This window comes from Pseudomonas sp. NPDC089422 (assembly GCF_044749405.1).
In the GTDB taxonomy this organism is placed as follows: Bacteria; Pseudomonadota; Gammaproteobacteria; order Pseudomonadales; family Pseudomonadaceae; genus Aquipseudomonas.
Window position 1 is genome coordinate 562,626 of sequence record NZ_JBIVHW010000001.1, and the last position, 225,388, is coordinate 788,013.

Here is a 225,388-nt window from a genome sequence, read left to right on the forward strand (position 1 = left end):
CTTCCTCGCGGGCCAGCAGGGTGGCCAGCTCCTGGCGGCGGGCGAGGATCTCGCTGCCAATGAAGTCCAGTGCATCGGCGCGTTGCTGCGGGTTGCTGCGTGCCCAGCCGGGTGCGGCGCGGCGGGCGGCAGCGAGGGCCTGTTCGGTCAGCGCCTGGTCGGCGCGTACAAAGCACTCGATCACCTCTCCGGGGTTGGACGGGTTGCGGTTTTCCAGCACGTCGCTGCCGCTGTCCAGGGCGACGAAGGCGCCGTCGACGTAACTGCTTTTGGTAACCAGGGTCATGCGCTACGGATCCTTCTGCTGTTGGCTTGGCGGGCGACGAACGCGCTGATGTTGTCCACCGCGCTGTCCATCAGTTGCTGCATGGCGTCTTCGCTGCTCCAGGCGATGTGCGGGTTGAGCAGGAAGTCGTCGCGGTCGATCAGCTGGAACAGCGGGTTGCTCGGGTGCAGCGGCTCGACTTCCACCACGTCCAGCGCCACGCCACCCAGGCGTCCGTTGCGCAAGGCGTCGATCAACGCGGCCTCGTTGACCACGCCACCACGGCCGGTGTTGACCACGATGGCATCCGGCTTCATCAACGCCAGCCGCTCAGCGTCAATCAGGTTGTGGGTTTCGGGCGTCAGCGGGCAGTTGATCGACAGCACGTCGCAGCTGCGCAGCAGTTCGGCCAGCGGTCGGCAGTCGGCACCCCGGCGCTTGCCAGCGCGGTCCTCGAACAGCACCTGCATGCCAAAGGCCCGCGCCAGCTCGGCCAGGCGCAGGGCAATCGGGCCGCTGCCGATGATCGCCAGCTGCTTGCCACGCACATCGCGGATGCGGTGGTCGAAGTAGATGTTCTTGTACTCGGCCTCGCCGGCATGCACCTGGCGCATCAGCCGGGTGAACGCGGCCGGGCGGCGGAACAGCTCAAGGATCATCGCCAGGCTGTGCTCGGCCACGGTGTTGGCGGCATAGCCCGGCACGCTGGCCACTTCGATGCCATGGGCGTTGCAGTAATCGACATCGACGATGTCGCGGCCGGTCAGGGCCAGCGAGATCATTTTCAGCTTGGGCAGCTGGCGCAGGTGCTCTTCACGCAGCGGCACGCTGCAGGTGAAGGCGATGGTGGCATCCTGCAGGTGCTCCAGCATCTGCTCCGGGTGGGTGTAGGCAAACTGCTGCCAGGTGTGTTCGCAGTCCGGGCGCTTGAGCCGGGTGGAGGGCGCCAGGCCCTCGTCGTCGAGCAGTACGATATGTTCGCTCATGCTGTCTTCCTTATTTTTTTTGCGCCGGCACATAGCCGGCCGGGGCCATGCTGACCAGCTGGCGGGTGACGAAACCGGCGTCCTGGTCGTGGTCTTCCAGCGACTCCTTGCGCACCAGCGCATCGCGCACCATGTGCGCACCGAAGAAGCGGAACGGTTCTGGCGGCAGCAGCTTCATCTTCTGGTTGACCAGGCCGCAGTTGGCCCACTCGTCGTTGGCATGGGTGGCCAGCGACTTGATGATGCGGCTGGCGAAGACGGTGGTGGCCACGCCGTTGCCCGAGAAGCCGATGCCGTAGCTCACCGTCTGGTGATGGTCGAGGTAGCCGAAGTTGGGCAGGCCCTTCATGGCCCGGTCGATCGGGCCGGTCCAGCTGCTGACCACCGGCACGTCCTCCAGCTGCGGGTACAGGCGGCGCAGTTCGGCGGCGACCTTGTCGGCAGCCGGCGAAGGCTTTTCATAGAGGTTGCCGATACGCCCGGCATAGGCGAACTGGCCCAGCGGCTTGCCGAACACCACGCGGCCATCCGGGGTGTTGCGCCAGTAGTTGAGCACGGTGCGCGAGTCGGTCATGCACTCGCCACGGCTGAAACCGATGGCATCGAGCTTGGCCTTGACCGGCGCGGTGGCCACCATGTCGCTGGACATGATCGCGATCATCCGGCGCAGCTCTGGGAACTGCGCGCCCCAGGCATTGAGCGCGAGTACCACGTGGTTGGCCTTCACGTGGCCCTTGGCAGTGTGCACCACCGGGTGCTTGCCGCGGACCAGGTGGGTGAACGGCGACTTCTCGAAGATCTTCACCCCCAGCTTCAGCGCCACCCGGCGCAGGCCGCGGGCGAGCATGGCTGGCTGCACGGTGGCGGCGTTGGGGTCGAAGATGCCGCCCAGCACCAGCGGCGAGCCGACGCGGCTGCGAATGCTTTCGCGGTCCAGTTCCTGGAACGGATTGACGTCGAGTTTCTGCAGGCCGTCGGTGAGCACCCGCCAGGAGTTCATCTGCCGCTGGTTGGTCGCGGTCCACAGCCAGCCGTCCTTGCGGTACTGGGCATCGATGCCGTGCTCCTGGCAGAAGCTGCCGATCTCGTCGATCGCCGACTCCGCCGCCTCGCAGATGCGCCGGGCCTCGACGTCGCCGCAGATGGTGCGCACCGACAGGTACTTGCCCCACCAGTTGGTGGCAATGCCGCCATTGCGGCCGCTGGCACCGGAGCCGCAGCGGTCGCGTTCGACGATGACGATGGACATCTGCGGGTGGGCCTGTTTCAGGCGAATGGCCGACCACAGGCCAAGGAAGCCACCGCCGACGATACACACGTCGGCTTGAATCGAGTCCTGCAGGGCAGGGGCCAGGTCGCTGTCCAGGTCGAGTGCCTGGGCATACCAGAATCCGCGGTACATGAGGGGTGCCTCTGAGCATGTTGTTGTGACGACATGATGCTCAGCGCGGTCAGTGGCCCGATATTACAGCCATGACAATTGATAGAACGGCGGCGCGTTTTGTCATGGACTTCCTATTTGTCGTGCGGCATATGATATGCCGGACGCCAGGTGCGCCCTACAATGGCGCTATTCAGCAAGGTCATGAGGCCGACTTTCATGGTTGCGCAACGACAAGAACAACTACAAACCCCTGAACCATCGGCGCAGATCAAGCCCGAACTGCGTGTCGGCTTCGTGCTGCTCAACCAGTTCACCCTGGTGCCCGTCGCCGGCCTGGTGGATTCGCTGCGCTTTGCTGCCGACAAGTCGTTCCGCAGCCAGCAGGTCTACTGCCAGTGGGACTGGATGACCCTCGACGACCAGCCGATCGCCGCCAGCTGCGGCATGCCGGTCTCGCCGACCAAATCGCTCAACCTGTTCGCCCAGTACGACTACATCGTGCTGGCCGGCGGCCTGCTCGGCGAAACCCGCAACCCGCCGGGCTGGCTGCTGGATGCCTTGCGCGACGTGCATGCGGCCAACATCCCGATCATCGCCCTGTGCTCGGCGTCGTTCGTGCTGGGCAAGGCCGGCCTGCTCGATGGCCGCCGTTGCGCGGTGCATTTCACCCTGCGCGACGAGTTTCGCGAGCGCTTCCCGCTGTCGACCATGGTCATCGACAAGAGCTACGTCGATGATCGCGGCATCATCACCTGCCCGGGCGGCACCGCCATTGATCTCGCGGCCAACCTGATCCGCCGCCACTGCGGTGCGGTGCGGGCGCAGAAGGGCCTGGAATACCTGCTGGTGGATGAGCGGGCGGAGGAGGAGAGTGACAAGGCCGCCGGCGAATGCGTTTACCAGAACGACCGGGTGCAGCGGGCAATCGCCTTCATGCGCGCCAACCTCGATGCGTCGATGACGCTCAAGGCCGTGGCCGAAGCGGTGGGCACCCACCCGCGGCAGCTGCACCGCGAGTTCGTCGCCAACACCCAGGAGCCGCCGGCCAACTACTGGCGCAAGCTGCGGCTGGACCATGCGCGGCGCTTGCTGGTGAACACCAGCCAGAACATCACCACCATCGCCTTGGCCTGCGGGTTTTCCGATGCGTCGCACTTCATCCTGTGGTTTCGCAAGCAGTATGGCGAGACGCCGTACAGTTTCCGCAAGCGGCGGCATGAGGTGGAACGCTTTGACTGGCACGGTGACAAGGTGGGGTTGGATCCGGATCTTTGACGGCTTGCACATCTTTGTAGGAGCGGCCTTGTGTCGCGAAAGGGCCGCAAAGCGGCCCCAGCAATCTCTGTGTTGAAGCTGAAAACCTGGGGCTGCTGCGCAGCCCTTTCGCGACACAAGGCCGTTCCTACAGGAGATGTGCCGGTCAGCCGGGCGAATGCGATCTCAAAGCTGCCCGAAGGCCTGAATCTCGATGCGGTACTCAGGCGCTGCCAGCGCAGCCCCCACACAAGCCCGCACCGGCGGCTGGCTCCCCACCCAGGCGTCATACACCTCGTTCATCGCCGCAAACTCGCCCATGTCGGCCAGCCAGATCTGCATGCGCGTGAGGTTTTGCTTACCCGCCCCGATCTGCGCCAGCCACTGCTCCAGCTGTGCCAGCACACAGCGCGTCTGCGCGGCGATATCACCCGCTTCCAGCGCAACGATCCCCGCGGTCTCGATGCGCCCCTCCACCAGCACCATCTGGCTGGCCCGAGGGCCAGGGTTGATCCGTTCGATCATCTGCCGAGTCCTCAGAACAGTACGTAGGTCTTGCGCAGGGTTTCGTGGATATGCCACACACCCTCGCAGTTTTCCGGGAACAGCACCGCATCGCCAGCACGCAGCTCCACCGGCTCGCCACCGTCTGGGGTAAAGGTGCAGCGGCCGCTGACGATATGGCTGAATTCGCGGTTCTTGAGGTAGCGGCGGAACACGCCCGGGCTGCTCTCCCACACGCCGATGCTGGCACCGACCGCTTCATCGGTCTGGTCCTGAGCGGAAGCGGCATGGGCGATAGGTTCGCCGATCGGCAGGCGGGCTGGGGCCGGCTCGCCCAGTAGTGAGGCAGGGGCATTGCGGACAACGGTAAGGACTTGGCTCATTTCGGGTTCCTTCAGGCTTTACGAGCGACGTTTTTGTACGAAAGCGATGCTGCACGGGCTTGCCCGCCGAGGGCTGCGGCCTGTTGCAGGTCGAGCTTGCTGGTCTCGGGGGCCAGCCACCAGGAGATCAGCGCACCGAACAGCGAGATCAGCGCGGCGGCGAACATGGTGTTGGCCACGCCATAGCTGGCCAGGGAGATCGGTACCAGGTAGGTGCCCACGGCGGCGCCAATGCGCGACAGCGACGTGGCCAAGCCAACTGCAGAGGCGCGGATCTCGGTAGGGAACAGTTCGTTGGGGTACACGTATTCCAGCACCTGGGCACCGCCGATCAGCACCGCATAGGCGCCGAACAGGACCAGCACGGTGGTTGGCGACGCGTCGGGGAACACGCCCAGCAGCACCAGCGACAAGCCCGACCAGAGGAAGCTGTGAATCAGCATCTTGCGCCGGCCCAGGCGGTTGATCAGCAGGGTCGCCAGCAGGCAGCCGAGGGTGAACAGGAAGGTGATGGCGATCGAACCGTAGGCGGCCCAGTCACCGGTCAGCTTCAGCGCCTGCAGCACCTTGGGGGCGAAGGCATAGATGGCGAACAGCGGCACGATGGCGCAGGTCCAGAACAGCGTGACGAAGGCCATGCGCTTGCCGTAGCCGGAGTGGAACAGCGACCACAGCGACACCGGTTTGCCGCTGCTCTGCTCAGGCAGGTCGGCGATCGAGTAGTCCGGGCCGTAGACTTTCTTGATCACTGCGTCGGCTTCGGCCTTGCGGCCCTTGCTCAGCAACCAGCGTGGCGATTCCGGCGTGCCGCTGCGGGCAATCAGGAACAGTGCCCCCGGCACCAGCGCACTGGCCAGCACCCAGCGCCAGCCGTCGTCACCGCCCACGCGCAGCAGCAACTCGCCGACCACGTAGGCTACGGCCGCGCCGGCAAACCACATCAGCACCATGGCCGCCAGCAGCGGGCCGCGCTGCTTGCGCGGGAGGAACTCGGCCAGCAGCGACGTGGCGATCGGATAGTCGGCCCCGACCGCGACACCGATCAGCAAGCGCCAGGCGAACAGTGCCCAGGCGGACTCGACCCAGAACTGGGCCACCGAGAAACCGACGATGGCGATCAGGTCCACCAGGTACAGCACCTTGCGCCCGTACTTGTCGGTGAACCAGCCACCGATGAAGCCGCCGAGGAACACCCCGATCAGTGCCGAGGCAGCGATCAGGCCTTCCCAGAAGGCCGACAGCTGCAGGGCGTTGGTGATCTGCAGCATGGCCACGCCGATGATGCTCAGCACATAGCCATCGAGGAACGGCCCGCCCGCGGAGTAGACGGTCAGTTTGCGGTGGAAGGCATTCAGCGGAGCATCTTCGACAGAGCGTTTGGATGTGGTCATTCAACTTACCTCTTGTTGTTATTCACGCATCAGCGTCGCGGCACTATGGCACTGGCCTCGCGGGGCTCCATATAACGGCTGGGACGAGTCATGGGATGCGCTGGCGGGGCTTGCCCAGGGCTTATGCAAGTTGTCCTGGATGTTCTAGAGGGGAAGGCGAGGGCTTTTCTACTGTGTGCAGGTGGCTTGGTTTTTCGCTGCAGAACAATCACAAGAACCTGGAACCGAACTCATGATCCGTCCTCCCTTGGAATCCCTCGATGGCGACTACTACGACGTGGTGGTCATCGGCGCCGGTGCGGTCGGCTGCGCTGCCGCCCGGCAGCTGGCTGCGCGCAACTTCCGTACCCTGCTGGTCGACCGTGGCGACATCGGTGCCGGCACTTCGTCGCGCTCCAGCCGCATGCTCTATTCGGGCCTGGGCTACCTGGCCGCGCGCTACCCGCTGTGGCAGATCCCGTTTCGCCCGCTCGACATGTGGCAGCGCCTGCGCTACACCCGCGAGGTGATGCGCTGTCGCGCCGAGCTGGTCAAGGACATGCCCGGGCACCTGACCAAGCACCGCTTCCACTACCCGTTCCGCAAGGGCGACCGCTACCCGCCATGGCTGGTGGACATGGGCTTTCGCCTGGTCGAGGCGCTCGGTGGCTGGAAGGTACCGCTGGCCTACCGCCGCCAGTCGGCGCAGCAGGCGGCCGGCGACAGTGCCATGGCTGCCGGCCTTGGCGGGCCGTTGCGTGGCGTGGGGGTGTTCGAGGAATACATGTACGCCTGGCCCGAGCGGATCTGCGTCGACACTGCGCTGGACGCGCAATGGCGCGGCGCGACGGTGCGCACCTATACCCGTGTCAGTCAGCTGCAGCGCAGTGAGGGCCAGTGGCAACTGACCCTGGACGAGCAGGCCCCCGAAGCGCTCGGCCAGGCGCACGTCACTGCCAAGGTGGTGATCAACGCTGCCGGGCCCTGGGTCGATCGTGTGGCGGGCGCTGCCGACCGTGGCCCGCGGGTGCTTGGCATCAAGGGCGTCAACGTCATGGTGCGGCTGCCCGAGGCCTACCGCGGCCAAGGCCTCGAGGCGTTCTCCAGCAAAGGCGAGCCTTACTACGTATTCCCTTGGCGCGAATTCCACTTCATCGGTCCGACCGAGTCGCACTTCACCGACGACCCGGACACGGTGCGTGTCGAGGATGGCGAGATCGACTACATCCTCGCCGAGGCCAATCACCTGTTCCCCGACCTGCAACTGACCCGCGCCGATGTGCAGCACTGCTGGTGCGGCGTGCGCCCGACCTCGACCCTGGATGGCCGCAGCACCTACTTGCCGGTGCGCCTGAGCGAGGCGGCCGGCAAGCCCGACCTGCTGACCCTGACCGGTTCGACCATCATGCTCCATCGCCATGCCGCGCGGGTGATCGCCCGTGGTGTAGAGGCGCGGCTGGGCAAGCGGGGCAAGGCGCCCAAGGGCATGATCGAGCGCGAGCGCATTGATGGCGAGGACATTGCCCGCATCGTTGGCCGCGAGCATGTGGTGCGGTTGGTGGATCTGGTGCGCCGGCGTTTGCCGTGGGGCCTGGACCCGGACCTGGGGCGCGAGCGGGTGGAGCAGTTGTCACACCGTGCGGCAGCGGCGATGGGCTGGTCAGAGGTGCGGCGCCAGGAAGAGCTGAAGCATTTCGAAGAGGATACTGCTCGCGTCTATAGACAGCTCTAGACCTGCATCAGGGCTGCTGGCCTCATCGCGGATAAATCCGCTCCTACAGGGAACGCATAATCCCTGTAGGAGCGGATTTATCCGCGATGAGGCCGGAACAGGTAAAGCCTATCGCCCAGGCAACCCCGACCGGGTCAGCAACGCATCCAGCACCACCTCGCAAGCCGCCCCCCAGTTGGCGCTCACCGGCTGATGCATCAACACCGCCAGACCATCGGCCGTAAAGGTCCCCGGCGTTGCAATCGCCTGCCCCAGGGCTTTCAAGGTGTACTCCGGCTGCTGCTGCGCACTGGTCACGCAATCCTGCATGTTGCCCAGCACCAATGCCCGGGCCTCAGTTGCCGGCAGCCCCTTGTCGGTCAGCCACTGCTGCAAGTCATGCAACAGGAAGTAGAACCAGCCATTCATGCACGCCGCCACCGTGGCCAGCTCGAAGGCTGGCTCATCCTGCACCACCACCAGGTTGCCCAACGGCCCCAGGCACTGTTCGGTCAACTCATCTGCCGGGCACACCACCACGGTGGACTGGTTGTACTGCGCCGCGTACGACAGCATCACCCGCACGCAATGCGCGTCCGGGAAGGCGGTGGCCAGCAGCCCCAGGCTGACCCCGGCCGCCAGCGATACCAGGCGCTGGCCGGGGCGCAGGCGCACTTCGCGGGCCAGTTGGGCCAGCGATTCCGGGCGTACGCCGAGGATCACCAGGTCCGCCTGATCGACTACCGCCTGGTTGCTCGTCAGCACCTCGCACCCCTGTTCCACAGCAAGCACCTCGGCCCGCTGAGCGTTGCGTGGCGACAGGTAGAGCGCGCCCTCGAAACCACTGCGGCGCAGCCCCACCACCACTTTTTCGGTCAGCTCGCCGACGCCGAGAATACCCAGGCTATGCATGTTGCCTCCTTGTCAGCTTTCCAGGCCGGCACGGCGCTGGCCCCAATGCAGGTTCAGGTTGACCCCCACGCTCAGCAGCGGTTCCGGCGGGTTGCGGTTGGGGCCGTCGGAGCCGAGCAGGAAGTCGATCAGCTCGTCACGCTCGCCACTCAGCCAGTCGGCCAGCAGGGTGCCGGTGGCGGTGCCACGGGTGATGCCCAGGCCGTTGCAGCACAGCGCCGCGTGCACGTTCGGCGCCAGGGTGCCGAAGTGCGACAGGTGGTTGCGCGACAGGCACATCGAGCCGCCCCAGGTGAACTCGAACGGCAGGCCCGAAAGCATCGGGAAGCGCCGCTCGAACGAGTCACGGTGCTGGCGCCCGGCGCGGTCCAGGTAGCGCTGCTGGGCACGCCCGTTGGCGTTGAAACTGAAGCTGTTGCGCACCAGCAGGCGCTGGTCCGGGGTGCGCCGCAGGGTGCTGCCGAACGGGTCGGCGGGGATGATGCCCCAGGTGGCCTTGCCGCCCAGGCGCGCCTGCTCTTCTTCGGTCAGCGCGCGGGTCATGCTGGCGTAGGTGAAGATCGGCAGCAGCCGGCCCGGCAGGAAGCCGAAGTAGGAGGCAAAGGCGTTGTTGGTCAGCAGCAGCTGGTCGGCGACGATCTCGCCGTGGGCATGCTTGAGGGTGATGCGCCGGCCCTGTTCGAGGCGGGTGATGGTGGTGCCTTCGTACAGCGTGACGTTGCCCGGCAGGCTTTCGGCCAGGCCCTTGGCCAGCGCCGCGGGTTGCAGCAACTGGGTGCCGGGGGTGTACAGCGCCTTGCGGTAGAAGGCCGTGCCGAAGTGCTCGGGCAGGTCGCGGGTGTCGATCATTTCATAGGGTTGGCCGAGCTTGTCGAGGCCGCTGCGGTAGGCTTCGAGCACTGCCAGGCCCTTGTCCTCGACCGCCGCCTGGTACTTGCCGTCCGGGCGGATCTGGCAGTCGATGCCGTGCTGGTTGATCAGCCCGCGCAGGATCGACTGGGCGCGCAGGTTGAGCTTGAGGTTCATCCGCGCGGTGGCCAGGTCGCCGATGTAGTCGGGGGCGCCGATGTCGTGGGGCAGGTCGATGGCAAAGCCGGAGTTGCGCCCCGAGGCGCCGAAGCCAACCTCCTGGGCTTCGATCAGGATGATCTCGTCGTCAGGGTGGTGAAGCGCCAGTTGCCGCGCCGCGGCAAGGCCGGTGAAGCCCGCGCCGAGCACCACCCAGCGCGCCTCGCTCCGCCCCCGGTGCGCGGCGCGTGGCTGGCGCTTGGGGCTGAGGTGGAACCAGCCGCAACCGTTGTCGTCCGCGGGGGTAGAGGTGTTTCTGTACATGGGATTTTATCCGTGTTGTTTTCTCCACTATCGCATCGGGGTTGGCGGCGGGCATATAACGGGAGGGACGGGTGGTGGGATGTTCGGGCTCACCCGCGACCGGCAGGTGCTCGGCGGTATAGCGGCCGCGGGGTACTGGGATCAATCTCGGTCAAGTGGCTGCCGGCCGCGACGAACCCGGCATGTTCGGCCAGGCGTTGGCTGGCGAGGTTGTCGATGTCGGTGGTCAGCCACACCGGGGCATCGACGGCGTCCAGCAGGCAGGTCAGCGCCTCGCGCATCAGGCCCTGGCCACTGCTGGCCTGGTTCGCCCAATAGCCCACTTCGTACTCGTCATTACCAGGGCGCAGGCCAATGCAGCCGATGACATCTCCGGTGTCTGCGGCGAGCACGAAATAGCGCTTTTCCTTGGCCGGGTCGAGAAACTCCTCGGCGCTCAGTTGCAGCGTTTCCTGCACTTCCTTCAAGGTCCAGTCGGGCTTGGCCCAGGCCAGGAACGGCTGGTGCAGCGCGTAGCTGTCGAGCAGTGCCTGCCGCAGTTGCTGGGCGAACGCCGGCGCGGGGCGGACCACCAGGGTGCGGGGCGTGGACAAGGTGCGGGGCAGATCGGGGTAGGGCATTACAGGCCTTCCTGGGCGGGTTGATCGGGCAAGCTAAGCACATTTTTGTGTAATCTGTGCGAGCCGCTTCACGGGTTTGCCGTGAACGCTCAAACCGATCATTCAAAGGAAACTGAAGGTCCGCCCATGCCCGACTACAAGCTGCATTGCTTCGCCGAATCCGGCAACGCCTACAAAGCTGCGCTGATGCTCGAACTCACCGCCCAGGACTGGCAACCGGTGTTCGTCGATTTCTTCAATGGCCAGACCCGCGACCCGCAGTGGCGCGACGAGGTCAACGAGCAGGGCGAAGTGCCCGTGCTGGAGCACGCCGGGCAACGGCTCACCCAGTCGGCGCTGATTCTCGAATACCTCGCCGAACGCACCGGCCAGTTCGGCCCGCGTGACGACAACGAGAAGCGCGAGATCTGGCGCTGGATGCTGTTCGATAACCACAAGTTCACCAGCTACTACGCGGCGCTGCGTTTCCTGCTGTGCCTGAAGAAGACCGGCGAGACCGATGTGACCGGCTTCTTGCGTGAGCGGGCAACAGCGGCGTACCGGATTGTCGACGCACACCTGGCGCAAACCCCGTTCATGGTTGGCGGGCGGTTGACCATCGCCGACCTGTCGCTGGCAGGGTATGTGTTCATGCCGGAGGATACCGGGATCGTGCTGACCGAGTTCAGCCATATCGAGGCGTGGAAACAGCGGATTCAGGCCGTGCCGGGGTGGAAGCATCCCTATGAGCTGATGCCCCGGACGGCGTAAGCCTGTACCGGCCTCTTCGCGGGACAAGCCCGCGAAGAGGCCGGCACAGAAAAAACAGAAATCAGTAGCGGACCTCAACGCCTACATACGCCCCGATCCCATCCCCCGGCCAGAACGACGCGGTATCCAGCCCACGTGCGTTGTACACCGGCGTCACCGCCGTCACGTACGCCTTGTTGGCCAGGTTCTTCAGGTCCAGCGACACCTTCCAGTTGCCCTTAGGCGCCTCATACCCCAGGTTCGCCCCCCAGATCGTGTACGACGGCGCGTAAAGGCTGTTGGCATAATCCACGGCCGTGCGCGACGCCGACTGCACGTTGACCCCGGTGTACCAGCCGCTGTGGTCCTGGTATTGCAACTCGCCCTGGTAGATGTGCTTGGGCACGCCCGGCAGCTGGTTGTCGCCGAAGGTATCGTCATGCCGGTAGTAGAAATCGTTGTAGGTGTACGACTGGCGCCAGCGCACCAGGTCGCCCTGGGTGTTGTCCCACAGGCGCGTGTTGAGCCCGGCCTCGACGCCCTGGTGAATGGTCGGCGAGGCGTTGAACGCGCCGGTAACCGCTGCTGCGGTAGAGGTGGCGGGAATGATCTGCACGTTCAGCAGCTCGTCGTGGATCCACGAACGGTACAGCGCCAGGCTGCCGTCGAAGATGCCGTGCGAGCCCTTGATGCCGACCTCGAAGGTGTTGGCCTTCTGCTCCACCAGCGGTCGGATGTACGGCAGGGTCGGGCCGGAACCGGAGTATTCCCATGAGGCGGGCGGGTCGATGCTGCGGCTGAAGTTGGTGAACACCTGCAATTCGGGGTTGAGCTCGTAGCGCAGGCCGATACGCGGGGCGACGCTCCAGTTGTCATAGTCGACATGCTGCGGGAAGGTGGTGGTGTTGGGGTTCACCGCGTAGTCGATGTTGACCTTGCGCCGCACGTTGATGAACGACACGCCACTGGTGAGCCACAGGTTGTCGACCAGGTTGATGTCGTTGCCCAGGGCGATCACCCGGTCGAACGAGTCCTTGTAGTTGACCTGCTTGAGCGACACCTTGTTGCCGTTGGCCGAATCGACCCCACCGCGCAGGTGCTGGGTCGAGGTGAAGGCGATGTTGCTGCGGCTCTCGTGGCCGAACAGGTAGTCGACGCGGTCATAGCCCAGCAGCAGGCCGAGGTCGTGCCAGTCCCAGTAGCTGGGGTTGCTCGGGCTGCGCGGGCTGTTGGTGTGGCGGTAGTCGTGGTACGACAGGCCAAAGGTCAGCCGCCCATCGTCGTCGAAGGTGTAGGTGGTCTTGCTGCCGACCCAGATGCTGCCCGGGCGGCGTGCACCGGCACCGCTGCTTTCGGCGGTGGCGCTGGCCCGGCGCGGGTGGTGCAGGGCATTGTCGAGGGTGGTGGCGCTGGGGTCGTTGTGGGTTTCGTCGCGGTAGCGCAGCAGCAGGCGGGTTTCCAGCTTCGGGTTGAAGCGGTAGCCGGCGTTGGCGACGATGCCGGAGCTCTTCGACAGGCTGTAGTCGCGATAACCGTCGTTGCGGTAGTTGTCGGCCTGCAGGTAGTAGTCCAGGTCGCCTTCGACGCCGCCGTAGCTGATGCTCTGCTTCTGGTAGTGGTAGCTGCCGGCCTCGGCGCGCACGCGCAGGCCGGGTGCGCTGTAGCCGCTGTGGTTGACGAAGTTGACTGCGCCACCGAGGGTCAGCGCACCGTACTGGAAGGCGTTGGCGCCACGCAGGATCTCGGTGTAATTGACGCCGCTGGCATTGAGGAATTCGTAGGGGGTACCACCGGGGCCGGTCAGCGGCAGGCCGTCGAAGAGAAACTTGATGCCTTCGCGGAAGTAGCCGGGTGAAGTGTTGGCGCCGGAGCCACGGATCGAGATCTTCGCCGCGTCGTTGCCGCCGGTGGACTGCACGAATACGCCGGGCTGGTAGGCCAGGGTGTCCTGCAGGGTGGCAGTGCGGCCTTTGCTGACCTCTTCGCTGTCGACCACGCTGGTGCCGCCGGGTACTTCAGCGAGGGCGCTGGCGGCCTGTTGTACTTCAGTCTGCTTGGCGGCCTGCACGGTCACCGTGCCGAGGGTCGCGTCAGCGGCCAGTACCGTGACCGGGGCCAGCAGGGCCGTGGCCGCGGTGGCCAGGGCGGCGTGGCGGATGGCCACGCGCAATGGATGGGGATGAATCGCACGCATCGTTGTATTCCTTGAAAGTCATCGTAGGTCCTCGGCGTTCTATGGGAATAGTCAGGCCTGTCGAAACCGGTAAGAGCAGTTTCTGTGCCAGCTGGCAAAAGGCCGGAAGTTGGGGTTTTGACCAGTTCTCAAGTGTGCGGTGATGAACGAAACAGCAAGTTTTGTTGCGACTGTGCTCCAATTTAAACAGTGCCGGTTATATATAAATATCCAAATCCCACAGGGCCTGAAGTGCCTGACTGTCTGCAGGGCAACAGCAGACGGACAGTTTGTCTGGTTGGCGTGTCCGGAAAGTTTCTGGCGTCCAGTAAATACGTGGAAAACAGGCTGGCACGACAACTGCAACAGCACTTTATGTAGCCGTCTATATAAAGGCCCTGCTGTGCAGCCCAATTTCCGATTATTCAATTCATGCCTGTTGGCCAGTGCGCTGTTAGTTGCCGCCTGTTCACCCGCCACGCCTCCGCCAACCCAGAATACCCTCAAGGGCGAAGCGGTCAGCCCAGTGAATGGCGTGATGCGCTACCCGGCCAGCGACTTCGTCGAGCAGCAGGCTGGCCAGCGGGGCGGCACCTTGCGTGTGTCGGCGGCAACCGACGCCGGCAGCTTCGATATCCATGCCTTGTCCAACGGCAACATGCAGTGGATGGGGCGCATCCTGTTCGATTGCCTGGTGTACCAAGCCGAAGACGGCACCCTCACGCCATGGCTGGCCAAAAGCTGGGACATCAGCGCCGATGGCCTGACCTACACCTTCCACCTGCGTGACGACGTCACCTTCAGCGACGGCGAGCGCTTCGACGCCGAAGCGGTGCGGGTCAACCTTGAACACATGCGCGACCCGAAGACCAAGTCGCCGCTCGCCGCTGCCTACATCGCACCGTACCTGCAGGGCCGGGTGGTTGATGCATTCACTTTCGAGGCCACCTTGAGCGCGCCCTACGCGCCGTTTCTCGATGTGCTGTCGCAAGCCTGGCTGGGGATGATCTCGCCACGGCAGATCATCGAGGCGCCTGCAACCATCGCGAGCCGGCCGATCGGCACCGGCCCGTTCGTGCTGACCGGCTGGGTGCGTGACCAGCGCGCCAGTTTCGCCCGCCGCCCGGGCTATGGCTGGGCGCCAGCGGCGATCAACCACCTGGGCGAGGCCTACCTCGACGGCATCGAGTTGAGCTACGTGCCCGAAGCGATGATCCGCTACACCTCGCTGGAAGCTGCTGACCAAGACATGGCGCTGGACGCCCCGGCGCAGAACGCTGCGGCGATCCGCGCCAACCCGCAGCTGACCCTGCGCAACCGCATCCGCAAGGGCAACCCGGCACGTAGCATCACCTTCAATGTCGAGCGCGTGCCGTTCGATGACGTGCGGGTGCGCCAGGCCGTGGCCAAGGCCATCGACCGCGACGGCCTGGCATGGATCTCCGGTTTTGGCGAGTACCTGGCCAAGGGTGACTTTCTCGCCGTGAATACCCCCGGCTACGACCCGGTGGCGCGTGATGCGCTGGCCTTCGACCCGGCCGAGGCGGCGCGGCTGCTCGATGCCGCCGGTTGGACCGGGCGCGATGCCGAGGGTTACCGCACCCGCAATGGCCAGCGCCTCGGGGCGACCTTGCTGACCTACGACAACCCGGCGTTCCCGGCCAATGTCTCGGTGGCGGCCCAGGCGGACCTGCGCAAGGTCGGTTTCGACCTGCGCATCGAGCTGCTGCCGATCAGCAAGGTCATGGAGCTGCGCTACCGCGGCAACTTCGATGCCCTCGGCGGCGGCTACTGGCACACCAATACCGCTGACGGGCTGTTCATCCTCTACCACAGCCAGTCGATCCCCAGCGCCCGGATGATCGGCCAGAACGTCGGCCACTTCCGTGATGCCGGCCTCGACCAGCTGCTTGGCGAAGCCCGGCGCAGCACCGACCCGGCACAACGTCGCGCGCTGTATCGCCAGGCCCAGCAGCGCCTGGGCGAGACCGTGCCGGCCGTGCCCTCGGTGGAAAGCCAGATGCTCCTGGCCTACCGCAACGCGGTCGGCGGCGTACTGTTCGACGGCTCGCACAACGTACCCCTGTTCACCAGCGTGTGGCTGGCGAAGGAGCAACCATGAAACTGTTGGCTACCTTGCTGCGTCGCCTGCGTGACGGCCTGATCGTGCTGTGGGCGGCGGCCAGCCTGACCTTCCTCGGCATGCAGCACAGCGGCGGCGACACTGCGCTGGCAATTCTCGGTGGCCCGGACGCCATGCCGAGCGAAGCGATGCTGGCCCAGGTGCGCGCCGAGTACGGCCTCGATCAGCCTTTGTGGGTGCAGTACGGCCATTACCTGCTGCGCCTGGCCCAGGGCGAGCTGGGCGAGTCGTACCGGCTGCGCATTCCGGTGGGCCAGGCGATTGCCGAGCAGGCCGGTGCGACCCTGGCCCTGGCCAGCAGCGCGGCGGTACTGGCGGTGCTGCTGGCACTGGCTTCGGCATTGCTTACCGCCAACCGTGGGCGCCGTCTGCGGGCGCTGGTGTCGGGCATCGAACTGGTGCTCTCGTCAGCCCCCAACTTCGTGATCGGCACGGTGTTGCTGCTGGCCTTCGCCTTTTACTTCCACCTGCTGCCACCCTCCGGTTCAAGCGGCTGGCGCTCGCTGGTGTTGCCGAGCCTGGCCCTGGCGCTGCCGATCGCAGCGGTGCTGGCCCAGGTGCTGCGCCAGTCGCTGGAGCAAGTGCTGGAACAACCCTTCATCACCCAGGCCCGCGCCCGCGGCATGGGTGACACCGCCGTGCGCCTGCGCCATGCCTTGCGCCACGCCCTGGTGCCGCTGGTGACCCTGGCCGGCTACGTGTTTGCCAGCCTGCTCGGTGGCGCCGTAGTGCTCGAACTGCTGTTCGGCCGCCAGGGCATCGGCCGGCTGATGCTCGACGCCACCGCCACCAAGGATGTGCCGCTGGTGCTCGGCGTGACCCTGCTGGCAGCAGCCATCTACGTGCTGGTCAACCTGCTGGTGGACCTGGCGACCCAGGCCATCGACCCGCGCACCGCGCGCCCCTGAATTCACGAGAAAGGAACTGTCATGAGTCAAACCCCGATTACCGACGCCGAACTGGATGAGCGCTTTGCGCCGCTCTACGCGCGCATCGCCGAAGGCGCGGTGGCCCGCGAGCAGCAGCGTACCTTGGCCCACGAGCCGGTGGCCTGGCTGCGTGAAGCCGGCCTTGGCGCCCTGCGCGTGCCACGCAGCCACGGCGGCCTTGGCGCGACCTTGCCGCAGCTGCTACGCCAGCTGGTGCGCCTGGGCCAGGCCGATTCCAACCTGCCGCAGATCTTCCGCGCCCACTTCGGTTTTGTCGAAGGGCGTCTGTCGTCCAACGACGCCGCATCCCAGGACTACTGGTTCGCCCGCGTGGTGGCCGGTGAACTGTGGGGCGCGGCCATGGCCGAGCGCACCGACAGCACCGGCAATACCGTGCAGCTCAGTGAGGGCGAGGGCGGTTACCGCCTGGACGGTGAAAAGTACTACTGCACCGGCACCCTCTACGCCGACTGGGTCGCGGCGGTGGCCAACCACGGCGACGACTTCGTCAGCCTGGCGGTGCCGACCCATGCGCCGGGCGTGGAGCGGGTCGATGACTGGGATGGCTTCGGCCAGCGCCTGACGGGCAGTGGTACCACGCGCTTCACCCAGGTGAAGGTTCAGCCGGAGCAGCTGTTGCGCCGCTTCGCCAAGGGTGAGTTGCGCGCCGAATCGTACCTCACAGCGTTCTATCAGGCGGTACATCTGGCGACACTGGCGGGCATCAGCCGTGCGGTGCTGGCCGATGCCGTGGCCTTCGTCCAGGGCCGCACCCGCGCCTTTGGCGTGCCCGGGCAGTCGCAGCCCGCCGCCGACCCGCTGGTGCAGGCGGTGATCGGTCGGCTGTCGAGTCTGGCGTTCGCCGCCGAGGCCCAGGTCAGCGCCGTGGGCCAGAGCCTGCAGGCGGTATTCGAAGCCGGGCAGCAGGGTGAAGTACCCGAGCAGCTGTACACGGACGCCGAGATCCACGCCTTCCAGGCGCAGCAGATCGTCCTGCCGCAAGTACTGCAAGCCAGCACCTTGCTGTTCGAGGTCGGCGGCGCTTCGGCCACCAGCACTACCCGGCGCCTCGACCGCCACTGGCGTAACGCTCGCACCCTGGCCTCGCACAACCCGGCGATCTACCGCGAGCAGGCGCTGGGCGACTACTACCTCAACGGCATCAGCCCGGCCCAGGCCTGGCGCGCCCGCCATGCGACCGCCAGCGAAGGGCAGGGCAGCGGCGATGAAGCCAGCGCAGTCTGATCAGGAGAACCGCATGAGCACCAAACAGATGAGCCTGGGCATGAACATCCTCGGCTTCGGCTCGCATTCCGGCGCCTGGCGCCAGGGCGAGGCGGCACTGGACGCCTATATCGACGTCAACTACTACCGCGACATCGCGCGCATTTCCGAGCGTGGCTGCCTGGACGCGATCTTCCTTGCCGACGGCCCGGCACTGCCGCCGGATGTATCCGCGCAACCCGGCGGGCGCCTGGAGCCGACCGTGCTGCTCACCGCCGTGGCCGCCGCCACCGAGCGCATCGGCGTGATCGCCACCTGCTCCAGCACCTACAACGAGCCGTTCAACCTGGCCCGGCGCATCGCCTCGCTGGACCATATCAGCGGCGGCCGTGCGGCCTGGAACGTGGTCACCAATGCCGGTGACGCAGCGGCGCAGAACTTCGGCCTGGCGGGCGCGCCACTGCACGTGGACCGGTACGGGCGGGCCGAAGAGTTCGTCGATGTGACCCTGAAGCTGTGGGACAGCTGGGAAGACGACGCAATCATCGGTGACCGCGCCGCCGGCCGCTTTGCCGACCCGCGCAAGGTCCACACCCTGGACTTCCAGGGCAAGCACTTTCAGGTCAAGGGCCCGCTGAACCTGCCGCGCTCGCCACAAGGGCGGCCGGTGCTGGTGCAGGCCGGTTCGTCCGAAGGCGGCAAGGCTCTCGGTTCGCGCTACGCCGATGCGATCTTTACAACCCAGACCACCCTGGCTGATGGCCAGGCGTTCTATCAGGAGATGAAAGCCCGCGCCAAGGCCTGGGGGCGTGACCCTCAGCACCTGAAGATCATGCCCGGCCTGTCGACCGTGATCGGCAGCACCGAGGCCGAGGCCCATGCGCGCTTTGACGAGCTCAATGCCTGGCACGGTGAGCATGGCCTGTTGCAGCAGGTGGCGGGGCGCATCGGCATCGATGCCCGCGAGCTGGACCCGGACGCGCCGTTGCCCTGGGAGCGGATTGGCGCGGTGGCGGATTTCGAGCGCGGGTCGCACGGTTTTCTGGAAGCCCAGCTGAACCTGGCGCGCAGCGAGAACCTGACCATTCGCCAACTGTCGCGGCGGATTCTGGTCGGTCATCGGCTAGCTGTGGGTACCCCGGAGCAGGTCGCCGACACCTTGGCCGAATGGTTCCTGGCCGGGGCCGGGGATGGTTTCAACATCATGCCCGACATGTTCCCGTCAGGGGCGCGGGTGTTCGTCGAGGAGGTGGTGCCGCTGTTGCAGAAGCGCGGCTTGTTCCGCACCGAGTACACCGGCACCACCTTGCGCGAGCATTTGGGGCTGCCCAAGGCCGTGAACCAGTTCGCTGCGTAATCCAAAAAATTTTGATCAGGAAAAACCAATGCGCTACCGCCCCCTCGGCCACACCGACCTCCAGGTCAGCCTGCTCAGCCTCGGCACCATGACCTGGGGCCACCAGAACACCGAACAGGACGCCCACCAGCAACTGGACGCCGCCATTGCTGCCGGCATCAACTTCATCGACACCGCCGAGATGTACCCCACGCCCACCCGCGCCGAAACCTGGACCACCACCGAGCGCTACATCGGCAGCTGGATCAAAGCCAGCGGCAACCGCGACACGCTCATCCTCGCCAGCAAGATCGCCGGCCCCGCCCGCGACCCCGGTGGCCAGGCGCACATCCGCGATGGCCTGTCGCACCACGACCGCAAGAACATCGTCGCCGCCCTTGAAGGTAGCCTGCGCCGGCTGAACACCGACTACCTGGACCTCTACCAGCTGCACTGGCCTGACCGCACCAGCAACTTCTTCGGCATCCGCGAATACCCCTACGTCGATGACCACCCGGAAACCGCCGCCATCGAAGAAACCCTGGCGGTGCTCGACGAGCAGGTCAAGGCCGGCAAGGTACGTCATATCGGCGTGTCCAACGAAACGCCGTGGGGTGTCGGGCAGTTTCTGCGGCACAGCGAGGACAAAGGCCTGGCGCGTATCGCCAGCATCCAGAACCCGTACAGCCTGCTCAACCGGCTGTATGAAAACGGGCTTTCGGAGTTCAGCCATCGCGAGGGGGTCAGCTTGCTGGCCTATTCGCCACTGGCATTTGGGGCATTGACCGGCAAGTACCTGAACGGGGCCCTGCCTGCGGGTTCGCGGTTGTCCTCGGTGTATCGCACGTTCAATCGCTATGGCAGCGAGGAGGCCAACAGCGCCATCGGCCGCTATGTGCAGATTGCCCGCGAGCATGGGCTGACACCGGCCCAGTTGGCCCTTGCGTTCGTGATCCGCCAGCCGTTCGTGGCCAGCGCGATTACCGGGCAGACCAGCTTGCTGCAGTTGCAGGAGAACCTGAGCGCGCTGGATGTGCAGCTCAGCGACGAGGTGCTGGCCGAAATTCAGGCTGTGCATCGGCGTATTCCAAACCCGGCACCGTAGCCCGCACGGCAAGGGCTTTGCCCTTGTCCCGCGAAGAGGCCGGCACAGGCGACAACAGAAGGACAGACATGAACGCGATTGCATTGACACCCAGCACAGTGATCAACAGGTGGCAGGCTCGCCCTGGCCTGACGCTGGCCTGGGTCATCCTGGGCCTGATCCTGCTGGCGGTAGCTTTCCCCAGCTGGCTGTCCCCAACCGATCCACTGGCCGCCGACGCCCGCCTGGCCTACCTCCCGCCCAACACCACCTTCTGGCTAGGCACCGATGAGAACGGGCGCGACGTCCTCAGCCGCCTGATCCACGGCGCCCGTCCATCGCTCTACATCGGCCTGGCCGCCACCCTGGTTGGCCTTGGCCTGGGCACTTCGCTCGGCCTGCTCGCAGGCCTGGCCCCCGCCTGGCTGGACAACCTGCTGATGCGCGCCGTCGACGTCCTGCTGGCGTTCCCCGACCTGCTGCTGGCGCTGGTCATCATCACCCTGTTCGGCCAGGGCACCAGCAACCTGATCCTCGCCGTCGGCATCGCCTCGGTGCCGCGCTACGCCCGCCTGGTCCGCGCCCAGGCCCTGACCATCCGCCACGCCGGCTTTGTCGAAGCCGCCGTCACGCTGGGCCGTAAACGCTCGGCCGTGGTGCTCGCCCATGTGCTGCCCAACGCCGTGCAGCCGGTGCTGATCCTGGCCTGCATCGGCCTGGGCGGCGCCATCACCGCGGCCGCCGCGTTGAGCTTCCTCGGCTTTGGCGCGCCACCGCCAGCATCGGAATGGGGCGCGATGATGGCCGTGGCGCGCAACTTCATGGCCAACGCGCCCTGGCTGATGGCCTGGCCGGCGTTGGCGATCACCCTGACCGTCATTTCCATCACCGTCATCGGCCGCGACTGGCTGCGCCGTAGCGAGGGCAGAAACCCATGAGCATCTTCGAAAAGCACCCGACACCCTTGGTGGATATCCGCGACCTGCGCGTGAATTTCAACGGCGTGCCGGTGGTACACGGCGTCGACTTGCAACTGCACGCCGGGCAGTGCCTGGCACTGGTGGGCGAATCGGGCTCAGGCAAGAGTGTGACGGCGCGTACTCTGGTCGGCCTGACCGGGGCTGGCGCTCAGGTGCAGGCACAGCGGCTGGCGTTTGCCGGGCAGGACCTGCGCCGGCTTGGCGAGATTGACTGGCAGCGCTTGCGCGGTGGGCGCATCGGCTTCGTCATGCAGGATGCGCTGGGTTCGCTCGACCCGCTGCGGCGGGTGGGTGCCGAGATCGAAGAACCGCTGCTGTTGCACACCCACCTGGCCGCTGAACAGCGTCGTTTGCGTGTGCTCGACCTGCTGCGCCAGGTCGGGGTGCCAGAGCCCGAAGTCCGCGCCCGGCAGTACCCATGGCAGTTGTCCGGCGGCCTGCGGCAACGGGCACTGATCGCCTCGGCCATCGCCTGCCAGCCGCGCCTGCTGATCGCTGACGAACCCACCACCGCGCTGGATGCCACGGTACAGGCGCAGATCCTCGACCTGCTGGAGCACCTGCGCGCACGTGACAACAGCCTGCTGATGGTCAGCCATGACCTGGCTGTGGTTGCGCGTCTGGCCGACTGGGTGGCGGTGATGCGCCATGGCGTGGTGGTGGAGCAGGGCAGTGTCGAACAGGTCCTGCAGGACCCGCAGGACCCTTACACCCAGCGCCTGCTGAGCGCAGCGCGGGCGGTGCATTTCCAGCGCCCGGCAGTGCCGGCGCTGGCGCTGGTGGAGGACACCGTGAACGAGCAACCGGTGGTGCTGGAGGCGCGTGGCCTGCACAAGGCTTTCGTCGGGCCGGATGGCCAGCCGCGTGAGGTGCTGAACGATGTGGCCTTGCAATTGCGCGCCGGGCAGACCCTTGGCGTGGTCGGTGAGTCCGGCTCTGGCAAGAGCACCCTGGGCCGCATCCTGCTGGGGCTGGAGCGGCCGGAGCAGGGCAGTGTGCACTTGGCTGGGCAGGACTGGCTGGCGCTGTCCGCCGCGCAGCAGCGCCAGGCCCGGCAGGGGATTCAGGTGGTGTTCCAGGACCCGCTGGCCTCGTTCGACCCGCGCTACACGGTGTTGCGGGTGCTGGCCGAGGCGCTGGCCCAGGCGGGCGTGCCGCGAGGGTTGCAGCGTACCGAGGCGGTTGCGTTGCTGGAGCGGGTGCAGTTACCGGTGGGGCTGCTCGACCGTCGTCCGCTGGAGTTGTCTGGCGGGCAGCGGCAGCGTATCGCGATTGCCCGGGCGCTGGCGATGAAACCCAAGGTGCTGGTGCTGGATGAGCCGGTGTCGGCGCTGGATGTGTCGGTGCAGGCGCGGATTCTGGCGTTGCTGGCGGAGCTCAAGGCGGAGTTGAACCTGGCTTGCCTGTTCATCTCGCATGACCTTGGGGTTGTTGAGCAGGTGAGTGATGAGGTGCTGGTGATGCAGGGGGGCAGGGTGGTTGAGCAAGGTGCTGCGGCGCAGGTGCTTGGGCAGCCGCGTCATGCCTACACCCGGGCCCTGCTCGATGCGGTGCCGCATCTGCCGGCTGCGCGACCTCGCTGGTTTGAGCGGGTTGCGGTGTAAGCCTGTGCGGGTCTTGTCGCGGGCTTGCCCGCGAAAGCGCCAACGCAGGCGGTAAAAAATCAGATTTAACCCCTTTCTTGTAGTCCATTTCCCAAAGATACTCTTCCCGCCTATTTTTCGTTGCGGCCGCTTGTGCTGGGTTTTAGTCTCGGCAGGTCGCTGCATATTCAGCGATCGGCTTTGACAGGCCGCGACGAGATACTGGGTATGGCTACGCCTTTCATGGTGGCTGTGCACGGGGCACGTTCGCGTGCGCCGGTTTTGGTATCCGCCGGTCTGTCAACCTGTGCACAGCTGCCACCTACCTGTTTGACAGCAGGTTAGTGGTGGCCCCAAAAATGGATACTAAAAGATGCTGAAGATAGTCCCCGATCCACCCCACGATATTCACTCCCTTGAAGACACCCTGATCCAGGCCACCGACTACGCGCTGTGCGCGTCGACAGTTGTGCATCAGGCGTTGCTGCTGCAGCCCAAGTCACCGGCGTCGATCCTGATGATGGCCTCTATGCATGAACTGGAGGCGCTACGGGTTTTGCTCGAATCCGCGTTGATCCAGGTGCAGATACCCACTGGGCCTCGGACTTTGCACTGAGGTTTGAGTGATGTGTGGCCGGGCCGGCCAATCGCGGATAAATCCGCTCCTACAGGTAATGCATAGTTTCTGTAGGAGCGGATTTATCCACGATGAGGCCCGTCCAGGCTTTCGAGAATTTTCAGGGAGATTGAACAATGACCACAGACAACACCCAATGCACCGTCGGCATGACCACCTTCTTCCAAGGTGAAAACCAGAGCCACCCCTTGTTCCGCATCGAGCCGAGCATTCCTTGCCAGGATGCCCGCGAACAAGCCTCGGAATTGATGGGCTATGTGCGGGAGCTGACCATCCTCGGCCTGATGGACGAGAAACCGATGATGATCTGGGCTTCGCATTATCTGAGCGCGATTGCCAAAGCGTTGATGGATGATGCTGAGCTCGGCATGAGGCATTGATGGGCCGGGGCTGGTAACGCATCACGGCCACCAGGTGTTCGCCGACAGATGTGCGGCGCCTATCAGATCGAGCGCCGCCCGCGCGGCGCATCGCGGATAAATCCGCTCCTACATTTGTTGCAACGTGCCGAACCTGTCAGGCCATGGTTGTCAGCCTTTGGTGATCAGATCCAGATTGCATCCCAGTGCGGATAGTCACCGATTTTGTTCACCAAGCCTGCTCTTAGCGGGTTGGCAACGATGTACCTCGCGGCCTTTACGACATCTTCCTCTCTACGTAGGGCGCGGTCGTGATAACCGGCTTGCCAGACCTGGGTTGTGGTGATCCCAGCCTTTCGCAAACAGTGGCTCGACCTCGCTTTGAAGCGGCGCATCAATGTGCTCAAGGTTATCTCTTTCAGTTCGATCAACCAATGTATATGGTCAGGCATGACGACCCACGCTAGTGAATGGCAGCCGTTCTCCCGCTCTGCCATGCGCAGGTGGCGAATCACGATGCGAGCGTATTGGAAATTGAGGAACAGCGGGTGGCGGTTCAGGGTGACGGTAGTGAGCATATAGAACCTGCCGGGTTCTGAGCACCTGCCGCGGCGCAGCAGGCAACCTTTCGGAGCGTGCATATTGGTCTTCCATGAAAATGCGATTCCCGTTTCAGCCTAGAATTGCCTGCAATAGGTGCTCGGACGATATGATTTGCAGATATGTCCCCGAGCTCACGTCATGCGCCACGGCAGGCGACCATGGCGCAACAGGTTCGGCACGTTGCAACAAATGTAGGAGCGGATTTATCCGCGATGCGCCGCGCGGGCGGCGCTCGTCATCAAAGGCGCAATGCCTCTTCCGGCGAACACTGTTGCCCCCCAAACACCCCCCAGACATTCTGCCCCCACCCCAGCACCAAGCCCCCACCAAACCCCAACAAAATCAACCCCTTGAACCCGGCACAACTCCTGCAACAGGCCTCCCAAAGCCCAATCCCCGCAGGAGCGCCCTTGAACACATCCATCTTCCCCCTGATACCGCTCTGCACTGCGCTGGCCTTGCTCGGCTGCGATAAGGCCGAGCAGCACACCGCGCAAAGCACCACGCCGCAACCGGGCGGGACCTTGGTCTATGCCACCGACCGCGAGCCCACCTGCCTCGACCCGCATGTGGCCGGCGACATGCCCCAGGTGTTCGTCGCCCAGCAGTACCTCGATTCACTGGTCTCGATGGACAGCCAAGGCCAGATCGGCCCCTGGCTCGCGACACGCTGGGAGGTCTCCCCGGACGGCCTGCGCTACACCTTCCACCTGCGCCGTGACGTGCACTTCACCGACGGCACTCCCTTTAACGCCGAAGCGGTCAAGGCCAACCTCGACCACATGGCCAACCCCAAGACCCAGTCCAGCACTGCCGGTGGCTATATCCGCCAGTACCGAGGCACCAGGGTCATCGACCCCTACACCTCCGAGGTCACGCTGGCCACGCCCTACGCGGCCTTCCTCGAAGTGTTGGCCCAGGGCTTCCTCGGCATCCAGTCGCCCACCGCGCTGCTGCGCAGCCGCGAACAGAACTGCGAAAGCCCGGTAGGCAGCGGGCCGTTCAAGGTAGTGCGCTGGGACCGGCAGAACCAGGTGGAGCTGGTGCGCAACCCGGATTACAACTGGGCACCACCGACCGCGCAGCACCAAGGCCCGGCCTACCTTGATCGCATCGTCTGGAAGTTCATTCAGGAACCGTCGGTGCGCTTCGCCTCCTTGCAGGCCGGTGAGGTCGATGTGATCGAAGCGTTGCCGCCGGAGTCCCACGAAGCCGCCCGGCGTAACCCTGACGTGGACCTGATCATCGCCCAGCGCCCGGGCAACCCCACCAACGGCACCTTCAACCTGCGCCGTGCGCCATTCGACGATATCCGCGTGCGCGAGGCCTTCGTGCGCAGCGCCGATGTCGAGGGCGCGCTCAAGAGCGTGTATTTCGGCGAGTTCCCCCGCGCCGGTGGCCCGCTGAGCATCGCCACGCCGTTCTACAGCGGCGACTTCGAACACAGCCAGGACTACGACCCGGCCCGCGCCGCCAAACTGCTCGATGAAGCCGGCTGGACCCACCGCGACAGCGAGGGTTACCGCACGAAGAACGGCCAGCGCCTGCGCGCCGTGGTGCTGATCGGCGCGCGCACGCCGCCTTCGGAGCTGACCTTGTGGGAGCAGGTGCAGGCCACCACCCGCCAGGCCGGGCTGGAACTGGTGCTCGACCAGATGAGCGACGCCCAGGTCACCGCCCGCCAGGCCGCCTGGGACTACGACATCCGCACCGGCTACTGGAACACCAACACCCCCGACGTGCTGCGCATCATTTTCACGACCGCGTTCGTGCAGCCGGCTGGAGTCGGCGGTTATCACCAGAACTCCTCGGGTTACGCCGATGAAGGCTACGACGCACTGCTCGACAGTGCCCTGGCCACTCAGGACGCCGAGCAGCGCCGCCAGCGCTACTTCAAGGCGCAACAGCAGGCCGCCGCGCAGTACCTGCAACTCACCACCTACCCGCAAAGCACGCGCCTGGGCATCTACAAGACCGCCCACGGTGTGCGCCTGGAGCCTTCGCTGGCGGTGACCTACCTCTATGACGCATGGGTGAACAAATGACTACGACGACACGCGCGGTGACCGACCCGCGCCGCGAGCGCCTGGCCGCCTTGGGCCGGCGCGCCGCCATTCGCCTGGGCGGCGGTGTGCTGGTGCTGTGGGCGGTGGCGACCCTGACCTTCTTTGCCCTGCGCCTGATGCCGGGCGACCCGGTGCTGGCCATCCTCGGCGGCCCCAGCGCCAACCCGACACCGGAAGCCATCGAGGCTGCCCGTGTGGAATTCGGCCTCGACAAGCCTTTGGCCGCGCAATACCTGCTTTACCTCGGGCGGCTGTTGCAAGGCGACCTCGGCGTGTCGTACTCGCAGCACTTGCCGGTTACCCGTGTGCTGGCCGAGCAGGGTGGGGCGACACTGGAGCTGACCATCGCCGCGTTGGGACTGGCCTGGCTGCTGGTCCTGCTGCTGACGGTGGTCACTGCCGGGCGCGGTCGGCTGGTCGGCGGCATCGCTTCGTTGGCCGAAACCCTCAGCGCGGCGCTGCCGCATTTCTGGCTCGGCGTGGTGCTGCTGGCGGTGTTCGCCTTCGGCCTGCGCTGGTTCCCGCCTGCAGGTAGCGACAGCGTTGCCAGCCTGGTGCTGCCGGCGTTGTCGCTGGCGATTCCTTTGGCCGGTTTCATTGCCCAGGTCACTCGCGAATCCCTCGAACAGACCCTCGAACAACCCTTCGTACTGACCGCCCGCACACGGGGCCTCAGCGACCTGGCCGTGCGCTTCCGCCACGCCCTGCGCCATGCCTTGTTGCCCGGCGTTTCGCTGTCGGGCTGGGCCATTGGCGCGCTGATCAGCGGCGCGGTGGTGTGCGAGGTGATCTTCTCGCGCAAGGGCATCGGCCGCCAGCTGTACCAGGCGGTGCAGGCCCAGGACATGCCCCTGGTGATCGGCGTCAGCCTGGTGGTGGCGGCCGGCTACGTACTGGCGAACATTCTGGTCGACCTGCTGTATCAGTGGATCGACCCGCGGCAACAGGAGGCTGCAGCATGACTGACCTGACCCTTGATCGAACCCTCGCGCCAATGCGTCGGCAATGCCAAGTTAAGCTGCCGCCACTGGGCGCCAGCCTGGCGATCCTGTTCCTGGTCGCATTGGTGCTGGCCGCGCTGCTGCCAGGGCTGTTTACCCGCATTGACCCGCTGGCCATCGTCCCCCGGGACGCTTTCCAGCCGCCGAGCTGGGCGCACTGGCTGGGCACCGACCAGTCGGGCCGCGACATCTTTGCGCGGATCATCCACGGTGCGCGGCAAAGCCTGCTGATCGGCGTCGCGGCCACGGCCATTTCCATGGCCATCGCCATCACCCTCGGCTTGCTCGGTGGCCTTGGCGGCGCGCGGGTGGACCGTGCGCTGGGCTGGCTGTTGGAAGTGTTGTTCGCCTTCCCCAGCCTGGTACTGGCGCTGCTGTTCGTGGCGGTGTTCGGCAGCGGCGTCGGCCCGCTGATCGTCGCCACCGGGCTGGGCGGTGCGCCGGGTTATGCACGCATGGTGCGTGGCCAGGTGCTGGCGGTGCGCAATGCGGGCTACATCGAAGCGGCACGGGCGCTGGGGCATCCGACTTCGCGCATCGTGCTGCGCCAGCTGCTGCCTAACGCAATGCGGCCACTGGTGGTGACGCTGACCATGGGCGTCGGCCAGGCCATCGTCTGGGCTTCGGCGCTGAGCTTCCTCGGTCTCGGCGCAAGGCCTCCTGCGCCGGAGTGGGGGACCATGTTGTCCATGGGCCGTGACTTCATCGCCAATGCCTGGTGGCTGACCTTCTTCCCTGGCCTGTTCATCGTCCTCACCACCTTGGCCACGACCGTGACTGGCCGCTTCATCCAACAACGCCTGGAGGGCCGCCTGCCATGAGTGACAACACCTTGATCGTCGAAGGCCTGAACGTGGCCTTCGCGGGCCGCAGCGTGGTGCGTGACCTGTCCTTCACCTTGCAGCCAGGCCGATGCGTGGCGCTGGTCGGTGAATCAGGTTCGGGCAAGAGCGTCAGTGCCCGCAGCCTGGTCGGGCTTGCTGGCGCGAAGGCCCAGGTGAGTGCCCGGCAGCTGAGCTTTGCCGGGCATGACCTGCTCGACCTGAGCGAACGACAGTGGCGTGAAGTGCGCGGCAAGGACATCGGCTTTGTGTTGCAGGATGCGCTGGTGTCACTCGATCCGTTGCGTCCCGTGGGCAAGGAAATTCTCGAAGTGCTGCAGACCCATCGTTACGGCGACCGCCAAAGCCGCGCCGTACGGGTGCATGAGCTGCTTGAGCGGGTAGGTGTACCCGACGTCGCGTTGCGCGCTCGCCAGCGCCCTGGGCAGTTGTCGGGTGGCCTGCGTCAGCGTGCGCTGATTGCCAGTGCCCTTGCCCTGGACCCTGCGCTGGTGATCGCCGACGAGCCGACCACCGCGCTGGATGCCACGGTGCAGGCGCAGATTCTCGAAGTGTTCCAGCAGATCAAGGCGCGCGGCGCCTCGCTGTTGATCATCAGCCATGACCTGGCGGTGGTCGCGCAGTTGGCCGATGAGGTGGTGGTACTGCGCCATGGCGAAGTGGTGGAGCAGGGGCCGATGCAGCAGGTGTTGCGCCAGCCTCGGCATCCGTACACCCAGGCCTTGCTGGCGGCGGTGCCGGCCGAGCATCCGCGTGGCAGCCGGTTGTCGCCGGAGCGGGCAGGTGCTCGCCGTGAGCCACGTGCACGTGCGCACAGTGACGTGCTGCTCGAAGGCCGTGGGCTGGGCAAGCGCTACCTCGGTCCGGACGGCCTGTTGCGCCAAGTGGTGCAGGGCGTCGACTTCACCCTGCGCGCCGGGCGCACCCTGGGCATCGTCGGCGAGTCCGGTTCGGGCAAGACCACGGTGGCGCGCATCGCCCTCGGCCTGCTGCAGCCCGACCAGGGCGAAGTGCTGTACCGCGGCCAGCCGTGGAATCGCCCGGCCAATGCCGTCAGCGAAGCGACGCGGCGGCCGTTGCGCCGAGAGATCAGCGTGATCTACCAGGACCCGCTGGGCTCGTTCGACCCGCGCTGGAGCGTGGCGCAAATTCTCGATGATGCCTTGCAGGTGGCCGGTGTCGAAACGGCGGCCCGGCCGGCACGCATTGCCGTGCTGCTCGATCAGGTGCGCCTGCCGGCGGACCTTGCCCAGCGCCGGCCATTGCAGCTGTCCGGCGGCCAGCGCCAGCGGGTGGCGATTGCCCGGGCGATTGCCAGTGAGCCGAAGCTGATCATCTGTGACGAGCCGGTCTCGGCGCTGGATGTGTCGGTGCAGGCCCAGGTGCTCGACCTCTTGGCGGACCTGCAGGAGGAACTGGGCTTGGCCTACCTGTTCATCTCCCACGACCTGGGGGTGATCCGCCATGTCAGCGACGATGTGCTGGTGATGCGCCACGGCCAGGTGATCGAGCAGGCGCCGGTCGAGCAGTTGTTCGAGCGCCCGGCCCACGCATACACCCAAAGATTGCTCGGCGCGGTACCGCGCCTGCCCGGCAGCGGCGCCGAACTGCTGGTGCCACCGCTGGACCTGGAACACGAAGCCTTCGACCTGTTCGACGAAACCCGCCTCTGGAAAATCGCCATTTAAAGGACTGAACCATGACCACATTCCAACGTTTCCCTGCTCAAGCACCCGCCGCCAGCATCGCGCAACTCAAGGCCCGCATCACCGCTCTGCTACCCGCGATTGGCGCAGGCGCTGCACAGCGCGAGCGCGAACGCCAGCTGCCCCACGAAGCCATTGCCCAACTCGCAGCAGCCGGGCTCTACACCTTGCGTATACCCACCCAGTACGGCGGCCCCGGCGGCACCGTGAGCGATGTGATCGAACTGCTGCTGCAGATCGCCTCGGTCGACTCCAACGTCGCCCAGGCACTGCGCCCGGGCTTTGCCTTCATCGAAGGCCTGCTGGCCGCACAGGCCGAAGGCGCCGAGCAGGAGCGCGAGCGCTGGTTTGCCCGTTATCTGCAAGGCGCCGTGATCGGCAATGCGGGCTGGGAGCTGGGTGGTGCCAACGGCTCGATCGCCGCACGGCTGGTACGCGAGGGCGAGCACTACCGCGCCAACGGCAGCAAGTTTTACAGCACCGGCGCGTTGTTCGCCGACTATGTCAGCGCGGTGGCGCTGGATGAGAACGAGCAACCGGTGTCGTTCATTTTGCCGCGTGACCGCGAGGGCCTGGAACTGGTCGATGATTTCGACGCCATGGGCCAGCGCCTGACTGCCAGCGGTACTACGCACCTGCGCAATGTGCGGGTCGAGGCCGGCGAGATTCGCACGCGCACCGTCGAGGAGGGCAAACGCACTATCGTCACGCCGTTCCTGCAGCTGTTCCTTGGCACCGTACTGGCCGGCATCGCCCGCAACGCGCTGATTGATGCCACGCGCTTTGCCCGCGAGCATGCCCGGCCCATCAAGCACAGCACCGCCAGCCGTTCGGTGGATGACCCGTATGTGGAGCTGTCGGTAGGCGATATCGCCGCCCGCGCTTATGGTGCCGAGGCGCTGGTACTCAAGGCCGCAGCGACGATCGACAGGGCCTGGGCCGCGCAGCTGGATGAGGCCGCCGTAGAACAGGCCGCCATTGAGGTCGCGCAGGCCCAGTACCTGGTCGCCGAGCTGGCGCTCAAGGCGGCTGAAACCCTGTTCGACGTCGGTGGCGCCTCGACCACTGGCCGCCAGCACAACCTTGACCGGCACTGGCGCAATGCGCGTACCGTGGCCAACCACAACCCGCGCCAGTGGAAGGCAGCGGTGGTCGGTGCCTGGCAGCTCAAGGGCACCCGTCCGCCTGTTTCGGGGCTGTTTTGACCGCCCAGCCGGCTTTGCTGGCCGGCCATCTGCAAAGCCCCAAGGTGCCGGTGATCATCGGCGCCGCGCTGTTCATGGAACTGCTCGACAGTACCGCGGTGATGACCGCCTTGCCGCAGATGGCCGCCGATTTCGGCGAACCGGGGCTGCGCATGAACCTGGTGGTGTCGCTTTACATGCTTGCCCTGGCGCTGTGCGTGCCGGTCAGCGGCTGGGCCGCCGAACGCTTTCGCCCACGCCAGGTGATGTTGCTGGCGATGGGCTTGTTCACCACCGCCTCGCTGGCCTGCGCCCTGGCCGAGACGCTCTGGCAGCTGTGCCTGGGGCGCATGCTGCAGGGCGCGGCGGGGGCGTTGATGACGCCGGTGGGGCAGGTGATCATCCTGCGCTGGTCGAGCCGTGAACAGCTGCTGCAAGCCATGTCCTGGCTGGCTCTGCCGGCCCTGGTCGGGCCGTTGATCGGGCCACTGCTCGGCGGGCTGCTGGTGACGGTGTTGTCGTGGCACTGGATCTTCCTGGTCAACCTGCCGATCTGCCTGGTTGGTTGCTGGCTGATCCTGCGCCATGTGCCGGACTACCCGGCACGGCCGGTGCCGCCGCTGGATGGGCGCGGCCTGCTGCTCAGTGGGGGTGCCTTGGCCATGCTGGTGTTCGGCCTGGAGTCGCTGGGGCTGGGGCAACTGCCACGGGCCTGGGCCCTGGCGCTGGTTGCCGCTGGCCTGGCCTGCGCCTTGGGTTACCTGCTGCATGCGCGGCGCCATCCCAACCCACTGGTCGATCTGTCGCTCTTGCGCCTGCGCAGTTTCGGTGTGGCCCAGGCCGGTGGCGGGCTGTTTCGCCTGGGGTCGGCGGCGCAGCCGTTCCTGATCGTGCTGCTGTTGCAGAACTGCCTGGGCATGAGCCCGCTGGCGGCCGGTTGGCTGGTGGTCAGCGGTGGCGTGGGCGCGCTGTTGATGAAACTGCTGGCCGTACCGTTGGTGCGGCGCTACGGCTATCGGCGGGTGCTCAGTTGCAACGCCGTGCTCAGCGCCGCGGGTATAGCCCTGTGTGCCGGCTTCGATCGCGACACCGCGGTCTGGCTGATGGCGGTGGTGCTGTTTGCGGCAGGCTTGGTGCGCTCACTGCAATTCTCGACCTTGGGTGCTGCCAGCTATCAAGACGTGCCCGGAGAACGCTCGGCGGCGGCCAGTTCGCTGTCGGCCATGTCGGTGCAGTTGACCATGGCCATGTCGGTGAGCCTGGCCGGGGTGCTGCTGGGGCTGTTGGCCGGGCTGGACGGGCGCAGTGAAACCTCGGTGGCCGACATCGCCACGGTGATGCTGCTGTGTGCTGGAGTGTGTGGAGCTTCAGGAGTGGTGTTCAGGCGATTGGCGGCCTGATGCTTGGGTTGCCTGTGCCGGCCTCTTCGCGGGACAAGCCCGCTCCTGCAGGTACGACGCGGTCGCTGCAGGAGCGGGCTTGTCCCGCGAAGAGGCCAGTGCAGGCACATGCAAATTTCAGATGGATAGACGGACCACGCGGTTATCCAACACCTGCGGCGCCTGCGCCCGGCGCTTGTTCACCACCAGCTCGCCGATCGCAATCAGCCGCGTGCGCGTGACGTTGCGCGACAACCCCAGCAACTGCGCGGTATGCACCTGGTTGTAATGGCAGAAGTGATACGCCGATCGCAGCAGGGCATTCTCGACCTTCTCGTACAGATCACCAGGCTGCTCTTCGTACAGCCGGCTGAACGCCTGCTGCAACAGATCCTCCACGCCATGGTTCGCCGGTTCATCCTCCTGGCGCTCCAGGCGCAGGTTGGACAGGCGCAGGTCCTGGGCCTGCACCAGCCCGTCGCCGCAGGTCAGCAGGCTGTGGTGAATCACGTTCTCCAGCTCGCGAATATTGCCCGGCCAGCTGTACTCGACCAGCTTGGCCTGGGCCTTGGGGCTCAGTTCCACCGGCCCGTAGCCCAGCCGCTCGCTGTAGCTGCGAATGAAGTGCCGGGCCAGCGGCAGGATGTCCCCCGGCCGGTCGCGCAGCGGGTGCAGTTGCAGGGTCACCACGTTCAGCCGGTAGTACAGGTCTTCGCGGAAGTGCCCGGCGTTGATGGCCTTCTCCAGTTGCACGTTGGTCGCCGCCAGCACCCGCACATTGATCGGGATGCTCTTGCGCGAGCCCAGGCGTACCACTTCGCGCTCCTGCAGCACGCGCAGCAGCTTGACCTGGATCGGCAGCGGCAGGTCACCGATCTCGTCGAGGAACAGCGTGCCGCCGTTGGCCTCTTCGAACCAGCCGGCCTTGGCCGCCAGGGCGCCGGTGAAGGCGCCCTTTTCATGGCCGAACAGCTCGGCTTCGACCAGCGATTCAGAGAACGCGCCGCAGTTGACCGCGATGAACGGGCCGTTGCGCCGGCCGCTGAGGTTGTGGATGTGGCGCGCGACCAGCTCCTTGCCCGTGCCGGTTTCGCCAATGATCAGGACGCTGGCCTCGCTGGGGGCGACCTGTTGCAGGTGGGCGAGCAGCGCCTGCGACCTGGGGTCTTCGAAGACCTGTGCGGTCGCCCTGATCGAGGTAGCCAGTGTCGGTGACGGGGGGAGGGTCAGCAGTTGCATGGGCGATACTCAGGAATAGAAGGATGGGGCAGGGCGCTTGCCGCCGAGGGCCCACTCGCCGAGCTCGTGGATGCGGTAATCCACCGGGTCGTGCAGGGTTTGCGTCCTCAGGTTGCGCCAGTGGCGGTCGAAGCGCAGCGAGGCGTGGGTGGCGCGGGCGCCGGTCACCTCGAACAGGCGGTTGCAGATGTCCAGGCCGTGGCGCGTGGCCGCGACCTTGGCGGTGCCGATGGCCAGGGCCAGGTCGCCGCGTTCCTCGGCGCTCAGCGCCTGCTCCTTGGCCCAGGCGCTGTCGAGCTGGCGGGCGGCGCGGGCGATCAGCAGGCGCACGCTCTCAAGGCCCACCCAGAACTCGCCGTAGTGGCGCAGTACGTAAGGGTCTTCGCTGCTGCTGGCGGCACTGGAGCGGAACCACGGCCGGCTTTCCTTGAGGCTGTACTGGCGCGCTTCGTCGAAGGCACCTTCGGCAATGCCGAGAAACAGGTTGGCGAAGTGCAGCTGGGCGATCAGCGGGCGCAGGGCGGCGAACGGCGTGCTTAACGGGCCGGGGTCGAGCAGCAGTTCGGCATGCTCGACGCGCACCCGCTCGAAGGTGGCGCTGCCGCTGTCGGTCTGGCGCTGGCCGATGTTGTTCCAGTCGTTGTGCAGGGTGATGCCGGTGCGCCCGCTGGGGATCGCAGCGATCAGCAGCTTGCCGCCGGCACGCTCGTCCAGCGCCGAGGCGATCAGCATTTCCGAGTCGCTGGCACCGGAGCAGAAGCTCTTCTTGCCGGAAAACTCGCACCAGCCGTCGAAGTGCTTGACCACGGTGCGGGTGTCCAGCGGGTTGAGAGCGTTGCCCCAGAACCAGTGCTTGCGTGCGGTCTGCTCGAACCATGGTTGCCACTGCTCCGGGCGCGAGAACAGACGCACGGTGGCCAGCATCAGGTGGTGGAAGCCGAACACGTGGGCAATCGAACTGTCGACCCGGGCGAACTCGCGCACCACCTCGAAGGTGTCATGCCAGTTCGCACCCTGGCCGCCGAACGCCTGCGGAATCACCAGCGACAGCAAACCGCTGCTGCGCAAGGAATCGCGTTCAGCCTTGGGCGTGCCGCCGCGCTCGTCGCGCTCCACTGCGGTCTGGGCGAACTGCGTGGCCAGTTCACGTGCTACCGCCAGCGCCGGTCGGGCCGCATTCAAAGGTGCATTCATGGCGGATCCTCAGGCACTTTCACGGAGTGCGTGGTGGGCGCCGAACAGCGGCACGGCGCGCTCGGCGGCCAGGCGAATACGTGCGTCAAGGGCATCACTGGACACCCGGTAGTCGGCAAGCTCCGCCTGGCTGGCGTAGACGCCGATCGGCAAGGTCAGGGCCTGCAGGAAGCTGAACAGCGGGCGCAGCTGGTGGTCGAGCACCAGCGCGTGGCGTTCGCTGCCACCGGTGGCGGCGAGCAACACCGGTGTATCGACCAGTGCGTCCTGGCCGATCAGGTCGAACAGGTGCTTGAAGTGGCCCGGGAAGCTGCCGCGGTACACCGGTGCGGCCACCACCAGCAGGTCGGCCTTTTCCACCAGCCGCAGCTGTAGTTCGACGGCTTCGGGCAGCTCGCTGCGCCACAGCGCGGCACCCAGTGGTCGGGCGATGTCGCCCAGCTCGATCAGGTGCGGCTTGATGTGCAGGTGCTGGCCGAGTTCGGCGAGGATGGCCTCGGTCAGGGCCAAGGTGCGGGATGGGCGGGTAGTACCGCCGGACAGGGCTACGACGTTCAATGGGGTGCTCATGGGCAGGTCTCCAGTTCTGGTTGAGCGGGGGACTTTGCTTGAGCAATCGTCGTGCCGATATATTAATTCTATATAGATCAACAGGTTGCGAGTCTTAAGGCGCTGCCGGTGTTGCCTTGTGGGCGTCGTTTTGTTGATCAGGTGTTGCGCTGCAGACAGTTGGCCGAGTGTTGGCGGCTGTACAGTTGGGAAAGTTATAGCGGAATTGTCACTTTCAAAAAAAGAATAAGAATTCATATTCTTATATCTTGTTTTCTTCGGATGGATGTCCGGTTATGGCATCAGGGCATGAAGGTGATGGCCTTGGGGATTGTGGTGGTGCACAGATCGCGCGCCGCCCGCGCGGCGCATCGCGGATAAATCCGCTCCTACATTTGTTGCAACGTGCCGAACCTGTTACGCCATGGTCGCCTGCCTTGGTGCATGTCTTGAGTCTTGCAAACCGGCTGACAACCATGACCTGTCAGGCATGGCCACGTTGCAACAAATGTAGGAGCGGATTTATCCGCGATGCGCCGCGCGGGCGGCGCTCGATCTCATAGGCGCTGAAAGCCTCAAGGCAAGCACCTGTCAGCCATGACACTCCATCAAGGCCAGCCCACAGCGATTTGGCCTGCGTGACATTCTCTTGAGGCTGCCTGACAAAACGCCGTGCGGGGCTGGCAGGCAGGTGGGCGGGCGTTTGAAGATCGCTCGGCACACCTTCTTGCACTGCCATCCAGGAGTCATGTCATGAGCGATATCCAGCTGTTACCTGCCGTGGTCGAGTTCCTCGCCAGGCCCCATGGCCATTTCATCGAGGGCCAGTACCTGGCGGGTGAGGCGGGACCGTCGATCGCCATCCATGACCCGTCCAGTGGCACGGTCATCGCTCGGGTTGCCGAGGCCAGCGATGCCGAAGTCGAGCGCGCGGTGCGCAGTGCGCGGCAAGCCTTCAAGGGCGCCTGGGCCGAGGCTTCGCCCTATCACAAAGGCGTGGTGCTGAACCGCCTGGCCGACCTGATCGAGGCCAATGCCGAAGAGCTGGCGCAGCTGGAAACCCTGTGCTCGGGCAAGTCGATCAACCTCACCCGCGGCCTGGAGATCGCTCAGAGCGTGGTGTTCCTGCGCTACTTCGCCGGTTGGGCGAGCAAGATCACCGGGCAGACCATGACACCGTCGATCCCGTCGTTCGCCGGCGAGCGCTACACCGCGTTCACCCTGCGCGAGCCGGTGGGGGTGGTGGCCGGGATCGTGCCGTGGAACTTTTCGGTAATGATCGGCATCTGGAAGATCGCCTCGGCGCTGGTCACGGGCTGCACCATCGTCATCAAGCCCAGCGAGTTCACTCCGCTGACGCTGCTGCGCATTGCCGAGCTGGCGATCGAGGCGGGGGTGCCGGCGGGCGCACTCAACGTATTGAACGGGCGCGGACAGGCCGGGCAGCGGCTGATCGAGCACCCGGACGTGGCCAAGGTGGCCTTCACCGGCTCCGTGCCGACCGGCATCGCGGTGGGCAAGGCGGCCATGGCGGCCAACCTGACCCGTGCCACCCTGGAGCTGGGCGGCAAGAATGCCGCGGCGCTGTTGGCCGATGTCGATGTTGACGGCGCGGTGGCCGGTATCGTGCAAACGGCCTATGTGCACCAGGGGCAGGTGTGCGCATCCCCCGAGCGACTGTATGTGCACCACAGCAAGGTCGAGGAATTCACCCGCAAGCTGGGTGCGGCGCTGGGGCAGATGAAGATCGGCTCGGCACTGGACCCCGAGGCGCAGTTCGGGCCGCTGGCCAATGCCGCGCACCTGCAGAAGATTCTCGGCTTCTTCGAGCGGGCGCGGGCCAACAACACGGTGGTATGCGGTGCCAGGGCAGTCGACCGGCCGGGCTACTTCGTCGAGCCGACCGTGGTGTTGGCCAACGGCGCCAGCGACCCGCTGCTGCATGAGGAAACCTTCGGGCCGATCGTCTGTGTGCTGTCGTTCGACAACGAGCAAGAGCTGGTCGAGCTGATGAACGACAGCCCCTATGGCCTGACCGCCAGCCTGTGGACCAACGACCTGTCCAAGGCGCTGCGGCTGATTCCGCAGATCGAGGCCGGCACGGTGTGGGTCAACATGCACACCTTCCTCGACCCGGCGGTGCCGTTTGGCGGGACCAAGGCTTCGGGGGTGGGGCGCGAGTTCGGCAGCGCGTTCATCGAGGACTACACCGAGCTGAAGTCGGTGATGATCAGGTATTGAGTCATCCAGGTTTGTGGGCGTGCCTAGCGGCCGGTACGCCCATATGCCTGGCTGATCCGGTCGATCACCATCGCCAGCGCGACGATGGCCAACCCCGCTTCGACCCCTTGGCCGACGTTAAGGGTCTGGATTCCGGCCAGTACATCCTCACCCAACCCGCGGGCACCGATCATCGACGCCACCACCACCATCGACAAGGCCATCATCACCGACTGGTTGAGCCCAGCCATGATGCTCGGCAGCGCCAGCGGCAGGGCGATGCGCCGCAACCGCTGCCAGCGGCCGGCCCCCAGGCCGTGGGCGGCCCGCAGCAGCGAGGGGTCGATCTGGCTCAAGCCCAGCTCGGTCAGCCTCACCAGCGGCGGCAGGGCATAGATCAAGGTGGCGAACACCGCTGGCACCTTGCCCAGGCCAAACAGCATCAGCACCGGGATCAGGTAGACGAAGGCCGGCAGCGTTTGCATCACGTCCAGCACCGGAAGCAGCAGGCGCCGGGCCAGCGGGCGGGTGGCCAGGAGGATGCCCAGCGGCACGCCGATCAGTACGCACAGCCCGGTACTGACCAGCACCAGGGCCAAGGTCTGCAGCAGTTTGTCCCACAACCCGAGCATGCCGATGAACATCAGCAGCGCAACCAGCACCACGCTGCGCAGCAGGCTGCGGCTGGCGTGCCAGGCCAGCAGGCCGACCAACAACAATAACAGCCACCAGGGCATCAGGCGCAACAGGTTCTCCAGGCCGACCAGCAATTGCAGGAACTGGTCGGAGACACTGCGCAGGTGGTCGCCATAATGCAGTACCAGCCAGTCGACCAGGCGGTTGATGGTGTCGGCAAAGGACAGTTGCAGGGCTTCAGGGAAGCCCGTACTCACAGGCTCGCCTCGACCTTGCCGGCCACGTCAGCGGGCAGCCAGGGCTTCCACACTTTCGGGTTTTCGCGCAGGAACGCCTTGGCGGCCTCGGCGGCTGGCAGGCGCTTTTCGTTCATCTCGGCCAGGGCCTTGTTGAGAATGTCGATGGGCAGGTCGACTTTTTCGAACACCGCCACCAGCTGCGGATAGCCATCGCGAAATGCCTTGGACACGCCGATCGACAGCTTTGCCGGCAACGACTGGCTGCCTTTGGGCTTGGGGTTTTTCGGGTCAGTCAGGGTGGCCCAGGCCGCCGCATCGAACGGTGGTTCCTGCAGGCGCACCAGGTCGTAGCGCCCGATCAGCGCAGTGGGGCTCCAGTAGTAGAACAGCACGGGTTTCTTGCGGCGGATCGCCGAGTCCACTTCGGCATCCAGTGCAGCGCCGGAGCCGGTACGGAAGTTGGTGTACAGGTCTTCCAGGCCGTAGGCCTTGAGCTTCTGGCTGTTGACGATCTCCGAGGTCCAGCCGCTGGGGCTGTTGAGAAAGCGGCCTTTGACGGGGTCTTCAGGGTCCTTGAACACCGACGCATAACGCTTGAGGTCCTCGACACTACGCAGGTCAGGGGCAGGGGCCTTGTCGCCCTTGACCACGTAGGCGGGTACCCACCAGCCTTCTTCAGCGTTTTTCACCGTGTCACCCAGGGCGAACACCTTGCCGGCCTTTTCGGCGTTGACCCAGGCGGGGCTGCGCCCGGCCCATTCTTCGGCGATCACCTGCAGGTCGTTGCGCGCCAGCGCCACTTCCATGCTCACGGTGCTGCCGGGCAGCGTGTCGGTGGGGTAGCCGTAACCGTGCTCGACGATGTGGCGCAGGATTTCCGTGGTCAGCGCGCCGCTTTCCCAGCCGAGTTCGCCGAAGTGAATGGGTTTGCCTTGTTCCGCCGATGCGGCGCTGTCGGTGCTGGCCAGGCCGATGGTAAGCAGCAGGCCGGCCAGCAGCGCAGTGATTTTCTTCATGGGGGCCTCGTGGGTTGCCACGCATTGGGTTGGGGCAAGTGTAGACGACGGTATTTCCCTCCCTGCGGGAAGGCCTTCGCGATGGGCGCAGCCGGGTCATGCGCGAACAATCCGTCGATGCATGACACCCGGTCATGCAGCACAGAGGGATTGCAGATATGGCCTTGGACCTGAAGTTCACCTACTACCGGAATTTCCGTTTCGACGGCAAATTCCATATTCGTTGCACGGGGGGCGACCTGCACAAGGTCAGCCGCATACGCTATGAAATCGAACGCATCGATGGGCTGGAGCCTGTTTCGTTCAAAGGGGTATCGGTCTATTCCCAGGCGCATACACGGGCGCTGGTCAATCATGGTTGTCCGGCCACACTGACAACAGATCCTGTGGCGGGTACTTACAGCATTCGACCGCGGGTGGTGCTGCTCGATGCCCACGCCATTGCGTTGGGCAGACCAACAGGTGCTGCCGGGGTCATCGATCTCGATCCGCTGCTGGTGCAGGTGAACGAGCAGGAGCTGACTCGAAACCTGCTGGACAGCGTGCCACTCTCCGGTTCGTTGGCACGCCGCCGACGCGCCCTGCAGGACGGCCAGGCGCTTGAGGTGTTTGTGCCGATTGCGCATGGCAAGTCATGCCCGCCACTGCTGATCCGCTTCGCAGAGGGTGGCCTGGAGCGGTTGTTTGCCGACCTGGAACCGCAGTCCGGCTCTTTGCTGGTGCGGCTGTGGCCCAAGCTCAAGCAGGTCATCGAGCCTCGGCCATTGCTGACCGCCGATGAGCAGCGCGATGAGCGGCTGCAGGTGCTTGCCGACTGCTGCCTGCTGGAGCAGCCCGCCAGCATGCTCAACGACACGTTCGTCAATCTGGCCAGGACCCTGGCCGCCCTCGACTATGTCGAGGCCCTGCAATTCCAGGTCGATGCCCAGGAACCGTCACCCCTGCTGCTGGCGGGTCTGGCCGGCCTGATCACGCTGATTGGCGGTGCCGCCATCGTGTTGGCCAAGGGGGGCGACGAGGAGGGGCAGGCCACGCCGGACTTCGAGAACCTGCAGCATTACCTTGATGCTCCCGGTGGCCGTTGGCAGGGCCTGAACGTGCGGCGGGCCTGGGGCAGGCAGGTGACCGGCAAGGGCGCACGAATCCATTTCAGCGATGGCGGCCTGTTCCCCAATCACGAAGACCTGCGCGGCAACCCGAACCTCAAGATCGTGACCCGGCAGCCCAACAAAGACCCCAAGCATGGCACGGCCTCGGCCGGCATCCTGGTGGCGACCGCCAATGGTACTGGCGTCACGGGTATTTCCAGGGACAGCGAACTGTTCCTCTACGACAACAGGGCCACGGATGCCGCAGGCTCTACGCTGACCGTGAAGGACTTGCTGCGTCATGTGGAGCCTGGCGATATCGTCGGCATCAACCGCCAGACGGCCAATCCCAAAGACCTGAGCACCTTCCTGCCAAGCGTGCATGACGTGCTTTGGGCGGACATGATGCACAGCCTGGTTCAGCGTGGCGCCGTTTTGGTGGCCGCCGCCTGCAACGGCAGCGGCCGGACCGATGCCAACCATGGAACGGTCGCCGGGCATGGTGTCGACCTGTCGCAACATCGCAACTTCGATGATCATGGCGACGTTGGCGCGATCCTGGTAGGTGCCTGCCAGTCATGGGATGGCAAGCCGCACGTCTATTCCAACTACAACTACCGCTATCGCATGCTCAATGCCTGGGGAGACAGCGTGGTCACCCTGGCGTACGGCGAATTGCAGAACAGAGAAGGGGAAGACGAGGACTATACCGACAGGTATGCCGGTACATCGTCAGCCACTCCACTGGTGGCAGGTGCACTGAGCCTGATCCAGTCGTACGCGATGGAGCAGCACCACATCTACCTCAACGCTGACCAGATGCACTTGCTGGTGATGGCGTCAGGTTACGGCGATGCAACGCTGCCCGACACCGAGGTGCTGCCAATGGGCGCCAGGCCGAACGTGCATGGCGCATTGGTCATGCTGGACCAGATTCTGGGTGGCGGGCGTTTTCACCCTGCGCGATAACCTTTGAGCCGGCCTGGGCGGTAGCCGCTGCGCTTGCCGCGCAGCGGCCTGCTGCCCATCACACGCGGAACTGGTCCATCAGCGCCTGCTGCTGGTTGGCCAGGCTGTTCAGCGACTGGCTGACCCGCGCCGATTCGTTGGCCTGGCCGGACAGCGATTCGGTGACATCGCGGATGGTCGCGACGTTGCTGTTGATCTCTTCGGCCACCGCACTCTGCTCTTCGGCAGCCGAGGCGATCTGCAGGTTCATGTCGGTGATCACGCTGACCGCCTGGCCGATGCGCTGCAGCGCGGTAACCGCCTGGCCGACCTGCTCGACACCGCCCTGGGCCTGGCGATGGCTGTGGTCCATGCTGCCGACCACATCGCGGGTGCCGGTCTGCAGGGCTTCGATCACCTGGCGGGTTTCTTCCACCGATTCCTGGGTGCGCTGGGCCAGGTTGCGCACTTCATCGGCGACCACGGCAAAACCACGGCCGGCCTCACCGGCACGGGCCGCCTCGATGGCGGCGTTGAGCGCCAGCAGGTTGGTCTGCTCGGCGATCGAGCGGATCACTTCCAGCACCGAACCGATTTTCTCGCTGTTCTGCGCCAGGCCTTCGACTTCGGCCATGGCCTGGCTCATGTTGGCGGCCAGGGCATCGATGCTGGCGGTGGTGCGGTCGATCACTGCCAGGCCTTCGCGGGTCGCCTGGTCGGCTTCGCGGGCGGCTTGCGCGGCTTGGGCGGCGCTGCGGGCGACGTCCTGGGCGGTGGCGCTCATTTCGTGGGAGGCGGTGGCTACCTGGTCGACCTGGCGGTACTGCTGTTCCATGCCGGCGCTGGTTTCAGTGGCGATGGCCGAGGACTGGTCGGCGGTGCCGCGGGCGGCCTGCACCGAGCGCTTCACCTCGGCGATGGTCGGTTGCAGCTTGTCGAGGAAGCGATTGAACCAGCCGGCCAGTTCGCCGAGTTCGTCGCGCTTGTCGTAGGTCAGGCGGCGGGTCAGGTCGCCTTCGCCGCTGGCGATGTCCTTGAGCATCGCCGCCACGCCGAGGATCGGCTTGGTCACGCCACGGGCCATCAACCACACCAGCAGCAGGCCGGCGATCGCTGCGGCCAGGCCCAGGCCCAGCTCCAGCAGGGTGCCGCTGGTGTTCAGGGTGTCCAGTTCCTGCTTGAGCGCTTCGGCCGGGCCGGTCAGGGCATTTTCCGGCACATCCAGCAGCACGCCCCAGGGCTGGGCGCCGGGGATCGGTTCGAAAGCGGCCAGCACTTTCAGGCGCGCCTGGTCGTGGAGGGTGCTCAGCTTGCCAGTGGCCAGCTTGCGCACCAGTTCGGCGCCCTGGCGCGGGTCGACCTGGTCGAAGCGCTGGGCCAGTTTGCTGGCATCGGCGCTGTAGCCGGCCAGCAGGCCGACCGGGCTGAGGATGCCGACCGTGGTGCGGCCCTCGTAGAGGCTGCGGCTGGCGTCCTGGCTCAGGGCCTGCAGGCTGTTGAGGTTGATGTCGATGGACAGGGTGGCGATGATCTTGCCGTTGATTGCCAGCGGGAAGACGATGCTGGTCATCAGCACGCGTTGGCCGTCGATGTCATAGAAGTACGGTTCCACCACGCAAACCTTGCCGGTGCTGCGCGGGCAGCTCCACCAGGTGTTGGCCGGCTGGCCGCTGGGGCCGATTTCGGTGTTGGCCATGTCGTGCTCGGGCAGGGCCATGGCGGTCAGCTGGCCGGCGCGCGGTTGCGACCAGTACAGGGCGAAGCGCCCGGTTTCGTTGCTGCCCAGCTCGGCTTTGCCGGCGAACAGGCTGTCCTTGCTGTCCAGCGCATTGGGCTCGAACACCAGCGACAGGCCAAGCAGGTCGGGGTTGGCCTGCAGCGCGGCGCGCACCTGGCGGGTCAGGTCCTCGCGCAGGTCGAAGGCGTCGAGGAAGCGTTTTTCTGCTTGTTCACGCAGGAACAGCACCTGGCGCGAGAAGCCCGCGCCGTACTGGTAGGCATCCATGAACTGGCGGCGAATGTTCAGTGCCTGGACTTCACCTTGCGACTCGATACGCGACTGCGCAGCTTCGGTGAGCATCTGCATGCTGCTGGCCTTGACCAGGTCCGAGCTGTGGTCCATGCGGTACAGCGAAAGGCCGACGAGCAAGGTGACGATGCCGGCGAGGCAGAGACCGGCGAGCAGGGTGATCTTCCACTGGATGGAAAGTTGTCGCAAAGGCATGGGGGTGAATCCCTTTTTTTGGCAGTAAGGGTTTGGTGGTGGGGCTGGGGGTGTTCGCCGTGACGCTTTTGCGGCCTGGGAGATCGAGCGCCGCCCGCGCGGCGCATCGCAGGCAAGCCTGCTCCTACATTTGTTTCGGGCCAGTGAAGCCTGTGCCTTTGGCGCGCGCGCCCTTGGTGCATGGCTCGATATCGCGTCGTACAAACAAGGGGGCGCGCGCCAATGCCTCAGGAATAATTGGCCCGAAACAAATGTAGGAGCAGGCTTGCCTGCGATGCGCCGCGCGGGCGGCGCTCGATCTCCCAGGCGCCAAAAACCTCAAGGCAGGCACCTCTCAGCCTCCCACCTATATCGGCCCAGGCCATTTTTTCTTTATTCAAACATTCAATTTAAATCTTCTGGGAAATACGCCGAAATATGGCGCTTTTGACATCTCCATCCCACTCCGTCAGAGTGCGCGCTTTTTGTCTGCTGCCAGAGGAACCCCAAACCATGAATGCAGTGATCGCCGCAGTCGGCATCATGCTGATACTCAGCCTGTCCCGCGTGCATGTGGTCATCGCCCTGATCATCGGCGCACTGGCCGGTGGCCTGGTCGGCGGGCTGGGGATCGAAGGCACGCTCAAGGCCTTCAACGGTGGCCTCGGTGGCGGTGCCACGGTGGCACTGTCCTACGCCTTGCTCGGCGCCTTCGCCGTGGCCATCGCCAAGTCGGGCCTGGCCCATGCCCTGGCCGACCGCGCCCTGGCCATGATCGACCGCCAGGGCCATGCCAACGGTGGCAAGGTCAAATGGCTGCTGATCGGCCTGATGCTGGTGGTGGCGGTGTCGTCGCAGAACATCCTGCCCATCCACATCGCCTTCATCCCGCTGCTGGTGCCGCCGCTGCTGTACGTGCTGACGCGCCTGCGCATCGACCGCCGGCTGGTCGCCTGCGTGATCACCTTCGGCCTGATCACGCCGTACATGTTCCTGCCGGTGGGCTTTGGCAACATCTTCCTCAACGAAATCCTGCTGGCCAACGTCGCCCGCGCCGGGGTCGATGTCAGCGGCGTCAATGTCACCCACGCCATGGCCATCCCGGCGGCCGGCATGTTCGCCGGCTTGCTGCTGGCGGTATTCATCAGCTACCGCAAGAAGCGCGACTACGACCTGGCGCGCATCGAGCAGGTCGAGCAGGTCAGCGTGCAGTACAACCCGCTGACCCTGCTGGTGGCGGGGCTGGCAATCGCTGCGGCATTCATCGTGCAGCTGTGGCTGGACTCGATGATCATCGGCGCCATGGTCGGCTTCCTGATCTTCTCGCTGTCGGGCATCGTGCGCTGGAAGGACACCGATGACCTGTTCACCGAAGGCATGAAGATGATGGCGATGATCGGCTTCATCATGATCGCAGCGTCCGGCTTTGCCGATGTGATGAAGGCCACTGGCGAAGTAAAGAGCCTGGTCGAGACTTCGGCGCAATGGATCGACCACAGCAAGGGCATTGGCGCCTTGCTGATGCTGCTGGTGGGGTTGCTGGTGACCATGGGCATCGGTTCGTCGTTCTCGACGGTGCCGATCCTGGCGGCGATCTTCGTGCCGCTGTGCGTGCAACTGGGCTTCGACCCGCTGGCCACGGTGTGCATCGTCGGCACCGCGGGTGCCTTGGGCGATGCCGGCTCGCCGGCGTCGGACTCGACCCTCGGCCCGACCTCGGGGCTGAACGTGGATGGCCAGCACCACCATATCTGGGACACCGTGGTCCCCACCTTCATCCACTACAACCTGCCACTGCTGGCGTTCGGCTGGCTGGCAGCGATGACGCTGTAAGACGTCAGCCCTTGTCGGGTGGCGGGGAGATACTGTTGAGGACGGTGCTGCCGTCCTTGCTGCGGGTCAGGTAGACCGGCAGCACCTTGGGCAGGTTGTCTACCAGCCGCTCGACCTCGCGGGTGTTGTAGATACCGCTGATGCGGATGCGCCCGGTGCCGGGGTCGGCCAGCAGCAGCGGGGCGTCGAGGTAGCGGTTGATCACCGGCAGGGCCTGTTCCAGGCTCAGGTTGTCGAGCACCAGCTTGCCGTTGCGCCAGGCCAGGCTGTTGTCGTAGTCGTCGTTCTCGGCCAGTTGCGGCTCGAAATCACCCGTGTGGTAGCTGGCCTGCATGCCAGGGCCAAGGCGGTAGCCGCCGGCGCTGCCATCGCTGCTGACCAGCACCGAACCCTGTACCAGGGTGACCTTGACCTGGTCCTGGTACTTCCAGACATTGAACTGGGTACCGGTGACGCGGGTCTGGCCGCGGCCGGCGCGGACGATGAACGGGTGGCTGCTGTCGTGCTGTACCTTGAAGAAGGCCTCGCCACGCTTGAGCGTGACCTGACGCTGGTCCTTGTAGTTGAGGTAGGTCAGTTCGGTGTGGAGGTTGAGCTCGACCGTGCTGCCGTCGCTCAACTGCACGGTCTGCATCTCGCTGCCCGCTTCGAAATGCTGGTAGTGGTTGGGCAACCAGCCTTGCTCCCAACCCACCCAGCCGGCCAGCGGCAATACCAGCAGGGCCAACGCCGCAGCCGACGCCAGTGGCCGCCAGTTGCGTGCCCGTGGTGCATGCCGCGCAGGCGGGTTGAAGTCGACGACTGTGGCGGTGCGGGGCAACAGGTCGGCGGTTTGCCAGATTTCCAGCATCGCCTGGTATTCCTCGGCGTGACGCGGGTCGGCCGCCAGCCAGCGGGTGAACGCTTCACGTTCGACCTGCGTGCAATCGTCGGCGTGCAGGCGCATGCACCAGTGCGCGGCGGCATCGGTGATGGCTTCATCTGGGCTGGGATTGCGGCGGTCTTGGTTCATCAAAGCTCCGGGTTTTGCGCATTCTACCCCTGCAGAGGGGCTCCCGAGAACCGAGGTAATGGCGAATGACTATCAGTTATGTGTGTTTTTCGTCGGTTGCGCAAGGGATTTCCAGCGTTTGAGAACGCTTCGCGGCAAGCACGAAGCGCTCCCTTGCCGCCTCAGAATTGCTCGGCTGCCATCGCGTACAGGCTGGCGCTACCGGCGCGGATGCTGGCATCCAGGGCCAGGCTGCGCGGCAGCAGGCGCTGGAAGAAGAACGCCGCACAAGCCAGCTTGGCGCCATGGAAGGCCGGCTCTTCGGCGTGCCTGGCCTGGGCCGCCGCCGCCATGCGCGCCCACATGTAGGCATAGGCAGTCAGGCCGAACAGGTGCAGGTATTCCACGGCCACGGCATTGACCAGGTTGGCGTCCTCGCGGGCTTGTGCCCGCAGCCATTCGCTGGTGGCTTCCAGGCGCGCCAGGCTGGCTTGCAAGGCTTCGCGGTGCAGTGGCGCCCCGGCACTGAAGGCGCGCACTTCGGCGGCAAAGCAGGCCAGGGCCTGGCCGCCATCGGCCAGCACTTTGCGCCCGAGCAGGTCGAGGGCCTGGATGCCGTTGGTGCCTTCGTAGATCTGCGCAATGCGCACGTCGCGCACGCGCTGCTCTTGGCCCCACTCGCGGATGTAGCCATGGCCACCGTACACCTGCTGGCCGAGCACGCAGCTTTCCAGGCCGTTGTCGGTGAAGAACGCCTTGGCCACCGGGGTCAGCAGCGCGACCAGGCGCTGGGCATGCTCGCGCTCACCGCCATCCTCGGCGTAGCGCGCCAGGTCCAGCTGCTGGCCGACATAGGCGGCGAAGGCGCGGCCACCTTCGGTGAAGGCGCGCATGGTCAGCAGCATGCGCCGCACATCGCCGTGCTCGATGATCGGATCGGCCACCCGCTCTGGCATCTGCGGGCCACTGGCGGCGCGGCTTTGCAGGCGCTCGTTGGCATAGCGTGCAGCGCTCTGGTAGGACGCCTCGGCGCAGCCGATGCCCTGGATGCCGATGGACAGGCGCTCGTAGTTCATCATGGTGAACATCGCCGCCAGGCCCTTGTTCGGCTCACCGACCAGGTAACCGCTGGCGCCGTCGAAGTTCATCACGCAGGTGGCCGAGGCCTTGATGCCCATCTTGTGTTCGATCGAACCACAGTGCGCGGCATTGCGCGGGCCGAGGCTGCCGTCGGCCTCGATCTGGTACTTGGGCACCAGGAACAGCGAGATGCCCTTGGCCCCGGCAGGGGCGTCCGGCAGCTTGGCCAGCACCAAGTGGACGATGTTCTCGGTCAGGTCCTGTTCGCCGCCGGTGATGAAGATCTTGCTGCCACTGATGCGGTAGCTGCCGTCGGCCTGGGGTTCGGCGCGGCTGCGGATCAGCCCCAGGTCGGTGCCGGCGTGGGGCTCGGTCAGGCACATGGTGCCGGCCCAGCGGCCTTCATACAGCGGTGGCAGGTAGGTGGCCTTGAGCGCTTCGCTGGCATGGGCATCGATGGCCAGGCAACTGCCGGCACTCAACGCCGAATACAGGCTGAAGCTGCAGTCGGCGGCGTAGAGCATCTCTTCGAACAGCACGCCGAGCATCTTCGGCATGCCCATGCCGCCATACTCGGGGTTGCCGCCCAGGCCCACCCAACCGCCTTCGCGGTAGGTGCGCCAGGCGTCGCGGAAGCCGTCCGGGGTGGTGACCTTGCCGGCATCGAAGCGCACGCCTTGCTCATCGCCGTTGCGGCTGAGCGGGGCGATCAGCTGGCCGGTGACCTTGGCCGCTTCTTCAAGGATGGCGTCGGCGGTTTCGCCGTCGACGCGCTCGGCCAGGGCGGGCAGTCGCGCCCACAGGGCAGGGCCCTGGAACACGTCATGGAGGATGAAGCGCATGTCGCGCAATGGAGCGGTGTAGTCGGTCATGTCAGGCTCGATAACGGTTCACAGGGCCTTGGCGCGGTCGCGCAGGACGTACTTCTGGATCTTGCCGGTGGAGGTCTTGGGCAGCTCGCCGAAGACCACGGTCTTCGGCACCTTGAACCCGGCCAGGTGTTCGCGGCACCAGCTGATGATGTCGCTCTCGCGGGTCTGCTCGTGGCCGGGCTTGAGGGCGACGAAGGCGCAGGGCGTTTCGCCCCACTTGTCGTCGGCGCGGGCGACCACGGCGGCTTCCAGCACGGCGTGGTGCTTGTACAGGGTGTCCTCGACCTCGATGGTCGAGATGTTCTCGCCGCCGGAAATGATGATGTCCTTGAGCCGGTCCTTGATCTCGACATAGCCATCGGCGTGCCACACGGCCAGGTCGCCGGTGTGGAACCAGCCGCCGCGGAAGGCCTCGGCGGTGGCTTCGGGGTTTTTCAGGTAGCCCTTCATCACCGTGTTGCCGCGCATGAAGATCTCGCCCAGGGTGTGGCCGTCTTGCGGTACTGGCTGCAGGGTCTGCGGGTCGGCGACCATCAGGCCGTCAAGGGTGGGGTAGCGCACGCCCTGGCGCGACTTGATCCGCGCCCGCTCCTCCAGCGGCAGTTCGTCCCATTCGTCATGCCAGGCGCAGACGGTCACCGGCCCGTAGACCTCGGTCAGGCCGTAGGTGTGGGTGACTCGAATGCCCATCTGCTCGACCGCACCGATGACCTTGGCCGGTGGTGCGGCACCGGCAACCATGGCCTGCACCGGGTGTTCGATGGCGGCCTTGGCGGCTTCCGGCATGTTGACCAGGGCGTTGAGCACGATGGGCGCACCGCACAGGTGGCTGACCCGGTGCTCGCGGATCAGGGTGAGGATCTTCTGCGGGTCGACCCGGCGCAGGAACACATGGGTGCCGGCCAGCGCGGTGATGGTCCAGGGGTAGCACCAGCCGTTGCAGTGGAACATCGGCAAGGTCCACAGGTATACCGGGCGGTGGCCCATGCCCCAGGTCATCTGGTTGCCGATGGCATTCAGGTAGGCGCCACGGTGGTGATAGACCACGCCCTTGGGGTTGCCGGTGGTGCCCGAGGTGTAGTTCAGCGAAATCGCCTGCCATTCGTCTTCGGGCCATTCCCAGGCGAATGCCGGGTCGCCTTCGGCCAGCAGCGCTTCATAGTCGAGGTCACTGACCGCACGGCCTTCGCCGTATTCGGGGTCATCCACGTCGACCACCAGCGGCGGGTGTTCGAGCAAGGCGAGGGCAGCAGCGATCACACTGTGGAACTCGCGGTCGGTGATCAGCACCTTGGCCTCGCCGTGCTGCAGCATGAAGGCGATGGCTTCGGCGTCCAGGCGCACATTGAGGGTGTTGAGCACGGCGCCGATCATCGGCACACCGAAGTGCGCTTCGAGCATGGCCGGAATGTTTGGCAGCATCACCGCCACCGTGTCGCCGCGGCCGACGCCACGCCCGGCCAGGGCGCTGGCCAGGCGCCGGCAGCGCTGGTAGGTCTCGCGCCAGTCGCGGCGAATGGCGCCGTGGATCACGGCCGGGTAATCGCCGTACACGGCGGCGGTGCGTTCGATGAAACTCAGCGGGGTCAGGGCGACGTGGTTGACGGCAGCGGGCATCAGGCCCTGGGCGAAGATCGACATACGGTATTCCTGTAAGGGAGGCAGACGCAGCCTGTGCGTGTGGCCCCCCGGTGGCTGATTGTTAGCTCTGATCAGGGTGCGGGCAGCGCGCCGATGGCCGCTTGCCTCTGTCGCAGTTTTACGCGAACCGCTATCGTAGATGGAATATCGACTATAGCAATATAGTAAAACTACTATAACAACGAGCACCGACTGTGGATCAGACCCCATTACCCTTGCTCGCCAAGGACCCACAACCCAGCGTGCTGCTGGCTTCCGATGCCCGTGCACTGGCCAGCAACCCGGCCCTGCAGGCACTGATCGGCACGGCTGCGGTGCTGGCCGACTGGTTGCCAGGCAACCATACGGCGCTGGTGCGCGCCTGCCTGCGCCAGCACCGGGCCATCGCCGATGTGGAAAAACAGGTCGGCGAACGCATTCTGCTGTGGACCTTCATCCCCGATGACCAGGGCCAGTGGGTGCTGGCACGCTGCCGCGACGCCAGCGAAGAGCGCCAGGGCGCCCGTGAAGCCAGCCGCGCCCGGCGCCTGTATCGGCTGATCATCGAGAACACCACCGACCTCATTTCCCGGCACAGCCCGGACGGCCGTTTTCTCGACGCCTCGCCAGCCGCCTACCGCCTGCTCGGCCTGTGGCCGGAGCAACTGCGCGGCATGCCGGTGCGGGCCCTGCTGCACCCGCGTGAGCGGCGCCAGGTGCTGCGCCAGGCCGCCGCAGCCCTGGACCAGGACGGTTACCACACCATGACCTGCCGTGTGCGGCATGCGGGCGGCGGCTATCGCTGGTTCGAGATCGCCAGCCGGGCGATCCGTGAAACCTACACCGGTGCCGTGGTGGAGGTGGTCAGCGTGTCGCGTGACATCACCCTGCGCATCGAGGCCCAGGAGAACCTGGCCCACAGCGCCCGGCTCGCCACCCTGGGTGAACTGGCGTCGGGGATCGCCCACGAGATGAATCAGCCGCTGGCGGCGGTGGTCAACTATGCCAACGCCAGCCAACGCTACCTGCAAGGCCTGGAGCGCGACCCGCAGGCGCGTGAGCGGGTCGGCCAGGGCCTGCAACGCATCACCGAGCAAGCGACCCACGCCGCCGAGGTGATTCGCCGCCTGCGGGCCTTCCTGCGCAAGGGCCCGCGGCGCCTGCAGGCGGTGGAAGTGGCCGAGGTGGCGGCCGAAGCCATGCGCCTGTGCGCCTGGGAGGCGGCGCGGGACCAGGTCGCTGTCGAACTGCGCATCGGCGGGCAACTGCCGGCGGTGTTCGCCGACCAGGTATTGCTCGAACAAGTGCTGCTCAACCTGCTGCGCAATGCCATCGAGGCCAACCGCGAGCAGCAGGGTGCGCAGCCGTCGCGTATCCTGCTCGGCGCCGTGCGCGAGGGCGATGGGGTGCTGATCGAGGTCGCCGACCAGGGGCCGGGCGTGGCGGCTGAGCGCCTGGATGAGATCTTCACCCCGTTCAGTACCAGCAAGGCCGATGGCCTGGGGCTGGGCCTGAGCATGAGCCGCAGCCTGATCGAAGGTTTCGGCGGCAGCCTCTGGGCGCGTGCGGGTGAGGCGGGTGGGCTGGTGCTGTGCTGCCGTCTGGCAGTGAACCGGGGATAAGGAGTGGGCGAGGTGCAAGCGAAGGTTTATGTGGTCGACGACGACCAGGGCATGCGTGATTCGACGGTGTGGCTGCTGGAATCGGTAGGCCTGCAGGGCGTGCCTTTCGCCAGCGGCCAGGCGTTTCTCGATGCCTGTGCAGACGATGGACCAGCCTGTGTGCTGCTCGATGTGCGCATGCCCGGGCTGGGCGGCATGGCGGTGCAGCAGGCATTGCGCGAGCGCGGCCTGCAGCTCCCGGTGATCTTCGTCAGCGGCCATGCCGACGTGCCGATCGTGGTGCGGGCGTTCAAGGCCGGGGCGAGCGACTTCATCGAGAAACCCTACAGCGACCAGCTGCTGCTCGACAGCGTGCAGGCTGCCCTGGAGCGGGCAGGGCAGGCGCGCCAGGACGACCTGGTGCTGGCGGCGGTGCAGGCTCGCGTGGATGCCCTGACGCCCCGTGAGCGCGACGTGTTCGTGCCGCTGGCCCAAGGCTTGAACAACCGCGAGATTGCCGAGCGCCTGGGCATCAGCGTGAAGACCGTGGACCTCTACCGGGGGCGGGTGATGAAGCGCCTGCAGGCGGGCAGCCTGGCCGAACTGGTGGGCATGGCGATTGCCTGCGGGGCCGTGGAGGCGCTGGGCTTGCGTGCGCTGTGAAACGTTGCCGGCAACGGCCGTTTCATGAATATTTGCATAGCACCCTAATCAAAGCTTTGACATTCACTGCCTAGGCAGTAATATTTTTAAACAATTGCCCGAGCAGACCCCGATGTCCCATTTCAACCCGGAAAACTTCCAGACCTGCGCCATCGGCATGCTGCTGGGGCGTGCGGCGATCCTCAAGGACCGCATTCTCGACTGGCACCTCGAATCGGAGGGCGTCACCGCCGCACAGTTCAAAGTGCTGATCATCGTCACCCAGTACCAGGTGGATACCCCGGCCGAACTGTGCCGCTACCTGGGCCTGGACAGCGGTTCGATGACCCGCATGCTCGACCGCCTCGAGCAGAAGGGCCTGATCCTGCGCAACCGCTGCGCCGATGACCGCCGCCAGGTGCGCCTGGCCCTCACCGCCGATGGCCAGCGCCTGGCCGACCGCCTGCCGGAGATCGGCGCGGCGGCGATGAACGAACTGGTCGGCGTGCTGCAGCCAGACGAGCTAAAGACCCTCGAAGGTTTGCTGGCCAAGGTGCTTCTAGGCGCCGGCGACCCTCTGACGATCCGCCGCTTCGGCGATCGTTGATCCCTGTTACGCATATTCCAAGGTATTGTCATGGCCACTCCCACAGACACCGCAACTCCCTCCGCCGACGCGCCCGCGTCGGGCAAGCGCAAGGTCTGGCTGCTCGGCCTGCTGGTGTTGGTGCTGCTCGCCGGCGCGGGCATCTGGGCCTGGTACAGCCTGGTCGGGCGCTGGCACGAAAGCACCGACGACGCCTATGTCAACGGCAACGTGGTGGAGATCACCCCGCTGGTGACCGGCACCGTCACCAGCATCGGTGCCGATGATGGCGACCTGGTGCATGCCGGCCAGGTACTGTTGCAGTTCGACCCGTCCGACAGCGAAGTGGCCTTGCAGTCCGCCGAAGCCAAACTGGCGCGCAGCGTGCGCCAGGTGCGCGGGCTGTACAGCAACGTCGACTCGCTCAAGGCCCAGCTGGAAACCCGCCAGGCCGAGCTACAGAAGGCCCAGCAGAACTACAACCGGCGCAAGGTGCTGGCCGACAGCGGGGCAATCGCTGCGGAAGAGATCTCCCATGCCCGTGACGACCTGACCGTGGCCCAGGCCGCCGTCAACAGCGCGCGCCAGCAGCTCAACACCAGCACTGCACTGGTCGACGACACCGTGGTGTCCTCGCACCCTGAGGTGATGGCCGCTGCTGCCGACCTGCGTCAGGCCTACCTCGACCACGCCCGCACCACCCTGGTGGCACCCGTGACCGGCTATGTCGCCAAGCGCACCGTACAGCTCGGCCAGCGCCTGCAGCCGGGCACCGCGACCATGGCGGTGATCCCGCTGAACGAAGTGTGGATCGACGCCAACTTCAAGGAAACCCAGCTGCGCGACATGCGCATCGGCCAGCCGGTGGAAATCAGCGCCGACCTGTACGGCAGCGAGGTCAAGTACAGCGGCACGGTCGACAGCCTTGGCGCTGGCACCGGCAGCGCCTTCGCCCTGCTGCCGGCGCAGAACGCCACCGGCAACTGGATCAAGATCGTCCAGCGCGTGCCGGTGCGCATTCACCTCAGCCCCGACCAGCTCAAGGACCACCCGCTGCGCATCGGCCTGTCCACCGTGGTCGAAGTCGACCTGCACGACCAGAGCGGCCCGACCCTGGCCCAGCAGCCACCGCAGCAGGCCAGCTACACCACCCAGGTGTACGACCGCCAGCTGGTCGAGGCTGATAACCTGATCGCCCGGCTGATCCACGAGAACAGCGCCACCGGCAAGACGGCGCAGCGATGAGCAACAACGCCCCGGCCCAGTTCACCCCGCCGAGCCTGCTGCTGACCACCATCGGCCTGTCGCTGGCGACTTTCATGCAGGTGCTCGACACCACCATCGCCAACGTGGCGCTGCCGACCATTTCCGGCAACCTGGGGGTGAGCTACGAGCAGGGCACCTGGGTGATCACCTCGTTCGCGGTGAGCAACGCCATTGCCTTGCCGCTAACCGGCTGGCTGAGCCGGCGGTTTGGCGAAGTGAAGCTGTTCATCTGGGCGACCTTGTTGTTCGTGCTGGCGTCGTTCCTCTGCGGTGTCGCCCAGTCGATGCCGGAGCTGGTGGGCTTTCGTGTATTGCAGGGGGTGGTGGCCGGGCCGCTGTACCCGATGACCCAGACCTTGCTGATTGCCGTGTACCCACCTGCGAAAAGGGGCATGGCCCTGGCCTTGCTGGCGATGGTCACGGTGGTGGCGCCGATTGCCGGGCCGATATTGGGTGGCTGGATCACCGACAGCTACAGCTGGCCGTGGATCTTCTTCATCAACGTGCCGATCGGCTTGTTCGCCGCTGCCGTGGTGCGCCAGCAGATGCGCACGCGGCCGGTGGTCACCAGCCGCCAGCCGATGGACTACATCGGCTTGCTGACGCTGATCGTCGGTGTGGGCGCGTTGCAAGTGGTGCTGGACAAGGGCAATGACCTGGACTGGTTCGAGTCGTCGTTCATCATTATCGGCACGCTGATTTCGGTGGTGTTCCTGGCGATCTTCATCATCTGGGAACTCACCGACCGCCACCCGGTGGTCAACCTGCGGCTGTTCGTGCACCGCAACTTCCGCGTCGGCACCATCGTGCTGGTGGGCGGTTATGCGGGGTTCTTCGGCATCAACCTGATCCTGCCGCAGTGGCTGCAGACGCAGATGGGCTACACCGCCACCTGGGCGGGGCTGGCGGTGGCGCCGATCGGCTTGCTGCCGGTGATCATGTCGCCGTTCGTGGGCAAGTACGCGCACCGCTTCGACCTGCGGGTGCTGGCGGGGCTGGCGTTCCTGGCGATTGGCACCAGCTGCTTCATGCGTGCGGGGTTCACCAGCGAGGTGGACTTCCAGCACATCGCCCTGGTGCAGTTGTTCATGGGTATTGGCGTGGCGCTGTTCTTCATGCCGACCTTGAGCATCCTGCTGTCCGATCTGCCGCCGCATCAGATTGCCGATGGCTCGGGGCTGGCGACCTTCCTGCGGACGTTGGGGGGGAGCTTTGCGGCGTCGTTGACGACGTGGATCTGGATTCGTCGGGCGGATCAGCATCATGCGTATCTGAGTGAGCACATCAGCCAGTTCGACCCGGCGACGCGGCATACGCTGGAGCAGTTGGGCGGGGCGAGTACGCAGCATTACGCGCAGCTGGAACAGATCGTCAACGCGCAGGCCTACATGATGTCTACGGTGGATTACTTCACCCTGATGACCTGGGTGTTTGCCGGGTTGATCCTGCTGGTGTGGCTGGCCAAGCCGCCGTTTACGGCGAAGGCGGGGCCGGCTTCGGCGGGGCATTGAGGGCGTTCGCCTTAAGCTTTTCAGCGCCTGTGAGATCGAGCGCCGCCCGCGCGGCGCTCGATCTCACAGGCGCTAAAAATATCACGGTGAACACCCCCTAGCCCCCGCGCAATTTATTCGCCTATCGCCGGCTGCCTGATACTCGTGACGAGGCTTTGTACGATGGGATATGTCGCAAACCTAGACGACGCTCACACTCAGCGCATGGCTGGCCACGCCGTGACACCCGCATGCCAGCCGATGGCCTTGCAGCACCACCGGCTTACCGTTCATGCGTCGGCTTGGATGCCCTTCGATAAAGGCAAAAACCCCTTGGTGAAGCGGGCAACTGGCCTTGTCGCCCAGCACCGCTGGCGTTTTCCCGTTGACGGTGTGGGTGCCAGCCAGCTGGCATGACAGCACGCTGCCACCGCTGCTGGTGGGGTCGCCCAGGCAGATGGGATGACTCATGCCTTGGCTCGTCCGATACTTGGGAGGCCATACTTGAAGGGGTCAGCGCCACGGTTCTGCTGGTTCTTCGCTTTGCGCGCCTCATCTGGCGGGCTGATCATCTGCACGGTAAGGCTGCCGTCGCTGCCCGCGTACACGACGGCACTGGCACCGCCATCGAGGTAGCTGGCGATGGTGGCCAGGTTGATTTCCACCAGCGCGCTGCTGACGCCGGTATTGCCCAGCCGTCGACCGATGTCATAGCCCTCGTCGACATTGCCAACGTCCAGGCCTTGGCCGTCGGTATTGAGGCTGTGCAGGGCGTTGGTCAGGGCGATTTCTGCTTCAGCGTTGTTAGTGGTGTCGTAGAACACACGCACCGGCTTTTGCCCAGCGGGCAGGGTGTCGAGGGCCCTGATCCAACCCGCTTGCAAGGCCTTGGCCTGCAACGCGGGTTTGAGGCGCTTGCCGTGTTCGTCCTGCATCGAGACCTTGATCGGACGGTGCAGGTAGCCCAGCACCGGCGCTGCGTCGAACTCTTTCAGTTGGTGTTCGGCCCAACGCACGGGCAGCCAGGGGGACGGTTCGAAATGGCCTGGGCCGCGGTTATCGATGGACTTCCACAAGTTAGGTAGTTGCGATTGCCAATAGGTGGTGGACATGGTGCCGGGTGGTAATAGCACTTTATTGCCTTTGGCATGCTCGGCGGCTACATACCAATCTCCAAAGGCCTTGCTCCGGTCCCAATAAAACGCCCACAACTTGCCAAAGTCAGTTTTTTTGTCCTGATTGTCCTCGGCGTTACGGGTGACGAAGGGACGTATGTAGCGGTCCACTCGGTCCGAACGTGTGACCAGCAGGCCCGTCATACTTTCGTAGATCGTCGGAACCACGTGGCCATTTTGCAACCCCGGCGTGCCGGGTTTGCGATAGCCGTTTCGAGTCACGTCACCGTCTTCGCTTGCGATCAAGGCTTGTGGCACTTTCGGGTTATCGTCAAAAAACGTGAACAGTCGCTCGATCATGCCTTGAGCATGTGTCGTGCTCTCATTGTCTTGCCACAAAAACTGGGTAACGCCCAAGGTCGCGGCGTTACGGCCTGAGTTGATCAGGCCTGCTGCACTGTCGGCGCTGTCGTAGGGGGCGGGCGGTCCCAGCGCAAACACCGGGATTGGCCAGTACGCTACTGCCTCACCTGCCGAATTTTTGAATGCGATACGGACTTTGATTTTTGCAGAGTTTTCCCTGGATGTTAATGATGGGTTGTAGTCTTTCGAATCTTGCGGGTAAATCGAAGCGAAGTTGTCATTTTTCTTTTTGATGAACTGCCAGATTTTGGACTGGCCATCTGTGTAAATTCCAAGTCCGACTCCCCGAATTTCCAAGGCGTAGGTGCGGACTTGGGTGGCCTGTTGTTCGGCGTTTCTGAGTTCCATCTGGTTGCGATAATTGGCAAACTCTGCCTTCTCACTTGCCAGGGCATTGCCCCACCAGTGAGTGCCAAAGATCATCAGTAGCGGGCCGACAATCGCGGCAACACCCCAGGCTAGGACGGGTTTCATGTCCCTAAGTACCATGTTAGTTTCCTGTGCTTTGAGTTGGACAATCCAGATGAAGCTGATCCAGAGCACAAGGAGTACCCCGGCGATCCACAGATAAGGTTTAAGGTTGGGCCGCGTCTGAGTGGAGGGCGGATTATCCTTCATTGGCCAACTCCTTGCTCGAGTACTGTGACTATCAGGGACGGTGGCGTAAGCGATACCAGACCAGAAGGTGGGAATATGCCTTCTTCATAATACCGAAAACTGGCAGTCACCAATGTTTGGGCCTCCTCACTCAGTTTCGCCCAACCCGGTAACTTCGTGATCTTGTTATATATCGTTTTATCCACCTTCCAATCCGCAATCGCAACCAACACCTCCCGCATATCCGGGTCATCAAGGCTGTGTGCCTGGCCAATTGCAATATCCATCGCCGTCACCCAGCGCTGGTTCTCCGGGCTGCGCAAAACCGCCGAGTGGTAACTGTTAGGCTCCCTTTCTTTCGGATCTTCGCGCATCCGGTCCTGGATTTCATTAGGCGTTTCTTCACGGTAAATGACGTACTCTTTCACCTCTGAGCCTTGATGCACGGCAGCTTGGCTTATGGCTGAAGTTTGATCACCGGGTTCTTTGCCAGCGTTCCACCGGGCCAGTTCTTCATCCGAGTTCACGCGATGAGGACTGGTACGCACCTTGAACCATTTGAAGCGGGCTTTCGGATTGCCCAGTGCGGAGCGGATACTCACATCATCGGGGCTGTCCATGCCTGCCTCTGTGGGTGTGCCTTCCTTTGCCTCGCCGCCAAACAGCTGTGGAGCATAGGGTGGGGTTAAAGGTTCGGCATTGATCAGCACTTCCTCACCTTTTGCTATTGGCGCTTGCGAGGCCACGGCGCCGGCTTTCCACCCGCCAGGGTAGCGGGGTTCCCCTTTGGCACGCAGCACCGTTTGTTGTATGGCGTCGCCGACCAGTACCGGCTGACCGTCGCGATGACGCTTGGTCCACAGGCGCTGGTAAAACCGCATGGACTGCAACGCCGCCATCGCCGGTTTGCCGTCTGGCAAGGTATTGGGCACCCCATACGTACCGATGCCATGCACGTCGTCCAGGGCGACCGTGGTGTCGTCCGGGCAGAAGTACAGGTAAACCTTGCCGCGATTGTCGCGTTCGGGGAAAACGGTCAGGTTACCGACCTTGTCCTGGCGCGAGCCCTGTATGGGTGACCACCTGGGGCCCGTGCGACCGCCGTAGGTCTTGCTGTCCCTGAGTGCGGACAGCGGCGGCTGGGTGTGGGGCGCCTGGGTGACTGCGGTGGCGATGTTGATCAAGGTGGCGAGTGTGTCATGGCCTTTGGGGGTGGTTTTGGGCAGCACACTGTAAGGCGTGTCCACCATGATGACGGTGTCGGCACAGCGTTGGCCCTTGTCGATCAACAGGGCTTGCGCAAGCAGGGTAATCAAGGTGCCTTGACTGTGGCCCATGATGGTGATGGTTTCATCAGGCGATACACGGCGGATCTCACTGACCAACATGGCCAATCGCGTTGCTGCGAGCACAAAGTAACGCCGGTGTGGCCCTTTACCCATGTACTGGGTGTTGGAGAGCATGGGTTGTGCGATATGCCGGATAAACTTGGCAAAGCCGGGGCTGTACATCTCCAGCAGGTTGTTGGTGGCATTGGCGAAGAACCCGCCGCCTTTGGCGAAGTGCCGGTCCAGGCGGTTTTCGAACACGTCCTGGTATTGGCCGCGCAGTTTGGTCGGGTCGTCGTTTTTATCGCGCTTGATCTCGCCAGGCTCAGCCCGATAGCCCCAGTAAAACGGGATCATCAGGCTGCGGGTTTTGGGGTCGTCAGCGTCTCGCTGATAAAGGAATGTGTCTGGATCGTCGAGTGTGGCTTTGTGATCCTCACCGAGTTCCTCAATCGGGATTTTTTTTGCAGCACTGTAGTCAGTCCCATACCGCCCCGCCTTCAGATCAGGCCGATCCAAACGCTCATTTACCCCTTGGCACAACCCCGTCTCTACCGACTCGTATGAAGCCCCCGGATCATTCACGCCGTGCAAGAAGATCACCACTCCTGGCAGGTCGGCGGGCACCTCCATTTTGCGTTCGGTACTGAAGTTGGGTACCAGCCGTGTGATGCTTTCAGCCACGGTAATTTGATCGCCACTCATTGGCTGCCTCCTTTGCTGCTGGTGCTGCGCAAGGCAGCCACTTGCGCCTGGTGCATCGCTTCGCGTTCGACGCGTTCGGTAAGCCCGCTGGCGTCGGTCAGGCCTTGCACGGTGCTGCCGTCCTCAAGTGTGATCTGGTAGGCGTGATCAACGGCCATCCGCACGCTGTCTTCAGCGTGCCCCGGGTAGTGGAAGGCCAGGCGTTGCGCCGCCGGGTCGCGGGTGAATGCCGGGACCTGGGCGCTGTCGGTTTTAGGGCCGACCCAGTCATGCTCGCTGGCATGAACGATCACCTTACCCTGGCTGCCGATTTCGACACCGCCACCGATCTTGATGTAGCTGCCGTCATCGGCCACCAGGCGAATGGTGGGGGCGGTGACGACCACCTCGCATTCGGCGGCCGACAGGTGCAGGTTCTTCTGTGCATTGACGGTGATGTCGTCTTCCTGGGCCTGCACCAGCACCTTGCCGCGGTTGGCGATGGCGCTGATGCCTTCATCCTGGGCGAAGGCACTGATCCCCTTGCCGGCCTGCAGGCGCATGGCGGCGCCGCTGGTCAACTGCAGGTGGTCCTGGGCGGTGGTGTCGTGGTTGGCGCCGGCATAGTGGAGTTGCGAGCGTGGTGTAGCACTGGCAATACCTGCCGCAGCCGCAACGGCCATGACGGGTTCGCCGGGGCTATCGCTGTCGGGTGCTGGCCACTGTTTAAGGGCCTGGCTCAGGGCGTCGATGCCCTCGCTGTCTACCGATGCACCACCTCGTGCAGCGGCCGTTTGCCCGAGGCTTTTGAACAGATCCCCGCACTCGGCCAGCAGCTTGAGCAGTTCTTCGCGGTCCAGTTGCGCCCCCGTGGCGTCCTGGCGCGCATAGGTGGTCAGCAACAGGCCTTGGGCGGCGCGCAGGGCCATCGCGGCGTCGGTGCGCAACTCGGCACCGTTGCCACGGGCCTTGGCCTGGCCGTCAGTGCGTGGCTCGGTGAGCTTGCCCAGGTTGAGAGCCGTGGCATGGTGCGTGGTACCGACGCGAGCACGCAGGGCGCCGGGTGTGTCATCGAACAACAGCTCGTTGAAACCTCGGCCCTTGTGCTCCTGGGTCTGGATGCCGGAGAGCACGCGGTTGCCTGGCAGGCCTGAGGCTTTGCTGAACCGCGGCGGTGTGTGGTCGGCGTTGTACATCACCGAGGTGACCACGGGGCGGTCGATATCGCCGGCCAGGAAGGTGACCAGCACTTCCTGGCCGATACGTGGCAAGAACTGATGGCCGAAGCCACTGCCCGCGCTGGGCATCGCTACCCGCACCCAGGTGGTGCCCTGCGGCAGGCTGTCGCCGCGCTGCCAGTGGAACCTGACCTGGATCCGCGCCAGCTCATCGGTGAAGACTTCTTCGCCCTCCGGCCCGACCACGATCGCACTGAGCGGCCCGTTGATGGTTGGGCGCGGCACGGTGATCGGGTGGCGGTAAGGGATGCTCTGGCGAATGCAGACGAACTGGTTGTCGTAACCTGCGGGCTCATCGGAAAAATAGTTGTTGCGCCCCGTGTGCGCGACCGACACCAGCAGGAACTGGCGAGCCTCCGCCGGGCCGTGTTCATGGTCGAAGTGCTGGGTCAGTTCAAAGCTGTAGCCCGGCCGCATGGCTCGGCAGTTGCTGCTGCCGGTGAAGGTCTTGGCCTGGGCCTCGATGATCTCCAGGTGGCGACGCACCAGCGCCTCGCCCTCGTCGCGCAGGCCATGGCTGTAGGCACCGAAAAAATCGTAGACCTCGTAGGGCGGAGCGTCGCCTTGCTCATTGAGGCTGACCATGTCGATGGACAACGGATTTCTTGGCTGCTTGTAGTCGAACGTCTGGATGGCCATCTTGCCCGGTTGCAAGGCCCGGTGGCTGCGCCACTGGGTGATCGAATCACTGGTCTCGGTGACAAAGGCGCTGTGGTAGCGGATTCGCGGTTGTTCGGGCAGCGCTTCCAGGCCCTGGGATCGATCGGTGATGATCAGGCTGTGCCCGTCCTTGCTGTGATCGATCCAGCTCGAAACTGAACAGCGTGGACAACCCCTCATTGCCGGTGAAGTGCTCCAGCAACAACGCCTGGTCGCCCTGGACGGGGGTGGTGAGCTTGATCAAACGGCGGTTCTGGGGTGTAAAAATGTTCGTCAATTCCATCGACGTCAGATTCCTTGGCAAAACAAGCTGCGCAACGTAGCACAGGTTGCGACAGAACCTGACGCATCAGGGGCGGGTCAAAGTTTGTCAAGACGTGACGGTCATTCCATTAACAGGTTTTTTCACCTATTGTCGGGCATCCGTCCCTGATCGATCCGTTAGCTGCCATGCACAAAGTCATCGTCATCACCGGCGCCAGCCGTGGCATCGGTGCCGCCACCGCCCTGCAGGCCGCCCGTGAGGGTTACCGCATCTGCATCAACTACCACGCCGACGACCAGGCCGCCGAGCGCATCCTCGCCCAGGTCCGCGCACTGGGCGCCGAGGCCATCACCGTGCGCGCCGACGCCAGCGTCGAAGACGAGGTGATCCAGCTGTTCCACCGCGTCGACCAGGAACTCGGCCCGGTGACCGCGCTGGTCAACAACGCCGGCACCATCGGCCAGCAAAGCCGCGTCGAAGACATGTCCGAGTTCCGCCTGCTCAAGGTGATGAAGACCAACGTCGTCGGCCCCATGCTCTGCGCCAAACATGCATTGCTGCGCATGGCCCGCCGCCATGGCGGGCAGGGCGGGGCCATCGTCAACGTGTCCTCGGTCGCGGCGCGCCTGGGGTCACCCAACGAGTACGTCGACTACGCCGCCTCCAAAGGCGCGCTGGATACGTTCACCATTGGCCTGGCCAAGGAAGTGGCGGGCGAGGGCGTGCGGGTCAACGGGGTGCGGCCGGGTTACATCCATACCGGTTTTCACGCCCTGTCCGGTGACCCGGACCGCGTGACCAAGCTCGAACCCGGCCTGCCCATGGGCCGTGGCGGCCGCCCCGAGGAAGTGGCCGAGGCGATCCTCTGGCTGCTGTCGGACAAGGCCTCGTACTCCACCGGTAGCTTCATCGACCTGGGCGGCGGGCGCTGAAGGCTGCCCGTCAGGGCAGCTCATCCGCCAGCAGCTGACGCACCCGTTCGGCCAGTGCCTCAAGCTCGAAAGGCTTGGTCAGCACGCTGGTACCCTGCAGCAACTGGCCGTCGCTGAGCGCCGCGCTCTCGTCGTAGCCGGTAATGAAGAGCACTTTCAGGTCCGGGTACAGTTGCCGGCAACGCTCAGCCACCTGGCGGCCATTGGGGCCGTCGGGCAGGCCGATATCGCTCAGCAGCAGGTCCGGTTGCTCGCACTGCTCCATGTGCGCCAGCGCGGCAGGGCCATTTTCGAAGGCCTCGACCTGGTAGCCCAGTTCTTCCAACACCTCGCCAACCACCAGGCGCAGCGCTGCCTGGTCCTCCACCAGCACGATGCGTTGCCCGCCCGAGCTGCTTGCCAGCGCCTTGCGCGCAGATGGCCGGGGGGCCACGACAGGCTGTTGGTGGTGGCGCGGCAGGTACAGCTCGACCCGCGTGCCCTCGCCGGGGGTGGAGAGCAAGCGCAGCTGGCCACCTGACTGGCGCACGAAACCGTAGGTCATCGATAACCCCAGGCCGGTGCCCTGGCCCATGGGCTTGGTGGAAAAGAACGGGTCGATTGCCCGGGCCGCCACTGCGGCGCTCATGCCACAACCGGTGTCGGCCACGCTCAGCCGCACATAGTCCCCGGCAGCCAGCTCGAGCGGGCGCGCCTGCTCGCTGTCGAGCGTGAGGTTGTCGCCGTGGATATCGATGGTGCCGCCGCCCGGCATGGCGTCACGCGCGTTGATGCACAGGTTGAGCAAGGCGCTTTCCAGTTGCGGCGGGTCGATGAAGGTTGGCCACAGCCGGGAGAGGAAGCGGCTGCGCAAGGTAATCGACGGGCCGATGCTGCGGCGTATCAGCTCTTCCATGCCGTTGACCAGGGCCGAGACCTCGGTCGAGCACGGTTGCAGGGTTTGCTGGCGCGAGAAGGCCAGCAGCCGGTGTACCAGCGACGAGGCCCGTTGTGCCGAGCCGCTGGACAGTTCCAGCAAAGGCTCCAGCTCTGCGTAGCGCTGCTGGCCCAGGCGCTGCTGCATCAGCTCCTGGGCGTTGATGATGCCGCCCAGCAGGTTGTTGAAGTCGTGGGCGATGCCGCCGCTGAGCTGGCCCACGGCCTCCATCTTCTGCGCCTGGCGCAGCGCCTGCTCGGCCTTGGCCAGGCGTTGCTGCTCCTGCACCCGCTCGCTGATGTCGTAGGCGAACAGGTAGGCGCCCTGTACGCTGCCGTCCTGGTCGCGCAAGGCGTTGAAGCGCAGCTCGTAGTGGCGAGGCCCGAAAGCACCGATCTCGGTGAACTGTTCGCCCGCCAGCGCCCGTTGCCACATCGGCATTATCAGCTCACGGTCCGCAAGGTGGTGGTCTATGAATGCCGGCAGGTACTCACCGACTTCGGGCGTGCGGCCATACAAGGCATGGAAGTCATGCTTGGCCTGGCGGTTGACTGCCAGCCAGCGCAGGTTGGTATCGACCACATGCACGTTGACCACGCTGTGGTCGACCAGCTCGGCAAACAGGCGGCGCTCGGCCAGGGCTGCGCTGACCCGCTGCTCAAGCTCTTCGTTGAGCTGCTGCAGGGCCAGCTCGGCCTTGCGCCGCTCGGTGACATCCTTGAACAGCACCGCGACCTGGCGGCGCTCCGCCGGCTCCACGCGGAAGGTGGTCACCGACAGTACATGGCCCGTGGCGACCAGCTCCTGCTCGAACTGCAGCGGCTCGCCAGTGCGCAATACCGCGCCGTAGCGGGCGACCCAGTCGTCCGCCTCGTCGGGCACCATCTCGCGCAGCTTCTGCCCGACCACGTTGGGGATGCCGGCATGCTTGGCGTAGGCGGCGTTGGCCAGGACATGCACGTAATCGCTGAGCGGGCCATGGGGGCCATCGAAGAACTCGATGATGCAGAACCCTTCATCCATGGTATCGAACAGAAATCGATAGATGTTCTGGTCCTGATCTGCGTGTTGCAGCAGCTGGGTTTCCAAATGCGCGTTACGCTGGCGCAGGGTTTCGATTTCCTGACGCAGGGCAAGCAGGTCGCGGTGGGGCATGGCGACGTCCGACAGAAAAGAAGGATCAGACTTTACCTGTCCGCACTGCCAGCGCATAGCGGGCTATAGCGGCAAGCGCCGATTTTCCAGCAACTGGGCAACGTGCTGGTTGAGGGCCGCCAGTTCGAACGGTTTGTACAGCACGGCGCAGTGCCTGCCTGGGCTGACGTTGACCCGGTTGCTGGCATAGCCGGTGATGTACAGCACCGCGACGCTGCCGGGGCGCTTCTGGCAGGCTGCTGCTACCTGGTAGCCATCGATGCCGCCCGGCAGGCCGATATCGGTGATCAGCAGGTCCGGGCACAAGCCCGCTTGCAGCGCTTCCAGTGCGCTGCGGCCATCGCTGAAGGCATGCACAAGGTGCCCTTGATCCTCGAGTAACTCGCAGATCAGCAGCCGCAGGATGTCCTGGTCTTCCACCAGCATCACCACCTGTGGCGCTGCGCGGGACTGTTGGCCTGGCGCCTGTGGTTGCGTGCGTGCGTGCCCGGCAGCGTCGCAGGCGGCCCGTGGCAGGTAGAGGTGGATGCAGGCTCCTTGGCCCGGTTCGCTGGCGATGCGCAACTGCCCACCGGACTGGCGCACGAAACCATAGACGATCGACAGGCCAAGGCCTGAGCCCTGGCCCAGTGGCTTGGTGGTAAAGAAAGGTTCGCAGGCCTTTTGCAGCACATCGGCAGGCATGCCGATGCCGTTGTCGCAGACACTGAGATGCAGGTAGGCGCCGCCGCTCAGGTCCAGCGCGCGTGCCTGCAGCTCATCGAGCTGGGTGTTCTCGCTGGCGATACGCAATGTCCCCCCCAGCGGCATGGCGTCGCGGGCATTGATGCACAGGTTGAGCAGTGCGTTTTCCAGTTGGTGCGGGTCGATCTGCACCAGCCACTGGCCGCTCTGGGTCTGGTCAATGAAGGTGATGCGCGCATCGAGCGAACTGGCAATCAGCTCGTGCATGCCGGCCACCAGTTGCTGCACGTCCACGGCCTGGGGCACCAGTGTCTGTTGACGCGAGAAGGCCAGCAGTCGCTGTACCAGCGCAGCGGCCCGTTGAACGTTGTGCCGGGCGACCCCAAGCAACCGGGTGGTGTCGTGGTAGCGCTGTTCGGCCTGGCGCTGTTCGGCCATTTCGAGGGCACCAATAATGCCGCCGAGCAGGTTGTTGAAGTCGTGGGCGATACCGCCGGTCAACTGGCCGACCGCTTCCATCTTCTGCGATTGGCGCAGGGCTTCTTCGATCTTGCGCACGCGCTCCTGTTCGGCGATGCGTTCGCTGATGTCGTAGGCGAACAGGTAGCCGCCCTGGATTCGCTGCTGAGCGTCGCGCAATGTGTTGTAGCTGATTTCGTAGTGACGCAGGGCGTCGGGCGGGCCGAGGGCGATGGTGTCGGTGAACGCCTCACCAGCCAGGACGCGCGGCCATACCGGCTCCAGCCATTTCACGATGTCGGGCTGATTGGCAATGAACTGCGGAATGTAGTCACCCACCTGCGGCACGAAGCCACGCAGGCGCTTGAAGGTTTCCTGCGCGGTGCGGTTGATCGCCAGCAGGCGGAAGTTGCGATCGGCCGCGAAGACGTTGGCCTGGCTGTGGTCGACCAGCTCACCCAGCAGCTTGCTGTTGGCCTGGGCCAGGTCGATGCGCTGCTGCAGGAGTTGTGTGGACGGCGTCGAGTCATCAGGCAGCATTGCGGCGATCCAGCGTGTGGGTCGCCCAACTATAGCTCCACTTGTTATGGCCTTCCTTCAGAAGGAGCGAATGATGCGCCCCAGGGTTTCCATGGCTCGCTCGGCAGCCTCGTTCCACGGTGTGCCGTAGTTCAGGCGAATGCAGTTGCCGAAGCGCCGGGTCGGCGAAAAGATCGGCCCCGGTGCGATGCTGATGCCTTGGGCCAGGGCCATGTGGAACAGCTTCAGGGCGTCCATCTGTTCGGGCAGTTCCAGCCACAGGAAGTAGCCGCCGGAGGGCTGGCTGACGCGGGTCTGCGCCGGGAAATGGCGGGCGATGGCTGCCAGCATGTTGGCCTGCTGCCCCTCCAGGGCGTAGCGCAGCTTGCGCAGGTGACGGTCGTAGCCGCCGTGCTGCAGGTAGTCGGCGATGGCCGCCTGGGCCGGCATCGAGGCGCACAGCGAAGTCATCAGTTTCAGCCGCTCGATCTTCTGCGCGAAGCGCCCGGCGGCCACCCAGCCGATGCGATAACCCGGTGCCAGGCTCTTGGCGAACGAGCCGCAGTGCATCACCAGGCCTTGGGTGTCGAAGGCCTTGGCCGGTTTCGGCGCCTGTTGCGAGTAGTACAGCTCGGCGTAGACATCGTCCTCGATCAACGGCACCTGGTGGCGGCGCAGCAGCTCGACCAGGGCCTGTTTCTTCGCCTCGGGCATGCTCGCGCCTACCGGGTTCTGGAAGTTGGTCATGCACCACACAGCCTTGACCGGGTGCTTGTCCAGGGTCTGGGCCAGCACCGCCAGGTCCATGCCTTCGCGCGGGTGCACCGGGATCTCCACGGCCTTGAGCTTGAGCCGCTCCAGCACCTGCAGGCAGGCATAGAAGGCCGGCGCCTCGATGGCCACCAGGTCGCCGGGCTCGGTGACCGCCTGCAGGCACAGGTTCAGGGCTTCCAGCGCGCCATTGGTGATCAGCAGCTCTTCCATCGGCAGCATCAACCCACCGACCATGTAGCGCAGGGCAATCTGCCGGCGCAGTTGCGGGTTGCCCGGCGACAGGTCGGTGACCACCATGCGCGGGTCCATGGCCCGGCTGGCACTGGCCAGCGAGCGCGACAGGCGCTGCAGCGGGAACAGTTCCGGGCTGGGGAAGGCCGAACCGAACGGCACCGTGCTCGGGTCCTTGATCGAGTCGAGGATGGAGAACACCAGGCCGCTGACGTCCACCTCGGTCGATTCGCTCTGTGGCTCCAGCGCCTGGGGTTCGCTGAACTGGCGGGGGGCGTGGGCGTTGACGAAGTAGCCCGAGCGCGGCCGTGCGCGGATCAGCCCGCGGCGTTCGAGCAGGTAATAGGCCTGGAACACCGTGGAGGGGCTGACGCCGTGGGTCTGGCTGGCATAGCGCACCGAAGGCACGCGCTGGCCTGGGCCGAGCACCCCGGAGCGGATCAGTTCGGCAATGTCGTCGGCGAAGCGTTCATAGCGTTTCATGGGGGCTCGGCAGGCAAGGTGAACAAGCAGTGTAAGGGATCAGCGGTTCAGTGGCGCCACGAAGCGGCTGCGGGCCACGCTGCGCACGTCGGGCTGGTCGCTGTCGCGGATTTCGAAGGCCAGTTCCTGTGAACTGCTGGCCGGGCGCGCGGCCAGCAGCGCCACCGACACCGGCAGCTCGCTCATTTCGCCGGCCGGGATGCTGAGTTCGGTGTTGCCGTGCAGTTCGAAGCCGTCGGCATCGAGCAGGCGCAGGTGGTAACGCTGAGGCTGCGCGGTCTTGTTGATGACCTTGAGCAGGTAGATGTTCTCGATCTGGCCCTGGGCGTTCTCGCGGAACAGGCCACGGTCCTTGATCACGTCCACCGACACCATCGGGCGCAGCTGCAGGGCCACCACCAGAGCGCCGATCATCAGCACCAGGGCGGCGGCGTAACCGAGCAGGCGCGGGCGCAGCCAATGGGTGGTGCCGCCTTGCAGGCTGTGTTCGGACTTGTAGCCGATCAGGCCGCGGGGGTAGCCCATCTTGTCCATGACGTTGTCGCAGGCATCGATACAGGCGGCGCAGCCGATGCAGGCCATCTGCAGGCCGTTGCGGATATCGATGCCGGTGGGGCAGACCTGCACGCACAAGGTGCAGTCGATGCAGTCACCCAGGCCCTGGGCGTGGGCGTCACTGCCTTTCTTGCGCGGGCCGCGGGATTCGCCGCGGCGCGGGTCGTAGGCCACGGCCAGGGTGTCCTTGTCGAACATCACGCTCTGGAAGCGCGCATAAGGGCACATGTGCAGGCACACCGCCTCGCGCAGCAAGCCGGCATTGATATAGGTGGCCGCGGTGAAGAACAGCACCCAGAACAGTGCCACGCCGCCCAGCTGCAGGGTGAACAGCTCATGGGCCAGCGGGCGGATCGGCGTGAAGTAGCCGACGAAGGTCAGCCCGGTGAGCACGCCGATGGCCAGCCACAGGCTGTGCTTGAGCGTGCGCCGGGCCAGCTTGTTCAGGCTCCACGGTGCGGCGGCAAGCTTGATGCGCTGGTTGCGGTCGCCTTCGGTGACCTTCTCGCACCACATGAACAGCCAGGTCCAGGTGCTTTGCGGGCAGCTGTAGCCGCACCACACCCGGCCGGCATAGACGGTGATGGCGAACAGGCCGAAGGCGCAGATGATCAGCAAGGCCGAGAGCAGGATGAAGTCCTGGGGCCAGAAGGTGGCGCCGAAGATGTGGAACTTGCTGTCGGCCAGGTCCCACAGCACGGCCTGGCGACCGTTCCATTCGAGCCAGGCGGTGCCGAAGAACAGCACGAACAGCGCGCCGGCGAAGGCGATACGCAGCGTGCGGTACAGGCCGGTGAAGCTGCGGGTGTGGATGCCAGGGGTGGCAATCTGGAGGGCATGGATTCGTTCGGTCATGGCGTCGGTGCTCTTACGGCCTCGATCAGGCACGAGCACTATGGCCCCCGAACTGTTTTCAGCACAGGCTCAGGTTAGCCGATAAAAACCGTATCAGATTGCCGCCAAATGTTGCCGATGGCTTAGATGACGGAGCCTGGCGCGCTGGCCTTCAGATGCCTGCGACTATCTACCGCACCGATCACGGTCAGCGCGTCGGCTTCGGCTTCGGTGATCGGGAAGCGCTCGCCGGCAAGGATGGCCACCGACATGTGCAGCTGCTCGTCGGTGATGATCTCGACTTCCGGGCCTTTGCCTTCGATGCGCAGTTTTTCGCCGATCAGGGTGCAGCGTTGGGTGCTTTCTTCAATTTCGATGGGCATGGTCGGGTCCTCCGGGGGCGGTTACAGGTTGTGACCGCAGGCGCTGGACGGTTGCTGCATCGGGGTGCCGGGTGGGCACAGGCTACAGCCACGTCAAAGGCCTGACCACCGCTGCGGGGCTTGGATGACGGCTGCCTTCGTTACTGCTGCTGGACTGGGGCGAGAAGCCACGGCGCTGATCAGCACGGTGCTGGTGTTGTTGGTATCGGGCACGATGCCGCTGGTGGTGGAGAAGGTCGAGGGGCAGAGCGAGGAGAAGCAGAAAGAGGAGGAGGGCAGGAAGCACTGAGGGGAGCCGAAGCTCCCCTCAAAGCGTTGTTGCCTGCTCTTTTTTTATTATTGAGGCCGCCTTTTATTGTTTTTGTAGGCTACCTTGGTGTCGCGTGCAACCCCCATCCGGGGTCAAGAGCAAACGTATTTTTTTGAGCGCTGACCTGCTTTCATCCTGTGGATCCGAGCCTGACTGCCGCTACCTTCAGGTAGTTTTATTGTTCTGTGTCAGTCCGCGGGGCGAGCCCCTGAAAAGCCTGTCGACTCCAAAAAAATCTGCTTGCTGCGCCTCTGCCGTGTTGTTCTTGTTATGTCAGAGCCGTTACATGTTGTTTTTATTGGTTATCGCGTTTTTCTTGTTGTTGTACCAAACATATAGCAGGCGCCGTGCCAACTTTTGAAAATCCTTTTAAATCAACGCTTTGGCTGGATCTGGCGAAATCGGGTGACCTGAAATTCTGTCGATTTGTTTCCCTGTTACCCGATTTTTTGCTGAAAACTGTGGGGGAGGTAACACTCACCCACACTCATGTGACACCTGTATGAAACTCATTGTGCACTGCGCGCTCGCGCCACCCGCGAACCGTTGGCCCGGCCCAGCACCGCGCTGATGCGCTGCCCGGCGGCGATCAGCCGGTCGAGGTCGATGCCGGTCTCGATACCCAGCCCCTGCAGCAGGTACAGCACATCTTCGCTGGCGATGTTGCCGGTAGCGCCCTTGGCATAAGGGCAGCCGCCCAGGCCGGCCACCGAGCTGTCGAACACGCTGATGCCTTCGAGCAGGCTGGCATACACGTTGGCCAGGGCTTGGCCATAGGTGTCGTGGAAGTGGCCGGCCAGTTGCGCGCGGGGCACCACGGCCGACACCACCTCGAACAGCCGGCGGGTGTCACCGGCCGTGCCGGTGCCGATGGTGTCCCCCAGTGATACCTCGTAGCAGCCCATGTCGTGCAGGGCCCTGGCCACCGGTGCGACCTGCTCGGCGCTGACCTTGCCTTCATAAGGGCAACCCAGCACACAGGACACGTAACCGCGCACCCGCACGCCATGACTGCGCGCGGCCTCCATGATCGGTTCGAAGCGCTGCAGGCTTTCGCTGATCGAGCAGTTGATGTTGCGCTGGGAGAAGGCCTCGGACGCGGCGGCGAACACTGCCACTTCCTTTACCCCGGCTGCCAGTGCGTCCTCGAAACCGCGCAGGTTGGGGGCCAGTGCGGCATAGGTAACACCGGCACGCTGGTGGATACCGGCGAACACGTCGGCGGAGCCTGCCATCTGCGGCACCCATTTGGGCGAAACGAAGCTGCCGACCTCGATATAGCTCAGCCCGGCGTCGGTCAGGTCGTCGACCAGGCGCACCTTGTCGGCGACGCTGATGGGCTGGGCTTCGTTCTGCAGGCCGTCGCGGGGGCCGACTTCGACCAGGCGGACTGTTGCGGGCATGGGCATGGTGGGGTTCCTGTCAGCGTTTGTCGTTGTTGTTCAGGGTGGCAGCCAGGGCCTGTTCGCAGCGCTCCTGGGCGGTGTCCAGTTCCAGCTGCATCTGGTGAATGTCGAGCATCTGCTGTTCAAGCTGGGCGCGGCGCTCGGCGATCTTCGCCAGCATGCTGTGCAGCTGCTTGAGGTTGCCGCTGCTGGGGTCGTACAGCTCGATCAGTTCACGGCATTCTGCCAGCGAGAAGCCGATGCGCTTGCCACGCAGGATGAGCTTCAGGCTGACTTTGTCACGGGCCGAATAGATGCGCTCCAGGCCACGCCGCTCGGGGCTCAGCAGGCCCTGTTCCTCATAGAAGCGGATGGCGCGGGTGGTGATGTCCAGTTCGCGGGAGAGGTCGGAGATGCTGTAGGTCTGGCTGCTCATGCTCGGGCTCGGCGTGGGGTATGGCAGTATCCTGAGGGCAGGTTGACGTATACGTCAAGCAGATCAGTCTGGCTGCACCGCACGCCGGTAGCCATTGGGGGTCTGCCCGCTCAGGCGCTTGAAGAAGCGGGCGAAGTAGGTCGGGTCGCTGAAACCCAGGCTGTCCGACAGCTGGCCAATGCTCATGCGCGTATAGATGAGGTTGCGCCGTGCCTCCAGCAGCAGGCGCTGGTGGATCACCTGCAACGCAGTCTGCCCGCTCAGCGCCCGGCACAGCTGGTTGAGCTGCAGGCTGGGGATGTTCAGGCGTGCAGCGAAGTCCTCCACCGACAGGTGTTCGCGGTAATGCGCCTCGACCAGCCGCAGGTACTGCCCGAGCAACTGCCGGTCACGTTCGTCGCGGTTGCGTGGGGCCTGCCCCAGTTGCTGACGGCGGCTGATCCACACCATCAGCGCGGTCACCAGCGCTTCGAGCATGGTCGCCCGCGCGGGGGCGTTGCCCTGGTACTCCCGTTGCAATGTTTCGATCAGGCCGCGCAGCTGGATGCGGTCTTTGCCCAGCGGGTAACACGCCGGTTTCGCCAGCACCCCCAGTGGCGCGGCCAGGCGCTGTTCGAGGTCGGCCACCAGCGCAGTGCCGAAGGTCAGCACATGGCCCTGGATATCGGCGCTGAAACGAAAACCGTGCACGGTCAGGGGCGGCACCACTTGTATCGCGGCCTCGTGAATGGTGCTGCGCACGCCTTCGATTTCCACCTGGGCTTCGCCGCGCTGCACGTACAGCAACTGGAACAGCTCGGCATGCTGGTGCGGCTTGATCTCCCAGTGGTGCAGGCGGCTGCGTGCCGGGATCGACTCGCAGTGCAGCAAGTCGGTGCCGGGCCAGTGCTGGTTTTCGCCATACAACTGGAACAGCGGAACGCCGGGGAGGGTGGATCTCATGTCGTGATCGCCTGTCCGTTAATCGAACGTTTTTTGTAAAAGTGCATTTTTTGCATCGGATAACACACTTATTTGCCGGTTGCAGCCAGTAAAAATGCAAGGGTACACCCTCTCGATGAGATAAAAACAATGAACACTCAGGTTGCAATCATCGGTGCCGGTCCGTCCGGCCTGCTGCTCGGCCAGTTGCTGCACAAGGCCGGCATCGATACCGTCATCCTCGAACGGCAGACCCCCGAATATGTACTCGGCCGCATCCGCGCCGGGGTGCTTGAACAGGGCACCGTCGACTTGCTGCGCGAAGCCGGCGTCGCCGAGCGCATGGACCGCGAAGGGCTGGTCCATGAGGGCGTCGAGCTGCTGGTTGCAGGCCGTCGCCAGCGCCTGGACTTGAAGGGCCTGACTGGCGGCAAGACGGTGATGGTCTACGGCCAGACCGAAGTCACCCGCGACCTGATGCTGGCCCGCGAAGCCAGCGGCGCGCCGATCATCTACTGCGCCAGCAACGTGCAGCCGCACGAACTCAAGGGCGAACGGCCCTACGTGACCTTTGAAAAGGACGGCCAGACGCACCGCCTGGACTGCGACTACATCGCCGGCTGCGATGGCTTCCACGGCGTATCACGCAAGAGCATCCCCGAAGGCGTGCTCAAGGAGTACGAGCGGGTCTACCCGTTCGGCTGGCTGGGCATGCTGTCCGATACCCCGCCGGTGAACCACGAACTGATCTACGCCCACCACGAACGGGGTTTCTCGCTGTGCAGCCAGCGCTCGCAGACGCGCAGCCGCTACTACCTGCAGGTGCCGCTTGAAGAACGGGTGGAAGACTGGTCCGACGAGCGCTTCTGGAACGAGCTGAAGGCACGCCTGCCCGCAGACGTGGCGCAGCAGCTGGTCACCGGGCCTGCGCTGGAAAAGAGCATCGCGCCACTGCGCAGCCTGGTGGTCGAGCCGATGCAGTACGGCCACCTGTTCCTGGTCGGTGACGCCGCCCACATCGTTCCGCCCACCGGCGCCAAGGGCCTGAACCTGGCCGCTTCCGACGTCAATTACTTGTACCGGATCCTGGTCAAGGTGTACCGCGAAGGGCGTACCGACTTGCTTGAGCAATATTCGCCGCTGGCCCTGCGCCGGGTCTGGAAGGGTGAGCGCTTCAGCTGGTTCATGACCCAGCTGCTGCATGACTTCGGCGAGCACAAGGATGCCTGGGACCAGAAGATGCAGGAGGCCGACCGCGAGTATTTCCTGACCTCTGAGGCGGGGCTGGTGAACATTGCCGAGAACTATGTGGGGTTGCCGTACGAAGAGGTGGCTTGAGGCGCCCGGCGAGAGGGATTTGGCGCCCGTGAGATCGAGCGTCGCCCGCGCGGCGCATCGCGGATAAATCCGCTCATTTGTTGCAACGTGCCAAACCTGTTGGGGCATGGTTGCGCGCCTTGTTAGGATGACAAAATTTTCAGGCTGGCATTGCCGCCGGCTCACCTTTCTTCAGGCATGCACCAAGGCTGGCGACGCCTCTATTTCAGGCATGGCCACGTTGCAACAAATGGAGCGGATTTATCCGCGATGCGCCGCGCGGGCGGCGCTCGATCTCACAGGCGCCGAATACCTTTCGGCGAACACCCGAAAGGACGCCACCCCAATGCCCCGCCACCCCTCATTCCTGAAATCGCTGCTCACAGCTCTATGCCTGACCACCACCAGCACCGTTGCCTGGGCCGACCAGCCGCTACCCACCCCTCCAGAGCTGGAGTCGGGCTACCGCAGCAACCTGCAGCCAGTCCACGCCAGCCGGCACATGGTGGCGGCCGCCAACCCGCTGGCCAGCGAGGCCGGGCGGGCGATGCTGCGTGCCGGTGGCAGCGCCATCGATGCGGCGATCGCCATGCAGATGGTGCTGACCTTGGTCGAGCCGCAATCCAGCGGCATTGGTGGCGGCGCATTCATCCTGTACTGGGACGGCCACCGCGTGCAGGCCTTCGACGGCCGCGAGGCCGCACCGGCAAGGGTGACGGAAACGTTGTTCCTGCAAGCGGATGGGTCGCCCATGCCGTTTCGCGCAGCGCAGATTGGTGGACGCTCGGTAGGCGTACCGGGCGTGTTGAGGGCGTTGAAACTGGCCCATGATCAGCACGGCAAGCTGCCGTGGAAGGATCTGTTCGCACCGGCCATCGCCCTGGCGCGCAACGGTTTCGCCGTGTCTGAACGGCTGCACACGCTGGTCGCGGGTGACCCCTTCATTGCCCGCTCGCCAGCCATGGCGAAGTACTTTCTGGATGACCAGGGCAAGCCGCTGACCGTTGGCACGATCCTGCGCAACCCGGCGCTCGCGCAAACCTTCGAGCGCATTGCAGAGCAGGGCGTCGATGCCTTCTATGGCGGTGAGATTGCCCAAGCCATGGTGGCTGAAGTGCGTCACCACGCCAACGCCGGGCAGTTGTCGCTCGAAGATTTGCAGCGTTACCAGGCCAAGGAGCGCGAACCGGTTTGTGGCCCATACAAGGCCTGGACCATCTGTGGCATGCCGCCGCCGTCGTCTGGCGGGGTGACCGTGTTGCAGACCCTGGGCATTCTCGACGCTTTGCAGCGCCGCTCGGCGCAGCGTGACCTGGCTGACCTGCCGCCACGGCAGGTAACCACCGTGGCGGGGCTCGAACCCGCGCCACAAGCCGTGCACCTGATGGCCGAAGCCGAGCGCCTGGCCTACGCCGACCGCGCCCAGTACCTGGCCGACAGCGATTACGTGCCGGTACCGGTCAAGTCGTTGCTCGCCCCGGCCTACCTCGCTGAGCGCGCCAGGCAGGTCGGCGACTACAGCATGAAGCACGCCCGCCCAGGCACCCCGCACGGCGCCAACCTGGCCCTGACGCCCGACCGCTCGCCGCTGCGGATATCCACCTCGCACCTGTCTGCCGTCGACGACAGCGGCCAGGCCCTGGCCATGACCACGTCGGTGGAATCGGCATTCGGTTCGCACCTGATGGTTGGCGGCTTTCTGCTGAACAATCACCTGACAGACTTTTCCTTCCTGCCGTCGGAAAACGGCAAGCCGGTGGCCAACCGGGTGCAGCCCGGCAAGAGGCCGTTGTCGGCGATGGCGCCCACCCTGGTGTTCTCGCGTGCCTCCGGCGAGCTGGTGGCGAGCCTCGGCTCCCCCGGCGGCTCGCAGATCATCGGCTACGTGAACAAGGCGTTGATCGGCCTGCTGGACTGGCATCTCGACCCGCAACAGGCGGCCAACCTGCCCAATTTCGGCAGCCGCAATGCCGGGACCGAAGTGGAAGCCGGGCTGGTGAGCCCGGCGCTGATCCGCCAGCTGGCTGCGTGGGGCCATGAGGTCACGCCAATGACCATGACCAGCGGCATGCAGATCATCCAGCGCAGCGCCGAGGGTTGGGTCGGTGGCGCCGACCCGCGGCGCGAGGGTGTAGCGCTAGGTGACTAGCGCGTTGCCGGGCCTGGAATGGCGTGGTAGAAGTCAGTCTTGTCATTCAGTCGTTGAATACCAAGATGTCCATCAGCGTTAAATCGAATAGAGCCCTGTTCGACCTCGACCTGTTGCGCGCCATCGTCGTGGTGGCCGATTGCGGCAGCTTCACCACGGCGGCCGCACGGTTGCACTCGACCCAGTCGACCATCAGCCAGAAAGTGCGCCGCCTCGAAGACATGGTCGGCCACCGCCTGCTGGTGCGCGGCAACCGCGACGTATTGCCGACCGACGCCGGGCAGACCCTGCTCGGTTATGCCCGGCACATGCTGGCGCTGAACGACCAGATGCTCGAAGCCCTGGCCGGGGCCATGGTCGGGGTCACCGTGCGCCTGGGCGTGCCCGAGGATTTCGTCGGCGGGCGCACCACCAATGCGCTGTCGGCGTTCAGCCGCCTGCACCCGCAGGTCAAGCTGGAAGTCACCAGCGGCCTGTGCCGTGACCTCAGCCAGGCCTACGACAACGGTGAGCTCGACCTGGTGCTGCTCAAGCAGCGGCGCAACAGCCGCGAGGGCGTGGCCTGCTGGCCCGAGCGCCTGCAGTGGATCGACAGTGCGCGCATGCCGGCGTTCGAGCTCGATCCGGTTCCGCTGGTCACCTTCCCGCCACGGGGGCTGTACCGCGAAGACATGATCAGTGCCATCGAAGGCATGGGCCGGCGCTGGCGCATCAGCTTCACCAGTTCCAGCCTCAGTGGCATCCAGGCGGCGGTGGCCGACGGCATGGGCATCAGCCTGTTGCCGCCGCGGGCAGCGACCGGCGAGCACCGGGTGCTGGGGCAGACACAGGGGTTACCGGAGGTGGACAGCTACGAGATCGTCATCGTGCACAAGCCGACGGCGGATGTGATGGTCAAGGACCTGGCCGGGGTGATGAGCCAGTTGCTGGCGGGTGGCGGGATCTGACCCCGGCGTGGCATATCCGCTTCAGCACCGACCGCCAGGCACTGAGCATGGAATGACACTTCATCATAGTCCCAGCCTAGGCTGGGCATCCTTGATCCAAAGGCACGCGCCCTGGGGGCCGGCGCATGCGTGCAAGGGCGTGCCTGCTGGTAAGCGAATCCAACTCAAAGGTCGCAGCGTAAATTGTACGCAGTCCAGGCTGCCCTTTAGAAGCAGGCATTCCAGGCCGCGGGGGTTGTCCAGATGGAGAGAGGCGCCGGGTTGCAGCTGCTTTAGACTCACCTGTTCGTGGGCGTTCGAGAACAGAAGTTGATCACCCTGCGCCGATAGCGTCGCGACCAGTTGCTGGTCATCGTCAGGATGAAACTGCTGCAGGCGGACGAAGATCGTGCAGCCTTCGCTCGACTTCGGCGCGTGAGCGCTACCTGGCGGGTTGCGTACATAGCTGCCAACCGGATAACGGCCGCGCTCGTCCTCGAACACGCCTTCCAGCACCACGAATTCTTCGCCGCCAGGGTGTTGATGGGCGCTGAAATGACTGCCGGGGGCATAACGCACCAGGCTGGTGGCCCGGGCCTTCTCGCCACCGATGCGAAACAGCGGGCGGCGTTCGACGCCGGGCAGCGGGCTGGCCAGCCAGGGCAGGTCGGCGCCATGCATGATGGCGGGCAGAGTCAGGTCGGCATTCAGGCGGTCCGGGAGCATGGCGGTATTCCTGGCATCAATGGTTGGCTGTACCGGTCCTATCTATGATGGCGGTGTTGAGGGGGCTCGATAAAGTCTTTAAAACACCCACAAACAAGAATTTCCCTCTCAGAGGGCTATGTGGTGTGGTACAGGGTGGTGAAGCAGGTCAGTGCCCAGCAGGCCGCGACGATGCAGCTCAGTGTGCCGGTCATCGCCGCGCTGGGCGGGGTGGTGCTGATTGGTGAGCCGATGTCGCTGCGCCTGCTACTCGCCTCGCTGGTGGTGCTCGGTGGCGTGGCGCTGGCACTGTTGCCGGGCAGGTTGCGTTAGAAGAAGCTGCGCTGGGCCTTGAGGGTAACCATGCTTTCGCAATAGCTGTTGATGCCGGCATAGGCGTCGCAGCCGCTGCCGCTGAGGTCGGAGTTGCTGTAGATCAGGTTGAGGTCGATGCCTAGCCATGGCCGCGACAGTTCCAGCGACCAGTCGGAAAACCCGTTGACCTGGCTGCCGTCGCCGATGGTGAACGGGGTGCCCAGGCGGTGGTGGGCGAGCTTCACGGTCAGGTCGGCATCGAGCAACGGCAACTGGCCGAAGTCGGCGAACAGCGTACTGGTGCGGTTGTCCGGGTTGTCGCGCCAGGCGCCGCCGAAACGGCTGCCCAGGACCGAGATACCGCCGTACAGGGCAAAGCTGTCGGCGCCGGCGATATTCGGCTGGCTGTAGTGGATCAGGCCCACTTCATAACCCAGGGTGCTGTCGAAGTGGTGCTTGTAGCCGGTGTAGCTGTCCAGGCGCAGGGTGGAGTCGGGCGTTACGCCCATGCTCGGCGCGTACTGGCCAAGGTACCAACCGCTGGGGTGGCTGAGGTCGAGGCCGCCGTGGAAGGCACCCACCGCACTCGGCGAGATCAGCCCCTGGGCCATGCTGCGCGAGGGCGTGGTGCCGAGCTTGAAGTCGAAATCGCCCAGTTGGCGCTGGATCTGTTGTGCGTGCAGTGCCGGGCTCGAGAGGAGGGCCACCGTCAGCAACAACAGGGGCCTGGTCATGGTCACCGTCCTGGAAGGCTTGCGCTTGAGCGGCTGAGGATACCTGCGTTGGCTGCCAGTCGGCTACCGACGGTGGCCAATACTCGACCATTGGTCAATGGCAGTTCATACCCCGAGTGGTTCGGCGATTTCGATCAGGTTCAGGTCAGGGTCCCGTACGTACACCGAGCGGATCGGGCCGGTTGCACCAGATAGTGCGCTGAGCCGGCCTTTCAACTCAGCCTTTGATTGCAGGCTGAGCTTCGGCGACATCAGTGACCGCCTGCTGGCTCGCGGAACGCTCGATGACGCGCTTGCGCAGTTCGTATTCGTCCAGCGACAGGCCCTGACGCTGGATGGCCTCCAGTTGCAGCTGGCGGGTTTCTTCGGCGGTGTAGGGGCGCAGTTCGGGGTGGCTGGCGCATCCGGTGAGCACGGCGATGGCGGTGGCGGTAAGGGCAGCGAGCAGCAGGCGGGCCGTGGTGTTCATCGCGGAAGCTCCAGGATTCGGGCGGTGGGAATCGATGGAGCTAGGTTATTGATGGCTGGCGATGGGTAGAAATTGGTGTTGTCGATAGTGACTATTGAGTGAAGGCGGCTATGTTTCTGGCGGTATTTTTGCAGCGCCCATGATGCACCTCCTGGCCCTCTCGCGATCCCCGCACTGGAGCTTGGGCGTCACACTGCCAATCCTGCCAAATCAGGACTCCGTCATGGCGTAATCCAATGCCCGAGTGGTCGAAAGCCGCGCCTTTGCTACCCTTACCGCACGCCAGTAACTGCCTGGCTTGCTACTTGTTCATTCCAGTCGGTATGACCAGATGGGGAACTGCGATGCGCCTGCCATTGTTATGCGTCCTGTCGCTGGTGTTGAGCCTGAATGGTGTTGCCAGCCTGGTGTTGGCCGACGACCCGCCGGCACCTGACCCGGCACCTGCCGAAGTCAAGCAGGCGGTGTTCAACCAGGAGCAGCTTGACCAGATGCTCGCGCCGGTTGCCTTGTATCCCGACCCGCTGCTGGCCCAGGTGCTGATGGCATCGACCTACCCGGGCGAGGTGGCCGAGGCGGTCGCGTGGTCCAAGGCCAACCCCAAGGCCCAGGGCGATGACGCGGTCAAGCAGGTGGCCAAGCAGACCTGGGACCCGAGCGTGCAGGCACTGGTGGCGTTCCCGCAGGTGCTGGTGGTGCTCGGCCAGGACCCGGTCTGGGTCCAGCGGCTGGGCGATGCCTTCCTGGCGCAACCGGATGACGTGATGGCCGGTGTGCAACGCCTGCGCCATCAAGCTCAAACAGCCGGCAACCTGCAGAGTAACCAGTACCAGAACGTCACCGTCCAGGCCGCGCCCGCAGCGGCTCCAGCCCCGGCCCCGGCCAGTTCTGGCGGTTCGCAGAGCGCGCCTGCCAGCAGCTCGTCGACCAGCACCATCATCATTCAGCCAGCCGATCCGCAGGTTGTGTACGTACCCACCTACAACCCGACCACCACCTACGGCACCTGGGCCTATCCGGCCTCGCCGCCGGTCTATTACCCACCGTCGCCGATGTACTACGCGGGCACCGCGCTGATGGCCGGGCTGGCGTTCGGCACCGGGGTGGCAATCGTCAACTCGCTGTGGGGCGATTGCAACTGGGGCCGCGGTGACGTCGATATCGACGTCAATCGCTACAACAACATCAATGCCAACAATCGCATCACCAACAACCAGAACACGTGGCAGCACAATGCCATGCACCGCGATGGCGTGCCGTACCGCGACAACCGCAGCCGCCAGCAATACGGCCGCCAGCTCGACGGGGCCACCCAGCGCGCCGCGTTCCGCGGCGATGATGCCCAGCGCACCCAGGCCCGTGACCGGGCCAGGGCCTCGATGGACCGTGCAGGTATCGAGCGCCCGGCCACCAGTAACCGCGAAGCCCTCAACAGTGCACGCGAAGCCCGGGCCGAAGGCGGTGTGGGCAACCGCCTGCAAGGTGGCGCGAACAACGCGCGTCCCGCCGACCGCCGCGCAGAACCCCGCACTACCCGTGACAACCAGCAGGCGCGCAATCAGCTCGAGCAGCGCCGGCAGGGTGAAGGCCAGGCCAGGCAGGCCGTGCAGAACCGCGCGGGCAACAGTGCAGGCAGGGCGCGCAATAATGCCTTCGACGGGGTACGTTCACCCTCGCGCACCCTGGCCCAGGCCAACCGCGGCCGTACCAGCCAGTCGTTCGCCCAGCGGCCCAACGCCTCGCGAGCAGCGGGGCATCAGATATCCCGGCCCAGTGCGCCGGCGCGTCGCGGTGGCGGAGGTGGCCGTCGATGAACAACAAGACAACCCTTGCTGCGTTGCTGATCGGCCTGGGCCTGACCTGGACCAACCTGGCCGCAGCGCAGGAGACATTCCCGACCCCGGAGCAGGCAGCCGAATCGTTCGTCCAGGCGCTGGGCGTCGAGCACGCCGACGAAGCGCGCCTGACGCAGCTGCTGGGTGAAGACTGGCGCACTTACATACCACGTGGCGGTGTGCAACGCAGTGATGTCGATACCTTTCTGGCGCAATACAAGGCCGAGCATCAGATCGACCAGCAGGGCGACAACAAGGCCATCCTGGCCGTGGGCCCCGATCACTGGACCTTGCCCATTCCGCTGACCAAGGCCAGCAACGGCTGGCGCTTCGACCTCAAGGCCGGCAGCGCCGAAATCCGCGCCCGGCGCATCGGCCGCAACGAACTGGCCGCCTTGCAGTCGGTGCTCGCCTATCACGACGCGCAGATGGACTACGCCTCGCAGGACCGCAATGGCAACGGCGCGCTGGAATATGCCCAGCAGATCTTCAGCACGCCCGGCAAGCATGACGGCCTGTTCTGGGCGGACGAAGCGGGCGGCGAGATCAGCCCGCTGGGGCCGCTGTTCGGCAAAGATGTGGTGGGCGATGCCTGGTACGGCTACCACTTCCGCATTCTCGATGGCCAAGGCCCGTCGGCACCGGGTGGCGCCTACAGCTACCTGATCGGCAACCAGATGAGCCGCGGCTTCGCCCTGGTCGCCTGGCCCGCGAAATACGACGACACCGGGGTGATGTCCTTCATGATCAGCCACGACGGGCAGGTGTTCGAAAAGGACCTGGGGCCGCAGGGCGACAAGATTGCCAAGGCCATGAAACGCTTCGACCCGGATGACAGCTGGAAGGAAGTGGATGTCAGCGCCAGCGAATGACGGCCGGCGCGCGCACCGCCAACGGCAGGCTGGGTGAAAACTACCCAGTGCTGTTCCGCTTTGGTGCGCGTGCGCCTCAAAACAGGTCTTAGCGCACAGGTTATATTCTGTAGATCCATAAAAAGTGTGCAGGTTGAACATGGAAGGTTGTGCCGACTGCTCGCAAATTTTCCGTTTTTCGCGGTTGGCAAAAGCGGCCCGCATATTGCTCCCCTTGTCGCAACGACAACCCGGAGCACCGTGTCATGAGTTCACCTACCGAATTCCCGCTATGCGAAGCCCCGTCATCCTCGCGCAAGGGGCTGCTGCCCATTGCCATGGTGCTGTTCAGCTTTACCTTCTTCACCGGCACCATGTTTGCCGGTGGCAAGCTGGGCATGGCTTTCAACTTCGTCGACATGCTGTGGGTCGCCGCCGTCGGCAACACCTTGCTGGCGCTGTATGCCGCAGCCCTGGCCTTCATCGCCTCGCGCAGCGGCTTGAACACCGTGCTGATGGGGCGCTTCTGTTTCGGCGAGGCGGGTAGCCGGCTTTCCGACTTCCTGCTGGGGTTCGCGGAACTTGGCTGGTACGCCTGGGGCACTGCGACCGTGGCGATCGTGCTGGTCAAGCTGCTGGGCCTGGCGGGTGGTTTCACTGTGCCGCTGATGGTGCTGTTCGGCCTGGGCTTCAGCATCACCGCGATCATCGGCTTCAAGGGCCTGGACCTGCTGTCGCGGGTGTCGGTGCCGCTGATGTTCGCGCTGCTGGTGGTGTCGATGACCATCGCCACCGCCGATGCCGGTGGTTTTGCCGGCCTGGCGGCGGTGGTGCCGCATGAAACCATGACCTTCTCGGCAGCGGTGACCATGGTCTTCGGCACCTTCGCCAGTGGTGCCACCCAGGCCACCAACTGGACCCGGTTGTCGCGCAGCGGGCGGGTGGCGGTGGTGGCCAGCATCGTTGCCTTCCTGCTTGGCAACGGCCTGATGGTGGTGGCCGGGGCCTGGTGCGCGATGGTCTACCAGCAGGCCGACATCGTCGAAGTGATGATGCTGCAAGGCCTGTCGTTCGCGGCGGTGGTAATGCTCTGCCTGAACCTCTGGACCATCCAGGGGCCGACCATCTACAACGTCTCGGCGGCTGCCTGCCACCTGCTGCGCAGCGAGCGTCGACGCACCGCCACACTGGTGGCGGCAGCGGTGGGCATCGTGCTGGCGATCGGCGGCATGTATGAAATGCTGATCCCGTTCCTGGTGCTGCTGGGCTCGATCATTCCGCCCGTGGGTGGGGTGATCATGGCCGACTTCTGGTACCGCCACCGCGGCAAGTACCCGGCGCTGGCCTCGGTGCAGCTGCCGCGTTACAACCTCATGGGGCTGGGGGCCTATGCGCTGGGTGCGCTGCTGGCCTACGCCTCGCCCTGGGTCGCGCCGCTGGTGGGCATTGGCGCTTCGGCGCTGTGCTACATCGTCATGCTCGAGCTCAGTGGCCGGCGCCGGGCGCTGGGCCAGGCGGGCATCGAGCCGTGAGCCTGGCGCTGGACGAGATCCTGCACCTGCCGGGCCTGCAGGAGATGACCGTGCGTGCCGGCGCGCGCCACCTGCAGCGGCGGGTGCGCTGGCCCTATGTGGCAGAGAACGAAGGTATCGCCGAGTGGGTGATGGGGGGTGAACTTGTGTTCGTCACCGGTATCAACCACCCGCGTGGCGAGGCCAACCTGCTGAGCCTGGTCGAGGACGGGGAGGCTGTGGGGATTGCCGGGATGGTGATCCTCACAGGCGGCACCTTCATCCAGGCCATCCCGCCCGCAGTGATCGCCCGTGCCGAGCAACTGGGCTTGCCGTTGATCGAGCAGCCCTATGCCCTGAAGATGGTGGTCGTTACCCACCTGATCGGCACGGCCCTGGTGCAGATGAGCCAGGTGCGCCGGTCGCGCAATGACATCCTTGGCCAGTTGCTGGGCGGCGACTACCCGAGCCTGGCCATAGCCCGGCAACGTGCTGCGCACCTGGAGCTGTCACTGGATGAGCCGCGGCGGGTAGTGGCGCTGCGCCTGTTGCAGGTCGAGCAGTTGTTCGAGCGCCATGGCCTGGCCCAGGGTGAGCGCCTCTGGCAGGCCACCCGCCAGGCCCTGGAAGACCAGCTCGAAGCCTGGTGCCGCGAGCGGCCGGGGGCGGTGCTGGCGCAACTGCCGGGCGACCTGCAGGTGCTGCTGCTGGCGGATGCCGTCGACCTGGCGGTGACCCTGGCCGCGCTGCACCGGCAGCTAAGCGCGGTGGTAGGCGAGCTGGCGCTGTACATGGGCCTGTCGAGCCTGGCTGCCGACTGTGCCCACTACCGGCAGGCGCTCAGCGAGGCGCGCCAGGCCCTGGACGTGGCGCAGCACCTGCGCCCGGCCAACGGCTTCTGCGACTTCAGCGAACTGGGCGTGCTGCGCCTGCTGCAAGGCATCGTCGACCGTTCGCTGATCGATGACTTCGTTGCCCAGACCCTCGGCCCGCTGATCGCCCCCGGGCGCAAGCAGCCGCATGTGCTGGTGCACACTCTCGACGCCCTGCTCAAGGAAAACGGCAACGGGCTCAAGGCAGCCCAGCGCCTGGGCCTGCACCGCAACACCATCAACCAACGCATTCAACGCATCGAACAACTGAGCGGGCAGTCCCTGGACGACCCGCTGTTTCGCATGAACGCTTCTGTCGCCATGCTGGTATGGCGCATGAACGAAGACCACGGTAAGGAGTAACGCCATGAACATCATCAACGCCCGCCTGCGTGGCAAGACCGGCCTGTTCCGCATCGAGCTGGACGGCGAGCGCATCGCCGCCATCGCGCCGCAGGCCGAGCTGACCGCGCCGGTCAGCCCGGATGACCTGGACGCCCAGCAGAACCTGGTGGTGGCGCCCTTCGTCGAACCGCACATCCACCTCGACGCCACCCTCACTGCCGGTGAGCCGAAGTGGAACATGAGCGGCACCTTGTTCGAAGGCATCGAACGCTGGGCCGAGCGCAAGGCAATCACCACCCACGACGACATCAAGACCCGCGCCAGGAAGACCATCGGCATGCTGGTGGACCATGGCATCCAGCACGTGCGCACCCATGTCGACGTCACCGACCCCACGCTCACCGCGCTCAAGGCCATGGTCCAGGTGCGCGAGGAAGTACGCCATCTGGTCGACCTGCAGATCGTTGCCTTCCCCCAGGAGGGCATCGAGTCGTACGCCAATGGCCGGGCACTGATGACCGAAGCGGTGGCCATGGGCGCCGATGTGGTCGGCGGCATTCCGCACTTCGAGAACACCCGCGACCAGGGCGTGTCGTCGATCAAGTTCCTCATGGACCTGGCCGAGCGCACCGGCTGCCTGGTGGACGTGCATTGCGACGAGACCGACGACCCGCAATCGCGCTTCCTCGAAGTGCTGGCCGAAGAGGCGCGGGTGCGCGGGATGGGCGCGCGGGTCACGGCGAGCCATACCACGGCCATGGGCTCGTACGACAATGCCTATTGCTCCAAGCTGTTCCGCCTGCTGAAGATGTCGGGCATCAACTTCATCTCGTGCCCCACCGAAAGCATCCACCTGCAAGGGCGCTTCGACAGCTACCCCAAGCGCCGCGGGCTGACCCGCGTGGCCGAAATCGACCGCGCCGGGATGAACGTGTGCTTTGGCCAGGACTCCATCGTCGACCCGTGGTACCCGCTGGGCAATGGCAACATCCTGCGCATTCTCGAAGCCGGGCTGCACATCTGCCACATGCTCGGTTACGAAGACCTGCAACGCAGCCTGGACCTGATCACCGACAACAGTGCCCGCACCCTCAACCTTGGCGAGCGTTACGGCATCGAGGTCGGGCGGCCGGCCAACCTGCTGCTGCTGTCGGCGCCGGATGATTACGAGATGGTCCGCAGCCAGGGCCACGCATGGGTGTCGGTGCGCAACGGCAAGGTGCTGATGCGCCGCACGCCGGCGCAGGTCGAACGCTTTGCCTGACGCCACCCTGTAGCAACGGCATTCATCATGCCCCGCCGGCCTTGGCCGGGCGGGGTGCTTTGCCATGGGCGCAGGATCTTCACTGATGCCAAATTCGGTATCAATGGCCCACGAAATACGAATTATCAGAATCAAAACCGCCCCTTAGACTCGAGTCCAATGGCAACCCGACCAGGGTGCCCGGACCGTTCTGAACCTGTGGAGTCAGTGCATGTTATCGAAGCAGACAATCGGGCTACGCCGCGTGGTCGTGACCGGCATGGGCATCGTCTCGTGCCTGGGCAACAGCCCCGCGCAAGTCTTCCAGGCATTGCGCCAGGGGCGCTCGGGCATCGCCTTCAACCCGGCCTACGCGCAAGCCGGGCTGCGCAGCCATGTCAGCGGCCGGCTGGAGGTCGACTTTCAGCGCATCGACCGGCGCCACCGGCGTTTCATGGGCGATGCCGCCGCCTATGGCTACCTGGCCATGGCCGATGCCATCGCCGATGCGCGGCTGACGCCCGAACAGGTGGCCGACGCTCGTACCGGCTGCGTGATGGGCTCTGGAGGTGGCTCCAGCGAAGACATCGTCGAAGCCAACCAACTGCTTCACAGCCAGGGCGTACGCAAGGTCGGGCCGTACCGTGTACCCCGTACCATGACCAGTACGGTGTCGGCGTGCCTGGCCAGTTTCTTCGGCATCAAGGGCCTCAACTATTCCATCGCCTCGGCCTGCGCCACCAGCGCCCATTGCATCGGCCACGCCTTCGAGCAGATCCAGTTCGGCAAACAGGATGTGGTGTTTGCCGGCGGTGCCGAGGCCGAGCACTTCAGCCAGAGCTGCATGTTCGACGCCATGGGTGCGTTTTCCACCGGCTACAACGACCGGCCGGCCACTGCCAGCCGCCCGTACGACGTGGCCCGTGATGGCTTTGTCATCAGCGGCGGGGCCGGGGTGCTGGTGTTGGAGGCGCTGGAGCATGCCCAGGCGCGGGGGGCGACGATCCTCGCCGAAGTGATCGGCTATGGCACCGCCTCCGATGGCCAGGACATGGTTTCCCCCAGCGGTGACGGTGCACTGCGCGCCATGCAGATGGCGCTGGCCAGTTGCGCGGAACCGGTGGACTACCTCAACACCCACGGCACCAGCACCCAGGCGGGCGACCTGGTGGAGCTGCAGGCAGCACTGCAGGCCTTCGACGGTGAGCTGCCGCCGTTCAGCTCGACCAAGTCGCTGAGCGGGCACGCGCTAGGTGCGGCCGGCGTGCACGAGGCGATCTATGCACTGCTGATGATGCGCCACGGCTTCATGGCGGCTTCGCACAACATCGAACAGCTCGATCCGCAGGTAGAAGGGCTGCCCCTTGTGCGCAGCGTGCGCGAAGGGCAACGGGTGGACTGCGTGATGTCCAACAGCTTCGGTTTCGGCGGGGCCAACGCTTCGCTGGTGTTCAGCCGTCGGGGGCTTGAGGTGCACCCGATGGCCTAGCCTCACAAGCCCCGCAAGGGGACCGCTGCACCTCGACAACAACCATAAGACCCACGTGCGAATCGGCTCGGGCCTTCAGGTTCGAGCACATTCCGGACACCAGGAGTGACGCAGCATGGCCCGAATAGGCGTAGATGTCGGCGGTACCAACACAGACTTGATTCTGGAGACCACGGAGCGCGACTCCATTGGCCGGCGGATCCTGTCGCACAAAGTCCCCACCACCCTCGAAGACCAGTCCATCGCGGTGATGCGTGGCATCCTCGAGCTGTGCGCCAAGGCCGGCATCGGCACCGAGGAGGTGGAGATGATCGTCCATGGCACCACGGTAGCCACCAACATTTCCATCGAGCACAACGGGGCCGAGGTGGGCATGCTCACCACCAAGGGCTTCCGCGACATCCTGCACATCGGCCGGCACAAGCGGCCGTACAACTTCTCGCTGCAGTTCGACGTGCCCTGGCAAAGCACACCGCTGGTGCGGCGGCGCAACCGCATCGCCATCAACGAACGCATCCTGCCGCCCCATGGCCAGGTGGAAACACCCCTGGATGAGCAGGAAGTGCGTGAGGCTGCGCAGGTGCTCAAGGCCCGTGGTGTGCAGGCGGTGATCATCGGCTTCATGTACGCCTTCCTCGACCGTTCCCACGAACTGCGCGCCAAGGCCATCGTCCAGGAAGTGATGCCTGACGCATTCGTTTGCTGCTCCACCGACGTGGTGGATGTGATGCGCGAGTACGAGCGCTTTTCCACCACGGCGATGAACGCGTACGTCGGCCCGCGCACGGCAAGTTACCTGACCCACCTGGCCGCTCAGCTGCGCGACAACGGCATCCATGCCGACTTGCGCATCATGCAGTCCAACGGTGGCGTGGCCACGGTGGAAAGCTGCTGCGAGCGGCCGGTGAACATCCTCATGTCCGGCCCGGCCGGCGGGGTGATGGGCGGGCACTACTTCGCCGGCCTCGATGGCGAACGCAACCTCATCACCGTCGACATCGGCGGCACCTCGGCGGATATCTCGACCTTGGTCGACGGCCAGATCAAGGTGATGAACCCGCGTGACTCCTACGTCTCCGGGCACCCCGTGCTGGTACCGATGATCGACCTGATCACCATCGGTGCCGGTGGCGGTTCGGTGGCTTTCATCGACCCCGCCGGAGGCTTCCAGGTCGGCCCGCGCTCGGCCGGTTCCAACCCCGGGCCAGCCTGCTACAACCGCGGCGGTGTGGAGCCGACGGTCACCGATGCCAATATCGTGCTGGGCCGTCTGGACCCGGACCAGATGCTCGGCGGCGACCTGAAGATCGACCCGGCGCTGTCGTTCCAGGCCATCGAGGAAAAGATCGCCAGGCCCTTGGGCCTGAACGTGCAGCAGGCGGCGCTGGGCATCCTGCGGGTGGTCAACAACAACATGGCGCTGGCCATCCGTTCCAACTCGGTGGCCCGTGGCATCGACCCGCGCGATTTCGTGCTGATGCCGTTTGGCGGGGCAGGGCCGGTACATGGCCCGGCACTGGCCGATGAGGTCAATGCCAAATCGGTGCTGATCCCGCCAGCCCCCGGCATCACCGCCGCCGCCGGGCTGCTGACCACCGACCTGCAGTACGAGGCGTTGCGCTCACTGCTGTGCACCCTCGACGCCATCAGCGACGCGCAATTGCAGCGCATCGAAACCAGCCTGCAAGCGCTGGAAGCCAGTGTGCGCCAGCAGCTGCGCAATGACGGTGTCGAAGAGTCCTGCATGCAGTTGACCCGGATTGCCGAGTGTCGCTACGACGGCCAGGGTTTCGAGCTGCGCGCGCAGATACCCCAGGGCACGCTGAGCCGCCAGGCCATCGCCGAGGTGGTGGCGCACTTCCACCGGGTGCACGAACAGGACTACGGCTACTGCTACGCCGATGCGCCAGTGGAGATGGTCAGCCTGCGCGTGATCGGCCACGCCCAGGCCGAGAAACTGGCCTGGCAGCCGTTGCCGGCAGCACTCGACAGTGACACCCGCCAGGCCTTCCTCTACGAGCGCGACACCTGGTTCGACGACGGCCAGTGCCTGCCGACGCCGCGTTATGACCGCAGCAAGCTGCATGCTGGGCAGTACCTCGAAGGCCCGGCGATGCTCATGCAGCACGACTCCACCTCGCTGGTGCCGCCGGGTTGGGTGGCCAGGGTGAGCGCCCACGGCAACCTGATCATCTCCCGCCAGTAACCCAGAGGACACAGCCATGAATACCCAACCGGTCGATCCGATCACCCTGCAAGTCATCAGCGGCGCCTTGAAGACCATCGCCGAAGAGATGGGCCACGTGCTGTACCGCATGTCGTTCTCGTCGATCATCCGCGAGTCCCAGGACATGGGCGCCGGGCTGTTCGACACCCGCTACCAGACCATCTGCGAATCCGAATCCACCCCCATGCACATCGGCTCGATCCCGGCCTACCTGCGCGGCATCGAGGCCACCTTGCAGGGTGGCGCCTGGCATGAGGGCGATGTGGTGGTGCACAACCATCCCTACCACGGCTCCAGCCACAGCCCGGACCTGGCGGTGATCGTGCCGGTGTTCCATGACGGGGAGCTGGTGGGCTTTGCCGGCAATACCGCGCACCACATCGACATCGGCGCGGCCACGCCCGGGTTGATCATCGACGTCGGTGATGTGTATGCCGAGGGCATGCTGATGGCCGGGCTCAAGCTGTACGAGCGTGGCGTGCGCAACGAGGCGCTGGTGCAGATGTTCCGCTACAACAGCCGTGCCGCGGACCAGCTGATCCGCGACATCGAGGCCCAGGTGGCATCGGCGCAGCTCGGTGCACGGCGCTTCAAGGAGCTGCTCGGCCGCTACGGCAAGGACTTCAGTTTTACCGCGATCAACCAGCTGATCGACTATGCCGAGACCATCATGCGCCAGCAGATTGCGCAGATCCCCGACGGTGACTACCGCGCCGAAGGCTACCTCGACGACGATGGCCGCAACCGCGAGCGGCGCCTGCCGGTGGTGGTCACCGTCAAGGTGCGCGGCGACGCCCTGGAAGTGGACCTCACCGGTTCTGCGGCGCAGACCGAAACGGCGTACAACGTACCCTTCGAAGGCTCCTGTAAGGTCGCTGCCTACGCCGCCTTCCGCAAGCTGCTGCTCGACGCCGCCACGCTGCCCAGCCCGGTGCCGTCGAACGAGGGCTCGTTCCGCCCGATCAGCGTGGTGGCACCTTTGGGCACGATCTTCAACCCGGTGTTCCCGGCCGCCGCCGAGGCGCGCTTCACCCAGTGCAACCGGATGATCGACCTGATTATCAAGGCCCTGGCCCCGGTGCTGCCGGAGCGGGTGATCGCCGGCAGCTCGGCGTCGATCTCCTTCGCCGCCTATTCCGGGGTGAAGGCCGATGGCGACTATTGGGTGTTCCTCGAAGTCAACGAGGGGGCCTACGGCGGGCGCCCGAAATCCGACGGGCCCGATGCCATCGACAACCTGATGGCCAATACCCGCAACAACCCCATCGAAGACCTGGGCATGCACTTGCCGATGATCTGCGACCGCTACGAGCTGCGTGACGATGTGCAGCCAGGCGCGGGCAAGTACCGCGGTGGCATCGGTGTGGTGAAGGCCCAGCGGGTGCTCACCGCAGGCTTCATCACCCACGAAAGCGAGCGGCATTTCGATGTGCCTTGGGGGTTGTTCGGTGGCTGCGACGGTGTGGTGGGCAAGACCGAGATCTACAACTTTGCCCGCCCCGGGCAGGTGGTCTCGATGCCGTCGAAGTTCTCAGGGTATGCCTCGCAGGCGGGGGATGTGATGGTCTACTACTCGCCGTGTGGCGGTGGCTATGGCAACCCGCTGGAGCGCAGTGCCGAGCAGGTGCGCGAGGACGTGCTGGATGACTTCTGCAGCCTCGAACAGGCTTATGAGGTATACGGCGTGGTGCTCGACGAGCAGGTGCGCCTGGATGTCGAGGCTACCCGCGCCCGACGCGCGCAGCTGCAAGGCTGACGCGCTCCTACAGGGCCCTGAGCAGCGCCTTGAAGCGCGCAGCTGTGGGGCTCTGGTATTCCTCGTTCCACGCGGCGATGGTCTGCACCTGGGCATGCTCGTCTTGCAGCGGCACGATGACCACGCCTTCGCGCTGGATCCGGTAGGCGCACTCCGAATACAGCGACACCCCCATGTTGGCCGCCACCAGCCCGAGGATACCGATGCTGGTGGTCGCCTCCTGGTGGATGTTCGGGCTGAAACCGGCGCGCTGGCACAGCTGGAATGCCTGGTCGCGGAACAGGCTCCAGCCACTGGGCGCACCGAAGATGAAGCGCTCGTCGCGCAACTGTTCGATGCGCAGGGTGGCCTGCCCGGCCAGCGGGTGCCGCGACGGCAGGATCGCCACCATGCGCTCCTGGTTCACCGGCAATGAGGCGATGTCCGGCTCGGTCATCGGCCCCAGCAGGAAGCCCACGTCGATCAGGCAATCGCGGATCGCCTTGTACTGCTCGTGGGAGGGCATGTACAGCAACTCCACGGTCACATCCGGGTGCAGGTCCTTGAAGCGTTCGAGGATGCCCGGCAGCGCGCCGTTGATGGCGAAGTCGTTGTAGGCCACGGTCAGGTGGCCGATGTCGCCTGCTGCGGCGCTGCGCGCCAGGTCGATGCCGCGCTCGATATGGCGGAACACCTGCTGGCATTCCTGCAGGAACAGCCGGCCGGCTTCGGTCAGCGCCACATGGCGCGTGGTGCGCATGAACAACTCTGCCCCCAGCTCGCTTTCCAGCGCCTTGATCAAGCGACTCAGCGCCGGCTGGGTGATGAACAGGGCATCGGCAGCACGTTTGAAATGCAGCAGCTGCGCCACGCAGACGAAGGCTTTCATCTGCTTGAGATCGAAGCGGATATTGATGCTCATTCTGGTATCAATGCTCGCCAATAATGAATTGGATGTCATCAGTAGCCGAGATTATCGTGAGTTCCAGGCCAAGGCAAACCGACCTTGCCGAACCGCTCACAACGACCCACTGGGGAGATTCACTATGTCGCAAGACCTGATCACCATGCTCGAACGCGCCTTCGAAGAATCGACCAGGCTCTACAAGGAGCGTGGCTTCCAGCGCCGTATCGGCTTCGGCAAGCGCCCGGCGTTGATCAACGTCGACCTGGCCAACGCCTGGACCCGGCCAGGCAACCCGTTCACCTGCGAAAAGATCGACGACGAGATCATCCCCGGCGTGCAGCGCCTGATGAAGGTGTTCCGCGCCAACCACTTCCCGATCGTCCACGTCACCACCTGCTACCAGAACACCGACCGCCAGGACCCCAACACCGACATGGGCCAGTGGCACAACAAGATCCCGGTGGACGTGGTCAACCAGGCCGATGAAAACCTCTGGGCGATCGATTCGCGCATCGCGCCGGTGGATGGCGAGTTCGTGCTGGTGAAGAAGCGCGCCAGTTCGTTCAGCGGCACCTCGCTGGCCGGTTACCTGCGCTCGGCCGGTGTCGACACCATCCTGGTCACTGGCGTCACGGCCTCGGCCTGTGTGCGTACCACCCTGTGTGACGGCCTGGCCGAAGGCTTCCGCACCATCGCCGTGAAAGAGTGCATCGGTGACCGGGTACCGGGCGCAGTGGCCTGGAACCTGTTCGACATCGATGCCAAGTTCGCCGACGTGGAAACCGTCGACAGCTGCCTGGATTACCTGGCCAGCATCGGCAAACGTTGATCGTCCGGGTGTGACCCGCGCCATGCTGAAGCCCGGCTTCAGCATGGCGCGTTGCGTTTGTCCAGACCCATGGCTGAAACACACCCGTACGCCAGGCTCATTGATAGCAAGCTAAGCGATTGTTAAGGTCGGCCTCCCAAGAATAATCATGAGCGTCGGCGTGCTACTCCTGCCGAGCAGCCTGCCTGGATCCCTGAATATGCCTGCCAGATCTTCCCTAACCCTGAACGCGCTGTGCCTGGCGCTGCTGTCGCTGGCCACCACCGTGCACGCGCAAGACAACCCCCTGGAGGAACAGGCGTTTGCCCGTGCCGCGCAGGTCGAGCAGCAGATGATCGCGTGGCGCCGCGACATCCATCAGCACCCGGAACTGGGCGAGCAGGAAACCCGCACCGCCCAGCTGGTCGCCGAGCACTTGAAGAAGCTGGGCATGGAAGTGCACACCGGCGTCGGTCGCACGGGAGTGGTCGGCATCCTGCAGGGCGGCAAGCCCGGCGCGACCGTAGCCCTGCGTGCCGACATGGACGCCTTGCCGGTCAAGGAACCGGCCGGGCTGCCCTTTGCCTCGACTGCACGGGGCACCTATCACGGCCAGGAGGTGGATGTGATGCACGCCTGCGGCCACGACACCCACACCGCCATGCTGATGGCCACCGCCCAGGTACTGGCAGGCATGCGCGACAGCCTGCCAGGCAGGGTCATGTTCATCTTCCAGCCGGCCGAAGAAGGCTCCAGCCTGGTCAAGGGCGGGGAAGGGCGGCGCTGGGGCGCGCAGCTGATGCTGCAGGAGGGCCTGTTCGACACGCTCAAGCCCGATGCGGTGTTCGCCGTGCACGTGATGCCCGGGCCTTCGGGGCAACTGAGCTGGCGCTCCGGGGCCACCACGGCCAGTAGCGACGACCTCAGCATCAAGGTGATCGGCAAGCAGGGCCACGGCGGCATGCCGTGGAACACCGTAGACCCGGTGGTGGCCTCGGCGCAGGTGATCACCGGGCTGCAGACCGTGGTCAGCCGCCGCACCAACCTGACCCAGTCGCCGGCGGTGGTAACCGTGGGCATGGTGCAGGGTGGCAGCGCGCCGAACATCGTGCCGGAAAGCGTCGACATGGCCGGCACCATTCGTACTTACGACCCGGGCGTGCGCGCGCAGGTGGCTGCAGATGTGAAACTGACCTCCGAGAAGATCGCCGAGAGCGCCGGGGCCACGGCCAAGGTGTCGATCGTGCCGGCCTACGATGTGACGATGAACGACGCGCAACTGGCTGAACGCATGGCGCCGGTGCTCGGGCGCGCGGCCCATGGCAAGGTCGCGACATCGCCGCTGGTGGGGGCGTCGGAGGACTTCTCGTTTTTCGCCGGGCAGGTGCCGGCGTTGTACTTCTACCTCGGGGTGACGCCGCAAGGGCAGGACCCGGCCAAGGCCGCGCCAAACCACAACCCGCGCTTCTTCGTGGATGAAAGTGCGCTGATCGTGGGCGCGCGGGCGTTGTCGGGGATGACCGTGGACTATCTGACGCAGCAGGCTGCCACGCGCTAGGCGCTGTACGCCAAACGTTTTTTTCTGCGGGCGAGCGGCGAAGCCTGTGATAATGGAGGGCGATCACAAGGGCCATGCCATGCTGACCATCTCCAATAACGTGCACCTGCCAGATGCCGAAATCGAACTGAGCTACATTCGCGCACAAGGCGCAGGTGGGCAGAATGTCAACAAGGTGTCCAGCGCGGTACACCTGCGCTTCGACATTCGCGCTTCGTCGTTGCCCGCGTTCTACAAGGAGCGGCTGCTGGCGCTGCGGGACAGTCGCATCACCGGCGACGGCGTGTTGATCATCAAGGCCCAGCAGTACCGCACCCAGGAGCAGAACCGCGCTGACGCACTGGCGCGTCTTGCCGAGTTGATCATCACGGCCGGCAAGACCGAGAAGAAGCGCCGCCCCACCAAGCCGACCCTCGGCTCCAAGACCCGCCGCCTCGAAGGAAAAGCCCGGCGCAGCAGTGTCAAGGCGGGCCGGGGCAAGGTGGAGTTCTAGACGCTCCAGGCCTTCCGGCAGGCCCCTCAGGCTCATCTAAGTTTTCATCCGTAACCTCCGCTGCACACACCCTGAAGGGACTGTAGGAGGTACACCCGATGAACACTGCCAGCAGCGGTTGGCTCAACAAGGTCCCGGAAGTGACGCTGTCCTTTTGGATCATCAAGATCATGTCCACCACGGTCGGCGAGACCTTCGCCGACTTTCTCGCCGTCGACGTCGGCTGGGGCCTTGCCATCACCAGTGCAGTGATGGCAGTGCTGCTGGCTGGCGCCTTGGCCCTGCAAATGCGCAAGCGCAACTGCGAACCTTGGATCTACTGGCTCTGCGTGGTGCTGGTGAGCATCCTGGGCACGCAGATCACCGACATCCTCACCGACGAGCTGGACATCAGCCTGTACGCCAGCACGGCGTTCTTCTCGGTGCTGCTGATGGCCAACTTTGCCATCTGGTACGCGGTCGAACGCAACCTGTCCATTCGCGAGATCGTCAGTGCCCGACGCGAAGGCTTCTACTGGGCCACCGTCCTGTGCACCTTCGCCCTGGGCACTGCAGGGGGTGACCTGGCAACCGAGGCGCTGGGGCTTGGCTTCGGTGTCGGCAGCGTCATCTTCGCCGCGCTGATCGGGGTCTGCCTGCTCGCCTGGGCCCTGGGCGCCAGCACGGTACTGGTGTTCTGGGTGGCCTACATCCTGACACGCCCGCTGGGGGCTTCGCTGGGCGACCTGCTGACCCAATCCCGTGACTACGGTGGCCTCGGCATGGGGGCCACCTGGACCAGTGCGATCTTCCTGTGCGTCATTTTCATCCTGGTCTGCGTGGCCCAGTTCGCCGCCGGCCAATCCAGACGAATTACCCCTTGATAACGAGGTAGCACCGATGATTTTCAACACGCTGCTCAAAACGCTGGCCGTTGCCTGTGTCGCTGGCGCACTGCTGGCAACCCAAGGCTGTTCCAAACCGGATGAGCCGGCCCAGGCCGCAGGCATCCATGCCCCGACCAAGCTGGGTGACCTCAGCGCATTCCGCAGCATTGCCGTGGATGTCGCCGCCAAGGTGGATGCCCAGGACCTGCCGGCCGCCAAGGCGCGTATCAAGGACCTGGAAAAGACCTGGGACGACGCCGAGGCCGGGATCAAGCCGCGTGCCGCCAGCGACTGGCATGTGCTGGACAAGGCGATCGACCACGCACTGGATGCGCTGCGGGCCAGCCAGCCACAACAAGGCCAGTGCAAGGCCGCGATGACCGACCTGCTGAAAGCGTTCGACACGTTGCAGGGGCAGGGCTGAAGATACCCTGTCGGCCGTCGGCCGGGCTATTGTTGGCGCCACAGGTTCACAGCGGGGAAGCCCATGCGGGTATTACTGGTCGAGGATGACGGCATGATCGCCCAGGCGCTGCAGGACGCCCTGGGCGCGGCGGGGTACGCCGTGGATTGGGTCGACAATGGCCTGGTGGCCGAGGCCGCCTTGCGCACGCAACACTACGACCAGGTATTGCTCGACCTGGGTTTGCCTGGGCAGGACGGCCTGCAGTTGCTGCAGGCGCTGCGTGCAGCCGACAACCCGGTGCCGCTGCTGATCATCACCGCACGCTCGGGGCTGGATGACCGGGTGTGCGGGCTGGATGGCGGTGCGGACGACTTTCTGCAAAAGCCTTTCGAGATGGCTGAACTGCTCGCCCGGATGCGCGCGGTCATGCGCCGCAAGGGCGGGCGGGCAGCGCCTGAACTGGGCAATGGGACGCTGAGCCTGGACCCGGTCAGCAAATGCGCACGCGTTCTGGACCAGCCGCCTGTGCAGCTTTCCAACCGCGAGTTTGCCTTGCTCCAGGCCTTGCTGGTGCGCCCTGGCGCGATCCTCTCGCGCAGCGAACTGGAAGACCGGATCTACGGCTGGGGCAACGAAGTCGAAAGCAATGCCGTGGAGTACATCATCCATGCCCTGCGCCGCAAGCTGGGCAAGGACGTGATCCGCAACATCAGGGGGTTGGGATGGATGGTCTCAAAGGACGCCTGAAACAGTCGCTGCAACTGCGCCTGTCGGTGGCGCTGTCGGTTGCGATCCTGCTGGTGGCAACCCTGAGCGGCGCGTTCAGCTACCTCACCGCCTACGATGAAGCGCTCGACCTGCAAGACAACAGCCTGCACCAGGTGGCCGCGTTGTACATGCGCCAGGGCCTGGCGTTCCGCTACCCGGACACCGCGCATGCGGACGATGAAGAAACCCGTATCGTCATCCAGTACCTGGCCGATGGCCAGTCGGTCGGCCACGCTGATGACAGCCAGCTGCCATTGCCCATACCGGGCGCGGTGGCGGACGGCCTGTCGACGGTGGTGGTGGGCAACGAGCCTTTTCGCGTGCTGGTCAGGACTGACGCGGCGGGCAGGCGTTTTGCCGTGGTACAGGAGATTGACAGCCGCAATCGCGATGCGCGCAAAAGCGCCTGGCGTGCGCTGCTGCCCTTTGCAATCCTTTTCCCCATCCTGTTGCTGGTGGTGGCCAACCTGATCCGTGAGCTGTTCAGGCCGGTCTCGACCTTGGCGGCCATGCTGGACACCCGCGACGACCAGGACTTGCGCCCGATCGATGAGCACCTGCTGGCCACCGAGATACGCCCGTTCGTCCAGGCAATAAACCGGCTGCTCGGGCGCGTATCGCGGACCCTCGACGCCCAGAAGCGCTTTGTCGCCGATGCGGCGCATGAGCTGCGCACCCCGCTGACCGCACTCTCGTTGCAGGCCGAAGGGCTTGAACATGAGGCCATGTCAGCACGTGCCCAGGCGCAGATGGTGATGCTGCGACGCGGTATCGGCAGGAGCCGCAAACTGATCGAGCAGCTGTTGGCATTGGCCAGCGCGCAACTGGCCGATGCAACGTCAGGCTCGGTGTCATTGCATGAAACCTGTCGCCTGGTGCTGGAGGACTTGTTGCCGCTGGCAGAGCAGAAGCAGCTCGACATCGGCCTGGAAGGTGATGATGCGCAGCTGCCGATGCAGGAAGTCGAACTGCGGACCGTGATCAAGAACCTGGTCGACAACGCCATCCGCCACGCGCCGGAGGGCGGGCATGTAGACCTGCAAGCAACGCAGAGTGCTGAAGGGATCATGCTGTGTGTGCTTGATGACGGCCCTGGTATTTCTCCGCAAGACTGGGAGCGTGTATTCGATCCTTTCTATCGGGGCAATGAACAGGTCGGTGAAGGTTCCGGCCTGGGGCTGTCAATCGTGCGTACTATCGTTCAGCGCTCTGGCGGGGAGGTGACAGTAGGTTACGCTGATGACGCAAAGCGGTTGGGCTGGCGCGTGTGCTTGCGCTGGCGGGTCGCTGTCGTTTGAGCCATGCAGTTGTGGGTATTGAAGGGCTGACCCGTTGGCGTTACCACGGCCTGAGCGCTTCAGAAATCCCGCTCGCCTAGCGCCCCAGCAACTGTCCCACCAGCCACTGCCCGGCGGGCCCCAGCGCCTGCTGGCGCGACCACGCCACATCCATGGCCACCCGCCGCGGGTAGCCGGCCATGGGCAACTCCACCAGGCCACTGCCGAAGCGCGCCACCAGCGCCTTGGGCAGTTCGGCCCAGCCGAAGCCGCGCACGGCGAACTCCAGCAAGGTCAGGTAGTCCGGCGCCGACCAGGCCTGGCCGTGGCCATGGGGCAGGCTCGGGGCGTAGGTCTTGATGTACAGCTGGCGTTCGTTTTCCAGGTGCTGCGGCTGCAACGCCGGCAGCTTCGCCAGCGGGTGTTCGCTGCTGACATAAAGGCAGAACTCCGCCTGTTCGGGCAGCCGCGCCACGCTGACATCCGCCGGATAACGGTCCTGGGCGGCGAGGATGCCGATGTGCGCCAGGCCTTGCTGCACCAGGTCGATCACGTCGGCGTCTTCGGAGGGGCCGCAGCGCAGCTCGGTGTGCGGGTAGTGCTCGGCAAAGCGGCCCATCGCCGCGCCCTGGAAGGTCACGCTGTAGCTGTCGGACATCACCACCGACACCAGCGGTTCGACCTGGTCAGCCAGGCGCACGGCCAAGGCGTCCAGCCGGGCACTGGCATCGAGGATCGCCTCGACGTGGTTCAGCACCTGATGGCCGGCGGCATTGAGCGTCGGGTGGCGGCCGGCGCGGTCGAACAGCGGGCAACCGATGTCGGCCTCGAAGTTGGCGATGGCGATGCTGATGGTCGACTGGCTCTTGCGCAGCTTGCGCGCGGCGGCGGAGAAGGAGCCGAGGGCGGCGGCTTCGACGAAGGCGACGAGGGCTTCGGGGGAGTAGCGCATGGGTATCGATAAAAGCCATGGAAGGTGTGCCTAGAGTATCGACCCCATCAAAGTGACAGGCAAGCAGGGATGTTGGTTCCGAAGGCTTAGCCAGTGGCGCACGCTATAAGCCAGTCGATCAATACCTGTAACCTTTTGGGCATCGGGTCGTGATGGGGGTAGACCAGGAAGTAGCCGTAGCTGGAAGCATCCACAAAATCGCCGAACGGCAGAACCAGCTCGCCTTGTGCAATACGTTCTCTGACCAGTTGTTCCCGGCCGATGGCAATGCCGGCGTGGTTCAGCGCAGCGAGCGTGCACAGGTCTGAACGATCAAAAGTGAGGAACCGGCGCGGCAGTTTGATACCCACACCAGTGCTGTTGGCCCAGAGCTGCCATTCTGCATCGAATGCGGCGTTGTCCCAGGCCGCAACGTCATGCAATGCAGTGCACTGTTCCACCTGTCGCAGGTCACCTGCCAAGGCATGGGTTTTTGCGTACTGGGGCGAGCACACCGGGGCGATCCGCTCGTTCATCAAGTGGATGCTCTGCAACCCGGGGTGATGCCCGTCCGAGTAACAGAGGACCAGATCGATCTTGCGTGTGCGGTAATCGATGCTCTCGTTACCGACCCTGATGTCCAGCTGGATATCAGGGTAGCGTGCGGTGAACTGGGCCAGCCGCGGCACCAGCCAGCACTGTGCAACGGACGGACGTACATACAAGGTCAGCTGGCCGGCGATCTCGGCGTGGGCGCGCGCCTGCACGGCCTCGCCGAGTTCGTCCATGGTCCGCTGCATCACGTTGAACAGACGTTCGCCGTCTTCGGTGAGGCTGACCTTGCGCGGCATACGGTGAAACAGCTTGAACCCCAGCTCATCTTCCAGGCGGTTGATGCGATGGCTCACGGCACTGGCCGTCAGGCACAGCTGATCGGCTGCGCGAGAGAAGCTCAGGTGTCGTGCGGCCACCAGAAAAACATGCAGACTGCCCAGGTGCGAGCCGTTGAGTTTCACTGGGGTACCGCTGCCGGGTCTGTTCATTGACCAATCCTTCTGCGCAGTTCATCGACTGCAGTTACGCCGCCGGAAGACTTCTTCCCTTCGCCAGGTAGGCGTTGAACTCATCGTCCGGCACCATGCTGCCACCCGTTCCCCAGACGAGGTGGGTAGCTTGCTGCAGTTGGGCCGGGGAGAGGCCCAGGCGAGTCAGATAGTCGCTCGCCTGCAGCACCTGAACCATCCCGGGTACGCCGGCCAGCGCAGAGGGCTCCAGCTTGACCTTGTCCTGTTCGAAGGCAATCACCATCAGCCGGTACAGTTCTTCATCGGTCACCGTGTAGTAGCCATCGATCAGTCGCTGCATGGCTTTGCCGACGAACCCGGACGGTCGCCCGACCGCCAGGCCGTCGGCGGCGGTGATGTTGTCGATGCCGAAGTCTTGCACGCTGGTTGCGTCGTGCAGGCCGGTGTACACCCCCAGCAGCATGCAGGGCGAGTGGGTGGGCTCGGCGAAAACGCAGTGCACGGCATCGCCAAAGACCAGCTTCAAGCCGAAGGCGACGCCGCCAGGGCCGCCGCCGACACCGCAGGGCAGGTAGACGAACAGTGGGTGATCGGCGTCCACGTTGATACCGGCCTGGTCGAATTGCCGGGCCAGGCGCTCGGCGGCTACGGCGTAGCCCAGAAAGAGCTGTGGGGAGTTCTCGTCGTCGACGAAATAGCAGCTGGGATCGGACGCTGCCTGCTGGCGGCCTTGCTCGACGGCAACGCTGTAGTCCGAGGCGTGTTCAATGACCGTTACACCGTTGGCGCGCAGCTTGTCCTTTTTCCACTGCCTGGCGTCGGACGACATGTGCACGCTCACCTGGAAGCCCAGTTTCGCGCTCATGATGCCGATCGACAAGCCCAGGTTACCGGTCGAACCCACGGCGATCTTGTACTGGCTGAAGAACGCGCGCGCCTGCTCGCTGGCCAGCAGGGCATAGTCATCGGAGGGCGTGATCAGGCCGGCTGCCAAGGCCAGGTCCTCAGCGTGCTTGAGCACCTCATGAATGCCGCCGCGGGCCTTGATCGAGCCTGAAATGGGCAGGTCGCTGTCGGCTTTCAGCCACAGGCTACCTACATTCTGCAGAGATCCTTCTTCGATCAGCTGCTGGCGAAGCTGCGGCAGCGGGGCGATGTGCGACTCGATAACCCCACCGCTAGCGGCCGTTTCGGGGAACACGCTGGCGAGGTAAGGCGCGAACCGTTGCAGTCGCTGGCTCGTGGCCTGCACGTCTGCAGCGGTCAGGCCCACGTCGCTCAACGCTTCTGACGCCTTGGCAATACCAGGGTTGAACCAGCTGGTTTCCTTCAGGGCGACCAGATCGGCGATGATCGGGTGGCTTTGTTGCCAGGCTTGTAGGGTTTTTCCGTGAATCATGATTTCACCTGTAGCGCAGTCTTTGCACAGTAGATCAGACAATTTTCGAAAGCAGCAGGGTCAGGCACAAGGCAATCACCGAGGCCAGCACGGTCGCTGCGGTAAATTTCTTTAGCGCATCGCTCAGCGACAGGCCGAGGTATTCCTTCACCACCCAGAACGCCGAGTCGGTAATGTGCGTCCAGCCAATGGCCCCGGCACCGATGGCGATCACCAGGATTTCCCGGTTGTATTCGGGGTGTTGGCCAAGCATCGGCATTACCATGCCGGCCGCGCTGATCATGGCCACCGTGGCCGAGCCGACCGCAAAGTGCATGATCCCGGCGATCAGCCAGGCGAGGATGATCGGGTTGAGCTGGGTCTGGTTGAGCACGTCAGCCAGCGCCTTGCCGATGCCGCTGCCTACCAGCATGTCGTTGAAGGCGCCACCGGCACCGATGATCAGCAAGATGCCGGCCAGGGGTGGGAAGCAGCGTTGGGTCAGGTTGAGCAACTGCGCCATGTCCAGACCGCGACGCAGGCCCAGCGTCCAGTAGGCGAACACCACCGACAGCGCCAGGGCGATCAGCGGATGGCCAACAAAGGTCACCCACTCGTAGAGCGTGGTACCTTTGGCCAGCACTGTGACGGCCAAGGTCTTTGCGACCATGAGCAGCAGCGGCAGCAGCACCGTGGCGAGGGTGATGCCGAAGGACGGCAGCGGCTGGTCGTCGGCCTGGGCCTCGCTGCGTGCGGCAAGGAAGGCCTGTTGCACTGGCGTCGCGCCATGGTTGCAGGCAAAGCGTACCCAGATCGGGCCAGCGATGATGGCGGTGGGCAGACCCACGATCAGGCCGTAGAGGATGACAGTGCCGATATCGGCATTGAGCATGCCGGTAATGGCCGTGGCAGCCGGGTGCGGTGGCAGGATGCAGTGCACCACCATCAGCGAGGTGGCCAGCGGCACGCCGAGGTACAGCATGCTGATGCGGGTTTGCCGGGCGACCACGTAAATCAGCGGAATCAGCAACACGAAGCCGACTTCGAAGAACACCGGGATGCCGGCGATGAAGCCCACCAGCATCATTGCCCATGACGCATTGTGTTCGCCCAGCAGGTTCAGCAGCGTGGTGGCGATGCGTTTGGCCCCGCCCGATTCTTCCAGCAGTTTGCCCAGGATGCTGCCCAGGCCGATGATCCCGGCGAGAAAGCCGAGCGTGCTGCCCATGCCCTTTTCGAACGCAGCCACCATGGCCGTAGGCGGCATGCCGGTGCCGAAGCCGACCACCAGGCTTGCAGCCAGCAGGGCGAGGAAGGGGTGGACCTTGAGTTTGCTGATCATCACCACGATCAGGAGTATCGCGGTGCCCAGGACGATTAACGAGAACGTTGGAGTCATCTTGTAGTTATCTCTGTCGCTGATCGCTTCCGTGCGAGCTTCTTGTTGGTTTCCAACCATTAGATTTCAGCGATTTGATCGACTCAAACGATCACTTTTCAATGCACAGGTGAACTCATGTCACCCATGGCATTGAGTTGGCATTCAGAGTGGGGGGGCGATTCAGTGCATCAGGCCAGGTCTGAGAACGCATCACGGCTACGAGGCGTTGGTCGACAGTTGTGCAGCGCCTGTGAGAACGAGCGCCGCCCGTGCGGCGCTCGGTTTCACAGGCGCTGTCTAATCAACGTCGAACACTTTTAGGCCATCACGCCCTTAATCCGGCGATAACGACCCACCGCTGCGGATCACTTGATCAGCGGCACGCCACTGAGCTTCTGCAGCTCATCGAAGTCGATGTCAGCACAGATCTCTACCACCTTCAGGCCATCGGCGGTCACTTCCAGCACAGCCAGGTCGGTGTAGATACGGCTGACGCAACCGATGCCGGTCAGCGGGTAGGTGCACTCGGGCACCAGCTTGCTTTCGCCGGACTTGGTCAGGTGGTCCATCATCACGAACACCTGGCGGGCGCCAGTGGCCAGGTCCATCGCGCCGCCCACGGCGGGGATCGAACCTTCGGCGCCGGTGTGCCAGTTGGCCAGGTCGCCCTTGACCGAGACCTGGAAGGCACCCAGCACGGCGATGTCCAGGTGGCCGCCACGCATCATCGAGAACGAGTCGGCGTGGTGGAAGAAGGCACCCCCGGTGAGCAGGGTCACGTGCTGCTTGCCGGCGTTGATCAGGTCATCGTCTTCCTCGCCCGGCGCCGGGCTTGGGCCCATGCCCAGCAGGCCGTTCTCGCTGTGCAGGAATACTTCCTTGTCGCCCAGGTAGTTGGCCACCAGGGTCGGGGCGCCGATGCCCAGGTTGACGTACGCGCCTTCCTGGATGTCCGCGGCCACGCGCTGGGCCATCTCGGTGCGGGAGAGCTTTTTGGTGATGGTCATGGCAGGCCTCAGACAGCGGTGGCGATCGAAGAAGCGGCAGCGCCGGAAACGGCGACCACGCGCTGGACGAAGATACCCGGGGTGATGATGTGTTCCGGGTCCAGTTCACCGAGCTCGACGATCTGGTCGACCTGGGCGATGGCGGTCTTGGCGGCCATGGCCATGATCGGGCCAAAGTTGCGCGCGGCCTTGCGGTACACCAGGTTGCCCCAACGGTCACCCTTGTGCGCCTTGATCAGCGCGAAGTCAGCGTGCAGCGGCATTTCCAGGACGTACTGGCGGCCGTCGATCTCGCGGGTTTCCTTGCCTTCGGCCAGCAGGGTGCCGTAGCCGGTCGGCGAGAAGAACGCACCGATGCCCGAGCCTGCGGCGCGGATACGCTCGGCCAGGTTGCCTTGCGGTACCACTTCCAGCTCGATCTTGCCGGCGCGGTACAGTTCGTCGAACACGTAGGAGTCAGACTGGCGCGGGAAGGAGCAGATGACCTTGCGCACGCTGCCGGCCATCAGCAGAGCGGCCAGGCCGATCTCGCCGTTGCCGGCGTTGTTGCTGATGATGGTCAGGTCGCGGGCACCGGTGGCGATCAGGCCATCGATGAGTTCGGACGGCATCCCGGCGGTGCCGAAGCCTCCGACCATGATGGTCGAACCGTCGGTAATCCCTTCCACCGCGCTGGCGATGGACTCAAACGTTTTATTGATCACAGCGAGCTCCTGGTTCTTCCTGGAGTATGGATTGTCGACCTGGCCGCGTGTTGACGCGGTGGGGCCATTCAGCGCGTTGGCGTTGTGTGCTGACGTGTCCATAGCGTGCCGCAATACGGTGCAACAGTAGAGAGGGTGGAGAGGAATTTGTGCGATTACCGAACTGTTGTGCGATTTATGAACGGCTCGGATCACCGCTGTTCATTCGGATGCAAACGACGGCCGTTCCGCGAACCAGGCCACTGCCAGTGCCTTGAACGCCTCGGCCGAAGGCGTCAGCGGATAGCGCTGGTCATGCGCCAGGACGATGCTGTGGGTTGGCAATTTCTCCTCGGTCGGCCGACAGACCAGCGCCTGACCATCGTAACTACGGTCACCAAAAGGCCGGGTGTAGATCAGCGCCACGCCAAAGCCATTGGCGACCAGGCTGCGCTGCAACTCGAAGGTGCGCACACGGTGCACGACGGCGGGTGAAAGGTCGTAAAAGCTGAACAGATCCAGCACGTGCTGCCAACTTTGCGCCTGATCGGTGACCACCAGGGTGTAGTCGGCCAGCGCCTTGAGGCTGACACGCGGCTCCTGGGCCAACGGGTGATCGGCCGCCAGCAGTACCTGGGCGGTCAGCTGGCACAGCTCGGTGGTTTGCGTGTTCGGCGGCAAACCCAGGTCGTAGGTGATGGCCAATTCGATCGCCCCCTCGCTGAGCCGCTTGCCCACGTAATCGAAGCTGCCATCGCGCATGTCGACGGTGACCCTTGGGCAGGACTCCTGCATTCGTCGCACGATTTGCGGCAGGCAATAGGGCGCCAGGTCTTCAAAGCAGCCGACCACCAGTTCGCCGACGCACTCGCCGGCATTGGCATGGATCTCGGCAAAGGTCTGAGCCTCTGCCAGCACGCGGCGGGCCTGGGCCATGACGGTACGCCCGAACGGGGTCAGCGATATGCCCAGGCCCCGCTGGCGGATGAAAATCGCTTGCCCCAGCACCTCCTCCAGCTCGGTGATGGCGGCCGAGATGGACGGTTGCGAAACATGAAGCTCCATGGCGGCAGTGGTCAGGTTGCCGTGCTTGGCCGCTGCGAGCGCATAGCGAAGTTGTCGCAGGGTGAACTTCATAGCTTTTTCCGTTGTGATGCATCAGGACTTATTATTTTATCCTTTTTTTTTGTTGTGAAATATTTCTCCTGCGCAGTGATCATCATGTTTGGGAGCGTCACAATGACAATTACAAAGGCTCTGCTGACCACGACTCTTTCTTTCGGGCTGCTGGCGTCTGCGGGCGCCAGCCAGGCGGCCGGCTGGTGCGAGTCTGGCAAACCGGTGAAATTCGCCGGTTTGAACTGGGAAAGCGGGATGTTGCTCACGGATGTGATGCAGTTCGTGCTGAAAAATGGCTATGGCTGCGATACCGACAGCCTGCCGGGCAACTCCATCTCCATGGAGAACGCCCTGAGCAGCAACGATATCCAGGTGTTTGCCGAAGAGTGGGTAGGGCGCAGCGAGGTCTGGAACAAGGCGGCGGCTGCCGGCAAGGTCGTCGGCGTCGGCTCGCCGGTGGTCGGCGCGGTCGAAGGCTGGTATGTACCGCGTTATGTGATCGAAGGCGATGCCAAGCGCAAACTCGAAGCCAAGGCACCGAACCTCAAGAGCATCGCCGACCTGGGCCAGTACGCCCAGGTGTTCAAGGACCCGGAAGAACCGGACAAGGGCCGCTTCTACAACTGCCCGGCCGGCTGGACCTGCGAGCTGGACAACAGCGCAATGCTCAAGAGCTACGGCCTGGAAAACACCTACACCAACTTCCGCCCGGGCACCGGCCCGGCACTGGATGCCGCCGTGCTGTCGAGCTACAAGCGTGGCGAGCCGATCCTCTTCTACTACTGGTCGCCAACCCCGCTGATGGGCCAGGCCGACCTGGTCAAGCTGGACGAGAAGCCAGGCGTGGACAAGTCCGTGACCATCAAGGTGGGTGTGTCGAAGGCCTTCCACGAGCAGGCGCCGGAGCTGGTGGCGGTGCTGGAAAAGGTCAACCTGCCGATCGATCTGCTGAACCAGAACCTGGGGCGCATGAGCAAGGAGCGTATCGAGTCGCCGGAGTTGGCCAAGTTGTTCCTCAAGGAGCACCCCGAAGTCTGGCACAGCTGGGTCAGTGAAGACGCAGCCAAAAAGGTAGACGCGGCACTCTGAGGGTGTGAGCGGGTCCGGCGCCTGCCGGGCACGCCATACAGCAGTCCGCTTCAAGCACTTGCTCGAGAGAATCCCATGTTTCCCAAGAACTTCACGTTTTCCATTGCCGACTGGGTCAATGGCTGGGTCGATGCGCTGGTCACCCACTACGGTGACGTGTTCCGGCACATTTCCGACACCCTGCTGTGGGCCATCGTCAACCTCGAAGGCCTGCTGCGCGCCACCCCCTGGTGGCTGATGCTGGCCGTCGTCGGCGGTATTGCCTGGCACGCCACCCGTAAGATCGTACCCACGGCGGTGATCGTCGGTCTGCTGTTCCTGGTCGGTGCGGTAGGGCTCTGGGACAAGCTGATGCAGACCCTGGCGCTGATGCTGGTAGCCACGCTGATATCGGTCCTGGTCGGCATCCCGCTGGGCATCCTGTCGGCGCGCAACGATCGCCTGCGGGCGGTGTTGATGCCGCTGCTCGACATCATGCAGACCATGCCCAGCTTCGTGTACCTGATTCCGGTGCTGATGCTGTTCGGCCTGGGCAAGGTGCCGGCGATCTTTGCCACCGTCATCTATGCCGCCCCGCCACTGATTCGCCTGACCGACCTGGGCATTCGCCAGGTGGACGGCGAGGTCATGGAGGCGATCAATGCCTTTGGTGCCAATCGCCTGCAACAACTGTTCGGCGTGCAGCTGCCACTGGCGTTGCCGAGCATCATGGCCGGCATCAACCAGACCACCATGATGGCCCTGTCGATGGTGGTCATCGCCTCGATGATCGGTGCCCGTGGCCTGGGTGAAGACGTGCTGGTCGGCATCCAGACCCTGAACGTGGGCCGCGGCCTCGAAGCGGGCCTGGCCATTGTGATTCTGGCGGTTGTGATCGACCGCATTACCCAGGCCTATGGCCGGCCACGGCATGGGGTGGGCAAATGAGCGCCAAGCAGATGATGAACAAGATCGAAGTCAAGAACGTGTTCAAGATTTTCGGGGCTCGCGCCGAAGATGCCCTGAAGCTGATCCGTCAGCAAAAACCCAAGGATCAGGTGCTGGCCGAAACCGGCTGCGTGGTCGGGGTCAACGACCTGTCGTTGTCCATCGGCAGCGGTGAGATCTTCGTGATCATGGGCCTGTCGGGCTCGGGCAAGTCGACCCTGGTGCGTCACTTCAACCGCCTGATCGACCCTACCAGCGGCCAGATCCTGGTCGATGGCGAGGACATCCTGCAGTACGACATGGACGCCCTGCGCGAATTCCGCCGGCACAAGATCAGCATGGTGTTCCAGAGCTTCGGCCTGTTGCCGCACCGTACCGTGCTGGACAACGTCGCCTATGGCCTGAAAGTCCGTGGCGAGAGCAAGGCCACCTGCACCGAGCGCGCCCTGCACTGGATCGCCACCGTGGGCCTCAAAGGTTACGAGAAGTCTTACCCGCACCAGCTGTCGGGCGGCATGCGCCAGCGCGTCGGCCTGGCCCGTGCCCTGGCGGCCGACACCGACATCATCCTGATGGACGAAGCCTTCAGTGCGCTCGACCCGCTGATCCGTGCCGAAATGCAGGACCAGTTGCTGGAACTGCAAAAGACCCTGCACAAGACCATCGTCTTCATCACCCACGATCTCGACGAAGCGGTGCGTATCGGCAACCGGATTGCCATTCTCAAGGACGGTCGCCTGATCCAGGTCGGCACACCGAAGGAAATCCTCTACCAGCCTGCGGACGACTACGTCGATCGTTTCGTGCAGCGCCGCGTAGCTTCGCATTAAGGAACCGCGTGTATGTCGATTGCTGAAAAAATCATCATCGCCGATACGCCCGTTCGCTGGCAGGACGTGGTGGCCGTGGCGCGGCATGGGGCGAAGCTTGAGCTGGCCCCGTCGGCCTGGGCACGGATCGAGAACGCCCAGGCGATCGTCCAGCGCATCGTTGCCAGTGGTGAGCGCGCCTATGGCGTCAACACCGGGCTGGGCGCCTTGTGCAATGTCTCGCTGCAGGACGAACAACTCAGCCAGCTGTCACGCAACACCTTGCTCAGCCATGCCTGTGGCGTAGGTGCCGCGCTGTCGGACGAACAGACCCGGGCGATCATCTGCGCGGCGATCATCAATTTCTGCCAGGGCCGTTCCGGCCTGCAGCGCAAGGTGGTCGAGGCGCTGCTGACCCTGCTCAACCAGCACATCACGCCGCAGGTGCCGAAACAGGGGTCGGTGGGCTACCTGACCCACATGGCCCATATCAGCATCAGCTTGCTGGGGGTTGGCCAGGTCAGTTATCGCGGCCAGATCATGCCGGCGCAGCAAGCCTTGGACGAGGTGGGGCTGGCACCGGTGAAACTGGGCGCCAAGGACGGCCTGTGCCTGGTCAACGGCACCCCGTGCATGACCGGCCTGAGCTGCCTGTCCCTGGACGACGCCACGCGCTTGAGCCAATGGGCGGACGTGATCGGCGCCATGAGCTTCGAGGCCCTGCGTGGCCAACTCGATGCCTTCGACCCTGAAATCATCGCGATGAAACCGCACCCCGGCATGCAGCGCGTGGGCAGCAACTTGCGTCGCCTGCTCGACGGCAGCGAAATCATTGCCAGCAGCCATGGCATTCGCACCCAGGACGCCTTGAGCATTCGCTCGATTCCGCAGGTTCATGGCGCCGCGCGCGATCAGTTGGCACACGCGGCGCGGCAGATCGAAACCGAGCTCAACTCGACGACCGACAACCCGATGTTGCTGGGGACGCCCGAGTCGTATCGGGTGGTTTCCCAGGCCAATCCCCACGGCCAGTCCGTGGCCATGGCGGCCGACTTGCTGGCCATCGCGGTGGCCGAGATCGGGGCGATTGCCGAGCGCCGCCTGGATCGCCTGATCAACCCGCTGGTCAGCGGCTTGCCGGCGTTCCTGGTCAGCCAGCCGGGGGTGAATTCGGGGATGATGATCGTCCAGTACGTGGCCGCGTCACTGTGCGCAGAAAACCGTCAGCTGGCACAACCGGCCGTCATCGACAACTACGTCACCTCGGGCCTGCAGGAGGATCACCTGAGCATGGGTACCAATGCCGGCTTGAAGCTGCACCGCGCCCTGGAGAACTGCACGCAGATCCTCGCCATCGAATACCTGTTGGCGGCCCAGGCCTTCGAGTTCCTCAAGGAGCAGCGCTTCGGCGCAGGTACCGGGGTCGCCTGGCGGTTGCTGCGCGAACGGGTCCCGGCCTATGCCCAGGACCGGTGGCTGGCCCCGGATATTGCCAGTAGTGCAGCGATCTTGAAGGATCCTGGTCTGCTTGGTGCTACGTTTTCCGACTTGCTGTGAAGGATATATTGATAAAAGCGATATCAGCTATATCGCGAGTATCGGTTCCATCAAAGAAAATGTGAGCCACGACGTAACCACATGATGGAATCTGTTATGAAAAAGGTCTCTTTCACCGAACGCATGGTCCATGCCGTCGGCTATGAAATCTTCGCCGTGTTGCTGTGTGCGCCCTTGCTCTCGTGGATCATGGGCAAGTCGCTGGCCACGGCCGGTACCCTGGCGGTCACCCTGTCGGTGATCGCGATGATCTGGAACATGGTCTACAACGCACTGGTCGACCGTTGCGTGGCGACGCCGCGCATCCAGTGGAAGGCACTGGCGCGCTTCGCTCATGGCCTGGGCTTCGAGGCGGGGCTTGTGGTCTGGTGCCTGCCGGTGGCGGCCTGGATGCTGGAGATCTCGCTGCTGCAGGCGTTCATGGTCGAATTGGGCTTCTTCGTGATCATCCTGCCCTACACCGTGCTGTACAACTGGGCGTTCGACCGGGCCCGGCACTTCATCCTGCAGCGCCGGGCCGTGGCCTGAGGCCTCAGAAGTGCTTGCTGACACCGGCAACCACGGTGGCGCTGCAGACATCGTCGAAGCCATAGCTGCTGGCGCATTCGGCCTGCGACAGGTTGGTATCCATGTAGCTGAGGCGCCAGGTGAGGCCGAGGAAGCCGCTGGGTTCGCCATCTTCGAAGGTGCCGATGGTGTCTTTTTCCTGCTTGCTCAGGCTGCTCAGCAATGCCTTGTCGACACCGGCGCGCTTGAGCATGGCCGGTTATGACCTGGCCCTGCGCGAAGGCCACAGCGACCTGCCGGGCCTGATTGCCTGGGTCATCGGCAACAACCGCATCTTTCTCTGCGCCAGCCCCGACTACCTCGAACGCAACCCGCTGCCGGTGACGGCGCACAGCATCGGCCAGCACCAGTGGCTCAAGTACATACACCCGGCGCTGGATGCCAAGTTCTGGTGGATGCAGTGCGACGGCGTGCGCATGCGCCTGCCGTATCCGCAGAAGGCGAGGCTGGAAAGCGACAACTACGACTTGCTGCTGCATAACGCGCTGGCAGGCCACGGCATCCTGCACATCCCGGCGTGGAGCGTGCGCCGCTATCTGCAGGGCTACTTGCAGCGGCTGTGAGCTTTGCGCCGAGGCTACCGGCGATCGGTCCTTGCAGACAAACGAGCAAGTCGCCGCCGCCTGTGAGAGGATGTCCACCACCCCAGCCAGGACCCCGAACGCAGCCTGATGAAGACACCAAAACGAATCGAACCACTGATCGAAGACGGCCTGGTCGACGAAGTACTGCGGCCCTTGATGAGCGGCAAGGAAGCGGCCGTCTACGTGGTGCGCTGCGGTGCCCAGGTACGCTGCGCCAAGGTCTACAAGGAGGCCAACAAGCGCAGCTTCCGCCAGGCCGCCGAATACCAGGAGGGTCGCAAGGTCCGCAACAGCCGCCAGGCCCGGGCCATGGCCAAGGGCAGCAAGTACGGCCGCAAGGAAGCCGAAGACGCCTGGCAGAACGCCGAAGTGGCGGCGCTGTTCCGCCTGGCCAATGCTGGCGTGCGGGTGCCCAAGCCGTATGACTTCCAGGACGGCGTGCTGCTGATGGAACTGGTGACCGACGGCGACGGCGATGCAGCCCCGCGTCTGAACGACGTGCACCTCGAAGCCGAAGAAGCCCGTGAATACCATGCCTTCGTCATCCGCCAGATCGTGCTGATGCTCTGCGCCGGCCTGGTGCATGGCGACCTGTCCGAATTCAACGTGCTGCTGGGCCCGGACGGCCCGGTGATCATCGACCTGCCGCAGGCGGTGGATGCGGCGGGCAACAACCACGCCTTCAGCATGCTGCACCGTGACGTGGCGAACATGGCGCATTACTTCGGGCGCTTTGCCCCGGAGCTCAAGGCCACCCGCTACGCCGACGAGATGTGGGCGTTGTACGAAGCCGGCGAACTGCGCCCGGACAGCCCGTTGAGCGGGCAGTTCGAGGAAGACGACCATGCCGCCGACGTGGCCGGGGTGATGCGCGAGATCGATGCCACCCTGCGCGATGAAGCCCGCCGCCGTGCGGCGCGGGATGAGGCCGAGCATGGGCTGGCCAAGGCTGAAGAGCCGACTCCGCCGTGGATGCAGTAACGGTCTGAGCGCACTTGCTCTGCCGAGCATTTCGCTCTTCGGGGCTCCACCATTATCTGGATAGGGTGGGGCTCTGAAGGAGCTGGCATGTAAATAAAGTAAGCGCCTGTAATACAGGCTTAAAATCTAATGTTTCTGCATATATTCCCACCTTGTAGGTAATAAATTCCTACGCATTAATTAGACTTTCTCGGAATACTCCGACAGTAGTGATTGTTGCTCGGGGTATTCCTACAGGATAAGTCTGGCTCGTGTAGGGCTGTTATCCTACTGTTAGGCGTTAGTATCTACCCTTGTTCAAGTCGCTCATGGGGTGGCTGGTGTCCGATCTATCTGAAGTTGTTGACCATCACGCAAGTGACAGCGGCCTGGCCTGCCTGGTCATGCGGAGCTTTAATGGCTATGTGCCTTTGGGTGTCAGTTGGCTTGGCTGAACCAAGTTGTGTGCCATTAAGTGCTGTTTTCTTGAGGTTCTCGAATGCTGAAAATTCAAGCGGTTCGATTGTATGTTATTACCTGGCAGACGCTGAGGATCTGTGCTGGTTTGTTATTGGCGATGCGGGCGGTTCTATATGCTGGATTGATCTGTTATGTGTATACAAAGCCAGCGCAACTTTATGAGTCTCCTCCAGTTGTCTGCGGAAAAATGGCGGGCGAGGTGTATGAGTTTTCCCGGCTTTATTTCCCTTTTTGGCCGGAGTACGAGGAAAGATCTTCAAGGCGTTCATATTATGTAAGGAAAAATGACTGCGATATTAACATTGCGTCAATTTTCATTGCGATGAGTTGGCCAGGGCTGGAGCCGGCAGACAATCATCGGATTCATGAGCGGCTTTTGGATAGGGGAGGTTTGTTGGTTGCAGTTACTCCGATTGTGGCCAGTGGCAACGACCTGCGGCAGTGGCGAGACCAATTACTGGAGATGCGCTCATTTGGGGAGGCGCCAGTTGTTGTATATGACAGTCAGCTAGGTCTCTATCGTGATGTGGGAAACGATTATTCTTGGGGGAGGCGAAACAGAAGAATCTTCTGGAAGGAAGAGCGAGGGGTGGTTACCTCTGTCACTATTTGCAATTGGCAGGCGAGGGAGCCCGATTTTTATGCTTGTGAAATGATGTTTCTAATGAACGGGGTTTTGAAGGTGCAAGTTACGATGTCGCCAGAAAAATTTTTGCAATGGCACGAAGTTAGGCGTGCGATCGAAGCGTTTCTTGTCAGGAGCAAGAAAGCTGGGTGATGTGTGGTTGATCAAGGAGGCTGACGCCCCGGAAGCAACCAGTACTAGGCTGCTTGCCGAGGCGCCCTCACAGCGCTGGGAATCGACGATTGCCGTCGCAGCATGACCCAGTTCAAGCGCCGGGCGGCACAAAGCCATTGCGCTGGTAGAACCGCTCCAGCTCATGTGTCGCCGGCTCCTCACCGGTAAAGATGCGCAGGTACTCCGGAATGAAGCGCATGCGGTATTCCAGCGGCTCGACGGTCTTCATGCTGATGTAGCCGATCTGCGCCAGGTAGATCGAGCGGGCGCGGGTGGCGGCGGCGTCTTCGCTGAAGCCGAAGCGGTCGAACATCGCCTTCAGCGCGGCCATGCGCAGGTTGTCGGCCTGCTTGATTTCCTCGGCTACCTGCTCCGACTGCAGCGCCCAGCTGCGCATGGCAAATTCGCACTGCGAGTCGAACAGGTCACTGTTCAGCCAGCAGTCGAACACGTTGAGGATCGCTTCGGTGATCGTCGCCGCGTAGGCCTGGGCGTGGCTCACCAGGTTGCGGGAGTTCTTGTTCTTCCACTGCTCGATCAGCGCCGCGAGCAGGGCTTCGCGGTCTTCGAAGTACCAGTAGAAACTGGTGCGGGCGAGGTTGAGCTTCTTGGCCAGCGGCAGCACGCGCACGGCATCCACCCCCGACTCCTTGAGGGTTTCGAAGGCCGCGTTGAGCCAGCTCTCGATCGAGCCGCGGGTGGCGATTTCCGGGTGGTTCGAGGTCATGTTCATAGGCGCATTGTTCCGTATCCATCGGGGCCTGACAAGCTCAATGTACACCACTGTCTAATTTATTGACACTGGTGTACATGGGGTCTAATGTCGATTTTGCCTGATGACCTGAACGCGAGAACGACCATGTCCAATGATCCGTTGCTTCAGCCGTACCAACTCAAGCACCTCACCCTGCGCAACCGCATCATCACCACCTCCCACGAACCCGCCTACCCCGAAGACGGCATGCCCAAGCAGCTGTACCGCGCCTATCACGTCGAGCGCGCCAAGGCCGGCGTGGCCATGACCATGACCGCCGGTTCAGCGGCCATCTCCCGCGACAGCCCGCCAGTGTTCAACAACGTGCTGGCCTACAAGGACGAGGTGGTCGGCTGGATGAAGGACCTCACCGACGAATGCCACGAGCACGGCGCGGCGGTGATGATCCAGCTCACCCACCTGGGCCGTCGCACCCGCTGGGACAAGGGCGACTGGCTGCCGGTGGTGTCGCCGTCGCACAACCAGGAGCCGGCGCACCGGGCCTTTCCCAAGCGCCTGGAAATCTGGGACATCGAGCGCATCGTCAAGGATTACGCCGATGCCGCCGAACGCATGCAGGCCGCCGGGCTCGACGGCATCGAGCTGCAGGCCTACGGCCACCTGATGGACCAGTTCTGGTCGCCGCTGACCAACGAGCTGCAGAACGTCTACGGTGGCTCGCTGGAAAACCGCCTGCGCTTTACCTTCGAGGTGCTTACGGCCATCCGCAAACGGGTCGGCAGCGAGTTCATCGTCGGCATTCGCTACACCGGTGATGAAGTGCTGGCCGGCGGGCTGACCAAACAGGAGGGCCTGGAGATCTCCCAGCTACTGAAGAACAGCGGCATGATCGACTTCCTCAACGTGATCCGCGGCAACATCGCCACCGACGCCGGCCTGACCGACATCATCCCGATCCAGGGCATGCGCAACGCGCCACACCTGGACTTCGCCGGTGAAATTCGCTCGCTGACCGGTTTCCCGACCTTCCATGCGGCGAAGATCCCGGATGTGGCCACCGCTCGCCATGCCATTGCCAGCGGCAAGGTGGACATGGTCGGCATGACCCGTGCGCACATGACCGACCCGCACATCGTGCGCAAGATCATCGAAGGCCGCGAAGACGACATCCGCCCCTGCGTCGGCGCCAACTACTGCCTCGATCGCATCTACCACGGTGGTTCCGCCTACTGCATCCACAACGCCGCCACCGGCCGCGAAACCACCATGCCACACCAGATACCCAAAGCCGGGCGCAAGCGCAAGATCGTCATCGTCGGGACCGGCCCGGCGGGCCTGGAGGCTGCGCGGGTGGCAGGCGAACGGGGCCATGAAGTGGTGGTGTACGAGGTGGCCGACAAGGCCGGCGGGCAGATCCGCCTGACCGCGCAGTCGGAGCGGCGCAAGGAGATGATCAGCATCATCGACTGGCGCCTGGCCCAGTGCGAACGCCTGGGCGTGACCTTCCACTACAACGTCTGGGCCGACAGCCAGATCATCCTCGACGAAGCCCCCGACGTGGTCATCGTCGCCACCGGTGGCCTGCCGCATACCGAGGTACTGGAGCAAGGCAATGACCTGGTGGTGTCGAGCTGGGACATCATCTCGGGCGACGTCAAACCCGGGCGCAATGTGCTGGTGTACGACGACGCCGGCGACCACGCTGCGTTGCAGGCCGCCGAGTTCATCGCCCAGAGCGGCGCGCGCACCGAGATCATGACCCCCGACCGCACCTTCTCGCCCGAGGTCATGGGCATGAACCTGGTGCCCTACATGCGCGCCCTGCAGCAACTGGACACCACCTTCACCGTGACCTGGCGCCTTAAAGCCGTGAGCAAAACCGCCGACGGCCTGCTGGCAACCATCGGCACCGACTACAGCGAGCTGCGCCAGACCCGACTGGTCGACCAGGTGGTGGTCAACCACGGCACCCGCCCGCTGGACGACCTGTATTTCGCGCTGTGCCCGCTGTCGAGCAACGAAGGCGCAGTGGAATACATGGACCTGATCGCCGGCCGTCCGCAGGCCGTGGCCCGCCGCGATGATGGCCGCTTCCAGCTGTTCCGCATCGGCGATGCGGTGGCCTCGCGCAACACCCATGCCGCCATCTACGACGCCCTGCGCCTGGTCAAGGACCTTTGAGCCACGCGCCACAAGAACCATAAGAACAGCAGCACCCGTTTCGCGCTTCCTTGTTACTGCCCTGGCTCCAACAACGACAACGATATCCAGTGGAGAGTGTAACCATGCACATCGGTACCCGACCGAGCCCCGCGCCATCCCTGCAGTTTCGTGACGACGTCAGCGTAACCGGCCACGCCCTGGCCCCGGTGGACAGCGAGCTGCTTGCCGCCCAGGCCGCGATCGACCGCAAGGCCCTGCGCCGCTACCGCCTGGAGCGCATCCGCCAGCAACTGCGTGCCCATGACTACGGCGGCATCCTGCTCGCCGACCCGATCAACATCCGCTACGCCACCGACACCAACAACCTCGGCCTGTGGGTCATGCATTCGCCCAGCCGTTATGTGTTCGTGCCCACCGAGGGCCCGGTGGTGCTGTTCGAGTTCACTAGCAGCCGGCACAACAGCGAGCACGTCGAAACCATCGACGAGATCCGCCCGGCGTTGCCCTGGCTGTACTTCCTGGCCGGCCCGCGGGTCGACGAAAAAGCCGCGTTGTGGGCGGCCGAAGTGGCCGAGCTGATGGTCCGCCACAGCGGAGGCAACCGTCGCCTGGCCGTGGACCGCTGCGATCCGTGGGGCGCCGACAAGCTCAAGGCCAAGGGCATCGAGCTGTTCGATGCGCAACCGTTGATGGAGCAGGCGCGGCTGATCAAGTCGGTTGAGGAAGTCGCCAGCCACCGGGTCTCGATGGCGGTCTGCGACCTGGCCATCGCCCGCATGCGCGCCAGCCTGCAGCCAGGCATTACCGAAAACCAGCTGTGGAGCATTCTCCATGGCACCAACGTCGCCCAGGGTGGCGAGTGGGCCGAAAGCCGCCTGCTTAGCTCCGGCCCGCGCACAAATCCATGGTTCCAGGACGCTACCGACAAGGTTATCGAGGCCGGCGAGATGGTCTGTTTCGACACCGATATGGTCGGCCCCGGTGGCTACCTGTCGGACATCTCGCGCAGCTTCGTCTGCCCTGGCAAACCGGTGACGGCGGCCCAGCGCGAACTGCTCGACATCGCCAGCCAGCAGATCAGCCATAACGTCGGGCTGCTGCGCCCGGGCCTGTCGTTCCGCGAGTTCGCCGAGCGCTGCTGGCCGGTGCCGCGCAAGTTCGAGCACAACCGCTACATGATGATGCTGCACGGTGTCGGCCTGGTCGACGAATACCCCAGCGTGGCCTACGCCGTGGACTTCGCCGAGTGGGGCTATGACGGCCTGTTCCAGGAAAACATGGTGGTCTCGGTGGAAAGCTACATCGGCGAACGTGGCGGGCGTGAAGGCGTGAAGCTGGAAGAACAGGTGCTGATCACCGCCCAAGGCGCGGTCAAGCTGTCGAGCACGCCCCTGGTCGATGACCAGCGGTCTTGAGCGGAGGGCCTGCCCATGAACCCGATGAGCGTTCCGCTGCGCCAGGTGCCACCCATGCCTGAGCCCAAACCGGCATTCCTGCGCCTGGAGTCGATCCACAAGCAGTTTGGCCCCTATGAGGTGCTGCACGACGTCAATTTCGAGATGCGCAAGGGCGAGGTGGTGGCCATCATCGGTCCCAGCGGCTCGGGCAAGAGCACCTTGCTGCGCTGTATCAACCAGCTGGAACCGCCGACCCGCGGGCGCATCCGCCTCGACCAGCTTGACATCGACGCCGCCACGCCACTGGCGCGCGCCGACCTGCTGAAGCTGCGCCGGCGTATCGGCATGGTGTTCCAGTCGTTCAACCTGTTCCCGCACATGACCGTGCTGCGCAACGTCAGCCTGGCGCAGGTGCGCACCCTTGGGCGCAGCCAGCGCGAGGCCGATGCGCGCTCGCTGCAGTTGCTGGAGCGAGTGGGCCTGGCCGACAAGGCTGGGCACTACCCGGCGCGCTGTTCCGGTGGCCAGCAGCAGCGCATCGCCATCGCCCGGGCACTGGCGCTGGAGCCCGAGCTGATGCTGTTCGACGAGCCGACCTCGGCGCTGGACCCGGAACTGGGCCTGGAAGTGCTGGCGGCGATGAAGGAGTTGGCTGCCGAGGGCATGACGATGATCGTCGTCACCCACGAGATGCACTTTGCCGAGACGGTGTCCGACCGGGTGGTGGTGATGGCTGACGGGCGCATCCTCGAACAGGGCCCGAGTGCCCGGGTGATGCGCCAGCCACAGCATGAGCGGGTGGTGAAGTTTCTTCAGGCCGTGAGGGACCGCTGATGAACGACATTCTTGCGATGTTGCTCACGGGCGTGCCGTGGACGCTGGGGGTGACCCTGTGTGCGTTCGCCACCGGGGTGGTGCTGGGCTTCCCGCTGTGCGCGCTGCGCATGGCCCGCTCACGCGGGTTGGCGGCGCTGGGTGCGGCCATCGTGCTGACCTTGCGCTCGATCCCGCCGATCGTCTGGCTGTTTTTCATCTTCTTCGGCATTGGCGGTGGCTATCTCACCCTGTCGCCGTTCGTCGCGGCGGTGGTGGGCCTGGGCCTGATCACCGCCGCGCAGATGGCCGAGGTGTATCGCGGCGCCTTTGCGGCGATCCCCGATGGCCAGTACGAGGCGGCCCATGTGCTCAACCTGTCGCCAGCGCAACGCTTCTTCGATGTGGTGTTGCCGCAGCTGACGCGCATCTCCATCCCGACGGCGGCCACCTATGCCATCGGCCTGCTCAAGGACTCGGCGGTGGCGTCGACGCTGGGTGTGACGGACATCAGCTTCCAGGCGTACCAGGTGTCGCAGCAAACCTTCCAGGGGTTGGGCGTGTACAGCGCTGCCGCGCTGGTGTACCTGGTGCTCAGCGTGCCGGTGGCGCTGGCCTCGCGCTGGGTGTCGGCCGGTTTGCAACGGAGGATCAGCCAATGAACGAGATGCTGAGCCAATGGGTCGAGTGGTTCCCGGAGCTGTGGAAGGGCTTCGTGCTGTCGTTGCAGGTGACCGCCATCAGCCTGGCGCTCGGCGTGTTCCTCGGCCTGCTGCTGGCCCTGGGCGTAAGCGCGAAGGGCAGGGCGGTGCGCTACCCGGCGCTGGTGATCGTCGAGCTGGGGCGCGGTGCGCCGGCCTTGATCCTGTTGCAGTACTTCTACTTTGGCCTGCCGTCGGTGAGCCTGACCCTGAGTTCGTTCTGGGCGGCCGTGCTGGCGTTGGCCTACTGCACGGCGGCCTATACCAGCGAAATCATCCGTGGTGGCCTGGAGGCGGTGGCCCGGGGGCAGCATGAAGCGGCCGAGGTGATCGGCCTGGACCGGGTCGATGCGCTGCGCTACGTGATCCTGCCCCAGGCACTGCGGGTGGCGCTGCCGTCGCTGCTGGGCTTCTCGATCATGATGTTCCAGGCCTCGTCGCTGTGTTTCACCATCGCCTTGCCCGAAATCGTCAGCCGCGCCTCGGCCATCGGCTCCTCGACCTTCCAGTACATGCCGGTGCTGGTGCTGGCCGGTTTGATGTACGCAGCCGTCTGCGCCCCGGCAAGCCTGGGCGTCGCCGCCCTGGAAAGAAGACTGGCGCCCGGCCAGCACGCAACGCCCTGAACCCTGCCTGCCCCTTACATTGAGAAGGTATCCGTGATGAAACCATTCAAGCGCATGACCCGTTGGCTGGCTCTCTGTGTCGCCGTTGCCGGCAGTGCTCAGGCCCTGGCCGAGTGCAAGCCAAGCCACAGTTTCGAAACCTTGACCCCCGGCGTGCTGACTGTGGCGGCCTGGGTGTTCCCGCCTTACTCGATCCCCGGGCCAAACCAGGAGCTGGGCGGCGTGGACGGCGAGATCATCAGGCAGATCGCCGCCCGCGAATGCCTGACCATCAAGGCCAGCGTGCTCGACCCGGCGGCAGCGATCCAGTCGGTGGTCACCCGTCGTGCCGACGTGGTGATCGGCGACTGGTACCGCACCGTCGAACGCGGCAAAGTGCTGGGCCTGTCGGCGCCGCTGTATCTGGATGTGATGGGCATCATCTCCAAGCCGGGCTATGCCACGGTCGGCGAACTGGAAGGCAAGCGGGTCGGCACCGTGCAGGGTTACCTGTGGGTCAATGACCTGAAGCAGGTGCTGGGCGATAACCTGGTGCTGTACCCCAACCCGGTGGCCATGGCCCAGGACCTGGCCTCCGGGCGCATCGAAGCGGGCATCGACAGCCACGCGGTGGCAATCGCGTCGCAGCAGAAGGGGGCTTATCAAGGCGCGAGCATCAAGGTGTCGGCGCCCGATCCGCGGGTGAAGGCCACCGAGCAGCCGGGGCAGACGGCGATTCCGTACATGCTGAGCAATGCCGAACTGGGCAAGGCGCTGGATGCCAACATCCAGGCGTTGCATGGCAGTGGCGAGATTGCGCGGATTCTCGAGGCCCATGGGCTGGACCGACAGGCGGCTGAAGTGGGGGCGCCAAGGCTGGTGGATTGAGTTTTCCTGTGGCGGCCTCTTCGCGGGGCAAGCCCGCTCTTACAGGATCTTGTAGGAGCGGGCTTGCCCCGCGAAGGGGCCGACACAGGCAAAAAATGGCTGTTGCCTTTGGCGCAAGACATAATCTCGTCATCTGGCCTTTTCACTGGCGCGCGACAGGCATAAGGTATACGCCGTTAAAAAATGCCCTGGAGCTGTCATGTCCAACCGTTTCCCTTCCGTTCGTCCCCGCCGCCTGCGCCAGAACGAATCCCTGCGCACGATCTTCCAGGAAACCGAGTTCCGCCTGGAAGACCTGATCCTGCCGATCTTCGTCGAGGAAGGCATCGATGACTTCGTGCCGATCACCAGCATGCCGGGTGTCAACCGCATTCCGGAAAAACTGCTGGCCCAGGAAATCGAGCGCTATGCCCGTGCCGGCATCAAGTCGGTGATGACCTTCGGCGTGTCGCACAATCTGGATGCCACCGGCAGCGACACCTGGAACGAGAACGGACTGGTCGCGCGCATGTCGCGCATCTGCAAGGACACCGTGCCGGAAATGGTCGTGATGTCCGACACCTGCTTCTGCGAATACACCAGCCACGGCCACTGCGGCGTGTTGCACGACCACGGCGTGGACAACGACGCCACCCTGGCCAACCTGGGCAAGCAGGCGGTCATCGCCGCCGCTGCCGGTGCCGACTTCATTGCCCCGTCGGCGGCAATGGACGGTCAGGTGCAGGCCATCCGCAGTGCCCTGGATGGCGCCGGCTTCCACGACACGGCGATCATGGCCTATTCCACCAAGTTCGCCTCGTCGTTGTATGGCCCGTTCCGTGAAGCGGGCGGTACCGCGCTCAAGGGCGACCGCAAGAGTTACCAGATGAATCCGATGAACCGCCGCGAAGCGGTGCGCGAATCGTTGCTCGACGAGCAGGAAGGGGCCGATGTGCTGATGGTCAAGCCGGCCGGTGCATACCTCGACGTGATCGCCGACATCCGCGCCGCCTCGCGCCTGCCACTGGCGGCATACCAGGTGAGCGGCGAGTACGCGATGATCAAGTTCGGCGGCCTGGCCGGTGCCATCGACGAAGGCCGGGTGGTGCGTGAAAGCATCGGCGCGATCAAGCGAGCCGGTGCCGACCTGATCCTGACCTACTTCGCCATGGACCTGGCCCGCGAAGGGATCTGATTGGTTCGGGGTGTTCGCCTCGAGATGTTTGTCGCCTGGTAGATCGAGCGCCGCCCGCGCGGCGCATCGCAGGCAAGCCTGCTCCTACATCTGTTTCGGGCCAATTGCACCTGAGGCATTGGCGCGCGGCCCCTTGTTTGTACGACGCAATATCGAGCCATGCACCAAGGGGTACGCGCGCCTCTGCCACAGGACTGACTGGCCCGAAACAGATGTAGGAGCAGGCTTGCCTGCGATGCGCCGCGCGGGCGGCGCTCGATCTACCAGGCGCAAAAAATCCCAAGCCCTACAAAGCTGCCGCTTCCTTCAGGCTCATTGACCTGGTCTCCGGTGCAAGCAGCAGCGACACCGCCAGCCCCAGCATGGTGATCGCCGTCGCCGCGAACATGGTGTTGGCAATGCCGAACTGCTCCAGCGAGATGGGCACCAGCCAGGTGCCGATGGCCGAGCTGAAGGCGGCCAGCGAGGCGCCCATGCCGACCGCGAAGGCGCGGATCTCGGTGGGGAACAGCTCGTTCGGGTAGACGAACTCCAGCACCTGGGCGCCGCCGATGAACAGTGCATAGGCACCGAACAGCGACAGCACCACCCAGCCCTGGGCATCCGGGAACAGCCCCAGGCCCAGCAGCGCCAGGCCCGACCACAGGAAGCTGTGGATGATGATGGTGCGTCGGCCCAGGTAGTTGATCAGCCAGGTGGCGACGCAGCAGCCGATCACCAGGATCAGGGTGATGCCGATCGAGCCGTAGGCGGCCAGGTTGCCGGTCAGCTTCAGGGCCTGGAACAGCTTGGGCACGAAGGCGTACACGGCGAACAGCGGGATCACCGCGCAGGCCCAGAACATCACCACGAAGAAGATGCGCTTGCCGTAGCCGGCGCGCAGCGCGTCGAGGAACGACATCGCCTTGCCCGAGGCGGTGTCATCGCTGATGTTGCGCAGCGAAAACTCAGGGCCGTAGACCTGGCGGATCACCTGCTCGGCTTCCTCGCGGCGGCCCTTGCTCAGCAGCCAGCGCGGTGACTCCGGGGTACCCAGGCGGGCCAGCAACAGCAAGCCGGCAATGATCGCCGGGCTGGCCATGACCGTGCGCCATTGTTCAGGGCCGGCGTCGGCCAGCATGAAGTTGCCGGCGATGTAAGCCAGCGCGGCGCCGACGAACCACAGCACGGTCAGCAGCGACAGGCGCGAACCACGGGATTTCTGCGGAATGAACTCGGTCAGCAGCGAGCCAGCCGCGGTGTATTCGATGCCGACGGCCAGGCCGCAGCACAGGCGCAGCAGCGACAGGGCCAGCGGGTCCTGAACCCAGAGCATGGCGATGGACGACAGCATGACAATGGCCGGGGCGACGAAGAACAGCTTCTGCCGGCCCATGCGGTCGGTCAGCCAGCCGCCGAAGAAACCGCCGGCGAACACGCCGAGCAGGGCCATGGCGGCGACCATGCCTTGCCAGAAGCCGCCCAGTTGCAGTGCGGTGGACATGGGGATAGTGGCGACGCCGATGATGCTGAGGATGTAACCGACCATCACCCAGCCCAGCCCTGTACGCAGGGTGAGCAGTTGATGGAAACGGTTGATTTCAACGTCGTCGATCAGGACGGGTGGGGCTGTGGAACGCATGAGTCTCTCTTGAACGGTAGGTGATGCAAGAACGTGTGGATGCGGGCCCGGCGGCCCGCTTGGATCAGACTTCCAGGCCGGCGCGGAACTGGCCCCACTTGAGCACCGAGTTCACGCCGATCGACAGGAACGGCTGCGGCGGGGTCTTGTTCGGGCCGGGCGAGGACAGCAGGAAGTCGATGTGCTCGTTGCGCTCGCCCAGCAGCCAGTCGGCCAGCAGCTTGCCCGTGGCCGTGCCACGGGTGATGCCCAGGCCGTTGCAGCACAGTGCGCCGTAAACGTTCGGTGCCAGCTGGCCGAAGAAGCCTTCGTGGTTTTCCGACAGGCAGATGGCACCGCTCCAGGAGTATTCGAACTCGACGTTGCCGAGCATCGGGAAGCGCCGCTCGAACGACTTGCGGTGGGCCGGCAGGTGGCGCTGCAGCGCATTGGCGCGCGGGCGGCCGTCCGGGTAGAAGTTGAAGCTGTTGCGGATCAGGATGCGGTTGTCGGCGGTGCGGCGCACGGTGCTGCCGAACGGGTGCGCAGGGATAACCCCCCACACCGGCTGGCCACCCAGGCGGGCCTGTTCTTCCTCGGTCAGCTGGCGGCTGAGGCTGGCGTACAGGAACGTCGGCAGCAGGCGGCCCTTGAGGAAGCCGAAGGCCGAGGCGAAGCCGTTGTTGGCCAGGATCAGCTTGTCGGTGACGATGCTGCCGCGCGCGTGTACCAGGGTGATGCGTTCGCCCTGGTCGATCGAGGTGATCGGGGTGTTTTCGTACAGGGTGACGTTGGCCGGCAGGTGGTCGGCCAGGCCCTTGACCAGTGCCGATGGCTGCAGCAGCAGGGTGCCAGGAATGTGCAGGGCTTTCTTGTAGTACGAGGTGCCGATGTGCGCGGGCAGGTCCTGCTCGTCGATCAGGGTGGAGCTGCAGCCGATCTTCTCCAGGCCGCTGCGGTAGGCCTCGAGGATGGCGATGCCCTTGGCGCCGACGGCCGCCTGGTACTTGCCGGAGTCGGACATCTGGCAGTCGATGCCATTGCGCTCGACGATATCACGCAGGTAGTCCTGGCCGAGGGTGTTCAGGCGCAGAACCTTGGTCGCGGTGGTGACATCGCCGATGTAGTCCTTGGCGCCGATGTCGTGGGGCACATCGATGGCGAAACCGGCGTTGCGGCCTGCGGAGCCGAAGCCGACTTCCTGGGCCTCGACCAGCACGATCTCTTCATTGGGGAAGTTCAACGCCATCTGGCGCGCCGCTGCCAGACCGGTCAGGCCGGCGCCGACGATGGTCCAGCGCGCTTCCTTGCGACCCGAATGGCCCGGGCGTGGCTGACGCTTGGGGCTGGTGTGGTACCAGCCCGGACGGGCGTCATCGCCAGGCAGCGAAGTTACTTTTTGCATTTATCTACTCCGGTTAACGATCTTGCACGCTTGCATGCCGCAGTGGCACATCGGCCGACGAGTGCGACATTTTGTCATTGTCTATCTACATTATACAAATTGTCTACTATTCGTTTTTTCCGCTTCGATTTCTGCCGGGCACAAAAAATCACTGAGCGCTGAATTATTTAGTGTCCCGTTGTATCTGAACCCTTAGAGCCTTCAGCGACAGGGATACAGGCATGAAATCTCGCAAGAAAAGCGTCCAGCCAATCGGCCTCAAGGACATCACCATCGTCGACGACGCCAAGATGCGTAAGGCGATCACCGCTGCCGCACTGGGCAACGCCATGGAGTGGTTCGACTTCGGCGTGTACGGCTTCGTCGCCTTCGCCCTGGGCAAGGTGTTCTTCCCCAACGCCGACCCCAGCGTGCAGATGATCGCGGCGCTGGCCACGTTCTCGGTGCCGTTCCTGATCCGCCCGCTGGGCGGGCTGTTCTTCGGCGCCTTGGGCGACCGCTTCGGGCGGCAGAAAATCCTCGCCGCGACCATCGTGATCATGTCGCTGAGCACCTTCGCCATCGGCCTGATACCGTCCTATGCCTCGATCGGCATCTGGGCGCCGATCCTGCTGTTGCTGGCAAAGATGGCCCAGGGTTTCTCGGTGGGCGGGGAGTACACCGGGGCATCGATCTTCGTCGCCGAGTACGCCCCGGACCGCAAACGCGGCTTCCTCGGCAGCTGGCTGGACTTTGGCTCGATCGCCGGCTTCGTGCTGGGGGCGGGTGTGGTGGTGCTGATTTCCACCGTCATCGGCGAAGAGAAATTCCTCGAATGGGGCTGGCGCCTGCCATTCTTCCTGGCCTTGCCGCTGGGCATCATCGGCCTCTACCTGCGCCACGCGCTGGAAGAAACCCCGGCATTCCAGCAACACGTGGACAAGCTCGAACAGGGTGACCGCGAGGGCCTGGCCTCGGGGCCGAAGGTGTCGTTCAAGGAGGTCGCCACCCAGCACTGGCGCAGCCTGGTGACCTGCATCGGCGTGGTGATCGCCACCAACGTCACCTACTACATGCTGCTCACCTACATGCCCAGCTACCTGTCACACAACCTGCACTACAGCGAAGACCACGGCGTGCTGATCATCATCGCGATCATGGTCGGCATGCTGTTCGTGCAACCGATCATCGGCCTGATGAGCGACAAGTACGGCCGCCGGCCGTTCATCGTGGTGGGCAGTGTCGGGTTGTTCGCCCTGGCGATCCCGGCGTTCATGCTGATCAACAGCGGCGCGCTCGGGCTGATCTTCTCCGGCCTGCTGATCATCGCCGTGCTGCTGAACTTCTTCATCGGCGTGATGGCCTCGACCCTGCCGGCGATGTTCCCCACGCACATCCGCTACAGCGCCCTGGCCAGTGCCTTCAACATCTCGGTGCTGATCGCCGGCCTGACCCCGACTCTCGCTGCCTGGCTGGTGGAGAGCAGCGGCAACCTGTACATGCCTGCGTATTACCTGATGGTGATTGCCCTGATTGGCCTGGCCACCGGCCTGACCATGAAGGAAACCGCCAACAAGCCGCTGCGTGGCGCAGCGCCCGCCGCGTCGGACCTCGAAGAAGCGCGCGAACTGCTGCAGGAGCACCACGACAACATCGAGCAGAAGATCGAAGACATCGACGCGCAGATTGCCGAGCTCGAGGCCAGGCGCCAGTTGCTGGTGCAGCAACATCCGCGCATCGAGTGAGGCTCAGCGCGGCATGTAGCCGCGCTGCCAGGAACGTGGGATGAACCGCGACACCAGCGCCAGCAGGCAGGCCAGCGCAGCACTGCCTGCCATTGCCTGCAAGCCCAGGCGCTGTTGCAGCCAGGCGCCGAGGGCGGCACCCAGCAGCATGCCGGCCCAGGGCACCAGTTGCACCCGCCAGCCGTTGCGCCGCTCGCCCAGCAACCAGCGGCCCAGGCCGCGGCCGAAGCGCGACAGGGCACCGGTGACGTAGGTCAGGCCGATGGGCAGGCCGTTCACCTGTTCCACCACCGCATTGATCATGCCCATGGCCAGGGTGGCGGCCAGCAGCGCCGGGAAGGTTGCTGCAAATGGCCACAACGCGGCGCAGGCCAGCAGTGCCGCGACCACCAGCAACACCGGCCAGGCCCGGCGCCGGAAGCTTCGGGCCAGCAGCACGCCCAGCGCGTTACCGGCCACGAAGCCCAGCACGGCGCCGCTCAGGCGCAGCACCATGGCCAGGTCCGCTTCACTGATGGCCACGGCCAGGCGTGTGGTATTGCCGCTCATGAACGAGACGAAATCGCCCAGCGCCAGCAGGCCGATGGCATCGGTCATGCCGGCCAGCACCGACAACCCCGCCACCAGGCCAAGGCCGACGCGGCCACGCAATATCTGCAGGCGCAGGCGCCTGGCCGTGCGCGCGGGAAGGGCGTTGGGCAGCATGGGCCGGCTTCAGCGCGGCATTTCGCGGGCGAGGGTGCTTTTGATCGTGCGCTCCACCACGTCCACCAGCACCATGGTCTGGTGGTCCACCTCGATGTTCAGCAACTCGCCGGCCTGGTAGCGGGCGAAGGTGGTCTGGCGCAGGGTTTCCGGGATCAGGTTGATGGTCACCACGTTGTCTTCGACATCGGCGACGGTCAGGCTGCAGCCGTTGACCCCGATGAAACCGCGCGGGAACACGTACTTGCCCCACTCAGCTGGCATGCGGAAGGTGATGAAGGCACCGGTATCCTTGATCGACAGTTCGACGACCTCGGCGGTGGTGGCGATGTGGCCGGCCATCAGGTGGCCGCCGACTTCGGCGTTCATTTTCGCCGAACGCTCGATGTTCACGCCCTGGCCAGCCTTGAAAAAGCGCAGGTTGGTGCGTTCGAGGGTGGCGGTCATGGCGTCGAACTTCACCTGGGTGCCGTCGATTTCGGTGACCGACAGGCAGGTGCCCTCGACACTGACGCTGGCACCGATCTTCAGCTCGTCGAGCAGTTCCGGGGTGAGTTCGATGGTGAACTGGTTGTGGCCCGGGTAGCTGGTCACATCAAGCAGAGGGCGGACGGCCTGGACGATGCCGGTGTACATGGAGTTGCTCCTGGGCACAGAAATGGAAACACCCGCACGCTATGCCTCTGGCGCTTCAAAATCAAGGTCGCTGTACCGGCCTCAGACATGCCCGCTGCTGTTCACGATCCTCAGGCACAGCGCCTCATAGGGGTCGAGATTGACGGTCAGCCGGCCATCCTCGGTCAGGTCGCCTTCGACCGTCTCGTTGATCATGTCCACCACTGGCCCCGGGGTGAAGCCGGTCAATTGCAGTTCCTCGGCAATTACCGCCTGGCCGAAGTTCAAGGCACTGATCTGGATGCCACGCCCGGCCGGCAGCTCATGCACCATCACCAGCAGGCCCGGGCTGCTGACCTCGGGCACCAGCACCTGGCGGCTGGTGGCGATGCCATAGGCCTGGCGCACGGCAAGTAGCTTCTTCACCTGGCTGGCGAACGACTCGGGGTTGTCCAGCTGGCGGTCGAGGCTGCCATACAGCGAGCGGGCGCGAGGCATGCCACGCACCGAGGCTTCTGCCTGCGGATCGAGCCCGGCCAGGTCATAGCCGCCCCGGTGGATCCAGCGGGTATCGCCGTCGAGCATGCGCTCGGCCACTGCTTCGGCCGGCAGTGGCAAGGCGCCGACCAGGTCCCAGCCGGACAGCGCGACCACGCCCGGTTGCATGGCGTTGTACATCACCAGCAGCAGATGCACCTTCTGGATCAGCGCGATGTCCGCCGGGCTGAGCTGATCGAGGTCGCGAAAGCCCAGCGCCGCGGTGATCAGGCTGGCGGTGGTGCAGGCAATGCCGTTGGTGACGAAGCGCAGGTTGTACGGCGCATGCTCCCCCGACAGGCGTTCGTAGATTTCCTCGCGGATATGCTCGCGCAGAATGCCGCCGGGCAGGGTCTGGCCCTTGTACAGGTACATGTCGTGGGCGTGCAGAGTCCAGAAGTGCACCAGCTCGACGGTCAGTTCATCGTGGTTCTGCAGGGCGTGGATCAACGACGCCGGGTCGATGCCGAAGGCGTGCATTTCCTTGAGCATCAGGCGCAGGAACTCGGTGTCGCCGGTCAGCAGGGCATGCTGGCAGGCGGGGCGGGTGATGAAGTCGTAGGACAGGTCGGCACCGCCCTTGGACATCTGCGCGATGTCGTCGAGGGTCAGGTTCAGCTCCTGGAAACTGAAGCCCCCCGCCTTGCGGATCATGCCGCCGATCAGCTGGTTGCCGACGATCGACAGCGGGTGGCTTTCCGACCAGGCACTGCCGCTGGCGCGGGTCTCTACGCCGAGAAAACCGTTGGCATCCAGGCGCAGGCCGCGGGCGCCCAGGCAGTCCAGCGCGTGCAGGGCGTCGCCGATGATCATCTGCTGGGCCGCGAAGCTGGGGTCGAGCCAGTTCAGTGACGGCTGGCCGTCCTTGAAATAGTGCAGGTACACCCAGCGCCGGGTCTTGCCGTCGACCCCGGTGATCGGCGCCGTGGCGCTCCAGTCGGTTTCCTTGACCCCGGGCTCGAAGAAGATCACCCGCTGCAGTTGGCCGACGATGTAGTGGCGCAGCTTGAGTTCGTCGCACAAAGCCGGCGCCAGGTTGACCGCATCGCGGCCCTCGGGCACGTCGGGCAGCAGCGGCCAGTCCTCCTCGCGGATCTCGACCATGTGGTAGAGCCCGGGGTAGGCGCCGTGGGCCAGCTCGGCCAGGCGGAAGTCGGCGCCCTTGCCGGTGTGCGAGGGGATCAGGTCGTCGATGGTCACGGCGTTGTGCGCGGCGGCCATGCGGCTCATCTGCACCAGCTCCTGCTCGTTGCCGTAGAGCGGGTCGATGTCGAAGCTGATGCGGTCGAAGTTACCGTCGATGCTCGGGGTGAAGTCACGCCCGCGCACACCGCCAGATTGTTTGATCGGGCCGGTGTGGATGCCCTGCACGCCGATCTCCGACAGGCGCTTCCACAGCGCTTCGTGGCCGAGGGCGGACAATACCGAGCAGCCTTCAGGGGCGATGATCGCGTCGGGGTAGACGGTCAGCCATACCGAGGCGATTTCCGTGGCGCGGCGTGGCTGGGCTTCGGCGTAGGGGTTCTGCCACAGGCGTGACTGGCCGGAGTACAGCCTGGCGCGTTCCTGCGAGACCTTGAGCATCGAACGGTCTTCGAGCCATTTGAGGTATGACGGGTCGGGCTGGGTCATTTCGCGTCCTCTTTGCGTGGCGGCACCGGCCCAAGTTATGACGGCATGGCGGGCGGATCGTTCGGCTTGAGAATAGTGCCTGGCCCGATGCCACCTAACATGACCTGAGGCATGCACCGAGGCGATCCCTGTTGCCGGCACAGGAGAGATTGGCCCGAAACAGACTGTAGGAGCGGGCTTGCCCGCGATGCGCCGCGCGGGCGGCGCTCGATCTAGAGAGCGCTGCAAGGCCACCGTCATGCACCTTGTGGCCCTCATTCGATCCCAAGACAGGCGCTTGGACGCCACACTGGCAACCTGTCAAATCAGGATTCGGTCATGGCCGATAGGTGCCTGCCGAGAGACAAGGTGAAGGCCGCCACGTGTCCGCCGGTGTTTTTGCAGCGCCCATTAGATCGAGCGCCGCCCGCGCGGCGCATCGCGGGCAAGCCCGCTCCTACAGTTTGTTTCGGGCCAATCCCTCCTGTGAGGTCACCGCTGTCCGCCTTGTTGGCACGACGGGATGTCGAGGTGGGCATTGACGGCCCGAAGGGGCCCATACTGATCACGGCTTGCGAATGGGGGAGCGGGCCGCTTCGCGCAAACTTTCCAGCAAATCCAGCACCGCCCCCTCGATATGCGGCTCATCGCGCCAGCACATGCCGATCGAGCCTTCCGCCTCCAGCTCGAAGTCCAGCCGGCGCAGCAATCCGCGGCCATGGAAGTGCTCGGCCACCCGCCCGGAAGCGACCGACAGCATGTCGCTGTTCTGCATCAACCACAGGTTGGCCATCAGCGAAGACGATTCGATCCGGCACGGCAGCGGCTTGCGCCCGGCGTTGCTCAGGGCGGTATCGAGGCGGTTGCGGATCGGCGTGGCCGGCGGCCACAGCAGCCAGTCGTACTGGTACAGGTCGTCCCAGCTCAGGCCTTTGCGCTCGGCCAGCGGGTGGTCGGGACGGGCGACCACCTGCATTGGCTCGCGAAACAGCATTTCGCTGTGCAGCGCCTGGCTCGGCTGGTAGTTGTCGACGCGCCCGACCACCACGTCGAGCTGGCCCAGCTGCAGGCGTTCGAGCAGCACGTTCATCGTGCTTTCCTGGAGTGATACATGCGCTTTCGGGTGTTTTTCCAGGAAGTACAGGATGGCATCCGGCACCAGGCTCGGCGCCGAGGCCGGCGAGGTGCCGATGGCCACGTTCGGCGTGTTGCCTTCGCGCAGGGCATCCAGGTTGCTCTGCGCCCGTTCCATCTCGCTGAGGATGCGCCGTGCGTGGTTGACCAGCAGGGTGCCCTCGGCGGTCGGTCGCAAGCCACGGGCGTGGCGCTCGAAGAGCAGGGCGCCGGCGTCTTCTTCGAGCTCCTTGAGGAACTTCGACAGCCCCGGCTGGGTGGTGTAGGCCTGCCGCGCGGTGTCGCTGAGGTTGCCGGTTTCGGCCAGCGTCACCAGCAGTTGCAGGTGGCGCGGGCGCAGGCGGCGGGTCCAGTGCATGGCGAGTCTCCCATCATATTTATCGTATGGCTGCATACGAAAATATCATTTTTTTTGTATGTCGAGCGGGCGTTTAATCGACTCGACACAGGGGCGCTGCCACTGCCATGAGCCCCTTCACAGCCCACCACAGGTGAAGCGATGAACAACAACGACAACATCGGCACGGCCCGCGCCGAGTTCTATCAACGCATCGACACCCAGGCGCTGTTCCCGCTGTGGGAACAGCTGCACAATCTGGTACCGCCCCAGCCCACCACCGCCTGCGTAGCGGCACTCTGGCGCTTCAGCGAGGTGCGCCCGTACCTGATGGAAGCCGGCCAATTGATCAGTGCCGAAGAAGCCGTGCGCCGGGTGCTGGTACTGGAGAACCCAGGCATCCGCGGTCAGGCTTCGATCACCCCGAGCCTGTACGCCGGCCTGCAACTGATCCTGCCGGGCGAGATCGCCCCCAGCCACCGCCACAGCCAGTCGGCGCTGCGCTTCGTGGTCGAAGGCAAGGGCGCTTATACCGCGGTGGACGGCGAGCGCACCACCATGCACCCGGGCGACTTCATCATCACCCCGTCCTGGACCTGGCACGACCACGGTAACCCCAGTGCAGCCGAAGGTGGCGAACCGGTGATCTGGCTCGACGGCCTGGACATCCCCACCGTGCGTTTCTACGGCGCCGGCTTTGCCGAAAACTACCCCGAAGCCGTGCAGCCGGTCAGCCGCCCGGAGGGCAACAGCCTGGCCCGCTACGGCGCCAACATGCTGCCCGTGCGCCATGAGGTGCACGACGGCACTTCGCCGATCTTCAGCTACCCCTATGCCCGTACCCGCGAAGCGCTGGCCACCCTCGAGCGCCAGGGCGAGGTGGATGCCTGGGACGGCGTCAAGCTGCGCTACTTCAACCCGGCCACCGGCGGCTGGGCCATGCCGACCATCGGCACCTGCATGCAACTGCTGCCACGGGGCTTCGTCGGCAAGACCGCACGCTGCACCGACGCCACCGTGTACTCGGTGGTCGAGGGCCGTGGCCGCGCCATCATCGGCGGGCAGACCTTCCACTTCGAGCCCAAGGACACCTTCGTGGTGCCGAGCTGGGCGCCGCTGAGCCTGCAGGCCGACGAGGCGTGCGTGCTGTTCAGTTATTCCGACCGGCCGGTGCAGGAGGCCCTCGGGCTGCTGCGCGAAGCCCGCGAACACCATTGATCCGAGGACCCTCTGCCATGACTTACCTGTTCGAACCTGCCGCCACCACCAGCCTGCCGATTGCCGGCAGCGACCAGCGCTTCCCGGTGCGCCGCGTGTACTGCGTGGGCCGCAACTACGCCGCCCACGCCCGCGAAATGGGCTTCGACCCGGACCGCGAGCCGCCGTTCTTCTTCTGCAAGCCGGCCGATGCCGTGGTCCCGGTGGCTGATGGCCAGACCCTGGAACTGCCGTACCCGGCCGAAACCAGCAACTACCACTATGAAATCGAGCTGGTCGCCGCCATCGGCAAGGGCGGCCGCGACATCCCGCTGGAACAGGCCAACGAACACGTGTTCGGCTACGCCGTGGGGCTGGACATGACCCGCCGCGACCTGCAGATGAAGATGCGCGAGATGGGCCGCCCGTGGGAAATCGGCAAGGCCTTCGACGCCTCCGCACCAATCGCCCCGCTGCACCCGGCCAGCCAGGTCGGCCACCCGGCCCAGGCGGCCATCTGGTTGCAGGTCGAAGGCCAGGACCGCCAGCGCAGCGACATCGACAAGCTGATCTGGTCGGTGCCGGAAACCATTGCCTACCTGTCGCGCTTCTTCGAGCTGCAGCCCGGTGACCTGATCATGACCGGCACTCCCGAAGGCGTCGGCCCGGTCGTGGCCGGTGAGCTGATGGTCGGTGGCGTTGATGGCCTGGGCGAGCTGCACGTGCGCGTCATCTGATTGCCCCGGGCCGGCGTGGCCGGCCCTTCCTCCCGGTTTTACACGTGGCCCGCGCCTGTGCGCCGGCCCGGAGGTTCCGCTCATGTCTTCCACCGACAACAACAACACTGTGGATGTACAAGCCTTCATCGACAGTCAGCCGGTTGCCCGCGTCCAGTGGCGCATCCTGTTGCTGTGCTTCCTGGTCACGGCCATCGATGGCCTGGACACGGCCGCCATCGGTTTCATCGCCCCGGCCCTGCGCGAGCACTGGCAGATCGGCGCCGCCGAACTCGGCCCGGTGCTCGGTGCCGCGCTGATCGGCCTGATGCTGGGCGCGTTCATGGCCGGGCCACTGGCTGACCGCTTCGGCCGCAAGCGCGTGCTGCTGTGGTCGGTGGCCTGTTTCGGCGTCTTCAGCCTGGCTGCCGCCTTCGCCCAGGACCTGCACAGCCTGGCACTGCTGCGCCTGCTCACCGGCCTGGGCCTGGGCGGCGCGATGCCCAACGCGATCACCCTGACTTCCGAATATTGCCCGCAACGGCGCCGCTCGCTGATGGTCACCGGCATGTTCTGCGGCTTCACCCTCGGCTCGGCTCTGGGCGGGGTGGTGGCTGCACAGCTGTTGCCGCTGTTTGGCTGGCGCAGCGTGCTGGCCCTGGGCGGCGTGCTGCCGCTGGCACTGCTGCCGGTGCTGATGCTGGCGCTGCCCGAGTCGGTACGTTTTCTCGCGCGCCGCAGGCCGGGCGATGCCTTGGCCATTCTGCAGCGTATCGGCGCATTGCCGGCTGGCTGCCAGGGCCTGCGCATCGATGAAGCGGTCGAGGGCCATTCGCCGGTGCGTCAGATTCTTGCGGCCCCCTTGCGCCGCGGCACCCTGGCGCTGTGGCTGGCGTTCTTCATGAGCCTGCTGATCATCTACGGCATGACCAACTGGCTGCCGCTGCTGGTCCGGGACACCGGCCTGAGCCTGAGCCAGGCGGCGCTGGTCAGCGCGCTGTTCCAGATCGGCGGCACCCTCGGCGCGCTGTGCCTGGGCGCGGCCATGGACCGCTTCGATGCGCACCACGTACTGGTGCTGGCCTTGCTCGGCGGCGCCGGCTGCCTGTTCGCCATCGGCCAGTGCCATGGCAACTACCTGCTGCTGGGCCTGGGCGTGGCCGGCATGGGCTTCTGCATCAGCGGCTCGCAGGTCGGCGCCAACGCCCTGGCCGCCGCCTTCTACCCCACCAGCAGCCGTGCCACGGGCGTCAGCTGGGCGCACGGGGTAGGGCGCATCGGCTCGGTGTGCGGCACCTTCGGCGGCGCCTGGCTGATGGATGCCGGGCTGTCCTTCGAAGCGCTGTTCGGCGTGCTGATGCTGCCGGCCGTGCTGGCCGCGGCGGCGATTTTCTGCAAAGGCGTGCGGCCGGCCGCCGCGCTGCCCGCCAATACCCACATCACACTCTGACCGAGCAGGACTACTGCCATGCAGCTTTACAGCTTCTTCAACAGCTCCACCTCGTACCGGGTGCGCATCGCCCTGGCACTCAAGGGCCTGGAGGTGGACTACCACGGCGTCAACCTGCGTGCTGGCGAACAGCGCCAGGCGCAGCACCGCGAACTGAGCCCGATCGGCGGCGTGCCGGTGCTGGTGCGCGACGATGGCGTCAGCCTGACCCAGTCGCTGGCGATCATCGACTACCTCGACGCGCGCTACCCCCAGGCGCCGCTGCTGCCCAGCGAACCGTTGCTGCGGGCGCGGGTGCTGGAGGTCGCGCAGCTGATCGCCTGCGACATCCACCCGCTGAACAACGTGCGCGTGCTCGGCTATCTGCAGCGCGAGCTCAAGATGAGCGCCGAGGCCAAGGACAGCTGGTACGCCTACTGGGTCGCCGAAGGCCTGGCCGCCCTCGAAGCCTTGCTGCAACGCTACGGCTTTGGCCCGTACTGCTTCGGTGCGCAGGCGACCCTGGCCGACTGCTGCGTGGTGCCGCAGGTGGCCAATGCCGAGCGCATGGGCTGCGACCTGCAGGCCTACCCCCGGGTCATGGCGGTGTACGAGCACTGCCAGGCCCAGCCGGCCTTCCAGCGTGCCGCCCCCGGCCGCCAACCCGACTTCATTCAATAAGAAACGCAGGCCCCATACCTGCACGGAGACCCGAATCATGACTGCCAGACAACAAAAAATCATCATCGTCGGTGGTGGCATCGGCGGCCTCGCCGCTGCCCAGGCCCTGACCGCCCAAGGCATCCAGGTGCTGCTGCTGGAGCAGGCCGACCACATCGGCGAGATCGGTGCCGGTATCCAGCTCGGCCCTAACGCCTACGCGGCGCTGGATGCCCTGGGCGTTGGCAACGCCGCGCGCAACCGCTCGGTGTTCACCGACCACCTGATCATGATGGACGCCATCGATGCCCACGAAGTCGGGCGCATCGAAGTGGGCGAGGGATTCCGCCAGCGCTTCGGCAACCCCTATGGCGTGATCCACCGCGCCGACATCCACCTGTCGATCCTCGAAGCCGTGCGCGAGAACCCGCTGATCCGCTTCCAGACCTCCACGCACATTGCCGGCATGGAGATGGACGACTACGGCGTGACCCTGACCGACAGCAAGGGCAACCGTTACCAGGCCGATGCCGTGATCGGCTGCGATGGCGTCAAGTCGGTGATCCGCGAGCGCATGGTCGGCGACCCGGCGCGCGTCACCGGCCATGTGGTGTATCGCGCCGTGGTGGATGTCGAGAACATGCCCGAGGACCTGCGCGTCAACGCCCCGATGCTATGGGCCGGCCCGCGTTGCCACCTGGTGCATTACCCGCTGCGCGGCGGCCAGCAGTACAACCTGGTGGTGACCTTCCACAGCCGCAACGAGGAGCAGTGGGGCGTCACCGATGGCAGTAAGGACGAAGTGCTGTCGTACTTCGAAGGCATCCATGAGCGCCCACGGCAGATGCTTGACCGGCCCACCTCCTGGCGCCGCTGGGCCACGGCCGACCGCGACCCGGTGGAGCAGTGGGGCGAAGGCCGTGCGACCTTGCTGGGTGATGCAGCCCACCCGATGACCCAGTACCTGGCCCAGGGTGCCTGCATGGCGCTGGAAGATGCGGTGGTGCTGGGGCAGGCGGTCAAGGCCTGTGAGCACGACTTGCAGGCGGCGTTCCGCCTGTACGAGTCGATCCGCATTCCGCGCACGGCACGGGTGCTGTGGTCGGCGCGGGAGATGGGCCGGCTGTACCACGCCAAGGGCGTCGAGCGGCTGGTGCGCAACCAGCTGTGGGAGGGGCGTTCGCAGGCGCAGTTCCAGGATGCGGTGCAGTGGTTGTATGGCTGGAATGTTGATACCTGCCTGGAGCACTGATACCCGGCCCGCCCTGCAAAAGCATTACCTGGGTTGGCGAGTCGCCTGCCAGCACAGCAAGGATCCGACCGTCACCAGCAACGCCCCTTGCCAGAACTGCAACCCCAGGTGCGCGCCGAGCCAGGCGGCGGCAAAGGCCGACGACAACACCGGCGCCGAATAGGACGCGGTCGCCAGCAAGGTCAGGTTGCCGCGCAGGATGCCGATGTTCCACAAGGCATAGCCGCCAGCCATACCCACCGCTGCGGCCAGCAGCTCCAGGCTGTGGCGCAGCGAGAAGGGCGGCAGCGTTTCGCTGCTGATCCAGTACTTCACCCACAGCACGGCCGCCGTCAGCAGGAAGAACAGCACCACATGGCTCTGCCCGTTGGCATAGCGCCGGGTGATGTTGCAGTACAGCGCGAAGGTGATCGCGCAGGCGGCGGCCAGGCTATAGCTCAACGGGTTGGAGGCGACGTTGCTGGCGATGCTGTCCAGCGACAGGCCATCGGTGCTCACCACCCAGAGAATCCCCAGCAAGGCCACTGCGGTGCCAGGCACGATGATCCAGCGCGCCGGCTGTTGGTTCATGAAGATCGCCAGCAGCACCGTCAGGCTCGGCCACAGGTAGTTGACCACGCCCAGCTGGATGGCCTGGGTGCGGCTGACGGCAAAGCCCAGGGCCAGGCACAGGCAGATTTCATAGGCGACGAACAGCGCGGAGCCGGTGATCAGGTAGAACCGCGAGGCATGGCGCAGGCGTGGGCGGCCGAGCAGCAACACCAGCAGGGTGGCGCCGAGGGTGTAGATCAGTGCAGCGCCGCCGATCGGCCCGAAGTATTCGCTGACACTGCGGATCAGGCCGCTGGCCGTGCTCCACAGCAAGATCGCCGCCAGACCACAGGCGGTGGCGGCAGGGCCGCTGGTGATGCGCATTGCAGGTTCTCAATCTGAAAAAAAGGCCGGGGAGTCTATCACCGACTGCTCGTAGGAGCGGCCTGCGGGAGCGATTGTCTTGCTCAATTTCTGAAAGCCGGCGCGGCTCATCCTGCACCGGGATGCGGTGTCGGGCGGTGGCTACGCGATGATCGGCACGGTGATCAGTGCCGACCTGGACCTGATCGGGCAGATGCAGCCGAACCAGCAGGCGCGGTTCTTGGCGGTGAGCCTTGAGGATGCACTGGCGAAGCCAGTGCCATCCACAACAGTCTTCAGAAGCTGTACTTGGCCGTCAGCATCATGTTACGTGGCGCGCCCCAGGTATCGCCGGCGTAGTCCACCGAACTGGCAATGGCCGAGTAGTACTTGCGGTCGAACACGTTGTTGGCATTGAGCTGCAGGTCGAGGTGCTGGTTCACCCGGTAGCCGGCCATCAGGTCGGTGACCGCATAGGCACCTTGAATCAGCCGGTACTGGCTGCCATCGGCCACGGTGAAGTCGTTGTAGATACGGCTCTGCCACGAAATGTTGCCCCCAACACGCAGTTTCTCCAGTGGGCCCTGGAAGTGGTAGACCGTGTTCAGCTTGAACATGTGTTCCGGGGTGTCGGTGTCGAAACGCTGGTTGACCTTGGCCGGGTTGGCGGCGTCCTTGATGGTGTGCGCGCGGGCGTAGGTGTAGCCGCCACCGACTTGCCAGTTCGGTGTCAACGCACCTTGCAGTTCCATGTCGATACCCTGGCTGCGCACTTCGCCCGAGGCCTCGTAGCAGGAGGTTTGCGGGCAGTCCGCGACGAATACCTGGGTGGCACGGTTTTCCTGGTCGATGCGGAACAGCGCGATGCTGGCATTGAGCGCGCCGTCGAAGTATTCGCCCTTGATGCCGACCTCGTAGTTCTTGCCCACAATCGGTTTCACCGGGGTACCGGAAGTGCCCTTCGAGCTTTGCGGGGTGAAGATGTCGCTATAGCTGACATACACCGAGTGATGGTCGTCGAGGTCGTAGATCAGGCCTGCATACTTGGTGACATTGCGGGTGACCTTGTAGTCGCCGTCGCCATCGCGGTTGTCGTAGTCGTACCAGTCCAGGCGCCCGCCGAGGATCAGCTTGAGCGGGTCGGCCAGGTTCAGTCGGGTGGTGATATAGACACCGTCCTGTGTGGTGACTTCCCGTTTATTGCCGGTGTGAACGAAGTTCGGCTTGCTGCCGTTGAGCGGCCAGAACATGTCATACGGGCTGTAATTGCGCGTGTCCATGTCATAGATGCGCTTGCTGGCGCCGACCACCAGCTCATGGCTGCGGCCCAGCAGGTCGAACGGCCCGCTGACGAAGGCATCCAGGCCAGTTTGGTTTTCCTGGTGCCTGGACTGGTAGACCGTGCGCGCAATAGGCGCTTGCAGCCCGGCCCAGCGCGACTGGTAGGAACCGGTAAAGGTGGCCTGCTGCTGCGCGTAGTTGGCATTGACCTGCAACTTCCAGTCATTGGCCAGGCGCTGGCGCAACTCGGCGAAAACCGTATCGATCTCCTGATCTTTGTTTTCCCAGTCGCTGCCGGGGTTGTAGGAGCGCGAGAAACCCATGTGATGGCCATCGAGGGCGGTAGGCATGGCGCCCCAGAAGTAATTGGTCTTGTCCTTCTGGTGGGAGAAGCCGAGCATCAGGCTGGTGTCATCGGACAGGTCCGCCTCGGTCACCGCATAGAACAGGCCGTGGTCTTCCTCGACGTCATCGATGTAGCTGTTGGCGTCGCGGTAGGACGCCACCACACGCCCGCGCAGGGTGCCGTTGTCGTTGAGCGGGCTGGAGGCATCGACCTCGCCGCGGTAGTCATCCCAGCTGCCGGCGGCACCGGTCAGGGTGACCTTCTGCTCGGCCAGCGGGCGCTTGCGCACCAGGTTGATCGCCGCCGACGGGTTGCCGGCACCGGTGACCAGGCCGGTGGCGCCGCGCACCACCTCGACCCGGTCGAACATCGCCAGGTTCGGCTGGGCGCCGACCACCCAGCCGGTATAGCCGCTCGGAATGCCGTCGTACATCAGGTTGTCGATGTCGAACCCGCGTGCCGAGTAGCTCTGCCGGCCCGGGCCGCTGGAGTAGTCGAGAAACAGGCCTGGCGTGGCCTTGACCACGTCGTTGATGCTGGTCATGGCCTGGTCGTCCATGCGCTGGCGGGTGATCACGGTCACCGCCTGGGGCGTTTCACGCATGCTCAGCGGCAGCTTGGTGGCGGTGGACATGGAGCCGGTGGTGTAGGAGCCCGAGCCTTCGGTGGTGCTGCCCAGCGCGTCCGAGCTGATTTCCGTGGCGCCCAGTTCCAGTGTGGTCGGGGCGTCTTCGGCCAGTGCGGGCGTGGCGATTGCCATGTATACGGCCATGGCGAGCAGGTTACGGGCAGCGAGAGGGCGCGTGTGCGCGAGGGGCGACAGCATGAAGGGCAAGCTCCTGATTACTGCTAATGTAATTAAATATGAGAATGATTAGCAGTAAGTTTGTCAGGATATGTCGCTCCTTGGGAAGGTGGTATGCCAGATCCATTACAAAATTTTCACAAATCACCCGGAGCGGGTGATCTTCTTGCCACGCTGGCTGGCCACTTCCAGTGCCTGCCCGTCGCGCTGCTTGCCTTGCCGCGCCAGCCCTTCCAGCTGCGGGATCAGCATGCCTTCGGGCAGGTGCCGCCAGAACCGCCCCGGCATGTGCAGGCGCAGGGCATCGGGGTTGAGCCGGGCCGGGTTGAAGGTGTGCCGGTAGTAGGTACGCCACAGCTCGGCACCGGGGTCGTCGGCATTGTGTGCCCATTGCCGCCAATCGTCCGGGCAACGCCGGTGATAGTCGAAGGCCTGGCCGTCGAAGCGAATGCCATCCTGCGGCGTCGCGATCAGCCAGAGCTGGCGCCCGAGGCGGTCGGCGAAGTGCGCGCTGGCGCTTTCCAGGATGTCGTGAGCAGGTTCGTGATAGGCCACCAGGTCCAACTGCAACTGTTCGGCCAGCGCCTCTGGCAGCGGCACGAAACGCACGAATGCATGCAGGTGGTGCGCCTCACGGCTGACCTGCTTGATGCGCCGCTGCAGTTCGCTGCCCAGCCGGTCACCGGCCAGCATGGCCGTGCGATCGCCGTGGGCCACGCGCCAGAGCACTTCATACAGCAGGTTCCAGCGTTGCTCGCCGCGGTAGCGGGCCGCGTGCTCCAGTTGCGTCAGCAACGCGGCAGGCACCTTGGCGCGAAACGGGCCAGGGCCTTCGGGTAAAAGAGTGGGCAGGGCCAGCAGGTCCTGGATCGGGCCTTGTGCCCAGGTCACGTCGGCAGGGTCGATACCGTGGCCAAGCAGGGTGCGGGCCTGGTTGCGCCAGGTGCCGAACTGGTCATCGCAATCGAGCGCAATCACCCCCACAACCCCATCTGCTGCGGCGCCTGAGGTTCGCGCAGGCGTGCCCTGAGCAAGCCACTGCGCAGCTCGCCATCGGCGGGGCGGTAATCGCTGGTGACGATGAACGGCCGCGCCTTGTCCAGCACGCAGCGCAGCTGGATCAGGTCGTCGTAGCGCACGCGCCGCTCGCGGCGCAGTGCCACCAGCCGTTGCACGCTGCGCAGGCCAATGCCGGGAATGCGCGCCAGCAGCGCCGGTTCGGCACGGTTCACATCCAGCGGGAACACCTCGCGGTTGGCCAGCGCCCAGGCAAGCTTGGGGTCGATGTCCAGCGCCAGGTTGCCGGCCTGGCCGAGCAGTTCACCGGCCTTGTAGCCGTAACCACGCAGCAGGAAGTCGGCCTGGTACAGGCGGTGTTCGCGCAGCAGCGGCGGGGCGGCCAGCGGCACGCTGCCAGGGCTGTCGGGGATCGGGCTGAAGGCCGAGTAGTACACGCGTTTGAGCCCATAGCCCTGATACAGCGACTCGGCGTTGCGCAGCAGGGTGCTGTCGTCGGTGGCGTCGGCGCCGACGATCACCTGGGTGCTCTGCCCGGCCGGGGTGAAGCGCGGTGCTTTCGGTTCACCGGCCACAGCCTGCTGGCCCTGATGGATCACGGCCATGGCCTGGCGGATGGTATGCGCCTGCTTTTCCGGGGCCAGGCGCTTGAGGCTGGCATCGGTGGGCAACTCGATGTTGACGCTGAGGCGGTCGGCCAGGCGCCCGGCTTCTTCGATCAGCAGCGGGTCGGCGTCGGGGATGGTCTTGAGGTGGATGTAGCCACGGAAGTTGTGTTCTTCACGCAGCAGGCGCGCCACGCGGATCAGCTGTTCCATGGTGTAGTCGGCCGAGCGGATGATCCCGGAGCTCAGGAACAGGCCGCTGATGCAGTTGCGCCGGTAGAAATCCAGGGTCAGGCGCACCACTTCCTCGGGGCTGAAGCGGGCCCGCGGCACGTTGCTGGAACGGCGGTTGACGCAGTATTGGCAGTCATACAGGCAAAAGTTGGTCAGCAGCACCTTGAGCAGCGACACGCAGCGGCCATCGGGGGTGTAGCTGTGGCAGATGCCCATGCCATCGGTCGCGCCCAGGCCATCGCTGCCCCGCGAGCTGCGTTTCGGCGCGCCGCTGCTGGCGCATGAGGCATCGTACTTGGCGGCATCGGCGAGAATGCCGAGTTTGGCGATGAGCTGCATGGGGATGTCTCGAAATACTGAATATTCATACAGTATTTCGAGACTTGGGCATTTGCAAGGGCCCGGAGGCGAACGGACGAGTTTGCAGGCTTCAGGGCTTGCTGAACCGGTAGAACAGGTTGGGCTCGCTGACGATATAGAGGTTGCCAGCGCTGTCCATGGTCATGCCTTCGGGCTGCGGCGCATCACGGTGCAGCCCGCCGAGCCAGGCACGCAGCGAACGAATGCTGACGAAGCGGCCATCACCGTCAAGTTCGGTGATGTTCTTCGACTGGTCGCTGAGCACCAGCAGGTGGCCGGTACGCGGGTCGTAGTAACCGTCTGACAGGTCGGTGGCGTACACGCTGCGCTTGACCCAGTCGCGGCGGTCGCTGACGGTAATTTGCAGGGGGCCACCGCTGAGCGCCGTGAGCATGCCGGTCACAGTGAACAGCTGGCGTGGGTCGCGCTCCTTGATAGCGAACAGGCGGTCGTGCTGGCGGTCGTAGGTCACCCCCTCGAAGCCCTTGTTGCGCAAGGTCGGGTTGATGTCGAGGGTGATCCACTGGGCCTCGCTGGCGTGGATCGGCTGCGGGTGGTCGGGCAGAGTGATCACGTCCAGCCGTTGCTTCTGCTCGTCGCTGATGGCCAGGCGGCCATTGCCCAGGTACGCCAGGCCCTCGGTGTCCTCGAAGTCCACCAGCGGGTAGCGGGCTACGATGTCGCCCGTCTTGCTCAACTCCAGCAGCTCCATGGGTATGCCATTGGTGATTGCCAGCAGACGGTCACGGTCGTAGTCATAGGTGATGCCGGAGAGGTTGTCCAGGCCTGGCTCCACCACCTTGGCGTCGATCGTGAGCTTGAAGTCCGGCAGCCAGATGTTCTTGCCGGGCGCGGTGTCGCCGGTCCAGCGGTTGCTCAGGTGCGCGTAGAGCTGCTGCGGCCAGAACGAGCGGGCGGCCTCGATGCCCACCAGGGCCATGGCCACCAGCACGCTGATTGCGCCAACCTGGCCCCAGCGGTTCAAGCGTCGCCACAGATGCCGGCGTGGTGCTGGCAGGGTCTGGGTAGTCATTGTGCGCGTCCTTGTGCTGCGGTTTGCAGATTGGCGGGCGTGTTGGCCCAGGCGAAGTGGTAGACCTGTTCAGGTACGGCTGGCTGGCATTGGCCGTTGTCGGCGTCGGCACCGACCACGTACCACTCGGCGCGTGAGGTATCGCCCAACCGGTGAGCCTTGTCGGCGTTGAAGCAACGGCCCAGTTCCGTCTCCGGAATCAGGGCAAAGGCGGTGGGGTTCTTGCGCAACCAGTACACTGCCGTCTCCGGCTTGGACTGGTTGGCGAAACCGAAATGGACGATGGGCTGTCGAGCGAACAGCCAGTGCCCTTCACGCCAGTTGACCAGCACCAGCTCGGCGCCACCGGTGGCGCGTGCGGCATCGGCCATCAAGGTTTCGTGGGGGTTGCGGCCTTCCTTGAGCGGCTCGACGAAGCCGCGGGCGAACCACAGGCAGAACCAGGCCACGGCAATGGCCGTGAACGCCTTGCGCCAGCCGGGGCGGCGCTGCAGCCAGCGCTTGAGCAGCCAGGGCACCAGCGGTGCGATGACCAGTACCAGGCCAGGCAGGGCCGGGAAGATATAGAGCTTGCGCTTGCCGCTGCTCAGGCTGAAGAACAGCAGCACCAGGGCCACCCAGCCGAGCAGCAGCAGGAAGCGCCCATCGCGTTTGTGCAACTGCCGGCGCCAGGCCGGGACCAGCCACGGCAAGGCCAGGATCAGTGGCAGCCAGTACTGCGGGATGACCTTGACGAAGAAGTACCAGAAGGGCTCGCGATGGTCCCAGGCATTGGCATAGCGGTTGGCGGTCTGGCGCAGGAGAATTTCCTTCAGGTAGGCCAGTTCCGCCGCACCGCCGCCGTGGGCGATCGATACCAGCAGCGGCAGCAGCCACACCGCGCAGCCTGCCAGCAGCCAGACGAAGCCCAGGCTCCAGCGCCAACCCTGGCCGGGGTACGCCACCACGCCGCGCCAGCCTTTGCGCACGGCCCAGGCATAGGGCAGCAGCATCAGCGCCGGGACAAACCCCACGCCCTTGCTGATGATGCCCAGGCCCATGGCCGCGCAGGCCAGGTAGAACCAGCCCCAGGCAGGCCCGAGCAACAGGTGGCGAACCATGCCGTAGAGGCCCAGCGCCACCCACAGGCACAGGAAGCTGTCGATCTGCCCGGTGCGCAGGATGCTGTAGCTCTGGTAGGTCGCCAGGAACAGCAGCGCGGCAATCACACCGATGCGCCGGGTCCACAGGCGTCGCCCCAGGTCATGCAGTACCAGGGTGATGGTCGCCGCGGACATCAGCCCTGGCAGGTACAGGGCGATCTTGGGCGAGCCGGTCAGGTAGCTGAACAGGGCCACGGTCCACATGAACAACGGTGGTTTGTCGCCGTAGATTTCCGCAGCGCGGTGGGGGATGAACCAGTTGCCGCTCTGGAGCATTTCCAGGGCAACGCCGAGGAAGCGCTCTTCATCGACGTTCATCGGCTGGCGCCAGCCGATACCGGCACCGACCAGCAGCACAGCGAGTACAACCAGGGCCAGGCGTTCGGCCCCGAGCGTCTTGAACCTTGGCAAGGGCTATTCCTTCTGCTCTTTGTGTCGGGCAATCAATTGCAGGTTGCGCAGGTAGACCACCAGGCCGAACGACTGGCCGATGATGAATACCGGGTCCTCGCGGTAGATGGCGTAGATCAGCAGCAGGGCGCTGCCGAGCATGCTCAGGTACCAGAAGCCCACCGGGATCACGCTGCGTTTCTTGAATTCGCTGTACAGCCACTGCAGGACGAAGCGGCCGGTGAACACGACCTGGCCGGCGAAGCCGACGATCAGCCATAGGGTTTCGCGGGTCATCCTTCGAGCTCCTGGGGTTGGGTGTCGAGGCGCGTGCGGCGGATCAGCCACCAGACCCCGACCAGGTCGAGAATGCCGACCAGGGCGCGGTCCAGGTTGCCGTACTTGGACACCCCGGCATGGCGCGGGCGGTGGTTCACCGGGTGCACCAGCATGCGGCCTTTGTGGCGCAGGATCAGCGCCGGGATGTAGCGGTGCATGTGGTCGAAGTAGGGCAGGCGCAGGAAGGCGTCGCGGTCGATCAGTTTCAGGCCGCAGCCGGTGTCTGGCGTGGCGTCCTTGAGCAGGCGGCTGCGCAGGCCGTTGGCAAAGCGCGAGGCCCAGCGCTTGCTGGCGGTATCGCGGCGGTTGACGCGGTGGCCGGCGACCAGCTTGATGCCGCCGGCGAAGTCTTCGTTGCCGCGTACCAGGGCGAGCATGCCGGGGATGTCGGCCGGGTCGTTCTGCCCGTCGCCGTCGAGGGTGGCCAGCCAGCGGCCGCGGGCAGCCTGGGCGGCATGCCAGATCGAGGTGCTCTGGCCCAGCGAGCGGTCGTGGCGCAGGATGCGCAACTGGGTGAAGCCTTGCTGCTTGAGCTGCTTCAGCATGTTGAGCGTCTGGTCAGTGCTGCCGTCGTCGACCACCAGCACTTCGTAATTTTCATTGGCCAGTGCCGTGCGGATTTCCGCCAGCAACGCCGGCAGGTTGTCGACCTCATTCTTGGCGGGGATCAGTACCGAGAGGTCAAGTGGATCAGTCATTGAGGCTACCTGTGTTCTTGTAATGGTGCGTGGTCAAACCCGGTAGAAGTCCCGGTACCAGCCAACGAAAGCGGCGACGCCGTGCTCCAGCGGGGTGCTCGGCGAAAAGTCGATCCAGCGCGTCAGTGAGTCCACATCCGCCCAGGTTTCCAGCACGTCGCCCGCCTGCAAGGGCAGGTACTCGCGCCGGGCCTTGATGCCCAGCGCGTTCTCCAGGCACTCGACGAACGCCAGCAGGCGCACCGGCTGGCCGCGGCCGATGTTGAACAGCTGGCAGGGCGGTTGCCCGGCTTCAGGCCGTGGCGGCTTCTGGCGCAGGCGCAGGATGCTTTCGACGATGTCGTCGATGTAGGTGAAGTCGCGCGCCATCTGGCCGTGGTTGTAGATCTCGATCGGCTGGCCGTCGAGCATCGCCCGGGTGAACTTGAACAGCGCCATGTCGGGGCGGCCCCACGGGCCATAGACGGTGAAGAAGCGCAGGCCGGTGATCGGCAGCTGGTACAGGTGCGCATAGCTGTGCGCCATCAGTTCGTTGGCGCGCTTGCTCGCGGCATACAGCGAAATCGGCTGCTCGACCGGGTCATCGATGCTGAACGGCTGCTTGGTATTGGCGCCGTACACCGAACTGCTGGAGGCATAGATCAGGTGACGCGGTGGGTGCTGGCGGCAGGCTTCGAGGAGGTTGAGAAAACCGGTCAGGTTGGACTGCCCATAGACCGCAGGATTGTCCAGCGAGTAGCGCACACCGGCCTGCGCCGCCAGGTGGATCACTTCGCTGAACGGCTGCCCGGCGAACAGTTGCTGCATGTCGGCGGCGTTGGAGATGTCGACCGTCTGGAAGCGGAAATTGGGGTAGGCCAGCAACTGTTGCAGGCGCGCCAGTTTGAGCTCGACGCTGTAATAGGCGTTGAGGTTGTCGATGCCCACCACTTCGATGCCCGCTTCGCACAGGTGGCGGGCCACGTGGAAACCGATGAATCCGGCCGCGCCGGTGATCAGTACGGTCATGGTTGTTTCACCTGGCCACGGCCAATGCCGTAATACGTGAGGCCGGCGGCGGCCATGTGCTCGGGTTCGAACAGGTTGCGGCCGTCGAACACCACGCGGTCAGCCAGTTGCCGTGGGACCTTGTCCAGGTTCAGCACGCGGTAGTCCTGCCACTCGGTGACGATCACCAGGGCATCGGCACCTTCCAGCGCATCGTCCTTGCACGGCACCAGCTTCAGGTCGGGGCGAGTGCCATAGTGCCGCTGGATCTCCTGCATGGCTTGCGGGTCGTGGGCCTGCACGCTGGCGCCAGCGGCCCATAGTGCTTCGAGCAGCACCAGGCTGGAGGCTTCGCGGATGTCATCGGTGTTGGGTTTGAACGATAGCCCCCACAAGGCGAAGACCTTGCCGTGCAGGCCGCCGGGGTAGTGGCGCTGGATCTTGCTGAACAGCCGGCTCTTCTGCCGCTGGTTGACCGCCTCCACCGCGCCCAGCAGTTGCGGGTCGAGGCCTTCGGCCTCGGCTGTTCTGCGCAGCGCCTGCAGGTCCTTGGGGAAGCACGAGCCGCCGAAGCCGCAGCCGGGGTAGATGAAGTCGTAGCCGATGCGCGGGTCCGAGCCGATGCCGCGGCGAACCATTTCGATGTCGGCGCCCAGGTGCTCGGCCAGGTTGGCCATTTCATTGATGAAGGAAATCTTGGTCGCCAGCATGCAGTTGGCGGCGTACTTGGTCAGCTCGGCACTGCGTGCGTCCATGACCATGACTTTTTCGTGATTGCGGCTGAACGGCTGGTACAGCTCGCGTAGCAGCTCGACCTCGGCGGGTGCGGCACCGCCGATGATGATGCGGTCCGGGCGCATGCAGTCTTCCACTGCCGAGCCTTCCTTGAGGAATTCGGGGTTGCTGATCACCTGGTAGCGTTCAGCATCGGCCACTGCCTGGCTGATTCGCGCCTTGATGCGGTCTACCGTGCCGACCGGCGAGGTGGACTTGTTGACGATGACCTTGGGGCCGTCGGCATGTTCGAGAATGCTGTCGATCACGGCGAACACATAGCGCATGTCGGCGCTGCCATCGGCTTGTGGCGGGGTGCCGACGGCGATGAACTGCAATCTGGCGTACTGCGCAGCCTCTGCGGCGTCGGTGGTGAAATGCAGGCGGCCGCAGGCCAGGTTTTTCTCCAGCAGGGGCGCAAGGCCGGGCTCGAAGATCGGGCAATGCCCCTCGCTGAGCGCCGCCACCCGCTCGGCGTTGATATCCATGCATAGCACCGAGTGCCCGACCTGGGCCAGGCATACTGCCTGGGTAAGGCCGACATAGCCGGTACCGAAAACCGTAACCTTCATTCAAAGCTCCATGGTGTGAACCTGTACGGGCAGTACCCCCTGCTTGCGCAGGTGCCGGGGATTTGGCCGCAGAGATCCTTGGCGAAAAAGCTGAAAAAAAATGTCACATTTTTGTTTAAATTTTGTTACTTGAGCCCGGATCTGAAGGCCACTTGCCCATGCACACGTTTGCTTTGCAAATGAAAGGCAAACTCAACTTCTCAGCGCACAGAAGAGCGCCTGGCGCAGGCCTGGAAGTTGAGAAGGTTTACAACCGAATGAACGTGGCGTGTTCGAAACCCGGGAAGGGTCGGCACAAGGCCTGAGCATAGCCAGCTACTTGCGAAGTGCCAGAATATGGCAGGGGTTTTTTAGGACAAGTTGCACTAAGAGATGTCAGTTGTATGACGGTGCATGCCGATAAGTTGCTTCAAGTGGTGGTGGTTCCGAGGGGCTAAACTCATAACGGATACACATTGATTCATCCCACTGACCACCGCTCCCCTCGAACCGGACTTGATCGTCGACGGTGGCCTTCTTGCAGAGGAGGGCAGGTCATGGACGAGGCAAGGCTTCACGAATTCATGGGCAAGCTGGTCGGTGACATGGGCGCTGCGGCGACGCTGGCCAATGTGATCCTCGGCGATGAACTCGGGCTGTACCGGGCCATGGCCGACAGCCTGCCGACCAGCCCCGAGGCACTGGCGGCAAAGACCGGCTGCCACCCGCGGCTGGTGCGCGAGTGGCTCAACGCCCAGGCGGCCTCTGGCTACATGGTGCATGACAAGGGCACTTTCGTACTGCCTGAAGAGCAGGCCATGGCCCTGGCCCTGGAAGACTCGCCGGCCTACATGGCTGGCGGCGCGGCGGTCATCGCGGCACTGTTCCATGACAAGGACAAGCTGGTGGCGGCCATGCGCGGCGACGGCGGGCTGGCCTGGGGTGACCACCACCCGTGCATGTTCAGTGGCACCGAACGCTTCTTCAGGCCTGGTTATCGCACCTTTCTGGTGGCGGACTGGTTACCGGCGCTTGAAGGCGTGGTGGCCAAGCTGCAGGCCGGCGCCAAGGTGGCGGATGTCGGTTGTGGCCATGGCGCTTCGACCCTGGTCCTGGCGCAGGCGTTTCCAGCGTCCAGCTTCACCGGCTACGACTATCACGCCCCCTCCATTGCCACGGCCAGCGAGCGTGCGCGCGAGGCCGGGCTGGCGCAGCGTGTGAGCTTCCAGCAGGCATCGGCCAAGGACTACCCGGGGCATGACCACGACCTGGTGTGCTTCTTCGATTGCCTGCATGACATGGGCGACCCCGTGGGCGCCGCGAAGCATGCCTACCGGGCGCTGAAGGCGGACGGCACGGTGATGCTGGTGGAGCCTTATGCCGAGGATTCGCTGGAGGGCAACCTGACGCCGGTCGGGCGGTTGTTCTATGCGGCGTCGACGTTCATCTGCACGCCCAATTCGCTGTCCCAGGAAGTGGGGCTGGGGTTGGGTGCGCAGGCCGGGGAGGCACGCTTGCGGGCGGTGTTCGAGGAGGCGGGGTTCACACGGTTCAGACGGGCGACGCAGACGCCGTTCAACTTGATCCTGGAGGCCAGGAAATAGGGGGTATATCTGCGCCGGCCTCTTCGCGGGTAAACCCGCGAAGAGGCCGGGCCTGCAAAAGCAGAAGGGGCGCCCTGTTGGCGCCCCTTCTGGTTTACTGCTTAGGCTTCAGCGTCCCACGGACGATCGCCATTTTCATCTTTCACGCGGGTCGGCAGGCCCATCACGTCCAGCGCCTTGAGGAACGGCTCGGCTGGCAGCTCCTCGACGTTGACCATGCGCTTGGCATCCCACTCGCCACGGGCGACCAGCAGGGCCGCAGCCACCGGTGGTACACCGGCGGTATAGGAAATGCCCTGGCTGTCGGTCTCGGCGTAGGCTTCTTCGTGGTCGGCCACGTTGTAGATGAACACTTCACGCGGCTGGCCGTTCTTGGTGCCCTTGACCAGGTCACCGATGCAGGTCTTGCCGGTGTAGCCCGGGGCCAGCGAGGCCGGGTCAGGCAGCACGGCCTTGACCACTTTCAGCGGTACCACTTCCAGGCCTTCGGCGGTCTTCACCGGTTGCTCGGAGAGCAGGCCGAGGTTTTTCAGCACGGTGAACACATTGATGTAGTGCTCGCCGAAGCTCATCCAGAAACGCACGTTCGGTACATTGAGGTTCTTCGAGATCGAATGAACTTCGTCGTGGCCCGTCAGGTACAGGTTCTGCGAACCTACCACTGGCAGGTCGTCGGTACGCTTGACTTCGAACATGGTGTTGCTGGTCCACTCGCTGTTCTGCCAGCTCCACACTTGACCGGTAAACTCGCGGAAGTTGATTTCCGGGTCAAAGTTGGTGGCAAAGTACTTGCCGTGCGAACCGGCATTGACGTCGAGAATGTCGATCGAATCAATGCTGTCGAAGTATTGCTGCTGCGCAAGTTTTGCGTAGCTGTTCACCACACCCGGGTCGAAACCGACGCCGAGAATGGCGGTAATGTTCTTTTGTTGGCACTCTTCGAGGTGTTTCCACTCGTAGTTGCCGTACCACGGCGGGGTCTCGCAGATCTTGCCCGGCTCTTCGTGGATGGCGGTGTCCAGGTAGGCGACACCGGTATCGATGCAGGCACGCAGCACCGACATGTTGAGGAAGGCGGAACCGACGTTGATCACGATCTGCGATTCGGTCTCGCGGATCAGTGCCTTGGTCGCCTCGACATCGAGGGCGTTGAGCGAGAAGGCCTGGATGTCGGCGGGTACCTTGAGGCTACCCTTGGCCTTGACGCTGTCGATGATGGCCTGGCATTTGGAGATGTTCCGTGACGCGATAGCGATACGACCCAGTTCGTCGTTATGCTGCGCGCACTTGTGGGCCACCACCTTGGCGACACCTCCTGCACCAATGATAAGAACGTTCTTCTTCAATTTACCTTTTGCTCCTTACTTGGATAGCCGGTCTTACGACAGGCTGGAAACGTAGTCTTCAAAGCCGAAATCGCGGACCACCTCGACGCTGCCGTCGAGCTGCTTGACCACGATCGATGGCATCTTCAGGCCGTTGAACCAGTTTTTCTTGACCATGGTATAGCCGGCGGTGTCGATGAACGACAGGCGGTCACCAATGGCCAGCGGGCGATCGAATTGGTACTCGCCGAAGATGTCACCGGCCAGGCACGACTTGCCGCAGACCATGTAGGTGTGCTCGCCGTCGTTGGGGGCCATCTTGGCGTTGAGGCGGTAGATCAGCAGATCGAGCAGGTGCGCTTCGATCGAGCTGTCGACCACGGCCAGGTGCTTGCCGTTGTAGAGGGTGTCGAGCACGGTCACTTCCAGCGAGGCGCTGTTGGTGATGGCGGCTTCGCCCGGCTCCAGGTAGACCTGCACGCCGTACTTCTCGGAGAAGGCTTTCAAGCGCGCGCAGAAGGCGTCCAGCGCATAGCCTTCGCCGGTGAAGTGGATACCGCCACCCAGGCTGACCCACTCGACCTTGTGCAGCAGGTGGCCGAAGCGTTCTTCGATGTGCGACAGCATCTTGTCGAACAGGCCGAAGTCACCGTTCTCGCAGTTGTTGTGGAACATGAAGCCGGAGATCTGCTCGATCACCTGTTCGATCTTTGCCGGGTCCCACTCGCCGAGGCGGCTGAACGGGCGGGCCGGGTCGGCCAGCAGGTAGTCGGAGCTGCTCACCTGCGGGTTGACGCGCAGGCCGCGGACCTTGCCTTCGGACTGTTCGGCGAAGCGCTGCAGCTGGCCGATCGAGTTGAAGATGATCTTGTCGCAGTTCTCGAGCATTTCCTCGATCTCGTCATCGGCCCAGGCCACGCTGTAGGCGTGGGTTTCGCCAGCGAACTTCTGGCGGCCGAGCTTGAGCTCGAACAGCGACGACGAGGTGGTGCCATCCATGTACTGCTGCATCAGGTCGAACACCGACCAGGTGGCGAAGCACTTGAGGGCGAGCAGCGCCTTGGCACCGGAGTTTTCACGCACGTAGGCGATCTTCTCCATGTTGCTCAGGAGCTTGGTTTTGTCGATGAGGTAGTACGGCGTCTTGATCATTTAAAGGCCCCCGGCCAGGCCGGCCAAAAAAAAGACCCGCATTGTGCCTTCACTCGCCGCAGATCGAAAGGGCGGATGGTGTATTTCGTCTGTGTGGGGCCAGTAATACAGGGGGAAATCAACATCCTGATGACAGGCTGACAGATGGCAAGTGTACGCCATGGCATTTTCGGCGCCTGTGAGATCGAGCGCCGCCCGCGCGGCGCATCGCAGGCAAGCCTGCTCCTACATCTGTTTCGGGCCAATCATTTCTGAGGCATCAGCGCGCGGCCCCCTGTTTGTAAGACGCGATCTCGAGCCGCGCGCCAAAGGGTGCGCGCGCCAATGGCACAAGCTTTACTGGCCCGAAACAGATGTAGGAGCAGGCTTGCCTGCGATGCGCCGCGCGGGCGGCGCCCGATCTCACAGGCGCTGAGCACCTCCCGGCGAACACCTGTCAGCCATGTCGCGGTTCATTGCGCCGCTTGATCGACTTGCTTCAGCCAGGCCTGAATCTGTTCCAGCGTGGCAGTGGCGCCGCCACAAACCACCACCAGCACATTCTGGTAACCCGCCAGCGCACCAGGTTCATAAGCCACCGCCAACGCCGCCCCACACGCCGGCTCCACCAGTACCCGATGGTCCAGCAGGAACCGCGCGCAGGCCTCCAGCGCTGCCCGATCACTGACCAGGTGGCTGTACACGGGATGCTGCCGGGTACAGGCCAGCGCCTGTTCCGCCACGCGCTTGGCGCCCAGCGAGCTGGCCACCGAGGCAATGCGTGGGAGTTCCACCGTGTGCCCGGCCTCAATGGCCGCATGCAGCGAAGCGGCCCCGGTGGTTTCCACCGCCAGCACCGGCACATCGCCCCAGCCATGGCGCTGCAAGCCTTCGACCACGCCACTGAGCAGTCCGCCGCCACCCACCGACAGCACCACGGCATCCGGCTTGAGCCCGCTTGCCGCCACTTCGTCGACCAGGCTGGCATGCCCGGCCCACAGCAGCGGGTCGTCGAACGGGTGGATGAAAGCATCGCCTTCGCCGACCAGGGTCAATGCCAGTTCGTTGGCCTCTTGCCACGAGCTGCCATGCACCACCACCTTGGCGTCTTCGAGACGCAGTAGCTCTTTGGCCCGTTCGGTGGTGGTCTGCGGCACCACCACGGTCACCGGCACCCCCAGCTTGCGCCCGGCATAGGCCACTGCCAGCCCGGCATTGCCGCCCGACGAGGAGACGAAATGGCGCGCGCCACGGGCGTGGTGCACCTCGCAGGCATGGCCGACCCCGCGCAGCTTGAACGAGCCGCAGGGCTGCAGGGCGTCGAGCTTGAGCCAGACTGAACGGCCTGCAACCAGCGACAGCGGGCGGGATTCGATCAGCGGTGTCTCGATGTGCAGGGTCATGGGTTGGCTCCTCGCAGTTGTTCCAGGTAGTTGTAAACGGTGTAGCGGGTCACCCCCAGGGCGGCGGCCGCTTTCTCCACCCCGCCCTTGACGATGAACAGGCCACGTTCCTGCATGACGCGCACGGCCTCGACCTTGGCCTGTTTGTTCATCCGGCCGTGGCCGGTGCGCTGCAGCGAGTCGTCGATGATCTCACTCATCAGGATGGCCATGTCGGCGGGCTCGCTGGCCTCGGCGGGGGATGCGCCGAGGGGTTGCAGCTGCTGGAGGAAACTCATGGCGGCGTCGAGGCCGGTGACGTCGGTGTTGACGCAGAGGCTGGCGAACGGGTGGCCGCTGCTGTCGCGGAAGATCGCCGTGGCACTGCGCAGGGTGCGGCCCTTGAGGGTGGTGGGGTAGTCGGGCAGTACCACGGGGGCAGCGCCTTGCTGATCGGCGCTGGCCTGCATCAGGGCCTTGAAGCCCTGGTCCTGCTCCGGGGCGGCGAGGATCGGGCTGCCGACCACGCGGCCGGAGAGATGGCCGTTGACGATTGCCACCACGGAGTGTTCCGGGTGATCAAGGTCGTGCAGGAGGATTTCCATGTTGCGTGCGGCAACGCTGCCCAGGGCCTGGAGGGCGGCCTTGAGGACGGTGAGGGTGAGCTGGCGTTCTTCGGCTGGGAGCATGGGAGAATCACAAAATTCAACTTATTGTGTATTTATACACATTTCGTTGAATTTTGCGATTTGCTTTTTCCAGGCCCGTTTAAGCCTTAACTCAAGGCTGGCGTACGCGGTGGAATCATCCGCCGCGAGCCGGTCGCTTCGAAGGCGGCCGCGAAGCTCAGCAGCGCATTGTCGCTGTAAGCCTTGCCGGCAAAGGTCAGCCCCACCGGCATGCCGATATCGGCCATCACGCCCATCGGCACGGTCACGGTCGGCACGCCCAGGTGGCGGATGGCCAGGTTACCGTTGGCCACCCAGATACCGTTGCTCCAGGCGATGTCGGCCGAAGCCGGGTTGACGTCGGCATCGGCCGGGCCCACATCGGCCACAGTCGGGAACAGCACGGCGTCCAGGCCCTGCGCGTCCATCCAGTCCTCGAGGTCCATCTTGCGGGTCTTCTCCAGCCCGCGCAGGCCATCGGGCAGGGTTTCGATCTGGTCCCAGGTCTTCAGGCCGCGCTTGGCCATGTTGACGTATTCGTCCATGCCGGCGGCCAGGTCGTCCTCGCGGTTGGGCAGGGTGCCCGGGTCGTGCGGGAAGATCTGCGGGCCGTCGACATCGGCCAGGCGGTTGAGCTTGGGGTCATCGTTGGCGCGCAGGAAGTCGTCGAAGGCCCAGCCCGACAGTTCCCACAGTTCGTCGTGCAGGAATTCCTTGCTGACGATGTCACGGTTGTAGACGGTTGGCGCGCCCGGGCGGTCGCCTTCGCAGTTGGACACCAGCGGGAAGTCGACTTCCAGCACTTCGGCACCGGCTGCCTCCAGTGCCTGGCGAGCCTGTTGCCAGAGGGCGATGACACTGTCGCGGGTGATGATGCGCTGGCCGGTCGGGCCGCCGATACCAGGCTTCTCGGAGGTGCCGGCTTCGGCGTCGGCATTGATGTACATGCGTGGTACGCCAAAACGCTTGCCCTTGAGCGAACTGGCATCGACGGCCAGGTCCAGGTAGCAAGCCGGGCGAACAGAAGAGGCGGCCGGGATCGGTACCCAAGGTTGCAGGCGCCACAGGTCACCGCGCTTGTCGGCATCGTCGGCAACTACCACGTCGAGGATTTCCAGCAGGTCGGCCATGGTCCGGGCGTAAGGCACCACCACGTCCATGGTCGGGGTCAGCGGCCAGTTGCCCCGTACCGAGATCACCCCGCGCGAGGGGGTGTAGGCGCACAGGCCGTTGTTCGAAGCCGGGCCGCGGCCGCTCGACCAGGTCTCCTCGGCCAGGCCGAAGGCACTGAAGCTGGCGGCGGTGGCGGTACCGGCGCCGTTCGACGAGCCGGAGGCGAACGGTGCGGTCAGGTACTGGGCGTTGTACGGGCTTTCGGCGCGGCCGTAGACGCCACGCTGCATGCCGCCATTGGCCATCGGTGGCATGTTGGTCTTGCCCAGGCACACGGCACCGGCGGCGCGCAGGCGCTCGATGGTGAAGGCGTCGCGCTGGGCGACCAGATCCTTGAATGCCGGGCTGCCGGAGGCGGCAGTCAGGCCTTTGACCAGGTAGCTGTCCTTGGCGGTGTAGGGAATGCCGTCCAGCGGGCTCAGGGCCTGGCCCTTGGCGCGACGGGCGTCGGAGGCCTCGGCTTCCTTGAGCGCTTCGGGGTTGCGTACGACCACGGCGTTCAGCGCGGTAGCGGTGTCGGCTCCATCGTAGGCGTCGATGCGCGCCAGGTAGGCCTTGACCAGCTCGACCGCCGTCGTGCGGCCCGTTTCGAGTGCGTCGCGCAGCTCGGCAATGGAAACCTCGGTTACCTCGATCATGCTTTCACCAAAATTTGTGCAGGTTGGGGCTAGTGCGAGGAGTGTACAAGAAGGGATCAGGGCTGGGAGGTTTGCGCGGGAGAAATGGTTTTTTGCAACGGGGCATTGTCGGGGCCGCACAGCGGCCCCGTCAGCCTCAATCCAGGTCGGCCGCCGAGTGCCGCTCAGGTACCTGGCTGGCTTCATCGCCCCAGGTGCGGTTGACCCGGGTGCCGCGCTGCACGGCCGGGCGCTGGGCAATGGCCTCGGCCCAGCGCTGCACATGCGGGTACTCGTCCACTGCCAGGAATTCGGCTGCGCCATACAGGTTGCCGCGCACCAGCTGGCCGTACCAGGGCCACACGGCGATATCGGCGATGCTGTATTCGTCGCCGCCGAGGTAGCGGCTGACTGCCAGGCGGCGCTCCAGCACGTCGAGTTGGCGCTTGGCTTCCATGGTGAAGCGGTTGATGGCGTACTCGAACTTTTCCGGCGCATACACGTAGAAGTGGCCGAAGCCGCCGCCCAGGTAGGGCGCGGAACCCATCTGCCAGAACAGCCAGTTCAGGCTTTCGGTGCGTGCAGCCGGGTTTTTGGGCAGGAAGGCGCCGAACTTTTCCGCCAGGTGCAGCAGGATCGAACCAGACTCGAACACCCGCACAGGTGGCTCGACGCTGCGGTCGAGCAGGGCGGGGATCTTCGAGTTGGGGTTGACCTCGACGAAACCACTGGAGAACTGGTCGCCATCACCGATGCGGATCAGCCAGGCATCGTATTCGGCGCCGCTGTGGCCCAGGGCGAGCAGTTCTTCCAGAAGGATGGTGACCTTGACGCCGTTGGGTGTGGCCAGGGAGTAAAGCTGCAGCGGGTGCTTGCCGACCGGCAGCTCCTTGTCATGGGTCGGCCCGGCAATCGGCCGGTTGATGCTGGCGAACTGGCCGCCAGACGCGGCATCGTTGCGCCAGACCTTGGGCGGGACGTAAGTGGGCTTGCTCATGCACAGGTTCTCCTTGGTAGGCGCGAAAGCGACCACGTAAAGACGTGGACCTGCATCTATGCCACGGGTTCGGAGAAAAGCGCAAATGCATCGGGCGCGAGCGTGGGCTGCATGGCGAAGCGGCGGGGGCATTCGCGGGGCGTGCCCGCGAATGCGCTGGGTCAGGCCACAGGAATGGTCGGGTCCGCCGCCGCCAGGGCCGCTGTACGGTCCGCCGTCGGTGGATAGATCCAGATCGAGTTGATCTGCGCTTTCAGCTGCTTGGCCTCGGCCTTGTCGGTCGGTGGCGACACGGTGCGCTCCCAGCCCTCGGTATACACCGCGCCCCAGGCGCCAAGGTCGAGGCAGGTCACGTACTTGGGCTGGCTATAGGTCATCGGCGCCACGCCGATCAGTTCGGCCGCCGCGTTGTTGCCGGCATAGCGGCCCAACGGAATGGCATGCTGGCACGACATCACCGCGAAGTTGCCCTGGTTGTCGCAGGCGGCGTAGGCGACATCCCCGGCCGCGTAGACCGCGTCATTGCCCTTGACCTTGAGGTTGCCGTCGACATGCAGGCGGCCTTGGCGGTCGCGCTCGCCGCTGATCTGTTCGGTCAGCGGGTTGGCCTTGAAGCCCACGGTCCAGATAACCGTAGCGGCGTCGATGCGCTGGCCGTTGTCCAGCAGCACCCCGTCGCGGTCGACCGAGGCGACAGTGGTGCCGCAGATCCACTCGATGCCCAGCGCCTCGGAGGCCTGTTCGATGGCCGGGCGGATGCCGTCACCCAGCGCGGCGCCGATCTTCGCTCCGCGGTCGACCACCACCACCCGCAGCCTGGCGTCCTCGCCGAGAATGGCGCGCAGGCGCGTCGGCAGTTCCGTCGCGGTCTCGATGCCGGTGAAGCCGCCGCCGACCACCACCACGGTGTTGCGTGCCGGGCTCTCGGGCAGGTCGACCAGGGACTTGAGGTGGGTTTCGAGGCGCGCGGCGCTGTCGATCCTGTCGACATCGAAGACGTGTTCGATACCCACCATGTCCGGGCGATTGAGCACGCTGCCGCAGGCCATGATCAGGCGGTCGTAGGGCAGGTTGCATTCGGTGCCGGATGACGTGCGGTAGCGTACGCGATGCTCGGCTTCATCGACATGGAAGGCCTTGCCGTGGACGAAGCGCACGTTCACCGCATCGAACAGTTCCTGCAGCGGAGCGGCCATGGTGTGCACTTCGGGTTCGTAGAAGCGCGGGCGCACATGCAATTCAGCCTGGGGGGCGAGCAGTGTCACCTGGACATCCCGGCGCCCGTGCAGGTCCAGTTGGCGGATGGCGCTAAGGGCGCTCCACAGGCCTGCAAAGCCGGCGCCAATGATCAGGATATTCTTCATCGTTGTGCTCCTGGGTAGTCCATGAGGAAAGACTGGTAGACAAGGTAGACCGTCATTGCGGTCAACGATGTTACGAGTGACCCGGTGTCGCACCCTAGGCCAGAGAACCCTGAATTTCGGCCAGAGGTACCGTGCGGGCAAAGCGCGCCCGGTAGTCGCGAGGGGTCACCGCCAGATGGCGCTGGAAGGCCAGGCGCATGCGCTCTTCGCTGCCGAAGCCGCACTGGCGGGCAATCTGCTCGATGTGGCCGTCACTGTTCTCCAGCCGCCGCCGCGCCGCTTCGAGGCGGAACACCTCGATGGCTTTGGCCGGGGTGCGGCCGGTTTTCTGCTTGTATACCCGGGTGAAGTTGCGCAGGCTCATGTGCGCCTGTTCGGCCAGGCGTTCGACGCTGAGCCGTGGATCGTGCAGATGTTGGTTGAGCCACAGGTGCAGCGCTTCGAACGCCCCCGTGTCCTGGCCCTGCGACTTGAGCAGTTCGCTGAACTGGGCCTGGCCACCGGGGCGCTTGAGGAACACTACCAGCTCGCGCGCCACCTGCATCGCCACGTCGCGGCCGCAGTCCAGTTCGACCAGGGCCAGGGCCATGTCGATACCCGCGCTTACGCCGGCAGAGGTCCAGACGCTGCCCTGCTGGACGAAGATCGATTCAGGGTCCACTTCCACGGCCGGAAAGTCGCGGCGCAATACCTCGCACATGGCCCAGTGAGTGGCGGCGCGCCGGCCATCGAGCAGGCCGGCGCTGGCAAGCAGGAAGGTACCACTGCAGACCGAAGCGGTGCGCCTGGCGTGGTGGCTGGCACGGCGCAACCAGGTGATCAACGGGCCGTGATCGGGGAGGCTGCGGATGATGTCGGGGGCGCCGGGCACGATCAGCGTGTCGACGGCTTGCGTCATGACATCGTCCAGGCGTTCGCTGGCTACCACCAGGCCTTCGGCCGTTTGCTGCAGGCCACCTTCCAGGCTGGCGGTGTGCAGCCGGTAGCCTGGCAGGCCGCGCTCGGCCATGGCCTTGGTCGCGGCCCAGAACACGGTCTGCGCGCCACTGAGGTCGAGCAGGCCCATCTGCGGATAGGCGACGAAGACCAGCACCCTTGGGTGGTCGACGGGGAGCAGCGGTGGGTCGAGTTGCTGGTTTGGCTCGGTCATTGTATCGGGCGTCGCCTGGTGGTGATGGCGTCCTCGGGTTCAGAATGTCGGCGGGGTGATCACCCAGATGATCACGGCGTCCACCTCGCCAGGGTTGCCATAGCGGTGTGGCTCCTGGCTGGAGAAACTGAAGCTGTCACCTTCGCCCAGCAGGAAGTGGCGTTCGCCGACCCACACCTCGAAACTGCCCGAGAGCACATAACCCGCTTCGTCACCTTCATGGCTGTAGCTCTGCTGACTGTAGGTGCCCGGCGGAAAGCGCGAGTGCAGCATCTCCAGCTGGCGGTTGGGCTGCGGGGTGAGCAGCTGGTCGACGATGCCGTCCTCGTAATGCACGCTCAGCCGGCTGTTGCGCCGCACCACGTAACCCTGGTCTTCGGGGGCGGTGGTGGCTTCGCTGGCGAAGAACCACTGGATGGTCACGCCAAGGCTGCGGGCGATGTTGAACAGCGCCGGGATCGACGGGTACGACAGGTTGCGCTCCAGCTGGCTGATGTAGCCGGCGGTCAGCTCGCTGTGCGCTGCCAGCTCCGCCAGGGTCATGCCGCGGCGCTTGCGCAGGCCGCGGATGCGGCCACCGAGGAACTGCGGCGCGCTGCCGCCGTCTTCAGCGGCGGGCGGGAACTGGGGTTGCTGGCTCATGCGCTTCGGTCCATCGGGAAAGCCGCAGTATGGACAGGCTCAGAGCGCCCAGGCAACTGTCAGGCCTTCATGGATCGCCTCCTCGACCGTGCGTGGGGCCAGGCAGTCGCCGATGCGTCGCACCTCCACCAGGCCTGCCAGTTCTGCTGCCAAGGTGTCCTGAGGTTGGTGGCCGAGGCACAGCACCAAGGTGTCGATACCTTCGAAGATCATCGGCTCGCCGCTGGCGGTGTGTTGCAGGTAGACGGTGTTGTCGTCGCAGCCGTACAGGCGGGCATAAGGCGTGATCGGGATGCCCAGGCGGTGCAGCTCGCCCGCCAGCTGGTCGCGTACGTAAAGCGGCAGGGTTTCGCCGCAGTGGGTGCCGTTCACCGCCAGTTGCACCTGGTGACCGTCGCGGACCAGCCGCTCGGCGATGCCGGGGCCGATCCAGTCGCAGCGCCAGTCGATCACCATCACCGAGCGGCCGAGGGTGACTTCATTGCGCAGGACCTGCCAGGCATCCACCACCTGCAGCTCGCCGCTGCGTTCGAACGATGGCCAATAGGGCGTGGCGCCGGTGGCGGCAATGACCAGGTCGGGGTGCTCACGTTCGACCAGCGCGCGGTCAACTCGCGTATTACGTACTACGCGTACGCCGGCCAGTTCCATCTCCCGCTGCAGATTGGTGCTGGCACCGCCGAATTCGCTGCGTCGGGGCAGCAATTGCGCGAGCTGTATCTGGCCGCCGAGTTGTGTACTGGCTTCGTACAGCGTGACGTCATGCCCACGGGCTGCGGCAACGGCCGCAGCCTTCATGCCGGCGGGGCCGCCACCTGCCACCAGAATGCGTTTGCGCGCGGTAGCGGGGGCCGGGGTTTCGTACTGCAGCTCGCGACCGGTTTCCGGGTGCTGGATACAGGAGATCGGCAGCCCCCGGTGGAAGTGGCCGATGCAGGCCTGGTTGCAGGCAATGCACGCGCGCACGTCCTCGACCTGGCCGCGCTCGGTTTTGGCCGGCATCTGCGGGTCGCAGATCAGTGCGCGGGTCATGCCACACACGTCGGCCTGGCCACGCGCCAGGATCAGTTCGGCTTCCTGCGGCTGGTTGATGCGCCCGGTGACGAATAACGGGATATCCAGGTGTTGCTTGAAGGTGCCGGCCTCGCGTGCCAGGTAGGCTGGGGCGATGGCCATGGGCGGCACGATATGCACGGCGCCACCCAGCGACGCCGAGGTGCCGGCGACGATGTGCAGATAGTCGACCTGGTCTTGCAGGGCCTGGGCGGCGGCGAGCGATTCGTCTTCGCTCAGGCCCTCGCTGTCGCGCTCGTCGGCGCTGATGCGCAGGCCGACGATGAACTGCTCGTCAGTGGCCGCCCTGACCGCTGCCAGCACTTCGCGCAGAAAGCGCAGGCGCTGCTCCAGTTCGCCGTTGTAGCCGTCGGTGCGCTGGTTGACTCGCGGATTGAGAAATTGCGCCGGCAGGTAGCCATGGCTGGCCACCACTTCGACACCGTCCAGGCCGGCCTGGTGCAGGCGCCGGGCGGCACTGGCGTAGCCCTGGACGATCTCGTCGATCATCGCCTGGTCCAGCGCGCGCGGCATGACCCGGAAGCGCTCGTTGGGCACCGACGAGGCCGAGTAGGCCACCGCCAGCAGACCGTCCGCCGACTCCATGATCTCCCGCCCCGGGTGAAACAGTTGCGACAGCACCACCGTGCCGTGGGCGTGGCAGGCCTCGGCCAGGCGCCGGTAGCCGTCGATGCAGGCGTCGTCGGTGGCCATCAGCACGTGCGAGGTGTAGCGGGCACTGTCATGCACCCCGGCCACCTGCAGCACGATCAGGCCGACACCGCCCGCGGCACGGGCGCGCTGGTAGGCGATGAGCTTGTCGTTGACCAGGTTGTCGGTGGGCAGGCAGGTGTCGTGGCCGGTCGACATGATGCGGTTCTTCAGGCGTTTGCCGCGGATCTGCAGGGGCTCGAACAGGTGGGCGAAGGCGGTCGTCATGCGGGCAGCTCCGGTGCGGTGTTGTTCTTGTTTTTCTCATGAAAGTGTAGCTGCAGTAAAAAATCAAACATTTTTTTTACTTAAGGGGAGCTGTGTTAGGGCGTCATGGTTGTCGAGTAGAGGCTGACGAGTGCCCGCCTTCGCCCATCTAGCGCCTGTGAAATCGAGCGCCGCCCGCGCGGCGCATCGCAGGCAAGCCTGCTCCTACATCTGTTTCGGGCCAATTGCTCCTGAGGCATTAGCGCGCGGCCCCTTGTTTGTACGACGCAATATCGAGCCATGCACCAAGGGGTACGCGCGCCTCTGCCACAGGACTGACTGGCCCGAAACAGATGTAGGAGCAGGCTTGCCTGCGATGCGCCGCGCGGGCGGCGCTCGATTTCACAGGCGCTAGATGGGCGAAGGCGGGCACTTGTCAGCCCTACCTCGCTTAACTGACATTTATCGGCTGACTTCCAGCCCAACCGGTCCTGCTCAGCGCGCCTGCGGCACGATCATGTGCTCGGGTGCCTCGGCGGCACGTCGGCGTGCCACGCAGTAATACAGCACGCTGGGTACCACCAGCCCGATCAGCCACGACACATCCACACCACCCAGGTGCGCAACCATGGGGCCGGTATACAGCTTGGTGTCGATGAAAGGCATCTGCACCAGTACGCCGAAGGTGTAGACGCTGATGCCAGGCCAGTTCCAGCGGCCATAGCGGCCCTCCGGGTCGGCCAAGGCCGGGATGTCGTAGCGCTCTTTGGTGATGAAGTAGTAGTCCACCAGGTTGACCGCGCTCCAGGGCACGAAGAAGGTCAGCAGGAACAGGATGAACGACTTGAACGCATTGAGGAACGAGTGCTGGCCGAGCAGGGCGACCAGGGTGGCAGCACCGACGATCACCAGCACGAACACCAGGCGTTGCACGCGGCTGATCGCCAGGTGGCCACGGAAGCCACTGATGATGGTGGCGATGCACATGAAGCTGCCATAGGAGTTCAGCGTCGAGATGGTCACCTTGCCGAAGGCGATGCTGAAGTACAGCAGCGCCGCGGTGGTACCGGCGCCGCCGAGGCCCACGATGTAGGCCACTTCACGCCCGCTGAACTGCCCGCCGGCAATTGCCGCGGCGAACACGCCGAGAATCATCGACGCCTGCGCGCCGACGACCGAACCCAGGCCCGCGGCGAGGAAGGTCTTCACCGGTGATGTGCTGCTCGGCAGGTAGCGCGAGTAATCCGCCACGTAAGGGCCGAAGGCGATCTGCCAGGAGGCGGCCAGCGACACGGCGAGCAGGAAGGTGGCCCAGCTGAAGTGGCGGTTTTCCAGCAGCTGGCCGATGTCGGCAAGCATCAGGATGCGGCTGAACAGGTAGACGAAGGCAATGATGCCCAGCACGCTGGCGATCCGGCCGATCCAGTGGATCACCCGGTAGCCGGCCAGGGTGGCAAGCACGATCACCGAGGCGAAGATGAGGATGCCGGTGCTGTCGCTGACGCTCAGCAACTGGCCGATGGCCTGCCCGGACAGCACCGTGCCGGTGGCGGTGAAGCCCAGGTACATCAGGCACACCAGCACCATCGGGATGGCCGCGCCATACACACCGAACTGCACGCGGCTGGAGATCATCTGCGGCAGGCCCAGGCGCGGGCCCTGGGCCGCATGCAGGGCCATGACCGCGCCACCGATCAACTGGCCCAGCAGCAGGCCGATCAGCGACCAGAACACGTCGCCGCCGAGCACCACGGCCAGGGCGCCGGTGACGATGGCGGTAATTTGCAGGTTGGCGCCGAGCCAGAGGGTGAACTGGCTGTACAGCTTGCCATGGCGCTCGGCTTCGGGAATGTAGTCGATAGAGCGCCGTTCGAGCACGGATTTGCGGGACATTGAGGGCTCCACTTGATTGTTCTTGTGTCAGGGAGGGGGCCATCGCCGGCACGCTGCGCGGATGGCTTCTACCTGATGTGAGCATGTCTATACAAGTAAGGTCAAGTGAAGCTTGCAGGCCGTAACAGACAATCTGTTGCGCAAGGGTTGGCTACAACTGTGCTGGTCCCTGGCCGGAAATTGGCCGTATGCTGTTACGAAATATGTCTAGAAAGCCTGAAGAAGGAAGCTGCAATGCCGCTCAAGGACCTGCTGATCGCCCTGGTGGTGATTGTCGCCTGGGGAGTCAATTTCGTGGTCATCAAGGTCGGCCTCGATGGCTTGCCGCCGATGCTGCTGGGTGCGTTGCGCTTTCTGCTGGTGGCGTTTCCGGCGGTGCTCCTGGTCAAGCGGCCAAAGCTGCCGTGGCGCTGGCTGATCGCGTATGGCGCGACCATCTCCCTGGGCCAGTTCGCCTTCCTCTTTCAGGCCATGTACAGCGGCATGCCACCGGGCCTGGCTTCGCTCGTGCTGCAGTCGCAAGCGTTCTTCACCCTCGGCTTTGCCGCGCTGTTTTTGGGGGAGCGGCTGCGCCTGGCCAGTGTGCTGGGGCTGGTGGTGGCTGCCAGCGGCCTGGCGCTGATCGGCAGTGAAGACAGCGGCCATGTGCCGCTGGTTGCCTTGCTGCTGACCTTGTGTGGCGGGGCCATGTGGGGCATGGGCAACATCATCACCCGCCGCTTTGGCTCGGTGGACCTGGTGGCGCTGGTGATCTGGGGCGGGTTGATTCCGCCGCTGCCGTTCCTGGCCTTGTCGTGGTGGCTGGAAGGGCCGGAGCGGATCGGCCATGCGCTGGCCAATATCGGCTGGAGCTCGGTGCTGGCGCTGGCGTACCTGGCATTTGTCGCCACCATGATCGGTTACAGCCTGTGGAGCAAACTGCTGTCGCGCCACCCGGCCGGCAAGGTGGCGCCGTTCTCGCTGCTGGTACCGGTGATCGGCCTGAGTTCGTCGGCGTGGTTGCTGGATGAACGGTTGACGGCGGTGCAGGGCTGGGGCGCGTTGCTGGTGATGCTCGGCCTGCTGGTCAATGTGTTCGGGCCGAAACTGGGCCAGCGCCTGCGGGCGGCGAGCGCGCAGTAACAGAAGCGGTCGGCGCATTTGTTAGACTTGGCCTTTTTTGCAAGGCCAAGGAGCGCAACATGATCATCTCCACCACCAGCCAGCTCGAAGGCCGCCCCATCGCCGAGTACCTTGGCGTGGTCAGCTCCGAATCGGTGCAGGGCATCAACTTCGTGCGCGATTTCTTCACACGTTTTCGCGACGTCTTCGGTGGCCGTTCGCAAACCCTGGAAAGCGCCTTGCGCGAGGCCCGCGAGCAGGCCACCGAGGAACTCATTGCCCGGGCACGGCAGTTGCAAGCCGACGCTGTGGTAGGCGTGGACTTCGAGATCAGCATGCCGTCGGTGCAAGGCGGCATGGTCGTGGTGTTCGCCACCGGTACTGCCGTGCGGCTGAAGTAGCTAAATGCCACTGGTCGGGTCTGCAGGCTTCGGCCGGGCAGTCCGCTTGTGACCGGCTAGTCTCACAGGCACAGGTCGCGTTTTTCAGGTCAGCCCATTGCTGGCCGACGCGGGCGCCACGGAATGGAGACAGGCATGAGCGACACCTTTTTCGAAGACACGAACGATGCATTCCCGATCAACAGCCAGGTACGTTGCGGTCAGTCGGCGTTCAATCTGGGCTTCGCCCACATGACCCTGGACGACTCGGAAAACCTCAAACCTGCCCATCTCCAGCGCAGCAAGAAGGGCCGTTTCACGCCACGGGTGCCAGCCAGGAAGTAAGCCTCGAAAAAGTGAAGCTGCTCACACAACCCCGCCCGATGGCGGGGTTTTTGTTCATGTTGCTTGATCCTGCTCATGGTAACTGCGGGTAGCCCTCGCGGTGGCTACGCAGTTGTGGTCTTCTGGCGCCGCATTCAGGAAAGTGAGGATTGATCTTCCATGCGAGTCAGGGACGAGACCTATTGGCAGTGGGCCGACGCACAGTTGCATAGCCGCTGCCACGACGAAGTACTCAGCGACGGCACTTCGCTGGACATCCAGGTGCGCTTGTCGCGGCTCGGCGCCACGCAGCTCTTCCTCGGGCTGTATGGCCAGGACGGCAGGGCGTTGCTGGAGGAGTACTACCCGGCGCGGCCCGGCGAAACCATGACCCGCGCGCTGGTGTGGGGCGTGGACCGGGCTCGGGCGCTGGCCACCGGCGCGTTGCCGTTGCCGGTGGTGCAGCGGCGCCTTCAGGCCTGAGGGTGGCGGGCGCTGGCGGCCTGGACGATGCGCTGGGCTGGCACCGCAAGCTGGCGCAGCAGGTAGTCGGCGAACGCCGGCTCCCAGGGCTGCAAGGCAATCGCGTCGCGCATGCAGGTCAGCCAGATCGTCGCGTGTTGCGCGTCGATTGGCCATTGCGCATGGAATGACGGAATACCGATCGAGCCATAGCGTTCGGCGTACAGCCGTGGCCCGCCCAGCCAACCACTGAGAAAGCATGCCAGCTTGTCGCGCGAGCCGGCGAGGTCGGCCGGGTGCATCTGCCGCACCGGGGCGGCTGCCGGGTCCTGGTCCATCAGCCGATAGAAGTCGTCGACCAGTCGGCGCAGGCCGTCGATGCCGCCGGCGGCCTGGTAGGAAGCATCGCCAGTGCCAAATGCAGGGATTGTCATGTTGGGCTCCAATCTCGAGCCGGCATTCTAGCAGGCATGAAAAAGCCCGGCCTATGCGGGCCGGGCTCCATAAGTGGTGGCGAACCCTCAGTTCAGCGGTTCGATCACCTTGACTGCCTGCCGCTCACGGGCGGCGGGCCATTCTTGTTGCAGGGTCTGCAGCACGCGGCCGACGAACTCGGTATCGGCGGCGGCCTTCTTGCCGACGTAGCCCTGGCCACGGCGGTAGACCTTGAAGCGGGCGCGCATGCTGGGCAGGTGCGCTTCGAATTCATCTTCGACCGTGTTCGGCGGCAGGCGGTCGATGCGCACCTCGCCGGTCTGGCTGACCCACAGCAGGTGGTCGTCAAGGCTGTCCTTGCGTACCGCGAACAGCTGGGCCAATTGGTCGATAGTCGGATTGTTGTTCAAGTTCATCATAAAGCCCCCATCACCTATTTGTTGTTGATTGTCACAGTTGGCGCCACAGGTTGTAGCGCACTACCAAGGCTGCTACAGCAGCATCGCAACAGGGGCTTTCTCACGCTGCCTTTTGGACAGATTCCCTCTCCACGGACGGCCTGCGTTACCGCGCAAGCCGTCTGGAACACCCTTGCCACCGCTCCCGATCAGGGAGACGGCTTCATCATGCACAAGGCTGATGAGCGGCGTCAATGCCTTTGTAGTGAATATTTTTTGGCACTACATTTTTGTCATATTGTCTGGCAATCCACTCGGCGGTGACTCAGCGGTCGAGACTGGAAAGGATCTGGAAGGCCGCGCGCACACGGGCTTCGTTGGGGTAATTGCGGTTGGCGAGCAGGACAATCGCCTTGCCTTCGGACGGGATGAAGGCGGCGTAGGCACCGAAACCGCTGGTGGACCCGGTCTTGTTGTACCAGGCTGCGGGCAGGGCCGGGAGTGCCGGTTTCAGGCGCTGGGTGGCCTGGGGTTCACGAATCAGGCGCGGGCTGTTGCCATCGACCAGTGTCTCCAGCGCGACCGGGTAAGGGTAGCGTTCCCAGCCCAGGCCCTGGGTCATGGCGCCGACCTTGAAGTAACCGGCCTGGGTGATGGCGGTGGCTTTGCGCAGTGTCGGTGGCAATTCGCCAGGTTGCATGTGCAGGCGCACATAGCGCAGCAGGTCGCTGGCGCTGGTCTTGATGCCGTAGGCTTCGTCGGCGTAGGCGCCTGGGCTGACGCGCACCGGGTGATTCTGCGCGTCATAGCCCTGCGCATACAACGCCTGTGCAGCCTGCGGCACTTGCAGGTAAGTGTGCTGCAGGCCCATCTGCGGTAACAGGTGCTCGGTCATGACGGCAGCGAATGGCTTGTGTTGTGCCCGTGCCGCGAGGTCGCCGAACAGGCCCAGGCTCGGGTTGGAGTAGCAGCGCTGGGTGCCATGTTCGGTGCGCGGCTTCCAGTTGCGGAAGAACGCCAGCGTCTGCTCCGGCGTCTGTACTTCATCGGGGAACTGCAACGGCAGGCAATCAGCGCTGTAGGCGCCGAACTCCAGCACGCTGGCCTCGCCCAGGGGCGAGCCGGCAAGCGCGGACTGGTAGCGCCGGGCAGGGGCCTCCAGGTCGAGTTTGCCTTCGGCGCTGGCCAGGGCGGCGAGGGTGGCGGTGTAGGTTTTGCTCAGCGAGCCGATTTCGAACAGGGTGTCGGCGGTGACCGCGCTGCCGTCGGCCTTGCTGGCCACGCCATAACTGAAGTAGTGAGCCTGGCCGTTGGCGTAGACCGCCACGGCCATGCCGGCGATGTCCTGTTCTTTCATCAGGGGCCGGATGACCTCGTCCACCTGGGCTTGCAACGGCTCGGCAGCATGCGCGGAGGCTAAGCCGAACAGGATGAACAATGGCACTAGGCGTACAAGTGGCATGCAAAGGTCCTTTTTTGGGGGGAGGGCGTCGTGGGTGTGTCCGTTGAGCGACACCGATGGGGGTTCCGGCGTTAGCGGGAAAAAAACCGAGACCTTATCGTCTGGCCTTGCACAACGACAAGATGGAAACTGTTATGAAGTATTTGCGCATGTTGTTCGACAACTTCACCCTGTGCCTGCTCGGGGTGGTGCTGATCGCCACCGTGCTGCCTTGCTCGGGCGACGGCGCGGTGTATTTCGGCTGGCTGACCAACCTGGCGATCGGCCTGCTGTTCTTCCTGCACGGCGCCAAGCTGTCGCGTGAGGCAATCATCGCCGGTGCTGGCCATTGGCGCCTGCACCTGCTGGTGTTCTCCTGCACCTTCGTGATGTTCCCGCTGCTGGGCCTGGCGTTCAAGCCGCTGTTCGTGCCGCTGGTGGGCAACGAACTGTACCTCGGCGTGCTGTACCTGTGCGCGCTGCCTGCTACGGTGCAGTCGGCCATCGCCTTCACCTCGCTGGCCCGCGGCAATGTGCCGGCAGCCATCTGCAGCGCGGCGGCTTCCAGCCTGATCGGGATCTTCCTGACCCCGCTGCTGGTGGTGATGCTGCTGGGCGCCAGTGGTGATACCGGTTCGGGTCTGGACGCCGTATTGAAGATCACCCTGCAGTTGCTGGTGCCGTTCGTGGCCGGGCAGGTCGCACGCCGCTGGATCGGTGCCTGGGTCAAGAAAAATGCCCGCTGGCTGAAGATGGTGGACCAGGGTTCGATCCTGCTGGTGGTGTACACCGCGTTCAGCGAGGCCGTGGTTACCGGCCTGTGGCACACCGTATCGCCGCAGCACCTGGCTGGGCTGTTCGCCGTCTGCGGCATCCTGCTGGCGGTGGTGCTGTTCGCTACGCGCTTGCTGGGCAAGGTGCTGGGCTTCAGTCTGGAAGATCGCATCACCATCCTGTTCGCCGGCTCCAAGAAGAGCCTGGCCACCGGGGTGCCGATGGCCCAGGTACTGTTCGTGGGGAGCGGCATCGGTGCAATGATTCTGCCTTTGATGCTGTTCCACCAGATCCAGTTGATGGTGTGTGCGGTGCTGGCGCAGCGTTATGCCAGCCGCGAGCAGGTGGGTGAGGGGGCTACCGCTTCTTCCTGACAGGGGTATGTTTACGGTGCAGGCTATCGAGCCTGCCCGGAACTGCGCTCACGCAATGCCTTCCCCACCTCGGCCTCGATCTTGTAGGCCGGCCCTTCCAGCTCTTCGTAGTTGCGTGTATAGCGCCGGGCAAACTCATTCACCCCCAGTTGCTGATACTGCTGCACATGCTTCAGCTCATGGGCCCACAACGCCACGTTGTCCTCGGCATCGCTGGCGTGGCGGAAGATGATGGTGTCGATCAGCGTCACCGCGTTCACGTCCGGGTTCTGCAGCATGGCGTTGGCCGCCGTGACCTGCTGCTCGTCACCGACCCGGTAGCGCGCGGCATCGAGCACGGCAAAGTCGTACCAGGGCTCCAGTTGCGCGCGGATGTGCAAGGGGATCGGTTGACTGCCGCTGGCAGTGGCCTCGTCGCGAGCCTGTTGCAAGGCAAACGCCAGGCTGCCCGATGCCACGGTCTCGACATCCTTGAGCACCTGCCCGGCCTGGCCGGGGTCGATCGGCGCGCAGAAACAGCCCATCAGGCACACCTGATACTGCCCAGGCGGGCAGGCCTGTTCGGCCAGGGCAGGCGCTGCCAGCAGCAGCCCCAACAGCAGGTTAATCCGCTTCATTCAATGCCCTGTCGACAAAGCCTTTACTGGCATCGAGCAACTGCAGTTGCACCGCTTCACTGGCCAGCATGCGCCCGACCACCAGTGCGCCGACGCACTGACTGATCAGCACCCAGGCCAGCGCCGGGTCTTGCAGGGTTTCGCTCCACGCGGCATGCAGGCTCACCAGCCAGTGCTCGGCCTCTTCGCGCACAGGTTGTTCGGCGCGGGCGATTTCCACCCCCAGGGGCGGCAGCGGGCAGCCGCCTTCGGCATTGTGCAGGTGTGCCAGGCTCAGGTACTGCTGCAGGCAGCGGGCCAGGCGTTCGCGGCTGGCACCCTGGTTGGCCAGGCGGGCCAGCGGGCTGTTGCACAGTTCCTGGCGGACCACTTCGGTGAACAGGTCGTCCTTGGACGGGAAGTGGTTGTAGAAGGCGCCGCCGGTCAGGCCGATGGCTTTCATCAATCCGGCCACGCCGGTACTGGAGAACCCGCCGCGCTTGGCCAGCGCGCCGCTGCTGGCCAGCAGCCTGTCGCGGGTCTGCTGCTTGTGTTCGGTGGAGTAGCGCATGCACGACCTCTTCGCGCTGCTTGACGATGGGGGCGATCATAACATAGCGTTCATTTACTAAACGATCATTCACCAATGGAGGCAGGCATGGCAGAACAACAAAAAGTGGTGCTGGTGATCGGGGCCGGGGACGCGACCGGTGGCGCGATCGCCAAGCGCTTTGCCCGTGAGGGTTATGTCGCGTGTGTTACCCGCCGCCAGGCTGAAAAGCTGCAGCCGCTGATCGATGAGATCCGCGCTGCAGGCGGCCAGGCCCATGGCTTCGGCTCGGATGCGCGCAAGGAAGAGGAGGTTGCCGAGCTGGTCGACACCATCGAACGTGATATTGGCCCGATCGAAGCCTTTGTCTTCAATATCGGCGCCAATGTGCCATGCAGCATCCTTGAGGAGACACCGCGCAAATACTTCAAGATCTGGGAAATGGCCTGCTTCGCCGGCTTCCTCACGGCGCAAGCGGTAGCCCGGCGCATGGTCACCCGTGAGCGCGGCACCCTCCTCTTCACTGGCGCCACCGCCGGCACCCGCGGCGCTGCCGGTTTCGCGGCCTTCGCCGGGGCCAAGCATGGCCTGCGCGCCCTGGCCCAGAGCATGGCGCGGGAGCTCGGCCCGCGGAACCTCCACGTTGCCCATGTGGTGGTGGATGGTGCCATTGACACGGCGTTCATCCGCGACACGTTCCCCGAACGCTACGCGCTGAAGGATCAGGACGGCATTCTCGACCCGGCGCACATTGCCGACAGCTACTGGTTCCTGCATGCCCAGCCCCGTGATGCCTGGACCTTCGAACTGGACCTGCGCCCGTGGATGGAGCGCTGGTAAGCCTGACTGATCAAGGAGTGTGATGCATGAGCAAGACCGTGGAGTTCTACTTCGACCTGGGCAGCCCGGCCAGCTATCTGGCCTGGACTCAGCTGCCTGCCCTCTGCGCCCGGCATGGCGCGACCCTGGTGTACCGGCCAATGCTGCTTGGCGGCGTGTTCCAGGCCACCGGCAACGCTTCGCCAGCGATGATCCCTGCCAAGGGCCGCTACATGTTCACCGACCTTGGCCGTTATGCCCGCCGCTATGGCGTGCCGTTCGGTCTGCCGCCAGGGTTCCCGGTGAACACCCTGACCCTGATGCGCGGCGCCATCGGCATGCAGCTTCGAGCGTCAGCGCGGTTCGAAGCGCTGTTGACCGTACTGTTCAAGGGACTGTGGGAACACAGGCGCAACTTGAGCGATGGCTCGGCATTGGATGAAACGCTCGGCCAGGCCGGCTTCGACGCGGCGGCGTTTCATGCGCTGGCGGCGGATGGCGAAGTAAAGGCCGAGCTCAAGCGGGTGACCGAGGAGGCGGTTGCGCGGGGTGTATTCGGTGCGCCGACCTGTTTTGTCGACGGGGAGATGTTCTTCGGCCAGGATCGCCTGGATTTCGTCGAAGAAGCGCTGAGCCGTTGACGCCGGGTGGCCTCGCCGTGGGCGAGGCCAAACCTGGCTCAGAAATTGGCCGGGGTGTTGGCGCTGATGATTTCCGCCTCGTCCTGGCCAATGTTCTTGAAGCTGTGCGGCAGGGTAGTGGGGATGTAGTAGCCATCGCCCGAGTTGAGGATGCTCACCTGGCCATCGACCCACAATTCCACGGTGCCGCGGGTGACCAGGCCACATTCTTCGCCTTCGGCATGCACGATCGGCTCGCCGGAGTCGGCACCCGGTGCGTAAAGCTCGCGCAGCATGCGCATCTGCCGGGCCTCGACGCTGGCGCCGACCAGCAGCATGCGCAGACCGTTACGGCCCAGGTCCGGCTGCTCGCTGGCGCGGAACACGAAGCGCTCTTCGCGCACCGGTTCGTCGAAGCTGAAGAACTCGGCGAGGGTCATGGGGATCCCTTCGAGGAGTTTTTTCAGGGAGCTGACCGAAGGGCTGACCCGGTTCTGTTCGATCTGCGAGATCGTCGAATTGGTCAACCCGCTGCGGCGGGCCAGTTCCCGTTGGGAGAGGTTGTTGCGTTCACGCACAAGTTTGAGTCGCGTCCCCGTGTCCATAGCCGCCTTGTAATCAGAGGTGTTTAAAATAATTAGCGACGCATTAAAACACACTCTTCACGCTTGCGCGCTGTGCTTTCAGGGGCGTTGATCGCGCGGCAGCGGCCACAGCCCGACCAGCAGCAACAGCAGCGCCACCGCAAGGAACGGCAGGCGTGGGTCCAGGGCGTAGACCAGCGTTCCGGCCAGCGGGCCGATCACTGCGCCCATGCCCTGGGCTGCGCCAACCGAGCCTGCGGTGGCGCCTTGTTCCGAGGCCTGCATGGCATTGGCTGCCAGCGCGGAAAACGCCGGGAATACGAAGCCCATGCCCGCTGCGGCAACAAAGTAGCAACTCCACAGCCAGGGCGCCGTGGTGGCCAGTGCGCCGCAGGCGAAACCCACCGCCGACACACTGGCGCCGACCCGGATCATCTTCAAGGGTGGCCACTCCAGCTGGCGCAGCAGCACCTGCGACAGGATCAGCGCCACCCCGACGGTGGTCAGGGCGATGCCGGCAGCCTGGGCAGCATCGGTCGGCGCCAGCTGCAGGCGGTCGAGGGCGAAGAAACCGACGACGATCTGCGACACCGTGACGCTCAGCATGGCGCTGAACGCCACCAGCAGTGGCCGGCGCAGGCGAGGGTCGCTGAGCCGGACAGGGCTGGGCGCATGGTTTTGCGCAAGGGGCTGGGGCTTGAGCTTGAACAACAGCACCAGGAAGGCGCTGGCCGGCAGCAGCGACATGACATGGAACGGCAGGCTCAGGCTGTGCTGTGCCAGCATGGCCGCCAGCGCCGGCCCCACCACCAGGCCCACGGCATTCGCCGCGCCCAGCGACGCCATGGCCCGTGCCCGGCGCTGTGGCTCGACATGGTCGGCGATCAGCGCGTTGCAGCCTACCGGGATGGCGGCGTAGAAGGCACCGATGCAACCCCGTGCCAGCATCAGCCCGACGAACGCCAGGCCCGCCCCCGGCAGCCAGCGCAGTGCCCCTTCGACGAACAGGCACAGCAGCCAGTAGGCCAGGGTGAAGCCGGCGCTGCCCAGCAGCAGGATACGGCGGCGCCCCAGGCGGTCGGACAACCGCCCCCACGGGCGCGCCAGCAGCACCCAGACCACGCCGGCCACGGTCACCGCCGCGCCAGCTTGCCAGGTGGCCATGCCCAACAGGCGCGAGATCGGCCCGATCAGCGCGACGAAGGCCATCATCGACATGGTGCAGGCCATGTTGGCCAGCAGCAGCGGGCGCATGTCCAGGGTGCTGGCGGGTGTCAGTAACGCAGGGTCCTTTGCGACGTTCATCAGGCAGTCCAGGGCAGGTCGACAAGAAAGCTGTCGAGCTTAATGAGAATAATTGTTGTTTGTCGAGCCCGCCCGGGCAGCAGCCTGTCATTCGCTGCGCCGCACCGGGCCTGGCCACATGCTACGCAACACGCCGTCACGACGCACCAGGGCATGCATCAGCGCCGCCCCCAGATGCACCAGCACGGTGGCGAACAACAGGTAACCGGCCCAGCCATGGGCCTGGCGCAGCACGGCGTACAGCTGCAGGTCGTGCGCAGCGATAGCCGGCAGTTGCAGGGGACGTGGGTAGCCGCCCGCCGACAGCATCGCCCAGCCCAGCAGCGGCATGGCCAGCATCAGGCCGTAGAGCAGCAGATGCGAGGCACCGGCCGCAAAGCGCTGAAACGCCGGCAGGTCGGCTGGCAGTGGTGGATGTGGCAAGGTCAGGCGCAGGCCTATGCGCACGATCACCAGCAACAGCAATGCCAGGCCTGTGGCCTTGTGCAGTTCGACCAGCAGCGGGTGGCGCGGTGACAAGTCGCCGACCATGCTCACGCCGATGAACAGCATGCTGACGATCAGGATTGCCATCAGCCAGTGCACCAGGCGCGCCAAGGGGTGGAAGACTTCAGGTTTCATCGCTGTGCTCCTGCGCCGAGAGACTCGCGGCTGCGGCGGTTGAAGGATTCCGAATAAGCGGCCGAGCGGGCGGCGAGGATCGGGTCGGCGGACGGTTCGATGCCGCTGGGCAGGATCAACGGGTCGAAGTTCAGGTCACGGCAGGCGCCTTGCTCGGGGGCGTCGACCTGCTCGACCACCAGGGTGCCGGCATCGACGCTACGGCGTTCGGCCGGCCATGGGCGGGCCGGGTCGTCCTCCGCATCGCCCAGGTCGGCCAGCACCAGGCGTAAGGTCCAGCGCAGCGGCCCTTGGGCCAGGCGCTGTTGCAGGTCGTGCTGGAGGAACTGCTTGTCGTCGACCTGGCCGGGCAGGGCGGTGAATGGCGTTTGCGGTTCGAGCTGCCAGCGTACCGGGTGCGCCGTGCCGCTGGCATCAATCAGGCGGAAGGCGTTGATGCTGTGGTACTGGGTGCTGGCGAAGCTGTCGCTGGGCTTGTAGCCCGACGCCCACTGGCGGAACGCCGCGCTTTCCGGGTGGGCGGCGAAGAAGGCTTGCAGCTTCGCCGGGTCCGGCTTGCCGGTGGCCGGGTCGGGTGCACCGGCCAGTACCTGATCATAGAAGCCCTGCGGGGTGCTGACCGCCAGCACCGGTGGGTTGTTCATGCCGGTGCGCCAGATCTGGCCGTCATCGGTGCTCAGCTGGATCGCCAGGCTGCGCACCGGTACGCCGGTATCCGGGGCGAACGGGTTGGCCCCGCCGATGGCGAAGCGGCCGATCACCGGCACCCGCGCCTGGCTGAAGGCGCGTGCCGTAGACAAGGCCGCGGCCTGGCCGCTGGGCTGGAAGTAACCACTCACGCACAGGCCCTTGGCGTGGTTCTTGCGGTAGCCCGGATGGTGCCCGGCCTGGGCCTCGAAGGTGTCGATGATGCGTTGCGGCGTCAGCTGCGGCCCGCCGATCCAGCCAGCGGCATAGGCGAAGCCGGCGCCCAGCGCCAGCATCACGGCGCCGATGCCGGCCAGGCGCAGTGCCTTGGCGGGGCCTTGCAAGGGTGAGTTCATGGTCATCTTCCGGTTCAGTGAAGGTGCCGGTACGACGGGGCAGGGAAAAACTTATTCCATCGGCGGGAATAGATTTTCTCGCCAGGCGTCTGCCCCATACACTGACAACCCCAGCGCCCGGTACCTGACCATGCACGATCTGGACGAACAGCAGTGGCGTGAGCTGCTGCAGCGCCTGCGCCGCTTTGCCGTGTGGCTGACCCGCGAGCCCGGCAGCGCCGATGACCTGGTCCAGGCCACGGTCGAGCGCGCCTTGAGCCGCCGTGGCCAGCAACGCGAAGCCGAGGCCCTGCGCGCCTGGCTGTTCACCATTCTCTATCGGCTGTTTCTCGATGGTAAGCGCCGCGAGCGCTTGCATGCCCGCTGGCTGTCGTGGTTCGGCCGCAGTGCAGTGGATCACGAAGCGGTGGGCGACAATACCGAGGACATCGTCCTGGCCCAGGCCGACTTGCAGGCCTTCGCCCACCTGTCGACCGAACAGCGGGCCTTGCTGCTGCTGGTGAGCATCGAGGGGCTGAGTTACAAGGAAGCGGCCGCGGCCCTGGAAATCCCTATTGGCACGGTGATGTCGCGCCTGTCGCGCGCCCGTGCCGCGTTGCGCGAACTGACCGAGGGCAACCCCCAGCCGCCGGCCTTGCGGAGACTCAAATGACACGCCTGATCCCTGGTGAAGACGAGCTGCACGCCTACATCGATGACCGTCTGGAGCCGACGCGGCGCGCCGAGGTGCAGGCCTGGCTGGCGGCCAACCCGCAGGAAGCGGCGCGGGTCGAAGCCTGGCGCAACGATGCCCGGCGCCTGCGTGTGGCCTTGGCAGGATTTGCCGAGCAGCCTGGGGCGGCCACGCTCGACCTGCGTCAGGTGCAGCAGCGGGTGCGCCAGCGCCGGCAGCGGCGGCTGGCTTCGGCGGCGGTGTTGTTGCTGGCCATGGGGGTCGGCGGGTTGGGTGGCTGGCAGGCCCGGCAGGTGACCTTGGCCGGCAATGAGCTGCCGATGGCCGACGCAGTACAGGCCCATCGCTTGTTCGCCAGCAGCGAAGCGCTGGATATCCAGGCCAGTGACCCGGCGCAGCTGCGCGCCTGGCTGGGCCGGCATTTCAGCCGCGTGGGGCAGTTGCCGGACCTGGCGGGTTACGGCTTTCGGCCGGTGGGCGCACGGTTGCTCAGCAACGAGCAGGGGCCGGCGGCGCTGCTGGTGTTCCAGGACCGCAACGGCCAGCGCATCAGCCTGTTCCTGCGCTCACCGGGTGATCGCTATGAACGCATGCCCCAGGGGCAACGGGTCGATGGGCAGCTGGAGGCTCGGTACTGGTCGCATGGGGCGTACAACTTTGCCTTGGTCAGCGCAGCGGACGACGGGCGTGGGGCCGGGGTGGGGGAGGCGTTGCGCCTTGGGTTGTAGCGGGGGTTTAAGGCTTGAGGTTTGCGGTGGGTTTGAGATCGAGCGCCGCGCGGGCGGCGCTCGGTCTCACAGGCGACACATCCCTGACGGCATGCACCCCAGACAACTCAGCTCAATTCGAGCCAGATCGGCGCATGGTCCGAAGGCTTTTCCATGCCGCGCAGCTCATAGTCCACGCCGGCCGCCTTGATCCGCGGCACCAGAGCCTGGGAGGCCATGATCAGGTCGATGCGCAGCCCGCGCTTGGGTTCGTCCTCGAAGCCGCGGCTGCGGTAGTCGAACCAGCTGAAGCGGTCGGCCACCTCCGGGTGCAGGTGGCGGAAGCTGTCCACCAGGCCCCAGCCCTTGAGGCGTTCCATCCACTCGCGTTCTTCCGGCAGGAAGCTGCACTTGCCGGTCTTCAGCCAGCGCTTGGCGTTGTCCGGACCGATACCGATGTCGCAGTCCTGGGGCGAGATGTTCATGTCGCCCATCACCAGTACCGGCTGCTCGTTCCTGAACTGCCCTTCGAGCAGTGATTGCAAGTCGCTGTAGAAGCGCTGCTTGGCCGGGAACTTGGTGGGGTGGTCGCGGCTTTCGCCTTGCGGGAAGTAGCCGTTCATGATGGTGATCGGGTTGCCGTCGGCATCGGCGAAGGTGCCCCAGATGAAGCGGCGCTGGGCATCTTCTTCATCCGTGGCAAAACCCTTGAACAGGCTCAGCGGTGCCTGGCGCGAGAGCAGGGCGACCCCGTAGTGGCCCTTCTGGCCGTGGTAGTGCACGTGGTAGCCCAATGCCTGAATATCGGCCAAAGGGAACTGATCGTCGCTGACCTTGGTTTCCTGCAGGCCGATCACGTCCGGCTGGTGCTTTTCGATCAGCGCCGCCAGCTGGTGCGGGCGGGCCCGCAGGCCGTTGATGTTGAAACAGACGATCTTCATGGAAAGACAATCCTGGTAAAAGGCCGGATGCTAGCCGACATCGGCGTTCATCACCAGCGTGGCGGCTTGGTCCAGGCACTGCTAACGTGCTGGTTGAGGTGAACGATGCGCAGTGGAGCACCTCCAAGGCACTGACATGCCCTTTCCAGGAGGACGACCCGCCATGCTCGAAGCCACTGCCGCCCAGGCGCGTATCTGCACCCTCGATGACGGCTACAGCCGTGAGGCACGCTCGCTGCTGTACAACGCCTACCGCCACGAACCGACCTTCGCCTATATCTTCGAGGCCCAGCGCCCGGGCTACGAACGCCGGCTGCGGGTGATGGTGCGCGAGTGGGTACGCCAGCACTTCTATCTGCAACTGCCGGCCATCGGCCTGCTCCTGGAAGACCGCCTGATCGCCCTGGCCCTGATCGTGCCGCCGCAACGCCGCCTGGGTGTGGCCGACAGCTGGGCCTGGCGCTTGCGCATGCTGCTGGGTACCGGCCAGCGCTGCACCCGGCGGTACATGGATTACCAGGCGGCGCTGGCCAGTTGCCTGCCGACCGGGCAGGTGCATATGCTGCCGCTGCTGGGGGTGCATCCGCAATTTCGTGGCTGTCACTACGGCGAACAATTGTTACAAGCTGTACACGACTGGTGTGCAGAAGACCCCAATACCCAGGGCGTGGTGCTGGATTCTGGCAACGAGCATTACCTGGCCTTCTACGCGCGCCAGGGCTATGAAGAGATAGGCGAAGTGGCTGTAGGGCCAATCCGGGAAAGGGTGTTCTTTCATCCCAATCCAGTTTCATCCATGTCATCAATTGCTTGAAGTGGGCCGCCAGGCGCCTCCCTTGAGCGCCCGGCTCTGGTAGCATGCGGCGCATGACGTATTCAGGAAGATTAACCTGGGGCCTGGTTTTCTGGGCCGCCAGTGTTGCAGCATGGGGCCAGAGCGAGTTGCTGGTGAAGGTAAAACCTGCCAACAAGGCGCTCAAGGCCAATGTCGAAGGCTATATCGGTACCCTGGGCGACCGCGATGAAGAAGCGCTGCTGCGTTTCAGTCGCGGAGCCCAGGAGCAGGCGCGCAAGGCCGCGCAGGCACTTGGCTACTATCAGGCGCAGATCGACACCGAGGTCAAGCCGCCGGCCAAGGCCGATCAGCCCCCACAACTGATCATCAAGATCGACCCCGGCGAGCCGGTGCGCCTGCGCAACGTGACCGTGCGCATCGAAGGGCCGGCCAGCGAGATGACAGCCTTTCGCGTGCCTGACAGCCGGGCCCTGCGTGCGGGCGAACCGCTCAACCACGGCCTGTACGAAGATGCCAAGCGGCTGATCCAGAACCAGGCTTCGCGGTATGGCTTCTTCAGTGGCCACTTCACGCGCCAGCGCCTGGCGGTCGACCCTCAGGCCGGCGTGGCGGATATCGAGCTGGTTTACCAGAGCGGTCCGCGTTATCGCCTCGGGGCCGTGAAATTCAGTGGTGACACACCGCTGGACGAAGACCTGCTGCAGCGCATGGTCTCGTTCAAGCCCGGCACGCCCTACGACTCCGAACTGATCGCCCAACTCAACAACGACCTGCAATCGAGCGGCTATTTCGAAGGCGTGCGGGTCGATGCCGCGCCCACGGCGGCGGTAGGCGAAGACATCCCGGTGGACGTCCGCCTCGACACCCGCAAGCCCCGCACCATGGGGCTGGGCCTGGGCTTCTCGACCGACGTGGGGCCGCGTGGCAAGGCCAACTGGACACGGCACTGGGTCAACCCGCAAGGCCACAGTTATGGCTGGGAAACCGAGCTTTCGGCACCGCGGCAGAACGTCGGCTTGTGGTACGACGTGCCCCTGGACCCACCCTTGACCGACAAGCTGCGCTTCGCCGGCGGCTACCAGAACGAAGAAATCGCCGGCACCGACACCCTCAGCAAGCTGCTGACCGTCGGCCCGGAGTGGCACAGCAAGCTGGCCAGCGGCTGGCAGCGGGTGATCTCGCTCAAATACCAGCGCGAAGAGTACCGCCTGGGCGATGATTCGGGGCTGAGCAACCTGCTGATGCCAGGCGTGAGTTTTTCCTACCTGCGCAGTGACAACCGTATCGACCCGCACAACGGCTACCGCTTGCAGTTCGACACCCAGGTGGCCAAGGAAGGGCTGATGTCCGACACCAACTTGTTGCATGGCAATGTCCTGCTCAAGGGCCTGACCACCCTCGGACACAACCACCGTTTTCTCGGTCGGGTGCAGTTCGGTGGCAGTGCCACCAATGGCTACAAGAACAACATTCCGCCGTCGCTGCGCTTCTTCGCCGGTGGCGACCAGAGCGTGCGCGGCTACGACTACCAGACCCTGTCGCCGAAGAACAGCGACGGCGACCGCATCGGCGGCCGCTATCTGGTCGCGGGCAGTGTCGAGTACCAGTATTCGCTGGCCGAAAAATGGCGGGTGGCGACCTTCGTCGACCAGGGCAACGCGTTCAACACCCTGGAGCTGCCCAGCCTCAAGACCGGGGTCGGTTTCGGTGTGCGCTGGGTGTCGCCGGTCGGGCCGCTGCGCCTGGACCTGGCCAAGGCACTCGATGACGACGGTGGTATTCGCCTGCACTTCTCCATGGGGCCCGAGCTGTGATGCGTGTGTTGAAATTCATTCTGCTGGGTGTGCTCGGCAGTATGTTGCTGGTGGCTTTGGTCCTGGGTGTGTTGCTGGGAACCGAAGGTGGCAGCCGCTGGGCACTCGGCCGGGTGCCAGGGCTGACTATCGACGATTTTCAGGGCCGTCTGGCGGGCACCTGGCAGGCCAGCCATTTGAGCTGGGTCGACGGCGGCAATAATGTGCAAGTGGAGGCACCGCTACTGAGCTGGTCGCCGGCTTGCCTCCTGCGCGCCACGCTGTGCATCGACCAGTTGCAGGCCCGGCGGGTCGACATGGCCTTCGCGCCTGGCGATCAACCGGCCGAAAGTGGCCCGCTGCAGTTGCCAGCGCTGCGTTTGCCGGTGGCGATCGAGGTCGGCGAGGTAAAGGTAGGCCAGTTGCGGCTTGATGGCAGTGATCTGCTCGGCGACCTGCACCTGGCGGCGCATTGGACCGCGAGCGGCCTGCGCATCGACAGCCTGCAGCTGCAACGTGACGATTTGCACGTGCAAGTGCAGGGCGATTTGCAACCTGAGGGCGATTGGCCGGTACAACTGCAAGGCCAGGTGCAATTGCCTGCGGTTGAGGGCAAGGCTTGGCAGCTGGCGCTGAACGCAAAGGGCGAATTGCAGAAAACCCTCAACCTCGACGCCACCAGCAGCGGCTACCTTGATGCCCGCCTGAGCGGGACGGTGCAGGCCCTTGCCGAACACTTGCCGGCGAAACTGCAGATTCGCGCCGAAGCCTTCAAGCCAACGGCATCGTTGCCCGACACCTTGCAGCTCAATCAGCTCGTGCTGGATGCCCAGGGTGATCTGCTCAAGGGCTATCAACTGTCTGGCAGTGCCAGCCTGCCGGCCGAGCAGGCACCGATCGCACTGGCGCTGACCGGCAAGGTGGACGCCAAGGGCGCCAGGCTGGATGCCCTGGACCTGACGGCCAGCGACACCCAGCGCGTCAAGTTGCAGGCCAGCGTTGACTGGCAGCAGGCGTTGAAGGCCGACGCCCAGCTGGATTGGCAGGACTTTCCGTGGCTGCGCCTTTACCCGCTGGAAACACCACCGCAGGTGACCCTCAAGCGTTTCAATGCCCAGGTCCACTACCAGAATGGCAATTACCAAGGCACCTTCAACGGTGACCTCGACGGCCCTGCCGGGGCCTTTACCCTGGCCAGCCCGTTCGAAGGTGACCTGGGCCAGGTGCGCTTGCCGCAACTGGCGCTGACGGCCGGGCAGGGCAAGGCGGCTGGCAGCGTCGCGGTGCGCTTTGCCGATACCCTGGCCTGGGACGTCGACCTGCAGTTGTCGGCCCTGGACCCGGCGTACTGGCTTGCCGAGCTGCCCGGTACCCTGGCCGGGCCGCTGCGTAGCAAGGGTGAGATGAAAGGCGAGCAGCTCAGCCTGGATGCCCAGCTTGACCTCAAAGGGCGCCTGCGCGGGCAGCCGGCGGTGCTCAAGGTCGAGGCCCAAGGAGCCGGGCAGAGCTGGACGCTCGGTGCCCTGGCTGTGCAATTGGGCGATAACCGTATCAACGGTAGCGGTAGCCTGCAGCAGCGCCTGGCCGGGCGTGTCGATCTCGACCTGCCGCGGCTCGGCCAGCTGTGGCCGAGGCTGCGAGGGCAGTTGAAAGGGCGCCTGGACGTCAGCGGCACGCTTAACGCGCCGCAGGGCAACCTGACCCTGCAGGGCCAGCAATTGGCAATTGAAGAAAACCGCCTCCAGCGGCTCGACCTGGAGGCCCGCCTGGACAGCGCTCAACGGGGTGTGATCGACCTCAAGGCCAACGGCATCCGCGTGGGCGACACCGTGCTGGGTACCTTGCAGGCCAATGGCAAGGGCGACATCCGCCAACAGGCGCTGACCCTGGCGCTGGACGGCCCACAACTCAAGCTCGACCTGGGCCTGGATGGCCAGCTGAACAAAGGTGACTGGCGTGGCCGCTTGGCCAGCGGCAGGATCCAGGCCGGCGGCCAGGACTGGCAGCTGCAGGCACCCGCCCGGCTGCAACGACTGGCCAGTGGCCAAATGGATTTCGGTGCCCACTGCTGGCGCTCAGGCCAGGCCAGCCTGTGCGGCGAGGACCAGCGTCTGGCACCTGAGCCGCGTCTGCGCTATCACCTCAAGCAGTTCCCGCTGGAGAGCCTGGCGCAATGGCTGCCGAAGGACTTCGCCTGGCAGGGCATGCTCAATGCCGACGTGAACCTGGATATCCCGGCCAGCGGCCCGAAAGGCAACGTTCGAGTCGATGCCAGTGGCGGTACGTTGCGCGTTCGCGACAAAGGCCGCTGGATCGACTTCCCTTACCAGGCCCTGCGCCTGGACAGCACCCTGGCGCCACGCCGGGTCGATACGCGCCTGGATTTTCGCGGCGAGCGCTTGGGCGAACTGAGCCTGAACACGCGCCTCGATCCACTGGGCAAGGACAAGCCGCTGTCGGGCGACTTCCGCCTGGCCGGGCTGGAGCTGTCGATCGCCCGTCCGTTCGTGCCGATGGTCGAGCGCCTGGCCGGGCAGTTGAATGGCAGCGGGCGCTTGACCGGCACCTTGCTGGCGCCACAGGTCAACGGCAACCTGATGCTCAGTGGCGGTGAGGTCAGTGGCGCCGAGTTGCCGGTCAGCCTGCAGGACCTGTCGCTGCAGGCCTTGATCGCCGGCGAGCAGGTGCAGCTCAACGGCGGCTGGCGCAGCGGCGAGGCCGGCCGCGGCCAGCTCGACGGCCACCTGACCTGGGGCCAGGCCCTGGGCATGGACCTGCGCCTGCAGGGCCAGCAGCTGCCCGTGAGCGTCGAGCCCTACGCCACGCTGGAAGTCGCGCCAGACCTGAACCTGCGCCTGATCGATGACAAGCTGGCGGTGACCGGTAAAGTGCTGGTGCCCAAGGGCAAGATCGTGGTGCGCGAGTTGCCACCCTCTACCGTCAAGGTCTCGGACGACACCGTCATCGTCGGCCATCAGACCGAAGAGGGCAAACCGCCCATGGCGATGGCCATGGACATCGACGTGGTCGTGGGGCAGGACAAGCTGTCGTTCAGCGGCTTCGGCCTGACCGCCAACCTGCTGGGTCATGTGCACATCGGTGACAATATGGACACCCGTGGCGAATTGAGCCTGGCCGATGGTCGCTACCGGGCCTATGGCCAGCGCCTGACCATTCGCCGCGCACGGCTGTTGTTTGCCGGGCCGATCGACCAGCCCTATCTGGATATCGAGGCCATCCGCAAGGTCGACGATGTGATTGCCGGTATCCGCCTGAGTGGCAGTGCCGAGCAGCCGACCACCAGCGTGTTCTCGGAGCCAGCCATGAGCCAGGAGCAGGCGTTGTCCTACCTGGTGCTCGGGCGCCCACTGGGGACTACCGGCGAGGACAACAACATGCTTGCCGAAGCGGCGCTGGGCCTGGGCCTGGCAGGCAGTGCCGGGATTACCGGCAGCCTGGCATCGGGCCTGGGGATCGATGACTTCCAGCTGGACACCGAAGGCTCCGGTAACAGCACCAGTGTGGTGGCCAGTGGCAACCTGACCGAGAAGCTCAGCTTGCGCTACGGGGTCGGGGTATTCGAGCCGGCCAACACCATTGCGCTGCGATACAAACTGAGCAAGAAGGTCTATCTGGAGGCCGCCAGCGGGCTGGCAAGCTCTCTGGATATCTTCTACAAGCGAGACTTCTGAGGGGCGTCAGCGTACGGTGGCGGCCTCGATGAATTCGTTGGTTTCGCTGGGCACAGGCGCGTTGGGCTTGTGTAAAGGTGTAATCAGCTTGGTGTATTCCTCGATCAGGCGGTTGAGCGCCTCGGGCGGTTCGCTGGCATGAAACTGCATGCGGATCTGCACTTCGTCAGGGTCCCGGGCTTCGCTCTGGCGGCCCTGTGCGCCGATCGTCACCTTGAAACTGGCGGCGCTTGCCTGTTCACATTCCTCGCGTAATGTGCGCAGCCCTTCGGTGGAATTGACCCGCACCGACAGGTCTACCTGCATGCGCTCAAGGGTCAGGCCCTTGGGCGCCACCAGGGCGAACAGTGGCACGCGCAACACGTGTCTGTCGTCCATGGCGACCTCGACCATCTTGGCTTTCATGGGGCTTCCGAGTGCCCGGGTGTCGCAGTCGAAGAATTGATCAAACAGGTTGATGTACTGCTGGGCTATCAGGCTGTTGGTGGCCGCAGCGGCCTCCTGCAGGCCGCGGGTGATATCCCGCAGGTCGATCGCGGTGATGGGGGCTGGCAGGTTGTCCAAGGAAGTGGCTCCTGAGGTTGGATGAGGCCCCACTAGTCTGGGTGGGGCGACTGATCAGGCATCGAGCTGAGGGTGACCCTCAAGCATTGTTTTTGTCGTTCTCGATGGCGGGTGTGTCTTTGAGGGTATCCGCCTGGGAGATCGAGTCCGGGCTCTCCAGCGTTGAGGTCTTGACCACTGTCGGCTTGGTGGCGGCTTCGGTGAGGAAGTCGATCACCCGCATCATGGCCTCCGGCGGATCCTGGCGGCGCAGTGAGGTACTGAACGCGTAGCGTGCCCGGGTATCGGTCTTGCGCGTTTGCGTGGACTTGCTGCTGATGCTGCCCTTGACATCGAGTTTGAATGGCCCCCAGCCCAGCGAGCCGGCAATTTCGCCACTCTTGCTGGATTCGCTGAGGTCCTCGGCCATCTGGCTGATGGTCAGTTCAAATTCGACGTTACCTTCTTCGATGGTGATGTTCGGGTGGGTGATGGCTGCCAGCAGTGGCACCTTCATAGACTTGCTGACGATGCCTTTGTACGCGCCTTGTTCGTCAACGATCGTTTCGTCGTAGTCAAACTGGATGGCAACCGCCTTGCCATCTTGCACGCAGACTTGCATGAGGAAGTCTGCGTAGGATTTGCTGGCGGTGACCTGCGCCTGCACCATGGCTTGCAGCGGTGCGGCGATCATGCGGTCCATGGGCAAGGCATTGATGACCGAGCCGATGAGGCTATTGTCGATGGACATAGGCGTCTTCTCTTTTCTTCAGGGTTGGGGGTGCGGCCACGTTGGGGCCGCGGTGGTGGCCGCCAGATCAGTGCTCCTGGCGACGGATGTTGCCGATCTGTCGCAGGCTCAGCCCATACTTGTTGGCCAGCAGGCTGCGGGACAGGCCGTTGGCGCTTTCTTTCTGGATCTGCAGGTTGCGCAGCTGGCGCAGGAAATGGTCTGCCTTGGGGATTTCCAGGGCCACGCCGGCAAAGCGTTTGATCAAGGCGTCGAGCGCATCGGCCGGAAGTACGTCGGCGAGCTTGGTGCGTTCGCGATGCTTGGGGATGTACTTGGGCCTGCCGCCGTAGGCGCAGGTCAACTGGTAGGCGTTTTCAAGGCCGATGCATTCGATCAGGGCCTGCAACGAATGCGGTAACTGGCTGATGTCGATGGATGTGAGATCTGGCAGTTCCATATGAGACTCCCTCGCGGTGGATGGGGCGCGATGCCTGTGGTTGGCATGCAGGAATTCTCGATGAGCGTCGAATGCTGTCGCTAGGCGCCAAGAGGGCTGGCAGTTGTAGCTTTGGTGAGCAGGGCTTGCAGGCAACGATGTCGGGCGATGTAGGATGTTGCCCCTGCGCTGCCGTGCAGCCCCGATTTCTTGCAGGATTGCTTTTTCATCGAGTGAGTAAGTACCAGCCCCCTTTATTCGCAGGGATAACTGTTCAGGAAGCTTGCACCTGCCAGGTAGGCATGCGCTTTGTCTGACTGCTCTTGCGGCAAGCTGCGCCAGTCGATGAGCAGGCAAAGGCTGTTCAATGACTGTTTATCGAGCACGCCGATGACCTTGTCGGGAAAGGTGCGTCGATAGCGGGCGAGGGTGTTGCCCTGAGGCTCGACCTGGTCTGCCTGCGCCAACACCTGGCGAGCCAGTTCTGGCAACAGCGGCTGCGGGACGGTGAAGTAGGCATGGCCTGGCCTGGCTTGCAGGTGCCCGGCTGCGCGGGTTCTTTGCCACAGTTGTTGCCATTGGCTGTTGCCTGCATGGGCAGCCAGCTGGGCACCTAGCTCGAGCAATCGCTCAGGCGCTGTCTGGCGGGTATCCAGGGCCAGGATGGGAAGTGAAGGGGTGAACAGCATGACGAACAGTGCAAACGTGCGCATGGTGCCTCCAGCATGGATTGGGGGAGTCCAATGCTTTCAGGCTTGACGTGCCGCGCTCAGCAGGAAATTCAGCGCTGCGAGGCAACAGCGTTGTATCATTGTCGCCGCTCGTTGCGAGCAAATACCCCCGATGTTGAAGGATTTTTCGATGACACACGTGCAGCGCCTCAAATACTCGCTTCTGATCATCCTGGTGGTACTGGGCCTCATGCTGGGCCTGTCTCATCTGCAGAAGCAAGGCACGATCAGTGAACAGACCTTCCAGATGCTGGCGATTGCCATTGCTGTGGTCGTGGTGGTGATCAACGGGATCCTGCGGCGCAAGGTCAAGCCCTGACGCCTGCCGGCCGGCCGCACCAGGCCGGCCTTCAGTCAGCGCGGCAAGGGTTGTTCGAGCACGGCGCGTGCTTCGGGCTTGAGGCTGTAGCACTTGTCGCTGCCAAGGCTGATCACACCCTCCGCGCACAGCCGCTTGAGCACCTCGCGCACGCTCAGGAACGACAACGGGATGTCCAGTTGCTCCAGTTGCGCATGCACGCCGCGCACGCCAATGCTGCGCCCGCTGCGGTCCGCGCTGTACAGCGCATCGATCACCTTCAGGCGAATGAGGCTGGTACGCAGGCCGTAGCTGCGCAGCAGTTCGCGAATCTGCTCGTTGCCGGTACGCTCGTCCACGCATGCGACCGCTCCGTTGGCCGCCTTGCCCGGAATGCACCCGGTCTGCAATGAGGGTTGCGGGTTGTACATGTGAATGCTCCTTTTCGTGGACTGTCCCGAAATATGGGTGCCTCACTGATTAGGACGAATGAGAACGGCAAATCTGCAGCATCTGCCTGAAAAAATTCTGCCGGTGTTGCTTAATGACGGTTCGCGGTGCCTGTCCGCGTAAAATTTTCATCCAGCCATTCGTCTGATCGGGAATGACCCCCTGAATCCGAGGAGTGCCCGTGTTGTCGATTTCGCATCCCTTGACCTGTGTCAGCCTGGCGGCTGCCCTGGTCGCCTCCAGTGCAGCCGTGCAGGCGCGGGAAACCAGCAGTGATGCCAGCGCGCAGATCCGCCGAACCAGCTTTGGCGTGCCGCATATCGTCGCCAAGGACGAGCGCGGCCTGGGGTACGGCATTGGCTATGCCTATGCCCAGGACAACCTGTGCCTGCTGGCCAACGAAGTGTTGACGGTCAACGGTGAGCGCTCGCGCTATTTCGGCCCCCAGGGCAAGACCCTCGAACAACGCGACAACCTGGTCAGCGACCTGTTCTTCACCTGGCTCAACACGCCGACGGCAGTCAGTGGCTTCATGCAGGCGCAGCCAGCGCAGGTGCGTGAACTGCTGGAGGGGTATGCCAGCGGTTTCAACCGCGCCCTGGCCGAGCGGCGCAGCCAAGGCCTGCCAGCGGAATGTGGCGATGGCCAGTGGGTACACCCGATCACCAGCCAGGACCTGATCAAACTGACCCGTCGGCTGTTGGCCGAAGGGGGCCTGGGCCAGTTCGCCGAAGCGCTGGCGGGTGCCCAGCCGCCCAAGCTGGCTGCCCGGCAAGCAGCCCCGGCCTTTGACATGGCACTGGCCCAGCAGCAGCGCTTTGCCTCGGAGCGCGGCAGCAACGCCGTGGCAGTGGGGGCGCAGCGCTCGGCCAATGGCCGTGGCCTGCTGCTGGCCAACCCGCACTTCCCGTGGATGGGCGGCATGCGTTTCTACCAGATGCAGCTGACCATTCCAGGCAAGCTGGATGTGATGGGCGCCGCCTTGCCCGGCCTGCCCGTGGTGAACATCGGCTTCAACCGCCACCTGGCCTGGACCCACACGGTGGACACCTCGAAGCACTTCACCCTGTATCGCCTGCAACTGGACCCCAAGGACCCGACCCACTACCTGCAGGATGGCAAGTCGATCCCCATGGCACGGCAGACCGTGAGCGTCACGGTCAAGGCCGCGGATGGCTCGCTCAGCCAGGTCGAGCGCCAGGTCTACAGCTCCAGTTTCGGGCCAGTGGTGCAGTGGCCCGGTCGCCTGGATTGGGATACCCAGGCGGCCTATAGCCTGCGCGATGCCAACCTGGACAACACGCGCGTGCTGCAGCAGTGGTATCGCATCAACCAAGCCGACAGCCTGGATGCCCTCAAGGGGTCCATCGAGCAGCTGCAGGGCATCCCCTGGGTCAACACCCTGGCGGTCGATGCCGAAGGCAAGGCGCTGTACCTGAATCAGTCCGTGGTGCCTTATGTCGATCAGCAACTGCTGAGCCAATGCAGCAACCCGGCGGCGCAAGGCCCGCTGGTGGTGCTGGACGGGTCACGCAGCGCCTGCCAGTGGAAGGTCGATGCCCAGGCCGCGCAGCCTGGTATCTTCCCGGCGCGGATGCTGCCAAGCCTGGAGCGCAACGATTTCGTGCAGAACTCCAACGACCCGGCCTGGATGGCCAACCCGGCCCAGCCGCTGACCGGGTTCTCGCCTTTGGTCAGCCGCAGCGACCAGCCGCTGGGCCTGCGCGGGCGTTTCGCCCTCGAGCGCCTGCAAGGCAACGCCAAGCTGGGCGTTGATGACTTGCAGCGCATGGTGCTGGATGACGACGTCTACCTGGCTAGCCTGGTGCTGCCCGACCTGCTGCAGTGGTGCAAAGGGGCTGAGGCGGACCTGCAGGGTGTGTGCGCCAGCCTCGCCGCCTGGAATGGCAAGGCCGATGTGAACAGTGGTGTTGGCCTGGTGCATTTCCAGAACATGCTCGAGGCCATGGCCAAGCACCCGCAAAGCTGGCGCGTGGCTTTCGACCCGGCCGACCCGCAGCACACCCCGCGTGGCTTGGCGGTGGAGCAGGCGGCTGTGCGCAAACTGTTGCGTGCAGCAGCCTTGGCCTCGCTGCAGCAAATGGCCAAGGCGGGCGTGGAGGAGGGCAGCCGTTGGGGGCAGATCCAGCAGGCCGTCGATGGCACGCCGGTACCGGGCGGGCCGCAGCAGCTGGGGGTTTACAATGCGATGTTCAGCGTGCCGCACGGGCCGGGCAAGCGCCTGGTGGTCAGCGGTACCAGCTACTTGCAGTTGGTGAGCTTTACAGAAAACGGGCCACAGGCGCGTGGATTGCTGGCGTTTTCGCAGTCCAGCGAAGCCGGCTCTGCGCATTTCAGCGACCAGACCAAGGCGTTTTCGGCCAAGCAGCTGGCAGCGTTACCGTTTACCGAAGCGCAGATCAAGGCAGACCCGGAGTATCGGCAATATGTGATCAGTGAGCGGGACAAGGGGGCCGTGGCAAGCCGGCCTTGAGGCGATAGCCTGTTCCGGCCTCATCGCCGGCAAGCCGGCTCCCACCGGTAAAGCACAGGTCTCAAGGGCGGTGTGGTACCTGTGGGAGCCGGCTTGCCGGAGATGAGGCCGGTGCAGCAATCGATTTCGTTCAGGAGAACTCGAACGGTTCCAGGGCAAAGCCTTGGGCATCGACCTGCAAGGTCCAGCCCCGCCGGTCCCAATCCCCCAGCACGATACGCCGTGCCGGCTCGCCATCCACCACCAGCTTGTGAATCGCCGGCCGGTGGGTATGGCCATGCACCAGCGTGCGCACGCCGTGTGCCGCCATCACCTTCGGCACTTCCTCCGGCGTGACATCGACGATCTCGGTAGCCTTCATGCGAGTCTGCGCACGGCTTTCGCTGCGCAGCTTGCGCGCCAGTTTCTGCCGGGTGGCCAGCGGCAGATGCCGGAGGATCCACAGGCTCACCGGGTTGCGCAGGTAGCGGCGCATCTTCATGTAGGCCAGGTCGCGGGTGCACAGGGTGTCGCCATGCATCAGCAGCACCTGTTCCCCCCCCAGCTCGATCACGCTCGGGTCGGCCAGCAGTGTGCAGCCGGCGGCCGCGCAGAAGTCCCGGCCAAGCAGGAAGTCGCGGTTGCCATGCATCAGGTAGATCGCCGTGCCGCTGTCGCTGAGCTGGCGCAAGGCCTGGCAGATCGACTGCTGGAACGGGGTCATGGCATCGTCGCCGATCCACGCTTCGAAGAAGTCGCCGAGGATGTACAGCGCCTTGGCGTGGCGGGCGCGGCCGTCGAGCAGATCAAGAAACGCCCGGGTAATGTCCGGGCGTTCTTCTTGCAAATGCAGATCGGAGATCAGCAGGATCACTCAATGATCTCGGCTTTCTCGATGATCACGTCTTCTTTCGGCACGTCCTGGTGGCCAGCCTTGGAACCGGTGGCAACCTTCTCGATGGCGTCGACGACCTCACGGCCTTCGATCACTTCGCCGAATACGGCGTAGCCCCAGCCCTGGGTGTTCTTGCCGCTGTGGTTGAGGAAATCATTGTTGGAGGCATTGATGAAGAACTGCGCGGAGGCGGAGTGCGGATCCATGGTGCGGGCCATGGCGATGGTGTACTTGTCGTTCTTCAGGCCGTTGTCAGCTTCGTTCTGGATGGGGGCACGCTTGTCACGCTTTTCGTTCATGCCTGGCTCGAAACCGCCGCCCTGGATCATGAAGCCCTTGATCACACGGTGGAAGACGACGTTGCTGTAATGGCCGTCCTTGACGTACTGAACGAAGTTTTCGGTGGTCAGCGGCGCTTTTTCGGCGTTCAGTTGCAGAACGATGTCGCCGTGGTTGGTGGTCAGTTTGACTTTGGACATGCTGAAATTCGCTCTTTCAAGGCATACAGGAATAGGCTGCGCAGGGCGCGTTTAGTCACCTGACGCAGGATCGGGCAACCGCGACACATGGTGCACGGCGATCATTTTGCACGGATCGCGATAAATCGCGCCAGTTTGTCGGTGCCCGGCTGTCAGCAGCTTGACTGCTTCGGCTATGATAGGCCCTTTGATTCAATCGGCCTACCCAGGCCGGACACGTGCATTCAAGGATCCTATGAGCAAGCCCACTGCCGACAACGCGCCCAACGCCGCTGCCAAAGGCGCCCCCGCTGTCCCTGCGAACTTCCTGCGGCCGATCATCCAGGCCGACCTGGACTCGGGCAAGCACAGCAGCATCGTCACCCGCTTCCCGCCGGAGCCCAACGGCTACCTGCACATCGGCCACGCCAAGTCGATCTGCGTCAACTTCGGCCTGGCCAAGGAGTTTGGCGGCGTCTGCCACCTGCGCTTCGACGACACCAACCCGGCCAAGGAAGACCAGGAATACATCGACGCCATCCAGAGCGACGTCAAATGGCTGGGCTTCGACTGGGCCGGCGAGGTGCGCTATGCCTCCAACTACTTCGACCAGCTGCACGACTGGGCCGTTGAACTGATCAAGCGTGGCAAGGCCTATGTCTGCGACCTGACCCCTGATCAGGCCAAGGAATACCGCGGCAGCCTGACCGAACCCGGCAAGAACAGCCCGTTCCGCGAGCGCGGCGTCGAGGAAAACCTCGACCTGTTCGCGCGCATGAAGGCCGGCGAGTTCAAAGACGGCGAGCGCGTGCTGCGCGCCAAGATCGACATGGCCTCGCCGAACATGAACCTGCGCGACCCGATCCTGTACCGCATCCGCCATGCCCACCACCACCAGACCGGTGACAAGTGGTGCATCTACCCGAACTACGACTTCACCCACGGGCAGTCGGACGCCATCGAAGGCATCACCCACTCGATCTGCACCCTCGAGTTCGAAGGCCACCGCCCGCTGTACGACTGGTTCCTCGACAACCTGCCGGTACCGGCGCACCCGCGTCAGTACGAGTTCAGCCGCCTGAACCTGAACTACACCATCACTTCGAAGCGCAAGCTCAAGCAGCTGGTCGACGAAAAGCACGTCAGCGCCTGGGACGACCCGCGCATGTCGACCTTGTCGGGCTTCCGCCGCCGCGGCTACACCCCGGCGTCGATCCGCAACTTCTGCGAAATGATCGGCACCAACCGTTCCGATGGCGTGGTCGACATGTCGATGCTCGAGTTCAGCATCCGTGACGACCTCGACCGCACCGCGCCACGCGCCATGTGCGTACTGCGCCCGCTGAAGGTGGTCATCACCAACTACCCGGAAGGCCAGGTCGAGCAGCTTGAACTGCCGCGCCACCCGAAGGAAGACATGGGCGTGCGCGTGCTGCCGTTCGCCCGCGAGCTGTACATCGACCGCGATGACTTCATGGAAGAGCCGCCAAAGGGCTACAAGCGCCTGGAGCCTGCCGGTGAAGTGCGCCTGCGCGGCAGCTACGTGATCCGCGCCGACGAGGCGATCAAGGATGCCGACGGCAACATCGTCGAGCTGCGCTGCTCGTACGACCCGGACACCCTGGGCAAGAACCCGGAAGGCCGCAAGGTCAAGGGTGTGATCCACTGGGTGCCGGCCGAAGGCAGCGTCGAGTGCGAAGTACGCCTGTACGACCGCCTGTTCCGCTCCGCCAACCCGGAGAAGACCGAAGATGGCGGCAGCTTCCTCGACAATATCAACCCGGACTCGCTGCAAGTGCTGACCGGCTGCCGCGCCGAGCCGTCGCTGGGCCAGGCACAGCCTGAGGACCGCTTCCAGTTCGAGCGCGAAGGCTATTTCTGCGCCGACCTCAAGGACAGCCAGCCGGGTCGCCCGGTGTTCAACCGCACCGTCACCCTTCGTGACTCCTGGGGCAGCTAAGGAATCGCCGTGCTTACCATCTACAACACGCTGAGCAAGACCAAGGAAGCCTTCAAGCCGCTCGATGGCAACAAGGTGCGCATGTACGTGTGCGGCATGACCGTGTACGACTACTGCCACCTTGGCCATGGCCGCAGCATGGTGGCGTTCGACCTGGTGACCCGCTGGCTGCGTAAAAGCGGCTACGACCTGACCTACGTGCGCAACATCACCGACATCGACGACAAGATCATCAACCGCGCCAACGAAAACGGCGAGGCGTTCGACGCCCTGACCGCGCGCATGATCGACGCGATGCACGAGGACGAGCGCCGCCTGAACATCCTCAAGCCGGACCTGGAGCCGCGTGCCACCGACCATATCGCCGGCATGCACGCGATGATCCAGACCTTGATCGACAAGGGCTATGCCTACGCGCCGGGCAATGGCGACGTGTACTACCGGGTCGGCAAGTTCGTCGGCTACGGCAAGCTGTCGCGCAAGAAGATCGAAGACCTGCGCATCGGTGCCCGCATCGAGGTCGACGAGGCCAAGCAGGATCCACTGGACTTCGTCCTCTGGAAAGGCGTCAAACCGGGCGAGCCGTACTGGGATTCGCCGTGGGGCCCGGGCCGTCCGGGCTGGCACATCGAGTGCTCGGTGATGTCCACCTGCTGCCTGGGCGAGAGCTTCGACATCCACGGTGGCGGCAGCGACCTGGAGTTCCCGCACCACGAGAACGAGATCGCGCAGAGCGAGGCAGCCACTGGCAAGCAGTACGCCAACAGCTGGATGCACTGCGGCATGATCCGCATCAATGGCGAGAAGATGTCCAAGTCGTTGAACAACTTCTTCACCATCCGCGACGTGCTCGACAAGTACCACCCGGAGGTGGTGCGCTACCTGCTGGTGGCCAGCCACTACCGCAGCGCCATCAACTACTCCGAAGACAGCCTGCGCGATGCCAAGGGCGCCCTGGAGCGCTTCTACCACGCCCTGCGTGGCCTGCCTCGGGTTGCCGCCAAGGGTGGCGAAGCCTTTGTCGAGCGCTTCAGCGTGGCGATGAACGACGACTTCGGTACCCCGGAAGCCTGTGCCGTGCTGTTTGACCTGGTGCGCGAGATCAACCGCTTGCGTGACAGCGATGTCGACGCGGCGGCTGGCCTGGCCGGCCGCCTGCGTGAGCTGGGCGATGTGTTGGGCGTGCTGCAGCTGGAGGCTGATGACTTCCTGCGTGCCGGTGCCGAAGGCAAGGTCGATGCGGCTGAAGTGGAAGCCTTGATCCAGGCGCGCCTGCAGGCGCGTGCGGACAAGAACTGGGCGGAATCCGACCGCATCCGCGACCAGATCACTGCCATGGGTGTGGTGCTGGAAGACAGCAAGGGTGCCACTACCTGGCGCCTGGCTGACTGATCGGCGTCATTGGGGCTGCTTTGCAGCCCCAGCTTTTACTTGGCTAGCCCGGAAAGCGGGCAATGTAGCACCAGCTTCGCCCCTCCCAGCTCGCTCTCGCCAATCTCCAGCCCGAACCCGTGCAGGTCGACGATCGCCGCAACGATCGACAGCCCCAGCCCGAACCCGGAATGGCGGTGGCCTTCCTCGCTGCGATAGAACCGTTTCAACACTGCGGTCCGCTCTTCTTCGGCAATCCCCGGCCCGCTGTCTTCAATGGCAATGTGCACCCCCAGCTCATCCTGGGTCGCCTTGATGGCAACCCGACCGCCTTCGGGCGTGAACTTGATGGCATTGCCCACCAGGTTGGCCAGCGCTTCGAACAGCAGCTCGCGATCACCATGCAGCGCCGGCAACTGGGCAGGCTGTTCGAGGTTCAGGCGGATGCCGCCATCCTCGGCCAGCGGCAGGTAGAAGTCGTGCAGTTCCACCAGCAAGTCGTGCGGATCGAGCTGAACGAAGCCGGCGCGGCGCTGGCGGTCTTCCAGCTCGCTGATACGCAGCAGGCCACGGAAGCGTGCCATCAACGTGTCGGTCTCACCGATCGCCTGGTCCAGCGCTTCGGCTTGTGGCGAGTCGTGCGCGCTTTGCTGGCGAATACGGTACAGCTGCGCCCGCAGGCGGGTGAGGGGAGTGCGCAGGTCGTGGGCGATGTTGTCGCATACGCCTTTGACTTCATGCATCAGCCGTTCGATGCGGTCGAGCATGGCGTTGACGATATCGGCGAGCATGTCCAGCTCATCGCGGCGTGCCGACAGCGGCAAGCGGTGGGTGAGGTCGCCGGCGACGATCAGCTCGGCCTGGGCCTGAATCGCACGAATGCGCTTCAGCGGGCGGCGGCGCAGCAGGTACCAACCGGCAAACCCCGGAATCAGGGTCAGCGAGATGCCCCACAACAAGGCATGCAGGATGATGCGGGTGACCACGAACAACGAGCCATTGTCGCGGAACAGCACCAGCCAGCGGCCATCCTGCACCTTGATCGCCACTGCATCGCAGCTGTCACGTGGCATGTGCGGGTCGTCAGCGTCCAGGCAGCGCTTGAGTTCGTGCACCTTGCCGTCCAGGCCAAGGTCAGGCGGAATTGCGCGAATGCGCCCACCTACCGGGTTGAACTGGGCGTCGAACAGGCCATAGGCATCGAAGCTGCGTTCTTCGAACGCCTGGCTGGCGATCAGGGCATCGTCCAGCTGCTTGCCACTCATGTGTGCGAACAGGTGCTGGCGCTGCAGCATGGAGTGGCGGGTGAGCTTGTTCAGGTAGCTGGACACCTCGAAATACAGCACCCCCATGAGGATGCTGCTCCAGGCCACGAACAGAAAACTGTACAGCGCCAACAGGCGACTGGTGGACGAACTCCAGCCCTTAGACGGGTTCAGCAATGGCATAACCCGAGCCCCGTACCGTACGGATCAGCGGCGACTGGCCGGCGGAGTCGATCTTCTTGCGCAGGCGGCCGATGTGCACGTCGATCAGGTTGGTGCCCGGATCGAAGTGGTAGCCCCAGACTTCCTCGAAGATCATCATCCGCGTGATCACCTGGCCGCTGTGGCGCATCAGGTATTCCAGCAGCTTGTACTCGGTGGGCAGCAGGTTGAGGGTGTGCTCGCCGCGGCGGGCCTCGTGGCTGATCAGGTCCAGCTGCAGGTCGGCGACCTGCAGGCGGGTCTGGGTCATCGGTACGCTGTTGCGCCGCAGCAGCACTTCGACCCGCGCGGCCATCTCGTCCGAGGCGAACGGCTTGGTCAGGTAGTCGTCGCCACCGGCACGCAGGCCGCGCACGCGCTCATCGACGTCGGACAGGGCGCTGATCATCAGGATTGGCGTAGTGATCTTCAGGTTGCGCAGGGTGGTGACGATCGTCAGGCCATCGACCTCGGGCAGCATGCGGTCTACGGTGATCAGGTCGTAACCGCCGGCAATGGCCTTGGCCAGGCCCTCGCGGCCGTTGTCGGCCCAATCCACTTCCAGGCCGTGGCTGGAGAGTTCGGCGACGATTTCCTGGCCGGTGACGGCGTCGTCTTCGATGGTCAGTACGCGTGGCATGCTCGTTCCTGGGCGTCTATGTGGAGATTTGATTGTGCCAAAGAATAGCCAAACGGCGATTTAAGAAAAATTCATCTACGCCGGGTAAAACAAAACGGGGCATGCCAGTGTCTGGCATGCCCCGTCGATCAGCATGGCGCAGTGGCTCAGGCGACCTTGACGATCCAGCCTGCGGGTGCTTCGACGTCACCGCTCTGGATGCCGGTCAGCTCGTTATAGAGCTTCTGGGTGACCGGGCCGACTTTTTCCAGGTCGTGGAACACGTGCAGCTTGCCGTTGTACTCGATACCGCCGATCGGGGTGATCACCGCGGCGGTACCGCAGGCGCCGGCTTCGATGAAGCGGTCGAGCTTGTTGATCTCGACGTCGCCTTCGATCACGGTCAGGCCCAGGCGCGATTGCGCCAGTTCCATCAGCGACAGGCGGGTGATGCCTGGCAGTACCGAGGCCGATTTCGGGGTGACGAATTCATTGTTGGCGGTGATGCCGAAGAAGTTGGCCGAACCGACTTCCTCGATCTTGGTGTGGGTCAGCGGATCGAGGTAGATGGCGTCGGCGAAGTTGGCCTTCTTGGCTTCAGCGCCCGGTTGCAGGCTGGCCGCGTAGTTGCCACCGACCTTGGCTGCGCCAGTGCCCTGAGGGGCGGCACGGTCGAAGCTGGAGATCTGGAAGTTGTGCGGCTTCATGCCGCCCTTGAAGTACGAGCCAACCGGGATGGCGAAGACCGAGAAGATGAACTCGGGGGCGGTGCGCACGCCGATGTTGTCGCCGGTACCGATCACGAACGGGCGCAGGTACAGGGCGCCTTTGCCGTGTGGCGGGACGAACTTCTCGTTGGCCTTGACCACTTGCTTGCACGCTTCGATGAACACATCGGTCGGCACCTGCGGCATCAGCAGGCGCGCGCAGCTGCGCTGCATGCGGGCGGCGTTCTGGTCTGGGCGGAACAGGTTGATCGAGCCGTCCTTGCAACGGTAGGCCTTGAGGCCTTCGAAGCACTGCTGGCCATAGTGCAGGGCAGTGGAGCCTTCACTGATGTGCAGCACGTTGTCTTCGGTCAGGGTGCCTTTGTCCCACTCACCATTGCGCCATACGGACAGGTAGCGCTTGTCGGTCTTGATGTAGTCGAAACCCAGCTTGTCCCAGTTAATGCTTTCGTTACTCATGACACCCTCGATTGTCTTGCAAGTGCCCGATCGCTCGGGCTGCTGTTATATGCGCACCTCGCCACGATAATACATCCGTCGCGTATCGGGAACGGCCAGTCACGAATTGGCCATCATCTGAACGTTCTCGATTGTCTGGGCCGGCCTCAGGGTTACTTCAGTCGCCGGTTCCAGTCCCCGGCGTGGTTGCGCACGCAAGCTTCCTCGCTGTCAAAGCGCACATGCCAGGCGACATGGTCCAACTGCACGCCCGCCTCATCGAGCGCCTGAGCCGTCAGCGCCAGCATGCGGGCCTTGGCCTCACCAGCCAGCGCCGCTGTTTTATCGGCCTCACGCTCGAACACCCAGGTAATGCGCAGGCTGGCCGGAAAATCGTTCGGGTCCAGTCGATGGGTCAGCCAGCTGAACCCTACGATCTCTGCCTTGGCGGCCTCGCAGGCGTCGGTCAGGCCGGCGACCAGTTCACGCTCAAGGCGCGCCAGGTCACGTTTGCTCATGTTTTTCAAAACGGGTTCCCATACCGAAGGCTAGTGAAAGACTTTAGCGCAGCACCGAAACAGGGCCAAGTGCCGCCCCCGCAATGTGCGGTGCAGCCCCGTATGCCCCATGCCAGAGCCCTCGCCATGAAGGTTTCATCTTCATTCACCTGCGTAGTTGGCCCGCAACCTGCTATATCCAGCCAGCGAAATTTGATCGAGTGGTCAGCCTGCTATCTCCCGCAGGTGTTGCAGATGACCCTCTAAACGGCCGCCAGGCCACGGATATCAAGGGGCCGCAGGATGTCGCTCGCGGAGCAGATCGAACCATCGGAGCAAGACGCCGGCTGGAGCGCCCACCTGCAGTTGCGCTTCGTCGAGCGCAATGGCGTGACCCGCCTTGGTGCGCGCCGGCATTTCGGCCCGCTTTTGGTGCAGCGGCCGTTCTACCCGGAAGGCGCGCCGTGCCACGTTTATGTGCTGCACCCACCCGGCGGCATCGTCGCCGGCGACCGCCTGGAGCTGGATATCCACCTCGAGCCTGGCAGCCACGCGCTGCTGACCATGCCGGGCGCCAGCAAGTTCTACCGCAGCATCGGCCCCACCGCGCGGCTGGCCCAGCGCTTCCACCTGCAGGCCGGTAGCACACTGGAATGGCTGCCCCAGGACAGCATCTTCTTCAATGGCGCCCGCGCCAGCCTCGACAGCCGCTTCACCCTCGAACCCGGTGCCAGGCTGCTGGCCTGGGAAACCCTGTGCCTGGGCCGGCCGGTGATGAACGAGCGCTTCGAGCAGGGGGCACTGGACAGCCGCCTGTGCATTGCGTTGCCCGGCGACCCCGGCCTGCACGAGCGCCTGCGCATCGCCGGCGGGCAATTGGCCAAGGTCGGCGGCCACCCGCTGGTCGCCACCTTCTGCGCAGCGCCGGCGACCCCGACCGTGCTGGAGCAGGTGCGCGCGCTACTCGATGAGCTCGACACCCCCGCAGGCGCGACCTTGCTCGGCTCGCTGCTGGTGATCCGCCTGCTCGACCATGACAACCAACACCTGCAACACACCCTGCAGCGCCTCTGGCATGCCCTGCGCCCGGCCGTTCTCGGCCTGGCCGCGTGCCCGCCGCGCATCTGGGCCACTTGAGAGAGCGCCATGGAGCTGACCCCGAGAGAGAAAGACAAACTGCTGCTGTTCACTGCCGCGCTGCTGGCCGAACGGCGCCTGGCCCGTGGCCTGAAGCTCAACTACCCGGAGGCGGTGGCGCTGATCAGCGCCGCCGTGCTCGAAGGTGCCCGCGATGGCCGCACGGTGGCCGAGCTGATGAGCCTGGGCCGCGAAGTGATCGGCCGCGAGCAGGTCATGGAAGGCGTCGCCGAGATGCTGCATGACGTGCAGGTCGAAGCGACCTTCCCCGACGGCACCAAGCTGGTGACCGTGCACGACCCTATCGTCTGACCTGGAGCAGGAGCCCAGCATGATCCCAGGTGAAATTCAGGTCGCCGCTGGCGACATCGAACTCAACGTCGGCCGTGACACGGTCAGCGTCAGCGTGGCCAACCATGGCGACCGGCCGGTTCAGGTCGGTTCGCACTACCACTTCTACGAAGTCAACGCTGCGCTGGTGTTCGAACGTGAACCGACCCGCGGCTTTCGTCTCGATATCCCGGCCGGCACCGCCGTGCGCTTCGAGCCGGGCCAGTCGCGCACCGTGCAGCTGGTGGCCTATGCCGGCAAGCGTGAAGTGTATGGCTTCCAGGGCAAGGTGAACGGCGCGCTGGAGGGCAGGGCATGAGCCGGATTTCCCGTCGGGCCTACGCCGACATGTTCGGCCCCACCGTCGGCGACCGCGTGCGCCTGGCCGACACTGCCTTGTGGGTGGAGGTCGAGAAGGACTTCACGCTCTACGGTGAAGAGGTCAAGTTCGGTGGCGGCAAGGTCATCCGCGACGGCATGGGCCAGGGGCAGATGCTCGCCGCCGAGGCCATGGACCTGGTGCTGACCAATGCCCTGATCATCGATCACTGGGGCATCGTCAAGGCCGATATCGGCGTCAAGCACGGGCGCATCGCCGTCATCGGCAAGGCCGGCAACCCCGACGTGCAACCGGGCGTGACCGTGCCGGTCGGCCCGGGCACCGAAGTGATCGCGGCCGAAGGCAAGATCGTCACCGCTGGCGGTATCGATTCGCACATCCATTTCATCTGTCCGCAGCAGGTGGAAGAGGCACTGACCAGTGGCGTCACCACCTTCATTGGCGGCGGTACCGGCCCGGCCACCGGCACCAATGCCACCACCTGCACCCCAGGGCCCTGGTACCTGGCGCGTATGCTCCAGGCCGCCGATTGCCTGCCGATCAACATCGGCCTGCTGGGCAAGGGCAACGCCTCGCGCCCCGAAGCGCTGCGCGAGCAGATCGCTGCCGGCGCCGTGGGCCTGAAGCTGCACGAGGACTGGGGTTCGACCCCGGCCGCCATCGACTGCTGCCTGGGCGTGGCCGAGGAGATGGACATCCAGGTGGCGATCCACACCGACACCTTGAACGAGTCGGGCTGCATCGAAGACACCCTGGCCGCCATCGGCGATCGCACCATCCACACCTTCCATACCGAAGGTGCCGGTGGCGGCCACGCGCCGGACATCATCCGTGCGGCGGGGCAGGCCAACGTGCTGCCGTCTTCGACCAACCCGACCCTGCCGTACACGGTCAACACCGTCGACGAGCACCTGGACATGCTCATGGTCTGCCACCACCTGGACCCGAGCATTGCCGAGGACGTCGCCTTCGCCGAGTCGCGCATCCGCCGCGAGACCATCGCCGCCGAAGACATCCTCCACGACATGGGCGCCTTCGCCATGACCTCGTCCGACTCCCAGGCCATGGGCCGGGTCGGTGAAGTGGTGCTGCGCACCTGGCAAGTGGCGCACCAGATGAAGCTGCGCCGAGGTCCGCTGGCACCGGACACGGGCTACAGCGACAACTTCCGGGTCAAGCGCTACATCGCCAAGTACACCCTCAACCCGGCGCTGACCCATGGCATCGCCCATGAAGTCGGTTCGGTCGAGGTCGGCAAGCTGGCCGACCTGGTGCTGTGGTCGCCAGCGTTTTTCGCGGTCAAGCCGGCCCTGGTGATCAAGGGCGGGATGATCGCCAGCGCGCCGATGGGCGACGTCAACGGCTCGATCCCGACCCCGCAGCCGGTGCACTACCGGCCAATGTTCGGTGCCATGGGCGCGGCCCGCCACGCCACGCGCATGACCTTCCTGCCCCAGGCTGCCATGGACCGGGGCCTGCACCAGGAGTTGGGACTGCAGAGCCTGATCGGGGTCGCCCACGGCTGCCGTCGGGTGCGCAAGGCCGACATGGTCCACAACACCTTGCAGCCCGTGATCGAAGTCGATTCGCAGACCTACCAGGTGCGCGCGGACGGCGAGTTGCTGGTCTGCGAGCCCGCCAGCGAGCTGCCGCTGGCCCAGCGTTATTTCCTGTTCTGAAGGAGTGAAGATGATTGTCCTGACCCGCCGGATCGAGGCATCCGAGACCGTCACCGGTACCGTGACCCTGGACGTCGACAGCCGCATCAAGAGCCGCCTGCGGGTGACCCTCGACGACGGCCGCGAAGCCGGGCTGATGCTCGAACGTGGCCACTTGCTGCGCGGCGGCGAGTTGCTCGCCGATGCCTCGGGAGACCAGGTGATCCGCGTACTGGCTGCACCTGAAGCGGTGTCGACCGTGCGTTGTGCCGACCCGCACCTGCTGGCGCGCGCCGCCTATCACCTGGGCAACCGCCACGTACCCCTGCAAATCGATCCGGGCCTGCTGCGCTATCAGCATGACCATGTACTCGACGACATGCTGCGCGGCCTGGGCCTGACGGTGGAAGCCGAGCAGGCGCCGTTCGAGCCGGAAGCCGGGGCCTACCAGAGCGCGCCGCACAGCCATGGCCACGACCATCCGTTCGTGCGTCTGCCAGCCCATTCCTGAACCCTTCATTAAGGAGCCAACCATGAAAAAGATTTTCGCCCTTGCCCTGCTGATGGTCGCACTGCCGGCCTTCGCCCACCCGGGTCACGACGGCAATCCGCTGCACGACGGCCTGCTGCACCCGCTGACCGGGCTCGATCACTTGCTGATGCTGCTGGGTACCGGGGTGCTGGCCGCGCTGACCCGACGCAACCTGACCTTGCCGCTGGCTACCCTGGCCTCGATGTTTGCCGGTGCCGTGTGCGGCCACCTGTTCGGTGATGTGCTGGGCATGGAAACCCTGATCGCCGTGTCGGTGCTGGTGGCGGCCGCTGCCGTGCTGCTGCCGAGCCGTCAGTTGCTGTTGGCCCTGGCCATGCCGGTGTTCGCCCTGTTCCATGGCTGGGCCCACGGTGTGGAAGCCACGCCAAGCGCCTTTTGGCTGTTCAGCGCCGGTTTCGTTACTGTCAGCGGCCTGTTGCTGGCTGTCGGCTTCGGCGTCGGCTGCCTGTTGCGCCGCCACAGCGGCCTGCAGAAGGCCTTCGGTGGCGGCATGCTGGCCGGCGCCGCACTGGTGCTGGCCGGTTGATGAACAGCGATCTGGCGCTGCTGCGCCTGCTGCAGCTGGCCAGCCCTGGGCTGCCGGTGGGAGGTTTTACCTACTCGCAGGGCCTGGAGTGGGCCGTCGAGGCTGGCTGGGTGCATGACACTGCCGGCTTCTGCGCCTGGCAGCGCGAGCAGGTGCACGACACCCTGGCCTGCCTGGACTGGCCGGTACTGGCGCGCCTGTACCGCGCCTGCGAGGCGGGCGACGCGCAAGCATTCAGCCACTGGAGCCGCTTCCTGCTGGCCAACCGCGAAACCGCCGAGCTGCGCCTGGAAGAACAGCAGCGCGGCTCGGCCCTGGCACGCCTGCTCGATGGCTGGCAGCTGGGCCAGGACCCGGCCTGGCGCGCCAGCCTCGAACTCAGCCAGCTCGGTGGCATGGCCTGGCTCGCCGCGCACTGGCAGATCCCGCTGCGTCAACTCGCCCTCGGCCATGCCTTTGCCTGGCTCGAAGGCGCAGTGATGGCCGGGGTCAAGCTGGTGCCGTTCGGCCAGCAGGCGGCGCAGACCCTGCTGCGCGACCTGGGCGCCGAACTGCCCGGCGTGCTGGACCAGGCACTGGCGTTGGCCGATGACCAGCTCGGCGGTGGCCTGCCGCTGCTGGCAATCGCTTCATCGCGTCACGAAACCCAATACACCCGTTTATTCCGTTCCTGAGGACTGCCTCCATGCAAAGCTATCAGCAACCCCTGCGCGTCGGTGTCGGCGGCCCGGTCGGATCCGGCAAGACCGCGCTGCTCGAATGCCTGTGCAAGGCCATGCGCGACCACTACCAGATTGCCGTGGTGACCAATGACATCTACACCAAGGAAGACCAGCGCATCCTTACCGAGGCCGGAGCCCTTGAGCCTGAACGTATCGTTGGTGTCGAGACCGGTGGCTGCCCGCACACCGCCATCCGCGAAGACGCCTCGATGAACCTGGCCGCCGTCGAAGCGCTGGCACGCAAGTTCGGCAACCTCGAAGTGATCTTTGTCGAAAGCGGTGGCGACAACCTCAGTGCCACCTTCAGCCCGGAGCTGGCCGACCTGACCATCTACGTCATCGACGTGGCAGAGGGCGAGAAGATCCCGCGCAAGGGTGGGCCCGGCATCACCAAGTCGGACTTCCTGGTGATCAACAAGACCGACCTGGCACCTTACGTCGGCGCCTCGCTGGAGGTCATGGAGCGTGATACCCAGCGCATGCGCCCGCAGCGGCCCTGGACCTTCAGCAACCTGAAAAAGGGCGAAGGCTTGCAGGCGGTGATCGACTTCATCGTCGAGCGGGGCATGCTCGGCGTGAGAGGCTGATCGCTCACGTGTGGCAGCAGTGCGGTTTGTCGGGTTGCCCTTCATAGCGATCATGATGCCGCACCCAGTCCATGGTCCCGGCTTCGTTGCGCCCCAGTGGCGCGATGTCGAGGAAGTTGTAGGTGTTGACCAGGATGTCCAGGCCGCGGGCGTAGGTGGAGTAGGTATGGTAGAGCGTGCCATCCGAGTCTTTGCAGAAGGCGCTCAGGCCTGGTAGCTCAGTCTCGTTGCCGGTGTACGGCGCGTAGTTGTACTGGCGTTGGCCCTCGGTGCCGACGCTGACGCCGAAATCCTCATTGAAACCGCTGCCGTGGGATGAATACCAGGGGAATCGCCAGCCCATGCGCTGGCGGAAGGCCTGGAATTCGGGGTAGGGCGCGCGCGACACGGCAACCAGCGAGACGTCGTGATGGGCCAGGTGCAGGTTGGCGCCATCGAAATGATCGGCGAGGAACGAGCAGCCAGGGCAGCCTTCGCTCCAGCCCTCGGCAAACATGAAGTGATAGACCAGCAGCTGGCTGCGCCCGGCAAACAGGTCGGCCAGGCTCAGTTCACCGTTCGGGCCCTGGAAGCGGTAGGGCTGCTCGACCTTGACCCAAGGCAGGGCACGACGGGCAGCGGCCAGTTCATCGCGCTGGTGGGTGAAGGCTTTTTCGTGCAGCCACAGCTGGCGGCGGGCGGCCAGCCATTGCTCGCGTGTGGCGACCGGGTGTTTTTGATCGAGGGTGCTCATGGGGCTGACTCCGCTGGGGGCTCAGCTTTTGGTCGATTTGAGGAGAGGGGAATCGACAGATTCAGGGCAGGGCCGACGAGTGGTTTGCGGGTGTAGGGCAAGAGATGTCCAGCGCCTGTGAGATCGAGCGCCGCCCGCGCGGCGCATCGCAGGCAAGCCTGCTCCTACATCTGTTTCGGGCCAGTCATGTCTGTGCCATTGGCGCGCGTGCCCTCGGCGCATGGCTCGATATCGCGTCGGACACACAATGGGTCGCGCGCCAATGGATGCAGGAGGGATTGGCCCGAAACAGATGTAGGAGCAGGCTTGCCTGCGATGCGCCGCGCGGGCGGCGCTCGGTTGCCGCCTTGATCAAAAAATCACGGCGAACACATTGCTGCCTCAGCCGTGCATGGTCTCGATCAATTCCCACAACTGTGGATCATTGAAATCCTTCACCACCAGCTTGGCCCCCGCAGCCAGCAGGCGCTCCGGCGTCTGAGTAGTGGCAACACCGACGGTAAAGATCCCGGCCCCGCTCGCGGCCGTCACCCCTGGCAACGAATCCTCGAACGCCAGCGCCTCGCCCGCCAACGATTCCAGACGCTGCAGCCCGGTCAGATAGGGCAGTGGATCAGGCTTCGCCCGCGCCAGCTCCTCGGCCACCAGCACATGCTCGAAGCGATCGCCAAGCCCCATGGCCGTGAGCATGTGCTCGGCATTCAGCCGCGGCGCATTGGTCACCACGCACATGCCGATGTCCCAGGCCCGTGCGTGGTCCATCAGGCGCAGCAGGCCGGGCATGGGTTGCAGCGCGGGTGACAGTTCACGGAAAAGCGCTTCCTTGCGGTCGGCCAGCGCCTGGCACTCGGCCAGGTCGGCAAGCGGAAACAATTCGGCAAACAGTTCGCCATTGGCCCGGCCACTGACCTGGGCATCGAATTGCTCCTGGGTCAGCTCGCGGCCGTCATAGTCGTGAAGCAGTTGGCGGAAGGCCTGCAAATGCAGGGTGTCGGTGTCGGTCAAGGTTCCATCGAGATCGAACAGCAGGGCAGTCAGCATCAGGTATCCAGGTATTCAAGAAACAAAAGCCCGGGGATGATAACCAAAGCTGACGACAAAGGGGGCTGTTCAGCGTACGCCGAAAAGAGTACAAATGTACTCCATGGACAATCTCACCCCCAAACGCCGTGCAATCCTCGAATTCATTCGCGAGCGCATTGCCGACCACGGCCAGCCGCCTAGCCTGGCCGATATCGCCAGCCGCTTCGGCTTCGCCTCGCGCAGCGTCGCGCGCAAGCACATCACCGCGTTGTGCCAGGCCGGCTACATCGACGTCACACCCAACCAGGCGCGGGGCATTCGCCTGGCCGAGCCCCTGCGCCGGCCGGAAATCCTCGAAATTCCCGTGCTGGGGCAGGTGGCCGCCGGTGCGCCGATCGGCCCGGACCTGGGCATTCACGAGCAATTGCTGCTCGACCCCAGCCTGTTCCGCCGCACACCGGATTACCTGCTCAAGGTGCGCGGTGATTCGATGATCGACGACGGCATTTTCGACGGTGACCTGGTCGGCATCCGCCAGCAGGGCGAGGCACGTGACGGCCAGATCGTGGTCGCGCGCCTGGACGGCGAGGTCACCATCAAGCGCCTGCAGCGCCAGCCCGGTGGTTACCGGCTGTTGCCGCGCAACCCGGCCTATGCGCCGATCGACGTGGGGCCTGAGCGCGAATTCTTCATCGAAGGCGTGTTCTGTGGCCTGTTGAGGCGCGACTGATGGGCGCGGTGGTCGATCTCGATCGCCTGCTCGACCAGCGTCAGGTCTGGCGCGGGCGGCAGGGCCAGGTGCGCCCGGCCGGGTTGCAGCCCACGGGCCATGCACTGCTCGACCAAGGCCTGCCGGATGGCGGCTGGCCGGCCGCAGCCCTCAGCGAGTTGCTGTTGGCCAGCCCGGGCTGTGGCGAGTTGCAACTGCTCTGGCCATCCCTGGCACGCCTGACGGCTGAAGGCGGGCGGGTGGTGCTGGTGGCGCCGCCGTTCATTCCCTATGCACCGGCCTGGCAGGCCGCTGGCGTGGACCTGCGCTGGCTGGTACAGGTCGATGCGGGGCAGGCCGATGCCCTGTGGGCTGCCGAACAGTGCCTGCGCTCCGGCAGTTGCGCAGCGGTGCTGTGCTGGCCGGAGCGTGCCGATGACCGCGCCCTGCGCCGCCTGCAGGTGGCCGCCGAGACCGGGCAGGCACTGGCCTTCGCCTGTCGGCCGCAACAGGCTGCGCACAATCCGTCGCCCGCTGCGCTGCGTATTGCCGTGGATACGCGCCCGGCGCAATGGCGGGTACTCAAGTGCCGTGGCGGCATGCCACCGGCCATGCCCATCGCCTGCCCAGGGCGGGGCTGATGCAATATGCTCTGGGCCTGCATTCTCCTGCCCCAGCTGGCGCTGGACTCGATCCTGCGCGAGCGTGACGACGCCGATACACCGCTGGTGCTGGTCGGCGGCCCCGTTCAGCGCCGTCTGCTGCAAGCCGTCAATCCCGCCGCGGCGGCGCTTGGCCTGCGAGCGGGGCAGACGCTGACGGCCGCGCGGGCCTTGGCCGACGGGTTCCACTGTGTCGAGGCCGACCCGGCCCGCATCGAGCAGTTGCAGCAATTGCTGGCGGCCTGGGCCTACCGGTTCAGTGCCCAGGTGAGTCTCCACTACCCACGTGCCTTGTTGCTTGAGGTCGGCTCCAGCTTGCAGCTGTTCGGCCCCTGGCCGCTGTTCGAGGCCCGCCTGCGCGAAGAGCTGGCCGCACTGGGCTTGCGCCAGCGCATCGTGCTCGCGACCAACCCGGTAGCGGCTCGCATGCTTGCCAACGGCCATGATGGCCTGGCACTGACCTGCGCCGAGCAGACCCGAGCGGCGCTGGCGCGCATGCCGATCGAGCGCGTCGGGTTGCCAGCGGACGCTGCCGAAGCCTTTGTCCGCATGGGTCTGCGCCAGTTGGGTCAGGTGCTGGCCTTGCCGCGCGATGCGCTGGCCAGGCGGTTTTCCGCCCAGGTGCAGTTGCACCTGGACCAGTTGCTCGGGCTGCGTTCCATGGGGTTGGGCTTCTATCAGCCGCCGGACCGCTTCGAGACGCGCCTGGAACTCAACTTCGACGTCGAATCGCATCAGGCCTTGCTGTTCCCCTTGCGGCGCATGCTCAATGACCTGGCGGCCTTCCTCGCCGGGCGCGACTGCGGCGTACAGCGCTTTTGCCTGTATCTGGAGCACGTCGAAGGGCCGGACACTCAATTGCAGGTGGGCCTGCTGGCAGCCGAGCGCGACGCCGCCATGCTGTTCGAGCTGGCCCGTGGGCGCCTGGAGCCACTGCGCATCCCGGCACCGGTGCGCAACCTGCGACTGGTCGCCGATGACCTGCCAGCCTTCGTGCCCCAGCACCAGGCACTGTTCGACCCCCGTGCCAAGCAGGCCCAGCCCTGGGAGCAACTGCGCGAACGCCTGCGTGCGCGCCTGGGTGATGAAGCCGTCAAGGGGCTGCGCGCCGAGGCCGACCACCGCCCCGAATGCGCCTGGCAGCAAGCGGAGCAGGGTGCCCAGGGTAGCCTGCCGGCCTTGCCGGGTAGCCGCCCAGGTTGGTTGCTGCCCACCCCGCAGGCCCTGGAGGGGGCTGGCCACAGGCTCTTGGGCCAGGCCGAGCGCATCGAGTCAGGCTGGTGGGACGGTGGCGATGTGCGCCGTGACTACTACCGCATCGAAACCCGCGATGGCCTGCGTGGCTGGGCCTATCACGACCTGGCCCAACCCGGCCCGCTGTGGCTGCAGGGCTGGTTCGCATGAGTACACCGGGCTACGCCGAGTTGCATTGCCTGTCCAATTTCAGCTTTCAGCGTGGTGCATCCAGTGCCGAGGAGCTGTTTCGCCGCGCCCGCGAGCAGGGCTACCAGGCCCTGGCGATCACCGACGAGTGCACCCTGGCCGGTATCGTTCGCGCCTGGCAGGCCGCCAAGGCGCAACAGTTGCGCCTGATCGTCGGCTGCGAAGTGCGCCTGCAGGATGGCCCCAAACTGGTTTTGCTGGTGCAGAACCTCACGGGTTACCAGAACCTCTGTGCCTTGATCACCCGAGCGCGACGGCGGGCCGAGAAGGGTGACTACCAGTTGTTCGCTGACGATCTGCAGCAACACCATGAAGGTTTGCTGGCGCTGTGGATTGCCGATGATGCCGATGATCAGGCTACAGGCCGATGGCTGTGCGAGGCGTTCGCCGAGCGCTTGTGGCTGGGCGTGCACCTGCACCGTGGCAGCGATGATGACCGGCGCCTGGCCCGCTTGCGCGAGCTGGCGGCGCAGCAGGGCATCCGCGCCGTGGCCTGTGGTGACGTGCACATGCACGTGCGCGGCCGGCGCGCCCTGCAGGACTGCATGACCGCCATCCGCCAGCACTGCAACGTGGCCGAGGCAGGGCGCCATCTGTTCGCCAATGGCGAGCGCCACCTGCGTGCGCTGGAGCAGTTGGCCGAGCTGTACCCGGCAGACCTGCTGGCCGAGAGCCTGGTCATCGCCGAGCGTTGCCAGTTCGACCTGGGTGAACTGCGCTACCAGTACCCACGCGAACTGGTGCCCGAGGGCCAGACACCCGCCAGCTGGCTGCGCGAATTGTGCGAGCGGGGCTTGCCCCAGCGCTGGCCGTCAGGGCCGAGCAGCCAGGTACGCGTGGTGCTGGACAAGGAGCTGGCGCTGATCGAGGAGCTGGGCTACGAAAGCTATTTCCTGACCGTGCATGACATCGTCGCCTTTGCCCGCAGCCAGCACATTCTCTGCCAGGGCCGTGGTTCGGCAGCCAACTCGGTGGTGTGCTTCGTACTGGGCATCACCGAGCTCGACCCGATGGAACATCGCCTGTTGTTCGAGCGCTTCCTGTCGCGTGAGCGCAACGAGCCGCCCGATATCGACGTGGACTTCGAGCATGACCGGCGCGAAGAGGTGATCCAGTACGTGTTCCGCCGTTACGGCCGGCACCGCGCCGCACTGACCGCCGTGGTCAATACCTATCACGCTGCCGGCGCTGTTCGTGATGTGGCCAGGGTGCTGGGCCTGCCGGCCGACCAGGTGGATGCCCTGGCCAAGTGCTGCGGTCGATGGAGCGACCGTATCCCGGACGATCAGCGGCTGGCAGAGGCCGGTTTCGAACCCGGTAGCCCGTCGCTGCGGCGCATCCTGATACTGGCCGGTGAACTGATCGGTTTCCCCCGTCACCTGTCCCAGCACCCAGGTGGCTTTGTCATTTCCGAACAGCCGCTGGACCACCTGGTGCCGGTGGAAAACGCCGCCATGGCCGAGCGCACGGTGATCCAGTGGGACAAGGACGACCTGGACATGGTCGGCCTGCTCAAGGTCGACGTGCTGGCCCTGGGCATGCTCAGCGCCTTGCGCCGCTGCTTCGACTTGCTGCAGCGCCACCGCGGTCGGCAGCTGACCCTGGCGACCATCCCCGGCGAAGACCCGGCGACCTACGCGATGATCAGCCGCGCTGAAACCATGGGCGTGTTCCAGATCGAGTCGCGGGCACAGATGGCCATGCTGCCGCGGCTCAGGCCCAACACCTTCTACGACCTGGTGATCGAGGTTGCCATCGTGCGCCCCGGGCCGATCCAGGGCGACATGGTTCACCCTTACCTGCGCCGACGCCTCAAACAGGAGCCGGTGACCTACCCCTCGGAAAAACTCAAGGAGGTCTTCGAGCGCACCCTGGGCGTGCCGCTGTTCCAGGAGCAGGTGATGGAACTGGCCATGGTCGCTGCCGACTACAGCCCTGGCGAGGCCGACCAGTTGCGCCGCAGCATGGCTGCCTGGAAACGCCATGGCGGGCTGGAGCCCCATCGTCAGCGGCTGGTCGAGGGCATGCTGCGCAACGGTTACGACCTGGCGTTCGCCGAGCGTATCTTCGAGCAGATCAAAGGCTTTGGCAGTTACGGCTTCCCCGAGTCGCACGCGGCCAGCTTCGCTTTGCTGTGCTATGCCAGCAGCTGGCTCAAGTGCCATGAGCCGGCGATCTTCACCTGTGCGCTGGTCAACAGCTGGCCGATGGGGTTCTACAGCCCCGACCAGCTGCTGCAGGAGGCGCGGCGGCAAGGGATCGAAGTACGCCCGGTGGATGTGTTCCACAGCGAATGGGACTGCACGCTGGAGCCCGATCGCCACGGTGCCTTGGCCATTCGCCTAGGGCTGCGGCAGGTCCGGGGGTTCAGCGAGGTGGATGCCCGCCGGTTGGAGCAGGCGAGGGCGCAGCGCCCTTGGCGGAATGTCGAAGACCTGTGCCTGCGCGCCGGGCTCGACAGCCGTGCTCGCGCCCGGCTGGCCGATGCGGGGGCACTGCGAGCTTTGGCCGGTGATCGCCACCAGGCGCGCTGGCAGGTGGCGGCAGTGCAGCCGCAGTTGCCGCTGTTCGCCGAGGTGCAGGCACTGCCGGAAGCCCAGGTGGCGTTGCCGGTGCCAACGGTTGGCGAGGACCTGGTAGCCGATTACGGCACCTTGGGCACGACCCTGGGCCCGCATCCGCTCAGGCTGTTGCGTTCACGGTTGCGGGCGCTGGGGTGCCGCAGTTCCGGCGAACTGGCTGGGCTCGAGCATGGCGATGCGATTGCCATGGCCGGGCTGGTGGTGGGGCGACAGCGGCCGCAGACCGCCAGCGGGGTGACCTTCGTGACGCTGGAGGATGAGTTCGGCATGGTCAATGTGGTGGTCTGGCGGGATCTGGCCGAGCGGCAGCGACGGGCGCTGGTGGGGGCTCAGTTGCTCAAGGTGAGCGGGCGGCTGGAGCAGGAGAACGGGGTTCGGCATCTGATCGCCCGGCGGCTGGAGGACATCAGCCCCTTGTTGCAGGGGCTGGATGTAAAGAGCCGGGACTTTCACTGACCTTGATGGATCCTGTCAGACCATCGCCAGATGCTGCTTGCGCGTGGGTGCCGGAAACGCCCGATCCATCGCCCGCAGGTCTTCAAGGGTCAAGGTCAACGCTCCGGCAGCCGCATTCAACCGCACATGCTCCGCAGACACCGCCTTGGGTATGGCAATCACATCGTTCTCCCGCGTCACCCACGCCAGGCTGACCTGCGCAGGCGTCGCCCCATGGCGCTTGGCGATTTCGCACAGCACCGGATGTTGCAACAGCCGCCCGGCCTGGGCCAGCGGGCAATAGGCCATGGTTGGCAAGCTCCGTTGGCGGCTCCAAGGCAACAGGTCGAACTCGATGCCACGCTGCGCCGGGTTGTACAGCACCTGATTGGTGGCGCAATCCAGATTGTGCAGTTCGCGCAGGTCATCGACATCGAAGTTGGACACCCCCCAGCGGCGGATCTTGCCCTGCTCGCGCAAGCGTTCGAACGCCTCGACCGTTTCCTCCAGCGGATACTGGCCACGCCAGTGCAGCAGATAGAGGTCGATCACCTCGGTGCCAAGGCGCTTCAGGCTGCGTTCGCAGGCTTGCGGCACGCCACGGCGGCTGGCGTTGTGCGGGTAGACCTTGCTGACCAGGAACACCTGGTCACGGCGCCCGGCAATGGCCTGGCCGACCACTTCCTCGGCGCCGCCCTCGGCATACATCTCGGCGGTGTCGATCAGGGTCATGCCCAGTTCGATGCCTTGTTGCAGGGCGGCCACTTCGGCGGCCTTGCGGGCCGGATCTTCACCCATGTACCAGGTGCCCTGGCCAATGGCCGGCACGTTGCAACCTGCCAGTTTCACGTAACGCATGTCACCTCCGGAGTCTGGGTATGGGAAAGCAGTACCTCGAGCAGCGCCTGGGCTGCGGTGGAAAGCTTGTGGTCGGCCAGGGCGATCACGCTGATGCGCCGTTCGACCGCGGGTTCGACCAGCGTCACGCAACGTGCGCCGAGTTCCTGCATCTGGTTGATGCACAGCGCCGGTACTGCACTGACACCCAGACCACTGGCAACCATGCGGCCGATGGTCGACAGCTGGTGGCTTTCGAACGCCACCGCCAGCTTGCCGTGGCGCGCCGCGACGTACTGCTCCAGCAGCAGGCGCACCGCCGACGGGCGCTGCAAGGCTATGAAGTCTTCCGCCAGCAACTGTGCCCAGGTGACCTGGGTTTGCAAGGCCAGTGGTGAGTCGGCCGGCACCACGGCGACGAAACGGTCCATGTACAGCGGATGGAAATTCAGGCCTTCGCTGTTATCCGGCTCGAAGCCAATGCCCAGTTCGACGCGGCGATGGCGCACCAGTTCAAGTACCTGTTCGTTGATCACGTCGTGCACCGTGACATTGACCTTGGGGTAACGCTGGCGGAACACCTTGAGCGATTGCGGCAGCAGGTTGCCGGCAAAGGCCGGCATGGCCGCCACCGAGACGCGGCCAAGCTGCAGGGTGAAGCGCTGGCGCAGCATCTCTTCGGTGTCGTCCCAGTCGGCCAGCAAGCGCCGGGCCAGTGGCAGCAGCACCTCGCCCTCGGCGGTCAGGCTGACGCTGCGGGTGGTACGGGTGAGCAGGGCGCCGCCTAGGTTGTCCTCCAGCGCCTTGATGGTCAGGCTCAGGGCCGGTTGCGAGACATGCAGGTGTTCACCGGCCTGGGCGAAGCTCTGGTACTTGGCGACGGCGACGAAGGCGCGCAGTTGCTTGACGTTCATGACAGCCTCGATCGCTGTTTTGGAAAAGTTATCAATCGATGATGAAAACAAAATTAACAAATCAGTCGCCAGCGGTGAAGATGGCTGCACACGCTCACCGACAGCCTCGTCGGTTCAACAACTACAAAAGGCGGATCAGCATGGCCGGACTGGACAAGCGCGTAGCAACCTATGAAGAGGCCCTGGCAGGCCTGACCGACAACATGACGGTACTGGCCGGCGGCTTCGGCCTGTGCGGCATCCCCGAAAACCTCATCGCCGAAATCAAGCGCCTTGGCGTCAAGGGCCTGACCGTGGTCTCGAACAACTGCGGCGTCGACGGCTTCGGCCTGGGTGTGCTGCTGGAAGACCGGCAGATCCGCAAGATGATCGCCTCCTACGTCGGCGAGAACGCCGAATTCGAACGTCAGCTGCTCAGCGGAGAACTGGAAGTCGAACTGACCCCGCAAGGCACCCTGGCCGAGAAGATGCGCGCCGGCGGCGCCGGTATCCCGGCCTTCTACACCGCCACCGGCTACGGCACCCCGGTGGCCGACGGCAAGGAAGTGCGCGAGTTCAAGGGCCGCAAGTACATCCTCGAAGAGTCGATCACTGGCGACTTCGCCATCGTCAAAGGCTGGAAGGCCGACCATTACGGCAACGTGGTGTACCGCAACACCGCACAGAACTTCAACCCACTGGCGGCCACCGCCGGCAAGATCACCGTGGTCGAAGTGGAAGAGATCGTCGAGCCTGGCGTGCTGCTGCCCAGCGAGATCCATACCCCGGGCATCTTCGTCGACCGGGTGATCGTCGGCACCTTCGAAAAACGCATCGAAAAGCGCACCGTCAAGGCCTGAGCGCCATCCATCAGAACAACAAAGAGATCCTGACCATGGCACTGACCCGCGAACAGATGGCGCAACGCGTCGCCCGTGAACTGAAGGACGGCTACTACGTCAACCTCGGCATCGGCATTCCGACCCTGGTGGCCAACTATGTACCGGCCGACATGGACGTGATGCTGCAGTCCGAAAACGGCCTGCTCGGCATGGGCGAATTCCCCACCGAAAGCACCATCGATGCCGACATGATCAACGCCGGCAAACAGACTGTCACCGCCCGCCGTGGCGCGTCGATCTTCGACTCGGCGCAATCGTTCGCCATGATCCGTGGCGGCCACGTCGACCTCACCGTACTGGGCGCCTTCGAAGTGGACGTGGAAGGCAACATCGCCTCGTGGATGATCCCCGGCAAGCTGGTCAAGGGCATGGGCGGCGCCATGGACCTGGTGGCCGGTGCCGACAACATCATCGTCACCATGACCCACGCCTCCAAGGATGGCGAGTCCAAGCTGCTGCCGCGCTGCAGCCTGCCGCTGACCGGTGCCGGTTGCATCCGCAAGGTGCTGACCGACCTGGCCTACCTGGAGATCGAAGACGGCGCCTTCATCCTGCGCGAGACCGCGCCGGGGGTAAGCGTCGAAGAAATCATCGAGAAGACTGCCGGCAAGCTGATCGTGCCGGACGATGTCAAGGAAATGACCTTCTAAAGCATCACACTGTACCCCTGTAGGAGCGGCCTCGTGTCGCGAAAGGGCCGCAGAGCGGCCCCGGCAATTTCGGCTGCAATGCTGAAATCCTGGGGCTGCTTCGCAGCCCGTTCGCGACACGAGGCCGCTCCTACAGGGGTTTCTGCGTTTATGCAGAAAAATCCGATAAGACCAATAAAAGGAAGTAACCGTGGCCGCTGAAATCCAAGACAGCCGCTCCGCCCGCTTTGCCCTGCGCTGTTCCAACTGGGCCGAACGCTGGTTCCCTGACTCCTGGGTATTCGCCGCCCTGGCCGTGTTGCTGGTGTGCATCGGCGCCCTGGCGATGGGGGCCAAGCCGACCGACACCGCCAAGGCCTTCGGCGATGGCTTCTGGAGCCTGATCCCGTTCACCATGCAGATGGCCTTCGTGGTCATCGGCGGCTACGTGGTGGCCAGCTCGCCACCCGCCGCCCGCCTGATCGACCGTCTGGCACGCATCCCCAGGAACGGCCGCTCGGCGGTGTGCTGGGTCGCGCTGATCTCAATGCTGGCTTCGCTGCTCAACTGGGGCCTGTCGCTGGTGTTCGGCGGCCTGCTGGTGCGGGCCCTGGCCCGTCGCACCGAGCTGAAGATGGACTACCGCGCCGCCGGTGCCGCCGCCTACCTGGGCCTGGGGGCTGTGTGGGCGCTGGGCCTGTCGTCCTCGGCCGCGCAGTTGCAGGCCAACCCGGCCAGCCTGCCGCCTTCGATCCTGTCGATCACCGGCGTGATCCCGTTCACCGAGACCATTTTCCTCTGGCAGTCCGGCGTGATGCTGGCGGCCCTGGTGATCGTCTCGCTGGTGATCGCCTACGCCACGGCACCCGGCCCGAGCAGTGCGCGCAGCGCCGAAGACTGTGGCATCGACCCCAGCTTCACCGCGCCACCGGCACCCAAGCGCACCCGCCCGGGCGAATGGCTGGAGCACAGCCCGATCCTGATCCTGATGCTGGTGGCCCTGGCCGGCGGCTGGCTGTACCAGGAGTTCGCCACCAAGCCGGCGATCACCGCGATTTCCGGGCTGAACACCTACAACCTGCTGTTCATCATGCTTGGTGCCTTGCTCCACTGGCGCCCGCGCAGCTTCCTTGATGCCGTGGCGCGCGCCGTGCCGACCACCACCGGGGTGCTGATCCAGTTCCCGCTGTACGGCTCGATCGCTGCGATCCTCACCCAGGTAAAAGGTGTGGACGAGCAGACCCTGGCCCATCACATCTCGCTGTTCTTCACCCAGATCGCCACCCATGATACCTACGCGCTGCTGATGGGCGTGTACTCGGCAGTGCTGGGCTTCTTCATCCCGTCTGGCGGTGGCAAGTGGATCATCGAAGCACCGTACGTGATGCTGGTGGCCAACGACCTGCAGTATCACCTGGGCTGGGCGGTGCAGATCTACAACGCCGCCGAGGCGCTGCCGAACCTGATCAACCCGTTCTACATGCTGCCGTTGCTGGGTGTGCTGGGGCTCAAGGCGCGCGACCTGATCGGCTTCTCGTTCGTCCAACTGCTGGTGCATGTGCCACTGGTGCTGGTGTTGTTGTGGGCGCTGGGCACCACCTTGCAGTACGTGCCGCCGGTGATGCCTTGAAATAGTTGCATTGCCTGCCCCGGCCGCTTCGCGATCAAGCCCGCGAAGCGGCCGGTGCAGGTATTCAATCAGCCAGCTTTGCCAACAATGCAGCCAGGGTCGTTCGACCTGGCTCGTCCAGCCCGAACACCGGCTTGCGTGGCTCGCCCACCGGCAATCCGGTCATTGCCAATCCGGCCTTGATGGTCGCCGGCAACCCGCCTTTGAGAATGAAATCGAGCAGCGGCAGCTGGCGGTAGAACAGCGCCCTGGCCTGCGCCAGGTCTCCCGTCAGCACAGCCTGATACAAGCCTTGGTTGAGTGCCGGAATCAGGTTCGGCGCTGCCGTGCACCAACCTTTGGCACCAGCCACGAAGGCCTCCAGCGCCAGCGGATTGCAGCCGTTGTAGAACGGCACCTGGCCTTCACTCAGCAACTGCAGCTTGTGCATGCGCTGGATATCGCCAGTGCTCTCCTTGACCATGGTCACGTTGGCCACTTCCCGGACGATACGCAGGATCAGCTCCACCGACATGTCGGTGCCGCTGGTGGCCGGGTTGTTGTAGAGCATGATCGGGATATCGATTGCGCCACCGATGGCGCGGTAGTGCTGGAGGATCTCGGCTTCACTGAGTTTCCAGTAGGCGGCCGGCAGCACCATCACCGCGTCGGCACCCTGGGCCTGGGCAAAGCGGGCGCGGCGCACGGCGCCGGCGGTGGTCAGGTCGGACACGCTGACGATGCTGGGTACCCGCTTGTCGATCTGGGCGAGGCTGTACTCGGCTACCTGCTGCCATTCGCTGTCGCTGAGATAGGCACCTTCGCCGGTGCTGCCCAATGGCGCGATGGCCTGCACGCCGCCGTCGATCAGGCGTTCGATGGACTGGCCCAGCGCGGGCAGGTCGAGCTGTTCGCCGCCTGCGCTGAAGGGGGTAATGGTGTAGCCGATGATGCCGTGGATTTCAGTGGTCATGGTAAAAGGCTCCGCAAGCAAGGCATTCAGGGATCAGTTCAGGCAGTCGGCGTGGTCGCGCAGGCTCTGCCGGGCAAAGTAGTTGAAGGCTGCAGCATGGCGCTTGGGCCGGTCGATCCAGTCGTGGGCTTCGCGGCCCAGTGCCGGGGCGATGGGCTTGATGGTGCCGGCCGACATCGCCAGCAGTTGCAGGCGTGCGGCGCGCTCGATCAGCTGGGCATACACGCAGGCCTGCTCGATGCTGGTGCCGGTGGACAGCTGGCCATGGTGCGAGAGCAGGATGGCGCGCTTGTCCCCCAGCGCGGCGCTGATGATTTCGCCTTCCTCGTTGCCCACCGGCACGCCGGGCCAGGCTTCGAGGAAGGCGCAATCGTCGTAGAGCGGGCACAGGTCCATGTGTGAAACCTGCAGCGGGACTTCCAGCATCGATAGCGCGGCGACGTGGGTCGGGTGGGTGTGGATGATGCAGTTCACGTCCGGGCGGGCGCGGTACACCCAGCTGTGAAAGCGATTGGCCGGGTTGGGCATGCCCTGGCCTTCGAGCACGTCGAGGTCCTCGTTGACCAGCAGCAGGTTGCCGGCGCTGATTTCATCGAAACCCAGGCCCAATTGCTGGGTGTAGAAGGTACCCGGTTGCGGGCCGCGGGCACTGATCTGCCCGGCCAGACCGGAGTCGTGGCCATGGTCGAATAGAATTCGGCAGGTCAGGGCCAGCTTTTCTCGCACAGTCCACGTATTATCGGCAAGCGAGCCTTGCATCTGCGTCAGCGCCTGCTGGACCAGCTGGTCCTTGCTGTGTGTCAGGGTCTTGGCCATGGGGTTTTCCTCTGTGGCGTGATGAGCGATGTCAGCGCTGGCCTGTTCCAAAGCTTTGGTCGGTCGAGGAACGGGTCAGCGGATGACACAAATAATCCTATATGACACAAAGTGTCATAAGCAAGCCTGTGGACCCGGGAAAATCGCGTCGCATGTCTAACCGATTGAAAGTGTTAAGAAAAAAACTGGGCGTTACGCTTGAGACGCTGGCCGAAAAATCCGGCATGACCAAGAGCTACCTGTCCAAGGTGGAGCGTGGCCTGAACACGCCGTCGATCGCTGCTGCGCTCAAGCTGGCGCGGGCGTTGAACGTCAATGTCGAAGAACTGTTCGCCGAGGAGCACACCGGGCAGCGGCGCTACAGCCTGGTCCGCCAGGGCGAGCGCCAGGCGCTGGTGGGCGATGGCCACGGGCCTGGCTATGCGGCGTTGACCCGCCAGTTCGGGCAGCACAGCCTGTTGCCGTTCCTGATCCAGCCGCCGACCGCGTTCAGCGATCCGACTTTCAAGGAGCATGAGGGTGAGGAGTTTCTGTTCGTCCACGCAGGCCAGGTGGAGGTCGACTTCATGAATGAGCGGGTGTTGCTGGAGCAGGGCGATGCGCTGCACTTCAATGCCCAGACACCGCACCGCCTGCGCTCGGTCGGCGAGCAGCCGGCGCAGTTGCTGGTGGTGGTGCAGCACAGCAGCGAATGAGGACCTGGTGATGATCGAGGTGTCGCGGTTCTGGCGGGACCCGGCATTGCCTTTTGTCGAAGCCCGGCGCGTGGGGGATGGGCGCAAGGTCTGTTATGCCGCCCATTCCCATGAGAGCTTTTCCATCGGCGTGATCACCAGTGGTTGCAGTACCTACCTGAGCGGCACCAGTCAGGTCGAGGTAATGGCCGGTACCACGGTGTTGATGAATCCAGGTGTGGTGCACACCTGCAACCCGATCGCCGGCCAGCCCTGGTCGTACCTGATGCTGTTTGTTGACCTGCCGTGGCTGCAGGCTCGGGGCTTCGAATTGCCAGCACAGACAGTCAGTACTTCGCCGGCTTTGTACAGCCGCTTGCTGCAGGTGTTTGCCGACCTGTTCGACAACGAACTGGACGATCGTGAAGATCGCCTGGCGGGTTTTTTCGGTGATCTCCCACGCTATTTGCAGGCATCGGCAGATGAGGCGCGAGTGGACCATCCGCCGCTGGACGCGGCAGCGGCTTTCATCCGTGCTCATCGCACAGACCCGCTGAGCCTTGAGGACATCTGCGCGGCTTGTGGCTTGTCACGCTCCTATCTGATCCGTGCTTTCCGCCAGCGCTTCGGCCTGACGCCACACGGTTACCTGCTGGATCAACGGGTGCAGCATGCGCGGGCGCAATTGCGCCAGGGAAGGGCAATCGCCGAGGTGGCGCAGGAGGCGGGGTTCGCCGATCAGGCGCATCTGCAGCGGGCGTTCAAGCAGCATCTGGCGGCAACCCCCGGGCATTACCGCGATGCGCAGTATCAAACGAGCAGATAACCCGCGCTTCCCACCAACAATATTGACAGCCCCCGATTCAGCAACTGGAGATACCGCGGCTTGCGCAGATACTGCCGGATCACACTCCCGGCCCAGGCCCAGCAGGCCACCGAAACGAAACAGATCGGCCCGTAGATCCAGGTGAACAACCACAGCAGTTGCTGTTCGCCACCGGTATAGGCACCCACGCCTGCCACCGCCGCCAGCCAGGCTTTGGGGTTAAGCCATTGCATCGCCGCCCCCTGCCAGGCCGAAGGTGCACGCTGCTGATCTGCGCCACCCAGCTGGCCATCGTCGCGGGCCAGCTTCCACGCCATGTACAGCAGAAATGCCACGCCTCCCCAATGCAGCGCCACGCCCAGCAACGGCCAGCGCAACAGCAGTTCGTGCAAGCCCAGGCCAACCAGCACCAGCAGCACGCAGAAGCCCAGCGTCGCGCCCGTCACATGCCACAGGCTCGCTCGCAGGCCATGACGGGCACCACTGCCGAGGGCGACGACATTGACCGGCTCGGGAGAGATCGATGCGACAAGGGCGAATGCGGCCATGGAAAGGGAGAGGCTCATGTTCCGTAACTCCGTGTGTTGGACGATGCCGCCATCCTGCGGCCTTACCTGGCTTGGGGTATTGAAGAATAGTCCCCTGCGGCGCAGCTACAGCTTTTGTAATAGTTTCGCGCTATCAGAAAAGCCTGCTGTGCTTGTAGGATCGTCTTCCCTATTTTCAATCAAGGTCTATATGAGCACCTTCGCGGAGCCCCCCAGTCTTCGGCCTTTCCGGCCATCCTCCTGCCGTCCTCGTGACGCTTCCTTCGAGAGTACCCGCTAATGGAATGGCTAGCCGATCCCACGGCCTGGCTAGGCCTGTTGACGCTTATCGTCCTCGAGCTGGTGCTCGGTATCGACAACCTGGTGTTCATCGCCATCCTCGCCGACAAGCTGCCGCCGCATCAGCGCGACCGCGCGCGGGTCATCGGCCTGAGCCTGGCGCTGATCATGCGCCTGGGCCTGCTGGCCAGTATCTCGTGGATGGTCACCCTGACCGCGCCGCTGTTCGAGGTGTTCGGCAAGAGCTTCTCCGGCCGTGACCTGATCATGCTGTTCGGTGGTGTGTTCCTGCTGTTCAAGGCCACCATGGAATTGCACGAGCGCCTGGAAGGGCATGTCACCCAGGCTACGGGTGCCGTGCGTCATGCCTTGTTCTGGCCAATCGTGGCGCAGATCGTCGTGCTTGATGCGGTGTTCTCGCTGGACGCAGTGATCACGGCCGTAGGCATGGTCGAAGAGCTGTCGGTGATGATGATCGCGGTGGTCTTCTCGATCGGTATCATGATCGTCGCCAGCAAGCCGTTGACCCGCTTCGTCAACGCCCACCCGACAGTGATCATGCTGTGCCTGGGCTTCCTGATGATGATCGGTTTCAGCCTGACCGCCGAAGGCCTGGGCTTCCATATCCCGAAAGGCTACCTGTACGCGGCCATCGGCTTCTCGATCCTGATCGAGCTGTTCAACCAGCTGGCCCGTGCCCGCCGCAAGCGCAGCCTGCAGCAGCACCGGCCATTGCGTGAACGTACCGCGCATGCCGTGCTGCGCCTGCTGGGTGGCCGCCGGGTCGAGGCTGACGAGGTGGGCGAAGACATTGCCGACCTGGTCGAAGGTGGCGAAGAGCAAGTCCTGTTCGACCGCCGCGAACGGGTGATGATCAGTGGCGTGCTGAACCTGGCCGAGCGGCCGATCCGCACGGTGATGACCGCGCGTGCCGAGGTCGACGTGATCGACCTGGCGCAACCCGCGCACGCCATCACTGAAGCACTGGCCAACTCGCCGTACTCGCGTCTGCCGCTGATTCGCAATGGCCATATCGAGGAACCGCTGGGCTTCGTGCACAAGAAAGAGCTGCTCAAGGAGCTGCTGACCGGTAGCCAACCGGACCTTGAGCGCATGGCGCGGGCGCCGTTGAACCTGCTGGAAAGCTTCAGCATCCTCAACGCCCTGGAGCAGATGCGTAGCCAGTCGACGCACATTGCCTTCGTGATCAACGAGTTCGGTGATTTCACCGGCTTGCTGACCATGACCGACATCCTCGAGTCGATCGCCGGTGAGCTGCCAGATGCCAGCGAGATCGAAGGCCCGGCGATCATCGAGGAAGGTGGCAGTTTTGTTGTCAGTGGCGCCCTGAACCTGAGCCAGGTCCAGGCGCGTACAGGCTTCAGCGCCCGCGCCACCGAGGACTACCAGACCCTGGCGGGCCTGGTGATGAGCTTGCTGGACCGCCTGCCGGTGGTGGGTGACCAGCTGGCCTGGAATGGCTGGAGCATGACCGTGGTGGCGGTGGAGGAGCGCCGGGTGCGCCAGGTACGCCTTACACCGAACGCCGACGCTGACGCAGCAAGTGCTTGAAGCCTTCGAGCACCAGCACCAGCACGGCGGCCCAGATTGGCAGGTAGGTCAGCCACTGATCCGGGCCGATGGTTTCGCCCAGCAGCAGGGCGACGCCCACCAGCAGGACCGGCTCGACGTAGCTGAGCAGGCCGAACAGGCTGAATGGCAACAGGCGGCTGGCCAGTACGTAGGCGATCAGTGCACAGGCGCTGATCGCCCCCAGCAGCGGAATCAGCCCGTAGAGGCCTGGGTGCTGGTGCAGATCGGCCGTCGACAACGGCCCTTGGGTGACGAAATACACAGCCCAGGGCAGCAACAGGCACATGTCGCACCACAGGCCACCGAGGTGGTCGGTGCGGCAGCGCCGTCGCAAGACGAAGTAGATCGGGTAGCCGATCGTCACCAGCAAGGTTTCCCAGGCGAAGCTGCCATTCTGGTAAAGCTCGTGCCCGACGCCCAGCGCGGCGCAGCTGACCGCCACTTTCTGCAGGCGTGACAGGCGCTCGCCATACACCAGGCGCCCGGTCAGCACCATGGCCAGCGGCAGCAGGAAATAGCCCATCGACACTTCCAGGCTGCGCCCGTGCAGCGGCGCCCAGAGGAACAGCCACAGCTGCACCCCCATCAACCACGAAGTACCGACCATGCCCAGCAGCAGGATCGGCGTCTGACGCACGCGGGCGAGCAGTTCGCCGACGCGCTTCCAGTCTTTGCTGACCAGCATGAACAGGGTGAGGCAGGGCAGGGTCAACAACGTGCGCCAGCCAAAGATCTCTTCGCCATCAAGTGGCGACAGCAAGGAGGTATAGAAATACATCACAGCGAACAGACAGGACGCCATGACCGACGAAATAATGCCTTTTGACACGAATGCCTCGGATAGGGGAGTGAGCAGGTGGATCAGCCGCGCATGATCTCAGGGGGCGCGTCCTGCGGCAACCGCACGCTGCCAGGTTGTGCGGTGAGTGCCTTGAGGAAATCGCTGGCAGGCATCGGCCGGCCAAACAGATAGCCTTGCTGAAAGTCCACCCCGCTTCGCGCCAGGTAATCACGCTGGACCTCGGCTTCCACGCCTTCGGCAACGATACCCAGCCCCAGCTTGGCGGACAGCTCGATGATGCTGTCGAGAATGTGTTGGGACAATGCGTCGCCACCGATCATGGCCACGAAGCTCTGGTCGATCTTCAGGTAGTCGACCTTGAACTGGCGCAGGTAGTTGAGGCTCGACTGGCCGGTGCCGAAGTCATCCAGGGCGATCATCACCCCCATGTCATGCAGCTTGGCGAACAGCTCGAGGGCCACCGGGGTGGCTTCGATCAGCTTGCGCTCGGTCAGTTCCAGGGTCAGCCGTACCCGCCCCGGGGGGAAATGCTGGAGGAAGGTGTGGCAGTCGTCGAGCAGGCTCAGGTCACGGCAGTGGTCGGCGGTAATGTTGATGCCGATGTGGAAGCCGTCTTCCAGCAGTGCGGCGTAGGGCGCCAGGCTCTGCGCGGTGTGCAGCATCAGGGCGCGGGTCATGGCGACGATCTGGCCACTGTGCTCGGCGTAGGGGATGAACAGGTCCGGCCGTACCAGGCCTTCACGGGGATGGTTCCAGCGCATCAACACTTCAGCCCCAGCCCAGCGGTAGTCACCCTTGCGCACTACCGGCTGGAAATACGGCAGAAACTCGTCCGCCTCCAGGGCCCGGCGCAGTTCGGCCCGTGGCGAGCTGGCCCGGCGAATCTGCCAGCGGCAGGCGCCGCCGGCCA

202 protein-coding genes and 5 pseudogenes (2 of these 207 only partly in view) are annotated in these 225,388 nt (G+C 64.7%); 104 read left to right on the forward strand and 103 right to left on the reverse strand.

All coding sequences use genetic code 11. The features are described from left to right. The 3 genes in view from ACIPZ8_RS02595 to ACIPZ8_RS02605 are tightly spaced (at most 10 nt apart) and all read right to left on the reverse strand, a layout consistent with a single transcriptional unit that may run on beyond the window. Positions 1-286, reverse strand: the 5' portion of a protein-coding gene (locus ACIPZ8_RS02595; RefSeq protein WP_400719429.1) for an aldehyde dehydrogenase family protein. It extends 1,166 nt beyond the left edge of the window; 286 of the gene's 1,452 nt are visible here — the first part of the coding sequence; it begins with the start codon at positions 284-286; its stop codon lies off the left edge, out of view. Then, positions 283-1,251, reverse strand: a complete 969-nt coding sequence (locus ACIPZ8_RS02600; RefSeq protein ID WP_400719430.1) for an NAD(P)-dependent oxidoreductase — start codon at positions 1,249-1,251, stop codon at positions 283-285. The genes ACIPZ8_RS02595 and ACIPZ8_RS02600 overlap by 4 nt, the downstream gene beginning before the upstream one ends. Before the next feature lie 10 nt (positions 1,252-1,261). Continuing rightward, the gene (locus ACIPZ8_RS02605) at positions 1,262-2,653 is read right to left on the reverse strand and encodes an NAD(P)/FAD-dependent oxidoreductase (protein WP_400719431.1); all 1,392 of its coding nucleotides are present in this window, start codon (positions 2,651-2,653) and stop codon (positions 1,262-1,264) included. 198 nt (positions 2,654-2,851) lie between these two features. On the opposite strand from ACIPZ8_RS02605, the gene ACIPZ8_RS02610 reads away from it, so the two are divergent. Further along, a complete protein-coding gene (locus tag ACIPZ8_RS02610; RefSeq protein ID WP_400719432.1) occupies positions 2,852-3,910 on the forward strand; it encodes a GlxA family transcriptional regulator in 1,059 nt (352 codons plus the stop codon). Positions 3,911-4,075: 165 nt separating this feature from the next. Here ACIPZ8_RS02610 and ACIPZ8_RS02615 read toward each other — a convergent pair whose 3' ends face one another. From ACIPZ8_RS02615 to ACIPZ8_RS02625, 3 genes are read right to left on the reverse strand one after another with little or no spacing between them, the layout of a single operon-like run. Beyond that, positions 4,076-4,414 carry a RidA family protein gene (locus tag ACIPZ8_RS02615; protein WP_400719433.1) on the reverse strand — a complete coding sequence of 113 codons (339 nt, stop codon included), beginning with the start codon at positions 4,412-4,414 and terminating at the stop codon, positions 4,076-4,078. Between the two features lie 11 nt (positions 4,415-4,425). After that, positions 4,426-4,776, reverse strand: coding sequence for a cupin domain-containing protein (locus ACIPZ8_RS02620; RefSeq protein ID WP_400719434.1), 351 nt, complete (start codon positions 4,774-4,776; stop codon positions 4,426-4,428). An 11-nt stretch (positions 4,777-4,787) separates the two neighbouring features. Continuing rightward, positions 4,788-6,167 (reverse strand): MFS transporter, encoded by a 1,380-nt coding sequence (locus ACIPZ8_RS02625; protein ID WP_400719435.1) that lies wholly within the window; start codon positions 6,165-6,167, stop codon positions 4,788-4,790. A 232-nt stretch (positions 6,168-6,399) separates the two neighbouring features. Here ACIPZ8_RS02625 and ACIPZ8_RS02630 point away from each other — a divergent pair, with 232 nt between their 5' ends. Next, positions 6,400-7,878 (forward strand): FAD-dependent oxidoreductase, encoded by a 1,479-nt coding sequence (locus ACIPZ8_RS02630; protein ID WP_400719436.1) that lies wholly within the window; start codon positions 6,400-6,402, stop codon positions 7,876-7,878. A 108-nt stretch (positions 7,879-7,986) separates the two neighbouring features. Here the strand turns inward: ACIPZ8_RS02630 and ACIPZ8_RS02635 are convergent, their stop codons facing one another. The 3 genes from ACIPZ8_RS02635 to ACIPZ8_RS02645 all read right to left on the reverse strand — a co-directional run bounded on the left by ACIPZ8_RS02635 (position 7,987) and on the right by ACIPZ8_RS02645 (position 10,721). Beyond that, on the reverse strand, positions 7,987-8,769 hold the full coding sequence (locus tag ACIPZ8_RS02635; protein ID WP_400719437.1) for an NAD(P)-binding domain-containing protein: 783 nt from the start codon (positions 8,767-8,769) through the stop codon (positions 7,987-7,989). Positions 8,770-8,781: 12 nt separating this feature from the next. Further along, on the reverse strand, positions 8,782-10,101 hold the full coding sequence (locus tag ACIPZ8_RS02640; protein ID WP_400719438.1) for an NAD(P)/FAD-dependent oxidoreductase: 1,320 nt from the start codon (positions 10,099-10,101) through the stop codon (positions 8,782-8,784). Positions 10,102-10,190: 89 nt separating this feature from the next. Further along, complete coding sequence (locus tag ACIPZ8_RS02645; protein WP_400719439.1) at positions 10,191-10,721, reverse strand: GNAT family N-acetyltransferase; 531 nt, start codon at positions 10,719-10,721, stop codon at positions 10,191-10,193. 126 nt (positions 10,722-10,847) lie between these two features. Here ACIPZ8_RS02645 and ACIPZ8_RS02650 point away from each other — a divergent pair, with 126 nt between their 5' ends. Continuing rightward, positions 10,848-11,471, forward strand: coding sequence for a glutathione S-transferase family protein (locus ACIPZ8_RS02650; protein WP_400719440.1), 624 nt, complete (start codon positions 10,848-10,850; stop codon positions 11,469-11,471). 61 nt (positions 11,472-11,532) lie between these two features. Here the strand turns inward: ACIPZ8_RS02650 and ACIPZ8_RS02655 are convergent, their stop codons facing one another. Then, positions 11,533-13,644, reverse strand: coding sequence for a TonB-dependent receptor family protein (locus tag ACIPZ8_RS02655; RefSeq protein WP_400719441.1), 2,112 nt, complete (start codon positions 13,642-13,644; stop codon positions 11,533-11,535). Positions 13,645-14,149: 505 nt separating this feature from the next. On the opposite strand from ACIPZ8_RS02655, the gene ACIPZ8_RS02660 reads away from it, so the two are divergent. The 9 genes from ACIPZ8_RS02660 to ACIPZ8_RS02700 all read left to right on the forward strand — a co-directional run bounded on the left by ACIPZ8_RS02660 (position 14,150) and on the right by ACIPZ8_RS02700 (position 23,919). Continuing rightward, positions 14,150-15,745 carry an ABC transporter substrate-binding protein gene (locus tag ACIPZ8_RS02660; protein WP_400719442.1) on the forward strand — a complete coding sequence of 532 codons (1,596 nt, stop codon included), beginning with the start codon at positions 14,150-14,152 and terminating at the stop codon, positions 15,743-15,745. Next, positions 15,742-16,674, forward strand: coding sequence for an ABC transporter permease (locus tag ACIPZ8_RS02665; RefSeq protein WP_400719443.1), 933 nt, complete (start codon positions 15,742-15,744; stop codon positions 16,672-16,674). Before ACIPZ8_RS02660 ends, ACIPZ8_RS02665 begins: the two co-directional genes overlap by 4 nt. A gap of 21 nt (positions 16,675-16,695) precedes the next feature. Next, the gene (locus tag ACIPZ8_RS02670; RefSeq protein ID WP_400719444.1) at positions 16,696-17,940 is read left to right on the forward strand and encodes an acyl-CoA dehydrogenase family protein; all 1,245 of its coding nucleotides are present in this window, start codon (positions 16,696-16,698) and stop codon (positions 17,938-17,940) included. 13 nt (positions 17,941-17,953) lie between these two features. Further along, positions 17,954-19,276 (forward strand): LLM class flavin-dependent oxidoreductase, encoded by a 1,323-nt coding sequence (locus tag ACIPZ8_RS02675; RefSeq protein ID WP_400719445.1) that lies wholly within the window; start codon positions 17,954-17,956, stop codon positions 19,274-19,276. A 28-nt stretch (positions 19,277-19,304) separates the two neighbouring features. Beyond that, entirely contained in the window at positions 19,305-20,360 is a 1,056-nt protein-coding gene (locus tag ACIPZ8_RS02680) for an NADP(H)-dependent aldo-keto reductase (protein WP_400719446.1), read from the forward strand. 68 nt (positions 20,361-20,428) lie between these two features. Continuing rightward, entirely contained in the window at positions 20,429-21,277 is an 849-nt protein-coding gene (locus ACIPZ8_RS02685) for an ABC transporter permease (protein ID WP_400719447.1), read from the forward strand. Beyond that, the gene (locus ACIPZ8_RS02690) at positions 21,274-22,923 is read left to right on the forward strand and encodes a dipeptide ABC transporter ATP-binding protein (RefSeq protein WP_400719448.1); all 1,650 of its coding nucleotides are present in this window, start codon (positions 21,274-21,276) and stop codon (positions 22,921-22,923) included. Before ACIPZ8_RS02685 ends, ACIPZ8_RS02690 begins: the two co-directional genes overlap by 4 nt. A 352-nt stretch (positions 22,924-23,275) precedes the next feature. Next, on the forward strand, positions 23,276-23,518 hold the full coding sequence (locus ACIPZ8_RS02695) for a hypothetical protein (protein ID WP_400719449.1): 243 nt from the start codon (positions 23,276-23,278) through the stop codon (positions 23,516-23,518). Between the two features lie 137 nt (positions 23,519-23,655). Next, positions 23,656-23,919 (forward strand): DUF3077 domain-containing protein, encoded by a 264-nt coding sequence (locus tag ACIPZ8_RS02700; protein ID WP_400719450.1) that lies wholly within the window; start codon positions 23,656-23,658, stop codon positions 23,917-23,919. Positions 23,920-24,083: 164 nt separating this feature from the next. Here the strand turns inward: ACIPZ8_RS02700 and ACIPZ8_RS02705 are convergent, their stop codons facing one another. Further along, a complete protein-coding gene (locus tag ACIPZ8_RS02705) occupies positions 24,084-24,539 on the reverse strand; it encodes an REP-associated tyrosine transposase (RefSeq protein ID WP_400719451.1) in 456 nt (151 codons plus the stop codon). A 372-nt stretch (positions 24,540-24,911) separates the two neighbouring features. Here ACIPZ8_RS02705 and ACIPZ8_RS02710 point away from each other — a divergent pair, with 372 nt between their 5' ends. From ACIPZ8_RS02710 to ACIPZ8_RS02735, 6 genes are read left to right on the forward strand one after another with little or no spacing between them, the layout of a single operon-like run. Beyond that, positions 24,912-26,546 carry an ABC transporter substrate-binding protein gene (locus tag ACIPZ8_RS02710; RefSeq protein WP_400719452.1) on the forward strand — a complete coding sequence of 545 codons (1,635 nt, stop codon included), beginning with the start codon at positions 24,912-24,914 and terminating at the stop codon, positions 26,544-26,546. Further along, positions 26,543-27,529: an ABC transporter permease gene (locus ACIPZ8_RS02715; RefSeq protein WP_400719453.1), complete on the forward strand. Its 987-nt coding sequence runs from the start codon at positions 26,543-26,545 to the stop codon at positions 27,527-27,529. The genes ACIPZ8_RS02710 and ACIPZ8_RS02715 overlap by 4 nt, the downstream gene beginning before the upstream one ends. After that, positions 27,526-28,389 carry an ABC transporter permease gene (locus tag ACIPZ8_RS02720; protein WP_400719454.1) on the forward strand — a complete coding sequence of 288 codons (864 nt, stop codon included), beginning with the start codon at positions 27,526-27,528 and terminating at the stop codon, positions 28,387-28,389. Before ACIPZ8_RS02715 ends, ACIPZ8_RS02720 begins: the two co-directional genes overlap by 4 nt. Next, positions 28,386-30,098, forward strand: a complete 1,713-nt coding sequence (locus tag ACIPZ8_RS02725) for a dipeptide ABC transporter ATP-binding protein (RefSeq protein ID WP_400719455.1) — start codon at positions 28,386-28,388, stop codon at positions 30,096-30,098. Before ACIPZ8_RS02720 ends, ACIPZ8_RS02725 begins: the two co-directional genes overlap by 4 nt. 11 nt (positions 30,099-30,109) lie before the next feature. Continuing rightward, entirely contained in the window at positions 30,110-31,321 is a 1,212-nt protein-coding gene (locus ACIPZ8_RS02730; RefSeq protein ID WP_400719456.1) for an acyl-CoA dehydrogenase family protein, read from the forward strand. After that, a complete protein-coding gene (locus tag ACIPZ8_RS02735) occupies positions 31,318-32,700 on the forward strand; it encodes an MFS transporter (RefSeq protein ID WP_400719457.1) in 1,383 nt (460 codons plus the stop codon). The genes ACIPZ8_RS02730 and ACIPZ8_RS02735 overlap by 4 nt, the downstream gene beginning before the upstream one ends. A 117-nt stretch (positions 32,701-32,817) precedes the next feature. On the opposite strand, the gene sfnR is transcribed toward ACIPZ8_RS02735, so the two are convergent. Genes sfnR through msuE form a run of 3 tightly spaced genes read right to left on the reverse strand, consistent with a single transcriptional unit; the run spans position 32,818 to position 35,682 of the window. Next, the gene (gene sfnR, locus ACIPZ8_RS02740) at positions 32,818-33,918 is read right to left on the reverse strand and encodes a sigma54-dependent transcriptional activator SfnR (RefSeq protein ID WP_400719458.1); all 1,101 of its coding nucleotides are present in this window, start codon (positions 33,916-33,918) and stop codon (positions 32,818-32,820) included. Positions 33,919-33,927: 9 nt separating this feature from the next. Continuing rightward, entirely contained in the window at positions 33,928-35,112 is a 1,185-nt protein-coding gene (locus ACIPZ8_RS02745) for an acyl-CoA dehydrogenase family protein (RefSeq protein WP_400719459.1), read from the reverse strand. A gap of 9 nt (positions 35,113-35,121) precedes the next feature. Continuing rightward, positions 35,122-35,682, reverse strand: a complete 561-nt coding sequence (msuE, locus tag ACIPZ8_RS02750) for an FMN reductase (RefSeq protein WP_400719460.1) — start codon at positions 35,680-35,682, stop codon at positions 35,122-35,124. Positions 35,683-36,414: 732 nt separating this feature from the next. Here msuE and ACIPZ8_RS02755 point away from each other — a divergent pair. Then, positions 36,415-37,902, forward strand: coding sequence for an aldehyde dehydrogenase family protein (locus ACIPZ8_RS02755; protein ID WP_400719461.1), 1,488 nt, complete (start codon positions 36,415-36,417; stop codon positions 37,900-37,902). Positions 37,903-37,925: 23 nt separating this feature from the next. Here the strand turns inward: ACIPZ8_RS02755 and ACIPZ8_RS02760 are convergent, their stop codons facing one another. Together ACIPZ8_RS02760 and ACIPZ8_RS02765 are read right to left on the reverse strand one after the other, a co-directional pair. Then, positions 37,926-38,774: an ABC transporter permease gene (locus ACIPZ8_RS02760; RefSeq protein ID WP_400719462.1), complete on the reverse strand. Its 849-nt coding sequence runs from the start codon at positions 38,772-38,774 to the stop codon at positions 37,926-37,928. Further along, positions 38,771-39,772 (reverse strand): ABC transporter substrate-binding protein, encoded by a 1,002-nt coding sequence (locus tag ACIPZ8_RS02765; protein ID WP_400719463.1) that lies wholly within the window; start codon positions 39,770-39,772, stop codon positions 38,771-38,773. The genes ACIPZ8_RS02760 and ACIPZ8_RS02765 overlap by 4 nt, the downstream gene beginning before the upstream one ends. A 158-nt stretch (positions 39,773-39,930) precedes the next feature. Here ACIPZ8_RS02765 and ACIPZ8_RS02770 point away from each other — a divergent pair, with 158 nt between their 5' ends. Further along, the gene (locus tag ACIPZ8_RS02770; protein WP_400719464.1) at positions 39,931-41,829 is read left to right on the forward strand and encodes a S8 family serine peptidase; all 1,899 of its coding nucleotides are present in this window, start codon (positions 39,931-39,933) and stop codon (positions 41,827-41,829) included. 58 nt (positions 41,830-41,887) lie between these two features. On the opposite strand, the gene ACIPZ8_RS02775 is transcribed toward ACIPZ8_RS02770, so the two are convergent. Next, on the reverse strand, positions 41,888-44,032 hold the full coding sequence (locus ACIPZ8_RS02775) for a methyl-accepting chemotaxis protein (protein ID WP_400719465.1): 2,145 nt from the start codon (positions 44,030-44,032) through the stop codon (positions 41,888-41,890). A gap of 492 nt (positions 44,033-44,524) precedes the next feature. Here ACIPZ8_RS02775 and ACIPZ8_RS02780 point away from each other — a divergent pair, with 492 nt between their 5' ends. After that, positions 44,525-45,844 (forward strand): Na+/H+ antiporter family protein, encoded by a 1,320-nt coding sequence (locus ACIPZ8_RS02780; protein ID WP_400719466.1) that lies wholly within the window; start codon positions 44,525-44,527, stop codon positions 45,842-45,844. A gap of 4 nt (positions 45,845-45,848) precedes the next feature. On the opposite strand, the gene ACIPZ8_RS02785 is transcribed toward ACIPZ8_RS02780, so the two are convergent. From ACIPZ8_RS02785 to ACIPZ8_RS02795, 3 genes are all read right to left on the reverse strand, one after another. Beyond that, positions 45,849-46,856 (reverse strand): FecR family protein, encoded by a 1,008-nt coding sequence (locus tag ACIPZ8_RS02785; protein ID WP_400719467.1) that lies wholly within the window; start codon positions 46,854-46,856, stop codon positions 45,849-45,851. 161 nt (positions 46,857-47,017) lie between these two features. Beyond that, positions 47,018-48,787, reverse strand: coding sequence for an acyl-CoA dehydrogenase C-terminal domain-containing protein (locus ACIPZ8_RS02790; protein WP_400719468.1), 1,770 nt, complete (start codon positions 48,785-48,787; stop codon positions 47,018-47,020). Positions 48,788-48,805: 18 nt separating this feature from the next. After that, a complete protein-coding gene (locus ACIPZ8_RS02795; protein WP_400719469.1) occupies positions 48,806-50,428 on the reverse strand; it encodes an acyl-CoA synthetase in 1,623 nt (540 codons plus the stop codon). 194 nt (positions 50,429-50,622) lie between these two features. Here ACIPZ8_RS02795 and ACIPZ8_RS02800 point away from each other — a divergent pair, with 194 nt between their 5' ends. From ACIPZ8_RS02800 to ACIPZ8_RS02820, 5 genes are all read left to right on the forward strand, one after another. Further along, positions 50,623-52,029, forward strand: coding sequence for a sensor histidine kinase (locus tag ACIPZ8_RS02800; RefSeq protein WP_400719470.1), 1,407 nt, complete (start codon positions 50,623-50,625; stop codon positions 52,027-52,029). Positions 52,030-52,041: 12 nt separating this feature from the next. Beyond that, positions 52,042-52,671, forward strand: coding sequence for a response regulator transcription factor (locus ACIPZ8_RS02805; RefSeq protein ID WP_400719471.1), 630 nt, complete (start codon positions 52,042-52,044; stop codon positions 52,669-52,671). A 112-nt stretch (positions 52,672-52,783) separates the two neighbouring features. Further along, positions 52,784-53,257 (forward strand): MarR family winged helix-turn-helix transcriptional regulator, encoded by a 474-nt coding sequence (locus ACIPZ8_RS02810; protein WP_159409979.1) that lies wholly within the window; start codon positions 52,784-52,786, stop codon positions 53,255-53,257. A 30-nt stretch (positions 53,258-53,287) separates the two neighbouring features. Then, a complete protein-coding gene (locus tag ACIPZ8_RS02815) occupies positions 53,288-54,481 on the forward strand; it encodes an HlyD family efflux transporter periplasmic adaptor subunit (protein ID WP_400719472.1) in 1,194 nt (397 codons plus the stop codon). After that, a complete protein-coding gene (locus tag ACIPZ8_RS02820; RefSeq protein ID WP_400719473.1) occupies positions 54,478-56,013 on the forward strand; it encodes a DHA2 family efflux MFS transporter permease subunit in 1,536 nt (511 codons plus the stop codon). The genes ACIPZ8_RS02815 and ACIPZ8_RS02820 overlap by 4 nt, the downstream gene beginning before the upstream one ends. 180 nt (positions 56,014-56,193) lie before the next feature. On the opposite strand, the gene ACIPZ8_RS02825 is transcribed toward ACIPZ8_RS02820, so the two are convergent. From ACIPZ8_RS02825 to ACIPZ8_RS02840, 4 genes and pseudogenes are all read right to left on the reverse strand, one after another. After that, entirely contained in the window at positions 56,194-56,463 is a 270-nt protein-coding gene (locus ACIPZ8_RS02825) for a PAAR domain-containing protein (protein WP_400719474.1), read from the reverse strand. Next, positions 56,460-58,148, reverse strand: a complete 1,689-nt coding sequence (locus tag ACIPZ8_RS02830; protein ID WP_400719475.1) for a DUF2875 family protein — start codon at positions 58,146-58,148, stop codon at positions 56,460-56,462. Before ACIPZ8_RS02830 ends, ACIPZ8_RS02825 begins: the two co-directional genes overlap by 4 nt. Next, a complete protein-coding gene (locus tag ACIPZ8_RS02835; protein WP_400719476.1) occupies positions 58,145-60,160 on the reverse strand; it encodes a DUF3274 domain-containing protein in 2,016 nt (671 codons plus the stop codon). Before ACIPZ8_RS02835 ends, ACIPZ8_RS02830 begins: the two co-directional genes overlap by 4 nt. Continuing rightward, positions 60,157-62,184 (reverse strand): annotated as a pseudogene (locus tag ACIPZ8_RS02840) (type VI secretion system Vgr family protein); the annotation flags it as partial. The pseudogene ACIPZ8_RS02840 and the gene ACIPZ8_RS02835, both read right to left, overlap by 4 nt. Positions 62,185-62,487: 303 nt before the next feature. On the opposite strand from ACIPZ8_RS02840, the gene ACIPZ8_RS02845 reads away from it, so the two are divergent. Next, positions 62,488-63,234 carry an SDR family oxidoreductase gene (locus tag ACIPZ8_RS02845; protein ID WP_400719477.1) on the forward strand — a complete coding sequence of 249 codons (747 nt, stop codon included), beginning with the start codon at positions 62,488-62,490 and terminating at the stop codon, positions 63,232-63,234. A gap of 10 nt (positions 63,235-63,244) precedes the next feature. Here ACIPZ8_RS02845 and ACIPZ8_RS02850 read toward each other — a convergent pair whose 3' ends face one another. From ACIPZ8_RS02850 to ACIPZ8_RS02870, 5 genes are all read right to left on the reverse strand, one after another. Next, positions 63,245-65,305: a PAS domain-containing protein gene (locus tag ACIPZ8_RS02850; protein WP_400719478.1), complete on the reverse strand. Its 2,061-nt coding sequence runs from the start codon at positions 65,303-65,305 to the stop codon at positions 63,245-63,247. A 63-nt stretch (positions 65,306-65,368) separates the two neighbouring features. Next, a complete protein-coding gene (locus ACIPZ8_RS02855; protein ID WP_400719479.1) occupies positions 65,369-66,988 on the reverse strand; it encodes an ATP-binding protein in 1,620 nt (539 codons plus the stop codon). Between the two features lie 57 nt (positions 66,989-67,045). After that, the gene (gene mapR, locus ACIPZ8_RS02860) at positions 67,046-68,455 is read right to left on the reverse strand and encodes a GntR family transcriptional regulator MpaR (protein WP_400719480.1); all 1,410 of its coding nucleotides are present in this window, start codon (positions 68,453-68,455) and stop codon (positions 67,046-67,048) included. 39 nt (positions 68,456-68,494) lie between these two features. Continuing rightward, positions 68,495-69,865 carry a cytochrome c oxidase accessory protein CcoG gene (gene ccoG / locus ACIPZ8_RS02865; RefSeq protein ID WP_400719481.1) on the reverse strand — a complete coding sequence of 457 codons (1,371 nt, stop codon included), beginning with the start codon at positions 69,863-69,865 and terminating at the stop codon, positions 68,495-68,497. Positions 69,866-69,987: 122 nt separating this feature from the next. After that, a complete protein-coding gene (locus ACIPZ8_RS02870; RefSeq protein WP_400719482.1) occupies positions 69,988-70,227 on the reverse strand; it encodes a DUF3203 family protein in 240 nt (79 codons plus the stop codon). A gap of 74 nt (positions 70,228-70,301) precedes the next feature. Here ACIPZ8_RS02870 and ACIPZ8_RS02875 point away from each other — a divergent pair. Then, positions 70,302-70,516: pseudogene (locus tag ACIPZ8_RS02875) on the forward strand (MgtC/SapB family protein); the annotation flags it as partial. A gap of 530 nt (positions 70,517-71,046) precedes the next feature. Here ACIPZ8_RS02875 and ACIPZ8_RS02880 read toward each other — a convergent pair. From ACIPZ8_RS02880 to ACIPZ8_RS02890, 3 genes are all read right to left on the reverse strand, one after another. Continuing rightward, positions 71,047-71,946, reverse strand: coding sequence for a hydroxymethylglutaryl-CoA lyase (locus tag ACIPZ8_RS02880; RefSeq protein ID WP_400719483.1), 900 nt, complete (start codon positions 71,944-71,946; stop codon positions 71,047-71,049). Between the two features lie 13 nt (positions 71,947-71,959). Next, positions 71,960-72,358, reverse strand: a complete 399-nt coding sequence (locus ACIPZ8_RS02885; RefSeq protein ID WP_060513138.1) for a MerR family DNA-binding transcriptional regulator — start codon at positions 72,356-72,358, stop codon at positions 71,960-71,962. 63 nt (positions 72,359-72,421) lie between these two features. Continuing rightward, complete coding sequence (locus tag ACIPZ8_RS02890; RefSeq protein WP_400719484.1) at positions 72,422-73,300, reverse strand: helix-turn-helix domain-containing protein; 879 nt, start codon at positions 73,298-73,300, stop codon at positions 72,422-72,424. A 129-nt stretch (positions 73,301-73,429) separates the two neighbouring features. Here ACIPZ8_RS02890 and pobA point away from each other — a divergent pair, with 129 nt between their 5' ends. From pobA to ACIPZ8_RS02905, 3 genes are all read left to right on the forward strand, one after another. Further along, positions 73,430-74,617, forward strand: a complete 1,188-nt coding sequence (gene pobA / locus ACIPZ8_RS02895; RefSeq protein ID WP_400719485.1) for a 4-hydroxybenzoate 3-monooxygenase — start codon at positions 73,430-73,432, stop codon at positions 74,615-74,617. Positions 74,618-74,942: 325 nt separating this feature from the next. Further along, complete coding sequence (gene ggt, locus ACIPZ8_RS02900) at positions 74,943-76,745, forward strand: gamma-glutamyltransferase (protein WP_400719486.1); 1,803 nt, start codon at positions 74,943-74,945, stop codon at positions 76,743-76,745. Positions 76,746-76,810: 65 nt separating this feature from the next. Further along, positions 76,811-77,692, forward strand: coding sequence for a LysR substrate-binding domain-containing protein (locus ACIPZ8_RS02905; RefSeq protein ID WP_400719487.1), 882 nt, complete (start codon positions 76,811-76,813; stop codon positions 77,690-77,692). A 63-nt stretch (positions 77,693-77,755) separates the two neighbouring features. Here the strand turns inward: ACIPZ8_RS02905 and ACIPZ8_RS02910 are convergent, their stop codons facing one another. Then, the gene (locus tag ACIPZ8_RS02910) at positions 77,756-78,397 is read right to left on the reverse strand and encodes a cupin domain-containing protein (RefSeq protein WP_400719488.1); all 642 of its coding nucleotides are present in this window, start codon (positions 78,395-78,397) and stop codon (positions 77,756-77,758) included. A 114-nt stretch (positions 78,398-78,511) separates the two neighbouring features. Here ACIPZ8_RS02910 and ACIPZ8_RS02915 point away from each other — a divergent pair. Further along, positions 78,512-78,709, forward strand: a pseudogene (locus ACIPZ8_RS02915) (EamA family transporter); the annotation flags it as partial. Here ACIPZ8_RS02915 and ACIPZ8_RS02920 read toward each other — a convergent pair. From ACIPZ8_RS02920 to ACIPZ8_RS02930, 3 genes and pseudogenes are all read right to left on the reverse strand, one after another. After that, positions 78,706-79,425, reverse strand: coding sequence for a TorF family putative porin (locus ACIPZ8_RS02920; protein ID WP_400719489.1), 720 nt, complete (start codon positions 79,423-79,425; stop codon positions 78,706-78,708). The pseudogene ACIPZ8_RS02915 and the gene ACIPZ8_RS02920 sit on opposite strands and share 4 nt — an antisense overlap. A 105-nt stretch (positions 79,426-79,530) precedes the next feature. Further along, positions 79,531-79,617, reverse strand: a pseudogene (locus ACIPZ8_RS02925) (VOC family protein); the annotation flags it as partial. A 25-nt stretch (positions 79,618-79,642) separates the two neighbouring features. After that, positions 79,643-79,894, reverse strand: a complete 252-nt coding sequence (locus tag ACIPZ8_RS02930; protein WP_400719490.1) for a hypothetical protein — start codon at positions 79,892-79,894, stop codon at positions 79,643-79,645. Between the two features lie 344 nt (positions 79,895-80,238). Between ACIPZ8_RS02930 and ACIPZ8_RS02935 the strand changes: the two genes are divergently transcribed. From ACIPZ8_RS02935 to ACIPZ8_RS02970, 8 genes are all read left to right on the forward strand, one after another. After that, positions 80,239-81,708, forward strand: coding sequence for a DUF3300 domain-containing protein (locus tag ACIPZ8_RS02935; RefSeq protein WP_400719491.1), 1,470 nt, complete (start codon positions 80,239-80,241; stop codon positions 81,706-81,708). Next, positions 81,705-82,601 (forward strand): DUF2950 domain-containing protein, encoded by an 897-nt coding sequence (locus tag ACIPZ8_RS02940; protein ID WP_400719492.1) that lies wholly within the window; start codon positions 81,705-81,707, stop codon positions 82,599-82,601. Before ACIPZ8_RS02935 ends, ACIPZ8_RS02940 begins: the two co-directional genes overlap by 4 nt. 245 nt (positions 82,602-82,846) lie before the next feature. Next, the gene (gene codB / locus ACIPZ8_RS02945) at positions 82,847-84,112 is read left to right on the forward strand and encodes a cytosine permease (RefSeq protein WP_400719493.1); all 1,266 of its coding nucleotides are present in this window, start codon (positions 82,847-82,849) and stop codon (positions 84,110-84,112) included. Beyond that, positions 84,109-85,326 carry a PucR family transcriptional regulator gene (locus tag ACIPZ8_RS02950; protein ID WP_400719494.1) on the forward strand — a complete coding sequence of 406 codons (1,218 nt, stop codon included), beginning with the start codon at positions 84,109-84,111 and terminating at the stop codon, positions 85,324-85,326. Before codB ends, ACIPZ8_RS02950 begins: the two co-directional genes overlap by 4 nt. 4 nt (positions 85,327-85,330) lie before the next feature. Next, positions 85,331-86,572 carry a cytosine deaminase gene (gene codA / locus ACIPZ8_RS02955; RefSeq protein ID WP_400719495.1) on the forward strand — a complete coding sequence of 414 codons (1,242 nt, stop codon included), beginning with the start codon at positions 85,331-85,333 and terminating at the stop codon, positions 86,570-86,572. Between the two features lie 211 nt (positions 86,573-86,783). Continuing rightward, positions 86,784-88,040, forward strand: coding sequence for a beta-ketoacyl synthase N-terminal-like domain-containing protein (locus ACIPZ8_RS02960; RefSeq protein WP_400719496.1), 1,257 nt, complete (start codon positions 86,784-86,786; stop codon positions 88,038-88,040). 115 nt (positions 88,041-88,155) lie between these two features. Continuing rightward, on the forward strand, positions 88,156-90,246 hold the full coding sequence (locus tag ACIPZ8_RS02965) for a hydantoinase/oxoprolinase family protein (protein ID WP_400719497.1): 2,091 nt from the start codon (positions 88,156-88,158) through the stop codon (positions 90,244-90,246). 16 nt (positions 90,247-90,262) lie between these two features. Continuing rightward, the gene (locus tag ACIPZ8_RS02970) at positions 90,263-92,023 is read left to right on the forward strand and encodes a hydantoinase B/oxoprolinase family protein (RefSeq protein ID WP_400719498.1); all 1,761 of its coding nucleotides are present in this window, start codon (positions 90,263-90,265) and stop codon (positions 92,021-92,023) included. A gap of 7 nt (positions 92,024-92,030) precedes the next feature. Here ACIPZ8_RS02970 and ACIPZ8_RS02975 read toward each other — a convergent pair whose 3' ends face one another. Further along, positions 92,031-92,924 (reverse strand): LysR family transcriptional regulator, encoded by an 894-nt coding sequence (locus ACIPZ8_RS02975; RefSeq protein WP_400719499.1) that lies wholly within the window; start codon positions 92,922-92,924, stop codon positions 92,031-92,033. Between the two features lie 124 nt (positions 92,925-93,048). Between ACIPZ8_RS02975 and ACIPZ8_RS02980 the strand changes: the two genes are divergently transcribed. The 7 genes from ACIPZ8_RS02980 (at position 93,049) to ACIPZ8_RS03010 (ending at position 99,106) form a co-directional block, all read left to right on the forward strand. Then, on the forward strand, positions 93,049-93,738 hold the full coding sequence (locus ACIPZ8_RS02980; RefSeq protein WP_400719500.1) for an isochorismatase family protein: 690 nt from the start codon (positions 93,049-93,051) through the stop codon (positions 93,736-93,738). A 199-nt stretch (positions 93,739-93,937) separates the two neighbouring features. Next, on the forward strand, positions 93,938-95,275 hold the full coding sequence (locus tag ACIPZ8_RS02985) for an amidohydrolase (protein ID WP_400719501.1): 1,338 nt from the start codon (positions 93,938-93,940) through the stop codon (positions 95,273-95,275). A gap of 79 nt (positions 95,276-95,354) precedes the next feature. Beyond that, a complete protein-coding gene (gene arfB, locus ACIPZ8_RS02990) occupies positions 95,355-95,768 on the forward strand; it encodes an alternative ribosome rescue aminoacyl-tRNA hydrolase ArfB (protein ID WP_400719502.1) in 414 nt (137 codons plus the stop codon). A 98-nt stretch (positions 95,769-95,866) separates the two neighbouring features. Then, complete coding sequence (locus ACIPZ8_RS02995) at positions 95,867-96,631, forward strand: hypothetical protein (protein ID WP_400719503.1); 765 nt, start codon at positions 95,867-95,869, stop codon at positions 96,629-96,631. A 16-nt stretch (positions 96,632-96,647) separates the two neighbouring features. Next, entirely contained in the window at positions 96,648-97,058 is a 411-nt protein-coding gene (locus ACIPZ8_RS03000) for a hypothetical protein (RefSeq protein WP_400719504.1), read from the forward strand. A 63-nt stretch (positions 97,059-97,121) separates the two neighbouring features. Next, complete coding sequence (locus ACIPZ8_RS03005) at positions 97,122-97,787, forward strand: response regulator (protein WP_400719505.1); 666 nt, start codon at positions 97,122-97,124, stop codon at positions 97,785-97,787. Beyond that, positions 97,763-99,106 (forward strand): sensor histidine kinase, encoded by a 1,344-nt coding sequence (locus ACIPZ8_RS03010; protein WP_400719506.1) that lies wholly within the window; start codon positions 97,763-97,765, stop codon positions 99,104-99,106. Before ACIPZ8_RS03005 ends, ACIPZ8_RS03010 begins: the two co-directional genes overlap by 25 nt. A 76-nt stretch (positions 99,107-99,182) precedes the next feature. Here the strand turns inward: ACIPZ8_RS03010 and ACIPZ8_RS03015 are convergent, their stop codons facing one another. The 7 genes from ACIPZ8_RS03015 to ACIPZ8_RS03045 all read right to left on the reverse strand — a co-directional run bounded on the left by ACIPZ8_RS03015 (position 99,183) and on the right by ACIPZ8_RS03045 (position 106,627). Beyond that, positions 99,183-100,037, reverse strand: a complete 855-nt coding sequence (locus ACIPZ8_RS03015) for a LysR family transcriptional regulator (protein ID WP_400719507.1) — start codon at positions 100,035-100,037, stop codon at positions 99,183-99,185. Positions 100,038-100,123: 86 nt separating this feature from the next. Next, positions 100,124-101,059: a DNA-binding transcriptional regulator DsdC gene (gene dsdC / locus ACIPZ8_RS03020; RefSeq protein ID WP_400719508.1), complete on the reverse strand. Its 936-nt coding sequence runs from the start codon at positions 101,057-101,059 to the stop codon at positions 100,124-100,126. Positions 101,060-101,093: 34 nt separating this feature from the next. Further along, entirely contained in the window at positions 101,094-102,440 is a 1,347-nt protein-coding gene (locus tag ACIPZ8_RS03025; protein ID WP_400719509.1) for a D-serine ammonia-lyase, read from the reverse strand. A 34-nt stretch (positions 102,441-102,474) separates the two neighbouring features. Next, entirely contained in the window at positions 102,475-103,818 is a 1,344-nt protein-coding gene (locus ACIPZ8_RS03030) for a gluconate:H+ symporter (protein WP_400719510.1), read from the reverse strand. Between the two features lie 347 nt (positions 103,819-104,165). Continuing rightward, on the reverse strand, positions 104,166-104,807 hold the full coding sequence (locus ACIPZ8_RS03035; RefSeq protein WP_060507495.1) for a 3-oxoacid CoA-transferase subunit B: 642 nt from the start codon (positions 104,805-104,807) through the stop codon (positions 104,166-104,168). An 8-nt stretch (positions 104,808-104,815) separates the two neighbouring features. Next, entirely contained in the window at positions 104,816-105,511 is a 696-nt protein-coding gene (locus ACIPZ8_RS03040) for a 3-oxoacid CoA-transferase subunit A (RefSeq protein ID WP_294323657.1), read from the reverse strand. Between the two features lie 201 nt (positions 105,512-105,712). Next, positions 105,713-106,627: a LysR family transcriptional regulator gene (locus ACIPZ8_RS03045; protein WP_400719511.1), complete on the reverse strand. Its 915-nt coding sequence runs from the start codon at positions 106,625-106,627 to the stop codon at positions 105,713-105,715. A gap of 102 nt (positions 106,628-106,729) precedes the next feature. Here ACIPZ8_RS03045 and ACIPZ8_RS03050 point away from each other — a divergent pair, with 102 nt between their 5' ends. From ACIPZ8_RS03050 to ACIPZ8_RS03070, 5 genes are all read left to right on the forward strand, one after another. Continuing rightward, on the forward strand, positions 106,730-107,698 hold the full coding sequence (locus ACIPZ8_RS03050) for an ABC transporter substrate-binding protein (protein WP_400719512.1): 969 nt from the start codon (positions 106,730-106,732) through the stop codon (positions 107,696-107,698). 75 nt (positions 107,699-107,773) lie between these two features. Further along, positions 107,774-108,625, forward strand: a complete 852-nt coding sequence (locus ACIPZ8_RS03055) for an ABC transporter permease (RefSeq protein ID WP_400719513.1) — start codon at positions 107,774-107,776, stop codon at positions 108,623-108,625. Then, positions 108,622-109,455, forward strand: coding sequence for a glycine betaine/L-proline ABC transporter ATP-binding protein (locus ACIPZ8_RS03060; protein ID WP_400719514.1), 834 nt, complete (start codon positions 108,622-108,624; stop codon positions 109,453-109,455). Before ACIPZ8_RS03055 ends, ACIPZ8_RS03060 begins: the two co-directional genes overlap by 4 nt. A gap of 12 nt (positions 109,456-109,467) precedes the next feature. Beyond that, the gene (gene hutH / locus ACIPZ8_RS03065; RefSeq protein ID WP_400719515.1) at positions 109,468-110,991 is read left to right on the forward strand and encodes a histidine ammonia-lyase; all 1,524 of its coding nucleotides are present in this window, start codon (positions 109,468-109,470) and stop codon (positions 110,989-110,991) included. Between the two features lie 96 nt (positions 110,992-111,087). Next, positions 111,088-111,519, forward strand: a complete 432-nt coding sequence (locus ACIPZ8_RS03070; protein ID WP_400719516.1) for a multidrug/biocide efflux PACE transporter — start codon at positions 111,088-111,090, stop codon at positions 111,517-111,519. A gap of 4 nt (positions 111,520-111,523) precedes the next feature. Here the strand turns inward: ACIPZ8_RS03070 and ACIPZ8_RS03075 are convergent, their stop codons facing one another. Next, positions 111,524-111,751, reverse strand: a complete 228-nt coding sequence (locus tag ACIPZ8_RS03075) for a hypothetical protein (protein ID WP_400719517.1) — start codon at positions 111,749-111,751, stop codon at positions 111,524-111,526. Between ACIPZ8_RS03075 and ACIPZ8_RS03080 the strand changes: the two genes are divergently transcribed. From ACIPZ8_RS03080 to ACIPZ8_RS03090, 3 genes are all read left to right on the forward strand, one after another. Continuing rightward, positions 111,750-112,121 (forward strand): LysR substrate-binding domain-containing protein, encoded by a 372-nt coding sequence (locus ACIPZ8_RS03080; RefSeq protein WP_400719518.1) that lies wholly within the window; start codon positions 111,750-111,752, stop codon positions 112,119-112,121. The genes ACIPZ8_RS03075 and ACIPZ8_RS03080 overlap by 2 nt on opposite strands. Positions 112,122-112,229: 108 nt before the next feature. Then, the gene (locus ACIPZ8_RS03085) at positions 112,230-113,123 is read left to right on the forward strand and encodes a PA4780 family RIO1-like protein kinase (protein WP_400719519.1); all 894 of its coding nucleotides are present in this window, start codon (positions 112,230-112,232) and stop codon (positions 113,121-113,123) included. 478 nt (positions 113,124-113,601) lie between these two features. Beyond that, positions 113,602-114,360, forward strand: coding sequence for a hypothetical protein (locus ACIPZ8_RS03090; protein WP_400719520.1), 759 nt, complete (start codon positions 113,602-113,604; stop codon positions 114,358-114,360). A 112-nt stretch (positions 114,361-114,472) separates the two neighbouring features. Here the strand turns inward: ACIPZ8_RS03090 and ACIPZ8_RS03095 are convergent, their stop codons facing one another. Next, positions 114,473-115,114 (reverse strand): TetR/AcrR family transcriptional regulator, encoded by a 642-nt coding sequence (locus tag ACIPZ8_RS03095; RefSeq protein WP_400719521.1) that lies wholly within the window; start codon positions 115,112-115,114, stop codon positions 114,473-114,475. A 126-nt stretch (positions 115,115-115,240) separates the two neighbouring features. On the opposite strand from ACIPZ8_RS03095, the gene ACIPZ8_RS03100 reads away from it, so the two are divergent. The 7 genes from ACIPZ8_RS03100 to hemB all read left to right on the forward strand — a co-directional run bounded on the left by ACIPZ8_RS03100 (position 115,241) and on the right by hemB (position 122,837). Further along, positions 115,241-117,277 (forward strand): FAD-dependent oxidoreductase, encoded by a 2,037-nt coding sequence (locus ACIPZ8_RS03100; RefSeq protein ID WP_400719522.1) that lies wholly within the window; start codon positions 115,241-115,243, stop codon positions 117,275-117,277. Between the two features lie 104 nt (positions 117,278-117,381). Further along, positions 117,382-118,674 carry a M24 family metallopeptidase gene (locus ACIPZ8_RS03105; protein ID WP_400719523.1) on the forward strand — a complete coding sequence of 431 codons (1,293 nt, stop codon included), beginning with the start codon at positions 117,382-117,384 and terminating at the stop codon, positions 118,672-118,674. Between the two features lie 24 nt (positions 118,675-118,698). Further along, positions 118,699-119,490, forward strand: a complete 792-nt coding sequence (locus ACIPZ8_RS03110) for an amino acid ABC transporter ATP-binding protein (RefSeq protein ID WP_400719746.1) — start codon at positions 118,699-118,701, stop codon at positions 119,488-119,490. Then, positions 119,490-120,131, forward strand: coding sequence for an amino acid ABC transporter permease (locus ACIPZ8_RS03115; protein WP_400719524.1), 642 nt, complete (start codon positions 119,490-119,492; stop codon positions 120,129-120,131). Before ACIPZ8_RS03110 ends, ACIPZ8_RS03115 begins: the two co-directional genes overlap by 1 nt. After that, positions 120,128-120,796, forward strand: coding sequence for an amino acid ABC transporter permease (locus ACIPZ8_RS03120; RefSeq protein WP_400719525.1), 669 nt, complete (start codon positions 120,128-120,130; stop codon positions 120,794-120,796). Before ACIPZ8_RS03115 ends, ACIPZ8_RS03120 begins: the two co-directional genes overlap by 4 nt. Positions 120,797-120,829: 33 nt before the next feature. Beyond that, on the forward strand, positions 120,830-121,663 hold the full coding sequence (locus tag ACIPZ8_RS03125) for a substrate-binding periplasmic protein (RefSeq protein ID WP_400719527.1): 834 nt from the start codon (positions 120,830-120,832) through the stop codon (positions 121,661-121,663). 199 nt (positions 121,664-121,862) lie between these two features. Then, entirely contained in the window at positions 121,863-122,837 is a 975-nt protein-coding gene (gene hemB, locus ACIPZ8_RS03130) for a porphobilinogen synthase (RefSeq protein WP_027916845.1), read from the forward strand. A 286-nt stretch (positions 122,838-123,123) separates the two neighbouring features. Here hemB and ACIPZ8_RS03135 read toward each other — a convergent pair whose 3' ends face one another. Both ACIPZ8_RS03135 and ACIPZ8_RS03140 read right to left on the reverse strand, forming a co-directional pair. Beyond that, positions 123,124-124,458, reverse strand: a complete 1,335-nt coding sequence (locus ACIPZ8_RS03135) for an MFS transporter (RefSeq protein WP_400719529.1) — start codon at positions 124,456-124,458, stop codon at positions 123,124-123,126. A gap of 64 nt (positions 124,459-124,522) precedes the next feature. Next, complete coding sequence (locus ACIPZ8_RS03140) at positions 124,523-125,842, reverse strand: NAD(P)/FAD-dependent oxidoreductase (RefSeq protein ID WP_400719531.1); 1,320 nt, start codon at positions 125,840-125,842, stop codon at positions 124,523-124,525. A gap of 221 nt (positions 125,843-126,063) precedes the next feature. On the opposite strand from ACIPZ8_RS03140, the gene proP reads away from it, so the two are divergent. Next, positions 126,064-127,566, forward strand: coding sequence for a glycine betaine/L-proline transporter ProP (gene proP, locus ACIPZ8_RS03145; protein WP_400719533.1), 1,503 nt, complete (start codon positions 126,064-126,066; stop codon positions 127,564-127,566). Between the two features lie 3 nt (positions 127,567-127,569). Here proP and ACIPZ8_RS03150 read toward each other — a convergent pair whose 3' ends face one another. From ACIPZ8_RS03150 to ACIPZ8_RS03165, 4 genes are all read right to left on the reverse strand, one after another. Next, positions 127,570-128,271 carry a YoaK family protein gene (locus ACIPZ8_RS03150; protein WP_400719535.1) on the reverse strand — a complete coding sequence of 234 codons (702 nt, stop codon included), beginning with the start codon at positions 128,269-128,271 and terminating at the stop codon, positions 127,570-127,572. 9 nt (positions 128,272-128,280) lie between these two features. Continuing rightward, on the reverse strand, positions 128,281-128,907 hold the full coding sequence (locus ACIPZ8_RS03155; RefSeq protein WP_400719537.1) for a riboflavin synthase subunit alpha: 627 nt from the start codon (positions 128,905-128,907) through the stop codon (positions 128,281-128,283). Between the two features lie 81 nt (positions 128,908-128,988). Further along, positions 128,989-131,055 (reverse strand): maltose alpha-D-glucosyltransferase, encoded by a 2,067-nt coding sequence (gene treS, locus ACIPZ8_RS03160; protein ID WP_400719539.1) that lies wholly within the window; start codon positions 131,053-131,055, stop codon positions 128,989-128,991. A 544-nt stretch (positions 131,056-131,599) separates the two neighbouring features. Then, positions 131,600-132,526, reverse strand: coding sequence for a LysR substrate-binding domain-containing protein (locus tag ACIPZ8_RS03165; RefSeq protein ID WP_110633978.1), 927 nt, complete (start codon positions 132,524-132,526; stop codon positions 131,600-131,602). A 141-nt stretch (positions 132,527-132,667) separates the two neighbouring features. On the opposite strand from ACIPZ8_RS03165, the gene gtdA reads away from it, so the two are divergent. The 5 genes from gtdA (at position 132,668) to ACIPZ8_RS03190 (ending at position 137,759) form a co-directional block, all read left to right on the forward strand. Further along, positions 132,668-133,723 carry a gentisate 1,2-dioxygenase gene (gene gtdA / locus ACIPZ8_RS03170; protein WP_400719541.1) on the forward strand — a complete coding sequence of 352 codons (1,056 nt, stop codon included), beginning with the start codon at positions 132,668-132,670 and terminating at the stop codon, positions 133,721-133,723. A gap of 17 nt (positions 133,724-133,740) precedes the next feature. Next, positions 133,741-134,439 carry a fumarylacetoacetate hydrolase family protein gene (locus ACIPZ8_RS03175; protein WP_400719543.1) on the forward strand — a complete coding sequence of 233 codons (699 nt, stop codon included), beginning with the start codon at positions 133,741-133,743 and terminating at the stop codon, positions 134,437-134,439. Between the two features lie 82 nt (positions 134,440-134,521). Continuing rightward, positions 134,522-135,868 (forward strand): MFS transporter, encoded by a 1,347-nt coding sequence (locus ACIPZ8_RS03180; protein WP_400719545.1) that lies wholly within the window; start codon positions 134,522-134,524, stop codon positions 135,866-135,868. Between the two features lie 18 nt (positions 135,869-135,886). After that, positions 135,887-136,528 (forward strand): maleylacetoacetate isomerase, encoded by a 642-nt coding sequence (gene maiA, locus ACIPZ8_RS03185; protein ID WP_400719547.1) that lies wholly within the window; start codon positions 135,887-135,889, stop codon positions 136,526-136,528. A 37-nt stretch (positions 136,529-136,565) separates the two neighbouring features. Further along, entirely contained in the window at positions 136,566-137,759 is a 1,194-nt protein-coding gene (locus ACIPZ8_RS03190) for a 3-hydroxybenzoate 6-monooxygenase (RefSeq protein ID WP_400719549.1), read from the forward strand. 24 nt (positions 137,760-137,783) lie between these two features. On the opposite strand, the gene yddG is transcribed toward ACIPZ8_RS03190, so the two are convergent. Then, positions 137,784-138,674, reverse strand: coding sequence for an aromatic amino acid DMT transporter YddG (gene yddG / locus ACIPZ8_RS03195; protein ID WP_400719551.1), 891 nt, complete (start codon positions 138,672-138,674; stop codon positions 137,784-137,786). Positions 138,675-138,780: 106 nt separating this feature from the next. On the opposite strand from yddG, the pseudogene ACIPZ8_RS03200 reads away from it, so the two are divergent. Beyond that, a pseudogene (locus ACIPZ8_RS03200) lies at positions 138,781-138,921 on the forward strand (allophanate hydrolase); the annotation flags it as partial. Positions 138,922-138,949: 28 nt separating this feature from the next. Here ACIPZ8_RS03200 and ACIPZ8_RS03205 read toward each other — a convergent pair. The 9 genes from ACIPZ8_RS03205 to ACIPZ8_RS03245 all read right to left on the reverse strand — a co-directional run bounded on the left by ACIPZ8_RS03205 (position 138,950) and on the right by ACIPZ8_RS03245 (position 149,236). Next, on the reverse strand, positions 138,950-141,052 hold the full coding sequence (locus ACIPZ8_RS03205; protein WP_400719748.1) for a TonB-dependent siderophore receptor: 2,103 nt from the start codon (positions 141,050-141,052) through the stop codon (positions 138,950-138,952). A gap of 177 nt (positions 141,053-141,229) precedes the next feature. Next, positions 141,230-142,069: a TIGR03915 family putative DNA repair protein gene (locus ACIPZ8_RS03210; protein ID WP_400719553.1), complete on the reverse strand. Its 840-nt coding sequence runs from the start codon at positions 142,067-142,069 to the stop codon at positions 141,230-141,232. Beyond that, entirely contained in the window at positions 142,060-143,280 is a 1,221-nt protein-coding gene (locus tag ACIPZ8_RS03215; protein ID WP_400719555.1) for a putative DNA modification/repair radical SAM protein, read from the reverse strand. The genes ACIPZ8_RS03210 and ACIPZ8_RS03215 overlap by 10 nt, the downstream gene beginning before the upstream one ends. A 91-nt stretch (positions 143,281-143,371) precedes the next feature. Further along, complete coding sequence (locus ACIPZ8_RS03220; protein ID WP_400719750.1) at positions 143,372-144,241, reverse strand: SdiA-regulated domain-containing protein; 870 nt, start codon at positions 144,239-144,241, stop codon at positions 143,372-143,374. Positions 144,242-144,330: 89 nt separating this feature from the next. Continuing rightward, positions 144,331-145,887 (reverse strand): ArnT family glycosyltransferase, encoded by a 1,557-nt coding sequence (locus ACIPZ8_RS03225; RefSeq protein ID WP_400719557.1) that lies wholly within the window; start codon positions 145,885-145,887, stop codon positions 144,331-144,333. Between the two features lie 3 nt (positions 145,888-145,890). Then, a complete protein-coding gene (locus ACIPZ8_RS03230; protein WP_079227811.1) occupies positions 145,891-146,163 on the reverse strand; it encodes a lipid-A-disaccharide synthase N-terminal domain-containing protein in 273 nt (90 codons plus the stop codon). Continuing rightward, entirely contained in the window at positions 146,160-146,903 is a 744-nt protein-coding gene (locus ACIPZ8_RS03235; protein WP_400719560.1) for a glycosyltransferase family 2 protein, read from the reverse strand. The genes ACIPZ8_RS03230 and ACIPZ8_RS03235 overlap by 4 nt, the downstream gene beginning before the upstream one ends. 33 nt (positions 146,904-146,936) lie before the next feature. Further along, entirely contained in the window at positions 146,937-147,911 is a 975-nt protein-coding gene (locus ACIPZ8_RS03240; protein WP_400719562.1) for an NAD-dependent epimerase, read from the reverse strand. Continuing rightward, positions 147,908-149,236 carry a UDP-glucose dehydrogenase family protein gene (locus ACIPZ8_RS03245; protein WP_400719564.1) on the reverse strand — a complete coding sequence of 443 codons (1,329 nt, stop codon included), beginning with the start codon at positions 149,234-149,236 and terminating at the stop codon, positions 147,908-147,910. Before ACIPZ8_RS03245 ends, ACIPZ8_RS03240 begins: the two co-directional genes overlap by 4 nt. 536 nt (positions 149,237-149,772) lie before the next feature. Between ACIPZ8_RS03245 and ACIPZ8_RS03250 the strand changes: the two genes are divergently transcribed. Beyond that, complete coding sequence (locus tag ACIPZ8_RS03250) at positions 149,773-150,819, forward strand: class I SAM-dependent methyltransferase (RefSeq protein ID WP_400719566.1); 1,047 nt, start codon at positions 149,773-149,775, stop codon at positions 150,817-150,819. A gap of 101 nt (positions 150,820-150,920) precedes the next feature. On the opposite strand, the gene ACIPZ8_RS03255 is transcribed toward ACIPZ8_RS03250, so the two are convergent. The 11 genes from ACIPZ8_RS03255 to ACIPZ8_RS03305 all read right to left on the reverse strand — a co-directional run bounded on the left by ACIPZ8_RS03255 (position 150,921) and on the right by ACIPZ8_RS03305 (position 165,132). Then, positions 150,921-152,165, reverse strand: a complete 1,245-nt coding sequence (locus ACIPZ8_RS03255; protein WP_400719568.1) for a saccharopine dehydrogenase family protein — start codon at positions 152,163-152,165, stop codon at positions 150,921-150,923. 33 nt (positions 152,166-152,198) lie between these two features. Then, positions 152,199-153,296: a carboxynorspermidine decarboxylase gene (locus tag ACIPZ8_RS03260; protein ID WP_085676983.1), complete on the reverse strand. Its 1,098-nt coding sequence runs from the start codon at positions 153,294-153,296 to the stop codon at positions 152,199-152,201. A gap of 452 nt (positions 153,297-153,748) precedes the next feature. Further along, positions 153,749-154,678 (reverse strand): pyridoxal-phosphate dependent enzyme, encoded by a 930-nt coding sequence (locus ACIPZ8_RS03265; RefSeq protein ID WP_400719570.1) that lies wholly within the window; start codon positions 154,676-154,678, stop codon positions 153,749-153,751. Beyond that, the gene (locus tag ACIPZ8_RS03270; protein ID WP_400719571.1) at positions 154,675-155,346 is read right to left on the reverse strand and encodes a transcriptional regulator; all 672 of its coding nucleotides are present in this window, start codon (positions 155,344-155,346) and stop codon (positions 154,675-154,677) included. The genes ACIPZ8_RS03265 and ACIPZ8_RS03270 overlap by 4 nt, the downstream gene beginning before the upstream one ends. A gap of 86 nt (positions 155,347-155,432) precedes the next feature. After that, positions 155,433-157,136, reverse strand: a complete 1,704-nt coding sequence (locus ACIPZ8_RS03275) for an amidase (RefSeq protein ID WP_400719573.1) — start codon at positions 157,134-157,136, stop codon at positions 155,433-155,435. Positions 157,137-157,272: 136 nt separating this feature from the next. Then, positions 157,273-158,112, reverse strand: coding sequence for a glutathione-dependent disulfide-bond oxidoreductase (gene yghU, locus ACIPZ8_RS03280; RefSeq protein ID WP_400719575.1), 840 nt, complete (start codon positions 158,110-158,112; stop codon positions 157,273-157,275). 161 nt (positions 158,113-158,273) lie between these two features. After that, a complete protein-coding gene (locus ACIPZ8_RS03285) occupies positions 158,274-159,476 on the reverse strand; it encodes an NAD(P)/FAD-dependent oxidoreductase (protein WP_400719576.1) in 1,203 nt (400 codons plus the stop codon). A gap of 94 nt (positions 159,477-159,570) precedes the next feature. Further along, complete coding sequence (locus ACIPZ8_RS03290) at positions 159,571-160,626, reverse strand: GlxA family transcriptional regulator (protein WP_400719578.1); 1,056 nt, start codon at positions 160,624-160,626, stop codon at positions 159,571-159,573. Between the two features lie 39 nt (positions 160,627-160,665). Next, positions 160,666-161,268: a helix-turn-helix domain-containing protein gene (locus ACIPZ8_RS03295; RefSeq protein ID WP_054887346.1), complete on the reverse strand. Its 603-nt coding sequence runs from the start codon at positions 161,266-161,268 to the stop codon at positions 160,666-160,668. A gap of 39 nt (positions 161,269-161,307) precedes the next feature. Beyond that, positions 161,308-163,260: an FAD-dependent oxidoreductase gene (locus ACIPZ8_RS03300; RefSeq protein WP_400719580.1), complete on the reverse strand. Its 1,953-nt coding sequence runs from the start codon at positions 163,258-163,260 to the stop codon at positions 161,308-161,310. Between the two features lie 474 nt (positions 163,261-163,734). Then, positions 163,735-165,132, reverse strand: a complete 1,398-nt coding sequence (locus ACIPZ8_RS03305; protein WP_400719582.1) for a purine-cytosine permease family protein — start codon at positions 165,130-165,132, stop codon at positions 163,735-163,737. 234 nt (positions 165,133-165,366) lie between these two features. Between ACIPZ8_RS03305 and ACIPZ8_RS03310 the strand changes: the two genes are divergently transcribed. The 4 genes from ACIPZ8_RS03310 (at position 165,367) to ACIPZ8_RS03325 (ending at position 167,420) form a co-directional block, all read left to right on the forward strand. Next, positions 165,367-166,254 (forward strand): EamA family transporter, encoded by an 888-nt coding sequence (locus ACIPZ8_RS03310; RefSeq protein ID WP_400719584.1) that lies wholly within the window; start codon positions 165,367-165,369, stop codon positions 166,252-166,254. Between the two features lie 59 nt (positions 166,255-166,313). After that, a complete protein-coding gene (locus ACIPZ8_RS03315) occupies positions 166,314-166,634 on the forward strand; it encodes a YbjQ family protein (RefSeq protein ID WP_400719586.1) in 321 nt (106 codons plus the stop codon). 135 nt (positions 166,635-166,769) lie between these two features. After that, positions 166,770-166,958, forward strand: coding sequence for a hypothetical protein (locus tag ACIPZ8_RS03320; RefSeq protein WP_400719588.1), 189 nt, complete (start codon positions 166,770-166,772; stop codon positions 166,956-166,958). Between the two features lie 159 nt (positions 166,959-167,117). Beyond that, positions 167,118-167,420, forward strand: a complete 303-nt coding sequence (locus ACIPZ8_RS03325) for a hypothetical protein (protein WP_400719590.1) — start codon at positions 167,118-167,120, stop codon at positions 167,418-167,420. Here the strand turns inward: ACIPZ8_RS03325 and ACIPZ8_RS03330 are convergent. From ACIPZ8_RS03330 to ampC, 3 genes are all read right to left on the reverse strand, one after another. Beyond that, positions 167,411-167,833: a group II truncated hemoglobin gene (locus ACIPZ8_RS03330; protein ID WP_400719592.1), complete on the reverse strand. Its 423-nt coding sequence runs from the start codon at positions 167,831-167,833 to the stop codon at positions 167,411-167,413. The genes ACIPZ8_RS03325 and ACIPZ8_RS03330 overlap by 10 nt on opposite strands. An 87-nt stretch (positions 167,834-167,920) precedes the next feature. Then, positions 167,921-168,253 carry a hypothetical protein gene (locus ACIPZ8_RS03335; RefSeq protein ID WP_027916800.1) on the reverse strand — a complete coding sequence of 111 codons (333 nt, stop codon included), beginning with the start codon at positions 168,251-168,253 and terminating at the stop codon, positions 167,921-167,923. A gap of 304 nt (positions 168,254-168,557) precedes the next feature. After that, positions 168,558-169,694 carry a class C beta-lactamase gene (gene ampC, locus ACIPZ8_RS03340; RefSeq protein ID WP_400719594.1) on the reverse strand — a complete coding sequence of 379 codons (1,137 nt, stop codon included), beginning with the start codon at positions 169,692-169,694 and terminating at the stop codon, positions 168,558-168,560. 122 nt (positions 169,695-169,816) lie between these two features. Here ampC and ACIPZ8_RS03345 point away from each other — a divergent pair, with 122 nt between their 5' ends. After that, positions 169,817-170,821, forward strand: a complete 1,005-nt coding sequence (locus ACIPZ8_RS03345) for a bile acid:sodium symporter family protein (protein ID WP_159410084.1) — start codon at positions 169,817-169,819, stop codon at positions 170,819-170,821. Between the two features lie 23 nt (positions 170,822-170,844). Here ACIPZ8_RS03345 and ACIPZ8_RS03350 read toward each other — a convergent pair whose 3' ends face one another. Together ACIPZ8_RS03350 and ACIPZ8_RS03355 are read right to left on the reverse strand one after the other, a co-directional pair. Further along, positions 170,845-171,438, reverse strand: coding sequence for a DUF4157 domain-containing protein (locus ACIPZ8_RS03350; RefSeq protein WP_085676968.1), 594 nt, complete (start codon positions 171,436-171,438; stop codon positions 170,845-170,847). Beyond that, positions 171,425-171,988, reverse strand: coding sequence for a TetR/AcrR family transcriptional regulator (locus ACIPZ8_RS03355; protein WP_400719596.1), 564 nt, complete (start codon positions 171,986-171,988; stop codon positions 171,425-171,427). Before ACIPZ8_RS03355 ends, ACIPZ8_RS03350 begins: the two co-directional genes overlap by 14 nt. 87 nt (positions 171,989-172,075) lie before the next feature. Between ACIPZ8_RS03355 and ACIPZ8_RS03360 the strand changes: the two genes are divergently transcribed. Both ACIPZ8_RS03360 and ACIPZ8_RS03365 read left to right on the forward strand, forming a co-directional pair. Beyond that, positions 172,076-172,807, forward strand: coding sequence for an SDR family oxidoreductase (locus ACIPZ8_RS03360; protein ID WP_400719598.1), 732 nt, complete (start codon positions 172,076-172,078; stop codon positions 172,805-172,807). Positions 172,808-172,833: 26 nt separating this feature from the next. Next, positions 172,834-173,427 (forward strand): 2-hydroxychromene-2-carboxylate isomerase, encoded by a 594-nt coding sequence (locus tag ACIPZ8_RS03365; RefSeq protein WP_400719600.1) that lies wholly within the window; start codon positions 172,834-172,836, stop codon positions 173,425-173,427. 38 nt (positions 173,428-173,465) lie between these two features. Here ACIPZ8_RS03365 and ACIPZ8_RS03370 read toward each other — a convergent pair whose 3' ends face one another. The 4 genes from ACIPZ8_RS03370 to ACIPZ8_RS03385 form a co-directional block, all read right to left on the reverse strand. Beyond that, complete coding sequence (locus ACIPZ8_RS03370) at positions 173,466-174,011, reverse strand: cupin domain-containing protein (protein WP_027916793.1); 546 nt, start codon at positions 174,009-174,011, stop codon at positions 173,466-173,468. Positions 174,012-174,089: 78 nt separating this feature from the next. After that, positions 174,090-175,295, reverse strand: coding sequence for an MFS transporter (locus ACIPZ8_RS03375; protein WP_400719602.1), 1,206 nt, complete (start codon positions 175,293-175,295; stop codon positions 174,090-174,092). Between the two features lie 87 nt (positions 175,296-175,382). After that, positions 175,383-175,916: a cytochrome b gene (locus ACIPZ8_RS03380; RefSeq protein ID WP_400719604.1), complete on the reverse strand. Its 534-nt coding sequence runs from the start codon at positions 175,914-175,916 to the stop codon at positions 175,383-175,385. Continuing rightward, positions 175,913-176,965 (reverse strand): catalase family peroxidase, encoded by a 1,053-nt coding sequence (locus tag ACIPZ8_RS03385; RefSeq protein WP_400719605.1) that lies wholly within the window; start codon positions 176,963-176,965, stop codon positions 175,913-175,915. Before ACIPZ8_RS03385 ends, ACIPZ8_RS03380 begins: the two co-directional genes overlap by 4 nt. A gap of 124 nt (positions 176,966-177,089) precedes the next feature. On the opposite strand from ACIPZ8_RS03385, the gene ACIPZ8_RS03390 reads away from it, so the two are divergent. Beyond that, positions 177,090-177,611, forward strand: coding sequence for a sigma-70 family RNA polymerase sigma factor (locus tag ACIPZ8_RS03390; protein WP_400719607.1), 522 nt, complete (start codon positions 177,090-177,092; stop codon positions 177,609-177,611). Further along, a complete protein-coding gene (locus ACIPZ8_RS03395) occupies positions 177,608-178,360 on the forward strand; it encodes an anti-sigma factor family protein (protein WP_400719609.1) in 753 nt (250 codons plus the stop codon). Before ACIPZ8_RS03390 ends, ACIPZ8_RS03395 begins: the two co-directional genes overlap by 4 nt. 107 nt (positions 178,361-178,467) lie before the next feature. Here the strand turns inward: ACIPZ8_RS03395 and xthA are convergent, their stop codons facing one another. Beyond that, positions 178,468-179,280, reverse strand: coding sequence for an exodeoxyribonuclease III (gene xthA / locus ACIPZ8_RS03400; RefSeq protein WP_400719610.1), 813 nt, complete (start codon positions 179,278-179,280; stop codon positions 178,468-178,470). A gap of 163 nt (positions 179,281-179,443) precedes the next feature. Here xthA and ACIPZ8_RS03405 point away from each other — a divergent pair, with 163 nt between their 5' ends. The 3 genes from ACIPZ8_RS03405 to ACIPZ8_RS03415 are packed head-to-tail and all read left to right on the forward strand — an operon-like array spanning position 179,444 to position 185,561. After that, the gene (locus ACIPZ8_RS03405; RefSeq protein WP_400719612.1) at positions 179,444-180,094 is read left to right on the forward strand and encodes a GNAT family N-acetyltransferase; all 651 of its coding nucleotides are present in this window, start codon (positions 179,444-179,446) and stop codon (positions 180,092-180,094) included. 53 nt (positions 180,095-180,147) lie between these two features. Then, entirely contained in the window at positions 180,148-181,890 is a 1,743-nt protein-coding gene (locus ACIPZ8_RS03410) for an autotransporter assembly complex family protein (RefSeq protein WP_400719614.1), read from the forward strand. Continuing rightward, on the forward strand, positions 181,887-185,561 hold the full coding sequence (locus tag ACIPZ8_RS03415; protein ID WP_400719616.1) for a translocation/assembly module TamB domain-containing protein: 3,675 nt from the start codon (positions 181,887-181,889) through the stop codon (positions 185,559-185,561). Before ACIPZ8_RS03410 ends, ACIPZ8_RS03415 begins: the two co-directional genes overlap by 4 nt. Before the next feature lie 6 nt (positions 185,562-185,567). Here the strand turns inward: ACIPZ8_RS03415 and ACIPZ8_RS03420 are convergent, their stop codons facing one another. From ACIPZ8_RS03420 to ACIPZ8_RS03435, 4 genes are all read right to left on the reverse strand, one after another. Continuing rightward, complete coding sequence (locus ACIPZ8_RS03420) at positions 185,568-186,125, reverse strand: DUF2589 domain-containing protein (protein WP_400719618.1); 558 nt, start codon at positions 186,123-186,125, stop codon at positions 185,568-185,570. A gap of 79 nt (positions 186,126-186,204) precedes the next feature. After that, entirely contained in the window at positions 186,205-186,855 is a 651-nt protein-coding gene (locus ACIPZ8_RS03425; protein WP_400719620.1) for a DUF2589 domain-containing protein, read from the reverse strand. A 67-nt stretch (positions 186,856-186,922) separates the two neighbouring features. Beyond that, complete coding sequence (locus ACIPZ8_RS03430) at positions 186,923-187,294, reverse strand: Mor transcription activator family protein (RefSeq protein ID WP_400719622.1); 372 nt, start codon at positions 187,292-187,294, stop codon at positions 186,923-186,925. Positions 187,295-187,527: 233 nt separating this feature from the next. After that, entirely contained in the window at positions 187,528-187,986 is a 459-nt protein-coding gene (locus ACIPZ8_RS03435) for a hypothetical protein (RefSeq protein ID WP_400719624.1), read from the reverse strand. 148 nt (positions 187,987-188,134) lie between these two features. Between ACIPZ8_RS03435 and ACIPZ8_RS03440 the strand changes: the two genes are divergently transcribed. After that, positions 188,135-188,323, forward strand: a complete 189-nt coding sequence (locus tag ACIPZ8_RS03440) for a hypothetical protein (protein ID WP_003248064.1) — start codon at positions 188,135-188,137, stop codon at positions 188,321-188,323. A gap of 35 nt (positions 188,324-188,358) precedes the next feature. Here the strand turns inward: ACIPZ8_RS03440 and ACIPZ8_RS03445 are convergent, their stop codons facing one another. Then, positions 188,359-188,733, reverse strand: coding sequence for a fe2+ zn2+ uptake regulation protein (locus tag ACIPZ8_RS03445; protein WP_400719626.1), 375 nt, complete (start codon positions 188,731-188,733; stop codon positions 188,359-188,361). A gap of 200 nt (positions 188,734-188,933) precedes the next feature. Here ACIPZ8_RS03445 and ACIPZ8_RS03450 point away from each other — a divergent pair, with 200 nt between their 5' ends. After that, complete coding sequence (locus ACIPZ8_RS03450; RefSeq protein WP_400719628.1) at positions 188,934-191,246, forward strand: acylase; 2,313 nt, start codon at positions 188,934-188,936, stop codon at positions 191,244-191,246. Between the two features lie 130 nt (positions 191,247-191,376). On the opposite strand, the gene ACIPZ8_RS03455 is transcribed toward ACIPZ8_RS03450, so the two are convergent. Continuing rightward, positions 191,377-192,099 (reverse strand): UDP-2,3-diacylglucosamine diphosphatase, encoded by a 723-nt coding sequence (locus ACIPZ8_RS03455; RefSeq protein WP_400719630.1) that lies wholly within the window; start codon positions 192,097-192,099, stop codon positions 191,377-191,379. Next, positions 192,096-192,599: a peptidylprolyl isomerase gene (locus ACIPZ8_RS03460; protein WP_400719632.1), complete on the reverse strand. Its 504-nt coding sequence runs from the start codon at positions 192,597-192,599 to the stop codon at positions 192,096-192,098. The genes ACIPZ8_RS03455 and ACIPZ8_RS03460 overlap by 4 nt, the downstream gene beginning before the upstream one ends. A gap of 235 nt (positions 192,600-192,834) precedes the next feature. Here ACIPZ8_RS03460 and ACIPZ8_RS03465 point away from each other — a divergent pair, with 235 nt between their 5' ends. Continuing rightward, entirely contained in the window at positions 192,835-194,538 is a 1,704-nt protein-coding gene (locus ACIPZ8_RS03465; RefSeq protein WP_060507419.1) for a glutamine--tRNA ligase/YqeY domain fusion protein, read from the forward strand. Positions 194,539-194,547: 9 nt separating this feature from the next. Further along, positions 194,548-195,930 carry a cysteine--tRNA ligase gene (gene cysS / locus ACIPZ8_RS03470; protein ID WP_103447067.1) on the forward strand — a complete coding sequence of 461 codons (1,383 nt, stop codon included), beginning with the start codon at positions 194,548-194,550 and terminating at the stop codon, positions 195,928-195,930. Between the two features lie 35 nt (positions 195,931-195,965). Here cysS and ACIPZ8_RS03475 read toward each other — a convergent pair whose 3' ends face one another. The 4 genes from ACIPZ8_RS03475 to ACIPZ8_RS03490 all read right to left on the reverse strand — a co-directional run bounded on the left by ACIPZ8_RS03475 (position 195,966) and on the right by ACIPZ8_RS03490 (position 199,678). Continuing rightward, positions 195,966-197,357 carry a sensor histidine kinase gene (locus ACIPZ8_RS03475; RefSeq protein WP_400719634.1) on the reverse strand — a complete coding sequence of 464 codons (1,392 nt, stop codon included), beginning with the start codon at positions 197,355-197,357 and terminating at the stop codon, positions 195,966-195,968. Continuing rightward, positions 197,335-198,015 (reverse strand): response regulator transcription factor, encoded by a 681-nt coding sequence (locus ACIPZ8_RS03480; protein WP_400719636.1) that lies wholly within the window; start codon positions 198,013-198,015, stop codon positions 197,335-197,337. Before ACIPZ8_RS03480 ends, ACIPZ8_RS03475 begins: the two co-directional genes overlap by 23 nt. 146 nt (positions 198,016-198,161) lie before the next feature. Then, positions 198,162-199,181 carry a branched-chain amino acid aminotransferase gene (locus tag ACIPZ8_RS03485; RefSeq protein WP_060514178.1) on the reverse strand — a complete coding sequence of 340 codons (1,020 nt, stop codon included), beginning with the start codon at positions 199,179-199,181 and terminating at the stop codon, positions 198,162-198,164. Positions 199,182-199,333: 152 nt separating this feature from the next. Continuing rightward, positions 199,334-199,678 (reverse strand): hypothetical protein, encoded by a 345-nt coding sequence (locus ACIPZ8_RS03490; protein WP_400719638.1) that lies wholly within the window; start codon positions 199,676-199,678, stop codon positions 199,334-199,336. A gap of 282 nt (positions 199,679-199,960) precedes the next feature. Here ACIPZ8_RS03490 and ACIPZ8_RS03495 point away from each other — a divergent pair, with 282 nt between their 5' ends. The 8 genes from ACIPZ8_RS03495 to ureG are packed head-to-tail and all read left to right on the forward strand — an operon-like array spanning position 199,961 to position 205,510. Continuing rightward, a complete protein-coding gene (locus tag ACIPZ8_RS03495; RefSeq protein WP_400719640.1) occupies positions 199,961-200,794 on the forward strand; it encodes an urease accessory protein UreD in 834 nt (277 codons plus the stop codon). Between the two features lie 9 nt (positions 200,795-200,803). Continuing rightward, on the forward strand, positions 200,804-201,106 hold the full coding sequence (locus ACIPZ8_RS03500) for an urease subunit gamma (protein ID WP_027916767.1): 303 nt from the start codon (positions 200,804-200,806) through the stop codon (positions 201,104-201,106). A gap of 19 nt (positions 201,107-201,125) precedes the next feature. Then, positions 201,126-201,443 (forward strand): urease subunit beta, encoded by a 318-nt coding sequence (locus tag ACIPZ8_RS03505; RefSeq protein WP_294340923.1) that lies wholly within the window; start codon positions 201,126-201,128, stop codon positions 201,441-201,443. Beyond that, the gene (gene ureC / locus ACIPZ8_RS03510; RefSeq protein WP_400719642.1) at positions 201,440-203,143 is read left to right on the forward strand and encodes an urease subunit alpha; all 1,704 of its coding nucleotides are present in this window, start codon (positions 201,440-201,442) and stop codon (positions 203,141-203,143) included. Before ACIPZ8_RS03505 ends, ureC begins: the two co-directional genes overlap by 4 nt. Before the next feature lie 10 nt (positions 203,144-203,153). Further along, positions 203,154-203,633 (forward strand): urease accessory protein UreE, encoded by a 480-nt coding sequence (gene ureE / locus ACIPZ8_RS03515; RefSeq protein ID WP_400719644.1) that lies wholly within the window; start codon positions 203,154-203,156, stop codon positions 203,631-203,633. 22 nt (positions 203,634-203,655) lie between these two features. After that, positions 203,656-204,201 carry a HupE/UreJ family protein gene (locus tag ACIPZ8_RS03520; protein WP_400719646.1) on the forward strand — a complete coding sequence of 182 codons (546 nt, stop codon included), beginning with the start codon at positions 203,656-203,658 and terminating at the stop codon, positions 204,199-204,201. Beyond that, positions 204,201-204,875, forward strand: coding sequence for an urease accessory protein UreF (locus tag ACIPZ8_RS03525; protein WP_400719647.1), 675 nt, complete (start codon positions 204,201-204,203; stop codon positions 204,873-204,875). Before ACIPZ8_RS03520 ends, ACIPZ8_RS03525 begins: the two co-directional genes overlap by 1 nt. 11 nt (positions 204,876-204,886) lie before the next feature. Continuing rightward, on the forward strand, positions 204,887-205,510 hold the full coding sequence (ureG, locus tag ACIPZ8_RS03530) for an urease accessory protein UreG (RefSeq protein WP_027916761.1): 624 nt from the start codon (positions 204,887-204,889) through the stop codon (positions 205,508-205,510). Positions 205,511-205,514: 4 nt separating this feature from the next. On the opposite strand, the gene ACIPZ8_RS03535 is transcribed toward ureG, so the two are convergent. After that, entirely contained in the window at positions 205,515-206,243 is a 729-nt protein-coding gene (locus tag ACIPZ8_RS03535) for a DUF899 domain-containing protein (RefSeq protein ID WP_400719649.1), read from the reverse strand. Between the two features lie 381 nt (positions 206,244-206,624). After that, complete coding sequence (locus ACIPZ8_RS03540) at positions 206,625-207,284, reverse strand: HAD family hydrolase (protein ID WP_400719651.1); 660 nt, start codon at positions 207,282-207,284, stop codon at positions 206,625-206,627. Between the two features lie 94 nt (positions 207,285-207,378). Between ACIPZ8_RS03540 and lexA the strand changes: the two genes are divergently transcribed. The 4 genes from lexA to ACIPZ8_RS03560 are packed head-to-tail and all read left to right on the forward strand — an operon-like array spanning position 207,379 to position 213,118. Continuing rightward, a complete protein-coding gene (gene lexA / locus ACIPZ8_RS03545) occupies positions 207,379-207,996 on the forward strand; it encodes a transcriptional repressor LexA (protein ID WP_400719653.1) in 618 nt (205 codons plus the stop codon). Continuing rightward, on the forward strand, positions 207,996-208,616 hold the full coding sequence (gene imuA, locus ACIPZ8_RS03550; RefSeq protein WP_400719655.1) for a translesion DNA synthesis-associated protein ImuA: 621 nt from the start codon (positions 207,996-207,998) through the stop codon (positions 208,614-208,616). The genes lexA and imuA overlap by 1 nt, the downstream gene beginning before the upstream one ends. 6 nt (positions 208,617-208,622) lie before the next feature. Then, positions 208,623-210,041, forward strand: a complete 1,419-nt coding sequence (locus tag ACIPZ8_RS03555; RefSeq protein WP_400719656.1) for a Y-family DNA polymerase — start codon at positions 208,623-208,625, stop codon at positions 210,039-210,041. Then, the gene (locus tag ACIPZ8_RS03560) at positions 210,038-213,118 is read left to right on the forward strand and encodes an error-prone DNA polymerase (protein ID WP_400719658.1); all 3,081 of its coding nucleotides are present in this window, start codon (positions 210,038-210,040) and stop codon (positions 213,116-213,118) included. Before ACIPZ8_RS03555 ends, ACIPZ8_RS03560 begins: the two co-directional genes overlap by 4 nt. Before the next feature lie 15 nt (positions 213,119-213,133). Here ACIPZ8_RS03560 and ACIPZ8_RS03565 read toward each other — a convergent pair whose 3' ends face one another. Together ACIPZ8_RS03565 and ACIPZ8_RS03570 are read right to left on the reverse strand one after the other, a co-directional pair. Beyond that, positions 213,134-213,955, reverse strand: coding sequence for an aldo/keto reductase (locus tag ACIPZ8_RS03565; protein ID WP_400719660.1), 822 nt, complete (start codon positions 213,953-213,955; stop codon positions 213,134-213,136). After that, entirely contained in the window at positions 213,943-214,848 is a 906-nt protein-coding gene (locus tag ACIPZ8_RS03570) for a LysR family transcriptional regulator (RefSeq protein ID WP_400719662.1), read from the reverse strand. Before ACIPZ8_RS03570 ends, ACIPZ8_RS03565 begins: the two co-directional genes overlap by 13 nt. A gap of 140 nt (positions 214,849-214,988) precedes the next feature. On the opposite strand from ACIPZ8_RS03570, the gene ACIPZ8_RS03575 reads away from it, so the two are divergent. From ACIPZ8_RS03575 to ACIPZ8_RS03585, 3 genes are all read left to right on the forward strand, one after another. Beyond that, on the forward strand, positions 214,989-215,687 hold the full coding sequence (locus ACIPZ8_RS03575; RefSeq protein ID WP_027916752.1) for a CoA transferase subunit A: 699 nt from the start codon (positions 214,989-214,991) through the stop codon (positions 215,685-215,687). Positions 215,688-215,722: 35 nt separating this feature from the next. After that, positions 215,723-216,379 (forward strand): CoA transferase subunit B, encoded by a 657-nt coding sequence (locus tag ACIPZ8_RS03580; RefSeq protein WP_159410121.1) that lies wholly within the window; start codon positions 215,723-215,725, stop codon positions 216,377-216,379. A gap of 190 nt (positions 216,380-216,569) precedes the next feature. Beyond that, on the forward strand, positions 216,570-217,988 hold the full coding sequence (locus ACIPZ8_RS03585; protein ID WP_400719664.1) for a short-chain fatty acid transporter: 1,419 nt from the start codon (positions 216,570-216,572) through the stop codon (positions 217,986-217,988). 64 nt (positions 217,989-218,052) lie between these two features. On the opposite strand, the gene ACIPZ8_RS03590 is transcribed toward ACIPZ8_RS03585, so the two are convergent. Continuing rightward, entirely contained in the window at positions 218,053-218,940 is an 888-nt protein-coding gene (locus ACIPZ8_RS03590) for a dihydrodipicolinate synthase family protein (protein ID WP_400719666.1), read from the reverse strand. 33 nt (positions 218,941-218,973) lie between these two features. After that, positions 218,974-219,756 carry an aldolase gene (locus ACIPZ8_RS03595; RefSeq protein WP_400719668.1) on the reverse strand — a complete coding sequence of 261 codons (783 nt, stop codon included), beginning with the start codon at positions 219,754-219,756 and terminating at the stop codon, positions 218,974-218,976. Between the two features lie 152 nt (positions 219,757-219,908). On the opposite strand from ACIPZ8_RS03595, the gene ACIPZ8_RS03600 reads away from it, so the two are divergent. Next, a complete protein-coding gene (locus tag ACIPZ8_RS03600) occupies positions 219,909-220,451 on the forward strand; it encodes a helix-turn-helix domain-containing protein (RefSeq protein WP_400719670.1) in 543 nt (180 codons plus the stop codon). A gap of 10 nt (positions 220,452-220,461) precedes the next feature. Next, a complete protein-coding gene (locus ACIPZ8_RS03605) occupies positions 220,462-221,256 on the forward strand; it encodes an AraC family transcriptional regulator (protein WP_400719672.1) in 795 nt (264 codons plus the stop codon). Here the strand turns inward: ACIPZ8_RS03605 and ACIPZ8_RS03610 are convergent. Continuing rightward, positions 221,241-221,822: a LysE family translocator gene (locus ACIPZ8_RS03610; protein WP_400719674.1), complete on the reverse strand. Its 582-nt coding sequence runs from the start codon at positions 221,820-221,822 to the stop codon at positions 221,241-221,243. The genes ACIPZ8_RS03605 and ACIPZ8_RS03610 overlap by 16 nt on opposite strands. Positions 221,823-222,083: 261 nt before the next feature. Here ACIPZ8_RS03610 and ACIPZ8_RS03615 point away from each other — a divergent pair, with 261 nt between their 5' ends. Then, positions 222,084-223,655, forward strand: coding sequence for a TerC family protein (locus ACIPZ8_RS03615; RefSeq protein ID WP_400719676.1), 1,572 nt, complete (start codon positions 222,084-222,086; stop codon positions 223,653-223,655). Here the strand turns inward: ACIPZ8_RS03615 and rarD are convergent. Both rarD and ACIPZ8_RS03625 read right to left on the reverse strand, forming a co-directional pair. After that, complete coding sequence (gene rarD / locus ACIPZ8_RS03620) at positions 223,618-224,505, reverse strand: EamA family transporter RarD (RefSeq protein ID WP_400719678.1); 888 nt, start codon at positions 224,503-224,505, stop codon at positions 223,618-223,620. The genes ACIPZ8_RS03615 and rarD overlap by 38 nt on opposite strands. Before the next feature lie 32 nt (positions 224,506-224,537). Further along, positions 224,538-225,388: the 3' portion of an EAL domain-containing protein gene (locus ACIPZ8_RS03625; protein WP_400719680.1), read on the reverse strand. It continues 736 nt past the right edge of the window; 851 of the gene's 1,587 nt are visible here — the last part of the coding sequence; its start codon lies beyond the right edge, outside the window; it ends in the stop codon at positions 224,538-224,540.

Bases quoted from the DNA above. Each gene is read 5' to 3' on its own strand.
- ACIPZ8_RS02600 (WP_400719430.1), bottom strand. From the start codon at position 1,251: ATGAGCGAACATATCGTACTGCTCGACGACGAGGGCCTGGCGCCCTCC.
- ACIPZ8_RS02605 (WP_400719431.1), bottom strand. From the start codon at position 2,653: ATGTACCGCGGATTCTGGTATGCCCAGGCACTCGACCTGGACAGCGAC.
- ACIPZ8_RS02610 (WP_400719432.1), top strand. From the start codon at position 2,852: ATGGTTGCGCAACGACAAGAACAACTACAAACCCCTGAACCATCGGCG.
- ACIPZ8_RS02615 (WP_400719433.1), bottom strand. From the start codon at position 4,414: ATGATCGAACGGATCAACCCTGGCCCTCGGGCCAGCCAGATGGTGCTG.
- ACIPZ8_RS02620 (WP_400719434.1), bottom strand. From the start codon at position 4,776: ATGAGCCAAGTCCTTACCGTTGTCCGCAATGCCCCTGCCTCACTACTG.
- ACIPZ8_RS02625 (WP_400719435.1), bottom strand. From the start codon at position 6,167: ATGACCACATCCAAACGCTCTGTCGAAGATGCTCCGCTGAATGCCTTC.
- ACIPZ8_RS02630 (WP_400719436.1), top strand. From the start codon at position 6,400: ATGATCCGTCCTCCCTTGGAATCCCTCGATGGCGACTACTACGACGTG.
- ACIPZ8_RS02635 (WP_400719437.1), bottom strand. From the start codon at position 8,769: ATGCATAGCCTGGGTATTCTCGGCGTCGGCGAGCTGACCGAAAAAGTG.
- ACIPZ8_RS02640 (WP_400719438.1), bottom strand. From the start codon at position 10,101: ATGTACAGAAACACCTCTACCCCCGCGGACGACAACGGTTGCGGCTGG.
- ACIPZ8_RS02645 (WP_400719439.1), bottom strand. From the start codon at position 10,721: ATGCCCTACCCCGATCTGCCCCGCACCTTGTCCACGCCCCGCACCCTG.
- ACIPZ8_RS02650 (WP_400719440.1), top strand. From the start codon at position 10,848: ATGCCCGACTACAAGCTGCATTGCTTCGCCGAATCCGGCAACGCCTAC.
- ACIPZ8_RS02655 (WP_400719441.1), bottom strand. From the start codon at position 13,644: ATGCGTGCGATTCATCCCCATCCATTGCGCGTGGCCATCCGCCACGCC.
- ACIPZ8_RS02665 (WP_400719443.1), top strand. From the start codon at position 15,742: ATGAAACTGTTGGCTACCTTGCTGCGTCGCCTGCGTGACGGCCTGATC.
- ACIPZ8_RS02670 (WP_400719444.1), top strand. From the start codon at position 16,696: ATGAGTCAAACCCCGATTACCGACGCCGAACTGGATGAGCGCTTTGCG.
- ACIPZ8_RS02675 (WP_400719445.1), top strand. From the start codon at position 17,954: ATGAGCACCAAACAGATGAGCCTGGGCATGAACATCCTCGGCTTCGGC.
- ACIPZ8_RS02680 (WP_400719446.1), top strand. From the start codon at position 19,305: ATGCGCTACCGCCCCCTCGGCCACACCGACCTCCAGGTCAGCCTGCTC.
- ACIPZ8_RS02685 (WP_400719447.1), top strand. From the start codon at position 20,429: ATGAACGCGATTGCATTGACACCCAGCACAGTGATCAACAGGTGGCAG.
- ACIPZ8_RS02690 (WP_400719448.1), top strand. From the start codon at position 21,274: ATGAGCATCTTCGAAAAGCACCCGACACCCTTGGTGGATATCCGCGAC.
- ACIPZ8_RS02695 (WP_400719449.1), top strand. From the start codon at position 23,276: ATGCTGAAGATAGTCCCCGATCCACCCCACGATATTCACTCCCTTGAA.
- ACIPZ8_RS02700 (WP_400719450.1), top strand. From the start codon at position 23,656: ATGACCACAGACAACACCCAATGCACCGTCGGCATGACCACCTTCTTC.
- ACIPZ8_RS02705 (WP_400719451.1), bottom strand. From the start codon at position 24,539: ATGCACGCTCCGAAAGGTTGCCTGCTGCGCCGCGGCAGGTGCTCAGAA.
- ACIPZ8_RS02715 (WP_400719453.1), top strand. From the start codon at position 26,543: ATGACTACGACGACACGCGCGGTGACCGACCCGCGCCGCGAGCGCCTG.
- ACIPZ8_RS02720 (WP_400719454.1), top strand. From the start codon at position 27,526: ATGACTGACCTGACCCTTGATCGAACCCTCGCGCCAATGCGTCGGCAA.
- ACIPZ8_RS02725 (WP_400719455.1), top strand. From the start codon at position 28,386: ATGAGTGACAACACCTTGATCGTCGAAGGCCTGAACGTGGCCTTCGCG.
- ACIPZ8_RS02730 (WP_400719456.1), top strand. From the start codon at position 30,110: ATGACCACATTCCAACGTTTCCCTGCTCAAGCACCCGCCGCCAGCATC.
- sfnR (WP_400719458.1), bottom strand. From the start codon at position 33,918: ATGCAACTGCTGACCCTCCCCCCGTCACCGACACTGGCTACCTCGATC.
- ACIPZ8_RS02745 (WP_400719459.1), bottom strand. From the start codon at position 35,112: ATGAATGCACCTTTGAATGCGGCCCGACCGGCGCTGGCGGTAGCACGT.
- msuE (WP_400719460.1), bottom strand. From the start codon at position 35,682: ATGAGCACCCCATTGAACGTCGTAGCCCTGTCCGGCGGTACTACCCGC.
- ACIPZ8_RS02755 (WP_400719461.1), top strand. From the start codon at position 36,415: ATGAGCGATATCCAGCTGTTACCTGCCGTGGTCGAGTTCCTCGCCAGG.
- ACIPZ8_RS02765 (WP_400719463.1), bottom strand. From the start codon at position 39,772: ATGAAGAAAATCACTGCGCTGCTGGCCGGCCTGCTGCTTACCATCGGC.
- ACIPZ8_RS02770 (WP_400719464.1), top strand. From the start codon at position 39,931: ATGGCCTTGGACCTGAAGTTCACCTACTACCGGAATTTCCGTTTCGAC.
- ACIPZ8_RS02775 (WP_400719465.1), bottom strand. From the start codon at position 44,032: ATGCCTTTGCGACAACTTTCCATCCAGTGGAAGATCACCCTGCTCGCC.
- ACIPZ8_RS02780 (WP_400719466.1), top strand. From the start codon at position 44,525: ATGAATGCAGTGATCGCCGCAGTCGGCATCATGCTGATACTCAGCCTG.
- ACIPZ8_RS02785 (WP_400719467.1), bottom strand. From the start codon at position 46,856: ATGAACCAAGACCGCCGCAATCCCAGCCCAGATGAAGCCATCACCGAT.
- ACIPZ8_RS02790 (WP_400719468.1), bottom strand. From the start codon at position 48,787: ATGACCGACTACACCGCTCCATTGCGCGACATGCGCTTCATCCTCCAT.
- ACIPZ8_RS02795 (WP_400719469.1), bottom strand. From the start codon at position 50,428: ATGTCGATCTTCGCCCAGGGCCTGATGCCCGCTGCCGTCAACCACGTC.
- ACIPZ8_RS02810 (WP_159409979.1), top strand. From the start codon at position 52,784: ATGTCCCATTTCAACCCGGAAAACTTCCAGACCTGCGCCATCGGCATG.
- ACIPZ8_RS02815 (WP_400719472.1), top strand. From the start codon at position 53,288: ATGGCCACTCCCACAGACACCGCAACTCCCTCCGCCGACGCGCCCGCG.
- ACIPZ8_RS02820 (WP_400719473.1), top strand. From the start codon at position 54,478: ATGAGCAACAACGCCCCGGCCCAGTTCACCCCGCCGAGCCTGCTGCTG.
- ACIPZ8_RS02825 (WP_400719474.1), bottom strand. From the start codon at position 56,463: ATGAGTCATCCCATCTGCCTGGGCGACCCCACCAGCAGCGGTGGCAGC.
- ACIPZ8_RS02830 (WP_400719475.1), bottom strand. From the start codon at position 58,148: ATGAAGGATAATCCGCCCTCCACTCAGACGCGGCCCAACCTTAAACCT.
- ACIPZ8_RS02835 (WP_400719476.1), bottom strand. From the start codon at position 60,160: ATGAGTGGCGATCAAATTACCGTGGCTGAAAGCATCACACGGCTGGTA.
- ACIPZ8_RS02845 (WP_400719477.1), top strand. From the start codon at position 62,488: ATGCACAAAGTCATCGTCATCACCGGCGCCAGCCGTGGCATCGGTGCC.
- ACIPZ8_RS02850 (WP_400719478.1), bottom strand. From the start codon at position 65,305: ATGCCCCACCGCGACCTGCTTGCCCTGCGTCAGGAAATCGAAACCCTG.
- ACIPZ8_RS02855 (WP_400719479.1), bottom strand. From the start codon at position 66,988: ATGCTGCCTGATGACTCGACGCCGTCCACACAACTCCTGCAGCAGCGC.
- mapR (WP_400719480.1), bottom strand. From the start codon at position 68,455: ATGAAACGCTATGAACGCTTCGCCGACGACATTGCCGAACTGATCCGC.
- ccoG (WP_400719481.1), bottom strand. From the start codon at position 69,865: ATGACCGAACGAATCCATGCCCTCCAGATTGCCACCCCTGGCATCCAC.
- ACIPZ8_RS02870 (WP_400719482.1), bottom strand. From the start codon at position 70,227: ATGCCCATCGAAATTGAAGAAAGCACCCAACGCTGCACCCTGATCGGC.
- ACIPZ8_RS02880 (WP_400719483.1), bottom strand. From the start codon at position 71,946: ATGCCCATGCCCGCAACAGTCCGCCTGGTCGAAGTCGGCCCCCGCGAC.
- ACIPZ8_RS02885 (WP_060513138.1), bottom strand. From the start codon at position 72,358: ATGAGCAGCCAGACCTACAGCATCTCCGACCTCTCCCGCGAACTGGAC.
- ACIPZ8_RS02890 (WP_400719484.1), bottom strand. From the start codon at position 73,300: ATGAGATCCACCCTCCCCGGCGTTCCGCTGTTCCAGTTGTATGGCGAA.
- pobA (WP_400719485.1), top strand. From the start codon at position 73,430: ATGAACACTCAGGTTGCAATCATCGGTGCCGGTCCGTCCGGCCTGCTG.
- ggt (WP_400719486.1), top strand. From the start codon at position 74,943: ATGCCCCGCCACCCCTCATTCCTGAAATCGCTGCTCACAGCTCTATGC.
- ACIPZ8_RS02905 (WP_400719487.1), top strand. From the start codon at position 76,811: ATGTCCATCAGCGTTAAATCGAATAGAGCCCTGTTCGACCTCGACCTG.
- ACIPZ8_RS02910 (WP_400719488.1), bottom strand. From the start codon at position 78,397: ATGCTCCCGGACCGCCTGAATGCCGACCTGACTCTGCCCGCCATCATG.
- ACIPZ8_RS02920 (WP_400719489.1), bottom strand. From the start codon at position 79,425: ATGACCAGGCCCCTGTTGTTGCTGACGGTGGCCCTCCTCTCGAGCCCG.
- ACIPZ8_RS02930 (WP_400719490.1), bottom strand. From the start codon at position 79,894: ATGAACACCACGGCCCGCCTGCTGCTCGCTGCCCTTACCGCCACCGCC.
- ACIPZ8_RS02935 (WP_400719491.1), top strand. From the start codon at position 80,239: ATGCGCCTGCCATTGTTATGCGTCCTGTCGCTGGTGTTGAGCCTGAAT.
- ACIPZ8_RS02940 (WP_400719492.1), top strand. From the start codon at position 81,705: ATGAACAACAAGACAACCCTTGCTGCGTTGCTGATCGGCCTGGGCCTG.
- codB (WP_400719493.1), top strand. From the start codon at position 82,847: ATGAGTTCACCTACCGAATTCCCGCTATGCGAAGCCCCGTCATCCTCG.
- codA (WP_400719495.1), top strand. From the start codon at position 85,331: ATGAACATCATCAACGCCCGCCTGCGTGGCAAGACCGGCCTGTTCCGC.
- ACIPZ8_RS02960 (WP_400719496.1), top strand. From the start codon at position 86,784: ATGTTATCGAAGCAGACAATCGGGCTACGCCGCGTGGTCGTGACCGGC.
- ACIPZ8_RS02965 (WP_400719497.1), top strand. From the start codon at position 88,156: ATGGCCCGAATAGGCGTAGATGTCGGCGGTACCAACACAGACTTGATT.
- ACIPZ8_RS02970 (WP_400719498.1), top strand. From the start codon at position 90,263: ATGAATACCCAACCGGTCGATCCGATCACCCTGCAAGTCATCAGCGGC.
- ACIPZ8_RS02975 (WP_400719499.1), bottom strand. From the start codon at position 92,924: ATGAGCATCAATATCCGCTTCGATCTCAAGCAGATGAAAGCCTTCGTC.
- ACIPZ8_RS02980 (WP_400719500.1), top strand. From the start codon at position 93,049: ATGTCGCAAGACCTGATCACCATGCTCGAACGCGCCTTCGAAGAATCG.
- ACIPZ8_RS02985 (WP_400719501.1), top strand. From the start codon at position 93,938: ATGCCTGCCAGATCTTCCCTAACCCTGAACGCGCTGTGCCTGGCGCTG.
- arfB (WP_400719502.1), top strand. From the start codon at position 95,355: ATGCTGACCATCTCCAATAACGTGCACCTGCCAGATGCCGAAATCGAA.
- ACIPZ8_RS02995 (WP_400719503.1), top strand. From the start codon at position 95,867: ATGAACACTGCCAGCAGCGGTTGGCTCAACAAGGTCCCGGAAGTGACG.
- ACIPZ8_RS03000 (WP_400719504.1), top strand. From the start codon at position 96,648: ATGATTTTCAACACGCTGCTCAAAACGCTGGCCGTTGCCTGTGTCGCT.
- ACIPZ8_RS03005 (WP_400719505.1), top strand. From the start codon at position 97,122: ATGCGGGTATTACTGGTCGAGGATGACGGCATGATCGCCCAGGCGCTG.
- ACIPZ8_RS03010 (WP_400719506.1), top strand. From the start codon at position 97,763: ATGGATGGTCTCAAAGGACGCCTGAAACAGTCGCTGCAACTGCGCCTG.
- ACIPZ8_RS03015 (WP_400719507.1), bottom strand. From the start codon at position 100,037: ATGCGCTACTCCCCCGAAGCCCTCGTCGCCTTCGTCGAAGCCGCCGCC.
- dsdC (WP_400719508.1), bottom strand. From the start codon at position 101,059: ATGAACAGACCCGGCAGCGGTACCCCAGTGAAACTCAACGGCTCGCAC.
- ACIPZ8_RS03025 (WP_400719509.1), bottom strand. From the start codon at position 102,440: ATGATTCACGGAAAAACCCTACAAGCCTGGCAACAAAGCCACCCGATC.
- ACIPZ8_RS03030 (WP_400719510.1), bottom strand. From the start codon at position 103,818: ATGACTCCAACGTTCTCGTTAATCGTCCTGGGCACCGCGATACTCCTG.
- ACIPZ8_RS03035 (WP_060507495.1), bottom strand. From the start codon at position 104,807: ATGACCATCACCAAAAAGCTCTCCCGCACCGAGATGGCCCAGCGCGTG.
- ACIPZ8_RS03045 (WP_400719511.1), bottom strand. From the start codon at position 106,627: ATGAAGTTCACCCTGCGACAACTTCGCTATGCGCTCGCAGCGGCCAAG.
- ACIPZ8_RS03050 (WP_400719512.1), top strand. From the start codon at position 106,730: ATGACAATTACAAAGGCTCTGCTGACCACGACTCTTTCTTTCGGGCTG.
- ACIPZ8_RS03055 (WP_400719513.1), top strand. From the start codon at position 107,774: ATGTTTCCCAAGAACTTCACGTTTTCCATTGCCGACTGGGTCAATGGC.
- ACIPZ8_RS03060 (WP_400719514.1), top strand. From the start codon at position 108,622: ATGAGCGCCAAGCAGATGATGAACAAGATCGAAGTCAAGAACGTGTTC.
- hutH (WP_400719515.1), top strand. From the start codon at position 109,468: ATGTCGATTGCTGAAAAAATCATCATCGCCGATACGCCCGTTCGCTGG.
- ACIPZ8_RS03070 (WP_400719516.1), top strand. From the start codon at position 111,088: ATGAAAAAGGTCTCTTTCACCGAACGCATGGTCCATGCCGTCGGCTAT.
- ACIPZ8_RS03080 (WP_400719518.1), top strand. From the start codon at position 111,750: ATGGCCGGTTATGACCTGGCCCTGCGCGAAGGCCACAGCGACCTGCCG.
- ACIPZ8_RS03075 (WP_400719517.1), bottom strand. From the start codon at position 111,751: ATGCTCAAGCGCGCCGGTGTCGACAAGGCATTGCTGAGCAGCCTGAGC.
- ACIPZ8_RS03085 (WP_400719519.1), top strand. From the start codon at position 112,230: ATGAAGACACCAAAACGAATCGAACCACTGATCGAAGACGGCCTGGTC.
- ACIPZ8_RS03090 (WP_400719520.1), top strand. From the start codon at position 113,602: ATGCTGAAAATTCAAGCGGTTCGATTGTATGTTATTACCTGGCAGACG.
- ACIPZ8_RS03095 (WP_400719521.1), bottom strand. From the start codon at position 115,114: ATGAACATGACCTCGAACCACCCGGAAATCGCCACCCGCGGCTCGATC.
- ACIPZ8_RS03100 (WP_400719522.1), top strand. From the start codon at position 115,241: ATGTCCAATGATCCGTTGCTTCAGCCGTACCAACTCAAGCACCTCACC.
- ACIPZ8_RS03105 (WP_400719523.1), top strand. From the start codon at position 117,382: ATGCACATCGGTACCCGACCGAGCCCCGCGCCATCCCTGCAGTTTCGT.
- ACIPZ8_RS03110 (WP_400719746.1), top strand. From the start codon at position 118,699: ATGAGCGTTCCGCTGCGCCAGGTGCCACCCATGCCTGAGCCCAAACCG.
- ACIPZ8_RS03115 (WP_400719524.1), top strand. From the start codon at position 119,490: ATGAACGACATTCTTGCGATGTTGCTCACGGGCGTGCCGTGGACGCTG.
- ACIPZ8_RS03120 (WP_400719525.1), top strand. From the start codon at position 120,128: ATGAACGAGATGCTGAGCCAATGGGTCGAGTGGTTCCCGGAGCTGTGG.
- hemB (WP_027916845.1), top strand. From the start codon at position 121,863: ATGTCCAACCGTTTCCCTTCCGTTCGTCCCCGCCGCCTGCGCCAGAAC.
- ACIPZ8_RS03135 (WP_400719529.1), bottom strand. From the start codon at position 124,458: ATGCGTTCCACAGCCCCACCCGTCCTGATCGACGACGTTGAAATCAAC.
- ACIPZ8_RS03140 (WP_400719531.1), bottom strand. From the start codon at position 125,842: ATGCAAAAAGTAACTTCGCTGCCTGGCGATGACGCCCGTCCGGGCTGG.
- proP (WP_400719533.1), top strand. From the start codon at position 126,064: ATGAAATCTCGCAAGAAAAGCGTCCAGCCAATCGGCCTCAAGGACATC.
- ACIPZ8_RS03150 (WP_400719535.1), bottom strand. From the start codon at position 128,271: ATGCTGCCCAACGCCCTTCCCGCGCGCACGGCCAGGCGCCTGCGCCTG.
- ACIPZ8_RS03155 (WP_400719537.1), bottom strand. From the start codon at position 128,907: ATGTACACCGGCATCGTCCAGGCCGTCCGCCCTCTGCTTGATGTGACC.
- treS (WP_400719539.1), bottom strand. From the start codon at position 131,055: ATGACCCAGCCCGACCCGTCATACCTCAAATGGCTCGAAGACCGTTCG.
- ACIPZ8_RS03165 (WP_110633978.1), bottom strand. From the start codon at position 132,526: ATGCACTGGACCCGCCGCCTGCGCCCGCGCCACCTGCAACTGCTGGTG.
- gtdA (WP_400719541.1), top strand. From the start codon at position 132,668: ATGAACAACAACGACAACATCGGCACGGCCCGCGCCGAGTTCTATCAA.
- ACIPZ8_RS03175 (WP_400719543.1), top strand. From the start codon at position 133,741: ATGACTTACCTGTTCGAACCTGCCGCCACCACCAGCCTGCCGATTGCC.
- ACIPZ8_RS03180 (WP_400719545.1), top strand. From the start codon at position 134,522: ATGTCTTCCACCGACAACAACAACACTGTGGATGTACAAGCCTTCATC.
- maiA (WP_400719547.1), top strand. From the start codon at position 135,887: ATGCAGCTTTACAGCTTCTTCAACAGCTCCACCTCGTACCGGGTGCGC.
- ACIPZ8_RS03190 (WP_400719549.1), top strand. From the start codon at position 136,566: ATGACTGCCAGACAACAAAAAATCATCATCGTCGGTGGTGGCATCGGC.
- yddG (WP_400719551.1), bottom strand. From the start codon at position 138,674: ATGCGCATCACCAGCGGCCCTGCCGCCACCGCCTGTGGTCTGGCGGCG.
- ACIPZ8_RS03205 (WP_400719748.1), bottom strand. From the start codon at position 141,052: ATGGCCGTATACATGGCAATCGCCACGCCCGCACTGGCCGAAGACGCC.
- ACIPZ8_RS03215 (WP_400719555.1), bottom strand. From the start codon at position 143,280: ATGCAGCTCATCGCCAAACTCGGCATTCTCGCCGATGCCGCCAAGTAC.
- ACIPZ8_RS03220 (WP_400719750.1), bottom strand. From the start codon at position 144,241: ATGGCCCTGGTGGGCATCGAGGCCGCCCGCTCGTTCTGGCCGCAGCAG.
- ACIPZ8_RS03230 (WP_079227811.1), bottom strand. From the start codon at position 146,163: ATGACCCGCGAAACCCTATGGCTGATCGTCGGCTTCGCCGGCCAGGTC.
- ACIPZ8_RS03235 (WP_400719560.1), bottom strand. From the start codon at position 146,903: ATGACTGATCCACTTGACCTCTCGGTACTGATCCCCGCCAAGAATGAG.
- ACIPZ8_RS03240 (WP_400719562.1), bottom strand. From the start codon at position 147,911: ATGACCGTACTGATCACCGGCGCGGCCGGATTCATCGGTTTCCACGTG.
- ACIPZ8_RS03245 (WP_400719564.1), bottom strand. From the start codon at position 149,236: ATGAAGGTTACGGTTTTCGGTACCGGCTATGTCGGCCTTACCCAGGCA.
- ACIPZ8_RS03250 (WP_400719566.1), top strand. From the start codon at position 149,773: ATGGACGAGGCAAGGCTTCACGAATTCATGGGCAAGCTGGTCGGTGAC.
- ACIPZ8_RS03260 (WP_085676983.1), bottom strand. From the start codon at position 153,296: ATGATCAAGACGCCGTACTACCTCATCGACAAAACCAAGCTCCTGAGC.
- ACIPZ8_RS03265 (WP_400719570.1), bottom strand. From the start codon at position 154,678: ATGACCCTGCACATCGAGACACCGCTGATCGAATCCCGCCCGCTGTCG.
- ACIPZ8_RS03270 (WP_400719571.1), bottom strand. From the start codon at position 155,346: ATGCTCCCAGCCGAAGAACGCCAGCTCACCCTCACCGTCCTCAAGGCC.
- ACIPZ8_RS03275 (WP_400719573.1), bottom strand. From the start codon at position 157,136: ATGATCGAGGTAACCGAGGTTTCCATTGCCGAGCTGCGCGACGCACTC.
- yghU (WP_400719575.1), bottom strand. From the start codon at position 158,112: ATGAGCAAGCCCACTTACGTCCCGCCCAAGGTCTGGCGCAACGATGCC.
- ACIPZ8_RS03285 (WP_400719576.1), bottom strand. From the start codon at position 159,476: ATGAAGAATATCCTGATCATTGGCGCCGGCTTTGCAGGCCTGTGGAGC.
- ACIPZ8_RS03290 (WP_400719578.1), bottom strand. From the start codon at position 160,626: ATGACCGAGCCAAACCAGCAACTCGACCCACCGCTGCTCCCCGTCGAC.
- ACIPZ8_RS03295 (WP_054887346.1), bottom strand. From the start codon at position 161,268: ATGAGCCAGCAACCCCAGTTCCCGCCCGCCGCTGAAGACGGCGGCAGC.
- ACIPZ8_RS03300 (WP_400719580.1), bottom strand. From the start codon at position 163,260: ATGACGACCGCCTTCGCCCACCTGTTCGAGCCCCTGCAGATCCGCGGC.
- ACIPZ8_RS03305 (WP_400719582.1), bottom strand. From the start codon at position 165,132: ATGTCCCGCAAATCCGTGCTCGAACGGCGCTCTATCGACTACATTCCC.
- ACIPZ8_RS03310 (WP_400719584.1), top strand. From the start codon at position 165,367: ATGCCGCTCAAGGACCTGCTGATCGCCCTGGTGGTGATTGTCGCCTGG.
- ACIPZ8_RS03315 (WP_400719586.1), top strand. From the start codon at position 166,314: ATGATCATCTCCACCACCAGCCAGCTCGAAGGCCGCCCCATCGCCGAG.
- ACIPZ8_RS03320 (WP_400719588.1), top strand. From the start codon at position 166,770: ATGAGCGACACCTTTTTCGAAGACACGAACGATGCATTCCCGATCAAC.
- ACIPZ8_RS03325 (WP_400719590.1), top strand. From the start codon at position 167,118: ATGCGAGTCAGGGACGAGACCTATTGGCAGTGGGCCGACGCACAGTTG.
- ACIPZ8_RS03330 (WP_400719592.1), bottom strand. From the start codon at position 167,833: ATGACAATCCCTGCATTTGGCACTGGCGATGCTTCCTACCAGGCCGCC.
- ACIPZ8_RS03335 (WP_027916800.1), bottom strand. From the start codon at position 168,253: ATGATGAACTTGAACAACAATCCGACTATCGACCAATTGGCCCAGCTG.
- ampC (WP_400719594.1), bottom strand. From the start codon at position 169,694: ATGCCACTTGTACGCCTAGTGCCATTGTTCATCCTGTTCGGCTTAGCC.
- ACIPZ8_RS03345 (WP_159410084.1), top strand. From the start codon at position 169,817: ATGGAAACTGTTATGAAGTATTTGCGCATGTTGTTCGACAACTTCACC.
- ACIPZ8_RS03350 (WP_085676968.1), bottom strand. From the start codon at position 171,438: ATGAAGCGGATTAACCTGCTGTTGGGGCTGCTGCTGGCAGCGCCTGCC.
- ACIPZ8_RS03355 (WP_400719596.1), bottom strand. From the start codon at position 171,988: ATGCGCTACTCCACCGAACACAAGCAGCAGACCCGCGACAGGCTGCTG.
- ACIPZ8_RS03360 (WP_400719598.1), top strand. From the start codon at position 172,076: ATGGCAGAACAACAAAAAGTGGTGCTGGTGATCGGGGCCGGGGACGCG.
- ACIPZ8_RS03365 (WP_400719600.1), top strand. From the start codon at position 172,834: ATGAGCAAGACCGTGGAGTTCTACTTCGACCTGGGCAGCCCGGCCAGC.
- ACIPZ8_RS03370 (WP_027916793.1), bottom strand. From the start codon at position 174,011: ATGGACACGGGGACGCGACTCAAACTTGTGCGTGAACGCAACAACCTC.
- ACIPZ8_RS03375 (WP_400719602.1), bottom strand. From the start codon at position 175,295: ATGAACGTCGCAAAGGACCCTGCGTTACTGACACCCGCCAGCACCCTG.
- ACIPZ8_RS03380 (WP_400719604.1), bottom strand. From the start codon at position 175,916: ATGAAACCTGAAGTCTTCCACCCCTTGGCGCGCCTGGTGCACTGGCTG.
- ACIPZ8_RS03385 (WP_400719605.1), bottom strand. From the start codon at position 176,965: ATGACCATGAACTCACCCTTGCAAGGCCCCGCCAAGGCACTGCGCCTG.
- ACIPZ8_RS03390 (WP_400719607.1), top strand. From the start codon at position 177,090: ATGCACGATCTGGACGAACAGCAGTGGCGTGAGCTGCTGCAGCGCCTG.
- ACIPZ8_RS03395 (WP_400719609.1), top strand. From the start codon at position 177,608: ATGACACGCCTGATCCCTGGTGAAGACGAGCTGCACGCCTACATCGAT.
- xthA (WP_400719610.1), bottom strand. From the start codon at position 179,280: ATGAAGATCGTCTGTTTCAACATCAACGGCCTGCGGGCCCGCCCGCAC.
- ACIPZ8_RS03405 (WP_400719612.1), top strand. From the start codon at position 179,444: ATGCTCGAAGCCACTGCCGCCCAGGCGCGTATCTGCACCCTCGATGAC.
- ACIPZ8_RS03410 (WP_400719614.1), top strand. From the start codon at position 180,148: ATGACGTATTCAGGAAGATTAACCTGGGGCCTGGTTTTCTGGGCCGCC.
- ACIPZ8_RS03425 (WP_400719620.1), bottom strand. From the start codon at position 186,855: ATGTCCATCGACAATAGCCTCATCGGCTCGGTCATCAATGCCTTGCCC.
- ACIPZ8_RS03430 (WP_400719622.1), bottom strand. From the start codon at position 187,294: ATGGAACTGCCAGATCTCACATCCATCGACATCAGCCAGTTACCGCAT.
- ACIPZ8_RS03435 (WP_400719624.1), bottom strand. From the start codon at position 187,986: ATGCGCACGTTTGCACTGTTCGTCATGCTGTTCACCCCTTCACTTCCC.
- ACIPZ8_RS03440 (WP_003248064.1), top strand. From the start codon at position 188,135: ATGACACACGTGCAGCGCCTCAAATACTCGCTTCTGATCATCCTGGTG.
- ACIPZ8_RS03445 (WP_400719626.1), bottom strand. From the start codon at position 188,733: ATGTACAACCCGCAACCCTCATTGCAGACCGGGTGCATTCCGGGCAAG.
- ACIPZ8_RS03460 (WP_400719632.1), bottom strand. From the start codon at position 192,599: ATGTCCAAAGTCAAACTGACCACCAACCACGGCGACATCGTTCTGCAA.
- ACIPZ8_RS03465 (WP_060507419.1), top strand. From the start codon at position 192,835: ATGAGCAAGCCCACTGCCGACAACGCGCCCAACGCCGCTGCCAAAGGC.
- ACIPZ8_RS03475 (WP_400719634.1), bottom strand. From the start codon at position 197,357: ATGCCATTGCTGAACCCGTCTAAGGGCTGGAGTTCGTCCACCAGTCGC.
- ACIPZ8_RS03480 (WP_400719636.1), bottom strand. From the start codon at position 198,015: ATGCCACGCGTACTGACCATCGAAGACGACGCCGTCACCGGCCAGGAA.
- ACIPZ8_RS03485 (WP_060514178.1), bottom strand. From the start codon at position 199,181: ATGAGTAACGAAAGCATTAACTGGGACAAGCTGGGTTTCGACTACATC.
- ACIPZ8_RS03490 (WP_400719638.1), bottom strand. From the start codon at position 199,678: ATGAGCAAACGTGACCTGGCGCGCCTTGAGCGTGAACTGGTCGCCGGC.
- ACIPZ8_RS03495 (WP_400719640.1), top strand. From the start codon at position 199,961: ATGTCGCTCGCGGAGCAGATCGAACCATCGGAGCAAGACGCCGGCTGG.
- ACIPZ8_RS03500 (WP_027916767.1), top strand. From the start codon at position 200,804: ATGGAGCTGACCCCGAGAGAGAAAGACAAACTGCTGCTGTTCACTGCC.
- ACIPZ8_RS03505 (WP_294340923.1), top strand. From the start codon at position 201,126: ATGATCCCAGGTGAAATTCAGGTCGCCGCTGGCGACATCGAACTCAAC.
- ureC (WP_400719642.1), top strand. From the start codon at position 201,440: ATGAGCCGGATTTCCCGTCGGGCCTACGCCGACATGTTCGGCCCCACC.
- ureE (WP_400719644.1), top strand. From the start codon at position 203,154: ATGATTGTCCTGACCCGCCGGATCGAGGCATCCGAGACCGTCACCGGT.
- ACIPZ8_RS03520 (WP_400719646.1), top strand. From the start codon at position 203,656: ATGAAAAAGATTTTCGCCCTTGCCCTGCTGATGGTCGCACTGCCGGCC.
- ACIPZ8_RS03525 (WP_400719647.1), top strand. From the start codon at position 204,201: ATGAACAGCGATCTGGCGCTGCTGCGCCTGCTGCAGCTGGCCAGCCCT.
- ureG (WP_027916761.1), top strand. From the start codon at position 204,887: ATGCAAAGCTATCAGCAACCCCTGCGCGTCGGTGTCGGCGGCCCGGTC.
- ACIPZ8_RS03535 (WP_400719649.1), bottom strand. From the start codon at position 206,243: ATGAGCACCCTCGATCAAAAACACCCGGTCGCCACACGCGAGCAATGG.
- ACIPZ8_RS03540 (WP_400719651.1), bottom strand. From the start codon at position 207,284: ATGCTGACTGCCCTGCTGTTCGATCTCGATGGAACCTTGACCGACACC.
- lexA (WP_400719653.1), top strand. From the start codon at position 207,379: ATGTACTCCATGGACAATCTCACCCCCAAACGCCGTGCAATCCTCGAA.
- imuA (WP_400719655.1), top strand. From the start codon at position 207,996: ATGGGCGCGGTGGTCGATCTCGATCGCCTGCTCGACCAGCGTCAGGTC.
- ACIPZ8_RS03555 (WP_400719656.1), top strand. From the start codon at position 208,623: ATGCTCTGGGCCTGCATTCTCCTGCCCCAGCTGGCGCTGGACTCGATC.
- ACIPZ8_RS03560 (WP_400719658.1), top strand. From the start codon at position 210,038: ATGAGTACACCGGGCTACGCCGAGTTGCATTGCCTGTCCAATTTCAGC.
- ACIPZ8_RS03565 (WP_400719660.1), bottom strand. From the start codon at position 213,955: ATGCGTTACGTGAAACTGGCAGGTTGCAACGTGCCGGCCATTGGCCAG.
- ACIPZ8_RS03570 (WP_400719662.1), bottom strand. From the start codon at position 214,848: ATGAACGTCAAGCAACTGCGCGCCTTCGTCGCCGTCGCCAAGTACCAG.
- ACIPZ8_RS03575 (WP_027916752.1), top strand. From the start codon at position 214,989: ATGGCCGGACTGGACAAGCGCGTAGCAACCTATGAAGAGGCCCTGGCA.
- ACIPZ8_RS03580 (WP_159410121.1), top strand. From the start codon at position 215,723: ATGGCACTGACCCGCGAACAGATGGCGCAACGCGTCGCCCGTGAACTG.
- ACIPZ8_RS03590 (WP_400719666.1), bottom strand. From the start codon at position 218,940: ATGACCACTGAAATCCACGGCATCATCGGCTACACCATTACCCCCTTC.
- ACIPZ8_RS03595 (WP_400719668.1), bottom strand. From the start codon at position 219,756: ATGGCCAAGACCCTGACACACAGCAAGGACCAGCTGGTCCAGCAGGCG.
- ACIPZ8_RS03600 (WP_400719670.1), top strand. From the start codon at position 219,909: ATGTCTAACCGATTGAAAGTGTTAAGAAAAAAACTGGGCGTTACGCTT.
- ACIPZ8_RS03605 (WP_400719672.1), top strand. From the start codon at position 220,462: ATGATCGAGGTGTCGCGGTTCTGGCGGGACCCGGCATTGCCTTTTGTC.
- ACIPZ8_RS03610 (WP_400719674.1), bottom strand. From the start codon at position 221,822: ATGAGCCTCTCCCTTTCCATGGCCGCATTCGCCCTTGTCGCATCGATC.
- ACIPZ8_RS03615 (WP_400719676.1), top strand. From the start codon at position 222,084: ATGGAATGGCTAGCCGATCCCACGGCCTGGCTAGGCCTGTTGACGCTT.